At 60.0% G+C, this 220,280-nt stretch carries 223 protein-coding genes, 6 tRNA genes, 3 rRNA genes, 6 pseudogenes and 1 riboswitch (2 of these 239 cut by a window edge); of the genes and pseudogenes, 135 read left to right on the forward strand and 103 right to left on the reverse strand.

Annotation, left to right across the window (positions count from 1 at the left end):
* The 7 genes in view from glmS to AC8GDA_RS00275 are tightly spaced (at most 56 nt apart) and all read right to left on the reverse strand, a layout consistent with a single transcriptional unit that may run on beyond the window.
* Window positions 1-127: the beginning of a glutamine--fructose-6-phosphate transaminase (isomerizing) gene (gene glmS / locus AC8GDA_RS00245; RefSeq protein WP_506556328.1), read on the reverse strand. The gene continues 1,733 nt to the left of window position 1, outside the view; 127 of the gene's 1,860 nt are visible here — the first part of the coding sequence; the start codon lies at window positions 125-127; its stop codon lies beyond the left edge, outside the window.
* A gap of 56 nt (window positions 128-183) precedes the next feature.
* A complete protein-coding gene (glmU, locus tag AC8GDA_RS00250) occupies window positions 184-1,572 on the reverse strand; it encodes a bifunctional UDP-N-acetylglucosamine diphosphorylase/glucosamine-1-phosphate N-acetyltransferase GlmU (RefSeq protein ID WP_506556329.1) in 1,389 nt (462 codons plus the stop codon).
* Window positions 1,569-2,975 carry a high affinity choline transporter 1 gene (locus tag AC8GDA_RS00255; RefSeq protein ID WP_506556330.1) on the reverse strand — a complete coding sequence of 469 codons (1,407 nt, stop codon included), beginning with the start codon at window positions 2,973-2,975 and terminating at the stop codon, window positions 1,569-1,571. Before AC8GDA_RS00255 ends, glmU begins: the two co-directional genes overlap by 4 nt.
* Before the next feature lie 46 nt (window positions 2,976-3,021).
* A complete protein-coding gene (gene ubiB, locus AC8GDA_RS00260) occupies window positions 3,022-4,593 on the reverse strand; it encodes a ubiquinone biosynthesis regulatory protein kinase UbiB (protein WP_506556331.1) in 1,572 nt (523 codons plus the stop codon).
* On the reverse strand, window positions 4,590-5,429 hold the full coding sequence (gene ttcA, locus AC8GDA_RS00265; protein WP_506556332.1) for a tRNA 2-thiocytidine(32) synthetase TtcA: 840 nt from the start codon (window positions 5,427-5,429) through the stop codon (window positions 4,590-4,592). The genes ubiB and ttcA overlap by 4 nt, the downstream gene beginning before the upstream one ends.
* Window positions 5,411-5,806, reverse strand: a complete 396-nt coding sequence (locus AC8GDA_RS00270; RefSeq protein ID WP_506556333.1) for a dihydroneopterin aldolase — start codon at window positions 5,804-5,806, stop codon at window positions 5,411-5,413. The genes ttcA and AC8GDA_RS00270 overlap by 19 nt, the downstream gene beginning before the upstream one ends.
* On the reverse strand, window positions 5,803-6,624 hold the full coding sequence (locus AC8GDA_RS00275) for an SDR family oxidoreductase (protein WP_506556334.1): 822 nt from the start codon (window positions 6,622-6,624) through the stop codon (window positions 5,803-5,805). The genes AC8GDA_RS00270 and AC8GDA_RS00275 overlap by 4 nt, the downstream gene beginning before the upstream one ends.
* Window positions 6,625-6,655: 31 nt before the next feature.
* On the opposite strand from AC8GDA_RS00275, the gene AC8GDA_RS00280 reads away from it, so the two are divergent.
* Window positions 6,656-7,879: a class I SAM-dependent methyltransferase gene (locus tag AC8GDA_RS00280; RefSeq protein ID WP_506556335.1), complete on the forward strand. Its 1,224-nt coding sequence runs from the start codon at window positions 6,656-6,658 to the stop codon at window positions 7,877-7,879.
* Here AC8GDA_RS00280 and AC8GDA_RS00285 read toward each other — a convergent pair.
* The 3 genes from AC8GDA_RS00285 to AC8GDA_RS00295 are packed head-to-tail and all read right to left on the reverse strand — an operon-like array spanning window position 7,833 to window position 11,942.
* Entirely contained in the window at window positions 7,833-9,038 is a 1,206-nt protein-coding gene (locus AC8GDA_RS00285) for a hypothetical protein (protein ID WP_506556336.1), read from the reverse strand. The two genes, AC8GDA_RS00280 and AC8GDA_RS00285, sit on opposite strands and share 47 nt — an antisense overlap.
* Window positions 9,035-10,018, reverse strand: a complete 984-nt coding sequence (locus tag AC8GDA_RS00290) for a complex I NDUFA9 subunit family protein (protein WP_506556337.1) — start codon at window positions 10,016-10,018, stop codon at window positions 9,035-9,037. The genes AC8GDA_RS00285 and AC8GDA_RS00290 overlap by 4 nt, the downstream gene beginning before the upstream one ends.
* A 13-nt stretch (window positions 10,019-10,031) precedes the next feature.
* Window positions 10,032-11,942 carry a lytic transglycosylase domain-containing protein gene (locus tag AC8GDA_RS00295; protein ID WP_506556338.1) on the reverse strand — a complete coding sequence of 637 codons (1,911 nt, stop codon included), beginning with the start codon at window positions 11,940-11,942 and terminating at the stop codon, window positions 10,032-10,034.
* Between the two features lie 39 nt (window positions 11,943-11,981).
* Here AC8GDA_RS00295 and AC8GDA_RS00300 point away from each other — a divergent pair, with 39 nt between their 5' ends.
* Window positions 11,982-12,587 carry a 5-formyltetrahydrofolate cyclo-ligase gene (locus tag AC8GDA_RS00300; protein ID WP_506556339.1) on the forward strand — a complete coding sequence of 202 codons (606 nt, stop codon included), beginning with the start codon at window positions 11,982-11,984 and terminating at the stop codon, window positions 12,585-12,587.
* Here AC8GDA_RS00300 and metF read toward each other — a convergent pair.
* The 3 genes from metF to metK all read right to left on the reverse strand — a co-directional run bounded on the left by metF (window position 12,541) and on the right by metK (window position 16,228).
* Window positions 12,541-13,389, reverse strand: coding sequence for a methylenetetrahydrofolate reductase [NAD(P)H] (metF, locus tag AC8GDA_RS00305; RefSeq protein ID WP_506556340.1), 849 nt, complete (start codon window positions 13,387-13,389; stop codon window positions 12,541-12,543). The two genes, AC8GDA_RS00300 and metF, sit on opposite strands and share 47 nt — an antisense overlap.
* Window positions 13,390-13,410: 21 nt before the next feature.
* Complete coding sequence (ahcY, locus tag AC8GDA_RS00310; RefSeq protein ID WP_506556341.1) at window positions 13,411-14,832, reverse strand: adenosylhomocysteinase; 1,422 nt, start codon at window positions 14,830-14,832, stop codon at window positions 13,411-13,413.
* 27 nt (window positions 14,833-14,859) lie between these two features.
* A riboswitch (S-adenosyl-L-homocysteine riboswitch) is annotated at window positions 14,860-14,950 on the reverse strand.
* 114 nt (window positions 14,951-15,064) lie between these two features.
* Entirely contained in the window at window positions 15,065-16,228 is a 1,164-nt protein-coding gene (gene metK / locus AC8GDA_RS00315) for a methionine adenosyltransferase (protein ID WP_506556342.1), read from the reverse strand.
* Window positions 16,229-16,374: 146 nt separating this feature from the next.
* Between metK and AC8GDA_RS00320 the strand changes: the two genes are divergently transcribed.
* The 10 genes from AC8GDA_RS00320 to slmA are packed head-to-tail and all read left to right on the forward strand — an operon-like array spanning window position 16,375 to window position 24,356.
* The gene (locus AC8GDA_RS00320; protein WP_506556343.1) at window positions 16,375-17,241 is read left to right on the forward strand and encodes an LpxL/LpxP family acyltransferase; all 867 of its coding nucleotides are present in this window, start codon (window positions 16,375-16,377) and stop codon (window positions 17,239-17,241) included.
* Entirely contained in the window at window positions 17,234-18,109 is an 876-nt protein-coding gene (locus tag AC8GDA_RS00325; protein WP_506556344.1) for a lysophospholipid acyltransferase family protein, read from the forward strand. Before AC8GDA_RS00320 ends, AC8GDA_RS00325 begins: the two co-directional genes overlap by 8 nt.
* Before the next feature lie 7 nt (window positions 18,110-18,116).
* Window positions 18,117-18,998, forward strand: coding sequence for a diaminopimelate epimerase (gene dapF, locus AC8GDA_RS00330; protein WP_506556345.1), 882 nt, complete (start codon window positions 18,117-18,119; stop codon window positions 18,996-18,998).
* A complete protein-coding gene (locus AC8GDA_RS00335) occupies window positions 18,995-19,699 on the forward strand; it encodes a DUF484 family protein (protein ID WP_506556346.1) in 705 nt (234 codons plus the stop codon). Before dapF ends, AC8GDA_RS00335 begins: the two co-directional genes overlap by 4 nt.
* A 1-nt stretch (window position 19,700) precedes the next feature.
* The gene (locus AC8GDA_RS00340; RefSeq protein ID WP_506556347.1) at window positions 19,701-20,672 is read left to right on the forward strand and encodes a tyrosine-type recombinase/integrase; all 972 of its coding nucleotides are present in this window, start codon (window positions 19,701-19,703) and stop codon (window positions 20,670-20,672) included.
* Between the two features lie 4 nt (window positions 20,673-20,676).
* Window positions 20,677-21,651: a CobW family GTP-binding protein gene (locus tag AC8GDA_RS00345; RefSeq protein WP_506556348.1), complete on the forward strand. Its 975-nt coding sequence runs from the start codon at window positions 20,677-20,679 to the stop codon at window positions 21,649-21,651.
* Between the two features lie 42 nt (window positions 21,652-21,693).
* On the forward strand, window positions 21,694-22,101 hold the full coding sequence (gene dksA / locus AC8GDA_RS00350; protein ID WP_506556349.1) for an RNA polymerase-binding protein DksA: 408 nt from the start codon (window positions 21,694-21,696) through the stop codon (window positions 22,099-22,101).
* A gap of 12 nt (window positions 22,102-22,113) precedes the next feature.
* Complete coding sequence (gene argB / locus AC8GDA_RS00355; protein WP_506556350.1) at window positions 22,114-22,995, forward strand: acetylglutamate kinase; 882 nt, start codon at window positions 22,114-22,116, stop codon at window positions 22,993-22,995.
* A 1-nt stretch (window position 22,996) separates the two neighbouring features.
* A complete protein-coding gene (locus tag AC8GDA_RS00360; protein WP_506556351.1) occupies window positions 22,997-23,764 on the forward strand; it encodes a pyrimidine 5'-nucleotidase in 768 nt (255 codons plus the stop codon).
* Window positions 23,757-24,356 carry a nucleoid occlusion factor SlmA gene (gene slmA / locus AC8GDA_RS00365; RefSeq protein ID WP_506556352.1) on the forward strand — a complete coding sequence of 200 codons (600 nt, stop codon included), beginning with the start codon at window positions 23,757-23,759 and terminating at the stop codon, window positions 24,354-24,356. Before AC8GDA_RS00360 ends, slmA begins: the two co-directional genes overlap by 8 nt.
* A gap of 26 nt (window positions 24,357-24,382) precedes the next feature.
* Here the strand turns inward: slmA and AC8GDA_RS00370 are convergent, their stop codons facing one another.
* From AC8GDA_RS00370 to gpmA, 3 genes are read right to left on the reverse strand one after another with little or no spacing between them, the layout of a single operon-like run.
* Window positions 24,383-25,159: a HesA/MoeB/ThiF family protein gene (locus tag AC8GDA_RS00370; RefSeq protein WP_506556353.1), complete on the reverse strand. Its 777-nt coding sequence runs from the start codon at window positions 25,157-25,159 to the stop codon at window positions 24,383-24,385.
* A 12-nt stretch (window positions 25,160-25,171) separates the two neighbouring features.
* Window positions 25,172-26,587 (reverse strand): S41 family peptidase, encoded by a 1,416-nt coding sequence (locus AC8GDA_RS00375; protein ID WP_506556354.1) that lies wholly within the window; start codon window positions 26,585-26,587, stop codon window positions 25,172-25,174.
* Window positions 26,584-27,354: a 2,3-diphosphoglycerate-dependent phosphoglycerate mutase gene (gpmA, locus tag AC8GDA_RS00380; protein ID WP_506556355.1), complete on the reverse strand. Its 771-nt coding sequence runs from the start codon at window positions 27,352-27,354 to the stop codon at window positions 26,584-26,586. Before gpmA ends, AC8GDA_RS00375 begins: the two co-directional genes overlap by 4 nt.
* Before the next feature lie 83 nt (window positions 27,355-27,437).
* Here gpmA and AC8GDA_RS00385 point away from each other — a divergent pair, with 83 nt between their 5' ends.
* From AC8GDA_RS00385 to AC8GDA_RS00400, 4 genes are read left to right on the forward strand one after another with little or no spacing between them, the layout of a single operon-like run.
* Complete coding sequence (locus tag AC8GDA_RS00385; RefSeq protein WP_506556356.1) at window positions 27,438-27,878, forward strand: rhodanese-like domain-containing protein; 441 nt, start codon at window positions 27,438-27,440, stop codon at window positions 27,876-27,878.
* A complete protein-coding gene (gene grxC, locus AC8GDA_RS00390) occupies window positions 27,875-28,138 on the forward strand; it encodes a glutaredoxin 3 (RefSeq protein ID WP_506556357.1) in 264 nt (87 codons plus the stop codon). Before AC8GDA_RS00385 ends, grxC begins: the two co-directional genes overlap by 4 nt.
* Before the next feature lie 9 nt (window positions 28,139-28,147).
* The gene (gene secB, locus AC8GDA_RS00395) at window positions 28,148-28,651 is read left to right on the forward strand and encodes a protein-export chaperone SecB (RefSeq protein ID WP_506556358.1); all 504 of its coding nucleotides are present in this window, start codon (window positions 28,148-28,150) and stop codon (window positions 28,649-28,651) included.
* A gap of 12 nt (window positions 28,652-28,663) precedes the next feature.
* The gene (locus AC8GDA_RS00400; RefSeq protein WP_506556359.1) at window positions 28,664-29,710 is read left to right on the forward strand and encodes an NAD(P)H-dependent glycerol-3-phosphate dehydrogenase; all 1,047 of its coding nucleotides are present in this window, start codon (window positions 28,664-28,666) and stop codon (window positions 29,708-29,710) included.
* 22 nt (window positions 29,711-29,732) lie between these two features.
* On the opposite strand, the gene AC8GDA_RS00405 is transcribed toward AC8GDA_RS00400, so the two are convergent.
* Together AC8GDA_RS00405 and AC8GDA_RS00410 are read right to left on the reverse strand one after the other, a co-directional pair.
* Window positions 29,733-30,212 carry a tRNA (cytidine(34)-2'-O)-methyltransferase gene (locus tag AC8GDA_RS00405; RefSeq protein ID WP_506556360.1) on the reverse strand — a complete coding sequence of 160 codons (480 nt, stop codon included), beginning with the start codon at window positions 30,210-30,212 and terminating at the stop codon, window positions 29,733-29,735.
* Window positions 30,178-30,843, reverse strand: coding sequence for a ComF family protein (locus AC8GDA_RS00410; RefSeq protein WP_506556361.1), 666 nt, complete (start codon window positions 30,841-30,843; stop codon window positions 30,178-30,180). The genes AC8GDA_RS00405 and AC8GDA_RS00410 overlap by 35 nt, the downstream gene beginning before the upstream one ends.
* 21 nt (window positions 30,844-30,864) lie before the next feature.
* Here AC8GDA_RS00410 and AC8GDA_RS00415 point away from each other — a divergent pair, with 21 nt between their 5' ends.
* The 8 genes and pseudogenes from AC8GDA_RS00415 (at window position 30,865) to AC8GDA_RS00450 (ending at window position 36,466) form a co-directional block, all read left to right on the forward strand.
* Window positions 30,865-31,566 (forward strand): hypothetical protein, encoded by a 702-nt coding sequence (locus tag AC8GDA_RS00415; protein ID WP_506556362.1) that lies wholly within the window; start codon window positions 30,865-30,867, stop codon window positions 31,564-31,566.
* A gap of 114 nt (window positions 31,567-31,680) precedes the next feature.
* Window positions 31,681-32,163, forward strand: a complete 483-nt coding sequence (locus AC8GDA_RS00420; protein ID WP_506556363.1) for a DUF2244 domain-containing protein — start codon at window positions 31,681-31,683, stop codon at window positions 32,161-32,163.
* Window positions 32,164-32,193: 30 nt separating this feature from the next.
* A pseudogene (coxB, locus tag AC8GDA_RS00425) lies at window positions 32,194-33,003 on the forward strand (cytochrome c oxidase subunit II); the annotation flags it as partial.
* 45 nt (window positions 33,004-33,048) lie between these two features.
* The gene (gene ctaD / locus AC8GDA_RS00430) at window positions 33,049-34,638 is read left to right on the forward strand and encodes a cytochrome c oxidase subunit I (protein ID WP_506556364.1); all 1,590 of its coding nucleotides are present in this window, start codon (window positions 33,049-33,051) and stop codon (window positions 34,636-34,638) included.
* A complete protein-coding gene (locus AC8GDA_RS00435; RefSeq protein WP_506556365.1) occupies window positions 34,635-34,766 on the forward strand; it encodes a cytochrome oxidase small assembly protein in 132 nt (43 codons plus the stop codon). Before ctaD ends, AC8GDA_RS00435 begins: the two co-directional genes overlap by 4 nt.
* Window positions 34,767-34,771: 5 nt before the next feature.
* Window positions 34,772-35,350, forward strand: a complete 579-nt coding sequence (locus tag AC8GDA_RS00440; RefSeq protein WP_506556366.1) for a cytochrome c oxidase assembly protein — start codon at window positions 34,772-34,774, stop codon at window positions 35,348-35,350.
* 10 nt (window positions 35,351-35,360) lie between these two features.
* Entirely contained in the window at window positions 35,361-35,576 is a 216-nt protein-coding gene (locus AC8GDA_RS00445; RefSeq protein WP_506557159.1) for a DUF2970 domain-containing protein, read from the forward strand.
* Window positions 35,577-35,599: 23 nt separating this feature from the next.
* A complete protein-coding gene (locus AC8GDA_RS00450; RefSeq protein WP_506556367.1) occupies window positions 35,600-36,466 on the forward strand; it encodes a cytochrome c oxidase subunit 3 in 867 nt (288 codons plus the stop codon).
* 79 nt (window positions 36,467-36,545) lie between these two features.
* Here the strand turns inward: AC8GDA_RS00450 and AC8GDA_RS00455 are convergent, their stop codons facing one another.
* Window positions 36,546-36,752 carry a twin transmembrane helix small protein gene (locus tag AC8GDA_RS00455; protein ID WP_506556368.1) on the reverse strand — a complete coding sequence of 69 codons (207 nt, stop codon included), beginning with the start codon at window positions 36,750-36,752 and terminating at the stop codon, window positions 36,546-36,548.
* 14 nt (window positions 36,753-36,766) lie between these two features.
* On the opposite strand from AC8GDA_RS00455, the gene AC8GDA_RS00460 reads away from it, so the two are divergent.
* The 3 genes from AC8GDA_RS00460 to cyoE are packed head-to-tail and all read left to right on the forward strand — an operon-like array spanning window position 36,767 to window position 39,168.
* Window positions 36,767-37,570 (forward strand): SURF1 family protein, encoded by an 804-nt coding sequence (locus AC8GDA_RS00460; RefSeq protein ID WP_506556369.1) that lies wholly within the window; start codon window positions 36,767-36,769, stop codon window positions 37,568-37,570.
* A gap of 22 nt (window positions 37,571-37,592) precedes the next feature.
* Window positions 37,593-38,261, forward strand: a complete 669-nt coding sequence (locus AC8GDA_RS00465; protein ID WP_506556370.1) for an SCO family protein — start codon at window positions 37,593-37,595, stop codon at window positions 38,259-38,261.
* Between the two features lie 4 nt (window positions 38,262-38,265).
* Complete coding sequence (cyoE, locus tag AC8GDA_RS00470; protein ID WP_506556371.1) at window positions 38,266-39,168, forward strand: heme o synthase; 903 nt, start codon at window positions 38,266-38,268, stop codon at window positions 39,166-39,168.
* Here the strand turns inward: cyoE and coaD are convergent.
* Both coaD and rpoH read right to left on the reverse strand, forming a co-directional pair.
* Window positions 39,150-39,644: a pantetheine-phosphate adenylyltransferase gene (coaD, locus tag AC8GDA_RS00475; RefSeq protein WP_506556372.1), complete on the reverse strand. Its 495-nt coding sequence runs from the start codon at window positions 39,642-39,644 to the stop codon at window positions 39,150-39,152. The genes cyoE and coaD overlap by 19 nt on opposite strands.
* A gap of 41 nt (window positions 39,645-39,685) precedes the next feature.
* On the reverse strand, window positions 39,686-40,579 hold the full coding sequence (rpoH, locus tag AC8GDA_RS00480) for an RNA polymerase sigma factor RpoH (protein WP_506556373.1): 894 nt from the start codon (window positions 40,577-40,579) through the stop codon (window positions 39,686-39,688).
* A gap of 88 nt (window positions 40,580-40,667) precedes the next feature.
* Here rpoH and AC8GDA_RS00485 point away from each other — a divergent pair, with 88 nt between their 5' ends.
* A complete protein-coding gene (locus AC8GDA_RS00485) occupies window positions 40,668-42,953 on the forward strand; it encodes an Orn/Lys/Arg family decarboxylase (protein ID WP_506556374.1) in 2,286 nt (761 codons plus the stop codon).
* On the opposite strand, the gene ftsY is transcribed toward AC8GDA_RS00485, so the two are convergent.
* Window positions 42,950-43,876, reverse strand: a complete 927-nt coding sequence (gene ftsY / locus AC8GDA_RS00490) for a signal recognition particle-docking protein FtsY (RefSeq protein ID WP_506556375.1) — start codon at window positions 43,874-43,876, stop codon at window positions 42,950-42,952. The genes AC8GDA_RS00485 and ftsY overlap by 4 nt on opposite strands.
* Before the next feature lie 22 nt (window positions 43,877-43,898).
* On the opposite strand from ftsY, the gene AC8GDA_RS00495 reads away from it, so the two are divergent.
* From AC8GDA_RS00495 to AC8GDA_RS00505, 3 genes are read left to right on the forward strand one after another with little or no spacing between them, the layout of a single operon-like run.
* Window positions 43,899-45,314, forward strand: coding sequence for a M16 family metallopeptidase (locus tag AC8GDA_RS00495; RefSeq protein WP_506556376.1), 1,416 nt, complete (start codon window positions 43,899-43,901; stop codon window positions 45,312-45,314).
* 9 nt (window positions 45,315-45,323) lie between these two features.
* Window positions 45,324-46,802, forward strand: coding sequence for a M16 family metallopeptidase (locus tag AC8GDA_RS00500; RefSeq protein ID WP_506556377.1), 1,479 nt, complete (start codon window positions 45,324-45,326; stop codon window positions 46,800-46,802).
* The gene (locus AC8GDA_RS00505; protein WP_506556378.1) at window positions 46,799-47,410 is read left to right on the forward strand and encodes an RsmD family RNA methyltransferase; all 612 of its coding nucleotides are present in this window, start codon (window positions 46,799-46,801) and stop codon (window positions 47,408-47,410) included. Before AC8GDA_RS00500 ends, AC8GDA_RS00505 begins: the two co-directional genes overlap by 4 nt.
* On the opposite strand, the gene ychF is transcribed toward AC8GDA_RS00505, so the two are convergent.
* From ychF to AC8GDA_RS00545, 8 genes are all read right to left on the reverse strand, one after another.
* Window positions 47,400-48,491, reverse strand: a complete 1,092-nt coding sequence (gene ychF / locus AC8GDA_RS00510; RefSeq protein WP_506556379.1) for a redox-regulated ATPase YchF — start codon at window positions 48,489-48,491, stop codon at window positions 47,400-47,402. The two genes, AC8GDA_RS00505 and ychF, sit on opposite strands and share 11 nt — an antisense overlap.
* 10 nt (window positions 48,492-48,501) lie before the next feature.
* Complete coding sequence (pth, locus tag AC8GDA_RS00515; RefSeq protein ID WP_506556380.1) at window positions 48,502-49,125, reverse strand: aminoacyl-tRNA hydrolase; 624 nt, start codon at window positions 49,123-49,125, stop codon at window positions 48,502-48,504.
* A gap of 33 nt (window positions 49,126-49,158) precedes the next feature.
* Window positions 49,159-49,773, reverse strand: a complete 615-nt coding sequence (locus AC8GDA_RS00520; RefSeq protein ID WP_506556381.1) for a 50S ribosomal protein L25/general stress protein Ctc — start codon at window positions 49,771-49,773, stop codon at window positions 49,159-49,161.
* 110 nt (window positions 49,774-49,883) lie between these two features.
* Window positions 49,884-50,816: a ribose-phosphate pyrophosphokinase gene (locus AC8GDA_RS00525; RefSeq protein ID WP_506557160.1), complete on the reverse strand. Its 933-nt coding sequence runs from the start codon at window positions 50,814-50,816 to the stop codon at window positions 49,884-49,886.
* A gap of 84 nt (window positions 50,817-50,900) precedes the next feature.
* Window positions 50,901-50,977: transfer RNA gene (locus AC8GDA_RS00530), tRNA-Gln, on the reverse strand.
* Between the two features lie 17 nt (window positions 50,978-50,994).
* On the reverse strand, window positions 50,995-51,897 hold the full coding sequence (gene ispE, locus AC8GDA_RS00535; RefSeq protein ID WP_506556382.1) for a 4-(cytidine 5'-diphospho)-2-C-methyl-D-erythritol kinase: 903 nt from the start codon (window positions 51,895-51,897) through the stop codon (window positions 50,995-50,997).
* On the reverse strand, window positions 51,897-52,415 hold the full coding sequence (locus AC8GDA_RS00540) for a hypothetical protein (protein WP_506556383.1): 519 nt from the start codon (window positions 52,413-52,415) through the stop codon (window positions 51,897-51,899). The genes ispE and AC8GDA_RS00540 overlap by 1 nt, the downstream gene beginning before the upstream one ends.
* Window positions 52,415-53,431 (reverse strand): tetratricopeptide repeat protein, encoded by a 1,017-nt coding sequence (locus AC8GDA_RS00545; RefSeq protein ID WP_506556384.1) that lies wholly within the window; start codon window positions 53,429-53,431, stop codon window positions 52,415-52,417. Before AC8GDA_RS00545 ends, AC8GDA_RS00540 begins: the two co-directional genes overlap by 1 nt.
* Here AC8GDA_RS00545 and mutM point away from each other — a divergent pair.
* Both mutM and mutY read left to right on the forward strand, forming a co-directional pair.
* Window positions 53,424-54,284: a bifunctional DNA-formamidopyrimidine glycosylase/DNA-(apurinic or apyrimidinic site) lyase gene (mutM, locus tag AC8GDA_RS00550; protein ID WP_506556385.1), complete on the forward strand. Its 861-nt coding sequence runs from the start codon at window positions 53,424-53,426 to the stop codon at window positions 54,282-54,284. The two genes, AC8GDA_RS00545 and mutM, sit on opposite strands and share 8 nt — an antisense overlap.
* Entirely contained in the window at window positions 54,281-55,339 is a 1,059-nt protein-coding gene (mutY, locus tag AC8GDA_RS00555) for an A/G-specific adenine glycosylase (protein WP_506556386.1), read from the forward strand. The genes mutM and mutY overlap by 4 nt, the downstream gene beginning before the upstream one ends.
* Here mutY and rapZ read toward each other — a convergent pair.
* Genes rapZ through AC8GDA_RS00605 form a run of 10 tightly spaced genes read right to left on the reverse strand, consistent with a single transcriptional unit; the run spans window position 55,296 to window position 62,825 of the window.
* Entirely contained in the window at window positions 55,296-56,189 is an 894-nt protein-coding gene (gene rapZ / locus AC8GDA_RS00560; RefSeq protein ID WP_506556387.1) for an RNase adapter RapZ, read from the reverse strand. The two genes, mutY and rapZ, sit on opposite strands and share 44 nt — an antisense overlap.
* The gene (gene hprK, locus AC8GDA_RS00565; protein ID WP_506556388.1) at window positions 56,186-57,112 is read right to left on the reverse strand and encodes an HPr(Ser) kinase/phosphatase; all 927 of its coding nucleotides are present in this window, start codon (window positions 57,110-57,112) and stop codon (window positions 56,186-56,188) included. The genes rapZ and hprK overlap by 4 nt, the downstream gene beginning before the upstream one ends.
* 12 nt (window positions 57,113-57,124) lie before the next feature.
* A complete protein-coding gene (ptsN, locus tag AC8GDA_RS00570; protein WP_506556389.1) occupies window positions 57,125-57,589 on the reverse strand; it encodes a PTS IIA-like nitrogen regulatory protein PtsN in 465 nt (154 codons plus the stop codon).
* A gap of 48 nt (window positions 57,590-57,637) precedes the next feature.
* Window positions 57,638-57,955: a ribosome hibernation-promoting factor, HPF/YfiA family gene (hpf, locus tag AC8GDA_RS00575; protein WP_506556390.1), complete on the reverse strand. Its 318-nt coding sequence runs from the start codon at window positions 57,953-57,955 to the stop codon at window positions 57,638-57,640.
* Between the two features lie 21 nt (window positions 57,956-57,976).
* Window positions 57,977-59,443 (reverse strand): RNA polymerase factor sigma-54, encoded by a 1,467-nt coding sequence (gene rpoN, locus AC8GDA_RS00580; protein ID WP_506556391.1) that lies wholly within the window; start codon window positions 59,441-59,443, stop codon window positions 57,977-57,979.
* 2 nt (window positions 59,444-59,445) lie between these two features.
* Window positions 59,446-60,216, reverse strand: a complete 771-nt coding sequence (gene lptB / locus AC8GDA_RS00585; protein WP_506556392.1) for an LPS export ABC transporter ATP-binding protein — start codon at window positions 60,214-60,216, stop codon at window positions 59,446-59,448.
* Window positions 60,213-60,746 carry a lipopolysaccharide transport periplasmic protein LptA gene (gene lptA / locus AC8GDA_RS00590; RefSeq protein WP_506556393.1) on the reverse strand — a complete coding sequence of 178 codons (534 nt, stop codon included), beginning with the start codon at window positions 60,744-60,746 and terminating at the stop codon, window positions 60,213-60,215. The genes lptB and lptA overlap by 4 nt, the downstream gene beginning before the upstream one ends.
* 8 nt (window positions 60,747-60,754) lie before the next feature.
* Window positions 60,755-61,333: an LPS export ABC transporter periplasmic protein LptC gene (gene lptC / locus AC8GDA_RS00595; protein WP_506556394.1), complete on the reverse strand. Its 579-nt coding sequence runs from the start codon at window positions 61,331-61,333 to the stop codon at window positions 60,755-60,757.
* Window positions 61,330-61,842: a KdsC family phosphatase gene (locus AC8GDA_RS00600; protein WP_506556395.1), complete on the reverse strand. Its 513-nt coding sequence runs from the start codon at window positions 61,840-61,842 to the stop codon at window positions 61,330-61,332. The genes lptC and AC8GDA_RS00600 overlap by 4 nt, the downstream gene beginning before the upstream one ends.
* Window positions 61,842-62,825, reverse strand: a complete 984-nt coding sequence (locus AC8GDA_RS00605) for a KpsF/GutQ family sugar-phosphate isomerase (RefSeq protein WP_506556396.1) — start codon at window positions 62,823-62,825, stop codon at window positions 61,842-61,844. The genes AC8GDA_RS00600 and AC8GDA_RS00605 overlap by 1 nt, the downstream gene beginning before the upstream one ends.
* 41 nt (window positions 62,826-62,866) lie before the next feature.
* Between AC8GDA_RS00605 and AC8GDA_RS00610 the strand changes: the two genes are divergently transcribed.
* The 11 genes from AC8GDA_RS00610 to hisD are packed head-to-tail and all read left to right on the forward strand — an operon-like array spanning window position 62,867 to window position 70,931.
* A complete protein-coding gene (locus AC8GDA_RS00610; RefSeq protein WP_506556397.1) occupies window positions 62,867-63,709 on the forward strand; it encodes an ABC transporter ATP-binding protein in 843 nt (280 codons plus the stop codon).
* Between the two features lie 22 nt (window positions 63,710-63,731).
* Window positions 63,732-64,493: a lipid asymmetry maintenance ABC transporter permease subunit MlaE gene (gene mlaE, locus AC8GDA_RS00615; RefSeq protein WP_506557161.1), complete on the forward strand. Its 762-nt coding sequence runs from the start codon at window positions 63,732-63,734 to the stop codon at window positions 64,491-64,493.
* Between the two features lie 12 nt (window positions 64,494-64,505).
* Window positions 64,506-64,991 (forward strand): outer membrane lipid asymmetry maintenance protein MlaD, encoded by a 486-nt coding sequence (gene mlaD, locus AC8GDA_RS00620; protein ID WP_506556398.1) that lies wholly within the window; start codon window positions 64,506-64,508, stop codon window positions 64,989-64,991.
* Window positions 64,988-65,746, forward strand: coding sequence for an MlaA family lipoprotein (locus AC8GDA_RS00625; RefSeq protein WP_506556399.1), 759 nt, complete (start codon window positions 64,988-64,990; stop codon window positions 65,744-65,746). The genes mlaD and AC8GDA_RS00625 overlap by 4 nt, the downstream gene beginning before the upstream one ends.
* Entirely contained in the window at window positions 65,743-66,408 is a 666-nt protein-coding gene (locus AC8GDA_RS00630; protein ID WP_506556400.1) for an MlaC/ttg2D family ABC transporter substrate-binding protein, read from the forward strand. Before AC8GDA_RS00625 ends, AC8GDA_RS00630 begins: the two co-directional genes overlap by 4 nt.
* Entirely contained in the window at window positions 66,398-66,709 is a 312-nt protein-coding gene (locus tag AC8GDA_RS00635) for an STAS domain-containing protein (RefSeq protein WP_506556401.1), read from the forward strand. Before AC8GDA_RS00630 ends, AC8GDA_RS00635 begins: the two co-directional genes overlap by 11 nt.
* Window positions 66,706-67,452: an ABC transporter ATP-binding protein gene (locus AC8GDA_RS00640; protein WP_506556402.1), complete on the forward strand. Its 747-nt coding sequence runs from the start codon at window positions 66,706-66,708 to the stop codon at window positions 67,450-67,452. The genes AC8GDA_RS00635 and AC8GDA_RS00640 overlap by 4 nt, the downstream gene beginning before the upstream one ends.
* Before the next feature lie 4 nt (window positions 67,453-67,456).
* Window positions 67,457-67,702 (forward strand): BolA family protein, encoded by a 246-nt coding sequence (locus tag AC8GDA_RS00645; RefSeq protein ID WP_506556403.1) that lies wholly within the window; start codon window positions 67,457-67,459, stop codon window positions 67,700-67,702.
* 9 nt (window positions 67,703-67,711) lie between these two features.
* Entirely contained in the window at window positions 67,712-68,983 is a 1,272-nt protein-coding gene (gene murA, locus AC8GDA_RS00650; protein WP_506556404.1) for a UDP-N-acetylglucosamine 1-carboxyvinyltransferase, read from the forward strand.
* On the forward strand, window positions 68,980-69,618 hold the full coding sequence (gene hisG, locus AC8GDA_RS00655) for an ATP phosphoribosyltransferase (protein WP_506556405.1): 639 nt from the start codon (window positions 68,980-68,982) through the stop codon (window positions 69,616-69,618). The genes murA and hisG overlap by 4 nt, the downstream gene beginning before the upstream one ends.
* A 2-nt stretch (window positions 69,619-69,620) precedes the next feature.
* On the forward strand, window positions 69,621-70,931 hold the full coding sequence (gene hisD / locus AC8GDA_RS00660) for a histidinol dehydrogenase (protein ID WP_506556406.1): 1,311 nt from the start codon (window positions 69,621-69,623) through the stop codon (window positions 70,929-70,931).
* A 47-nt stretch (window positions 70,932-70,978) separates the two neighbouring features.
* On the opposite strand, the gene AC8GDA_RS00665 is transcribed toward hisD, so the two are convergent.
* Window positions 70,979-72,061 carry a pyridoxal phosphate-dependent aminotransferase gene (locus AC8GDA_RS00665; protein ID WP_506556407.1) on the reverse strand — a complete coding sequence of 361 codons (1,083 nt, stop codon included), beginning with the start codon at window positions 72,059-72,061 and terminating at the stop codon, window positions 70,979-70,981.
* 23 nt (window positions 72,062-72,084) lie between these two features.
* On the opposite strand from AC8GDA_RS00665, the gene hisB reads away from it, so the two are divergent.
* The 10 genes from hisB to tatC are packed head-to-tail and all read left to right on the forward strand — an operon-like array spanning window position 72,085 to window position 77,412.
* Complete coding sequence (gene hisB / locus AC8GDA_RS00670; protein ID WP_506556408.1) at window positions 72,085-72,675, forward strand: imidazoleglycerol-phosphate dehydratase HisB; 591 nt, start codon at window positions 72,085-72,087, stop codon at window positions 72,673-72,675.
* 20 nt (window positions 72,676-72,695) lie between these two features.
* Window positions 72,696-73,355, forward strand: a complete 660-nt coding sequence (hisH, locus tag AC8GDA_RS00675; RefSeq protein WP_506556409.1) for an imidazole glycerol phosphate synthase subunit HisH — start codon at window positions 72,696-72,698, stop codon at window positions 73,353-73,355.
* A gap of 6 nt (window positions 73,356-73,361) precedes the next feature.
* Window positions 73,362-74,105 (forward strand): 1-(5-phosphoribosyl)-5-[(5-phosphoribosylamino)methylideneamino]imidazole-4-carboxamide isomerase, encoded by a 744-nt coding sequence (gene hisA / locus AC8GDA_RS00680; protein ID WP_506556410.1) that lies wholly within the window; start codon window positions 73,362-73,364, stop codon window positions 74,103-74,105.
* Window positions 74,106-74,108: 3 nt separating this feature from the next.
* On the forward strand, window positions 74,109-74,873 hold the full coding sequence (hisF, locus tag AC8GDA_RS00685; RefSeq protein ID WP_506556411.1) for an imidazole glycerol phosphate synthase subunit HisF: 765 nt from the start codon (window positions 74,109-74,111) through the stop codon (window positions 74,871-74,873).
* Window positions 74,857-75,243 carry a phosphoribosyl-AMP cyclohydrolase gene (gene hisI, locus AC8GDA_RS00690; RefSeq protein WP_506556412.1) on the forward strand — a complete coding sequence of 129 codons (387 nt, stop codon included), beginning with the start codon at window positions 74,857-74,859 and terminating at the stop codon, window positions 75,241-75,243. Before hisF ends, hisI begins: the two co-directional genes overlap by 17 nt.
* Complete coding sequence (locus AC8GDA_RS00695; protein ID WP_506556413.1) at window positions 75,233-75,571, forward strand: phosphoribosyl-ATP diphosphatase; 339 nt, start codon at window positions 75,233-75,235, stop codon at window positions 75,569-75,571. Before hisI ends, AC8GDA_RS00695 begins: the two co-directional genes overlap by 11 nt.
* Entirely contained in the window at window positions 75,568-75,912 is a 345-nt protein-coding gene (locus AC8GDA_RS00700; protein ID WP_506556414.1) for a histidine triad nucleotide-binding protein, read from the forward strand. Before AC8GDA_RS00695 ends, AC8GDA_RS00700 begins: the two co-directional genes overlap by 4 nt.
* A gap of 17 nt (window positions 75,913-75,929) precedes the next feature.
* Entirely contained in the window at window positions 75,930-76,169 is a 240-nt protein-coding gene (gene tatA / locus AC8GDA_RS00705; protein ID WP_506556415.1) for a Sec-independent protein translocase subunit TatA, read from the forward strand.
* 33 nt (window positions 76,170-76,202) lie between these two features.
* Window positions 76,203-76,652, forward strand: a complete 450-nt coding sequence (gene tatB, locus AC8GDA_RS00710; protein WP_506556416.1) for a Sec-independent protein translocase protein TatB — start codon at window positions 76,203-76,205, stop codon at window positions 76,650-76,652.
* Window positions 76,645-77,412 carry a twin-arginine translocase subunit TatC gene (gene tatC, locus AC8GDA_RS00715; protein ID WP_506556417.1) on the forward strand — a complete coding sequence of 256 codons (768 nt, stop codon included), beginning with the start codon at window positions 76,645-76,647 and terminating at the stop codon, window positions 77,410-77,412. Before tatB ends, tatC begins: the two co-directional genes overlap by 8 nt.
* Window positions 77,413-77,477: 65 nt before the next feature.
* Here the strand turns inward: tatC and AC8GDA_RS00720 are convergent, their stop codons facing one another.
* Window positions 77,478-78,677: a Do family serine endopeptidase gene (locus AC8GDA_RS00720; RefSeq protein ID WP_506556418.1), complete on the reverse strand. Its 1,200-nt coding sequence runs from the start codon at window positions 78,675-78,677 to the stop codon at window positions 77,478-77,480.
* Between the two features lie 185 nt (window positions 78,678-78,862).
* On the opposite strand from AC8GDA_RS00720, the gene petA reads away from it, so the two are divergent.
* From petA to AC8GDA_RS00750, 6 genes are all read left to right on the forward strand, one after another.
* Window positions 78,863-79,462, forward strand: coding sequence for a ubiquinol-cytochrome c reductase iron-sulfur subunit (gene petA, locus AC8GDA_RS00725; RefSeq protein ID WP_506557162.1), 600 nt, complete (start codon window positions 78,863-78,865; stop codon window positions 79,460-79,462).
* Window positions 79,463-79,639: 177 nt separating this feature from the next.
* Window positions 79,640-80,896: a cytochrome b gene (locus tag AC8GDA_RS00730; protein ID WP_506557163.1), complete on the forward strand. Its 1,257-nt coding sequence runs from the start codon at window positions 79,640-79,642 to the stop codon at window positions 80,894-80,896.
* Between the two features lie 20 nt (window positions 80,897-80,916).
* Window positions 80,917-81,699: a cytochrome c1 gene (locus AC8GDA_RS00735; RefSeq protein WP_506556419.1), complete on the forward strand. Its 783-nt coding sequence runs from the start codon at window positions 80,917-80,919 to the stop codon at window positions 81,697-81,699.
* Window positions 81,700-81,781: 82 nt separating this feature from the next.
* The gene (locus AC8GDA_RS00740; protein ID WP_506556420.1) at window positions 81,782-82,381 is read left to right on the forward strand and encodes a glutathione S-transferase N-terminal domain-containing protein; all 600 of its coding nucleotides are present in this window, start codon (window positions 81,782-81,784) and stop codon (window positions 82,379-82,381) included.
* A 21-nt stretch (window positions 82,382-82,402) separates the two neighbouring features.
* Window positions 82,403-82,864, forward strand: a complete 462-nt coding sequence (locus AC8GDA_RS00745) for a ClpXP protease specificity-enhancing factor (RefSeq protein ID WP_506556421.1) — start codon at window positions 82,403-82,405, stop codon at window positions 82,862-82,864.
* A 23-nt stretch (window positions 82,865-82,887) separates the two neighbouring features.
* Window positions 82,888-82,963: transfer RNA gene (locus tag AC8GDA_RS00750), tRNA-Thr, on the forward strand.
* A gap of 12 nt (window positions 82,964-82,975) precedes the next feature.
* On the opposite strand, the gene grxD is transcribed toward AC8GDA_RS00750, so the two are convergent.
* The 6 genes from grxD to ilvA are packed head-to-tail and all read right to left on the reverse strand — an operon-like array spanning window position 82,976 to window position 88,939.
* Window positions 82,976-83,305 carry a Grx4 family monothiol glutaredoxin gene (gene grxD / locus AC8GDA_RS00755; RefSeq protein ID WP_506556422.1) on the reverse strand — a complete coding sequence of 110 codons (330 nt, stop codon included), beginning with the start codon at window positions 83,303-83,305 and terminating at the stop codon, window positions 82,976-82,978.
* 30 nt (window positions 83,306-83,335) lie between these two features.
* Window positions 83,336-84,175 carry a peptide chain release factor N(5)-glutamine methyltransferase gene (gene prmC, locus AC8GDA_RS00760; protein ID WP_506556423.1) on the reverse strand — a complete coding sequence of 280 codons (840 nt, stop codon included), beginning with the start codon at window positions 84,173-84,175 and terminating at the stop codon, window positions 83,336-83,338.
* A gap of 14 nt (window positions 84,176-84,189) precedes the next feature.
* Window positions 84,190-85,269 (reverse strand): peptide chain release factor 1, encoded by a 1,080-nt coding sequence (prfA, locus tag AC8GDA_RS00765; RefSeq protein WP_506557164.1) that lies wholly within the window; start codon window positions 85,267-85,269, stop codon window positions 84,190-84,192.
* A gap of 9 nt (window positions 85,270-85,278) precedes the next feature.
* Window positions 85,279-86,559: a glutamyl-tRNA reductase gene (gene hemA, locus AC8GDA_RS00770; protein ID WP_506556424.1), complete on the reverse strand. Its 1,281-nt coding sequence runs from the start codon at window positions 86,557-86,559 to the stop codon at window positions 85,279-85,281.
* Between the two features lie 12 nt (window positions 86,560-86,571).
* Entirely contained in the window at window positions 86,572-87,342 is a 771-nt protein-coding gene (locus AC8GDA_RS00775) for a response regulator transcription factor (protein WP_506556425.1), read from the reverse strand.
* A gap of 46 nt (window positions 87,343-87,388) precedes the next feature.
* Complete coding sequence (gene ilvA / locus AC8GDA_RS00780) at window positions 87,389-88,939, reverse strand: threonine ammonia-lyase, biosynthetic (RefSeq protein WP_506556426.1); 1,551 nt, start codon at window positions 88,937-88,939, stop codon at window positions 87,389-87,391.
* Between the two features lie 55 nt (window positions 88,940-88,994).
* Here ilvA and AC8GDA_RS00785 point away from each other — a divergent pair, with 55 nt between their 5' ends.
* On the forward strand, window positions 88,995-92,981 hold the full coding sequence (locus AC8GDA_RS00785) for a DUF3683 domain-containing protein (protein WP_506556427.1): 3,987 nt from the start codon (window positions 88,995-88,997) through the stop codon (window positions 92,979-92,981).
* Here the strand turns inward: AC8GDA_RS00785 and phoR are convergent.
* Window positions 92,942-94,273: a phosphate regulon sensor histidine kinase PhoR gene (phoR, locus tag AC8GDA_RS00790; protein ID WP_506556428.1), complete on the reverse strand. Its 1,332-nt coding sequence runs from the start codon at window positions 94,271-94,273 to the stop codon at window positions 92,942-92,944. The genes AC8GDA_RS00785 and phoR overlap by 40 nt on opposite strands.
* 135 nt (window positions 94,274-94,408) lie before the next feature.
* Window positions 94,409-95,107, reverse strand: coding sequence for a phosphate regulon transcriptional regulator PhoB (gene phoB, locus AC8GDA_RS00795; protein ID WP_506557165.1), 699 nt, complete (start codon window positions 95,105-95,107; stop codon window positions 94,409-94,411).
* 37 nt (window positions 95,108-95,144) lie between these two features.
* Here phoB and AC8GDA_RS00800 point away from each other — a divergent pair, with 37 nt between their 5' ends.
* The 4 genes from AC8GDA_RS00800 to AC8GDA_RS00815 all read left to right on the forward strand — a co-directional run bounded on the left by AC8GDA_RS00800 (window position 95,145) and on the right by AC8GDA_RS00815 (window position 98,005).
* On the forward strand, window positions 95,145-95,657 hold the full coding sequence (locus AC8GDA_RS00800) for a gamma-butyrobetaine hydroxylase family protein (protein ID WP_506556429.1): 513 nt from the start codon (window positions 95,145-95,147) through the stop codon (window positions 95,655-95,657).
* Entirely contained in the window at window positions 95,657-96,388 is a 732-nt protein-coding gene (locus AC8GDA_RS00805) for a class I SAM-dependent methyltransferase (protein ID WP_506556430.1), read from the forward strand. Before AC8GDA_RS00800 ends, AC8GDA_RS00805 begins: the two co-directional genes overlap by 1 nt.
* Before the next feature lie 61 nt (window positions 96,389-96,449).
* Entirely contained in the window at window positions 96,450-97,430 is a 981-nt protein-coding gene (locus AC8GDA_RS00810) for a Tim44 domain-containing protein (protein WP_506556431.1), read from the forward strand.
* Window positions 97,431-97,441: 11 nt separating this feature from the next.
* Window positions 97,442-98,005, forward strand: coding sequence for a hypothetical protein (locus AC8GDA_RS00815; RefSeq protein ID WP_506556432.1), 564 nt, complete (start codon window positions 97,442-97,444; stop codon window positions 98,003-98,005).
* Here the strand turns inward: AC8GDA_RS00815 and AC8GDA_RS00820 are convergent.
* The 3 genes from AC8GDA_RS00820 to rlmH all read right to left on the reverse strand — a co-directional run bounded on the left by AC8GDA_RS00820 (window position 97,985) and on the right by rlmH (window position 100,434).
* Window positions 97,985-98,728, reverse strand: a complete 744-nt coding sequence (locus AC8GDA_RS00820; RefSeq protein ID WP_506556433.1) for a DUF2189 domain-containing protein — start codon at window positions 98,726-98,728, stop codon at window positions 97,985-97,987. The two genes, AC8GDA_RS00815 and AC8GDA_RS00820, sit on opposite strands and share 21 nt — an antisense overlap.
* Window positions 98,729-98,756: 28 nt before the next feature.
* Window positions 98,757-99,716 (reverse strand): MBL fold metallo-hydrolase, encoded by a 960-nt coding sequence (locus AC8GDA_RS00825; protein ID WP_506556434.1) that lies wholly within the window; start codon window positions 99,714-99,716, stop codon window positions 98,757-98,759.
* Window positions 99,717-99,963: 247 nt separating this feature from the next.
* Window positions 99,964-100,434 carry a 23S rRNA (pseudouridine(1915)-N(3))-methyltransferase RlmH gene (gene rlmH, locus AC8GDA_RS00830; RefSeq protein ID WP_506556435.1) on the reverse strand — a complete coding sequence of 157 codons (471 nt, stop codon included), beginning with the start codon at window positions 100,432-100,434 and terminating at the stop codon, window positions 99,964-99,966.
* A gap of 20 nt (window positions 100,435-100,454) precedes the next feature.
* Between rlmH and AC8GDA_RS00835 the strand changes: the two genes are divergently transcribed.
* Complete coding sequence (locus tag AC8GDA_RS00835; protein WP_506556436.1) at window positions 100,455-101,432, forward strand: D-2-hydroxyacid dehydrogenase family protein; 978 nt, start codon at window positions 100,455-100,457, stop codon at window positions 101,430-101,432.
* On the opposite strand, the gene AC8GDA_RS00840 is transcribed toward AC8GDA_RS00835, so the two are convergent.
* Complete coding sequence (locus AC8GDA_RS00840) at window positions 101,421-102,095, reverse strand: biotin transporter BioY (RefSeq protein ID WP_506556437.1); 675 nt, start codon at window positions 102,093-102,095, stop codon at window positions 101,421-101,423. The two genes, AC8GDA_RS00835 and AC8GDA_RS00840, sit on opposite strands and share 12 nt — an antisense overlap.
* A 31-nt stretch (window positions 102,096-102,126) precedes the next feature.
* Complete coding sequence (locus AC8GDA_RS00845; RefSeq protein ID WP_506556438.1) at window positions 102,127-103,053, reverse strand: ketopantoate reductase family protein; 927 nt, start codon at window positions 103,051-103,053, stop codon at window positions 102,127-102,129.
* 75 nt (window positions 103,054-103,128) lie between these two features.
* Between AC8GDA_RS00845 and AC8GDA_RS00850 the strand changes: the two genes are divergently transcribed.
* From AC8GDA_RS00850 to AC8GDA_RS00875, 6 genes are all read left to right on the forward strand, one after another.
* Entirely contained in the window at window positions 103,129-103,344 is a 216-nt protein-coding gene (locus tag AC8GDA_RS00850) for a hypothetical protein (protein ID WP_506556439.1), read from the forward strand.
* Window positions 103,345-103,438: 94 nt separating this feature from the next.
* Window positions 103,439-103,912 (forward strand): 4Fe-4S dicluster domain-containing protein, encoded by a 474-nt coding sequence (locus AC8GDA_RS00855; protein WP_506556440.1) that lies wholly within the window; start codon window positions 103,439-103,441, stop codon window positions 103,910-103,912.
* A gap of 11 nt (window positions 103,913-103,923) precedes the next feature.
* Window positions 103,924-105,771, forward strand: a complete 1,848-nt coding sequence (locus AC8GDA_RS00860) for an aldehyde ferredoxin oxidoreductase family protein (RefSeq protein WP_506556441.1) — start codon at window positions 103,924-103,926, stop codon at window positions 105,769-105,771.
* On the forward strand, window positions 105,771-107,039 hold the full coding sequence (locus tag AC8GDA_RS00865; protein ID WP_506556442.1) for an NAD(P)/FAD-dependent oxidoreductase: 1,269 nt from the start codon (window positions 105,771-105,773) through the stop codon (window positions 107,037-107,039). Before AC8GDA_RS00860 ends, AC8GDA_RS00865 begins: the two co-directional genes overlap by 1 nt.
* Window positions 107,040-107,294 (forward strand): sulfur carrier protein ThiS, encoded by a 255-nt coding sequence (gene thiS / locus AC8GDA_RS00870; RefSeq protein WP_506556443.1) that lies wholly within the window; start codon window positions 107,040-107,042, stop codon window positions 107,292-107,294.
* Entirely contained in the window at window positions 107,257-107,652 is a 396-nt protein-coding gene (locus AC8GDA_RS00875) for a hypothetical protein (protein WP_506556444.1), read from the forward strand. Before thiS ends, AC8GDA_RS00875 begins: the two co-directional genes overlap by 38 nt.
* 17 nt (window positions 107,653-107,669) lie before the next feature.
* Here AC8GDA_RS00875 and AC8GDA_RS00880 read toward each other — a convergent pair whose 3' ends face one another.
* Window positions 107,670-108,116 (reverse strand): hypothetical protein, encoded by a 447-nt coding sequence (locus AC8GDA_RS00880; RefSeq protein ID WP_506556445.1) that lies wholly within the window; start codon window positions 108,114-108,116, stop codon window positions 107,670-107,672.
* A gap of 84 nt (window positions 108,117-108,200) precedes the next feature.
* Complete coding sequence (locus AC8GDA_RS00885) at window positions 108,201-110,012, reverse strand: bifunctional chorismate-binding protein/class IV aminotransferase (protein WP_506556446.1); 1,812 nt, start codon at window positions 110,010-110,012, stop codon at window positions 108,201-108,203.
* A gap of 186 nt (window positions 110,013-110,198) precedes the next feature.
* Between AC8GDA_RS00885 and AC8GDA_RS00890 the strand changes: the two genes are divergently transcribed.
* Window positions 110,199-110,588 (forward strand): H-NS histone family protein, encoded by a 390-nt coding sequence (locus AC8GDA_RS00890; RefSeq protein ID WP_506556447.1) that lies wholly within the window; start codon window positions 110,199-110,201, stop codon window positions 110,586-110,588.
* A 23-nt stretch (window positions 110,589-110,611) separates the two neighbouring features.
* Here AC8GDA_RS00890 and AC8GDA_RS00895 read toward each other — a convergent pair whose 3' ends face one another.
* The gene (locus AC8GDA_RS00895) at window positions 110,612-111,133 is read right to left on the reverse strand and encodes an adenine phosphoribosyltransferase (protein ID WP_506556448.1); all 522 of its coding nucleotides are present in this window, start codon (window positions 111,131-111,133) and stop codon (window positions 110,612-110,614) included.
* A gap of 46 nt (window positions 111,134-111,179) precedes the next feature.
* Here AC8GDA_RS00895 and AC8GDA_RS00900 point away from each other — a divergent pair, with 46 nt between their 5' ends.
* Window positions 111,180-111,698 (forward strand): phosphorylase family protein, encoded by a 519-nt coding sequence (locus AC8GDA_RS00900; RefSeq protein WP_506556449.1) that lies wholly within the window; start codon window positions 111,180-111,182, stop codon window positions 111,696-111,698.
* Between the two features lie 9 nt (window positions 111,699-111,707).
* On the opposite strand, the gene AC8GDA_RS00905 is transcribed toward AC8GDA_RS00900, so the two are convergent.
* From AC8GDA_RS00905 to AC8GDA_RS00925, 5 genes are all read right to left on the reverse strand, one after another.
* Window positions 111,708-112,358 (reverse strand): cupin domain-containing protein, encoded by a 651-nt coding sequence (locus tag AC8GDA_RS00905; RefSeq protein WP_506556450.1) that lies wholly within the window; start codon window positions 112,356-112,358, stop codon window positions 111,708-111,710.
* A 61-nt stretch (window positions 112,359-112,419) separates the two neighbouring features.
* Window positions 112,420-112,495 (reverse strand) — tRNA-Phe (locus AC8GDA_RS00910).
* On the reverse strand, window positions 112,486-114,072 hold the full coding sequence (pgi, locus tag AC8GDA_RS00915; protein ID WP_506556451.1) for a glucose-6-phosphate isomerase: 1,587 nt from the start codon (window positions 114,070-114,072) through the stop codon (window positions 112,486-112,488). The genes AC8GDA_RS00910 and pgi overlap by 10 nt, the downstream gene beginning before the upstream one ends.
* A gap of 4 nt (window positions 114,073-114,076) precedes the next feature.
* Window positions 114,077-114,862: a tRNA threonylcarbamoyladenosine dehydratase gene (locus AC8GDA_RS00920; protein ID WP_506556452.1), complete on the reverse strand. Its 786-nt coding sequence runs from the start codon at window positions 114,860-114,862 to the stop codon at window positions 114,077-114,079.
* A 6-nt stretch (window positions 114,863-114,868) separates the two neighbouring features.
* A complete protein-coding gene (locus tag AC8GDA_RS00925) occupies window positions 114,869-115,840 on the reverse strand; it encodes a quinone oxidoreductase family protein (protein ID WP_506556453.1) in 972 nt (323 codons plus the stop codon).
* A 93-nt stretch (window positions 115,841-115,933) separates the two neighbouring features.
* Here AC8GDA_RS00925 and AC8GDA_RS00930 point away from each other — a divergent pair, with 93 nt between their 5' ends.
* The 11 genes from AC8GDA_RS00930 to AC8GDA_RS00980 all read left to right on the forward strand — a co-directional run bounded on the left by AC8GDA_RS00930 (window position 115,934) and on the right by AC8GDA_RS00980 (window position 128,262).
* Window positions 115,934-116,656: a YebC/PmpR family DNA-binding transcriptional regulator gene (locus AC8GDA_RS00930; protein ID WP_506556454.1), complete on the forward strand. Its 723-nt coding sequence runs from the start codon at window positions 115,934-115,936 to the stop codon at window positions 116,654-116,656.
* Complete coding sequence (purD, locus tag AC8GDA_RS00935) at window positions 116,653-117,951, forward strand: phosphoribosylamine--glycine ligase (protein WP_506556455.1); 1,299 nt, start codon at window positions 116,653-116,655, stop codon at window positions 117,949-117,951. Before AC8GDA_RS00930 ends, purD begins: the two co-directional genes overlap by 4 nt.
* Window positions 117,951-119,186 (forward strand): FAD-dependent monooxygenase, encoded by a 1,236-nt coding sequence (locus AC8GDA_RS00940; RefSeq protein ID WP_506556456.1) that lies wholly within the window; start codon window positions 117,951-117,953, stop codon window positions 119,184-119,186. Before purD ends, AC8GDA_RS00940 begins: the two co-directional genes overlap by 1 nt.
* On the forward strand, window positions 119,183-119,956 hold the full coding sequence (locus AC8GDA_RS00945; RefSeq protein ID WP_506556457.1) for a DsbC family protein: 774 nt from the start codon (window positions 119,183-119,185) through the stop codon (window positions 119,954-119,956). The genes AC8GDA_RS00940 and AC8GDA_RS00945 overlap by 4 nt, the downstream gene beginning before the upstream one ends.
* A gap of 42 nt (window positions 119,957-119,998) precedes the next feature.
* On the forward strand, window positions 119,999-121,546 hold the full coding sequence (gene trpE, locus AC8GDA_RS00950) for an anthranilate synthase component I (protein WP_506556458.1): 1,548 nt from the start codon (window positions 119,999-120,001) through the stop codon (window positions 121,544-121,546).
* 366 nt (window positions 121,547-121,912) lie between these two features.
* The gene (locus AC8GDA_RS00955) at window positions 121,913-123,703 is read left to right on the forward strand and encodes an HAD-IIIC family phosphatase (protein WP_506556459.1); all 1,791 of its coding nucleotides are present in this window, start codon (window positions 121,913-121,915) and stop codon (window positions 123,701-123,703) included.
* Entirely contained in the window at window positions 123,693-123,935 is a 243-nt protein-coding gene (locus AC8GDA_RS00960; RefSeq protein WP_506556460.1) for an acyl carrier protein, read from the forward strand. Before AC8GDA_RS00955 ends, AC8GDA_RS00960 begins: the two co-directional genes overlap by 11 nt.
* Complete coding sequence (locus AC8GDA_RS00965; RefSeq protein ID WP_506556461.1) at window positions 123,932-125,362, forward strand: SDR family NAD(P)-dependent oxidoreductase; 1,431 nt, start codon at window positions 123,932-123,934, stop codon at window positions 125,360-125,362. Before AC8GDA_RS00960 ends, AC8GDA_RS00965 begins: the two co-directional genes overlap by 4 nt.
* The gene (locus tag AC8GDA_RS00970) at window positions 125,362-126,390 is read left to right on the forward strand and encodes a hypothetical protein (RefSeq protein ID WP_506556462.1); all 1,029 of its coding nucleotides are present in this window, start codon (window positions 125,362-125,364) and stop codon (window positions 126,388-126,390) included. Before AC8GDA_RS00965 ends, AC8GDA_RS00970 begins: the two co-directional genes overlap by 1 nt.
* Before the next feature lie 14 nt (window positions 126,391-126,404).
* On the forward strand, window positions 126,405-127,376 hold the full coding sequence (locus AC8GDA_RS00975) for a polysaccharide deacetylase family protein (RefSeq protein WP_506556463.1): 972 nt from the start codon (window positions 126,405-126,407) through the stop codon (window positions 127,374-127,376).
* Between the two features lie 289 nt (window positions 127,377-127,665).
* On the forward strand, window positions 127,666-128,262 hold the full coding sequence (locus tag AC8GDA_RS00980) for an anthranilate synthase component II (RefSeq protein ID WP_506556464.1): 597 nt from the start codon (window positions 127,666-127,668) through the stop codon (window positions 128,260-128,262).
* A gap of 62 nt (window positions 128,263-128,324) precedes the next feature.
* Here the strand turns inward: AC8GDA_RS00980 and rpe are convergent, their stop codons facing one another.
* Together rpe and AC8GDA_RS00990 are read right to left on the reverse strand one after the other, a co-directional pair.
* Window positions 128,325-129,035 carry a ribulose-phosphate 3-epimerase gene (gene rpe, locus AC8GDA_RS00985; protein ID WP_506556465.1) on the reverse strand — a complete coding sequence of 237 codons (711 nt, stop codon included), beginning with the start codon at window positions 129,033-129,035 and terminating at the stop codon, window positions 128,325-128,327.
* Window positions 129,036-129,055: 20 nt separating this feature from the next.
* Window positions 129,056-129,280, reverse strand: a complete 225-nt coding sequence (locus AC8GDA_RS00990; protein ID WP_506556466.1) for a hypothetical protein — start codon at window positions 129,278-129,280, stop codon at window positions 129,056-129,058.
* Between AC8GDA_RS00990 and mltA the strand changes: the two genes are divergently transcribed.
* From mltA to trpC, 3 genes are read left to right on the forward strand one after another with little or no spacing between them, the layout of a single operon-like run.
* Window positions 129,261-130,316: a murein transglycosylase A gene (gene mltA / locus AC8GDA_RS00995; RefSeq protein ID WP_506556467.1), complete on the forward strand. Its 1,056-nt coding sequence runs from the start codon at window positions 129,261-129,263 to the stop codon at window positions 130,314-130,316. The two genes, AC8GDA_RS00990 and mltA, sit on opposite strands and share 20 nt — an antisense overlap.
* A 10-nt stretch (window positions 130,317-130,326) precedes the next feature.
* Complete coding sequence (gene trpD, locus AC8GDA_RS01000) at window positions 130,327-131,505, forward strand: anthranilate phosphoribosyltransferase (protein WP_506556468.1); 1,179 nt, start codon at window positions 130,327-130,329, stop codon at window positions 131,503-131,505.
* Complete coding sequence (gene trpC / locus AC8GDA_RS01005) at window positions 131,502-132,410, forward strand: indole-3-glycerol phosphate synthase TrpC (RefSeq protein WP_506556469.1); 909 nt, start codon at window positions 131,502-131,504, stop codon at window positions 132,408-132,410. The genes trpD and trpC overlap by 4 nt, the downstream gene beginning before the upstream one ends.
* Here trpC and AC8GDA_RS01010 read toward each other — a convergent pair.
* Genes AC8GDA_RS01010 through rfbB form a run of 5 tightly spaced genes read right to left on the reverse strand, consistent with a single transcriptional unit; the run spans window position 132,407 to window position 137,029 of the window.
* Window positions 132,407-133,156, reverse strand: coding sequence for a YdcF family protein (locus AC8GDA_RS01010; protein ID WP_506556470.1), 750 nt, complete (start codon window positions 133,154-133,156; stop codon window positions 132,407-132,409). The two genes, trpC and AC8GDA_RS01010, sit on opposite strands and share 4 nt — an antisense overlap.
* Window positions 133,157-133,206: 50 nt before the next feature.
* Window positions 133,207-134,382, reverse strand: coding sequence for a dTDP-4-dehydrorhamnose reductase (gene rfbD, locus AC8GDA_RS01015; RefSeq protein ID WP_506556471.1), 1,176 nt, complete (start codon window positions 134,380-134,382; stop codon window positions 133,207-133,209).
* Window positions 134,379-134,942 carry a dTDP-4-dehydrorhamnose 3,5-epimerase gene (rfbC, locus tag AC8GDA_RS01020; RefSeq protein ID WP_506556472.1) on the reverse strand — a complete coding sequence of 188 codons (564 nt, stop codon included), beginning with the start codon at window positions 134,940-134,942 and terminating at the stop codon, window positions 134,379-134,381. Before rfbC ends, rfbD begins: the two co-directional genes overlap by 4 nt.
* A 6-nt stretch (window positions 134,943-134,948) precedes the next feature.
* Window positions 134,949-135,848, reverse strand: a complete 900-nt coding sequence (gene rfbA / locus AC8GDA_RS01025) for a glucose-1-phosphate thymidylyltransferase RfbA (protein ID WP_506556473.1) — start codon at window positions 135,846-135,848, stop codon at window positions 134,949-134,951.
* A complete protein-coding gene (rfbB, locus tag AC8GDA_RS01030; protein ID WP_506556474.1) occupies window positions 135,845-137,029 on the reverse strand; it encodes a dTDP-glucose 4,6-dehydratase in 1,185 nt (394 codons plus the stop codon). The genes rfbA and rfbB overlap by 4 nt, the downstream gene beginning before the upstream one ends.
* Window positions 137,030-137,510: 481 nt before the next feature.
* Between rfbB and AC8GDA_RS01035 the strand changes: the two genes are divergently transcribed.
* The 5 genes from AC8GDA_RS01035 to rrf all read left to right on the forward strand — a co-directional run bounded on the left by AC8GDA_RS01035 (window position 137,511) and on the right by rrf (window position 142,624).
* Window positions 137,511-139,041 (forward strand): 16S ribosomal RNA (locus AC8GDA_RS01035).
* A 51-nt stretch (window positions 139,042-139,092) separates the two neighbouring features.
* Window positions 139,093-139,169, forward strand: a tRNA-Ile gene (locus AC8GDA_RS01040).
* Between the two features lie 23 nt (window positions 139,170-139,192).
* A tRNA-Ala gene (locus AC8GDA_RS01045) sits at window positions 139,193-139,268 on the forward strand.
* A 251-nt stretch (window positions 139,269-139,519) separates the two neighbouring features.
* A 23S ribosomal RNA gene (locus AC8GDA_RS01050) occupies window positions 139,520-142,395 on the forward strand.
* Window positions 142,396-142,511: 116 nt separating this feature from the next.
* Window positions 142,512-142,624 (forward strand): 5S ribosomal RNA (gene rrf / locus AC8GDA_RS01055).
* Together the 16S, 23S and 5S rRNA genes with 2 tRNA genes alongside form the textbook arrangement of a ribosomal RNA operon.
* Before the next feature lie 60 nt (window positions 142,625-142,684).
* Here rrf and AC8GDA_RS01060 read toward each other — a convergent pair.
* Complete coding sequence (locus tag AC8GDA_RS01060; RefSeq protein ID WP_506556475.1) at window positions 142,685-143,821, reverse strand: glycosyltransferase family 4 protein; 1,137 nt, start codon at window positions 143,819-143,821, stop codon at window positions 142,685-142,687.
* 466 nt (window positions 143,822-144,287) lie between these two features.
* Between AC8GDA_RS01060 and AC8GDA_RS01065 the strand changes: the two genes are divergently transcribed.
* Window positions 144,288-145,061: an O-antigen ligase family protein gene (locus AC8GDA_RS01065; RefSeq protein WP_506556476.1), complete on the forward strand. Its 774-nt coding sequence runs from the start codon at window positions 144,288-144,290 to the stop codon at window positions 145,059-145,061.
* 53 nt (window positions 145,062-145,114) lie between these two features.
* Window positions 145,115-145,885, forward strand: coding sequence for a glycosyltransferase family 2 protein (locus AC8GDA_RS01070; RefSeq protein WP_506556477.1), 771 nt, complete (start codon window positions 145,115-145,117; stop codon window positions 145,883-145,885).
* A gap of 965 nt (window positions 145,886-146,850) precedes the next feature.
* On the opposite strand, the gene AC8GDA_RS01075 is transcribed toward AC8GDA_RS01070, so the two are convergent.
* From AC8GDA_RS01075 to AC8GDA_RS01095, 5 genes are all read right to left on the reverse strand, one after another.
* A complete protein-coding gene (locus tag AC8GDA_RS01075) occupies window positions 146,851-147,651 on the reverse strand; it encodes a glycosyltransferase family 2 protein (RefSeq protein WP_506556478.1) in 801 nt (266 codons plus the stop codon).
* The gene (gene msbA, locus AC8GDA_RS01080; RefSeq protein WP_506556479.1) at window positions 147,648-149,411 is read right to left on the reverse strand and encodes a lipid A export permease/ATP-binding protein MsbA; all 1,764 of its coding nucleotides are present in this window, start codon (window positions 149,409-149,411) and stop codon (window positions 147,648-147,650) included. The genes AC8GDA_RS01075 and msbA overlap by 4 nt, the downstream gene beginning before the upstream one ends.
* Entirely contained in the window at window positions 149,408-150,223 is an 816-nt protein-coding gene (locus AC8GDA_RS01085) for a glycosyltransferase family 2 protein (RefSeq protein ID WP_506556480.1), read from the reverse strand. The genes msbA and AC8GDA_RS01085 overlap by 4 nt, the downstream gene beginning before the upstream one ends.
* Complete coding sequence (locus AC8GDA_RS01090) at window positions 150,220-151,053, reverse strand: class I SAM-dependent methyltransferase (RefSeq protein WP_506556481.1); 834 nt, start codon at window positions 151,051-151,053, stop codon at window positions 150,220-150,222. The genes AC8GDA_RS01085 and AC8GDA_RS01090 overlap by 4 nt, the downstream gene beginning before the upstream one ends.
* Before the next feature lie 119 nt (window positions 151,054-151,172).
* The gene (locus tag AC8GDA_RS01095) at window positions 151,173-151,769 is read right to left on the reverse strand and encodes an acyloxyacyl hydrolase (protein ID WP_506556482.1); all 597 of its coding nucleotides are present in this window, start codon (window positions 151,767-151,769) and stop codon (window positions 151,173-151,175) included.
* A gap of 104 nt (window positions 151,770-151,873) precedes the next feature.
* Here AC8GDA_RS01095 and AC8GDA_RS01100 point away from each other — a divergent pair, with 104 nt between their 5' ends.
* Window positions 151,874-152,626 (forward strand): methyltransferase domain-containing protein, encoded by a 753-nt coding sequence (locus tag AC8GDA_RS01100; RefSeq protein WP_506556483.1) that lies wholly within the window; start codon window positions 151,874-151,876, stop codon window positions 152,624-152,626.
* Window positions 152,627-152,660: 34 nt separating this feature from the next.
* Here the strand turns inward: AC8GDA_RS01100 and AC8GDA_RS01105 are convergent, their stop codons facing one another.
* Window positions 152,661-154,865, reverse strand: coding sequence for an O-linked N-acetylglucosamine transferase, SPINDLY family protein (locus AC8GDA_RS01105; protein WP_506556484.1), 2,205 nt, complete (start codon window positions 154,863-154,865; stop codon window positions 152,661-152,663).
* 71 nt (window positions 154,866-154,936) lie between these two features.
* Window positions 154,937-156,037 (reverse strand): porin, encoded by a 1,101-nt coding sequence (locus tag AC8GDA_RS01110; protein ID WP_506556485.1) that lies wholly within the window; start codon window positions 156,035-156,037, stop codon window positions 154,937-154,939.
* Between the two features lie 356 nt (window positions 156,038-156,393).
* Here AC8GDA_RS01110 and rplM point away from each other — a divergent pair, with 356 nt between their 5' ends.
* Both rplM and rpsI read left to right on the forward strand, forming a co-directional pair.
* A complete protein-coding gene (gene rplM / locus AC8GDA_RS01115; protein WP_506556486.1) occupies window positions 156,394-156,822 on the forward strand; it encodes a 50S ribosomal protein L13 in 429 nt (142 codons plus the stop codon).
* A gap of 23 nt (window positions 156,823-156,845) precedes the next feature.
* Complete coding sequence (gene rpsI, locus AC8GDA_RS01120; protein ID WP_506556487.1) at window positions 156,846-157,238, forward strand: 30S ribosomal protein S9; 393 nt, start codon at window positions 156,846-156,848, stop codon at window positions 157,236-157,238.
* A 108-nt stretch (window positions 157,239-157,346) separates the two neighbouring features.
* On the opposite strand, the gene argC is transcribed toward rpsI, so the two are convergent.
* Entirely contained in the window at window positions 157,347-158,300 is a 954-nt protein-coding gene (gene argC, locus AC8GDA_RS01125) for an N-acetyl-gamma-glutamyl-phosphate reductase (protein ID WP_506556488.1), read from the reverse strand.
* A gap of 116 nt (window positions 158,301-158,416) precedes the next feature.
* Between argC and AC8GDA_RS01130 the strand changes: the two genes are divergently transcribed.
* The 3 genes from AC8GDA_RS01130 (at window position 158,417) to AC8GDA_RS01140 (ending at window position 161,276) form a co-directional block, all read left to right on the forward strand.
* Complete coding sequence (locus AC8GDA_RS01130) at window positions 158,417-159,580, forward strand: ATP-binding protein (RefSeq protein WP_506556489.1); 1,164 nt, start codon at window positions 158,417-158,419, stop codon at window positions 159,578-159,580.
* A gap of 85 nt (window positions 159,581-159,665) precedes the next feature.
* Window positions 159,666-160,046, forward strand: a complete 381-nt coding sequence (gene erpA / locus AC8GDA_RS01135) for an iron-sulfur cluster insertion protein ErpA (RefSeq protein WP_506556490.1) — start codon at window positions 159,666-159,668, stop codon at window positions 160,044-160,046.
* Window positions 160,047-160,181: 135 nt separating this feature from the next.
* Window positions 160,182-161,276 (forward strand): porin, encoded by a 1,095-nt coding sequence (locus tag AC8GDA_RS01140; protein ID WP_506556491.1) that lies wholly within the window; start codon window positions 160,182-160,184, stop codon window positions 161,274-161,276.
* A gap of 122 nt (window positions 161,277-161,398) precedes the next feature.
* On the opposite strand, the gene AC8GDA_RS01145 is transcribed toward AC8GDA_RS01140, so the two are convergent.
* From AC8GDA_RS01145 to AC8GDA_RS01160, 4 genes are all read right to left on the reverse strand, one after another.
* The gene (locus tag AC8GDA_RS01145) at window positions 161,399-162,367 is read right to left on the reverse strand and encodes a site-specific integrase (RefSeq protein ID WP_506556492.1); all 969 of its coding nucleotides are present in this window, start codon (window positions 162,365-162,367) and stop codon (window positions 161,399-161,401) included.
* A 218-nt stretch (window positions 162,368-162,585) separates the two neighbouring features.
* Window positions 162,586-164,040 (reverse strand): NAD(P)(+) transhydrogenase (Re/Si-specific) subunit beta, encoded by a 1,455-nt coding sequence (locus AC8GDA_RS01150; protein ID WP_506556493.1) that lies wholly within the window; start codon window positions 164,038-164,040, stop codon window positions 162,586-162,588.
* Window positions 164,041-164,364, reverse strand: coding sequence for an NAD(P) transhydrogenase subunit alpha part 2 (locus AC8GDA_RS01155; RefSeq protein WP_506556494.1), 324 nt, complete (start codon window positions 164,362-164,364; stop codon window positions 164,041-164,043).
* 23 nt (window positions 164,365-164,387) lie between these two features.
* Window positions 164,388-165,509, reverse strand: a complete 1,122-nt coding sequence (locus AC8GDA_RS01160; RefSeq protein ID WP_506556495.1) for a Re/Si-specific NAD(P)(+) transhydrogenase subunit alpha — start codon at window positions 165,507-165,509, stop codon at window positions 164,388-164,390.
* Between the two features lie 75 nt (window positions 165,510-165,584).
* Here AC8GDA_RS01160 and mnmA point away from each other — a divergent pair, with 75 nt between their 5' ends.
* The gene (mnmA, locus tag AC8GDA_RS01165; RefSeq protein WP_506556496.1) at window positions 165,585-166,733 is read left to right on the forward strand and encodes a tRNA 2-thiouridine(34) synthase MnmA; all 1,149 of its coding nucleotides are present in this window, start codon (window positions 165,585-165,587) and stop codon (window positions 166,731-166,733) included.
* Between the two features lie 70 nt (window positions 166,734-166,803).
* Here the strand turns inward: mnmA and AC8GDA_RS01170 are convergent, their stop codons facing one another.
* A complete protein-coding gene (locus AC8GDA_RS01170) occupies window positions 166,804-167,406 on the reverse strand; it encodes a glutathione S-transferase family protein (protein ID WP_506556497.1) in 603 nt (200 codons plus the stop codon).
* Between the two features lie 81 nt (window positions 167,407-167,487).
* Here AC8GDA_RS01170 and purB point away from each other — a divergent pair, with 81 nt between their 5' ends.
* From purB to AC8GDA_RS01185, 3 genes are all read left to right on the forward strand, one after another.
* Window positions 167,488-168,879: an adenylosuccinate lyase gene (gene purB / locus AC8GDA_RS01175; protein WP_506556498.1), complete on the forward strand. Its 1,392-nt coding sequence runs from the start codon at window positions 167,488-167,490 to the stop codon at window positions 168,877-168,879.
* Between the two features lie 283 nt (window positions 168,880-169,162).
* Window positions 169,163-169,399: a CopG family ribbon-helix-helix protein gene (locus tag AC8GDA_RS01180; protein ID WP_506556499.1), complete on the forward strand. Its 237-nt coding sequence runs from the start codon at window positions 169,163-169,165 to the stop codon at window positions 169,397-169,399.
* A gap of 31 nt (window positions 169,400-169,430) precedes the next feature.
* Complete coding sequence (locus AC8GDA_RS01185; protein WP_506556500.1) at window positions 169,431-169,673, forward strand: type II toxin-antitoxin system RelE/ParE family toxin; 243 nt, start codon at window positions 169,431-169,433, stop codon at window positions 169,671-169,673.
* A gap of 35 nt (window positions 169,674-169,708) precedes the next feature.
* On the opposite strand, the gene secF is transcribed toward AC8GDA_RS01185, so the two are convergent.
* The 3 genes from secF to yajC are packed head-to-tail and all read right to left on the reverse strand — an operon-like array spanning window position 169,709 to window position 172,855.
* The gene (secF, locus tag AC8GDA_RS01190; RefSeq protein WP_506556501.1) at window positions 169,709-170,644 is read right to left on the reverse strand and encodes a protein translocase subunit SecF; all 936 of its coding nucleotides are present in this window, start codon (window positions 170,642-170,644) and stop codon (window positions 169,709-169,711) included.
* 9 nt (window positions 170,645-170,653) lie between these two features.
* A complete protein-coding gene (gene secD / locus AC8GDA_RS01195) occupies window positions 170,654-172,504 on the reverse strand; it encodes a protein translocase subunit SecD (protein ID WP_506556502.1) in 1,851 nt (616 codons plus the stop codon).
* A 15-nt stretch (window positions 172,505-172,519) separates the two neighbouring features.
* Window positions 172,520-172,855 (reverse strand): preprotein translocase subunit YajC, encoded by a 336-nt coding sequence (gene yajC, locus AC8GDA_RS01200; protein ID WP_506556503.1) that lies wholly within the window; start codon window positions 172,853-172,855, stop codon window positions 172,520-172,522.
* A gap of 86 nt (window positions 172,856-172,941) precedes the next feature.
* On the opposite strand from yajC, the gene tgt reads away from it, so the two are divergent.
* A complete protein-coding gene (tgt, locus tag AC8GDA_RS01205) occupies window positions 172,942-174,126 on the forward strand; it encodes a tRNA guanosine(34) transglycosylase Tgt (RefSeq protein ID WP_506556504.1) in 1,185 nt (394 codons plus the stop codon).
* A 67-nt stretch (window positions 174,127-174,193) separates the two neighbouring features.
* On the opposite strand, the gene queA is transcribed toward tgt, so the two are convergent.
* Window positions 174,194-175,318: a tRNA preQ1(34) S-adenosylmethionine ribosyltransferase-isomerase QueA gene (gene queA / locus AC8GDA_RS01210; RefSeq protein ID WP_506556505.1), complete on the reverse strand. Its 1,125-nt coding sequence runs from the start codon at window positions 175,316-175,318 to the stop codon at window positions 174,194-174,196.
* Window positions 175,319-175,340: 22 nt separating this feature from the next.
* On the opposite strand from queA, the gene AC8GDA_RS01215 reads away from it, so the two are divergent.
* Both AC8GDA_RS01215 and AC8GDA_RS01220 read left to right on the forward strand, forming a co-directional pair.
* On the forward strand, window positions 175,341-176,405 hold the full coding sequence (locus tag AC8GDA_RS01215; RefSeq protein ID WP_506556506.1) for an AMP-binding protein: 1,065 nt from the start codon (window positions 175,341-175,343) through the stop codon (window positions 176,403-176,405).
* Between the two features lie 56 nt (window positions 176,406-176,461).
* Window positions 176,462-177,700 (forward strand): thiolase family protein, encoded by a 1,239-nt coding sequence (locus AC8GDA_RS01220; RefSeq protein WP_506556507.1) that lies wholly within the window; start codon window positions 176,462-176,464, stop codon window positions 177,698-177,700.
* Here the strand turns inward: AC8GDA_RS01220 and AC8GDA_RS01225 are convergent.
* Both AC8GDA_RS01225 and AC8GDA_RS01230 read right to left on the reverse strand, forming a co-directional pair.
* Window positions 177,639-178,301, reverse strand: a complete 663-nt coding sequence (locus AC8GDA_RS01225) for an energy-coupling factor transporter transmembrane component T family protein (protein WP_506556508.1) — start codon at window positions 178,299-178,301, stop codon at window positions 177,639-177,641. The two genes, AC8GDA_RS01220 and AC8GDA_RS01225, sit on opposite strands and share 62 nt — an antisense overlap.
* A 22-nt stretch (window positions 178,302-178,323) precedes the next feature.
* A complete protein-coding gene (locus AC8GDA_RS01230) occupies window positions 178,324-178,968 on the reverse strand; it encodes an energy-coupling factor ABC transporter ATP-binding protein (protein ID WP_506556509.1) in 645 nt (214 codons plus the stop codon).
* Window positions 178,969-179,007: 39 nt separating this feature from the next.
* On the opposite strand from AC8GDA_RS01230, the gene AC8GDA_RS01235 reads away from it, so the two are divergent.
* Both AC8GDA_RS01235 and AC8GDA_RS01240 read left to right on the forward strand, forming a co-directional pair.
* Window positions 179,008-179,094: transfer RNA gene (locus AC8GDA_RS01235), tRNA-Leu, on the forward strand.
* A 19-nt stretch (window positions 179,095-179,113) separates the two neighbouring features.
* Window positions 179,114-179,866 carry a class I SAM-dependent methyltransferase gene (locus AC8GDA_RS01240; RefSeq protein ID WP_506556510.1) on the forward strand — a complete coding sequence of 251 codons (753 nt, stop codon included), beginning with the start codon at window positions 179,114-179,116 and terminating at the stop codon, window positions 179,864-179,866.
* Here AC8GDA_RS01240 and glf read toward each other — a convergent pair.
* Together glf and AC8GDA_RS01250 are read right to left on the reverse strand one after the other, a co-directional pair.
* A complete protein-coding gene (gene glf, locus AC8GDA_RS01245; RefSeq protein WP_506556511.1) occupies window positions 179,838-180,992 on the reverse strand; it encodes a UDP-galactopyranose mutase in 1,155 nt (384 codons plus the stop codon). The genes AC8GDA_RS01240 and glf overlap by 29 nt on opposite strands.
* Window positions 180,993-181,024: 32 nt before the next feature.
* On the reverse strand, window positions 181,025-181,984 hold the full coding sequence (locus AC8GDA_RS01250; protein WP_506556512.1) for a UDP-glucuronic acid decarboxylase family protein: 960 nt from the start codon (window positions 181,982-181,984) through the stop codon (window positions 181,025-181,027).
* A 56-nt stretch (window positions 181,985-182,040) separates the two neighbouring features.
* Here AC8GDA_RS01250 and AC8GDA_RS01255 point away from each other — a divergent pair, with 56 nt between their 5' ends.
* Together AC8GDA_RS01255 and galE are read left to right on the forward strand one after the other, a co-directional pair.
* On the forward strand, window positions 182,041-183,468 hold the full coding sequence (locus AC8GDA_RS01255) for a mannose-1-phosphate guanylyltransferase/mannose-6-phosphate isomerase (protein ID WP_506556513.1): 1,428 nt from the start codon (window positions 182,041-182,043) through the stop codon (window positions 183,466-183,468).
* Complete coding sequence (gene galE, locus AC8GDA_RS01260; protein ID WP_506556514.1) at window positions 183,465-184,472, forward strand: UDP-glucose 4-epimerase GalE; 1,008 nt, start codon at window positions 183,465-183,467, stop codon at window positions 184,470-184,472. The genes AC8GDA_RS01255 and galE overlap by 4 nt, the downstream gene beginning before the upstream one ends.
* 127 nt (window positions 184,473-184,599) lie before the next feature.
* Here the strand turns inward: galE and AC8GDA_RS01265 are convergent, their stop codons facing one another.
* The 5 genes from AC8GDA_RS01265 to AC8GDA_RS01285 form a co-directional block, all read right to left on the reverse strand.
* Complete coding sequence (locus AC8GDA_RS01265) at window positions 184,600-185,016, reverse strand: putative toxin-antitoxin system toxin component, PIN family (protein ID WP_506556515.1); 417 nt, start codon at window positions 185,014-185,016, stop codon at window positions 184,600-184,602.
* On the reverse strand, window positions 185,016-185,252 hold the full coding sequence (locus AC8GDA_RS01270; RefSeq protein WP_506556516.1) for a CopG family transcriptional regulator: 237 nt from the start codon (window positions 185,250-185,252) through the stop codon (window positions 185,016-185,018). Before AC8GDA_RS01270 ends, AC8GDA_RS01265 begins: the two co-directional genes overlap by 1 nt.
* A gap of 169 nt (window positions 185,253-185,421) precedes the next feature.
* Window positions 185,422-186,468 (reverse strand): NAD-dependent epimerase, encoded by a 1,047-nt coding sequence (locus AC8GDA_RS01275; RefSeq protein ID WP_506556517.1) that lies wholly within the window; start codon window positions 186,466-186,468, stop codon window positions 185,422-185,424.
* 5 nt (window positions 186,469-186,473) lie between these two features.
* Window positions 186,474-187,412 carry an oxygen-dependent coproporphyrinogen oxidase gene (hemF, locus tag AC8GDA_RS01280; RefSeq protein ID WP_506556518.1) on the reverse strand — a complete coding sequence of 313 codons (939 nt, stop codon included), beginning with the start codon at window positions 187,410-187,412 and terminating at the stop codon, window positions 186,474-186,476.
* Between the two features lie 39 nt (window positions 187,413-187,451).
* Window positions 187,452-188,786 carry a UDP-glucose dehydrogenase family protein gene (locus AC8GDA_RS01285; protein WP_506556519.1) on the reverse strand — a complete coding sequence of 445 codons (1,335 nt, stop codon included), beginning with the start codon at window positions 188,784-188,786 and terminating at the stop codon, window positions 187,452-187,454.
* A 98-nt stretch (window positions 188,787-188,884) separates the two neighbouring features.
* On the opposite strand from AC8GDA_RS01285, the gene dnaE reads away from it, so the two are divergent.
* The 16 genes and pseudogenes from dnaE (at window position 188,885) to AC8GDA_RS01365 (ending at window position 208,640) form a co-directional block, all read left to right on the forward strand.
* Window positions 188,885-192,565: a DNA polymerase III subunit alpha gene (dnaE, locus tag AC8GDA_RS01290; RefSeq protein ID WP_506556520.1), complete on the forward strand. Its 3,681-nt coding sequence runs from the start codon at window positions 188,885-188,887 to the stop codon at window positions 192,563-192,565.
* Window positions 192,555-193,061 carry a transcription termination/antitermination protein NusG gene (gene nusG, locus AC8GDA_RS01295; RefSeq protein WP_506556521.1) on the forward strand — a complete coding sequence of 169 codons (507 nt, stop codon included), beginning with the start codon at window positions 192,555-192,557 and terminating at the stop codon, window positions 193,059-193,061. The genes dnaE and nusG overlap by 11 nt, the downstream gene beginning before the upstream one ends.
* Before the next feature lie 93 nt (window positions 193,062-193,154).
* Window positions 193,155-195,212, forward strand: a complete 2,058-nt coding sequence (locus AC8GDA_RS01300; RefSeq protein WP_506556522.1) for a polysaccharide biosynthesis protein — start codon at window positions 193,155-193,157, stop codon at window positions 195,210-195,212.
* A gap of 190 nt (window positions 195,213-195,402) precedes the next feature.
* The gene (locus tag AC8GDA_RS01305) at window positions 195,403-195,756 is read left to right on the forward strand and encodes a MarR family EPS-associated transcriptional regulator (protein WP_506556523.1); all 354 of its coding nucleotides are present in this window, start codon (window positions 195,403-195,405) and stop codon (window positions 195,754-195,756) included.
* Between the two features lie 25 nt (window positions 195,757-195,781).
* Entirely contained in the window at window positions 195,782-196,738 is a 957-nt protein-coding gene (locus AC8GDA_RS01310; protein ID WP_506556524.1) for a GDP-L-fucose synthase family protein, read from the forward strand.
* On the forward strand, window positions 196,735-197,859 hold the full coding sequence (gmd, locus tag AC8GDA_RS01315; protein ID WP_506556525.1) for a GDP-mannose 4,6-dehydratase: 1,125 nt from the start codon (window positions 196,735-196,737) through the stop codon (window positions 197,857-197,859). The genes AC8GDA_RS01310 and gmd overlap by 4 nt, the downstream gene beginning before the upstream one ends.
* A 64-nt stretch (window positions 197,860-197,923) precedes the next feature.
* Window positions 197,924-199,282, forward strand: a complete 1,359-nt coding sequence (locus tag AC8GDA_RS01320; RefSeq protein WP_506556526.1) for a nucleotide sugar dehydrogenase — start codon at window positions 197,924-197,926, stop codon at window positions 199,280-199,282.
* 133 nt (window positions 199,283-199,415) lie between these two features.
* A complete protein-coding gene (locus AC8GDA_RS01325; RefSeq protein ID WP_506556527.1) occupies window positions 199,416-201,152 on the forward strand; it encodes an ABC transporter ATP-binding protein in 1,737 nt (578 codons plus the stop codon).
* A gap of 335 nt (window positions 201,153-201,487) precedes the next feature.
* Window positions 201,488-201,682 carry an integrase core domain-containing protein gene (locus AC8GDA_RS01330; protein WP_506556528.1) on the forward strand — a complete coding sequence of 65 codons (195 nt, stop codon included), beginning with the start codon at window positions 201,488-201,490 and terminating at the stop codon, window positions 201,680-201,682.
* 67 nt (window positions 201,683-201,749) lie between these two features.
* Window positions 201,750-202,592, forward strand: a complete 843-nt coding sequence (locus tag AC8GDA_RS01335; protein WP_506556529.1) for an FkbM family methyltransferase — start codon at window positions 201,750-201,752, stop codon at window positions 202,590-202,592.
* Window positions 202,593-202,724: 132 nt separating this feature from the next.
* Window positions 202,725-203,602: pseudogene (locus tag AC8GDA_RS01340) on the forward strand (IS3 family transposase).
* Window positions 203,603-203,647: 45 nt separating this feature from the next.
* Window positions 203,648-204,805 (forward strand): UDP-N-acetylglucosamine 2-epimerase, encoded by a 1,158-nt coding sequence (gene neuC / locus AC8GDA_RS01345; protein WP_506556530.1) that lies wholly within the window; start codon window positions 203,648-203,650, stop codon window positions 204,803-204,805.
* Entirely contained in the window at window positions 204,802-205,743 is a 942-nt protein-coding gene (locus AC8GDA_RS01350) for an NAD(P)-dependent oxidoreductase (RefSeq protein ID WP_506556531.1), read from the forward strand. The genes neuC and AC8GDA_RS01350 overlap by 4 nt, the downstream gene beginning before the upstream one ends.
* Complete coding sequence (locus AC8GDA_RS01355; protein ID WP_506556532.1) at window positions 205,740-206,435, forward strand: acylneuraminate cytidylyltransferase family protein; 696 nt, start codon at window positions 205,740-205,742, stop codon at window positions 206,433-206,435. Before AC8GDA_RS01350 ends, AC8GDA_RS01355 begins: the two co-directional genes overlap by 4 nt.
* A gap of 11 nt (window positions 206,436-206,446) precedes the next feature.
* Window positions 206,447-207,610: an NAD-dependent epimerase/dehydratase family protein gene (locus tag AC8GDA_RS01360; protein WP_506556533.1), complete on the forward strand. Its 1,164-nt coding sequence runs from the start codon at window positions 206,447-206,449 to the stop codon at window positions 207,608-207,610.
* 10 nt (window positions 207,611-207,620) lie between these two features.
* Window positions 207,621-208,640: an N-acetylneuraminate synthase family protein gene (locus tag AC8GDA_RS01365; protein ID WP_506556534.1), complete on the forward strand. Its 1,020-nt coding sequence runs from the start codon at window positions 207,621-207,623 to the stop codon at window positions 208,638-208,640.
* A gap of 315 nt (window positions 208,641-208,955) precedes the next feature.
* Here AC8GDA_RS01365 and AC8GDA_RS01370 read toward each other — a convergent pair.
* Window positions 208,956-209,892, reverse strand: a pseudogene (locus tag AC8GDA_RS01370) (IS5 family transposase); the annotation flags it as partial.
* A 189-nt stretch (window positions 209,893-210,081) separates the two neighbouring features.
* Here AC8GDA_RS01370 and AC8GDA_RS01375 point away from each other — a divergent pair.
* A pseudogene (locus tag AC8GDA_RS01375) lies at window positions 210,082-210,269 on the forward strand (IS3 family transposase); the annotation flags it as partial.
* A 221-nt stretch (window positions 210,270-210,490) separates the two neighbouring features.
* Window positions 210,491-212,092, forward strand: coding sequence for a capsular polysaccharide export protein, LipB/KpsS family (locus AC8GDA_RS01380; protein ID WP_506556535.1), 1,602 nt, complete (start codon window positions 210,491-210,493; stop codon window positions 212,090-212,092).
* 220 nt (window positions 212,093-212,312) lie between these two features.
* On the opposite strand, the pseudogene AC8GDA_RS01385 reads toward AC8GDA_RS01380, so the two are convergent.
* The 5 genes and pseudogenes from AC8GDA_RS01385 to AC8GDA_RS01405 form a co-directional block, all read right to left on the reverse strand.
* A pseudogene (locus tag AC8GDA_RS01385) lies at window positions 212,313-212,683 on the reverse strand (IS3 family transposase); the annotation flags it as partial.
* Window positions 212,684-212,841: 158 nt separating this feature from the next.
* Window positions 212,842-213,027 carry an integrase core domain-containing protein gene (locus AC8GDA_RS01390; RefSeq protein ID WP_506557166.1) on the reverse strand — a complete coding sequence of 62 codons (186 nt, stop codon included), beginning with the start codon at window positions 213,025-213,027 and terminating at the stop codon, window positions 212,842-212,844.
* Between the two features lie 75 nt (window positions 213,028-213,102).
* Complete coding sequence (locus tag AC8GDA_RS01395; RefSeq protein ID WP_506556536.1) at window positions 213,103-213,360, reverse strand: DDE-type integrase/transposase/recombinase; 258 nt, start codon at window positions 213,358-213,360, stop codon at window positions 213,103-213,105.
* 25 nt (window positions 213,361-213,385) lie between these two features.
* A complete protein-coding gene (locus tag AC8GDA_RS01400) occupies window positions 213,386-213,673 on the reverse strand; it encodes a hypothetical protein (protein ID WP_506556537.1) in 288 nt (95 codons plus the stop codon).
* Window positions 213,670-213,984 (reverse strand): annotated as a pseudogene (locus AC8GDA_RS01405) (transposase). The gene AC8GDA_RS01400 and the pseudogene AC8GDA_RS01405 overlap by 4 nt, the downstream one beginning before the upstream one ends.
* A gap of 255 nt (window positions 213,985-214,239) precedes the next feature.
* Here AC8GDA_RS01405 and AC8GDA_RS01410 point away from each other — a divergent pair.
* The 5 genes from AC8GDA_RS01410 to AC8GDA_RS01430 all read left to right on the forward strand — a co-directional run.
* Window positions 214,240-215,469, forward strand: a complete 1,230-nt coding sequence (locus AC8GDA_RS01410; protein ID WP_506556538.1) for a glycosyltransferase family 9 protein — start codon at window positions 214,240-214,242, stop codon at window positions 215,467-215,469.
* Between the two features lie 124 nt (window positions 215,470-215,593).
* Window positions 215,594-216,445 carry an FkbM family methyltransferase gene (locus tag AC8GDA_RS01415; protein ID WP_506556539.1) on the forward strand — a complete coding sequence of 284 codons (852 nt, stop codon included), beginning with the start codon at window positions 215,594-215,596 and terminating at the stop codon, window positions 216,443-216,445.
* A 773-nt stretch (window positions 216,446-217,218) separates the two neighbouring features.
* Window positions 217,219-217,821: an O-fucosyltransferase family protein gene (locus AC8GDA_RS01420; RefSeq protein ID WP_506556540.1), complete on the forward strand. Its 603-nt coding sequence runs from the start codon at window positions 217,219-217,221 to the stop codon at window positions 217,819-217,821.
* Between the two features lie 359 nt (window positions 217,822-218,180).
* Window positions 218,181-219,020, forward strand: a complete 840-nt coding sequence (locus tag AC8GDA_RS01425) for a hypothetical protein (protein WP_506556541.1) — start codon at window positions 218,181-218,183, stop codon at window positions 219,018-219,020.
* Between the two features lie 360 nt (window positions 219,021-219,380).
* Window positions 219,381-220,280, forward strand: partial view of a glycosyltransferase gene (locus AC8GDA_RS01430; RefSeq protein ID WP_506556542.1) — the 5' portion only. 309 nt of this gene lie beyond the right edge of the window; only the first 900 of its 1,209 coding nucleotides appear in the window; the start codon lies at window positions 219,381-219,383; the stop codon falls past the right edge of the window.

The raw sequence follows: 220,280 nt of genomic DNA on the forward strand, positions 1-220,280 counted from the left end.
AGACCTTGCCGCCCTCGAGCAGTGCGAGCCCTGCGGAGTCATAGCCCCTGTATTCGAGTTGGCGAAGACCTTCGATCAGGAAGGGCGTGATGTTCTGGGCGGCGACGGCGCCGACAATGCCACACATCTGGTGATTCTCTCCGGTGGTGAGGGGCTGCTGGTGAGGAGCGTCAGGCCCTCATGCTAATGCGATTTCTTCTGGGGCCGCTTCCACTTGGGAATCGAGGCCTGCCTGGCCCGGGACAGGGTGAGCTGGTGGGCTGGTGCATCGCTGGTGAGCGTGGTGCCGGCCGCCAGGGTGGCTCCTTCGTGCACGACCACGGGCGCCACCAGCTGGGTGTCAGAGCCAATGAAGACATCGTCTTCAATGATGGTGCGATGCTTCTCGGCGCCATCGTAGTTGCACGTGATGGTGCCCGCGCCAATGTTCACGCGGGCCCCGACCGTGCTGTCGCCCACATAAGACAGGTGATTGGCCTTGCTGTAGGGCCCGATCTGGCTGTTCTTCACTTCGGTGAAGTTGCCAATGTGGCAGCCCTCGGCCAGGCGTGTGCCGGGCCGCAGCCGGGCGAAAGGCCCCACCACTGCCTCACGGCCCAGGGCCGCTCCATCGAGATGGCTAAAGGCCTCCACCCGCGCGCCAGGCCCCACCTCGACATCTCGCAGCACCACGTAGGCGCCGATCTGTGCGCCAGCCCGCAGGACCACGGTGCCCTCAAAGACACAGCCAATGTCGATTCGCACCCCCGGCTCACAGTGCAGGCTTCCTCGCACATCAAACCGTGATGGGTCTGCAATGTCGATGCCTGCCAAGAGCCAGTCTTCGGCCAGGCGTCGCTGGTGGCGTCGCTCCAGGTCTGCCCGCTGCACAAGGTTGTTCACCCCCAGAAAGGCGTCCGGGTCCTGGCAGGGCAGGCCCACCACCCGTCGGCCTTCAGCGACTGCCATGCCAATGACGTCGGTGAGGTAGTACTCGGCCTGTGCATTCTTGTTGTCGAGGCCATGAACCCAACGGCCAAGCTCGGCGGTGGGGGCGACCAGCACCCCGGTGTTGATCTCCCGAATCTGGCGCACCTCCGGTGTGGCGTCGCGCTCTTCCACCGAGCCCGAGACCTGGCCTTGGCTGTTTCGAAGGATGCGGCCGTAGCCCGTGGGGTCGCTCACCACGGCCGTGAGCAGTGCGATCTGGTCCTCGGCCTGGGCCGCAGCCACCAATGCCTTGAGCACATCGGCCCGCATCAGGGGTACGTCGCCATAAAGGACCATGGTCAGGCCAGACGAGGGATCGATGCTGGGCCATGCGGCCGCCACAGCATGGCCCGTGCCCTGCGGGGGGTCTTGCAAGGCAAAGCACAACTGGTCGGCCTGCAGGGGGAGGTCGAAGCCCGCCACGGCCGTGCGCACCTGTTCGGCACCATGGCCCACCACAATGGTCAGGCGCGCCGCACCGGCGGCCAGGGCCGTGCGACAGACATGCTCCAGCATGGGCCGCCCACCAATCGGGTGCAACACCTTGGGCAGGCTCGAATGCATGCGCTTGCCCTGCCCCGCGGCGAGAATCACCACATTCAACGTGCACCTCCTCGAGGGATCAGTGAGCCAACGACCATGCCCACTGCACTCATCAGCAGGCCGATGAGCTGGGGCTCCACCAGCAATTCTGCACCCGAGAACTCCAGCAGCAGCCAGGTGCCCAAGCCCATGGAGATGGACAGCGTGGCCCCGAGGTTGTTGGCCCGTTTCCAGAAGAGGCCGGCCGCCAAGGGCACGAATGCACCAGCCAGCGTGATGCGGTAGGCGTTCTCCACCATGCTGTGAATGCTCTCATCGGTGAGCAGGGCGTAGGCCGTCACCAGGAGGGTGAAGACAAAGACCGTGATGCGCGTGGTGAGCAGCAGCTGACGATCGGTCATGTTGGGCACGGCACCCTTGATGACATTTTCTGCAAAGGTGACGGACGGTGCGAGCAAGGTGCCCGAGGCCGTGCTCATGATCACCGAGAGCAGGGCGCCGAAGAAGACCACCTGCACCCAGAAGGGCATGTGCTGGGCCACCAGGGTTGGCAGCACCAGTTGAGAGTCGTCGGCCATGAGCCGCGCGGTGGTCTCTGGGTCGATGAGGGTTGCCGCGTAGGCCAGAAAGAGTGGGATGGCAGCAAAGAAGAAGTAGGCCACGCCGCCCAGGGTGGTCGCCCAGACGGCCACACGCTCAGACTTCGAGGCATTGACCCGTTGGAAGACATCCTGCTGAGGAATGGAGCCCAAGGCCATGGTGAGCAGGGCCGCGATCCAGCCCAGCATGTCCAGCATGTCGAGGCTGGGCAGCCATTCAAACTTTCCTTCGGCCGCCGCCTTGCTGATCACCGTGGACATGCCACCGGCCATCTCACCGGCCATGCTCGTCACGATGAGCAGGCCCACCACAATCACAATCATCTGAACAAATGTGGTGGCTGCCACCGACCACATGCCACCAAAGAGCGTGTAGACCAGCACCACGGCCGCGCCGATGAGCATGCCCTGGTTCATGGAGATGAGGTCGTTCGAGAGCACGCTGAAGACCAGTCCCAGGGCCGTGATCTGGGCCGAGACCCAGCCCAGGTAGGAGACCACGATGCACAGGGAAATGATGAGTTCCGTCTGCCGGTTGTAGCGCACCCGGAAGAAGTCGCCCAGGGTCATGAGCTTCATTCGATACAGCGGCAGGGCAAAGACCAGGCCAAAGAGCACCAGGCAGATCGAGGCCCCGAGGGGGTCGGAGATCAGCCCCCGGAAGCCTTCTTCCAGAAATGTGGCCGAGACGCCCAGCACGGTCTCTGCGCCAAACCAGGTGGCAAAGACCATGGCGAGCACCACCGGCATGGGCAGGTTGCGGCCCGCGGTGATGTAGTCGCTCGCGCTGTGCACCTGCCTGGCGGCCACCAGACCAATTGCAATGGAGACCAGTAAGTAGAGGCCAACGAGTGTCAAGAGCATGGTGAAGGATCCTCCTTGCTGGGTGAGGGTTGATTTAGGTGGGTAGTCATGCGGTGGGCGGCCAGATCGATGGGACGACCAGCACCAGCAGGCTGATGGCCAAGATCAGCACCAGGGCCTGCAGCCAACGCCGGGTCTGGCGGGTTTCCTGCAAGAGTCGTTCGAACTGTTCCGCCGAGGCATCTGTCTTGGGCTGACTGGCCACGGTGAGCGCCGCATGGGCGAGCCGCGGCAGTTGTGGCAGGAGCTGCGCCCAGCGGCCCGCCTCGAGCAGGGTGTTCTGTTTAAGGGCTTCCAGGCCAATCTGCTCCTTCATCCAACGCTCCAGAAAGGGCTTGGCGGTGACCCAGAGGTCGAGGTCTGGGTCGAGCTGTCGGCCCAGCCCCTCAATGTTGAGCAGGGTCTTCTGGAGCAGCACCAGCTGCGGCTGAATTTCCACATTGAATCGTCGAGATGCTTGAAAGAGTCGCAGGAGCACCTGGCCCAGGGAAATCTCTTTGAGCGGCCGGTCGAAGAAGGGTTCACAGACAGCCCGCACCGACGCCTCAAGCGCCTCGACCCGGGTATTTGCAGGGGCCCAGCCCGACTCCACGTGCAGTTCCGCCACTCGGCGGTAGTCGCGCCGGAAGAAGGCCAGGAAATTCTGGGCCAGGTAGTTCTTGTCGAAGGCGGACAGGGTGCCCACGATGCCGAAATCCAGGGCAATGTAGTGGCCGAAGTGGGGGCCACGGTCGGCCACCAGGATGTTGCCCGGGTGCATGTCGGCATGGAAGTAGCCGTCTCGAAAGACCTGGGTGAAGAAGATCTCCACGCCTTCGCGTGAGAGCTGTTTGAGGTCGATGCCAGCGTCTCGCAGCCGTTGCATGCGGTTGATGGGAATGCCGTAGACCCGCTCCATCACAATGACATCCGGGCGGCAGAGGTCCCAGATCATCTCGGGGATCAGCAGCAGGCTCGAGCCTGAGAAGTTGCGACGCAACTGGGCGGCATTGGCGGCCTCCCGAACCAGGTCGAGCTCGTCGTGCAGGTAGTGGTCGAACTCATCGACCACCTCGCGTGGCTTGAGCCGACGGCCATCGGAGGAGAACCGCTCCACCAGTTGGGCAAAGAGCCTCAGCAGGGCGAGGTCCTTGTCGATGATGTGGGCCATGCCGGGTCGCAGCACCTTGACGGCCACCTCTCGGCCGCCCTTGAGCCGGGCGAAGTGCACCTGCGCAATCGAGGCACTGGCCACCGGTGTGGACTCAAAGGATTCAAAGAGGTCGTTGATGGACTGGCCAAAGGCCGCCTCGATCGTGGCGATGGCGAGCTGGGAGTCGAAGGGGGGCACCTGGTCCTGGAGCAGTGCGAGTTCATCCGCAATGTCGGGTGCGAGCAGGTCGCGACGCGTCGAGAGGACCTGACCGAATTTGACGAAGATCGGGCCCAGGCTCTCCAGGGCCTCACGGATGCGACTGCCGCGGCTCTTGTCGAACCGCCGGCCAAATCGCAGCACGGCCAGCAGAATGCTCAGCAGCCGAGAATCAAGCCCACGCTGGGCACCATCGACGGCAAGCTGATCGAGTCCGTGGCGCCAGACCACCAGCAGGATGGTGAGCATCCGAAGCAAGGAGGTCATGGCGTGGGCCGCCCCAGATCTTGGAAAGGAAAGAGGCTGCGGTCGAGCAGGTGCGAGGGCACCACGCGGCCCAGGGCCTGGAACATGGATTCAATGCGGCCGGGGTGTTGGCGCTGCCAGTCCTGCAGCATGCGTTTGATCTGTTGGCGCTGAAGGTTCTCTTGCGAGCCGCAGAGGTCGCAGGGAATGATGGGAAAGCCGCGGGCCTGCGCCCAGGCCTCGAGGTCTTGCTCCTCCACATAGGCCAGGGGGCGAATGACAGTGTGGCGCCCGTCGTCGGAGCGCAGCTTCGGTGGCATGGTCTTGAGGGTGCCGCCAAAGAACAGGTTGAGAAAGAAGGTCTCCAGGATGTCATCCCGGTGGTGGCCCAGGGCAATCTTGGTGGCCCCGAGTTCATCGGCCACCCGATACAGCACGCCTCGGCGAAGCCGCGAGCAGAGCGAGCACATGGTCTGGCCTTCGGGAATCACGCGCTTGACAATGCTGTGGGTGTCCTGGCTCTCGATGTGAAAGGGCACGCCCAATGCCTGCAGGTAATTGGGCAGGACATCGGTTGGGAAACCAGGATGGCCCTGGTCGAGGTTGACGGCGACCAGTTCAAAGTCGATGGGTGCACGGGCCCGCAGCGACATGAGAATGTCGAGCAGCCCGTAGCTGTCCTTTCCACCGGAGAGGCAGACCATGACCTTGTCGCCAGCCTCGATCATTTGAAAGTCGGCGATGGCCTCGCCCACAAGGCGGTGCAGGCGTTTGGACCGCTTGTTGTGCTCGGTCTCCGCGCGGCGGCCGTCCTGCGGCAGGGTTTCGAGCAGGCGGGCTACGGAGACGGTTGCCATGCAAAGACCTCAATGCCGACGGTGTCGCAGTCGGGGTAGACATCTGGCTTCTCGGTGCTGACCTTGACGGCCCGCACCTGGGCCTGCGAAAGGCACAAGGCCACGATGCGATCGAGCAGTGTTTCTTGCAGGTTGTAGTGCTGCTCGGCCGCGACCTCGAGCACGCCCATGCGGATGAAGTCGTAATCGAGCACATCATCGACGGCATCGCTCTGCGAGGTCGATTGGGCGATGGGCACGAAGAGTTCCACGTTCATGCGCAGCCGTTGCGCCTGCTGCCGCTCATGCGCATGAAAGCCAATGGAGGCCTGAACGCAAAGGCCGTTGAGAAAAATTCGACGGCAGTCGGCCAGTCGTGGGTCGAGCAGCATGGTCATCGGGTGGTGAACATGACGTCACGGGCCGAGGGGCTCAGGTGCTGGCCACCATCGACCAGCACCGTGGTGCCGGTCACAGCCCGGGCCTGTGCCAGCCAGGCCACCGCCTCGGCCACCTCCTGTGCGGTGCTCGACTGGCCCAAGGGCGTCTTCTGGTGGGCCCGCTCGAACTCAGCCCGTGTCTGGTCTGCCGAGGGCAGGCTGATGCCGGGAGACACCCCCAAGACCCGCAGCGCTGGGGCCAGGGCCTGGGCCATCAGGCGCGTGGCGTGCTCCAGGGCCGCCTTGGAGACCGTGTAGCTAAAGAAGTCAGGATTCGGATTGACCAGCTTTTGGTCGAGCAGGTTGATGACCGCGGCCATGGGCATGACGCCATGGGCCTGTTTGGCCGCGCGGCCGCAGGCGCGATGCAATGCCTGGGTGAGTCGAATCGGCGCCATGAGGTTGGTGGTCAGGTGCCGAGACAGGCTGGCGGGGGTGGCGGTGTTGGCGAGGTCGAACTCAAAACGTGCCGCATTGTTGACCAACAGGCCCACGGCACCCAGCTGTGTCTCCAGGTCGTTCCACCAGGCATCCAGTGCGGCGTCATCCCCGAGGGTGTCCAGGTCGAGTGCCACGGCGGTGGCCGCACCGCCTGAATCGGTAATCTGGCGCGCCAGGGCCTGTGCCTCGGTGGCCGATGCCCGATGTCCAATGGCCAACTGCCAGCCGTCCTCGGCCAGCCGCAGCGCGATGGCCTGGCCGAGTCGTTTGGCCCCGCCGGTGACCAAGGCCACTGGGCGCGTTCTGGAAAGGGGCTTGGAGGGTCGATCGGGCATCTCGCAAGTGTAGCTTTGATAACCTGCCGCCATGGTCTCCACCCTTGACGACGCGCTGTGTGCAGAGGCTTCATCCCTCGGTGGTTGGCTGCCCTTTGATGCCTTCATGGAGCTGGCCCTGCACCACCCGACGCAGGGCTATTACGCGGTGCCGGCAGGCCCCACAGGCCCATTTGGTGAGTGCGGCGATTTCGTCACAGCGCCCATGCTGGGTCCTTGGATGGCCCATGCGATGGCCCGGCGGTTCGAGGCCCTGACAGACCTGGCAGCAAGCCAGGGGCGTGCCTCGGCCCTGAGCCTTCGAGAGTTCGGCCCTGGAACGGGCCGGCTGATGGCGGACCTGCTCGCGGTGCTCTGGTCCCGCGGGGTTCTGCCCGAGCGTGTCGAACTGATTGAACGCAGTGGCGGCCTTCAGGCCCGCCAGCAAGACACCCTTCGTTCGGTGTTGCAGGCGCTGGACCCTGCCGCCTGGTCGGCGCTTGAGCCCCGATTGGTCTGGCCGGCCCGCTGGCCAGATGAGGCCATGCCACCCTTTGACGGCCTGGCGATGGCCAATGAAGTGGCCGATGCCTTGCCCGTGAAACGCTTTGAGTGGCGCGGCCCGGGCGATGTCCTGGAGTGGGGTGTGGTGAGGGCCTCTGGGGCTGGTGACCCTGCCTGGGCATGGGAGCCCCGGCCGGCTGAAGGGCCCTTGCTGGAGGCCGTGATGCAGCGACAGGCGCAGGTCTCTGAACGCCTGGGCCCCTGGCGATCGGGCCACATGGGGGAGTGGTGCCCCAGCCTACAGGCGTGGGCCAGCACAGTGGTCGCGACCGTTCATTGGGGCGAGGTGATCTTCATCGACTATGGCTATGAGCGCCTGGAGCTGGACCATCCCGACCGCAGCGGAGGAACCCTGGCGGGCCATCGGGCCCACCGGCGGGTCGATGACCCCATGGCCTGGTTGGCCTTGCCAGGTGAGATGGACCTGACAGCCCATGTGGACTTCTCCGAGCTGGCCCAGGCTGCGCGCGCAGGGGGCGCGTCCTCGGTGGCAGTGCAGACCCAGGCGGCCTGGCTGCTCGACCAAGGCCTGCTCGATGTGGCGACCGAGTTGCTCTTTGAAGGCGGTGCGGGGGCCCCGCCTGCGGAGCCCTCAAGGCTGCGAGCGCTCTCGCAACTTCAGACCCTGCTCTCGGACGATGGCATGGGCCAGCGATTTCTTGCGCTCACAGCAACGATCGGCCAGTCAGATCCTTTGTCGCCATTGCGGTGAGCTGTTCGAGGCGGGCCTGGGCAACCGCCTCAGCAATCGACTGACCCTTGGACTGGGCCTCTTGGGCCACCGCACCCACGGGTGTCTGAAGCAGTTCGTACACCTGTTGGGCCAGATGTTCACAGGCCTGGGCGGGCTGGTTGTGCAGCAGGCGGCCGAGATGAATGAGTGCAGCCAGGCGCTCTGGGCGTCGGAAGAGGTCTGCGCTCTGGCACCACTGCAGGCAGCGGCCTGCCCATTGCGCTGCAGACTCCGAAGGCTCCCGCAAGGGCACCTGGTCCAAGCCTGCGCCGAGCATCTGCACCCACTCATGGACGGCCTTGGGCACCACGGCCGACATCGGCTCGGGCAGTTCCTCGGCCCAGAGCACCGCTGCGGTGATCAAGGGATCGGTCTTTGCCAGGGCCAGGGCCTCCAGCTGCGCCAGGCGCGTCTGCGTTGGCGCGGGGGCCTGCATGATGCGCGGCCAGGCACCCACCGACACCAAGAGCTCGACCAGCCGTTGTGGCGCCACCTCGGAGAGGCCTTTGAGCACCTCCTGCCAGACCCGCTCGGCCACCAGGTTGTCGGCCTCACCAGCCTCCACCATGCGCGCGCAGAGTGCAGCGGTGTCGGGGTCCACCTGGGCCCAGGGCCATCGGGCCATGAACCGGGCCAGTCGCAGGAGTCGAACGGGATCCTCTTGAAAGGCGGGGCTGACATGTCGGAGCCGCTGCCCTTGGAGATCCGCATGGCCGCCGTGTGGGTCGTGCAGCTGGCCTTGCTCGTCGACGGCCATGGCATTGATGGTGAGGTCGCGCCGAAGCAGGTCGTCCTCGAGGGTCACGGAGGCGTCGGCCTGAAATTGAAAGCCGTGATAGCCCACGCCGCTCTTGCGCTCGGTGCGAGCCAGCGCGAATTCCGCCTGGGATGTCGGATGCAGGAAGACGGGAAAATCTCGGCCCACGGGCCGAAACCCGGCATCCAGCATGGCCTGCGGAGTGGCGCCCACCACGAGAAAGTCATGGTCGGCGCTGTCGTCGCCCAGCAGCGCATCCCGGACGGCGCCGCCCACACAGTAGAGGGCCACGGTTGTGGGCAGCCGGGCACAGACGGGATCGGTTCGCTGCGGGGCCAGGGCCCGCAGCCGCGCGGCGGACTCGTGCAGCGGTCTGGTCAATCCTGGAGCAGGCGGGTGGTGCGACGCTGCAACAAGCGCCCGCGAACGGTCTGGCCGCCGAGAAACAGTGGCGCCATGGCATGCAGGCTCATCGGGGCTCGAATGCCGAGTGCCGCAGACATGGGTTCGGCCGAGACATTGGGCACGCTGGCCGAGGCGAGGTTGTCGCGGGAGATCAGCGGCCGGCCTGGCAGGTGCTCCATCACCAGGGCTTGAAGCCAGGAGAGGCTGTCGGGCAACGGAAGAATGGGCCGTGGGTGTCCGCTGTAGACGCCGGCCCAGTGAACAATCTCGTAGAGGCTCAGCACATCGGGGCCCACCACGTCGTAGACCTGGCCGATCGTCTTGGGATTCTCGATGGCATTGCAGACCGCATGGGCCAGGTCGCCGACATAGACCGGCTGAAACTTGGCGTGGGGCGTGGCCAGCGGAACGATCGGCATGATCGCCTGCAGTCGTGCGAAAAGCCGCAGGAACTGGTCTCCAGGCCCGAAGACCACCGAGGGGCGCAGGATGGTGAGGTCCAGGCCGTGCACGCCGCGCAGCGCCGCCTCTCCAGCCGCCTTCGAGCGCAGGTACATGGAGGGGGCATGGTCTGAGACGCCAAGCGCGCTGATGTGAATGAGCCGACGAACACCTTGGCGGGTCATGCAGCGGGCCAGGCGTGAGGGCAGCTTCACATGGGCTTCATCGAAATCGGGCCCCCAGGGGCGTCCGGGCTTGCTGTGCAGCAGGCCCACCAGGTTGACCACCTGGCTGGCTCCGGCCAGGGCGTCGCCGAGTGCGCCCTCCTCGCGCGGGTCGAGGGTGACAATCTCAATGCCTGGAAGGCTCCAGAGGGCCCGCGCGCGGCTGCGGGAGCGCGTGAGGATGCGCACAGCGCCGGCAGCGCCACCGGCTCGGGAGACCAATTCAGCGGCAATGGCCTGGCCAATGAAGCCAGCCCCTCCAACAATCACAGTCTTGCGAGGTGTTTCCATCTGATTCGAGTCCTTAGGGGTTCACCGCCAGGCGGCTTGGGCCCGGGCCAATCTGGGCGAGCCACTCGTTGAGCAAGTTTGATGTCTCGGATTGTCTCAGCAAACCTTGGTAGACCGCCGTGTTGGCCAGCACTTGTTTCACATAGCCACGGGTCTCGGAGAAAGGAATGGACTCGGCAAAGGCTGCACCTGGAATGGTCTGGGTGAGTTGGCCGGACCAGAGTCGGCTGCGAGATGGCCCCGCGTTGTAAGCCGCCGTGGCCAGAATGGCAGAGCCTTTGAAGTCTCGGGTGAGGTCTCTTAGGTAATGGATGCCCAGGGAAATGTTGGTCTGGGGCTCCTCGAGTCGGTCGAGCCGAAAGCCCTTGAGGCCCATGTCGCGGGCCACCGACTTGGCTGTTTTGGGCATGAGCTGCATCAGGCCCACGGCCCCGACCGGTGAACGCACCGCCGGCAGAAATCGGGACTCCTGCCGCATGAGCCCGAGCACCCATGCGGTCTCCAAGGGCTCGGCCCGATTGGCCAGGTCAATCTCACGCCGATGGAAGATCGGGTAGCGCAGGGAGAGGTCGTGGAGCTGCTGGGTTCGAATGGCTGCTGCAATGCCACGATCGGGGTGGCCCGCCTCGAAGGCGAGCTGGCTGGCCGCCAGCAGTGCGGCATCGGGGAGGTCTCGAATGAGCCCATTCCACTCCAGAGAAGCCTCTGAGCGCATGCCCAGCGAGGAGAGCTTGAGCCCCCGATAGACGCTCGGATGGTCGGCCAGGCGGGCCCGTTGCTCTGCGATCTGTCGTCGCGTTCGGGCGTCGGGTGGGGGTACAAAGATCTGCCGACCCAGGGCCTCGGCCGTGAGAATTTGATAAAAACCCCAGCCCGGCGGAATGGTGGCCCAGATGGCCCGGGCCTGCTCATGCTGGCCGGTCTGAGCGGCCAGCCAGCCCCGCCAGTAGGCCCAATGGTCTTGCTGTTGAAGGCTTGTCGGCATCACGGCGAGGATCTGCCGAAGCGCAGCCCAGTCGCCCATTCGAAGAGAGAGCCGTGCCGCAGACTCGAGCAACACCGGCGGCTGTGAGCCCACCGAGCCAAAGCCCTCACGGATGAGTGGCCAGGCCTTGGGGTCGCTTCGCAGCCAGAGGCGGCTGCCAATGGCGAACTGCAGGAAGGCGCGCTGCTCGGCGGAGAAGGTCTTCTGGGTCTTGTCGAGCTGGGCGGCGGCCTGTGTGCTTCGAATCTGTGCCATGGCCAGAAGCCGCAGCACGGCCTGCTCGGAGGTGGACAGCCGCAACCCCCGCGCGGCCGACCAGAGTTGCTCAGCCGCCTTGAGGTCGCCCTGGGTGGCCATCGCACGGGCCCGGTCTCGCACCCCTTCTGCTTCGATCAGGCCCCGGGCCGCGAGGTCCTCGAGCAGGTCTTGGCAGCCAAGGGTGGACTCCTGCCCCTGGGTGACCGCCAGCAGGTTCGGGGGATCAAGGTCTGAACGCAGCCGCGCCTGGGCGCAGCGCAGTGGACTGGAGTCGAGGTCTGCTGGAATTTGACGAATGATGTCGCTCGCCTTGGACCAAGGCGCCGACTGCAAGGCCGCCACGCCCCAGTCGCGATACAGCGCCCGAACCAGGACATGGCCTTGGTGGGTCTCCGAGAAGTCCTTGGCGGCATGCTGGGCCGCCTCGGAAAATGGCTGGCCGGTCACCACCAACTGGCTGCGCCAATAGGCTGGCCAGATGCGAAGGGGGTCTTGCCGCAGGGCCTGCTCGGCCTGCAAGAGTCGGGGAATGCTGCGGGCCTCAAAGGCGGCCTTGGCCGAGACCATGGCATGCACTGGGGCCGTCGATGGGGGTGGGTCTCGGGGCTTGGCGCTGAGGGGGACCGTGAGGCTGGTCAGGGCCAGCGCCAACAGGCTGGAGGTGAAGAAGGTGGGTTGCATCGGACTACGATAGCCTGGGTTCCCTCAGAATCGAAAGATATGTCGTTGTCTAAAGCTGAAATTGTCTCCATCAAGTCGTCTCTGCGGCGAGAAGCCTTGCAGGCACGGCAGGCCATGGCGCCAGCGCACCATGCGCAGTCCTCGTTCGACCTGGCCGAGCGGCTTGACGGCCTTCTGGCGGCCCAGGGCTGGCAGCGGCCCCTGGTCTTCTGGCCTTGGCGTGCCGAACCCGACCTGAGGGCGCTCTGGGCGCGGTGGCGCTCCCGCGGCCTGGCCCTTGGGCTGCCCGTGGTGCAGGCCATGGATGCGCCCCTGACCATGGTGGCCTGGGGGCCGGACGATGCCTGGACATCGGACGCCATGGGGCTGCCGGTGCCGGTGCATCAAAAGGCCTTTGACTCAGACTGCTGGGTGGTGCCCTGTGTGGCCGTAGACGCCGAGGGCCATCGGCTCGGCGCGGGCAAGGGCTTTTACGACCGGACTTGGGCGGCCTGGCCGCCAGACCGCCCCCCCCCGACATTGGTCGGTGTCTGCTTTGAAGAGGCTCGGCGACCGACATCCTTCGGTGAGCCGCATGACCTGCGGCTCGATTGGCTGGTCACGGAGCGGTCGGTTTGGGAGGTCCCAGGCCCAGGGCCTCGATGATGGCCAGCGTGGGCTCGGCCCGGTTCATGGTGTAGAAGTGCAGGCCGGGCACGCCGGCCGTCATGAGCTGATCGACCAGGTCGGTCACCACGGACTGGCCGAACGCCCGGATGGAGGCCAGGTCGTCGCCGTAGCCCATGAGGCGCTGTCGGATCCATCGCGGAATCTCGGCCCCACAGGCATCCGAGAAGCGCGCCAACTGGCTGTGGTTGGTGATGGGCATGATGCCCGGCACGATGGGAATGTCGACGCCCAAGGCATGGGCGTCATCCACGAACCGAAAGTAGGCATCGGTGTTGTAGAAGTACTGCGTGATCGCGCCCGTGGCACCCGCCTGAACCTTTTCGACGAAACACTGCAGGTCGTGCTGGGCCGAGCGCGCCTGCGGATGGATCTCGGGGTAGGCGGCCACCTCGACCTCGAAATGATCGCCAAACCGCTCTCGAATGAAACGCACCAGGTCGACCGCGTGGGAGAACCCCCCGGCCTGCCCATAGCCGGAGGGCAGGTCACCCCGCAGGGCCACCAACCGCGCAATGCCTTGACCTCGATAGCCCTCGAGCAAGGCCTGCATCTCGGCCTGGCTTGCGCCGATGCAGGAGACATGGGGCGCGACGGCCGGCAGCAGCCCTTGGAGCTGGGCCACCGTGGCCAGGGTGCCCTCGCGGGTGGACCCCCCGGCCCCATACGTGACGGAGCCATACCGAGGCCCCAGCGCATGGGCGAGCTGTGACACGGTCTCGCCCAGTTGCGCCTGGGCCTCCGCCGTCTTGGGCGGGAAAAACTCGAGGCTGAACTCCATGATCGCGAGGGCCGATCAGGATCAGTATCGGTAGGCGTTGGGCTTGTAAGGGCCGTCCTGGGGCACACCGATGTAGCGGGCCTGCTCGGGCGTGAGCTCGGTCAGCATGGCCCCGATCTTCTGGAGGTGCAGCCGGGCCACCTTCTCGTCCAGATGCTTGGGCAGCACGTAGACCTTGCCCTTGTCGTAGGCATCCTGGTGGCAGAAGAGCTCGATCTGGGCAATGGTCTGGTTGGCAAAGGAGGAGCTCATCACAAAGCTGGGATGGCCCGTGCCGCAGCCCAGGTTCACCAGACGGCCTTGGGCCAGCAGGATGATGCGCTTGCCGTCGGGGAAAATGACATGGTCGACCTGGGGCTTGATCTCTTCCCACTTGCACTGGGACAAGGCCGCCACATCGATCTCGTTGTCGAAGTGACCGATGTTGCAGACGATGGCCTGGTCCTTCATCTTGGCCATGTGGGCATGGGTGATGACGCTCTTGTTGCCCGTGGCGGTCACGAAGATGTCGGCCTTGTCGGCGGCGTAATCCATGGTGACCACGCGGTAGCCTTCCATTGCGGCCTGCAGGGCGCAGATGGGATCGACCTCGGTGACCCAGACCTGGGCGGAGAGGGCGCGCAGGGCTTGGGCAGAGCCCTTGCCAACGTCGCCGTAGCCGGCCACGACTGCAACCTTGCCAGCAATCATGACGTCGGTGGCGCGCTTGATGGCATCGACCAGCGACTCACGGCAGCCATAGAGGTTGTCGAACTTGCTCTTGGTGACCGAGTCATTCACGTTGATGGCCCGGAAGGCGAGTGTGCCCTTGGCAGACATCTCGTTCAAGCGGTGCACGCCAGTGGTGGTCTCTTCGGTCACGCCGATCACCGCATCGAGGTGGCGCTGATAGAAGCCAGGGTCTTTGGCCAACTGGCGACGAATCGACTCAAACAGGCAGGTTTCTTCCTCGCTCGAGGGCTTTCCAAGCACCGAGGGATCGCGGGCTGCATCGGCCCCGAGGTGCAGCAACAGGGTGGCATCGCCGCCGTCGTCGAGAATCATGTTGCTGGGCTTGCCATCGGACCAATCAAAGATGCGATGGGTGTAATCCCAGTATTCCGCCAGGCTCTCGCCCTTCTTGGCAAACACAGGCACACCGGCCTCGGCGATGGCTGCAGCCGCATGGTCTTGGGTGGAGAAAATGTTGCAAGAGGCCCAGCGCACCTGTGCACCGAGTGCAGTCAGGGTCTCGATGAGCACGGCCGTTTGAATGGTCATGTGCAGCGAGCCCGTGATGCGAGCACCCTTCAAGGGCTGCTTGGCTGCGAACTCTTCCCGAATGGCCATGAGTCCGGGCATCTCGGTTTCAGCGATTTTGATTTCTTTGCGGCCCCAGTCGGCCAGGCTGAGGTCGGCGACCTCGAAGTCTTGGGTGGAGATTGGTTTGATGACAGCGCTCATCTCGCGCTCCTTTCTTGGTTCAAGTGGATGTCGCGAGCGCCGTTAACCGCCAAGCGACACGGGTGTCGCCTGGCTGCCCAAGCCTGGGAGAAAGACTCTCGCAGCGCTCCTTGGGCAATCCAGGATTCTCGCCGCGATCGGCCGCCCGGTCAAGGCTGCCCCTTCGCGGCGTGTGCAGCGCCCCCCGATGCCCCCCGATGCCCTCCAAGGATCCTCGAGGATCCCCGAATCCCTAAAGGCAGCGGCTGCGCAGGGCTTCAGCCCGGTCGGTGTGCTCCCAGCTGAACTCCGGCTCCTCACGGCCAAAGTGGCCATAGGCAGCCGTCTTCCGATAGATCGGCCGCAGCAGGTCGAGCATCTGCACGATGCCCTTGGGCCGCAGGTCGAAGACCTCACGAACAGCCTCGGCGATGCGCTCATCTGGCACCACCCCGGTGCCCTCGGTGCTCACCATGATGGAGGTGGGCTGGGCCACGCCGATGGCGTAGCTGATCTGAATCAGGGCCTTTTTGGCCAGGCCCGCCGCCACGATGTTCTTGGCCACATACCGGCCGGCATAGGCGGCGGAGCGGTCGACCTTGGAGGGGTCCTTGCCCGAGAATGCACCACCACCGTGAGGGGCCGCGCCGCCGTAGGTGTCGACGATGATCTTGCGGCCGGTGAGGCCACAGTCGCCCTGCGGCCCGCCAATGACAAATCGGCCTGTGGGGTTGACCAGGTACTTCACGTTGCCCTTGACCAACTCCTTGGGCAGCACGGGCTTGATGACCTGCTCAATCACCGCCTCTCGAAGCGCCTCGAGGCCGATGTCTGCATCGTGCTGGGTGGAGAGCACCACGGTGTCGATGGCCACCGGCCGGCCATTTTCGTAGCGCAGGGTGACCTGCGACTTGGCGTCGGGACGCAGCCATGGCAGTCGGCCATCTCGGCGCAGCAGTGACTGGCGCTCGACCAGGCGGTGGGCGATGTGAATGGCCGCGGGCATGAGGCTCGGGGTTTCATCGCAGGCATAACCGAACATGAGGCCCTGGTCGCCAGCACCCTGGTCGAGGTTGTCGTCATGGGCCTTGTTCACGCCCTGCGCGATGTCGGGGCTCTGTTTGTCATAGGCCACGAGCACGGCACAGCCCTTGTGATCGATGCCGTAGTCGGTGTTGTCGTAGCCGATGCCCTTGAGGGTTTCACGGGCCACCTGGATGTAGTCAACGTTGGCGGTGGTGGTGATCTCGCCGGCCAGCACCACGAGCCCGGTGTTGCAAAGGGTTTCGGCGGCCACCCGTGCATGCGGGTCCTGCTCAAAGATGGCGTCGAGGATGGCGTCGGAGATCTGGTCTGCGACCTTGTCGGGGTGTCCCTCGGAAACCGATTCCGAGGTGAAGAGATGGCTTGCTGGCATGGTTGGCTCCACGGTGATCGTTGGCCTTGCGGCCGCTTGCAGCGTGGAGCACAGGGAGACCAGATGCATACGCTTTAGCGGTATTTGAAACGCTCATCGCCCCGCAAGTTGTCGATTAAATCGGCGATTCAGTCACTATAGACCCTATGCAAGCATTGTTCAAAATCGGTGCCCAGCTACCCCTGTGGCTGCTGCGAGGCCTGGGGCATGCCTTTGGCTGGCTCACCTGGATGGCCTCTGCGCGGTATCGGCGCAGCTTTCGGGCCAACTGGGTGCGGGGCCTTCAGGTGCTGCAGGCCAAGGGCCTTCTCACATCCGAGCCGTCGATGGCTGGTGCGATTGGCCGGGCCGGATGGCTGGTGACCGAGCTGCCCAAGATCTGGTGCGACCCCAGGGCCGAGCAGGCCATGCCCATGGCGGGGCTTGCCCACCTCGATGCGGTGCTGGCCGGCGGCCACGGCGCCCTGGTGCTCACCCCGCATCTGGGTGCCTTCGAACTGGCACCTCGGGTGATTGGCCGCCATCACCCCATGACGGTGCTCTACCGACCTTCTCGCAAGCCCGCCGTGGAGCGACTGCTGCAGGCGCTTCGGCCCACACCGGTGGTGAAGACGGCGCCAGCCACTGCGGCCGGTGTTCGACAGCTCATGCGATGCCTTCGGGCCGGTGAAACGGTGGGCATGCTGCCCGACCAGGTGCCCGGCCAGGGCGATGGGGCATGGGCGCCATTTTTTGGGGAGCCCGCCTACACCATGACCCTGCCCTTGCGGCTCGCCCAGGCCACGGGGGCTGGCATCGTCTGGGCCAGCGCCCTGCGCACCCCGGGCGGCTGGCAGCTCGTGCTTGAGCCCTGGGTGCCGGCCGGAGGCCTGCCCTCCGATGCCGACCTGGGCCCTTGGCTGGCCGCCCTCAATGAGAAGGTCGAGGGCCTGATTGCGCGGGCCCCGCAGGACTACCTCTGGGCCTACAACCGCTTCAAGGTGCCGGCAGGCCGGGCCCCCGCCCATGCGTGAAGGCTTTATTCAGGCAGGGCTCTGGGTTGCCGCTTCCATCGCAAGGCTGCCGCGACCTCTGCGCCGACGCATGGAGGAAGGCCTGGGCTGGCTGCTGTTTTATGTGGTGGCCCGTCGACGTCGGGTGGCGCTTCGCAACCTGGCCCTCTGCCTGCCGAGCCTCTCGCCTGCCGCCCGTCGAAACATCGCCCGCACGCATTTTGTCTGCTATGCCCGCGCCTTTTTCGATCGCTTCGCCCTGGGGCAGTGCGATGCACCGACGCTCTCCGACTGGGTCGAGGTGGTGGATGCCTGGCGGCTCGAGGCACTCAAAGGTCAGCCGGTCATTGTGCTGGCCCCGCATTTTCTCGGCCTCGATGCAGGAGGTGTTCGGCTTCAGTTGCTCACGCAAATCGTGTCGATGTACTCCAGCCAGCCCAGCCAACGCCTCAATGATTGGGTGCTGTCGGTTCGCAGCCGTTTCAATGAGCCCGTTCTGGTGCCACGCAACGATGGCATCGCACGCCTGGCCCGACTGGTGAGGCGCGGCCTTCCCGCCTACTTTCTGCCGGACATGGACTTCGGTGAACGCGATGCCGTCTTTGCCACCTTCTTCGGCCAGCCCGCGGCCACGGTGACCAGCGTGGTGCGCCTTGCACAACTGACGGGCGCGGCCGTGCTGCCCCTGGTGACCACCATGACCGAGACCGGCTATCGGGCTGTGTTCCACCCACCCTGGACCCACGAACGGGATGAAGACCTGTTGGCGGCCGTGCAGCGCATGAATGACTTCATCGAGGCCCGTGTGCTGGAGGCGCCGAGCCAGTACCTCTGGACCCACCGCCGGTTCAAGACCCGGCCCGCCGAGGCCCCGTCGGTCTATGGATAATCCGGGGATGGGCAACCCCTCTGGCATTCCGTTCACCAAGATGCATGGCGCCGGCAACGACTTCATCGTGATCGATGCGCGGGCCGGGCTGTCGCCCGATGCGCTGGCCCCCGAGCGCCTGAGGGCCATGGCAGACCGACGCCTGGGCATTGGGGCAGACCAGATCCTTCTGGTGGAGGCCTCACAGAGCCCCGAGGCCGATTTTGTCTACCGAATTTTCAACGCCGATGGCCACGAGGTGGAGCAGTGCGGAAATGGTGCCCGCTGCTTTGCACGCTATGTGGTTGACCATGGCCTGGCCACCGGCCCCGTGATTCGGGTGAAGACCAAGGCTGGCCTCATTCAGCCGCGGGTGGAGGCCAGTGGCGATGTCACGGTGGACATGGGCGCGCCAAGGTGGAAGGCCTCGGACCTGCCCTTCGATGTGCAAGGGCTGCCACAGCGCATGGAGGGGGGCCATGTGTTGTATGGCCTGGATGATGCATCTGGCCAGTGTCACTGGCTCTCTGCAGTCTCGATGGGCAACCCGCACCTGGTGGAGTGGGTGGCAGATGTAACCGCCTTTCCCGTGGCCCAAGCGGGGCCCTGGCTGGAGTCGCATCCGCGCCTGCCCCGTCGAGTCAACGCGGGCTATGCCCAGAGGGTGGATGAGGCGACGATTCGCCTTCGTGTCTTTGAGCGTGGGGCGGGTGAGACCCTGTCGTGCGGCACGGGGGCCTGCGCGGCGGTGGTCTCGGGCATGCTGCATGGCCAGCTCAAAAAAGGAGCGGCGGTGTCGGTATCAACCACCGGTGGCCGCCTGCAGGTGCAGTGGTCTGGCGAGCCCGGCGCCAGTGTGTTTCTCACGGGCCCTGCGGCCAATGTCTTTGAAGGAGTCTGGTTCTCATGAGTGCAGTCAACGATGCGGCCGTGGCCGCCTTCCTTCAGGCCCATCCCGATTTTTTTGATCGGCACCCCGACCTGCTCGGAGACCTCGCCATTCCGCATGGCCAGTCCAATGGATCGGTCTCGCTCATTGAACGGCAGACCATTGTTCTGCGTGAACGCATCAAGGCGCTGGAGTCGCGCATGACGGCCATGGTCCACAACGCCCAGGACAATCGCCGACTGGAGGACCAGCTCATGCTGTGGATTCGCGACCTCCTGCAGGGCGCTGATGCCGTGGCACGGGCCGATGGCATGGCAGCTGGCCTGGCCAAGCGCTTCACTTTGCCGGCTGCGGCCTTGGCCATTTGGGGGCCAATCACCAAGAAGAAGGCCCCGGCCTGGCAGGTGGCAGCAGACAACCCAGCCGTGGCCCTGGCCGATGACCTCATGCGGCCCATCTGCCTGCCGGTGGTTGCGCACCAGGCGCAGTTGGCCCTGGGCGTGCTCTCGTCCGCCCAGCGCGATGCCGTGCAGGGCGGCTCGGTGGCCATCCTCCCCCTGCGGGTGGGTGCTGCCCCATCGAGCTTTGGCCTGCTGGTCTTTGGCGCGCCAGACCCCGGTCGCTTCTCACCCGATCAGGGCATCGACTTCCTTGAGCGTCTATCGGAGTTGGCCAGTGCCGCCTTGCAGTCCCTGGCCAGCCCTCGGCCTGCAACGGACTGAGATGGCCAATGGCCCAGAAGACTACCTCGGGCAGTTGGCCCTGCAGCACTACTCTGCCCAGACGATTGATGCCTATCGACGAGACCTCGCGGCCCTGACCGAGGCCCTCGCGGGCCTGCCCTTGGAGGCCTGCACCACGCAGCAGCTTCGGCCCGTGCTGGCCAAGATGGCCCAGGCCGGGCTCGGGCCGAGGTCTTTGCGCCGAAGGCTTGCAGCCTGGCGAGGCTACTTCGCATGGCTGGTGAGTCAGCGGGTCCTGACCCAGAATCCGGTGGCCGCATTGAAGGCGCCCAAGGCCGAGCGTTTGCTTCCCAAGGCCCTCTCGGTCGATGCAGCCTGCGCCTATGTCTCGGGCACGCAGGCCACAGGAGATGGACCGTTGTCTGGCTGGCAGGCGGCCCGGGCGCGGGCCTTGCTGGAGCTCACCTATGCATCGGGCCTTCGGCTCTCGGAGTTGGTGGGCCTGAACCTGGCCCCCTCGGCAGACCCCATGCACGGCTGGGCCGACCTGCAGGAGCAATTGGTCACCGTGGTGGGAAAGGGCCGCAAGACACGGGTGGTGCCCATGGGCGCCCCGGCGGTGCTGGCCTTGCAAGACTGGCTTGCGGTTCGGGAAAGCCCCTTTGATGCGCAACGCCAGCAGGCATTGGCGGCCCCGAACCAGCCCTTATTCCTGAACCGAAGGGGCGGTCGGCTCTCCGGGCGCGGCATTGAGCGAGTCTTCACGGCCCAGGCCCGGCAGTCTGGCCTTGGCCAGGCGGTTCATCCGCACATGCTGCGGCATTCATTCGCCAGCCACCTGCTGCAGTCCAGTGGAGACCTTCGGGCGGTGCAGGACATGCTCGGCCATGCGCAGATCGCCACCACCCAGGTCTACACCCACCTTGATTTTCAGCGGCTCTCGTCGGTCTACGACGCCGCCCACCCAAGGGCCAAACGCGTGCAGACCGATGGCGAGAAGGATGCAAAATAGCCCCATGATTCCTGTCACCATCCTCACCGGCTTTCTGGGTGCCGGCAAAACCACCCTGCTCAAGCGCCTGCTGCAAGAGGAGCACGGCCAGCGAATGGCTGTCATCGAAAACGAGTTCGGTGCAGAGAGCATCGACAACGAACTCCTCTTTGAAGACCGGCAGGAGCGCATTGTCGAGATGAACAATGGCTGCCTGTGCTGCACGGTGCGTGGCGATCTCGTGGAGATGCTGGGCCGCCTGCACGACCGACGCGAGAAGGGCGAAATTTCTTTTGATCGCGTGGTCATTGAGACCACCGGCCTGGCCGAGCCCGGCCCAGTGGCCCAGACCTTCTTCGTCGACGATGCCGTGGCCGAGCGCTATCTGCTCGATGCGGTGATCACGGTGATCGATGCCCAGCATGGCCCTCAGCAGCTCGATGAGAATGCAGAGGCGCAGGCGCAGGTGGGCTTTGCAGACCGCCTGCTGATCTCCAAGTCAGACCTGGTCACGGCCGAGGCATTGACGCGCCTGCAGGACCGGCTTCGTCGCATGAACCCGCGCGCACCCCAGGCGCTGGTGCATTTCGGAGAGGCCAAGATCGATCAGCTCCTCGACATTGGTGGCTTCCACCTCAATGCGGCCCTGGAGATCGACCCCAACTTCCTTGACACCGAGGCCCACCATCACCACACCGACGACGTGAGCTCGTTTGTGTTCAAGGCCGACCAGCCGTTTCACAACGACCGATTCGAGGGCTTCATGTCGGCCGTCTCACAGGCCTACGGGCCGCAGTTGCTTCGGTACAAGGGCGTGCTCTGGATGAAGGACAACGACCACCAGATGGTTTTCCAGGGGGTTCACATGCTGATGGGCGGTGACAAGGGCCGGCCATGGAAGGCTGGCGAGCCACGGCAGAGCAGGATTGTCTTCATCGGCCGGCGTCTGCCGAGGGATACAATCGAGAAGGGGCTGCGCCAATGTCTGGCGCCAGCCTGAAGAAAATAGAAGGTAGCCGTGATGAAGCAAGTAGCATCCAAGATGATCGAAACAGAAGAACAGCTCCTGGCCCAGCCAGAGAGCGCCTACATGAGCTCGGCCCAGCTCGACTTCTTTCGCCGCCGGCTCGTGGCCCTCGAGGCTGAGCTGCGCTCGAATGCAGGCGAGACCACCGAGCACCTGCGTGAGACGGTGCTCGTGCCGGACCCAGCAGATCGCGCCACCATCGAGGAGGAGCATGCCTTGGAGCTGCGAACCCGCGACCGGGAACGCAAGCTTATCAAGAAAGTGCAGCAGGCCCTGGCCAGCATCGATTCGGGCGAGTACGGCTACTGCGAGGAGACGGGCGAGCCCATCGGCCTGCAGCGGCTGCTCGCACGCCCCACGGCCACGCTCTCGATCGAGGCCCAGCAGCGGCGGGAGCTGCGGCAAAAGCAGTTCGGCGACTAGCCCCGGCGTCTCATGTCCGATGGATTGACCTCCAGTCAGAAGGTCGCCACGCTGGTGGAGGCCCTGCCCTACATTCGGCGCTTCCATGGCAAGACGGTGGTGGTGAAGTACGGCGGCAATGCCATGACGGACGAAGCCCTCAAGCAAGGCTTTGCCCGCGATGTGGTGCTGCTCAAGCTCGTGGGCATCAACCTGGTCGTGGTCCATGGCGGCGGCCCGCAGATCGAAGACCTGCTCGGCCGCGTGGGCAAGAAGGGTGAATTCGTGCAGGGCATGCGGGTCACCGATGCCGAGACCATGGACATCGTGGAGATGGTGCTTGCAGGCAAGGTGAACAAAGAGATCGTGGAGCTCATCAACCATGCCGGGGGCAAGGCCGTGGGCCTCACCGGCCAGGATGGCGGCCTGATCCGTGCACGCAAGCTGGTGCTGCAGGCTGCCGATCAGACACCGGGGCCCGACATTGGGCAGGTCGGCGAGATCGAGGCGGTGGACCCCCAGGTAATCGCTTCGCTGCTCGAGAGCGGCTTCATCCCAGTGATTGCGCCGATTGGGTCCGGTGCCCACGGCGAAACCTACAACATCAATGCAGACCTCGTGGCGGGCAAGCTCGCCGAAATCCTCAAGGCCGAGAAACTCATTCTCATGACCAACACCCCTGGCGTGCTCGACAAGTCCGGGAATCTGATCACGGGCCTCACCGCCCGCGAAATCGACCACCTCTTTGAGGACGGGACGCTCTCGGGTGGCATGCTGCCGAAGATCAGTTCGGCCTTGGATGCAGCCCGCAGTGGGGTGCAGTCGGTTCACATCATCGATGGCCGTGTGCCCAACAGCCTGCTGCTGGAAATCCTCACCAATGAGGGTGTGGGCACGATGATTCGGTCCCACTGACATGCCCTTGCGCCACGGGCTGGGCCGCATTCGGCCTGGCCGCAGCCGTGATGCGGGCCACGGCCCGGTCTGGCTTCTCGACCTCGACAACACCCTGCACGATGCCAGCCACCGGCTCATGGCCGAGATCAATCGACGCATGACCGACTACATCATGTCTCGGCTGGGCCTGTCCCGAGAGCAGGCCAGTGAGCGCCGGCAGCGGTATTGGCGCCGCTATGGCGCCACGCTCTTGGGGCTGGTGGCCCATGACGGCATCGATGCCACCGATTTCCTTCATCAGACCCACCCAGACCACGACCTGCTCGACCACCTGCTGCCCGTTCGGGGCCAGTCGCTGCGCCTGCGTCGCCTGCGGGGCCGACACTGGCTGCTCACCAATGCGCCGCGCCAGTATGCCTGGCGGGTGCTTCGCTTCCTGGGCCTGGACCGTCAGTTCGAGCGAATCATTTGTGTGGAGGACATGCGGGCCATCGGCCGGCTGCGGCCCAAGCCGTCGCCATGGCTCTGGCAGCGGCTCGTGCGGCTCACAGGGCGGCCCGCCGGGCAGGTCATTCTCGTGGATGACAGCGCCGACAACCTGCGTGGCGCGCATCGGGCTGGCCTTCGGACGGCCCGGGTCTGGGCCTCGGCCGCCCAACGGGCCAAGGGCTGGTCGCTGGGCCGCCCCCCGAGTGCGCAGCGCCCAGTTTTTGCGCATCATCAAGTAAACTGCCTTTCAGCGTTGGCGCGTCTTGGAGACAGCGTCCGCAGGAGAGCCCATGACTGAAGCCGAAGATTCAGCTGAGACCCCTCGCAAGCGGCCCAAGCCCGGCGAGCGCCGCCTGCAGATCCTGCAGGCCATCGCGGCCATGCTGGAAGAGGGAGAGGCCGAGCGGGTCACGACCGCAGCCCTGGCGGCGCGGCTGCAAGTCTCAGAGGCGGCCCTCTACCGACACTTTGCGAGCAAGGCCCAGATGTACGAAGGCCTGCTGGAGTTCATCGAGCAGACCATCTTCGGCCTCATCAACCAGATCGATGCCTCCTCCGAGACCCCCATTCAAAAGGCTCGGGCCATCGTGAACATGCTGCTGGCCTTCGCAGAGAAGAACCCCGGCATGACACGGGTGCTCATCGGTGAGGCCATTGTCTTTGAGCACGCCCGCCTGCAGCAGCGGGTCAACCAGATCATGGACCGCATCGAGGCCTCCTTGCGTCAGACCTTGAAGCTCGAGGCCGTTGAAGGCGGTTCGGCCGACCCGACCAGTCAGGCCAGCCTGGCCATGGGCTTTGTGATGGGCCGGTGGCTTCGATTCGCCAAGACAGGCTTTAAGCAGCAGCCGGCAGAGCACGCGGCCGAGATTCTTCCCAGGATTTTCTAGGCCTTGGCCGCCAAGGGGCTAGGGGACTAAGGGCTGGGCTGTTGGTGGGGTGTCGCGCAGACGCTGCAGCCTAGATGCCGTGGCACCGTCACCCGAGAGATCTCGAGCCGCTTGGCATCGATGAGGCGCAGTTCACCGGCCTGGACGGGAAGCCCCATGAGCAACTGCAGGGCCTCGTGTGCCTGCATGAGGCCCACCATTCCGGCGGCGGTGGAGAACACCCCGAATGCGCCGCAGGCTGCATCGGCGCCTTGTAGGCCGGGCTCAAAGAGGCATGCATAGCAGCCCGCCTGTGGCGCCCGCGGATCCACGACCAGCAACTGGCCCGACCACTGAATGACCGAGGCAATCACCAGTGGCTTGTGTGCAGCCACGCAGAGGCGGTTGATGAGCTGTCGGGTTTCAAAGCGATCGGTGCAGTCGAGCACGACATCGGCCTGAGCAATCCAGCCCGGCAAGTTCTCTGCATGGCCGTGCTCGGCCTCGGCCAGGATGGTGCAAAAAGGCGTGCGGTCCGCAAGGCTTGCCTGGCCCGCCAGCACCTTGGGCCTGCCCACATCCTGTGGGCCAAACAGAATTTGACGCGGCAGGTTGGAGGCATCGACCGTGTCGCCATCGACCCAACGCAGGCGGCCCACACCGGCTGCGGCAAGGTACTGGGCCGCGGGGCAGCCAAGCCCACCGGCACCCACCACCAGGACCTCGGCATGCCTGAGCCGTTGCAGGGCTGCATCGTCGACCTCCGCCAGCAGGAGCTGGCGGCTGAAGGTTCTCTCCTCGTCGAGCGGGCCGAACTGGGCCACGATGCCCCGCGCTTACTGGGGCTCTGGCGGCGCCGGGTTGGTCGCCACGGGCTGGCCTTGCAGCAGGGCGACGGCCTGTTTGAGCTGGTGGTCATCGGCCGACCCAAATGCAACCGGCTTGCGGTCGGCTGCGGGCTCCTTGCCCTGTGTGCGGGTCTGCCCGCTCGAGCCCTGTTCGGGGCCTTGGCCATTGTTGAGGTGACGGTTCAGGTCGGCCTCACGCAGACGGAAGCGGTCGGAGATGTCGCCCTCGGCCGTCTCTTCCACCCAGTAGTCGGGCCGGATGCCCTTGGCCTGGATGGACCGGCCCTTGGGTGTGTAGTAACGGGCCGTGGTGAGCTTGATGGCGGTGTTGCTCGTGAGCGGCAGGATGGTCTGGACCGAGCCCTTTCCGAAGGTCTGGGTGCCGATCACCTTGGCGCGGCCGTGGTCTTGGAGGGCGCCTGCCACGATCTCGGAGGCGGATGCCGATCCTGCATTGACCAGCACGGTCATGGGAAGGGACTTGGCCAGTGGATGCAGATCGGCCAGTGGGTCTTTGCCGCCGCGCTGATAATCCTCGGCCCGTGTCCGGAAGCTGCGCTTGGCATCCGGCTGTCGGCCATCGGTGGTCACCACGACCATGTCGCCCGGCAGGAAGGCAGCTGAGACGCCCACGGCTGCATGCAGCAGGCCGCCTGGGTCGTTGCGCAGGTCGAGCACGATGCCCTTGATGGGCTGCCCGGGATTGGACTGGGCCTGGGCCAGGAGCTTGTTGAGGTGGGACACCATCGTCTCGACGGTGTGCTCCTGGAATTGGGTGATGCGCAGAAAGGCATAGCCTGGCGCAACCCAGTTTGACTTCACACTCTGGACTCGGATGACATCGCGAACAATGGTGATGACCACCGGCTGGTTGACGCCTTTGCGCGAGATGGTGAGCTCGATGCTGGTCTTGGGCTTGCCCCGCATGAGCTTGACCGCATCCTGCAGGCTCATGCCCTTGGTGGCCTTGTCGTTGATCTTGATGATGAGGTCGCCGGCCTTCACGCCAGCCCGGTCGGCCGGGGTGTCCTCGATGGGTGAGACGACCTTCACAAAGCCATCTTCCACCCCCACCTCAATGCCCAGGCCTCCAAACTCGCCCTGGGTGCCGACCTGCAGCTCGCGAAAGGCATCGGCATCGAGATAGGTGGAGTGAGGGTCCAGACCGGTGAGCATGCCGCTGATGGCCTCGGTGATGAGCTTCTTGTCTTCCACCGACTCGACATAGTTGGACTTGATGGCCCCATACACCTCTGCAAACTGGCGCAGCTCGTCGACGGGCAGGCTCAGGCGAGACTCGCGTTGGGCCAAGGCCGACAGGCCCACACTCAGCAGCACGCCGCTGATGAGCCCGGTGCCAATCCATCCGGTGATCTTGAGTTTGGAGAGGGTTGCAGTGGTCATGTTCGAGCAGCTTTCAATGAGCGTCCTTGGTGGGCAACCGCCGACATGGCGGCCTCAATCTCTGAGGGATCCGCCAAGTATCGACGAGAAACGAGCGCCAGCCCAGCATTGAATTCCAACACCATGGGCTGGGCCGTGGGAATGTTGAGGTCGATGACCTCGTCATCCGAGAGGTTTTCAAGCAGCTTGATCAGGGCGCGAAGCGAGTTGCCATGGGCTGCGATCAGAATGCGCTGACCTGACCGCAGGGCCGGCACCACACGCTCCTCCCAGAAGGGCCGTACCCGGGCGACGGTGTCTGCAAGGCACTCTGTGGTGGGAATCTCATCGGGCGAGAGGTGACGATAGCGGGGGTCGTGGCCCTCCCAACTGGGGCTTGCGCGATCGGCCGGCGCTGGCCGAATGCTGAAGGAGCGACGCCAGATGTGCACCTGGTCCTCGCCATGGAGGCTCGCGGTCTCGGCCTTGTTCAGGCCTGCAAGCGCACCGTAGTGGCGTTCATTGAGGCGCCAGTCCTGCTCAATGGGCACCCAGATGGTGTCGAGCGTGTCGAGGGTGATCCAGCAGGTTCGAATGGCCCGTTTGAGCACCGAGGTGAAGGCCCGGTCGAAGCCAAAGCCGCGGTCTTTGAGCAGCAACCCGGCCCGCCGGGCCTCCTCGCGGCCCGCATCGGTGAGGTCGATGTCGACCCATCCGGTAAATCGGTTCTCAAGGTTCCATTGGCTTTGTCCGTGCCGAAGCAGCACGACAGGAGGGGGCGCAGGCATGGTTCAAGACGCTTTCTACAAGTTGGACAGGTTGACCGCATTCTATAATCCGGGGTTCACGCCACCCGTGGGGAGAAGCACTCTTGCAGTTTTTTACCGACAACATTTTTCTGGTTTTGGCGGCCTTCGTGAGCGGTGGCCTGCTGGTCTGGCCCATGGTGGTCCGCAACACCGTGGCCAAAGAGATCAATACCCTGGCGGCCACACAACTCCTCAATGGGCGAGACGCCCTGCTGATCGACCTGCGCGAGACCACCGAGCGCACGCGCGGCCTCATTCCGCAGGCCCGTTCCATTCCCAATTCCACCCTCTCGGGCCAGATCGATGCCCTGAAGAAGGATGTCGCATCGGGGGCATCGGCGCCGCGGCCGGTCATCTTGGTCTGCGCCAGTGGCCGCCGTAGCCTCTCGGCGGGGCGAAGCCTTCGCAAGGCTGGCATTGAAGAGGTCTACAGCCTGGAGGGCGGCTTCGATGCCTGGCAGCAGGCGGGCCTGCCTGTCTCCTCGAAGGGGGCTGCAGCATGAGGCCGGTGGTGATGTACACCACCGCCGTGTGCCCCTTCTGCCAGCGGGCCGAGATGCTGCTCAAGGCCCGCGGTGTGGCGCAGATTGAGAAGATCCGTGTCGACCTCGACCCCGCACAGCGCGATCACATGATGGCCAAAACGGGGCGCCGCACCGTGCCCCAAATTTTCATTGGAGACACCCACGTGGGTGGCTTCGATGACCTCTCAGCCCTCGACCGGGCTGGTGAACTCACGGGGCTGCTGGCCTCTTCCAACTGAAAGCGCCCCATGTCTGATGCCCAAGCAGCCCCCGCGGCTGAGCAAGCCGTTGTCTTCAACCTTCAGCGCGTTTACCTGCGAGACTGCTCCCTCGAGATTCCGCAGGCGCCGCAGATTTTCCTCGACACGTCCGAGCCCCGGCTCGAGTTCGAGATCGACACGACCGAGCAGGAACTTGGCGGCGACATGGTCGAGGTCGGGGTGCGTTGCACGATCACCTGCCGCGTGGGCGATGGCGTGGGCTTCCTGGTTGAGGCCACGCAGGCCGCCATCTTTGAAATTCAGGGCGTGTCGCCCGAGCAGCGAACCCTGCTCAAAGGCATCTCCTGCCCCAACATCGTTTATCCCTACTTGCGCTCGAACATTGCCGACCTGATCCAACGGTCGAGCTTTCCGCCGGTTCACCTCTCAGAGATCAACTGGGAGGGCTTCTTCCAACAGAAGCTCGCCAAGCTGGCGGCCCAGCAGGCGCCCGCGGGCGCCTCCGAGAGTGGCCTCATCCTCCCGCAGTAGGCGGCCACGGTCATGTTGAACGGCCCGGTGCTCGTGCTGGGCGCAGGCGCCTGGGGCACGGCCTTGGCGATTCATCTCGCCCGGCGCCCTGGCCAGGCACCGGTGAGCCTCTGGGCTCGAGACCCCGCCCAGTCCAGCGACCTCGCCGCCCACCGCGAGAACAGGCGGTATCTGCCGGGCCAGGCCTTTCCGCCCGAACTGGCGGTGGCTTCGGTGCTGCGCGATGCCCTGGCCGCCTGGGTGCAGGCTGCCGCATCCCAGCCCGGTGCGCTCCTCATTCTGGCCACGCCGGTGGCGGGACTCTCCGACCTCTCCAAACAGGTGGCTGCCCATGTGAAAAGCCCGCCGGCCGGGGCCGGACTGTTGTGGCTCTCCAAGGGTGTGGCCCAGGGCGATCATGGTGCCTTCACCTGGCCATCAGACCTGGTGTCGGCCTCACTGCCAGGCTGGCCCATGGGCGCCCTGAGTGGGCCCAGTTTTGCCCAGGAGGTGGCCCAAGGCCTGCCCGTGGCGCTGACCTTGGCCAGCACCTCCCTGGCCTGGGCGCGGGCGGCGGCTCGAGGCCTGCACGGCGCCGGCATGCGGGTCTATGCCACCGATGACCTGGTGGGCGTGCAGTTGGGCGGGGCCATCAAGAACGTGCTGGCGATTGCGGCCGGCGCGGCCGACCAAATGGCGCTGGGTGCCAATGCACGGGCGGCACTCATCACCCGGGGTCTTGCGGAGGCGGCCCGACTCGGTGAGGCCATGGGGGCCCAGACCAGCACCTTCATGGGGCTGGCCACCTTGGGTGATCTGGTCCTGACCTGCACGGGGGATCTCTCCCGCAATCGCAGGGTTGGCATGGCCCTGGCCATGGGCAAGACGCTCGATGAGACCCTTCAGGGGTTGGGCCACGTGGCCGAGGGCGTCCGAACCGCGCCGGTGATTCAGGCCCTTGGCAAGGGCCTGGGGGTGGAACTCCCGATCGTGGAGGCCGTTTGTGCGGTGCTCGAGGGCCGCTGGACTGCGCAAGAGGCCCTGCTCGACCTGCTCTCGAGAGAGGCCGTGGACGAGTGATCGTTCGGCCGGTGTGGGACGTTCAGTCGCTCAACTGACCCGTCTGCCGAAGGGCCTCGTAGACCACCACGGCCACGGCATTCGACAAATTCAAGCTTCGGTTTCCTGGCCGCATGGGCAGTCGAAGCCACTGGGTCGGCTCAAACCATGCCCGTTGGGCCTCGGAGAGGCCGGCCGTCTCGGAGCCGAAAATGAGCCAGTCTCCCGACTCGAAGTCATGATCGAACACAGACCGCTGCCCCTTGGTGGTGAGTGCAAGGCACCGCCCAGGGGGTGGCTTCTGTGCGGCCAGAAAGGTGTCCCAGTTGACATGGGTCTGGGCCAGGCAGCGCTCATGGTAGTCGAGACCTGCGCGGCGCATTTTGGCGTCGTCCAGGGGGAAGCCCATCGGCCCCACCAAGTGCAGTGATGCGCCGGTGTTGGCGCAGAGTCGGATGACATTGCCCGTGTTGGGTGGAATCTGTGGCTCAACCAGGACGACGTGGAATGGGGCGTCGGACATGCCGCGATCTTATCGACTGAATGCGCGCGGGCTCGACCACGGCCAGCACGATCGCGCCAACCACCCGGGCCCCCGCGTTTTCCAGCGTGCTGCATGCCGTTGAGAGCGTGGCGCCGGTGGTGAGCACATCATCGACCAGCAGCACGGCCTGGCGGGCGACGGGCGCTCGAACCTGGAACTGGCCGCGCAAGGCCTCGAGCCGCGCGGCTCGGGCCCGCCCCGCCTGCATCGGTGAGCTCGCGGGCTTGTCGAGTATTCGCAGGCCCACCGGGCAACCGCTGAGCCGCCCCAACTGCTTGGCCATTTCTGCGGGCAGGTGAAAGCCTCGGGAGGGGAGTCGGCCCGGGTCGGGCGGCATGGGCACCAGAATGGGCTTGAGCCCCCAGAGGCCAGAGCGCTGCGTCTGCGGCAGCAACCGGGTGAGTTCGCAGGCCGCTGACCAACGCGGCCCGTACTTGGCCCGGCGAATGGCCTCGGCGAGCTGTTCATCGTAGCGGCCTGCTGCCCAGAGCATGAGCGGGGCGCCACACGGCAGGCGGACCGTTCGCCAGCCAGCGCCGGGGCCGGGGCGCAGTGCTGATGCGGCTTGGCCTGGGGAAAAAATGGAAAGAAGCCAGTCTGCGAGAGGCATCGGCCACTATACTCAGCCGCCATGGCAGCAGACACCAGCCGATCGGCGGAGCGAACCGGGCCAAAGGCCCCTGTGATGGGCGTCCACCCAGTCTTGGCGGCGTGGCACGCAGGCCTGGACGAACGGGCGTCGATCATGCGAGTGCCGCCCGGCCGCGCGAGCCGCACCCTGGGCGAACCGCTGCCTGCGTTTGAGGGGCCGTTGGGTCGCATCGACCTGGTCGGCCTGCTGCTCGGTGAAGCAGACCACAAGGCACTCCTGCAGTCGGCGGCAAGCCAATTGCAGGAGGGGGGGCTGCTCATGGTCGCTGGCCTGGGCCCGAGCACCCTGCCGGGCCTGCGTCGCGACATCGGTTGGGCGCCCGAGGCCGTCTCGGCCTGGTGGCCGGACATGCACGACCTTGGGGATTTGCTCGTCCAGGTGGGCCTGGCCGATCCCGTTCTAGAGTCTGAGCGACTCACCCTGTCGTATCGGGATTGGCGACGCGCCCGGGCGGACCTTCGAACCTTTCCCTGGAGACCCCCTCGACAAGCCTGGGCCCATGTGTCCCGCCATGCCTGGGCACCATTGCTGCAGTCGCAAAAAGTGCCCGATGGCCGGATTCTGCTGGAAGTGGAACTCGTCTATGCCCATGCCTGGCGGGTTCCCGCGCGCCGTCGGCCGTCCCCAGAGACACCGGCCCCCGTGCAGTTTATGCCCCGCAACAGGTTTTCCTCGGGTTGAGGCCTTGGCCGTCAATCCTTCCTGACAGCAGGGATGCTTCGCCACATCTGCCAAACGGCATATAATCAGCCACCCGGGGGAATCAGGTCGTTGAAGACGTCCAGATGGGGATGCATGAGCGCAAACACCAATGTCGTGCGGCAGGACCACGACGGCCAAACGGTCTGGATGCTTCGGCGCAACTGCAGCCTCACCCCGAAACAGTTGGTTGGGATCTTCGGGTCTCTGGCGGGGCTGTCCTTGGCGTTCGCGGTCTACTGGGCCAGTCGCGGTGCTTGGGTGGTGGTGCCGTTCGCGGTGGCCGAGTGCTTGGCCTTGGGCGTGGCCTTTCTGGTGTACGCCCGGCATGCATGCGACCACGAGCGGGTGGTGTTGTCGGCCTCCGACGTGTCGGTGGAGGTCGTGCAGGGGCGCCAGCGGCTGATGTCGACGGTGCCGCGGGACTGGTTGCGGGTGGAGTGGCCTGGTGATCGCACCAGTCTGGTCAGCCTCCGATCGGGCAAGCAGGTGGTGCCGCTGGGGCGATTTGTCGATCAGGCGGGCCGCAGGCAGTTTGTTGAAGATTTAAAGCGGGTGCTGGTTGCAGTGCCCACCTGAATCACTTTATTGATGGGAAGAAGACCAAGCATGAATCGGATCTCACTATTGGCCGGCCGACTGTCGGCAGGCTTGTTGGCAGCATCTCTCTCGGCCGTGGCCTTGGCCAACGACATGACCACGCGCTACAACCTGCGCACCCCGGCCTCCGACATGGCCGAAAACCTTTACACCCTCCACAATTTCCTGCTCGTGGTCTGTGTCCTCATCTGCGTGGCCGTCTTTGGTGTGATGTTTTATTCCATCTATGCGCATCGCAAGTCCAAGGGCCATCAGCCCGTAGATTTTCACGAGAGCACCTCGCTGGAAATCGCTTGGACGGTGGTGCCTTTCCTGATCGTTTTGGTCATCGGCATCTATGCCACCCCCATCGTCATGGCCCAGAAAGACACCACCAACGCCGACATCACCGTGAAGGCCACGGGCTACCAGTGGAAGTGGGGCTACGACTACCTCAAGGGCGAGGGCCAGGGCATCGCCTTCTACTCCACCCTCACCACACCGTACGAGCAGCGCATCAATCAGCAGGCCAAAACCCTCAATTACCTCTCCGAGGTGGACAACCCCTTGGTCGTGCCCGTGGGCAAGAAGATTCGTGTGGTCACCACGGCCAACGATGTCATCCACGCCTGGATGGTGCCCGCCTTCGGCGTGAAGCAAGATGCCATTCCTGGTTTTGTGAGAGACACCTGGTTCAAGGCTGAAAAGGTCGGAACCTACAATGGTCACTGTGCAGAGTTGTGTGGCAAAGACCACGCCTTCATGCCGATTGTGGTGAGAGTGGTCACGGCCGAGGAGTACACGGCATGGGTCAATGAACAGAAGTCGAAATCTGCAGCGGTCTCCGGTGCAGCCCTGGCAAAAGTTGAGTAAGGAGAGCAAGCGATGAGTGCAGTTCTGGATCCACACGGCCACGCGGCCGACCACCACGCCCACGACCATCCGCATGGGCTGAGCCGCTGGCTCTTTGCCACGAACCACAAAGACATCGGCACCCTCTACCTCTGGTTCAGCTTCTCGATGCTGATGATCGGTGGCATTCTTGCCCTCGGCATCCGCGCAGAACTCTTTCAGCCCGGGCTGCAGATGATCCAGCCCGAACTGTTCAACCAGCTCACCACCATGCACGGTCTGATCATGGTCTTCGGCGCGATCATGCCGGCCTTCGTGGGCTTTGCGAACTGGATGATCCCACTACAGATTGGCGCCGCGGATATGGCCTTCGCCCGGATGAACAACTTCAGCTTCTGGCTGATGATTCCCGCGGCCATTCTTCTGGTGGCCTCCTTCTTCGTGCCGGGCGGGGCCACGGCCGCCGGATGGACCCTCTATGCGCCGTTGTCCACCCAGATGGGCGCGGGCATGGACATGGCCATTCTTGCGCTGCACCTGCTGGGCGCCTCGTCCATCATGGGTTCGATCAACATCATCACCACCATTTTGAACATGCGGGCGCCGGGCATGACCCTCATGAAGATGCCCATGTTCGTCTGGACCTGGCTGATCACCGCCTACCTGCTGATTGCCGTGATGCCGGTGCTCGCGGGCGCCATCACCATGACCCTCACGGATCGTCACTTCGGCACGAATTTCTTCAATGCTGCAGCCGGCGGTGACCCCGTCATGTACCAGCACATCTTCTGGTTCTTCGGGCATCCTGAGGTCTACATCATGATTCTCCCGGCCTTCGGCATCATCTCGGAGATCATTCCCACCTTCTCGCGCAAGACCCTCTTTGGCTACAGCTCCATGGTCTACGCCACGGCCTCGATCGCCATCCTGTCTTTCGTGGTCTGGGCCCACCACATGTTCACCACGGGCATGCCGCTCACAGGGCAGCTCTTCTTCATGTACGCCACCATGCTGATTGCCGTGCCCACGGGCGTGAAGATCTTCAATTGGCTGGCCACCATGTGGCGCGGCTCGATGACCTTCGAGACCCCAATGCTCTTTGCCATTGGCTTCATCATCGTGTTCACGATCGGCGGCCTGACCGGCATCATCCTCTCGGTGGCCCCGCTCGACATCCAGCTGCATGACACCTACTACGTGGTGGCCCACTTCCATTACGTGCTCGTGGCCGGCTCTCTGTTTGGCCTTTTTGCTGGTGTTTACTACTGGCTGCCCAAGTGGACAGGCCACATGTACGACGAGACCCTCGGCAAGGCCCATTTCTGGCTCTCGATGATCTTTTTCAACATCACCTTCTTCCCCATGCACTTCCTGGGCCTGGCCGGCATGCCGCGTCGTTATGCCGACTACCCCATGCAGTTCGCAGACTTCAATGCGCTGGCCTCGGTGGGTGCCCTGGGCTTTGGCCTGGCGCAACTCCTGCTGCTCTATGTCGTGATCAAGTGCATCAAGGGTGGTCCCAAGGCGGCCGACAACCCCTGGGGCGCGCCGCATGGGCTTGAGTGGAGCGTGCCCTCGCCCGCGCCGTTCCACACCTTTGAAACACCCCCTGTGGTGAAGTGATCGACGCGTCAGACATGCCCTCGAACCGTCAGCCCGCAAACCTGCGCCTGGCCCTGATTCTCTTGTCAGTGGCCGGCGCTTTTTTTGTGGGGATCGTTCTGAAGTTCATCTTCTTTCCGACACACTGAGCGCGATGCAAGCACACCGACCTGACAACACCCGCATGATGGGCAAGCTGCTCATGGTGACGGTTCTGATGTTTGCCTTTGGCTTTGCCCTGGTCCCCTTCTACGAGAAGATCTGTGAGATCACGGGCATCAACATCCTGAGCTCCAAAGAGAAACTCGACTACGCCGAGGCCAAACGGTTCGCAGAAAACACCCAGGTCGACTACAGCCGCAAGGTCTCCGTGGAGTTCGATGCCAATTCCCACGGCACCTGGACCTTCAAGCCACGCAACAATGTGGTCGAGGTGCATCCGGGTGAACTGGTCACCGTGATCTACGAGATCAAGAACCATGAGACAAGAGACATCTCTGGCCAGGCCATTCCGAGCTATGCCCCCAAGCAGTCGGCGGCGCACTTCAAGAAGCTCGAGTGCTTCTGCTTTGAGCAACAGGTTCTGAAGGCCGGCGAGACACGCGAGTTCCCGGTGGTCTTCGTGGTCGCCCCGGAATTGCCCGACGGCATTCGGAACATCACCCTGAGTTACACATTCTTCGAGGTGGGCATCCCAACGGCGCAGGCGCCGTCGTCCACCGTGGTGCGCTGAGGTGTCCGCCCTGGACGAGCTCAAGGTGGCGACCCAGCGTCGGGGCAGTTTTCGTCAGACCCTGGGTGCCGTGCTCTGGTCTTTTTTTGGTGTGCGCAAGGGCTCGGCCCACGATGCCGACATGGCCAGCCTCAACCCGGTGCATGTCATCCTGGTGGGCCTGCTGGCTGGTTTGATATTTGTATTGAGCTTGGTGATACTGGTGCGCGTCATCACCAGTGGATGAGATGAGATGAAAGGGAGTCAGGCATGAGTGCAGCAACCCACGGGGCCGCCCCGTATTACTTTGTTCCGGGGCCCAGCAAGTGGCCGTTGGTGGGCTCGATTGCCATGTTCTTCTTCATGGTGGGCCTCTCCGGTCTCATCAATGAGGCGTCCTACGGCAGCTACAGCCTCGCCCTCGGGTTTGCCATTCTCATTTACATGTTCGTGGGCTGGTTTGCCAATGTCATCCACGAGTCCGAGACCGGCCAGTACAACCACCGGGTCGACGCCAGCTTCCGTTGGAGCATGAGTTGGTTCATCTTCAGCGAAGTCATGTTCTTCGCGGGCTTCTTTGGCGCCTTGTTTTACGCGCGCGTCATCGCCATGCCGTGGCTCGGCGACCTCGACCACAAGGCCTTTCTCTGGCCAGACTTTGTTGCCCAGTGGCCGAATGCGGGTCCCGCTGGCCTGGTGGAGTCCTTCCAGACGATGGGCCCCTTCTGGATCCCCACCATCAACACAGCCCTGCTGCTGGCCTCTGGCGTGACCCTCACCATCGCCCACCATGCCCTTCGTGAGAACCATCGCGAGAAGGTCTTGTTTTGGCTCGGGGCAACGGTGCTCCTTGGTGCCATCTTCATGGGCTTTCAGGCCTATGAGTACATGTATGCCTACTCCGACCTGAACCTGAAGCTCTCGTCTGGCATTTTTGGATCCACCTTCTATCTGCTCACGGGGTTTCACGGCTTTCACGTGACGATCGGCGCCATCATGCTGCTCGTCATCTGGTTCCGAGTACTCAAGGGCCATTTCAAACCAGAGAGCCACTTCGCCTTCGAGGGTGCCGCCTGGTACTGGCACTTCGTGGACGTGGTCTGGCTTGGCCTCTACGTGGTGGTCTACTGGATGTAAGTTGCGCTGGGCGGGCCGCTCGCTCGCCCAACGGGTCCGTTCGCATCATGAGAAGGCCACCCCCCGGTGGCCTTTTTCATCAAAAGCGGTGCTGGGAGGCCTCGATCCAGCCAAGCTGGTGGCTGATCAGGATGCAGAGAAAGAGTGCGATCGACAGGCCGACCCGAATGGCCAGGGCCTTCACGGTTTTGTTGCTCTGGCCCTTGTCACGCATCAGGTAAAAGAGCGCGGAGCCCAAGCTTCCGATGATGCCCAAGAAGGCCAGGGCGATGAAGAGTTTAGACATGGAGTTCCATCTTAATGGGAATCACGGCGACAAAGGCACCACAGGGATTTGGCCCTGCGAGCTGGGTGTGTCTGGCATTGGCGCTGCTCACGCTGGGTCTCGGCCTGTGGCAGTGGGATCGCAGCCTGGAGAAGACCGCGCTCGCGGCCCGTGTGGCCGAGTCTCGGGCCGCCTCGGCCCTGCCGTTTCTACCAGGCCAGGCTAGAGACGCCTTTGCCCAAGCCGCCACGCAAGACCTTGATCGTCGGGTGGCCACGCTGATAGGCCGCTGGCGGGATGACAAGACCCTCTACCTCGACAACCGCGCCCACGAAGGCGCGCCTGGTGTGCACGTGCTCACGCCACTGGTTCTGCAAGATGGCAGCCTGGCCTGGGTCAACCGGGGCTGGGCCCCAAAGGCACCGGGTGAAGCCGACCCTCGGCGTAGCGCCTTCGAGGCCGGCGAATTGCATCGCCCAGACCCGGGGGCTGGCCCTGTTCAACTCGAGGCCGTCGCCATGGCGAGCCTCATGCGTCGCCTCGAACTGCGGTCTGACGCCGCTGACCTGCGCTCCGGTGCACTCTGGCAGAACTTCGAGCCGGCCGCCGCCCAGGATTGGCTTGGAACCGACAAAACCGGAGCGGCCACGCGGACTTGGCCCGTCATCTTCTGGCAGACTTCGGACACTGGCGACGGCCTCCTGCGCCGCATTCCCACCCCCGATCGCGAAGACATCGCCAAGCACGAAGGCTATGCACTGCAGTGGTGGCTGATGAGTGTGGTGGCCTTGGTGTTTGCCTGGCGCCTTCGTCGCGCCGCCGATGCATCCATGTCTTGAACCGCTCCAACGGATAGAACCCATGACCACCACCATGCCCACCCCCACGCCTCGCCGCTCCATGACCATGTTCTGGATGGTGGTGGCTGTTTGTTTGGCCCCCGTGGTGGCCTCTTATTTCTTGTACTACGGCGTGAGGCCTGAAGGCCGCACCAACCACGGCGACCTCGTCGAGCCGCAACGGCCGATTGGCAGCCTGCCCGTGACCACCCTGGTGCGGGCACCGGGTGAGTCCGGCTTTGTGGATGTCTTGGCCGCCCTGTCCAAGGACGACCCGCGTCAGCAGTTGGCCAGTCTCCAAGACTTTCGCGGCCGCTGGCTGTTGATTCGAGTGGGGCCGGCCTCCTGCGGCGAAGTCTGTGAGTCGCAACTCTGGATGACCCGCCAGGTTCGTCTGGCCACCGGCAGAGAAAGAGATCGGGTGGAGCGCCTCTGGATCATCCCCACGGCGCCCAACGCCGCGAGCACCAAGGTGGCCCTGCCGGAGGAACACCTCGGCACCTGGGTTCTGAGTGCCGATGCCGCCGCCCTCGAGGCATGGCCACTGCCAGAGGGCTCCACGGGAGTGGGCTCGCACCTCTGGCTGGTCGATCCACTGGGCAACCTCATGATGCGGTTCCCAGCCGACCCCGATCCTGCGAAAATCAGGTCTGACCTCATGAAGTTGCTCAAAGCATCCCGGATCGGCTAAACCCATGTCCTCCTCCACCGCCGCCTCGCCACTGTCGCTCGCCGCACTGAGCCGACAGTACCTGGCGCTCACCAAGCCGCGCGTCAATCTGCTCATTGGTTTTTGCGCGGTGATCGGCATGTTCCTCTCGGTGCCAGGCATGGTGCCGTGGCAGCCGTTGCTGGCGGGCACCGCCGGCATCACCTTTGTGGCCTTTGCCGCCGCCGCGATCAACTGCCTCGTGGAGTCGCACATCGATGCCAAGATGGCGCGCACGGCCTGGCGGCCGCTGCCCTCTGGAACCCTCACGGTGTCTCAGACCTTGGTCTTCTCGGGGCTCCTGGGCGGCCTGGGCCTCTACATCCTCTTCGTATTTGTGAATGCACTGACGGCCTGGCTCACCCTGGCCACCTTTGTGGGCTACGCCATCATCTACACGCTCATTCTCAAGCCACTCACGCCGCAGAACATCGTGATTGGTGGCGCCTCGGGCGCCATGCCACCCGTGCTCGGCTGGGCCGCAGTCACCGGTGAGACACCGCCAGAGGCATGGATTCTTTTTCTGATCATCTTTGTCTGGACCCCGCCGCATTTTTGGGCGCTGGCTCTCTACCGCACCGATGACTACGCCCGTTCGGGCCTGCCCATGCTGCCCGTCACGCATGGCCCGAAGTACACGCGGCTGCACATCCTGCTCTACACGGTGTTGTTGTTGGCGGTGAGCCTTCTGCCCACGGCCATGGGCCTGTCAGGCTGGCTCTACCTGGTGGCAGCCATTGGGCTCGGCCTGCGCTTCCTGGCCCTGGCCTGGCAGCTCTACCGGGCCTACAGCGAAGCCCTGGCCCGCAAGACCTTCAAGTATTCCATTGCTTACTTGGCCTGGCTCTTTGGAGCCCTCTTGGCCGACCACTACTTGGTGCTGCCCTGATCCTGTAGTTTCTTGGTGAGCCAGGCCTCGACCGACGGGAACACAAACTTGCTCACGTCGCCACCCAGGGTGGCGATCTCCCGAACGATGGAGCCAGAGATGAACTGGTACTGGTCTGAAGGTGTGAGGAACATGGTCTCCACGTCTGGCATGAGGTATCGGTTCATGCCGGCCATCTGAAACTCATACTCAAAATCGGACACGGCCCTCAGCCCACGAATGATCACGTTGGCATCGAGCTCACGGACAAAGTCTTTCAGCAGGCCTTCAAACGGGCGCACCTCGACATTCGGGTAGTGGCTCAGAATTTCCTGGGCAATCTCACAGCGCTCACTCAGGGTAAAGAACGGGTGCTTGGAGCGGCTGTCGGCCACGCCCACCACCAGGCGATCGAAGAGTTTGGCACCGCGGCGCACCAAATCTTCGTGGCCCCGGGTGAAGGGATCGAAGGTTCCTGGGTAGACGGCTGTCTGCATCGCACAAGGATAACCCTTATGCAATGCGCCTTCAGAAAAAATTAAGTGAGTGCTTGCTTGAGCTTTTTCATCGCCGCAGCCTCGATCTGACGAACCCGCTCCGCAGAGATGCCGTGTGCACTGGCGAGCTCGTGCAGGGTGGCGGGCTTGTCGTCCTCGTCGTGAAGCCAGCGGGCCACCAGAATGTCGCGGCTGCGGTCGTCCAGCGTGGACAGTGCTGCGGCGACGCGGGCGCGACCGAGCGCTTCCTCTTGGGCCTCGGCCACGATCTCAGAGGGGTCGGCGCGCTCTGCGGCCAGTGCGGCAATGGGGCCACTGCGCTCCTCGCCATCGACCACCTGCCCCTCCAGGGGGGTGTCGCCGCCATTGAGCCGCTGATCCATCTCCAGCACCTCCTCGGGGGCCACCTGCAGGGTCTGGGCGATCTCCTGGGCCTGCTCGGCCGTGACGCCTGCGTTCGCACCCAAGCTGCGCTTGAGTGAGCGGAGGTTGAAGAAAAGCTTGCGTTGGGCCTTGGTGGTGGCCACCTTCACCATCTGCCAGTTGCGCAGAATGTACTCGTGGATCTCGGCTTTGATCCAATGCAGGGCAAAGGACACCAGCCGAACGCCCCGGGTTGGATCAAAGCGGCGAACGGCCTTCATGAGGCCCAGGTTTCCTTCCTGAATGAGGTCTGCATGCGGCAGCCCATAGCCGAGGTACTGTCGGGACACGGCCACCACGAGGCGTAGGTGCGAGAGCACCAGCTCGCGGGCGGCCTCGAGGTCTTGAAGGGTGCGAAAGCGCAGGGCAAGTTCTTGCTCGCGCTGGGCCGTGAGCAAGGGCATGGTCTGCACGGTGCGCAGGTAGGCCTCCAGGTTGGCACCTGGACTCAGTGGCAGGACGGTCAGAGCGGAATGGGTCATGTGTCTTGTCTCCCCCTGGGTTGACGCCATTTTAGCACTCGACATATGAGAGTGCTAGTCTCATGAAGCCCGCGGTTTTGCCCTAAGATCAGCCACCGTCTGTGGAAAGGCCCCCACCATGAAGTTTCGTTTCCCCATCGTCATCATCGACGAGGACTTTCGCTCCGAGAACACCTCTGGACTGGGCATTCGTGCGCTGGCCGACGCCCTGGAAAAAGAGGGCATGGAGGTGCTGGGTGTCACCAGCTACGGCGACCTCGCCCAATTTGCGCAGCAACAGTCGCGAGCCTCGGCCTTTGTGCTGTCCATCGATGACGAAGAGTTTGGTGCCGGCAGCAAAGAAGAGGTCACCCACGCCCTCCGCAACTTGCGGGCCTTCGTGAGTGAGATTCGATTCCGCAATGCCGAGATCCCCATCTACCTCTATGGAGAGACCAGAACCTCGCGCCACATTCCCAACGATGTGCTGCGCGAATTGCATGGCTTCATTCACATGTTTGAGGACACGCCAGAGTTCGTGGCCCGGCACATCATCCGCGAGGCCAAGTCTTATCTCGATTCCCTCGCGCCCCCATTCTTTCGGGCCCTGCTGCACTACGCGCAGGATGGCTCCTATTCCTGGCACTGCCCCGGCCACTCCGGTGGCGTGGCCTTCCTCAAGGCGCCTGTGGGCCAGATGTTCCACCAGTTCTTTGGCGAGAACATGCTGCGGGCCGATGTCTGCAATGCCGTCGACGAGCTTGGCCAGCTGCTCGACCACACGGGGCCGGTGGCCGAGTCTGAAAAAAACGCAGCCCGCATCTTCAGCGCAGACCACTGCTTCTTTGTAACCAATGGCACCTCGACATCCAACAAGATTGTCTGGCATGCCGCAGTCGCCCCGGGCGACATCGTGGTGGTCGACCGCAACTGCCACAAGAGTGTGCTGCATGCCATCACGATGACGGGTGCCATCCCGGTCTTTCTCATGCCCACCCGCAATCACCTCGGCATCATCGGCCCCATTCCGCTCAGTGAGTTCGAGCCTGCAGCCATCGAGGCCAAGATTCAGAACAACCCATTTGCCAAGGAGGCCTGGGCCAAGGCCAAGGCCAACGGCCAGCCCAAGCCCCGCATCCTCACCATCACGCAGAGCACCTACGACGGTGTGCTCTACAACGTGGAGATGCTCAAGGACGTGCTCGGCAACACCATTGACACCCTGCATTTCGATGAGGCCTGGCTGCCGCATGCGGCCTTTCATGACTTCTACAGAGACATGCATGCGATTGGCAAGGACCGCCCCCGCCCGCATGACCCCATGATCTTCTCGACCCAGTCGACCCACAAACTGCTTGCGGGCCTCTCCCAGGCCTCACAAATTTTGGTGCAGGAGTCAGACACACGGCAGCTCGATCGAGACCTCTTCAACGAGGCCTACCTGATGCACACCTCCACCAGCCCGCAGTACGCCATCATTGCCTCGCTGGATGTGGCGGCGGCCATGATGGAGCCTCCCGGGGGAACCGCACTGGTTGAAGAGAGCATCGTCGAGGCTCTGGACTTTCGACGGGCCATGCGCAAGGTGGAGGACGAGTTCGGTGACAAGGACTGGTGGTTCAAGGTCTGGGGACCGGCCGAGTTTCAGGCCGACAGCGATGGCATGGCCCACCGCGAGCAGTGGGAGCTCAAGCCCAACGATGAATGGCACGGCTTTGAGAACCTCGTGCCGGGCTTCAACATGCTCGACCCGATCAAGGCCACCATCGTCACGCCAGGCCTGAACATCAAGGGCGAGTTCGACGCCCAGGGCATTCCGGCCTCGGTCGTCACCAAGTATCTGGCCGAACACGGCGTGATCGTCGAGAAGACAGGCCTCTACTCGTTCTTCATCATGTTCACGATTGGCATCACCAAGGGGCGCTGGAACACGCTGCTCACGGCCCTACAGCAGTTCAAGGACGACTACGACAAGAACCAGCCCATGTGGCGGGTGATCCCCGAGTTCTGTGCGGCCCAGCCCAAGTACGAACGCGTGGGCCTTCGAGACCTCTGCCAGCAGCTACACGACACCTACAAGTCTTATGACATCGCCCGGCTCACCACCGAGATGTACACCTCCAACATGGAGCCGGCCATGAAGCCTGCAGATGCCTTTGCATCGGTGGCCCATCGCAAGACCGAGCGTGTACCCATCGATGACCTCGAGGGCCGCATCACGACGAGCCTGCTCACGCCCTATCCGCCAGGCATTCCATTGCTCATTCCAGGAGAGCGCTTCAATCGGACCATCGTGCGTTATTTGCAGTTTGCGCGTGAGTTCAATGCCGCCTTCCCAGGCTTTGAGGCGGACATCCACGGGCTGGTGGAACAAGACCGCAACGGCGAGCGCGCTTACTTCGTGGACTGCGTGCCGCAGTCTTAAGACTGGACCAGTGCGGCTGCGAAGGCCTTGGGGTCAAAGGGCTGCAGGTCTTCAATGCCTTCCCCCACGCCCACGAACTGCACGGGAATGGGCCGCTCCTGGGCCAGAGCCAGCAGGACACCGCCCTTGGCCGTGCCATCGAGCTTGGTGACCATGAGGCCGGTCAGCCCCAGCGCATCGTCGAAGGCCTTGGTCTGTGCCACGGCGTTCTGACCGGTGCCGCCATCGACGACCAGCCAGGTCTCGTGGGGCGCGCCGGCCATGGCCTTGCCCATCACCCGCTTCACCTTTTTGAGTTCCTCCATGAGGTGCAGTTGGGTGGGCAGCCGGCCAGCGGTGTCGACCATCACCAGGCTCGCGCCGCGGGCATCACCGGCCTTGATGGCATCGAAGGCCACGGCCGCGGGGTCGCCCTGGGCCTGTGCAATAACGTCCACGCCATTGCGACTTCCCCAGGCCTGGAGCTGCTCTTGGGCTGCAGCCCGGAAGGTGTCTCCGGCCGCCAGCAGCACTTTTTCGCCTTGGGCCTGGAAGTGGTGGGCCAGCTTGCCGATGGAGGTGGTCTTTCCTGCACCGTTGACACCAACCACCATGAGCACCCGGGGCCCGGCTGCGGGGCCGGGCTGCCTCACAGATGACAGGCTGGCCAGTCGAGATGCGAGCAGTTCAATGAGTCGATCGGCCAGTGCCTCAGGGTTGGCTGTGGGGTCGACGGGCGAGGACCGCAGGCTTTGGCGCAGACTTGCGACAAGGTCTTGGCTGGTGCGGGCCCCCGCATCTGCCATGATCAGGGCTGATTCAACCTCTTCAAACCAGTCGTCGTCGATCACCGGCCGCCCAATGAGACGGCCGAGCGCGGCGCGGGTCTTGGAGAGGCCCGACTTGAGTCGGGAGAAACCGCCGGTGTTGAGGAACCCAATCATGGATGGAGTGGTCTTTTTCGAGATGAGAACAAGCAAACGAGCCGTTGCGGCCATTGTAGGCGCCTTGATCACCCTGATGCTGCCGGCTGCGGCGCGCAGCATGCAGTCCACACCAAGCCTCGACCAGACCCTTGCCAATGGTCTGCGGGTGGTGGTCTTTGAAGACCGCCGTGCGCCGACTGCCCTGCACATGGTCTGGATCAAGGCCGGCTCCATGGACGAGCAGCCCGGCAAGACAGGCCTGGCCCACGTGCTCGAGCACATGATGTTCAAGGGCACCAAGACCCTGGCTGCTGGTGAGTTCAGCCGCCGCGTGGCCGCCCTGGGTGGCCGCGAGAATGCCTTCACATCTCGGGAGTACACCGGCTACTTTCAGCAGGTTCATCGCGATGCCCTCTTCGATGTCATGGCCCTGGAGGCCGACCGCATGCAGAACCTGCAGTTCACCAACGAGGAGTTCGCCAAGGAGATCCTGGTGGTGATGGAGGAGCGGCGCCTTCGCACCGACGACAGCCCGTCAGGCCTGGCCTATGAGGCCCTGATGTCGCGGGCGTTTGTGGCGTCGCCAGTGCGACACCCCATCATTGGCTGGATGGCAGACTTGAAGGCCCTCACACCCGATGATGCCCGTGGCTGGTACGACCAGTGGTATGCCCCCAACAATGCCACCGTGGTGGTCGCAGGCGATGTCGATGCACAGGCGGTCTTGGCCGAGGTGGAGCGCCTCTACAAAAATTGGTCTCCAAAGACCTTGCCAATGTCCTCGGCTGTGGTTGAGCCCAAGCAGTTGGGTGCGCGTGAGGCGCAGGTCTCTGCGCCGGCTGAGAATGCCTTCTTCTTTAAAGCCTGGCGGGCGCCCACCCTGGGCCCAGCCGATGGCCCAGTCTCCCCGGACAACCCCGTGGCCCGGGATGTCGTGGCGCTTGGGGTCTTGTCGACCCTGCTCGACCATCCTGATTTTGGGCGGCTACAGCGTGGGCTCGTGCGCGAGAGTCGGCGCGCCGTGAGCGTGGGCACACAGGCCGACGCCGTGTCTCGAGGGCCAGGACTTTTCTTGGTGGAGGCCACGCCCGCCAAGGGTGTCGGTGTGAGGGAGGTCCTTCGCGATGTCGAGGCCGAACTGGCCAAGATTGCTTCCCAGGGGGTGTCTCAGGACGAGCTCAATCTCATTCGCAGGCAGGCCAAGGCCTCGCAGGTCTACAAGCAAGACTCGCTCTTCTCAAAGGCGATGGAGGTGGGCCGCCTGGTCACTGCGGGCCGGCCCCTGGCCGATGCCACCGACTGGCTGCAGCTGCTCGACGCCATCACGCCCGAGGATGTGCAACGCGTGGCCAAGACCATCTTCCAGGACGACCAGTCCACGCTCATCGAACTGCTGCCGCAGCCATTGGACACCGCCAGCCGTCGGGGCTTTGCAGCCCCCGTGCTGCGGCACTGAGGAGAGACCATGCGCAACCTTTTGTCTGTCAAGGTGATGGCTGCCGTGGTCATGGTCACGGCCATGGGCTCGGTGCGGGCTGAAGTGAAAACCGTCGATGTGGGGGTGGCCGCCGCTGAGAAGGCCTCGAACCGCATCCAGTCATTTCGATCCGCGCAGGGCGTGGAGGTGCTCTTTGTTCCCGCGCGTGGCATCCCCATGGTCGACCTCGCCATCGAGATCGACGCAGGCAGCCGCTGGGATCCCGTGGGCCTGGAAGGCCTGGCGGGCCTGACGGCGAGCCTGTCCAACCGGGGCCTGGCGGCGGTCGCGGACCGGCCCGCGAGGTCGGAAGAAGAGGTGGGCCAGGCCATGGCAGCACTGGCCATCCAGCGTTCTGAATCGGTCTCGCAGGATCGGGTGGGCATCCGATACCGGTTTCTATCGGATGCCGCCGTTCGCAACGAGGCCGTCGCCTGGGCAGCGCGTCAGCTGTCCGACCCGGCCTATGACGCTGCGGTCGTGGCACGCGAGCGAGACCGCTCGGTGGCGGGCCTTCTAGAGTCCCTCACCCGGCCCCAGGCCTTGGCCACCCGGGCCTTGTGGTCTTCCATGTACGGAGACCATCCCTACGGGCGGCAGTCCACACAGGCCTCTCTGCAGGCCATCGCAGCCGACCACCTCGCCGCCTTTCATGCGCGCTTCTGGCGGCCCGAGCGCATGTCGGTGGCGCTCGTCGGAGACCTCAGCCTGGCCGATGCCAAGGCCCTGGCCGACGCACTGCTTGCGCCCTTGACCCAGCGCGTTCAGGACCCATCTCACCAGGCCCTGGCCATTCGATCGGATGTGGCCTGGCTCTCGCTTTTGCCGGCCGTGCCACCGGCCAAGGCCACTGAGATTCGTCAGCCCCACCCCGCCAACCAGAGCCACATCTGGCTGGGCCTGCCCATGATGAGCCGATCCGACCGCCTGGATTTCTTCCCGATGCTGGTGGCCAATCACATCCTGGGTGGCGGCGGCTTCACGGCCCGCCTCACCCACGAGGTGCGTGAGAAGCGGGGGCTCTCCTACAGCGTGTTCTCTGCTGTTCAGCCACTGGCCCAGCCGGGGCCGTTCTTCATCGGGCTACAGACCCAGCGCGATCGCTCGGCAGAAGCGCTCACGGTGGTGCGGTCTGTGCTGGCCGATTTTGTGCAGAAGGGGGCCACCGAGGCGGAGCTGGAGGCGGCCAAGAAGAACCTGCTGGGTGGCTTTGCGCTGCGCCTGGATTCCAACCGCAAGCTGCTCGACAACCTGGCCCAGATGGCCTTCTACCGCCTGCCACTCGACTACCTCGACACCTGGTCTGAGCGCGTGGCTGCCGTGAATCAGGAGGACATTGCAGATGTCCTGGCCCGGCGACTGGTCCTCGATGCCATGACCGTGGTGGTGGTTGGTGGTGAGACGGCGCCTGCAGCCGCGCCGTCTCCCGCAGCTGCGCCCTCTCCCGCACCCGTGCCATCCCCGTGACGCCACGGCGCAGTCCGGCGCAGCCGGGTTCGGTGCGCATCATTGCGGGCCAGTGGCGGCGCAGCCTGCTGCCCGTGCCCAATCGGCCGGATCTTCGCCCCACACCAGACCGGGTTCGCGAGACCGTCTTTAATTGGCTCGTCACCTGGATGCCCGTGCCCATCTCGGCTGCGCGTGTGCTCGATCCGTTTGCTGGTTCTGGAGCCTTGGGCTTTGAGGCCGCCTCGCGTGGGGCCGCCAGTGTGACCCTGCTCGACCACGACCCGCAGGTGGTCTCTGCCCTGTCGACCACCAAGGCTCGGCTCGCCGCCACTGCAGTGACGGTGCTTCGGGCCGATGCAGCCAGCTGGCTTGCCCAGCGGGCCGGTGAGCCGCAGGCGACGCCCTATGAACTCATTTTTCTAGACCCACCGTTCTCGGAGCATCGGCTGCCCAGCATGGTGGTGCTCACCGTGCCGCACCTGGCCGATGGCGGCTGCCTGTACTTGGAATCGGATGAGCCCATTGCGGGGGCCTTTGAAACCCACCTGCAGGCCCATGGCCTGGAACTGGTGCGCTCCGATCGTGCAGGGCAGGTTTACTTCGGCCTGGCCCGGCTCACACGTTAAAGCGAAAGTGCATGACGTCGCCATCCTTGACGACGTAGTCTTTTCCCTCGAGCCGCATCTTGCCGGACTCTTTGGCACCCTGCTCGCCCTTGCAGGCCACGTAATCCTCAAAGCCAATCACCTCGGCCCGAATGAAGCCTCGTTCGAAATCGGTGTGGATCACACCGGCGGCCTGCGGTGCCGTGGCGCCCACGCGCACCGTCCAGGCCCGAACCTCTTTGACGCCGGCGGTGAAGTAGGTCTGTAGTCCAAGGAGCCCGAATGCCGCCCGAATCAGGCGGTCAAGGCCTGGCTCCGTCATGCCCATGTCCGCCAGGAACACAGACTTGTCCTCGTCGGCCATGTCTGCAATCTCGGCCTCGACGGCTGCACAGATGGCCACCACCGGCGCACGCTGCTCAGCTGCATAGGCCTCGAGTGCGGCCAGGTGCGGGTTCTGCGCAAAGCCACCCTCCTTCACATTGGCCACAAACATCGCGGGCTTGGCCGTGATGAAAAAGAAAGGGCGTATCAGTGCGTGTTCGTCGGCGTCCAGGCCCAGGCCCCGAATGGGCTTGGCCTTGTCGAGCTGCACCTGGCATTTCTCAAGAACGGCCACGAGCTTGGCGGCCTCCTTGTCGCCCGAGCGAGCGAGCTTCTGCGCCTTGACGAGCTGCTTCTCAAGGCCAGCCAGGTCGGCCAGGGCCAGCTCGGTCTCGATGGTCTCGATGTCCGCCAATGGGTCCACCCGCCCATTCACATGCACCACGTTCTCGTCTTCGAAGCAGCGCACCACATTCACAATCGCATCTGTCTCACGAATGTTGGCCAGGAATTGGTTGCCAAGGCCTTCGCCTTTGCTGGCACCGGCCACCAGTCCTGCAATATCGACAAACTCGACGGTGGCCGGCATGACACGTTCGGGCGACACGATGGCAGCGAGCTGATTCAGACGTGGGTCGGGCAGCTCCACGATGCCGGTGTTGGGCTCGATGGTGCAGAAGGGATAGTTCTCAGCAGCGATGCCCGCCTTGGTCAGTGCATTGAAGAGGGTGCTCTTGCCAACATTGGGCAGGCCGACGATGCCGCATTGAAGTGCCATGGGTGTCCTTTCAGGGGTTGGGCTGTGCGGGAGGGTCGACGTGGAGCAGCCGTTGCGCTGCAGCCGCATCCCCCCGAAGAAGCGCAGGCAAGGCCTGCAGTGCACGATCGATGGCCTGGCCCAGCGCAGTGGATTCGTCTGGCCGCGGCCGCTGCAGGACGAAGTCCGCCACGGCCTGCTCCAGCCCGAGGGTTCGGGGGTGGCCAATGCCCAGGCGCAGCCGCCAGAAATTGGCATCGCCCAGGGCGGTCGCAATGTCTCGAATGCCGTTGTGGCCGCCGTGGCCACCGCCTTGTTTGAGCCTAATCTGTCCGGGTGGCAGGTCGAGCTCATCGTGAACCACCAGCAGTTCTTGTGGTTCGATTTGGTAGAAGTGGCGCATGGGCTGCACAGCCGCCCCAGAGCGGTTCATGAAGGTGTCTGGCTTGAGCAGCCAGAGGCCACCAGCGACCAGACCGGGGGCCGCGACCTTCGCGGCATGACCTTTAAACCGCGACTCGGAGGACCAACTGGCGGGGCCGGCGCCCAGGCCGCGGGCGGCCAGGGCATCCACAAACCAGAAACCCGCGTTGTGGCGGGTTTCAGAGTAGCCGGCCCCAGGGTTTCCGAGGCCGGCGATCAGGCGAATGGTCATGGCGCAATGCGGCCGGCGCGCAGACCGCGCTGCTTAGCCTGCAGTGGCGTCAGCCGGGGTAGCGTCGTCCTTGCCGCCTGGCTTGCTGGCCGTGGCAACAACGGGGTTGTCCTGGCCGTGGAGTACCAAGGTGACGCCTGCGGGCAGGGTGATGTCCTTGACGTGAACCGAGTGGCCAACCGCAAGCTTGGAGAGGTCGACCTCGATGAACTCCGGCAGGTCTTTGGGCAGGCAGCTGATCTCGAGCTCGTTGAGCACATGGCTGACGATGGCGGCATCGAGCTTGACGGCGGGGGAGACATCCTGACCCACAAAGTGCAAAGGCACCTTCTTGTGCAGAAGCTGATCGGCCTCGACACGTTGGAAGTCGATGTGCAGCACCTGGGCCTTGAACGGGTGCATTTGGAAGTCGCGCAGGAGCACCTGCTCGCTCTTGCCGTCGAGCTCGAGCTTCAGGATGGACGCATGGAAGGACTCAACCTTCAGCGCGAGAAAAATGGGGTTGTGATCCATTTCAATGGCGATGGGCTCGCCCTTGCCGCCATACACAATGCCTGGCAGCTTGCCATCCCGACGAAGGCGGCGGCTCGCACGCGATCCTTCAGCAGAACGGCGGGTTGCAACCACGGTGGACGTGGAAAATTTCATGATGCACTCCGCTTCTAAATGTGGTGAACAGGCCCCTGGGCCGCGACCAGCCTCAGAGGGAAAGCCCGCTAGTGTAGCAGTGGGCCCAATGGGCCGCCAAGTTCGGGGAGCTAGGCCAGGAAGAGCGAACTGACCGAATCAGACTTCGCGATTCGAATCATGGTCTCGGCCATGAGGCCTGCGCAGGTAATTGCGCGAATGCGGCCGCACTGGGCTGCCTCTTGGCTGAGCGGAATGGTGTCGGTGACCACCAGTTCATCGAGCGAAGACTCGGTGATGCGCTTGACCGCGCCGCCGGACAAGACGGGGTGGGTGCAATAGGCGATGACCTTGAGCGCGCCCTCGGCCTTCAGGGCATCTGCAGCCTTGGTGAGGGTGCCGGCGGTGTCGACCATGTCGTCCATGATCAGGCAGGTTCGGCCGCTGACATCGCCGATGATGTTCATCACCTCGGAGACATTGGCCTTGGGGCGGCGCTTGTCAATGATGGCCAGGTCGGTGTCGAGCTCCTTGGCAAAGGCACGGGCCCGCACCACACCACCCACATCGGGCGAAACCACCATGGGGCTCGGGTAGTCGTGCTTCCAGACATCGGCCAGGATGATGGGCGCTGCGTAGATGTTGTCCACGGGGATGTCAAAGAAGCCCTGGATCTGGTCGGAGTGCAGGTCCATGGTGAGCAGGCGATCCACGCCCACCGACTGCAGCATGTTGGCAATCACCTTGGCGCTGATGGGCACGCGCGCCGACCGAACACGGCGATCTTGACGGGCGTATCCAAAATAGGGAATCGCCGCAGTGATTCGGCTGGCCGAGGCGCGCCGAAGGGCGTCGGCCATCAGCATCACTTCCATGAGGTGGTCGTTTGCGGGCGAGCAGGTGGGCTGAAGAATGAAGACGTCGCGGCCACGCACATGCTCGAGAATCTCAACCGTGGCCTCACCGTCTGAGAAGCGTCCGATGGCCGAGCGGCCCAGTGGGATGGAGAGGTGGCGCGCCACCTCTGCTGCAAGCCGGGGGTTTGCATTGCCCGTGAACAGCATGATGCCGTCGGGTGATCCGTTTCCAACCGGGAGTCGATCCGCCATGCTCAGTGTGGTTCCAATCAAGCGGCCGCCGAAGGCCAGTGGCTGGGGAGGAAGGACTCGAACCCTCGCATGCCGGAATCAAAATCCGGTGCCTTGACCAACTTGGCGACTCCCCAGCGTTTGCAACAAGCCATTATGGTAACTGTTCAGACGCCGGATGCCGAGCCAGGGCCCTGCAGACGCGAACCCGATCCGCTGCCAAGCCTTGTGTCACCAGGGTTTGGGCCAAGGTCTGGGCCTCCTCGTGATGCTGGCAACTCACGAAGCAGGCCCCCCCGCTGCCGCTCATGCGCACGGCGGCCGGGGGCAGTCCGAGGCCCGTGGCGACGCGCGCCAGCTGGTGTCGCCACTGGGCCACCACAGGAAACTGGCGACAGGCCACGGGCTCGAGGTCGTTCCGACCCGCGGTCCAGCGCGCATCCTTGCAGGCCAGCTGAAGCTCGCTTGGTGGCATGGGCACCGTGTCTCGAACCAGGCTGGGGTCGCGGAAAATCGGGGCCGTGGGCACCACCTGCGGTGGCACGACCACCACAAACCATTGGGCTGCGGGCTGCAGGCTCTGCATCGATTCACCGATCCCACCCACCAAGGCTGCCTGGCCGTGCAGGAAGAAGGGCACATCCGCCCCAAGGGTGAGGCCAATCTCGGCGAGGGTCTCGCGGGGGAGGTGAAGGCCCCAGAGGGCGTTGAGTGCCATCAGCGTGGTGGCCGCATCGGAGCTGCCTCCACCAAGGCCCGCCCCGTTGGGGATCGCCTTTCGGATGGAGACCTCTGCGCCAGCAGTCTCAGAGAGCAGGCCACATGCCTGGCTGTGGGCCTTGAGGGCCCGGGCGGCCCGGATGGCGAGGTCGTCATCCTCAGCCCAGTCCAGTGATTCGGCCCGATGAATCTGCCCCCGCTCATGGGTCGTGATGCGAATTTCGTCACACCAGTCGATGAGGCAGAAGACGCTCTGCAGGAGGTGGTAGCCATCGGCACGCCGCCCCACCACATGCAGAAAGAGGTTGAGCTTGGCCGGGGCGAGCCAGGTCTGCATCAGGGCTGCAGCCGGTCGGGCACGATGCGAATGGCCAGGGGGCCTCGGCTGCTGGGCAGCGAGGCCTCAATGCGCCGGGATGTCGCCGCCTCGGAGGGAGACAACTGCTGCGCAACGGCATCGAGCAGCGCACCGAGGGTCTGCAGTTGGTCGCCCTGCAGGCCCAGTGCATCGAGGGCCCATTGGCGGGCCCGCTCCGTGGACACCGACTCACCGCGTGGCCCAGCCAGCGACCAGCCCTGCCAGTCCTGTGGCAGACGGGTCTGGCGCAGCAGGCCCTGTGGCTGACCCCAGGGGTCTGTGATCGCGAGCATGGCCTCGCGCCCGGCGGGGCCTTCGCGGGCAGGCCACCACTCAAATCGACCCTGGATGGGGCTCTCGAGGCCTGGCCCGAACAGCACGAAGCGGCCCACCGATGCGGGCAGGTCGTCGGCCGAGGTCGTGGCCTGTTGCGCGGGGGGCAGGCTTGCGCATGCTTGCAACAGCACCAGCCCCAGACCCAAGGCCACACGCCGCATCACTCGATGCGAACCCCAAGGCGTTCAAGGGTCTGGGCGAGCACCTTGTTGTGTGGGTCACTGGCCAGTCCAATGCGCCAGATCGCCTTGGCCCGGTCGGCCTGGCCAAGCGTCCAGAGCACCTCGCCCAGGTGGGCAGAGATCTCTGCGTCGGGCTGCTGTCGGTGGGCGCGCTCCAGCCACGTGAGCGCCTCCTTGGGCTGGCCCATGCGGAAGAGCACCCAGCCCATGCTGTCGAGAATGTGTGGGTCCTCCGGCGCAAGGCTCACCGCTTTTCGAATCAGTTCGTTGGCCTCGGTGAGGCGCTCGCCGCGGTCTGCCAGGCTGTAGCCCAGGGCATTGAGCGCATGGGCATGTGTGGGCTCGCGGGCAATCAGGCTTCGGAGCAGGCGCTCCATGTCATCGAGCCGGCCGAGCTGCTCGTGCAGCATGGCCCGGGTGTAACTCAGTGATGCAAGCTGCAGGTCCGGGGCGCCAATGGTCTCCAGCAGGGCAAGGGCCTGAGCCCGGTTTGGCGTGCGGCTGAGCAGGCCCGTGAGCCGCTCGTAAAACGGTTCGAGCTGTCCGGCGCGCCGAGCTTGTTCGCGTCGCGCCAGCAGCGACTGGGTGAGGTCGCCCGTGAACCCGAGCATGAGCTCGAGTGTGTCGACGGTGTCCTGGGCCTCAAGCCGTCCATTGCTCGCCTTGGCCCAGACCCTCGCCGCGCGCAGGGCCTGGGCCGGTGCCCGCGCACTCAGGGCCACCTGGGTGGCACGCTCTGCGATGTTGGCCTGCTGCGTCTCTTCGGCCAAGGAGACATAGGTGGCCGCGGCCAGGGCGAGTTCACCCTCTTGGATGGCCAGTTCGCTCACCAGAATCTGGAAGACCATGCGGGGCTCTTGCGGACCGGCCGAGCTCCCCTTGGCCAGGGCGGGCCAGGAGATCGACGCAGCCATTGCAAGGGCGGCCAGGCGAATGGAATAACGCATCATCATGGTCTCGCAACAGTAACCCAGAATGAAGGGGGCCATGGCCATGCCCGAACTGCCAGAGGTGGAAGTGATTGCCCGCGGGCTGGTGCCAGTCTTGGTGGGCCAGCGGCTGCATCGCCTGGCCGTGAGCGGCAAGCCCCTGCGAAGCTTTGCCGGCCGCATCACGCCGCTCAAGCCCCTCGAAGGCCAACGGCTCGTGGGGTTGTCTCGGCGGGCCAAGACGCTCATCTGGACATTCGAGCAGCATTGGCTGGCGATTCACCTTGGAATGTCGGGCGTGCTGCGTTGGCAGCCATCGCCCGTGGAGAATGCGCCGCCGGCGCACTGCCACCTGCGATGCTGGTGGGAGCACGGTGAACTCTGGTTCGTTGACCCGCGCCGATTCGGCGACATCCGACTGGCCCGCCGCCCGCAGGGTGTCCACACGCCCCATGACAGTCCCTTGCCAGCCAGCCTCGTGGGCCAAGCGGGCCAAGGATGGGAGCCCCTGTCGGCCACACTGACGCCGCAGGCCTTCGCAGGCTCGGCCAAGGGCGTGCGGCAGGCCATCAAGGTCTGGCTCATGAAGGGTGATCCGCTCGTGGGCGTGGGCAATATTTATGCAAGTGAGGCCCTCCATCGGGCGGGCATTCACCCAGCCCGGCCCGCGGGTCGGGTCTCTGCGGCCCGACTTCACCAGCTGCTGCAGGCCATCCGGGCGGTGCTTGAAGAGGCCATTGCGGCTGGTGGCAGCACCCTGCGCGACTACCGACATGCCGATGGCGGCACCGGGCAGTATGCGGGTGCACATCGCGTCTACGACCGGGCCGGCGAGCCCTGCCCATACTGCGGGCAAGCCATCCGACGCATGGTCCAAGCCCAGCGGGCCAGCTTCTACTGCCCTGCCTGTCAGCGATGAGCCGTCGGTCGGTCTCGCGCTTTTCCAGCCAGCTCATGGCCTGGGCTGCCCAGCATGGGCGCGCCGGCCTGCCCTGGCACCCGGCACCGGGTCAGTCGCCGGACCCCTATCGAGTCTGGCTCTCCGAGATCATGCTTCAGCAGACGCAGCTGGCCACCATGCGTCCTTACTTCGATCGTTTCCTGGCGAGGTTCCCAGACTGCGCGGCACTCGCGGCAGCCCCGTTGGATGACGTGCTTTCGGCCTGGAGTGGGCTGGGCTATTACGCCCGTGCACGCAATCTGCATCGGGCGGCCCAGCAGCTCGTGGAGGCCGGTGGCTTTCCCGCCCATGCAGAGGCATGGCAGCGGCTGCCCGGGGTGGGCCGCTCCACGGCTGCAGCCATTTGCGCAGTGGTGTTTGGGGAGCGGGTGGCGATTCTCGATGGCAATGTTCGTCGGGTCCTGGCGCGGCAAGTCTGCGCGCCCCAGCCCTGGGCCAGTCAGGCTCTGGCCAATCACCTCTGGCAGGAGGCCGAGGCTCGCCTGCCAGAGGCCGCCCAGGACATGCCCGCCTACACCCAGGCCATCATGGACCTCGGGGCACTGGTCTGCCTGCCGCGACAGCCGCGCTGTGAGGCCTGCCCCGTGTCGGGGCACTGTGAGAGCCATCGTCGGGGGCGAGTCTCCGACTTCCCCGTGCCGCGGCTGGCCCGTGTCCGGCCGGTGCGCCAGGCCCGCTGGCTGGTGGTTTGGCGCAAGGGCTGCGTGGGCCTGGTTCGGCAGCCCGAGGAAGGCCTCTGGGGTGGGCTTTGGGTGCTGCCCGAGTGGCCGCTGGACACGGCATGGCCTCAAGGCTGTCATGCACCCCTCTCTCTCAGCCACGACTTCACGCACTTTCGCCTGGAGATTCAATGGGCGGGCTTGTCGCTGTCGGCCAAGGCAAGGCCTCCGTGCGCGGGTCTGCAGTGGGTGCCTGTGGCCGAGGCCCTGACACGCGGGCTGCCCACGCCGGTGCGGCGTGTGCTGGGCCTTAGTCGAGACCGCGTCGAATCAGGGAGCGGTGTCGAACCATGACTGGCCAGGCCCCCGAGAAGTGCTTCGCCAAGGCTTCGGCACAGTAGACCGACCGGTGTTGCCCCCCGGTGCAGCCGAGTGCGACCGTCAGGTAACTGCGGTGCTCGGTCTGATAATGCGGCAGCCAGCGCTCCAGAAAGCCCTGGATGTCGGTGACCATCGTGCCCACGCTCGGCTTGTCCTCTAAGAACCGGATGACCTTCGTGTCTTTGCCCGTGAGGCCGCGCAGGGCGTTGTCATAGAAGGGGTTGGGCAGGCAGCGCACATCGAAGACCAGGTCGGCATCCAGGGGCACACCCTCCTTGTAGGCAAATGACTGGAACAGGAGTGTCAAGGGGGAGGCCTTGAGTGAGAGCAGTTCCCGCACCCAGGCCCGCAGCCCCGAAGGACCGAGGTCGCTCGTGTCGAAGGCCGTGCCAAGGGTTGCATAGTCGGCGAGCAGTTCCCGCTCGGCCTCAATGCACTCTGCGAGCGAGCGGCCGTCGGTGAGGCCCTGGTCGGCGGTGAGGCTCAGTGGATGTCGTCGCCGGGTCTCTGAGTAGCGCTGCACGAGAATGTCCGACCGTGCGGTGAGAAAGAGCACGGTGAGATCAACCCCCGATGCACGAATGGCGTCGAGCGTGCCGCCCAGTGCACCCGCATCCACCGCGCCGCGCGCGTCGGCGGCCACGGCCATGCGCTGGTGGCCTTGCCCACGAAGGGTCTGCACCAGGCCCTCGAGCAGTCCAATGGGCAGGTTGTCCACGCAGAAGTAGCCGGTGTCCTCGAGGGCCTTCAGGACAACAGACTTCCCCGAGCCCGAAAGCCCGGTGAGCAGCACGAGCTTGGAGGATGGACTGGTCGTGGTCATGGGGCGGCCTGCCGCATGGCAGCCTGCTGACGCTCCGTGAATTCCTTCAGGGTGTCGACACCCCGCAGCTGAAGCACCGTGTTGCGAACGGCGGCCTCGACCAGCACCGCCAGGTTGCGGCCCGCTGCAACCGGAATGACCACCTTGCGGATGGGCAGCCCAAGCACCTCCTCATTGAGGGCTTCCAGCGGCAGCCGTTCGTATTCGTCGATGGCAGACCGCCGCACAAGCTGCACAATCAGCCGCAGACGAAGGCGTCGTCGAACGCTGGTCTCACCAAAAATGGCCTTGATGTCGAGCAGGCCCAGGCCACGAACCTCGAGCAGGTTCTGCAGCAGCGCGGGGCACTTGCCTTCAACGGTGTCGGGGGCAATGCGTGCGAACTCCACCACATCGTCGGCCACCAGGCCATGGCCGCGGGTGATGAGTTCCAAGGCCAGCTCGCTCTTGCCCAGACCCGATTCCCCGCAGATGAGCACGCCAATGCTCAGCACATCCATGAAGACCCCGTGCAGGGACGTGCTTGGTGCAAGGGTCTTGCTCAGCTGAATGCGGGTGAGGTCGATGAGTCGCGCCGCCTGTAGGCTGCTTCGCATCAGCGGTGTGCCATCACGATCGCAGGCATCGAAGAGCTGGGCCGGCGGCACTTGGCCGTCTGCGATGACCAGTGCGGGCGGGCGCCCCGAGAGCAGTTCGGCGGTGAGGTAGGAGCGGCGCTGTGGATCGAGCCGGTTGTAGTAGTCCACCTCGGCTGCGCCGAGCACCTGAATGCGATTGGGGTGAATCAGGTTAAGGTGACCGACCAGGTCTGCACTCTCAAATGATGGGCCGGAGATGTGGCGGTCTGCACCCACGCTGCCCGTGACCCAGGTCAGCCGCAGGAGTTCTCGGTAGGACTCGAAGAACGCTGCGACGTTGAGCATGGCTGGGGCCTGTCAGCCCCCGGCCGAACGCCAGGCGCACAGGGCCTGGTGAAGTGCCTGCGGATCTTGGCTGCCGAGCAGGGCCTCTCGCAGGCCGGTGTCCGAGAGCATCTCGGCCACCTCGGAGAGGAGTTCCAGGTGCTGCTGGGTGGCCTGCTCTGGCACGAGCAGGAAGATCAGCACCGAGACAGGCTGACCATCGGGTGCATCGAAGGGGATGGGGCTGGCCAGCCGGAACACGGCCGCCACGGCATCTTCCAGGCCCTTGATGCGGCCATGTGGAATGGCGATGCCGTCGCCAAGCCCGGTGGAGCCAAGGCGCTCGCGGGCAAACAAGGAGTCGAAGACCTTGCTGCGTGCGATGCCCTGGTGCTCTTCAAACAGCAAACCCGCCTGTTCAAAGACGCGCTTCTTGCTAGAGGCGTCGACATCCAGTTGGATGTTGTCGACGGCGAGGAGCTTGCAGATCCGGTTCATGAGGCCAAATTATAGGCCGGTTTCACCAGATTTGCTGCGCTGCGGCAATCAGAGCGCGCTGGCCCCCCGCGTCTGGTGGACCCCCTTTTGGTGGAGTTCCTTGTAGCGCACGACCTGGCGGTCGAGTTTGTCGGCCAGCAGGTCGATCGCCGCGTAGAGGTCGCTGTGGGTGGACTCCGCATGCAGGTCCTTGCCTTGTAAGTGCACAGTCACTTCAGCCTTCTGGTCCAACCGCTCGACCGAGAGCACCACGTGGGCCTGAATGCCGTGGTCGAAGTGTCGCCAGGCCTTGGCCAGCTTCTGTTCGACGTAGCTGTGGATGGCGTCGGTGACGGGCAGGTGGTGGCCGGTGATCGTGACTTGCATGGTGCGTCTCCTGTGGTTGGATTAAACCCGCTTGCGAAGGCTGGCACTGGGGATTCGAAGCCCCTCTCGATACTTTGCCACTGTTCGACGCGCCACGACCACGCCCTGTTCCGCAAATCGGTCGGCGATGGCCTGATCCGACAAGGGTTTTTCGGCGGGTTCGGCCTTGATCCAGTCTTGTATTTGGGCGCGCAAGGCCGTGGCCGAGGCCGCGCCGCCGTCATCCGTGCCCACGTGGCTGCTGAAAAAGTATTTCAATTCAAAGCAGCCCAAGGGGGTGAGCATGAACTTCTGGGTGGTCACCCGCGAGACGGTCGACTCGTGCAGTTCGCAGGCCTCGGCGATGTCCCGCAGCACCATGGGCCGCATGGATTTGGGGCCCTCCTCGAAGAACTTCTGTTGGGCGGCCACAATCGCCTGCGAGACCCGAAGAATGGTGTCGGAGCGCTGCTGAATGTTCTTCATCATCCACCGGGCCTCTTGCAGTTTCTGCTGCAGGCCCCCGTCGCCTCCGTTGTCCTTGATGAGCTTGGCGTACTCTGAATTGATGCTCAGGCGCGGCAGGGCATGCCGCGCGAGCCGAACACTCCATCGGCCGCGGCGGTCGCGTTGGACCAGCACATCGGGAATGAGGTAGGTGGCCTGCTGAGACTGGAAGGTGGCGGCGGGCTTGGGCTCGAGCCCTCGAATGAGGGCCAGCGCCTGCGAGACATCCTCCTTGCCCTCGCCGCAGGCCTTGGCCAGGCTGGTCACCGGCAGACTGCCGAGCTCAGCCAAGTGACCTTGAACCAGGCGTTGGGCGAGGCGGCCGCAGGCCTGCTCCTCCGGTGCGTCTTCGTGGTGAGCCAGGAAGTCCTCGATCTGCAGCAGCAGGCATTCCTCCAAGGAGCGGGCGCCCACGCCAACCGGGTCGAGTGACTGCAGCAGGCGCAGGCCCACGGCCTGCTCGTCCTCCTCCAGGGGCCCACCCAGGTGCGACTCAAAGACGCTTGCAAAGCCTTCGGCCAGGTCTGCGGGGTCATCCCGCAGGTAGCCGTCCTCGTCGAGCCCCTCGATGAGAATCTCCAGCCAGGCCCGGTCGCGTTCACTCAGGTGCAGGCCCGCGGCCTGTTCGCGAAGGTGGTCGGCCAGGCTCGTGGGCTTGGCATCTCCGGGCTCGTAGTCGGTGTCCTCACCGCCGCCACTGCCGCGCCAGTCCGTCAGGCCATCGCCCTCCATGGCGGGCCAATCGTCCGGGCCATCGGCCCCAGACTCGGGCCCGTCACTCGACTCGGACGTGGCCACCTCCTGCTGCTCGATCGGGGTCTCGCTGCTGCTCTCGCCATCGGGGCGAAGGTCGTCGATCTCGAGCAGCGGGTTGTCCTGGGTGAAGCGTTCGAGCTCCTGGCGCAGCTCCAGGTTCGAGAGCGCCAGCAGGCGAATGGCCTGCTGAAGCTGCGGTGTGAGGCTCAGCTGCTGGCCAAGCTTGGTGGTGAGCGAGATCTTCATGGCTACATGCGGAAATGTTCGCCGAGGTAGACCTCCCGCACACGGGGGTCGTCCACGATGCTGGCCGGGTCGCCATGGGCCAGCACCTGTCCTTCATTGATGATGGTGGCGTGGTCGCAGATGCCAAGCGTCTCTCTCACGTTGTGGTCGGTGATGAGCACGCCGATGCCTCGGTCTTTGAGGTAGCGGATGATGCGTTGAATCTCGATCACCGCAATGGGGTCCACGCCGGCAAAGGGCTCGTCCAAGAGAATGAACCGCGGGGATGTGGCCAGTGCCCGGGCAATTTCCACCCGACGGCGCTCACCACCCGACAAGGCCTGACCCATGCTCTGGGCGATGCCGCTGATCTGGAGTTCCTCCAGCAAGGCCTGCAGGCGTGTCTCGATCTCGTTGGGGGCCAAAGGCTGGCCATTCCCATCGACCTGCAGTTCGAGCACCGCTCGAATGTTGTCCGACACGCTCAGGCGACGAAAGACCGAGGCCTCCTGGGGAAGGTAGGAGAGCCCGGCACGGGCCCGTCGGTGAATGGGCTGGTGGGTGAGGTCTTGGCCATCGAGCACAATCGAGCCCGCATCGGCGGGCACCAGGCCCACGATCATGTAGAAGCAGGTGGTCTTGCCCGCCCCGTTGGGGCCGAGCAGCCCGGTGACTTCCCCACTGGAGACCGACATCGACACTTCCTTCACCACCAGCCGACCTTGGTAGCCCTTTCGCAGCTTGCTGACCTGAAGCGTGCTGATCGGGGAGGCGCTGGTGCCGGCTGCGGTCATTCGGCGGGCTGGGCGGGCCTGGGCATGAGGGTCATGCGGGCGCGGGTCTGGCCAGGCTTGACCTCCACCCCATAGACCTCGGTGACATTGTTGTAGACCACGCGATCGCCAGCGACCTGGTCCATGGCCGACTCGCCCGCCAGGCGTCGCATGACAGCCTGTTCAGAAAGAATCGCGATCTCGGTCTTGCTGTCGTAATCGATTTGAAGGCTCTCCCCCACCATCCACTCGTCGACCCCTTCTCGCTTCTGACGGAAGCGGGCCGGCTGGCCCGTGACCACGCCCTGGGAGGTACCATCAGGCTGCTGCCGCAGCTCGAGCCGATCGCCTCGCAGCACCAAGCTTCCTTTGGTGAGCACCACGTTGCCGGTGAATACGGTGACAAGCTTTTGTTCGTCGTGGTCGAGGCGGTCTGCATCGATCTTGGTGGGGGCATCTCGGTCGGCCTTGGCGGCCTGTGCAGTGGACACAAGGCCACCGACCATCATGAGGGCCACCATGAATTGAGAGAGAACGAGGCCATCTCGCATGGGCAGACTCATTTCTGTTTGGGCAACACCATTCTGCTGTCAGCCAGAATCGTCACCTGATCTGTTTTCTGATTCAAGGTCATGCCCACACCATACAGGGTTGAGGCGCCGCGGTAGATCATCACAGGGTCTGCCGTTCGGGCCAGGTCTTCATTGACCAGGAAGGTCAGGCTCTCGGTCTCGACCCGAACCGCAGGGTCGGTCTCATAGGCTTGGCGGGTTACCACCACGGTCTTTTTTAAGGTCACCACCGACTGGTCTGAACTCACCTCGCCGCGCAAGGCTGTGGCCATGATGGGTGGCCGATCGGGCCGCAGGGTCACCACGACGGGCTCGGTAAAGAAGGACTGCCCGTCGGCCAACTGCTCGATCTCTGGGGTCTGAATGCGTTGCGCTGGAAAGCCTTCCGAATTGCTGCGCACGATGGTGGCCCCATAGACATAAGCCGTGGGGCCCGTTCGGGTGGCAGACGCTTTTTGCCAGTCTGGCTGCAGGGCCCACTCCGAGAGCAGGTAGGAGGCCGCGGCCAGTGCCCCCAGAAGAACCACCGAGAGCAGGGTGCCGATGCGGTCGGACCAGCGGTTCATCTGGCTCGGGCCTTCAAGATGAAGTCGCAGAGTTCCCGCACGGCACCGTCGCCGCCCGGCCGGGTGGAGACCCAGTCGGCCTGGGCCAATACATCTGCATGGCCATTGCAGACACTGGCGGCCAGACCTACCTCGGTCATCACCGGAAGGTCTGCAAGGTCATCTCCCATGTGGCCGCAGGCGCTGGCCGACAGGCCACTGGTGGCGAGCCATTGGTGGAAGGCCGCGCGCTTGTCGTCACAGCCGAGCAGCACCTGTGTGATGCCCAGTTCGTGGGCCCTGTGCAGCACCGAGGGGTGGCTGCGGCCACTCAGAATCCCAACCCCCACGCCGGCCGCCTGCAGTGCCTTCAGGCCGTGCCCATCGAGCACATGAAAACGCTTGAGGGCCTCGCCGGCCGCATCGTAATAAAGGCCCCCATCGGTCATCACGCCGTCGACATCGAAGAACATGAAGGCCAGCGCACGGGCGGCCGCTGCGGGGTCTCGACGCAGGCTGCTGCCCACCATTAGAGGATCTTCGCCTCAAGCAGGTCGTGCAGGCCGACGGCGCCCACCAACTGGCCCGCCTCGTTGACCACCAACAGGTGGTTGATCCGGCTGGTGTCCATCAGGTGGGCCGCCTCGGTGGCCAGCGCATCGGCAGAAATGGTTCGTCCGCCCGGGGTCATGGCCTGTGACACGGGCTGGTCTGGGCTCAGCCGACCCTCGCCCAACAGGCGACGCAGGTCGCCGTCGGTGAAGAGCCCGAGCAGCTTGTTCTGGTCGTCCACCACGCAGGTCATGCCCATTCGTTTGGCACTCATCTCGGCCAAGGCATCGGTCAGTCGCACGCTGCTTCGCACCGCAGGAAGCTGGTCGCCGGTTCGCATGACATCGGCCACCCGCACCAGCAGCCGCCGACCAAGGCTCCCGCCGGGGTGCGAACGCGCGAAGTCGTCGGGCCCGAAGTTGCGCCGCTCGAGCACCGCCACCGCGAGGGCATCGCCCAGCACCAGGGCTGCGGTGGTGCTCGATGTCGGGGCCAGGTTGTGAGGGCAGGCTTCCTCTGAAACGGCGGCCAACAGGTGAATGTCGGCGAGCTGGGCCAGGGTCGACTGCGCGTGACCCGTGATGGCAATGAGTCGGGCACCCATGCGCCGAAGGTGTGGGGCAATGAATCGAAGTTCGTCCGTCTCGCCCGAGTAGGAGAGGGCGAGCACGAGGTCTTGGGCCTGAACCATGCCGAGGTCCCCGTGCCGTGCCTCGGCGGGGTGCACAAAGAAGGCTGGTGTTCCGGTGGAGGCAAAGGTGGCGGCGAGCTTGCGGGCCACGTGTCCACTCTTGCCCATGCCGGTGACCACCAGACGGCCTTCGAGTCCCACGATCCAGTCCACGGCCTGGGCGGCCGCGGGTGTCAACTGTGCTGCCAGGCCTGCAATGGCCTCGGCCTCCATTTGGATCACGCGCCGAAGGCGCCCGAGCACGGCCTCTGGTGAGGAGTCTGTTGACATGCGAGAAGTGTAAGGGAAGCCAATCGCTACAATGCCCAGACATGCCTCCACACCAACCTTCGCTTGCATCAGAGCCCACGCTCGTCTTTGAGAACGTGCGCTTTGCCTACGGCGCACGCACCATCATTGATGACCTGAGCTTTGAAGTCGCCCGCGGGGAAGTGCTCGCCCTCATGGGAGGCTCCGGCGTTGGGAAGACCACCCTGCTGCGCCTGATGGCCGGGCTCGTGCGGCCCAGCCGCGGACAGGTTCGGGTCTTTGGCCGTGTGGTTCAGACCCAGGATCGTGCCGCGCTCTATGAGATCCGCCGGCGCATGGGCCTGCTCTTTCAGTTTGGTGCTCTCTTTACTGATTTGTCCTGCTTTGAGAATGTCGCCTTCCCGTTGCGCGAGCATGCGGAGTTGCCCGAGCCCATGCTTCGAGACCTGGTGCTGCTCAAGCTGGAGTCGGTGGGCCTGCGGGGTGCTGCAGACCTGATGCCCAGCGAAATCTCCGGTGGCATGGCCCGCCGAGTCGCCTTGGCCCGGGCCATTGCCCTGGACCCAGAACTCATCCTGTACGACGAGCCCTTCGCAGGCCTCGATCCCATCTCGCTCGGGGTGACGGCCCGCCTCATTCGCCGTCTCAATCGCGCCCTGGGCGCCAGTTCGGTGGTGGTGACCCACGACGTAGCCGAGACCTTTGAGATCGCCGATCGGGTGGCCGTGCTGGCGCCTTCCGCAAAGGGTGCACACCTCGTGGCCTTGGGCACGCCAGCCGAACTGCGAGCCTCGAGCGATCCTTACGTGCGGCAGTTCCTGGCTGGCGATGAAGACGGCCCGGTCGCCTTTCACATGCCGGCCCGACCTGCAGCCGAGGAGTTTTTGCGTGGCCCGCGCGCCTAAGCCACTGGACCGCATCGCGCGGCTGGGCGCTGGGGTGCTGAGCGTGCTCGAGGGCCTTGGTGGCTTCATGCGCCTGGTGTTCCAACTGCTGGCCCGTCTGCCAGCCATTCTGCGCAGGCCGGGGCTGGTGGCCGGCCAGGTGCACTTTCTGGGCAACCATTCCCTGGCCATCATTCTCGTCTCTGGGCTCTTTGTGGGCCTGGTGTTGGGGCTACAGGGCTACTACACCCTGCGCCGCTATGGCTCCGAGGAGGCCTTGGGCCTTCTGGTCGCGCTTTCTTTGGTGCGCGAACTGGGCCCGGTCATCACGGCATTGCTCTTTGCAGGCCGGGCGGGCACCTCACTCACGGCCGAGATCGGGCTCATGAAGGCCGGCGAGCAGCTCTCAGCCTTGGAGGCCATGGCCGTCGACCCGGTGGCGCGCATCCTTGGGCCACGTTTTGCCGGGGGAGTCATCGCCATGCCCTTGCTCGCGGCGATGTTCTCGGCCGTGGGGGTGCTGGGTGGCTGGCTGGTGGGGGTCGTGCTCATCGGCGTGGACCCGGGTGCCTTCTGGTCACAGATGTCCGAGGGGGTCGACTTTTCTGGGGACATCGTCAATGGCGTGATCAAGAGCGTGGTCTTTGGCTTCACCGTCACGCTTGTGGCCCTCTACATGGGCTACTCCTGTCGGCCAACCCCTGAAGGCGTGTCCCGTGCCACCACCCAGACGGTGGTCGTCGGTTCCTTGGCCATCCTCGGCCTGGACTTCATGCTCACCGCCCTGATGTTCGGCGCGCTCTGATAGGCTTTCAACATGCAAAGAACCATCAATGTGCTGGTCGGCCTGTTTGTTCTGATTGGCCTGGCCGCACTCCTCTTTTTGTCACTCAAGGTGAGCAACCTCACGAGCATGGCCTCGGGGCCGAGTTACACCGTGGTGGCCTTCTTCGATGACATCGGTGGCCTCAAGCCACGGGCGGCGGTGCGCAGTGCTGGCGTGGTGGTGGGCCGGGTGCGCAGCATCGACTTTGACGACCAACGCTACCAGGCCAGGGTCTTGCTGGACATTGATTCCAGCGTGGACTTCCCCAAAGACAGTTCGGCCCAAATTCTCACGGCAGGCCTCTTGGGTGAGAAATACATCGGCCTGCTGCCAGGGGCCGACGACCAAATGCTCAAGGACAACGATCGCATCACCCTCACCCAGTCGGCAGTCGTGCTCGAGAACATCATTTCCCAGTTTCTCTACAACCGGGACACCGGCGGGGCTGCCGATGACAAGTCTGGGGGCCTGAAATGACGCCTCGCATCTGCCTGGCTGTGCCGGCTGCCCTGGTGCAATGGATGCGCCTGGCCTGTCTGGGCACGTTTTTGGCCTTGGCCGCGGGCTGTGCAAGCCTGCCCGAGGGCCATCAGTCCGACCCGCGCGACCCATTCGAGCGCTACAACCGGGCCATGTTCGATTTCAACACCGAGGTTGACGAGGCCATCCTCAAGCCCGTGGCCCAGGGCTATCGCAACCATGTCCCCGACCCCATTCAAAAGGGAGTGGGCAATTTCTTCGGCAACCTTTCAGACATGGTCACCACGATCCACCATTTGTTGCAGGGAGAGGGAACCAAGGCGGGCCAGACGGCAGGCCGCGTGCTGGTGAACACCACCATCGGCATCCTTGGCCTTGCGGACCCCGCCAGTGACATGGGGCTGCCCAAGACCAAGGAAGATTTCGGCCAGACCTTTGGCCGCTGGGGTGCGGAGCCTGGGGCTTACATTGTGCTGCCACTGCTGGGCCCGAGCACGGCCCGTGACACTGTGGGCACGGTGGCAGACTTTGCCACCGACCCTTTTGACCAGATTTTTACCGTTGACACCTCCACTGAATGGACGGTGCGGGGCACACGCGTGATCGACACTCGGGCAGGCCTCTTGGGTATGGAGTCCACGCTCGATGCCCTCTCATTCGACCGATACCTCTCGGTGCGTGATGCCTATTTGGCAAGACGGGCCCAGCAGGTTTCTAATGGCGAGACCGCTTCTTCAAAGGCCTCGCCATGATGTCCCTCACCTTCATTCGTCCCCGCGTTGCGTCCTGCGCGCTGACGCTTGCGGCCCTGGTGGCCTTGGCCCCGGGCCTTGCCAATGCGCAGCCGCGAGCGGCCTCGCCCGATGACCTCATCAAGGTGGTCACCCAAGACATCCTGGACACGGTTCGCGCCGACCGCAGCCTTCAGCAGGGCGACCTCAATCGGATGAATGCGCTTGTCGACCAGCGGGTCATGCCGGTGGTCGACTTCTCCAAGATGACAGCGCTCACCGTGGGCATCCATTGGCGCCGAGCCTCGCCGGCCCAGCAGGAACAGCTCATGGCAGCCTTTCGTGAGCTGTTGCTCCTCACCTATGCCGATGCCCTGCGTCAGGTGCAAGACACCACGGTTCAGGTGAGGCCCGCCCGTTACGCGCCTGAAGACCAAGATGTCGTGGTGCGCACCTTTGTGCTGCGAACGGGCAAGGAGCCCATTCAGCTCGATTACCGCCTGCACAAGACGCCTGCCGGCTGGAGGATCTACGACTTTAATGTGCTGGGCCTGTGGCTGGTCGACCATTACCGCAGCCAGTTCTCCCAATTGGTGGGTGCCCGCGGCATCGATGGGCTCATCGCTGCACTTCAGTCGAAGAACAAGTCCCTGCGGCAGTCGTCCGTCGCCCGTGGCTCCTGAATCCATCTTCGTCGGGCCCCGTGCGTTCACGGGGCCGCTCACGCTGCAGTTGGCGCCCGCGGTGCTTCAAATGGCTGCTGCTGAACTCGAGGAGGCCATCCGAGGCACCTCGGCTGGCCAGACGGTGGTCATGAATCTCGCGGCCCTCGGCAAGGTCGACACCTCCGCCCTCACGGTGCTTCTGGCACTCACGCGGCAGGCGCAGCAGCGTGGCATTCGGCTGGTCTGGTCGGGCATGCCGCCCGCACTCCTGGAACTGGCCAAGCTCTCCTCCGTCGACGCGCTGCTGCCCACGGCATGACGCCTGCCGTCTGCCTGCAGGGGGTGACCAAGGTCTACGGTCACCCAGACACCGGCTTTTGTGCCCTGCGCGATGTCAGCCTTCAGATCGAGCAGGGCGACTTCTTCGGCCTGCTCGGCCCCAACGGCGCCGGAAAGACCACCCTCATTCAGATCATGGCGGGGCTCACCCGCCCAAGCGCTGGCCGCGCCGAGGTCATGGGCTTTGATGTGGCCACGCACCCTTCTGAGGCTCGGCGGCGGCTCGGTGTGGTGCCCCAAGAACTGGTCTTCGACCCGTTCTTTACGGTGCGCGAGACCCTGCGCATTCAGTCGGGCTTCTTTGGTCTGCTGCGCAACGACGACTGGATCGATGAACTGCTCGTGGCGCTCGGCCTCTCCGACAAGGCCGACACCAACCTTCGCGCCCTGTCCGGTGGCATGAAGCGTCGGGTGCTGGTGGCCCAGGCCTTGGTCCATCGTCCCGCGGTGATCGTGCTCGATGAGCCCACCGCCGGGGTGGACATCCAACTGCGAGAAAGCCTCTGGCAGTTCATTCGCGGCCTCAATGACAAGGGCCACACCATTCTGCTCACCACCCACTACCTCGAGGAGGCCGAGCAACTCTGCCGTGGGCTGGCCTTCCTGCGGCGGGGTGAATTGGCCCTGGAGGGGCAGACGTCAGACCTCTTGTCGCAGACCCAAGGGGTGAACCGCCTGGAGCAGGTCTTCCGTCGAGTCTTCCAAGGGGTCGCCGTAGAATAGCGGCATGGTGACACCCAAAAACATTGAGCAGTACATCCGCGAGGGCCTGGCCTGCGAGCACCTTGCAGTCGATGGCGATGGCCATCACTTCGAGGCCGTGATTGTCAGTGCGGCCTTTGAGGGCAAGCGTCTGATCGCCCGCCATCAGCTCGTCTATGGCGCCCTGGGCGATCGCATGCGCCAGGAGATCCATGCCCTGTCGATGAAGACCCTCACGCCGGCCGAATGGGCCGAGCAGTCCGGCGCCTAAGGCCCCTTCATGGATCGTTTTCAGATTCAAGGGGGCCAGCCCCTTCATGGCCGCGTCCGAATTTCTGGGGCCAAGAATGCCGCCCTGCCCATTCTCTGCGCCGGCCTGCTCACCGATGCACCCCTGGTCTTGCACAACGTGCCGCCCCTGCGGGATGTGGCCACCATGCGCAAGCTCCTCGAAGGCATGGGCCTGCGCTGTGAGCGGCATGCCCAGTCGGTCGACGGCCAAGAGACCCTCACCCTGCAGGCCGACCGCATCGACCGGCTCGAGGCGCCCTATGAATTGGTCAAGACCATGCGCGCCTCGGTGCTCGTGCTCGGCCCCATGCTCGCCCGATTTGGTGAGGCCTTGGTGAGCCTGCCCGGGGGCTGCGCGATTGGTCAGCGCCCCGTGGACCAGCACATCAAAGGCCTCACCGCCATGGGTGCGCAGATCGAGATCGACCATGGCTACATCAAGGCACGCGCCGGCCGCCTCAAGGGTGCCCGCATTTCCACCGACATGGTCACGGTCACCGGCACCGAGAACCTCATGATGGCGGCCTGCCTGGCCGAGGGCACCACCGTCATCGAGAACGCAGCCTGCGAGCCCGAGGTGGTCGACCTGGCCGTGGTGCTTCAGTCCATGGGTGCACAGATTGAGGGTGCGGGCACAGACCGCATCACCATCCGCGGCGTGGAGGCCCTGCACGGGGCCGAGCACACCGTCATGCCCGACCGCATCGAGGCAGGCACCTTCCTGTGCGCGGTCATGGCCACGGGTGGAGAACTCACCGCCCTGGGGGCTCGGGCCGACCAGATGGGCGCCACACTCGACAAACTCCAAGAGGCTGGGCTCGACTGGCAGTCGACCGACGACGGCATTCTGGCCAGGGCCAGTGGCCGTCCGCGGTCCGTCAATGTTCGTACGGCCCCATACCCGGGCTTTGCCACCGACATGCAGGCCCAGCTCATGGCGGTCAACGCCATTGCAAATGGCACGGGCATGGTGGTGGAGACCATCTTCGAAAACCGGTTCATGCATGTCCAAGAGATGCGCAGGCTCGGTGCGCAGATCGAGATCGATGGCCACACGGCCGTGGTCAAGGGTGTCTCCCGTCTCACCGGCGCAAGGGTCATGGCCACCGACCTGCGCGCCTCTGCAGGCCTGGTCATTGCGGGCCTGGTGGCTGAAGGCACCACCGACATCGATCGCATCTACCACCTCGACCGCGGCTACGACCGGATGGAACAAAAACTTGTGGGCCTCGGGGCCCGCGTGAAAAGGGTGTCGGCATGATCACACTGGCCTTGTCCAAGGGCCGCCTCTTTGAAGAGGCCCTTCCCATGCTCCAGGGCATGGGCATTCGCCCGGCCGAAGACCCTGACACCTCCCGAAGGCTCATCCTGCAGACCAATCGCCCCGACCTGCGCCTGCTCATCGTGCGTGCCAGTGACGTGCCCACCTATGTGCAGTTCGGCGCGGCCGACCTGGGCATCGCCGGCTCGGATGTCCTGGTGGAGCACGGTGGCAATGGCCTGTACCAGCCGGTCGATCTGGGCATTGGCCGCTGCCGCATGAGCCTTGCTGCGCCCGTGGGCATGGATGTGGCCGACAAGCTTCGCCGCGGCGCTCGTGTGCGGGTGGCCACCAAATACCTGCAGACGGCCCGGCAGTTCTTTGAGTCGCGTGGGGTGCATGCAGACCTCATCAAGCTCTATGGCTCGATGGAGCTCGCCCCCTTGGTGGGCCTTGCAGATGTCATCGTCGACCTGGTCTCCACCGGTGCCACCTTGGCGGCCAATGGCCTGGTCGAGGTGGAGGCCATTGCCCAGGTGAGCTCGCGGCTGATCGTGAACCAGACCGCCTTGAAGACCCAGCATGCGGCCCTTGCACCCATCATTGAAGACTTCGCCCGACAATCCAAGGCCTGACCATGTCCACGCCATTGCCCATCGCTCGCCTCGCCACCACCCAGCCGGATTTCCAGCCGAAGCTGATCAAGATGCTGGCCCATGAGGCGGGCCAGGACGACGCCATCTCGGCCACGGTCAAGGGCATTCTGGCCGAGGTGCGCCGTCGTGGCGACGAGGCTGTGATGGAGTACACCGCAGCCTTTGATCGGCTCAAGGTCTCATCGGCCCAGGCCCTGGAGCTTCCCGCCTCGGCGCTCAAGGCGGCTCACGAGGGCCTGTCGGCGGAGCATCGAGAGGCGCTGGCCGTGGCCGCCGATCGGATTCGTGTCTTTCATGAGGCCCAGCGTCAGGCGTCCTGGTCCATCACCGATGCCCACGGCTCCACCTTGGGCCAGCGCGTCTCCCCATTGGATCGGGCAGGCCTCTATGTGCCCGGCGGCAAGGCCGCCTATCCATCCTCCGTGCTCATGAATGCGCTGCCTGCGAAGGTGGCGGGGGTGCCCGAGATTGTCATGGTGGTGCCCACACCCGATGGGGAGCGCAATCCCTTGGTGCTGGCCGCCGCGCACCTCGCGGGTGTGGACCGGGTTTTCACGGTGGGCGGCGCCCAGGCCGTGGCCGCCCTGGCCTATGGCACGCAGACCATTCCCGCGGTGGACAAGATCGTGGGCCCGGGCAACGCCTATGTGGCCGAGGCCAAGCGCCAGGTCTTTGGCAAGGTGGGCATCGACATGATTGCCGGCCCCTCCGAGATTCTGGTGATCTGCGACGGCAAGACTGACCCCGACTGGGTCGCCATGGATCTCTTCTCCCAGGCCGAGCACGATGAGTTGGCCCAGTCCATTCTGCTCACGCCCGACGCTGCCTACATCGACAAGGTTCAGGCCTCGATCGACCGCCTCCTGCCGGACATGCCCCGGCGTGCGGTCATTGAGACGTCTCTGCGCAATCGGGGTCTCTTCATCCTCACCCGAAGCCTCGAGGAGGCCTGTGAACTCGCCTCGCAAATCGCGCCCGAGCACCTCGAGGTCTCTACAGATGAGCCCGAGCGCTGGGCCGACCAAATTCGGCATGCCGGCGCAATCTTCATGGGCCGCTACGCATCTGAATCCATTGGCGATTACTGTGCAGGGCCCAATCATGTGCTGCCGACCATGCAGACCGCCCGCTTCTCATCGCCCTTGGGGGTCTATGACTTTCAGAAGCGCACCTCACTCATTCACGTGACCGAGGCGGGCGCTCAAGTACTGGGGCGTGTGGCCTCCACGCTCGCCTGGGGTGAGCACCTGCCGGCGCATGCCCGGGCCGCGGAACTTCGCCTCAAAAGTTAGCTGACATGCGGGCCACGCACGCGAGCTGCGTGCGTTCGGCTCGCCGTCTATCGGGCTGGGTCGTTGCTGGTGAGTGCCGTCAGGGCATCGACCAGCGCCTCGCACTGAGGCTGCGTGCCCACGGTGATGCGCAGTCGGTCGTGGATGCGGGGCTTGTCGAAATGCCGAACCAGAATCTTTCGAGCCCGCAGGCCATCGGCCAGCATGGCAGCCTCTTGTTCGGGGTGCCGGGCAAAGACGAAGTTGGCCATCGAGGGCAGCACCTCAAATCCGAGCGCGAACAGGCGCTGGGTGAGCCAGTCCCGTGAGTGCATCACCTTCTGGCGATTGCGCTCAAGCCAGTCTGTGTCCGACATTGCGGCCACCGCGGCCGCACCGGCCAGCCGATCCAACGGGTAGGAGTTGAAGCTGTCCTTGATGCGGATGAGGGCCTCTAAAAGCCCGGGCTGACCAAAGGCCAGGCCCACCCGCATGCCGGCCAGTGCACGTGACTTCGAGAGCGACTGGGTCACCAGCAGGTTCGCATGAGAGGCGACCAAGGGCGCACACGACTCGGCACCGAAGTCCACATAGGCCTCATCGACCACCACCAAGGTCTCGGGACGGGCGACCAGGAACTGCTCAATGACACTGCGCGCCAATGCCCGTCCAGTGGGCGCGTTGGGGTTCGGAAAGATCAGTGCGCGTGCGGAGGCTGGCACGGCCGAGAGGTCGAGCTCGAAGGCATCGTTGAGCTGCAGTGTCTGGTGCGACAGGCCATAGAGCCGGCAGTAACTGGGATAAAAGCTGTAGGTGATGTCGGGACACACCAGGGGCTCACTGTGGTGGAGCAGGCCCTGAAAGACAAAGGCGAGCACCTCATCGGAGCCATTGCCGGCGAAGACATGGTCGGCCGTGAGGCCATGCAAGTCGGCGGCAGCCGTGCGAAGCGCAAGCGATTGAGGGTCTGGGTAGAGGCGAAGCCGATCGCCGTCGGCCCCGAGCACGGCACGAATGGCTTCGACCACCTTTGGAGACGGCGGATACGGATTCTCGTTGGTGTTGAGCTTGATGAGCCCATCGACCTGGGGCTGCTCACCTGGAATGTAGGGGGACAACTGCCCCACCACAGGGCTCCAAAACGGGTTCATCGCGCGACTGTATCATTTGGCCTATGAGAACCGCTGACGTCCAACGAAACACCGCAGAGACCCAGATTTACGTGAAGATCGGCCTGGATGGCACAGGCGCCCGTGAACTGGATTCCGGCATTCCATTCCTCGACCACATGCTCGATCAAATCGCTCGGCATGGGCTGGTGGACCTCACCGTTCGCGCCAAGGGCGACCTAGACATCGACGCCCATCACACCGTGGAAGACATCGGCATCACCCTGGGCCAAGCCTTTGCCAAGGCCATTGGAAACAAGCAGGGTGTCGTTCGTTATGGCCACTCGTATGTTCCGTTGGATGAAGCCCTCTCCCGAGTGGTGGTGGACCTCTCTGGCCGGCCTGGCCTGGAGTTCAATTGCGTATGGAAGCGGCAGTTTGTCGGCCAGTTCGACCTCGACCTCATCCATGAATTTTTTCAAGGCTTTGTGAACCACGCACAGGTCACCCTGCACTTTGACAACCTCAAGGGTGAGAACGCGCACCACCAGTGTGAAACCCTCTTCAAGGCGTTTGGTCGGGCCTTGCGAATGGCCGTGGCACTCGACCCTGGGCTCGACGCCAACGCCATTCCGTCGACCAAGGGCAGCCTCTAAATCCGCGCCCCGCCAGGCCGATGATCGCGATCGTCGATTACGGTGGTGGCAATGTGCGCAGCGTGCTGCGGGCTGTGTTGGCAGCCAATGCCCATGAGCCCGGTGCTGGCGACGTTGCCCTGGTCCGAGACCCAGACCTTCTACGGCGCGCCGATCGCGTCATCTTTCCAGGCCAAGGGGCCATGCCCGACTGCATGGAGAGCCTGTCCCGGTCGGGACTGGCCGAGGCACTGCGCGAGGTCATTGCACAAAAGCCCTTCTTCGGCATTTGTGTGGGCCAGCAAATGCTCTTTGACCACAGTGAAGAGGGCGACACGCCGGGCCTGGGCATCATTGCGGGCCAGGTGATTCGATTCACCCCCGCCCGTGGTGCGGTGGACCCAGATGGCCGCCCACTCAAGGTGCCCCACATGGGCTGGAATCGCGTGGCCTTTCGCCGGCCGCATCCGGTGTTGGAAGGCCTCGACACCATGGCGCAGGGCGACTGGTTTTACTTCGTGCACAGCTTTCATGCGGAGCCCGCCTTGCCAGCAGACATCCTCGGTGAGACCGACTACGGGCGTCGGTTTGTCTGTGCCGTGGCCCGAGACAACATCATTGCCACTCAGTTTCATCCGGAGAAGAGCGCCGCCGCAGGACAGCGCCTGCTAGTAAACTTTTGCCAGTGGAAGCCGTCCTAACCCCTTATGTCACTCTTACTCATTCCAGCCATTGATCTCAAAGACGGCCAGTGCGTCCGTCTGCGCCAGGGCGATCTGCAAGACGCCACCATCTTCTCCGACCACCCCGGCCAGATGGCCGCCCGGTGGATTGGCCAGGGTGCACGCCGCATTCATGTCGTCGATCTCAACGGTGCTGTGGCGGGTCGGCCCAAGAACGAGGCGGCGGTGAGGGCCATCATCGAGGCGGCCGGGCCTGATGTGCCGGTGCAGATTGGTGGTGGCATTCGAGACCTCGAGACCATCGAGCGTTACCTCGACGATGGCGCGAGCTTCGTGGTCATCGGCACGGCCGCCGTGAAGAACCCCGGCCTTCTGAAGGACGCCTGTGCAGCCTTCCCAGGTCAGATCATCGTGTCCATCGATGCCAAAGATGGCAAGGTCGCCACCGATGGCTGGAGCAAGCTCTCGGGACACGAGGTCATCGACCTCGCGCAGAAGTTTGAGAACGATGGCGTCTCGGCCATTCTGTACACCGACATTGGCCGCGACGGCATGCTCTCGGGCGTGAATGTCGAGGCCACGGTGCGCCTGGCCCAGGCGGTGAACATTCCCATCTTGGCCTCCGGTGGCATTGCGGGCATGGCCGACATTCGCGCGCTCTGCGAGGTCGAGTCCGAAGGCGTCATGGGTGCGATTCTGGGCCGTGCCCTCTACGAGGGCCAGCTCGACCTCGGACAGGCGCAGGCCTACGCCGACGAGCAGGGCTGAGCCGTGCTCGCCAAGCGCATCATCCCGTGTCTGGATGTGGACGCAGGCCGGGTGGTGAAGGGCACCAACTTTGTTTCTCTGCGTGATGCCGGCGATCCCGTGGAGGTGGCCAAACGCTACGACGACCAAGGCGCCGACGAGATCACCTTTCTCGACATCACCGCCTCCTCGGATGCACGCGGCCTCATCCTCCCCATGATCGAGGCGGTGGCCAATCAGGTTTTCATTCCACTCACTGTGGGCGGCGGTGTGCGTGCGGTCGATGATGTGAGCCGCCTCCTGCAGGCCGGGGCCGACAAGGTCAGCATCAACACGGCCGCCGTGCAGAACCCGCAGCTCATTGCCGACTGCCACGACAAGTTTGGTGCCCAGTGCATCGTGGTGGCCATTGATGCCAAACGCAACCCCGATGGCTCGGGCTGGTCGGTCTTCACCCATGGTGGACGAACCGCCACCGGCCGTGATGCGGTGGCCTGGGCCCAGGAGGTTGCGGCACTGGGGGCGGGCGAGATTCTTCTCACCAGCATGGACCGAGACGGCACCAAACAGGGCTTCGACCTTGGCCTCACCCGGGCGGTGTCGCGGGCGGTCAACATCCCGGTGATTGCCTCGGGTGGCGTGGGCTGTCTGCAAGACTTGGTCGACGGCGTCACCGAAGGCGAGGCCGATGCGGTCTTGGCGGCCAGCATTTTTCACTTTGGGCAACACACCGTGGGCGAGGCCAAGGCCCACCTGCGCGACAGGGGGGTCTGTGTCCGACTGGCTTGATCAGGTGCGCTTTGATGCCAACGGGCTGGTCACGGCCGTGGCCCAAGATGCCGACTCCGGCCGCGTGCTCATGGTGGCCTTCATGAACCGCGAGGCGCTTGAAGAGACTGCACAGACCGGCCGGGCTGTCTACTTCTCGCGCTCACGACAAAGGCTCTGGCGCAAGGGAGAAGAGTCTGGCCATGTGCAGCAGGTGCGTGAACTGCGCCTTGACTGCGATGGCGATGTTGTTCTTCTGCAGGTCGCTCAGGCGGGCGGCATTGCCTGCCACACCGGCCGAGCATCTTGCTTTTATTCCGTGCTGTCCGATGGTCGTTGGGCACCGGTGGATCCCATCCTCAAAGACCCGGAGGCCATTTATGGCAAGTGAAGACCTGCTGGCGCGCCTGGCAGACACCATTGAGTCCAGGCGTGGGCTGGACCCAGACAAGAGCTATGTGGCCAGGCTTCTGGCACAGGCGCCGGATGCGGCCTTGAAGAAGATCGGCGAGGAGGCCACCGAGACCGTCATGGCCGCCAAGGACAATCAGCCCGAGCGCATCGTCTCGGAAATGGCAGACCTCTGGTTTCACAGCCTGGTCGTGCTCGTGCAGCACGGCCTTCGGCCGGAGCAGGTCTTGGCCGAGCTCGAGCGACGCGAGGGCCTCTCTGGTCTGGATGAAAAAGCCGCACGCAAGGCAAGGAGCCGTCAAACATGAACTGTATTTTTTGCAAGATCGTCGCCGGGGAGATCCCCGCTCAGAAGGTGTTTGAGGATGAAGACCTTTTGGCCTTTCGGGACATTCATCCCAAGGCCCCGCTGCACCTGCTCGTCATCCCCAAGAAGCACATCGAGTCCATGGCCAGCCTGGCCGAGGCCGACACCCAGGTCATGGGTCGAATGATGGTTCTCGCAGGCCGGCTCGCAGCTGAAAATGGCTCCCCAGATGGCTTTCGCACCGTGGTCAACACCGGTCGGGTGGGGCGGCAGGAGGTGTATCATCTTCACATGCATCTGCTGGGCGGGCCGGAACCGCTTGGCAGTTCTGCGGCCTTTTAATCCATCGGAGCACGCAAATGGGTACGTTCAGTGTCTGGCACTGGTTGATCGTTCTGCTGATCATTCTGCTCGTCTTTGGCACGAAGAAGCTTCGCAACATTGGCTCAGACCTCGGCGGCGCTGTGAAGGGCTTCAAAGATGGCATGAAGGAAGGCGGCGCGAGCGCAGAAGACAAGCCCGGAGAGCCGGTCACGGCCAAGGTCGAGGCTCGCACCATCGACGTCGAGGCCAAAGACAAAACCAACACAGGCGCCTGAGCCCCCTAGGGGCTTGCAGGCGGCGAGTCAACCGTGCTGGACATTGGCTTTACCGAACTCGCCCTCATTGCTGGCGTGGGTCTGGTGGTTCTGGGGCCACAGCGCCTGCCCGTGGTCACCCGAACCGTGGGGGCTTTGTTGGGCCGAGCGCAACGCTACGTGTCCGATGTCAAGAACGACATCCAACGCCAGATGGACCTCGAAGAACTTCGCAAGGCGCAGCGGGCCGTGTCCGACATCGGGCAGTCCATTCAGAGCAGTGTCTCGAGCGTGGAGCAAGAGGTTCAAGGGGTGACCCAGGGCCTCTCCGACGATGTCAATCAAGGCTCTGACTTTTCCTCGCCCTTCGATCGCCGCGCAGGCCTCTTCATCGGCGCGCCTGAGCGCACCTGGAGCGAGGAGCAGAACGACCAACGGGTGCGTGACCGTGTTCGCAATCGGCTGCGCAAGCGCTACCTGACCAAGAAGCCGCGCCATGACTGATCCCCAGAACAGCTCGCCCCCCGAAGAGGGCTTCATGACCCACCTGGTTGAGCTGCGCGATCGCCTGATCAAGGCGGCCCTCTCCGTGCTGGTGGTCTTCTTGGGCCTGGTCTACTGGGCCCCGCAGATCTACTCCATTTTTGCAGAGCCTCTCATTGCCACCCTGCCGGCCGGCTCAAGCATGATCGCCACCGATGTCACGGCGCCCTTCTTCGTGCCCATGAAGGTGACCATGCTGGTGGCCTTTGTGCTGGCGCTGCCCTACGTGCTCTACCAGGCCTGGGCCTTCGTGGCCCCGGGCCTCTACACCCACGAGAAGCGGCTGGCCATGCCAATCATCGTCACCAGTTTCTTGCTCTTTCTCGTGGGCATGGCCTTCGCGTACTTCTTTGTGTTCCCTGCGGTGTTCGGCTTTGTGGCGGCCTACACGCCAGAGGGTGTTCAGATGGCCACCGACATCGACAAGTACCTGAGCTTTGCCTTGAGCCTCTTCCTGGTCTTTGGCCTGTCCTTCGAGACCCCTGTGGTGCAGATGGTGCTCATTCGGATGGGGGTGGTGTCGCTGCAGAAGATGATTGATTTCAGGCCGTATTTCATCGTGGCCGCCTTTGTGGTGGCCGCCATCGTGACCCCGCCCGACGTGATCTCGCAGCTCATGCTGGCCATCCCGCTGTGCCTGCTCTACCAGCTGGGCATTTGGTTGTCTGGCTGGATCAAACCGACCGACCGCACTGCCGCAGCCCAGGATTCTTCCAGCTAAACGTTTTGCTGTTCGGCGGCTTCAGTGAACGATGGGCCCGCCCTGCCCCCTAAGAGTGGCTGGGCTTACTGCGGTCGTGGCATCCGCGGTGCGGGCCGCTCGGCCACGGTGATCACCAGCTCGGCGGGCTTGCCTTGGCGAATCACCTTGAAGGTGGCCTTGTTGCCCGGGGCAATGGCGGCCACATTCGAGAGCAGGTCAGCCTGGTTGCGCACCTTCTCGGCGTTCACGCCCACCACCACATCGCCCACCTTCATGCCGCCCCGGTCGGCAGGCCCGCCGCGCACCACACCCGCAATGATGCTGCCCTCGGCACTGGGCAGTTGGAAGCTCTCGGCGATGTCGGCATTCACATCCTGAAGCTCAACCCCAATGAAGCCGCGGCTCACCCGGCCAGAGCGGATCAGGCTCTCCATGACGTCCTTGGCCATGTCGGCCGAGATGGCAAATCCAATGCCCATGCTGCCGCCTGAGCGGGAGTAGATGGCCGTGTTGATGCCGATGAGGTTTCCATTGGCATCGACCAAGGCACCACCGGAGTTGCCGGGGTTGATGGCTGCATCGGTCTGAATGAAGTTCTCGAAGGTGCTGAGCCGCAACTGTTTGCGGCCCACAGCGCTCACGATGCCTTGGGTGACGGTCAGCCCCACGCCAAAAGGGTTTCCAATGGCCAGCACGGTGTCGCCCACCCGCATTTCCGCGGGCTTGCCAAAGCGAATCACGGGCAGGTTGTCGAGCCGAATGCGCAGCACGGCCAGGTCGGTCTCGGGGTCTGTGCCCACTACACGGGCCTGGGCGCGCCGGCCATCGGCCAGGGCCACCTCAATCTGCTCGGCCGTCTCGATCACATGGTGGTTGGTGAGCACATAGCCCTCGGGGCTGACGATCACACCGGACCCCAGGCCCACCTGCTCCTGGCCTTGCCCCCGGGGCTCGCCGAACTGGTCGCCAAAGAACCGCCGGAACAAAGGGTCATTCAGGAAGGGGTGAGGGGCCTGGGCCTGGCGCTGGGTGGTGAAGACATAGACCACCGCCGGCATGGCCCGGGCCGCCGCCTCCCGCAGGCTGCTGGCCGGCGGGGTGGCCTCGCTCTGGAGCACGCTGGCGGGCTGGGAGGCGTCGCCACGCAGGCTCACCTGCTGGTCCGACATGCCCAGCCCCGAGAGGCTGGGCAGCCAATGGGGCTTGAGCGTGCTGAGGACGAACAGGACTGCCAAGGCCAGGGTGGTGGCCTGCGCGAAGAGCAGCCAGAGACGTTTGATCATGTGAAAAGGCATTATGGCTGGAACCTAGGGGCTTGGTTGGGCTAAAATAAGAGGTTCCCTTGAATCGAAGTTTGAAACCAAGTCGCCCAAGGCCGGGCCGAGGAGTCTTTCGAATGTCTGAGCAGAATGCCGCCAAGCCGCCACTCGGCCTGGCTTCCGAGATCACGTCTGGTGCCTCTTTCTCCATGCCGCAAGGGCCCGAGCCCAACCGCCGCAACTGGATGATCACCTGCGGTGCCGCGGGTGGTGTGGTGGGTGCAGCCGTTGGCCTGCCGTTCCTCATCTCGATGGCCCCGTCTGAGAAGGCCAAGTCGGCCGGCGCTCCCGTCGAGGTCGACATCGCCGACATCGCACCCGGCGGCGTGAAGATCGTCGAGTGGCGTGGCAAGCCCGTCTGGATCGTTCGTCGCACCCCCGAGATGCTTGCCAGCCTGAAGGGCACCGAGACCCAGCTCGCCGACCCAAACTCCGATCGCAAGGATTACCCCGTTCCGGATTACGCCAAGAACGAGCACCGCTCCATCAAGCCTGAGTTCCTCATCACGGTGGGCATTTGCACCCACCTGGGCTGCTCGCCGGTGCCCAAGTTCGAGGGCGGCTCGGCCTCGGGCATCTCGGCCGACTGGAAAACAGGCTTCTTCTGCCCCTGCCACGGCTCCACCTTCGACATCTCCGGCCGCGTGTTTGCCAACAAGCCCGCGCCAGACAACCTCGAGGTGCCCCGGCACATGTATCTCTCAGATTCCCGTGTGGTCATCGGGAAAGACGAGCAGGGCGAAGCTTAAATTTAGATTTTTCACCAAAGGACATCTGTCATGGCAGCGGAAAAAGTTGTGCAGGCCACGGGCTTACTCGGCTGGGTCGATCGCCGGTTCCCCCTGATCTCCCTCTACAAGGCGCATCTCTCCGAGTACTACGCGCCCAAGAACTTCAACTTCTGGTACTTCTTCGGCAGCCTGGCCATGGTCGTGCTGGTGCTTCAAATTGTCACCGGCATCTTTTTGGTCATGCACTACAAGCCCGATGCCTCCCTCAATGCGGCCGGCATTCCCGTGGCCTTTGCCAGTGTGGAATACATCATGCGAGAGGTGCCCTTTGGCTGGCTCATCCGCTACATGCACTCCACCGGCGCCTCGGCCTTCTTTGTCGTGGTCTTCCTGCACATGTTCCGCGGCCTCATGTACGGCTCTTACCGTGAGCCACGCGAACTCATCTGGATCTTCGGCTGCCTCATCTTCTTGGTCCTCATGGCGGAAGCCTTCTTTGGCTACCTGCTTCCCTGGGGTCAGATGTCGTACTGGGGCGCCCAGGTCATCGTGAACCTCTTTGCTGCCATTCCCCTCATCGGGCCCGACCTCGCCGTCTGGGTGCGCGGTGACTTCGTGGTGGGCGACGCCACCCTGAACCGCTTCTTTGCCTTCCACGTGATTGCGTTGCCCTTGGTGCTGGTGGGTCTCGTGGCCGCCCACATCATTGCGCTGCACGAGGTGGGCTCGAACAACCCCGACGGCGTGGAGATCAAGGCCAAGAAGGATTCCAACGGCATTCCCTTGGATGGCATCCCCTTCCATCCCTATTACACCGTGCACGACATCGTGGGCTTTGCGGGCTTTGCCTTCATCTTTGCCGCGGTGGTCTTTTTCGCGCCGGAGTTTGGCGGCTACTTCCTCGAGTACAACAACTTCATTCCGGCCGACCCCTTGGTCACGCCGCCGCACATCGCGCCGGTCTGGTACTTCACGCCTTACTACTCCATGCTGCGGGCCGTGACCGATGTCTTCACCTGGGTCTTCGTGGCGGCTGCCATCATCGGTGCCTACGGCTTCTGGCGCTTCAAGCCGGGCAGCCTGGTGGCCTTTGGCGGTGTGGGCGCCATGCTGGTTCTGGCCATTCTCTTTCGACTGCTCGATGCCAAGTTCTGGGGCGTCGCCGTCATGGGTGGCGCGGTGATCATCATGTTCTTCCTGCCCTGGCTCGACAAATCCCCAGTGAAGTCCATTCGGTATCGGCCGAGCTGGCAGAAGTGGCTCTACGGCATCTTCGTGGCGAACTTCTTCGTGCTGGGCTACCTGGGCGTGCTGCCACCAACCCCGGTGGGCCAGATCGTGTCGCAACTTGGCACCATCTACTACTTCGCCTTCTTCATGCTCATGCCGTTCTGGACGCCCTTGGGTGAGTTCAAGCAGGTGCCCGAGCGCGTTGTATTCCAGCCCCATTGATTCTTGAGCGACTCTCGACCATGACCACTTCCAACTTTCTGCGTCGACTGGCCGTGATGGCCACGGCTTTGTCTGGCCTGGTGTCCGCACCGGCTGTTCTGGCCGCTGGCCCTTCGGTGGCGCTCGACACTTTCCCTGTCACCAAGGTCAACGATGTGGCGGCCCTTCAAAATGGCGCCAAGGTCTTCATGAATTACTGCCTGGGCTGCCACAGCATCTCGCAGGTGCGCTACAACAAGCTGCGCGACCTCGGCCTCTCGGAAGAGCAGATCAAGGGCAACCTCATGCTCACCCAGGCCAAGTTCGGAGACCCCATCCTCACCACCCTGCCACTCAAGGGTGCCAAGGAATGGTTCGGAAAGGCCCCGCCCGACCTCTCGCTCACCGCGCGCTCCCGCTCCTCGCGCAGCGGCACGGGTGGCGATTGGATCTACACCTACATGCGCGGCTACTACGTCGACCCCTCCCGCCCCACGGGCTGGAACAACACGGTCTATCCGGCAGTTGGCATGCCCCACGTGCTCTGGGAACTCCAGGGCACGAACCGGGCCGAGTTCAAGAAGGTCACCGCCCAAGGCGAGGAAACCGAGGTCTTTAGCAAGTTCGTCAATGAGAAGCCCGGCACCCTCTCTGTGGCCGACTACGACAACCTCGTGGCCGACCTCACCGCCTTTCTAGTCTGGGTGGCAGAACCCGTGGCTCAGACCCGCAAACAGGTGGGTGTCTGGGTGTTGCTCTTCCTCGCCCTCTTCTTCGTCTTTGCCTGGCGCCTGAATGCCGCGTTCTGGAAAGACATCAAGTAAGCACGGCGACAAACGGCTTGGCCACATTCAACGGGCGGGCCCCTTCGGGGGTCTGCCCAAATTTTTTTGAGGAGACTCCTTCATGATGGTTCTTTACTCCGGCACCACCTGCCCCTTTAGCCAGCGCTGTCGGTTCGTGCTCTTTGAGAAGGGCATGGATTTCGAGATCCGCGATGTAGACCTCTTCAACAAGCCCGAAGACATCAACGTCATGAACCCCTATGGGCAGGTGCCCATCCTCGTCGAGCGCGACCTCATCCTCTATGAGTCCAACATCATCAACGAGTACATCGACGAGCGCTTCCCCCACCCCCAGCTCATGCCGGCCGACCCAGTCCAGCGCGCCCGGGCCCGCCTGCTGCTGCTCAACTTTGAGCGCGAGGTCTTCATTCACGTCGACACCCTCGAGCGCCAGGATGCCAAGAAGGTGGACAAAGCCCGTGCCACCGTTCGCGATCGCCTCTCGCAATTGGCGCCCGTGGTGGCCAAGTCCAAGTTCATGATGGGCGAAGAGTTCTCGATGATCGATGTGGCGCTTGCGCCATTGCTCTGGCGCCTGGATCACTACGGCATCGACCTGCCCAAGGCAGCTGCCCCCGTGCTCAAGTACGCCGAGCGGATCTTTGCGCGGCCGGCCTTCTTCGAGGCGCTCACGCCGTCTGAAAAGGTCATGCGCCGCTGATTCAGCGTTCGAACCCATCGCATGTCAGAGCAGACGTCCACCAAGCCTTACCTCATTCGGGCCCTCTATGAGTGGTGCACCGACAACGGGCTCACGCCCTACCTGGCCGTCTCGGTGGATGAGCACACCCGTGTACCACGGGCCCATGTTCGCAATGGCGAGATCGTGCTCAACATCAGCGCCCTGGCCACCCACCGACTGCAGCTCACCAACACCGAGGTCAGCTTCACGGCGCGCTTCTCTGGTGTGGCCGAAGAGATCTGGGTGCCCATTGCGCAGGTCACGGCCATCTATGCCAAGGAAACAGGCCACGGCATGGCCTTCGAGGTGAGCAAACCGCCTGCAGAACTGGTGTCAGTGTCTTCTGAAACCTTGGCCCCGAGCAGTGTGGGTGAGGCCGATGACGAGCCTCCCTCACCGCCTGCACCGCCCGCGGGCGGGCCCTCGCCCAGTGGCCGCCCCACCCTTCGCCGGGTGAAATAAGCGACAATTCAAGTTGTGGTCGGGCCGACTTAGCTCAGTTGGTAGAGCAACCGCCTTGTAAGCGGTAGGTCATCTGTTCGAGTCAGATAGTCGGCACCAAGCCTTTTTTGGCTAGGCCTTCGTCACCACCCCAGCATCGGCGAGCAGCTGCTGCAGCTCTCCAGATTCAAACATCTCGTTCATGATGTCGCTGCCACCGATGAACTCACCCTTCACATAGAGCTGAGGAATCGTGGGCCAGTTGGCATGCTCCTTTACGGCCTGGCGCACCGACTCATCCTCGAGCACATTCACGGTGGCCACTTGGGTGACGCCACAACTCTTGAGCAGGGAAATCGCCTTCCCTGAGAAGCCACACTGCGGAAACTGGGCAGAGCCCTTCATGAAGAGCACCACCGGGTTGTCATTGACGGTTTGTTCCACAAAGCCCTTGGCATCCATCTCGCACAGTTCCTTTCGTTGAAAGCATCATCATAGTTGAGCCTGGACCAACCTGGGCACCCCCGCGAGGTCGCCCAGCCCCTCCACCCGGGCAAAGCCTGCAGCATGGGCGAGGTCCATCACCGCCTGCTGCTGATCATGCCCGTGTTCGACCACCAGCCACCCATGGGGTTTCAGCCGCGCCGGTGCACCCGAGACAATCTCGGAGAGGTCATCGAGCCCGGTGGGGTTTGGTCGCAGGCCTGCCAAGGCCGCCATGGGCTCGTAGGGGAGGTCTCCCTGGTGCAGGTGGGGGTCATCCTGCGCCACATATGGGGGGTTGGAGACAATCAGGTCGAACCGCTCGTCTGCGGGCAGAGCCTCAAACCAAGAACCCACAGAGCAGCGCACTTGCGCCCCCAGGCAGGCGGCGTTGAGCCGCGCCACTGACAGGGCGTACCGTGATTGGTCGGTGAGGGTCACCACCGTGCCAGGCGCCTCGAGTGCCAGGCTGATGCCCACGCAGCCCGAGCCCGTGCCGAGGTCGAGCACTCTGCCGCCCCCCGCATGCAATGTGCCCAGGCAGGCCAGCCCCCGGGCCACAAGGCCCTCGGTCTCGGCCCTTGGAATCAGCACCGCGGGGTTGACCCAGAATCGACGGCCGTAGAACTCCCGCCAGCCGAGCACCTGGGCCAAGGGCCTGCCAGCCCGACGGGCCTCGGCAAGCCGCATCAGCAGTGCGGCCTCGCCTGCCAACAGGCTGGGCCACCAATCTGGTGGTGTGCGCGCCAGAAACCAACTGCGCGATCGGCCGGTGACCCACTCGAGCAGGGCCCATTGCTCATGGGTGGGCAACGTCAACAGGGGGTGGGCCATGGTGGGCAGGACCATGCGAGGCGCGAGCCTTAGTCGTCGGCCAGGCTCGAAAGCAGCTCCGCCTGGTGCTCGGCCACCAGCGCATTGGTGAGCTCGGCCAAGTCCCCGTCCATGATCTGGTCGATCTTGTAGAGCGTGAGGTTGATGCGGTGGTCGGTGATGCGGCCCTGCGGGAAATTGTAGGTGCGGATGCGCTCAGACCGATCCCCCGAGCCGATCATCAGCTTTCGTGCCGAGGCCTCCTGGGCCTGCTGTGCCGCCACCTCGCGGTCCCGCACGCGGGCGGCCAGGACCTTCATGGCCTTCTCTTTGTTCTTGTGCTGGCTGCGGTCGTCCTGGCACTCGGCCACGATGCCTGTGGGCAGGTGTGTGATGCGAACGGCAGACTCGGTCTTGTTCACGTGCTGGCCCCCCGCACCACTAGCCCGGAAGACGTCGATCCGCAGTTCATCGGGCGAGAAGTTCACCTCGCCCACCTCATCGACTTCGGGCAGCACGGCCACGGTGCAGGCAGAGGTGTGGATGCGGCCCTGGGTCTCAGTGGCCGGCACGCGCTGCACGCGGTGCCCACCCGATTCAAACTTCATGCGCGAATACACCCGCTGGCCCGCGAGCCGAACAATCACCTCCCGATAGCCGCCGAGGTCTGAGGCATTGGCCGAGAGCATCTCGGTCTGCCAGCGGTTGCGCTCGGCATACCGCAGGTACATGCGCAGCAGGTCGCCGGCGAACAGGGCGGACTCATCACCGCCGGTGCCGGCCCGAATCTCCAGGATGATGTCGCGCTCGTCGTTGGGGTCCTTGGGAAGCAGCAGCCGCTGCAGGTCGTCGCCCGCCTGGACCATGGCCTCGCGAAGCCGTCCCGTCTCATCGTGGGCGAAGGCCTTGAGCTCTGGGTCCGAGAGCCAGCTCTGCGCAGCCTCCAGGTCTTGCTCGAGCTGCAGGTAGGACTCGTACTGGGCCACCACCTCGACCAGGTCCGCCCGTTCCTTCGAGAGTCGACGAAAGTCGTCCATGCGCTTGGCCAGGTCGGGGTTGGAAAGCTCGGCCTCCACCAGCGCAAAGCGAGTCTGGATCTGCTGCAGCTTGGCCAGCAGGCTGGGCTTCATCATGTGGGCCTACTCGCTCGGGTGGTTGGGGTCGAGCTGAAAGAGCCGCCGCACCACGGTGGCTGCCTCGTCTCGCGCCTGGGCATCAGGGCTGGAGAGCCCCGCATAGGCGCCGTGCAGCAGTTTCTGCGAGAGGGCATGGGCCAGGCCCTGCAGCACGGCCTCGGCCGGCTCACCCTTGGCCAGTCGGCGCTGGGCGGCGGCAAGCTCCTGGGCCTGAATGGTCTCGAGCTGGCCCGTGAGGGCCTTGATCAAGGGCACCTGCTCGCGGGTTTCTTTCCATTGCAGGAAGGTGCGCACACCGTTCTCGATGATGGCCTCTGCGTGCACCACGGCCCCCTGGCGGGCCTCCACGCCCTCGCGCACCAGGCCGCCGAGGTCATCCACGGTGTAGAGGAATGCGTCATCAAGATCGGCCACCTCGGCTTCGATGTCGCGTGGCACCGCGAGGTCCACCAGGAACATGGGCCGGTGACGGCGCTTCTTTAAGGCACTCTCGATCGAGCCCATGCCGAGGATGGGCAGCGTACTGGCCGTGCAACTCACCACGATGTCGAACTGGTGGAGCTGGTCGGGCAGGCCCGACAAGGCCATGGCCTGGCCCCCGTATTTGCGGGCCAAGGCCTCGCCGCGGGCCACGGTTCGATTGGCCACCATGATGCGCTGGGGCTGCTGGGCCCCGAAGTGCGACAGGCAGAGGTCGATCATTTCGCCTGCGCCGATGAACAACATGGTGGTCTTGGAGAGGTCACCAAAAATCTTCTGTGCGAGCTTCACCCCGGCCGCCGCCATCGAGACCGAGTGGGCACCAATCTCCGTGGTGGTGCGCACCTCCTTGGCCACCGAGAAGGCGCGTTGGAAGAGGTGGTGCAGGTGCACGCCCAGGCTGCCCGCCTCATGGGCCTCGCGGGCGGCTTGTTTCAACTGGCCGAGAATCTGCGGCTCACCAAGCACCATCGAGTCCAGGCCACTGGCCACGCGAAAGACATGCCGCACGGCCTGGGGCTCGGCATGCTGGTAGAGGTGATGAATCAATTCCCCGGGCTGCACCTGGGAGCGTTGGGCGAGCCAGGCCAGGGCCTGCTCGCGCGCTTCCTCTGGCCGAGGCGTGGCCAGGTAGAGCTCGGTGCGGTTGCAGGTGGAGACCAAGGCCTGTTCGGGTGCCGAGCCCGAGAGCACGCCGCGCAAGGCATGCAGGTTCTCCCGCAGCGCGTCGCCGGGGAAGGCAAGCCGTTCCCGAATCGACAGGGGCGCGGACTGGTGGTTGAGGCCAAAGGCAAACAGCTGCATAAGGCCTTGATTCTACGAGAAGTGGTCGAGTCGGTAGCCGATGCCGTACACGGGAGAGAGTCGAAAGCCTTGGTCGGGGGTGAGGCCGAGTTTTTGGCGCACGCGAGAGATGTGGGTGTCGATGGTGCGGGTCTGCACGTGCTCGTTGTGCCGCCAGACCTGAAGCCGAATCTCATTGCGAGACACGGTCTGGCCAAGTTGGCCCAGCAGCATCTGGGCGCACTGGAATTCCTTGTCGGTGAGCGCCACGGCTTGCCCATTGCGGTGGGCCTGCGGGCCGTTCTCGCCATGGGGGTCGAGCCGAATGGGCCCAATGGTCTGGCCGCGCTCGATGGGGTCGCTGCGCCTGCGACGAACGCTCGCGCACAGGCGTGCCTGCAACTCGGCTGCGCGAAAGGGCTTGTGCACGTAGTCGTGCGCACCAAGGGCGAAGGCCTGCACCAGGCTCGCCTCATCGGTGGCGCCCGTGAGCATGATCATGGCCGGCCCCTGGGCCCGATGCTGGCTGGCCCGGGCCCGGTGGGCCGCAAGGACATCCAGCCCCGTCATGTCCGGCAGGCGCAGGTCACACAGAACTGCATCGAAGTGCTGGCGGTCCAGGGCATCGAGCAGCAGCTGGCCGCGTGCGTAGCGCCGCACCTGCCAGCCCTTGAGCTGCAGCAGTGCGCAGAGCTGTGAGGCCAGCTGGTCGTCGTCTTCAAGAATGGCCACATGGCCCAGGCATGGGCCTGCAGGAGTGCCCGGCGCGGCGGCGTCCGGGTCGGTGGGGTGATGCTGTTTCAAGGTGGGCTGCCTGTCCAAAAAAGCTGGCAGGGTAGCCCGCCTGGGTTCACTCGCCCTGTGGGCTTTCCTGACACCCCAAGAAAAGCTGATAGGCCGGGTGCTTGGACTCGTCCCAGTGCGGATAGCCCAGCTGCGAGAGGAAGTTCTGGAAGTCGGCTTCATCGGCCTTGGGCACCTGAAGGCCCACCAGAATGCGGCCGTAGTCCGCCCCGTGGTTGCGGTAATGAAAGAGCGAGATGTTCCAGCTCGGGTTCATGGCCGAGAGGAATCGCATCAGCGCGCCCGGCCGCTCGGGAAATTCAAATCGATAGAGCCGCTCCTCCCGGGCGAGGTCGGAGTGCCCGCCCACCAGGTGCCGCAGGTGGGCCTTGGCCACCTCGTCATTCGAGAGGTCCAGGGCATCAAAGCCAGCAGCCTGCAATTGGCTGGCAATGGCCTGCGCCTGCGCGGGCTCGGAGAGCTGCAGGCCCAGAAAAATGTGGGCCTGTTTTGCATCGGCGATGCGGTAGTTGAACTCGGTGACATTGTGCTGACCCAGCAGGCCGCAGAAGCGCTTAAAGCTCCCGCGGGCCTCTGGGATGGTCACGGCGAAGATGGCCTCACGGCCCTCACCGATCTCACTGCGCTCACTCACAAAGCGCAGCCGGTCGAAGTTCATGTTCGCCCCGCAGGTGATCGCCACCAGGGTGCGTGGGGTGCCATCGGGTCGTAGGGCGCCCGCACGGCCCACCCAGGCCTTCAAGCCTGCCACGGCCAAGGCCCCGGCGGGCTCCTGGATGGCCCGGGTGTCTTCATAGACATCTTTAATCGCGGCGCAGACGGCATCGGTGTCCACCCGCACCATCTCATCGACCAGGTCTTTGGCGAGCCGGAAGGTCTCTTCGCCCACGCGCTTGACTGCTGTGCCGTCGGAAAACAGGCCCACCTCGGCGAGCGTCACCCGTTGGCCTTGTTCGAGTGACTGGGCCATGGCGTCGGAGTCTTCGGTCTGCACACCAATGACGAGCGTGTCTGGCCGAAGGGCCTTGATGAAGGCGGCCACGCCGGCCACCAGCCCGCCGCCGCCCACGGCCACAAAGACGGCATCGATGAGGTCGGGGTGCTGTCGCAGGATTTCCATGCCCACCGTGCCCTGGCCGGCGATGACATCGGGGTCATCGAAGGGGTGAACAAAGGTCAGGCCCTGGGCCTGCTGCAGGGTGAGGGCATGGTCATGGGCATCGGAGTAGGAGTCGCCGTGCAGGATGATCTCTGCCCCGCGGTTGCGCACGGCCTGCACCTTCACGCTCGGGGTGGTGACCGGCATGACGATGACCGCCCGGCAGCCCAGTGTCTGCGCAGCGAGGGCCACACCCTGGGCATGGTTGCCGGCCGAGGCCGCGATCACCCCCCGGGCCCGCTGCTCGGCCGAGAGGTGGGCCATTTTGTTGTAAGCCCCTCTGAGCTTGAAGGAAAAGACGGGCTGGGTGTCCTCGCGCTTGAAGAGCACCCGGCAGCCCAGCCGGCGGCTCAGGCTGGGCGCATCCTCCAAGGGGGTCTCGTCGGCCACATCGTAGACACGGGCATTCAGAATGTTCAGCAGGTAATTCGTGGTCATGCCGGCAGTGTAAAGGGTCCTCGGAAGGGCATCTGGGCCGTAGAATCGGGGTTCCATGAATGCGCCCCTGCCTCCTGCCTTAATGGCCACCACCCTCGCGGCCGATGACCCCTCGGCCACCCGGCTGCGGGAGATTCCGTACAACTACACCTCGTTCTCCGACCGAGAGATCGTCTGTCGTGTGCTGGGCGATGAGGGCTGGGCCCTGGTGTCGGAACTGCGCCAAGAGCGGCGTACGGGACGCTCGGCCAAGATGCTCTATGAGGTAATTGGCGACATCTGGGTGGTGGAGCGCAACCCCTACCTACAAGACGACCTGCTGCAAAACCCTCGCAGGCGAACGCAGCTCATCGGTGCCCTTCACCACCGCCTCTCCGAGATCGACCAGCGCCGCTCGCGCGACGCCACCGACCCCGAGGCTGCCCAGCGAGACCGCCGAGTGCATGGGCTCTTGGCCCTGGCCCGCACCGCCGTGACACGATTTGCCAACGCCTTTGATGAGACGGCCAGCCTTCGCCGGCGCGTGGCCAAGCGCCTGACCCGTCACACCGCCGCCGACAACATCCGATTCGACGGCCTCTCGCGGGTCTCGCATGTCACGGACGCCACCGACTGGCGCGTGGAGTACCCCTTTGTGGTGCTGGTGCCTGACACCGAGGCCGAGATGGCGCCCTTGGTGAAGGCCTGCATTGAGCTTGGCCTCACCATCATTCCGCGTGGCGGTGGCACGGGCTACACAGGTGGTGCCATCCCGCTCACACCGCGATCGGTCGTGATCAACACCGAGAAACTCGAGCGGCTCGGGCCCGTGGAGTCTCGCACCCTTCCGGGCCTGCAGGCTCCTGTGGCCACCATTTTTTCGGGCGCGGGCGTGGTCACCCGTCGGGTCTCCGATGCCGCCGATGCTGCAGGCCTGGTCTTCGCGGTCGATCCCACGTCTGCAGATGCCTCCTGCGTGGGCGGCAACATCGCCATGAATGCGGGTGGCAAGAAGGCCGTGCTCTGGGGCACGGCCATTGACAACCTGGCCTCCTGGCGCATGGTGGACCCAGACGGCCAATGGCTCGAGGTCACTCGCATTGGCCACAACATGGGCAAGATCCACGATGCCGACTGGGCCGAGTTTGAGATTGCGCGCTATGGCGCCAATCAACTCACCCAGGCCATTGGGGCCCAGGGCGACACCGCCCGCTTCGTGGGCAATCCCATCTCGGTGGAGCGCCTTCGCATCGAGGGCCACCGTTTTCGTCGGCTGGGCCTGGGGAAGGACGTCACCGACAAGGTGCTTGGCGGGCTGCCCGGCATTCAGAAGGAAGGCTGCGATGGCCTGATCACGAGCTGCCGTTGGGTCTTGCATCGCATGCCCAAGCACATTCGAACCGTCTGCCTGGAATTCTTTGGCAATGCCCAAGATGCGGTGCCGTCCATCGTGGAGATCAAACGGCACCTGGATGCACGGCCCGGCGGCACGCAGCTCGCAGGCCTGGAGCACCTCGATGAGCGTTACCTGCGCGCCGTGGGCTACAGCACCAAGAGCAAGCGGGCCCAACTGCCGAAGATGGTGCTCATCGGCGACATCGTGGGCGACGATGACCAGGCCGTGGCCCATGCTGCCTCCGAGGTGGTGCGCCTGGCGAATGCCCGATCGGGCGAGGGCTTTGTGGCGGTCTCGCCCGAGTCGCGCAAGGCCTTCTGGGCCGACCGAAGCCGCACCGCGGCCATTGCCCGCCACACCAATGCATTCAAGATCAATGAAGACGTGGTCATTCCGTTGGAGCGCATGGGCGAGTACACCAACGCCATCGAGCGCATCAACATCGAACTCTCGGTCTCCAACAAGCTCAAGCTCACCCGCGCCCTGCGACAGGTGCTCAACGACACGGTGGTCGATGACGACCAGCCCACCGACCTGGCCCAGCGCCTGGAGGAGGCCGGCAGCCTGCTGAAGTCGGTGGAGGCCCGTTGGGCGTTTCTGCTGGCCCACCTCGATGCCACGCCCGCCGACGATCCCGAGGCGGCCCGGCGCCACGGCCTGGAGGCCGTGCTCGCAGACCAGCCCAACCAAGGCCCTCGCGCCCACCGAACCTACGGCGAACTGCTGCAAGACCATACCATCCGCGTCTCGTGGAAGCAGGAGCTGCGCGCGCCGTTTCGTCAGCTCTTCTCGGGCCTGGCCTTTGCGCCCATTCTGGAGCGCCTGGAGGCTGCGCATCGCAAGGTCTTGCGCGGCCGGGTTTTCGTGGCCCTGCACATGCATGCCGGCGATGGCAATGTGCACACCAACCTGCCGGTGAACTCTGACGACTACGAGATGCTGCAGGAGGCCCATGCCACGGTGGCCCGCATCATGAAGATCGCCACCGACCTCGATGGGGTGATTTCGGGCGAGCACGGCATTGGCATCACCAAGCTCGAGTTCCTCACCCCGGGTGAGCGCCAGGCCTTTGCAGACTACAAGCAGAAGGTAGACCCGCACCAGCACTTCAATGCCGGCAAGCTGCTTGAGGGCGCCGACCTTCGCAATGCCTACACGCCGTCCTTTGGGCTCATGGGGTCTGAGAGCCTGATCATGCAGCAGAGCGCCATTGGCTCCATTGCAGATTCGTTTGCCAATTGTCTGCGGTGTGGGAAGTGCAAGCCCGTCTGTGCCACCCACTCGCCGCGGGCCAACCTACTCTACTCACCCCGCAACAAGATCCTCGCCACCTCGCTGCTCATTGAGGCCTTCCTCTACGAGGAGCAGACCCGTCGCGGGGTGTCGATTGCCCATTGGGAAGAATTTGGCGATGTGGCCGACCACTGCACGGTCTGCCACAAGTGCCTGGCCCCTTGCCCGGTGAACATCGACTTTGGCGAGGTCTCCATGCACATGCGCGACCTCCTGCGCCGCATGGGCAAGAAGCGGTTCAACCCGGGCACTGCGGCCTCCATGTTCTTTCTGAATGCCTCGCGGCCGCAGACCATCGCCCTCATGCGCACCGTCATGATCGAGTGGGGCTACAAGGCCCAGCGCCTGGCCCACGATCTCTTGAAGCGCCTGGCCAAGGCGCAGACGGCCAAGCCGCCCGCCACCACTGGCCGTGCGCCCCTGCGCGAGCAGGTCATTCACTTTGTGAACAAGAAGATGCCGGGCAACCTGCCCAAGAAGACGGCCCGGGCCTTGCTGGACATCGAGGACGCCCACTACGTGCCCATCATTCGAGACTCCGTTCGCACGGCGAGCGACTCCGAGGCGGTCTTCTATTTCCCGGGTTGTGGCTCTGAGCGGCTCTTCTCTCAGGTGGGCTTGGCCACCCAGGCCATGCTCTGGCAGGTGGGTGTACAGACGGTGCTGCCACCGGGCTACCTGTGCTGTGGGTATCCGCAGCGCGGCAGCGGCCAGTTCGACAAGGCCGACAAGATCATCACCGACAACCGGGTGCTCTTTCACCGCGTGGCCAACACACTCAATTACCTGGACATCAAGACCGTGGTGGTCTCGTGTGGCACCTGCTACGACCAGCTCGCGGGCTATGAATTCGAGAAGATCTTTCCGGGCTGCCGCATCCTGGACATCCACGAGTACCTGCTCGAAAAAGGCGTTCGTCTGGAGCAGGCCACGGGCGTGCGCTACATGTACCACGACCCCTGCCACTCGCCCATGAAGCAGCACAACCCGCTCAAGCTGGTCAACAGCCTCATGAATGCCGAGCAGAACGGCGACATTCAGAAGAACGACCGTTGCTGTGGGGAGTCGGGCACCCTGGCGGTGAGCCGTCCGGATATCTCCACTCAGGTGCGCTTTCGCAAAGAAGAAGAGATGCGAAAGGGTGCGGACCAGCTGCGCGAGTCCGCCACGGCAAATGGTCAGGCCGCCCCGCCCGTCAAGGTGCTCACGGCCTGCCCGTCATGCCTGCAGGGCCTCAATCGGTTCTCAGACGACACGGGCGTGGAGGCCGACTACATCGTGGTCGAGATGGCCCGGCACCTGCTGGGCCCCGACTGGATGACCGACTACGTGCGTCAGGCCAACAACGGCGGCATCGAGCGCGTGCTGGTCTGAGGCTGGCAGCGGGTGGCCGGAAAGACCAGTGAGAACTGGCTACCCTGGCCCACCGTGCTCTGAATGTCGAGGGTGGCCCCGTGTCGGGCACCAATGTGTTTCACGATGGCCAGGCCCAGGCCCGTACCGCCCGTGTCGCGTGAGCGGCCTTTGTCCACCCGATAAAAGCGCTCGGCCAGCCGCCCGAGGTGGTGGGCCTCGATTCCAGGGCCAGAGTCTTCAACGCTGAAGATGCCCTGTCCGTGGGCGTCTTCGGCCCAACGAATGCGAATGCGGCCGCCCTCTGGGGTGTAGCGAATGGCGTTGGTCACCAGGTTTCCGAAGGCGCTGGTGAGTTCAATGGCATCGCCCTGCAGTCGGGCGGTGCTGGCCGCATCGGTGTCGATCTGGTGCTGGCCTCGGCTCAACAGGGCTGCGTCGTTGGTCAGTTGGGCCAAGATGCTCGGCATCTCCAGCCAACTTTCTTGTAGGGGCTTCTGGGCAGACTCGAGCCGCGAGAGGGTCAGCAGGTCGTCGATCAGGCGTTGCATGCGTTGGGTCTGTCCGGCCATGGTGCCCAGGACTTCTGCCGTTTGGGCCGCAGACAAGGGCAGCTCCTGCATGGTCTCGAGAAAGCCCGCCAGCACGGTCAGGGGTGTCTTCAACTCATGGGAGACATTGGCCACGAAGTCGCGCCGGGTGGTTTCCAAGCGCTCGATGGCCGTGACATCTCGGGTGAGCAGCAGCCGCTCCTCGGCACCATAGGGCACGAGCTGCACCTGCAGTACGCGGTCGGTGGTGGGCACGCCTTGCAGAATCACAGGGTTGTCCCAGGCCTGGCGCTCGAGGTAGGCGGCAAAGGCCGGGTGGCGCAGCAGGTTCAGAATGCTGCGGCCCTGGTCGGTGGGCAGGCGCAGGCTCAGGTGCTGCGCGGCCCGCCGGCTCGCATAATTGATCTGGTTGTGGGCATCGAGCGCCACCACGCCATCGGGCATGGCCTCGGTGGCACTTCGAAAGCTGGTGAGCGCAGCCGAGAGCTGGCTCTGCTGCCGCTCATACGACTTCGCAAGCCGGTAAATGGCGGAATACAGCACATCCCAGGTGCCGAGCCCGTTGGGGGTCTTGTTGAGCTTGAAGTCATCAAGCCACCGGGTCATCTTATGCAGGTGCCAGAGCTGAAACCCGATCCAAATGATCAGGCTCACCACAAAGCTCGTCAGGGCAGCCTTCGGGCCGGCCACCAACCAGGCGCAGAAGCACAGCAGGCCAATCAGGCCCAGGGTCATGCCCACGCGAATCCAGAGGCTTGTCATCCCGTCATTCTGCCTGCCTGGACAGACAAGCAAGGTGGGTCCACGAGGGTGATGGGCTCACCGCACAGGGAGACTCTTGGGGTCACTGCGAGATTCGCTGCTGGATGGGCGGGGGTTGGCCGCCCGCGTCGCTGCTTAGGCTGCGCTCGGCTTGGCCGTGAATCGGTAGCCGCTGCCGCGCACCGTTTCCACATGCCGGTCGTGGCCGGTGGGGGAGAGCGACTGCCGAAGGCGCCGGATGTGCACATCCACCGTGCGCTCCTCCACAAACACGTGGTCGCCCCAGACCTGATCCAGCAGCTGGCCGCGGCTGTGCACCCGCTCGGGGTGGGTCATGAAGAAGTGCAGCAGCCGAAACTCGGTGGGGCCCAAGTCCAGGGCCTGCTCATGGCCGGCCACCCGGTGGGTGAGAGGGTCGAGCGAGAGGCCGCAGATGTTCACCGTCTCTTCGGTCAGCTGGGGTGCCCGCCGCCGCATCACGGCCTTGATGCGGGCCATGAGCTCCTTTGGCGAGAAGGGCTTGGTCATGTAGTCGTCTGCGCCGCTCTCCAGGCCTTCGACCTTGTCGCCCTCTTCGGAGCGGGCCGTGAGCATGATGATGGGCACATCCCGGGTGCGCTCGTCGCTGCGCAGCTTCTTGGCGAATTGCACGCCGCTCGAACCTGGCAGCATCCAGTCGAGCAGAATCAAATCCGGCTGCTCAGCCCGAATCAGGGTTTCCGCTTGAATGGAGTCCGCCGCCCGTAAAACCTTATACCCTGCAAAGCTTAGGTTTACTGCCACCAGCTCTGCAATGGCGGGTTCATCCTCCACGACTAGAATGGTTGTGGCCATTGTGGCCATGAATGTATTCCCAAAAGATGACAAGTCAATGACAACACAAGTGCCCCCCTACGACAGCCGTCTCGCGGTGGAGCCCCCATCCTCGATCATCGTCCATGCCCAGTCCAAGCAATTGGAACTGGTCTTTGCAGGCACGTCGCACCGCATCAGTTTTGAGCTCATGCGGGTCTACAGCCCCTCGGCCGAGGTGCAGGGCCACGGGCCTGGGCAGGAAGTGCTCCAGGTCGGCAAGCGGGATGTGGGCATCAAGGCGCTCGAGCCCGTGGGCCTCTACGCGGTCAAGCCCGTGTTCACCGATGGCCATGAATCGGGCATTTTTTCCTGGGGCTACCTGCAGTGGCTCTGTAGCCACCAGGATGGTCTCTGGGCAGACTACCTGGGTCGGCTCGAAGCCGCAGGCGCATCCCGAGACCCGGACCCCAATGCCCCGCCCACGCCATCGGCCTCTGGCTGTGCGGGCAAGTCGGTTGCATCAACTGGCGCCGCGGCCCCCAAGGCGCCTGCGACTGCAGGCACCCAGGTCAAGATCGAGACCCTCTGATGTCGAGCACCCACTTCGGCTTCCGAACCGTGCCCGAGGCTGACAAGGCCCGGCATGTCCGCCAGGTTTTCGATTCCGTGGCCGAGCGCTACGACCTCATGAACGACCTCATGTCGATGGGCCTGCACCGGCTCTGGAAGGCCTGGACCCTCGCCCAGGCCCACCTGCGCGAGGGGCATCAGGTGCTCGATGTGGCCAGTGGCACCGGTGATCTCGCCCTGGCCATGGCGCCCAAGGTGGGCCTCACCGGCCGGGTGGTCATGACCGACATCAACGCCGAAATGCTCGGCCGTGGCCGCGACCGCCTCCTCAATGCGGGCCATCGCGTGCAGGCCATGGTCTGTGATGCGGAGGCCTTGCCATTTGCAAACGAACAGTTCGACCGCGTGACCCTGGCCTTTGGCCTTCGCAACATGACCCACAAAGAGCAAGCACTCGCTCAGATTCTTCGGGTGCTCAAGCCCGGCGGCAAACTGCTGGTCTTGGAGTTTTCCCATGTGGCCAAGCCGCTTGAAAAGGCCTACGATTTTTATTCGTTCAAGGTATTGCCCTGGCTGGGTGCGAAGATCACCCACGACGCCGACAGTTATCGGTATCTTGCGGAATCTATTCGCATGCACCCGGGTCCAATGGAACTCGCGGAGATGATGCGCAGCGTTGGCTTCGGGGTGGTGCGCCACAGCCAGCACACCGGTGGTGTGGTGGCCCTGCACCAGGCCGTGAAGGTGTAACGAGGTTCAACGAGGTTTCACGACGAAAAAAGATTCACGAAATTCAAGGAGGAGTGTCGAAATGGTTGCATCCATGCAGCAAGCAGTGAGCAAGGGCCTTCAGCGCCTGTCGGCCGTGGGCCTTTCGGTGATCATGGCATTTGCCCTTCTGGGTGTTGCGCCCATGGCCGAGGCCAAGCGGATGGGCGGCGGTGGCTCCATCGGTCGCCAGGCCATGCCGCCCTCCAAGCCCGCACCCGCTCAGGCCACGCCTGCGCCGGCCCAGGCATCGCCCACCAAGGCCGGTGCCGCCCCCGCAGGCGCAGCTGCCGCGCCGGCTCGCAGCAGCTGGATGGGCCCCCTGGCCGGTCTGGCCGCAGGCCTTGGCCTGGCTGCCCTGGCCTCTCACCTGGGCCTGGGCGAGGAACTCATGAGCATGATGCTCATGGTGCTGCTCGCCGTGGTGGCCTTCGTGGTCATTCGCATGCTCTTCTTCCGTCGCCCCGCTCAGCCCGTGCCAGCCGGTGTGGGCGCAGGCATGGGCCAGGGTGGTAACGCCATGTTCCGCGGTGGCTTTGACCAGTCCAATACGTCCAACGCAGGTGCGCCCGCCAGTGCACCCAACAGTGGTCTGGGCGGCTGGGGTCAGCCCGTGGCGGCGCCCCCCGAAGTGGAGCAGCCCAGTGCGGCCGAGGTCGAGCAGTTTCTCTCGGTGGCCAAGGGTCAGTTCACGAGCCTTCAAAAGCTTTGGGACACCGGCGACATCGCGCAGATCCAAGGCTTCTGCACCCCGGCCATGGCCGCCGAGCTCGCCAAGCAGCTTGGCGATCGGGCCGACGCAGCCAATCAGACCAGCGTGGTCAACCTCGAAGCCGAGTGGCTGGGCCTGTCCCACACCACGGACGACGATGGCCATGCGGTCGAAGAAGTGCTCATTGGCTTTGGTGGCCTCATTCGTGAGTCCGCTGATGGCGCAGCCGAGCCCTTCCATGAGGTCTGGACGCTGCACAAGCGCCGCGACAACAGCACGGGCTGGCTGCTCGCGGGCATCACGCAGCAGTAAGTTCGGGGCGCATGGATCTCCTCACGGGCCTCAATTTCGCCATCGAGCGAGATGAGGCCCTCCATGAGCAGCTCAAAGGTCTGGCGGGCCGCCGTGTGGCGGTTCGTTTCTTGGTGCCAGGCCCTTGGGATGGTCAAACCTTGGAGTGGGTCTTTGCTGCCGATGGCCTGTTGGAATCGGTGGCCCGCGCCCGATCGGCTGAGGGCCTCGCGGTGGCACCGGATGTCACCCTGGGTCTCACCTCTGAATTCTTTGGCTCGGCCATCACCCAGGTCGTCTCGGGCAGGCCCACCGCTGCGAGCAGCTTCAAGGGAGTGCGCATCGAGGGCGATGCCGCCGTGGCCGAACAACTCGGGCCCCTGCTGGCCGTGTTCAAGGAACGCCTAGACCCCGTACGCCTGTTGATTGCCCGCTCACCGGCTGCGAGCATGGCCAAGCAGGCCATCGACTACGCCATTCACGATGCGGGCTGGGTGCTCACCCGCGAGGAGTTCGAGCCACACACCAAGGCGGTTCGCAGCCTGCGAGACGCCATCGACCGCCTCGACAAAAGACTAGACGCCGTCGGCCACTAGGCCTTTGTAGGCGCGCCAGGTGGCATGGCCCACCCAGGGCGCCGTGATCACCAGCAGCGGCATGAAAACGAATAGGCTTGTGCCAATGAGGGCCACAATGAGCAGGCCCCAGACCAGGCAGGTCATGGGGTTGGCCCACAGGGCCCGCGCACTTGTGAAAACGGCCTCGAGGGTATCCGCCCCGCGGTCGAGCAGCAGCGGCACCGAGACCACCGACATTGCAAAAACCAGGCTCGCAAACACGGCCCCCACACCGAGCCACACCAGCAAGAATTCCAGATTCCGCTCCGACACAATCTGGCTCAGCATGCTCTGAAGGGTGGGGTAGTCGTGTGCGGCAAACAGGGCGAAAAGCACCACCGACACCCGAGCCCAGACCACCATGAAGAAGGTCAGCATGGCGGCAAAGAAGGCAATCGATTTCCAGTTCCGAAACCAGGCCGTCCAGCTCTTGATCAGGCTCAAGGGTTCGCCACGTTCCCGCTGGCGCGAGAGCTCATAAATGCCCGTGCAGATGAAGGGGCCCATCAGGAAGAAGCCTGCGGTCAGGCCCATGGTGGCCTGCCACAAGGTGCCGTAGACCATCACGATCGCGAATCCCATCACGGCAAAGCAGGCCCCGTAATAGGTGCCCCGCATGCCGGTCTGCAGGAAGTCCCGCCAGCCTTGGGCCAGCCACTGAAACGCGCTGCCCATGGGCACATTGGAACGAATCTCGGTCATCTCAGCCCCCCTTTTATATGGTGTGTTCTTATTTTTTGAGTGCGTCCTGCTCGGCATGCAAATACGCGCCGTGGGCATTGAGCCGATTGGCGGCTGAAAACGCGGGCAGGTCTTTGAAGGCCGACCAGTCAATGCTGTCGTAGGCCTCTTCGAAGCTCTGCAGGTTGGCCACGGCCTGGGCCATCTGCTTGGAGAGGAAGTCGAGGTAACGGCGCGTGAGGTCGAGGTCTTTCTGCGGCTGATGTGAGATGGCCCCATGGCCTGGGATGGCCACCTTCGGCGGCTGCTCTGCCATGCGATCGAGTGCAGCAAGCCAGACACGCGGGTTGGCGCTGCCCACAAAGGGCACGCGGCCGGTGAAGAAGAGGTCGCCCGCGAAGACCACGCCCAGGTTGTCGACGCGCATCATGAGGTCGTCGGGTGCATGCGCCCCCAGACCATCGATGAGCGTGAAGCGGTGTCGGCCGAGTTGGAAGGTCTCGTTCTGGCCCGGAGCCACCTTGGCCTTGCGTGCGGCGAGCACCAGTCGGGTGTCTTCACTCACCCAGGGGAAGAGGTCTTGTTGGCGCTGCGCGAGTCGGTTCTGGGTGTTGGCGTCTTTGAAGACCTGCTCGGCGTTGGGGTGGGCGATGATCTCCACACCGGGCCCCTGAAAGGCCTGGATGCCGTAGAAGTGGTCGGCATGGTAGTGGGAGACCACGACCAGTTTCACCTTCTCGCCGCTGGCGTCTTCCAGGAGCTTGCGCATCTTGGCGCCCAGGGCGGGTGTGCCCAGGGTGTCGAAGACCACCAGGCCGGCACCTGTGGCCACGGCCCCCGCATTGGAGATGAAGCCCGCGTTCGCGGCGCTCGCCTGGCCGGCCTGGCCGCGCACCACGTAGACATCCTGGCCGACCTTCTCGATGGCCATTGGGGGGAGGCCGTCGCTGGCGATGGCGCTCCCGATCAGCGCAGCGGCTGTGAGCAGGGTGACGAGGGTGTGTGTCATGGTGCTGATCATTCTGTGCCTTTATCTGGATCGATGCATGTTGCAGTGCGATGTATGGGCGGGTGATGTCCGAAACTCACCGTGGTCGCTGCGCTCCAACACGGCTCGTTCTCGAACATCACCCCCTTGGTCACCGCTCGGGCTTTGCATCAGACGGACTGGGAGCACCTGCGCCCGATGGCGAGGCATGTTGGAGCGAAGCGACCATGCAGAGCCACGGGCGCAGCGCGACACCCCGCCTCACAAGTCAAACCCGGTGATAAGGGTGCCCGCTCCCAATCGACCACGCCCGGTATAACTGCTCCGCCAGCAGCACCCGCGCCATGCCATGCGGCAGCGTGAAGTCTGACAATCGTAAGAGCAGGCGTGCCTCCTTCTTCAGGCTCGCATCCAGCCCATCAGGCCCGCCAATCAAGAACACCACCGGGTCCATTTGCGTCCTCCAGTCCGAGAGCTGCTCGGCCAAGTCCTCGCTGGTCAGTCGCTGGCCATGCTCATCAAGTGCCACCACGCGCGCATGGGCTGGCATGGCAGCACGCAGGCGTTGCGCTTCGGCCGCCATCATCACGGGTGCACTTTTTCCGGTGGTGCGCGATTCCGCCTTCACCTCTTTCACGGCCAGGGCCAGGTCGGGCGGCATTCGACGACAGTAGTCGGCCACGGCTTCATTCACCCACGCGGGCTGTCGCGTGCCTACGGCAAGAATCGTCATCTGCATGGACCAAGCATAATCAATGCATGGACAAGCCCCTCATTCTGTTTCTCGACGACTACGAGCACCTCTTCGCGCATTCGCCAGAGGTCATGGCCTTCTCAGACCGCGCACGACTGGAGATTCACACTGAACCCCTTCGTGGTGAGGCCCTTGCTCAAGCGCTCCATCGGGCCACCGGCCTGGTGCTCATGCGAGACCGCACACCGGTGGGTGAACGCGAACTCGACATGGCTCCCCACCTGCAGTTCGTCATCTACACCGGCCTGCGCAACGCCCTGCTCGATGAGGCCGCCTGCAAGGCCCGTAACATTCCGGTCTTTAACACCGAGTTTGGTCCCACGAAGGCGAGCACCTGTGAGCTGACCTGGGCCCTCATTCTTGCGGCCACCAAGCGGCTGGAGCCGGGCTTTCTTGCCCTTCGCAACCCCGACGCCGGCTGGCGGGCGGGCCTGCACTACCCTGGTCTGTGCGACGTCTTAGAGGGCGAGACCTTGGGTCTCATTGGTCTGGGGCAGATTGGTGCCCGTGTGGCCAAGGTGGGTCAGGCCTTTGGCATGAGGGTGGTGACGTGGAGCCCGAACATGACGCCCGCCCGCGCGGCCGAGCACGGTGCCACCGCCGTCTCACTCGATGAACTGCTGGCCACTTCCAAGGTGGTGTCTTTGCACCTGGTGCTCTCGGCTGCGACCCGGTACCTGCTGCAGGCCAAGAACCTCTCTCAGATGCGACCCGACGCGGTGTTGGTGAACACCTCTCGCTCGGGATTGATCCATGAACAAGACCTTGCAGCAGCCTTGAAGGCGGGCCGTCCGGGCATGGCCGCGCTCGATGTCTTCGACGAAGAACCGCTGCCCGCGGATCACCCCTTCCGGCACATGCGCCAGGTCACGTTAAGCCCACACCTGGGCTTTGTGGCCAACCCGGTCTATGACATTTTTGCCAAGACCGTGGCCCATCACCTCGAAGGCCTGCTCTCTTCAGGCGCAGCATCAAGGGGGTGAGAGCCCCTCTGGCGTGGGGCCTGCTGGTGACTGCCGCCGCTCCATCAGAATTTCTCTGGACAACTGTCGGGCCAGCCACGCAGCAAAGCCGGCCTTGAGCAGGTCGCCTGGCAGAAAGGCCAGGCTCACCATGGCGGCAGCCTCAAGGGTCATGTCAGCGCGCCACGCCAGCCAGGGAATGCCAATGCAATAGATGCCGGGCACGCCACCGATCAGGCAGGCAACAAATGCCTTCTTTGCAAGGTGTGGGTGGCTCATCTGGGCCGAGGGGCCTGGCGGGTTTGCGGACGGAACCGGCGGTGGTGGCTGTCGGCCGAGCAGCAACCCAATGATCACGCTCACAAGCCAGGCGCCAATCACCCAGCCAAACAAAAAGCCTGCACTGGGGCCGAACAACACGCCAAGGCCACCGCGGCCACCCGACAAGAAGGGCGCGCCCAGGCACACCACAAACAAAAAGAGCAGCACGGCATAGGCCGCCTGCTTGGGCTTGAGAAAAAGACCGGCCAGCATCACGCCGAGCGTCTGCAGCGTGATGGGCACGCCTGCCAGAAAAGGCAGATCGAGTCGGGGTACCAGCCCAAAGACCGCGATCATCGCGGCAAAGAGCGAGATGCGAACCAGGTCTCGGTGAGAGGCCATCGACGACGACTGCGGGGTCATGTGCGCGAGGGGTGCATGGATGGTGGGTGCGTTAAGCAGCCCGCGGCGCCCCGCTCGTCTCGGCCACCATGTGGATGTAAGCGGCCGTGATCAGCGGCGCATCGATCCCTTTCGCGGTGGCCCGCCGGGCCATGTCACCCAGAATGTGCTCGTGCTCCGTGCGCTGATTGCCAAGCAGGTCACGCAGCATGGAGGCCGTGAAGTCTGAGCCTGGCGCCATGAGGATGCCCCGTGCCTTCTCCTGTGCGGCCTCGCCCACGGGCTGTCCGAAGGCGGCGGCCACGGCCAGGCACTCACCGTACATGCGGGTCATCAGGGCGGCGCCCTCGGGCTTTGCGGTGACCGCGCCCACGCCGCTGCGAAAGAGCGTGGTGGAGCCTGCAAGGGTGGCCAGGAAGGTCCACTTGTCCCAGAGGGTCTGCGTGATGTCCTCGGAATAAATCGCATCAAAGCTGGCAGCCGTGCAGGCCTCGAAAAAGGCCCGCGCAAGCGGTGCCTGCGCAGGCTCGCGGTGGCCCATGGTCAGGATGTGTAGTGGGTTCAACTGCCGCACGATGCCTGCTTTGCTGAGTGTGGCTGCAATGTGGGCCACACCGCCCAACACCCGGGGTGCTCCGAAGGTGGCATCGAGCTGGTCCATGTGGGCCACACCATTGAGCAAGGGCAGCAGGCAAGCCGTCTGTGCCATGGCCGGCCGTAGGGTCTCGATGGCGTCATCGAGGTCGTAGGCCTTGGGCGAGAGGACGATGAGGTCCCAGTCACCATGCAGTTGGTCGGCCGTGACCGCCTTGGCCGCGACTTGGAAGTTGCCATGTGGGCTCTCCACCTGAAGGCCATCGGCCGCCAACTGCGCGGCTCGGCCTGGGCGCACCAGAAAGCTCACATCCGTGCCCGATTGAATCAGCCGGCCACCAAAGTAGCCACCCACACCACCTGCGCCAAGAATCAGAATCTTCATGTTGCGCATTGTGCCTGCCTTAAAATGAACCTTCTTAAGTCAAGCCGTGTCGATTTCACTTGAAAGGAGATGTTCATGACCTCACGCCTACCGATTTATTTCAGCCTTCTCGTCGCCGCCGCCTTCGTGGTTGCCCCCATGGCCGCTTCGGCCAAAAAAACCGTTTGGTGCGCAGTGGAAAAGAAGACCGGCGACTACACGGCCGACTGCTTCAAGACCAAGTCTGAGTGCAACACCTTTGTGCAGAAAAAGGGCGCCAGCAAGTTTGAGTGCGGCGCAAACAACGGCTAAACCGTTGACGGGGGAGGCCTAGGGTTTCCCCCTTGCTTGCGGTGGGGGGTCTGCTGCGGTAGCGTTTGTGAGAAATACGCAAGGAGACCGCCACATGCTGAAAAGTCTGCACATCAACCCCGAGAAGTGCACGGGCTGCCTGCAATGCGAGATGGCCTGTTCCTATGAGAACTACGGTGTCTTTGCCACCGCCAAGTCCCGCATCAAGGTCTTCGACTTCCACAGCACGGGCCGCAAAGTGCCCTACACCTGCACCCAGTGCGATGAGGCCTGGTGCTTGCATGCATGTCCCGTCGAGGCCATCACGGTCGACAAGGCCACCGGTGCCAAGGTTGTGAATGAGGCCACCTGTGTGGGCTGCAAGGTCTGCACCATCTCTTGCCCCTTTGGCACCATCAATTACGTGGCCGAGACCGGCAAGGTTCAGAAGTGCGACCTCTGCGGTGGCAATCCTGCTTGCGCAGAAGCCTGCCCCACGCAGGCCATCACCTATGTGGATGCCAACTGGACGGGCCTGGACCGCATGAAGGCCTGGGCCGACAAACTTGGCAACCAAGCCAGCGCTTAAGGAGACCAACCATGGCATGGGCACGCAAAATTCTTCGGGTGAACCTCACCAAGGGAACCGTCACCAACGAACCCCTCAACATGGCCTGGGCCGCCCAGTACCTCGGCTCGCGCGGGCTGGCCTCCAAGTACCTGTCGGAAGAGGTCGATCCCAAGGTCGATCCACTCTCACCTGAGAACAAGATCATTTGGGCCACCGGGCCACTCACCGGCACCATGGCCTCCACCGGTGGCCGCTATGTGGTGGTCACCAAGGGACCCCTCACGGGGGCCATTGCCTGCTCGAACTCGGGCGGCTACTGGGGTGCCGAGCTCAAGATGGCCGGCTGGGACATGGTCATCTTCGAGGGCAAGTCGCCCAAGCCCGTTTACTTGTCCATCGAGGACGATGAAGTATCACTTCGAGACGCATCCCACCTCTGGGGCAAGAGCGTCTGGGAGACTGAGAGCCTCATCAAGCAGTCTCACCAAGACCCGCTCACCCGCATTTCCTCCATTGGCCTGGCCGGTGAGAACCAAGTGCTCTTTGCAGCGGTGGTCAACGACCTCCATCGTGCGGCAGGCCGCTCCGGCGTGGGTGCGGTCATGGGCTCCAAGAATTTGAAGGCCATTGCCGTGCGTGGCACCAAGGGTGTGGGCAACATCCACAACCCCAAGGCCTTCATGCAGGTCACGGCCGAGAAGAAGCGCATCCTTGCCGAGAACGCCGTGACCGGCCAAGGCCTGCCCACCTATGGCACCCAGGTGCTCATGAATGTCATCAATGAGATGGGCGCCCTCCCCACCCGAAACCACCGCGATGTGGCCTTCGAGGGAGCACGCGACATCTCTGCCGAGGCCATGGCCGAGCCCCGCAAGACCGATGGCAAGCCTCACCTGGTCACCAATCAGGCCTGCTTCGGCTGCACCATCGCCTGCGGGCGCATCAGCAAGATCGACGAAACCCACTTCTCTGTTCAGAACAAGCCCCAGTACTGGGGCGCCTCCGGGGGTCTCGAGTACGAGGCCGCCTGGGCCTTGGGTGCGGCCAATGGGGTCAACGACCTTGAAGCCCTTCAATACGCCAACCTCATCTGCAACGAGCAGGGCATGGACCCGATCTCATTCGGTGCGACTGTGGGCGCCGCCATGGAGCTCTACGAGATGGGTGTGCTCACCAAGGAGCAGATTGGCATTGAGGCACCCTTTGGTTCGGCCAAGGCCTTGTGCGAATTGGCTGAGCTCACGGCACGTGGCGAGGGCTTCGGAAAAGAGATTGGTCAAGGTTCCAAGCGGCTGTGCACCAAATACGGTCATCCCGAACTTTCCATGAGCGTGAAGGGCCAAGAGTTCCCCGCCTACGACTCCCGCGGCATCCAAGGCATGGGCCTCACCTACGCCACCTCCAATCGGGGCGCCTGCCATCTGCGCAGCTACACCGTGGCCTCCGAGGTCTTGGGCATTCCGGTGAAGACCGACCCACTCTCGGCCGAGGGCAAGCCCGAGCTCGTCATGGCATTCCAAGACGCCACCGCCAGCTTCGACTCCGCGGGCCTGTGCATCTTCACCTCGTTTGCATGGAGCCTCGCAGACATCCAGCCGCAGATTGCGGCCGCCTGTGGCGAGGAGTTCACCATGGAGAACCTCAATCAGATCGGTGAGCGCATCTGGAACATGGAGCGCGACTTCAACAACCGTGCGGGCTTTACCTCGAAGGACGACACCTTGCCGCCGCGGCTCCTTAAAGAGGCCGCCAAGGAAGGCCCCGCTAAGGGCCTGGTCAACAAACTGCCGGAGATGCTGCCCAAGTATTACGAGATCCGTGGCTGGGATGCCGATGGCCAGTTGAAGAAAGACACGCGAACCCGCCTGGGGCTCTGATGGCGCGCCACCACCTCATTCTGGGTGCGGGCCCGGCCGGCGTCATTGCTGCCGAGACCCTGCGCAAGCTCGCCCCACACGATTGCGTCACGCTCGTGGGAGACGAGCCCGAGCGGCCTTACTCGCGCATGGCCATCCCTTACCTGCTCATGGGAAACATCGAGGAGCAGGGCACGCAGCTGCGCAGGGCTCCCGAGCATTTCGAGGCACTTGGCATTCGTCTCGTACAGGCTCAGGCCCAATCCGTGGATGCTGGCAAGCGGTCGGTGGCCTTGAGCAATGGCGAGGTCATTCGGTTTGACTGCCTGCTCATCGCCACGGGTTCGTTGCCCGTGCGCTTTCCCATTCCTGGCTTTGATGGTGCGAATGTCCACCCCTGTTGGACCTTGGCCGATGCGCGCGAGATCATTCGCCTGGCCAAGCCCGGGGCCAAGGTGGTGCAGATGGGTGCGGGCTTTATTGGCTGCATCATCATGGAAGCCCTGGCCAGTCGCGGCGTGTCACTCACCGTGGTGGAGATGGGCGACCGAATGGTGCCCCGCATGATGGGTGCCACGGCCGGCGCCATGATCAAGTCCTGGTGCGAGTCCAAGGGCGTGGCGGTGATCACCGGCGCGAAGGTGGAACGCATCGACCATGCCGATGGCCCTCCTTCCATGGTCTGCCTCTCTACAGGCAAGGCGCTCGAGGCCGACCTCGTGATCAGCGCCACAGGCGTGAAGCCCAACGTGGCGTTCCTGCAAGGCAGCGGCATCGAACTGCAGACCGGTGTGCTCACCGATGCAGGAATGCAGACCAATTGCGAGGGCATCTTCGCGGCTGGCGACTGTGCCCAGGCCTTTGATCGGCCCAGTCAGTCTCACCTGGTGAGTGCCATCCAGCCCAATGCAGCCGATGAGGCCTTGGTGGCTGCTCGGAACATGGCGGGCCAGTACTCGGAGTTGCAACGGGTGCCGCAGATCAACGTGCTCGACACCCTGGGGTTGATCTCATCCAGCTTTGGACAGTGGCAGGGTGTTCCGGGCGGAGATCACACCGAGATGACCGACTGGGACAACCACCGCATGCTCAGCCTGCAGTTCGATGGCGATCGATTGATTGGTTGCAATGCCATTGGATGGACGGACCATGTGGGCGTGATGCGTGGCCTGGTCGAGGGCCAGGTGCGTCTGGGGCCCTGGAAAGAAAAGCTCATGAAGGATCCAACCCGGCTCATGGAGGCCTATCTGGCCTGTGCCCAGGCACAGGATCAGCATGCGGTGGTGTAGTTGAGGCTCACCGTCAAGCTGTACGCGAGCCTGGCGGCTCACCTGCCAGCAGAGGCCCGCAGCACCAATCAGCATCCCATTGAGGCGCCCGACGGTGCATCCGTGGCGGCGGTGCTGGCGCCTTATGGGCTGCCCCCTGAACTTACGAAGTTGGTGCTCGTCAATGGCCGGTATGTGGCGCCCGAGGACCGCCCCCACGCGCTGCTCCAGGATGGTGATGTCGTGGCCGTTTGGCCACCGATCGCGGGCGGCTGATCGCGTGCTCTTTCGCGATGGCCTCGTGCCCGAGGCCTTTGATCGAGAGATGGGCTGTTCCGAGGCAGAGTGGCTGCGTTGGCTTCCCGAGGCCACCGCGCCGCATCGGCTCTCATTGCATCAGGGAGGCGCCGCGGTGTTCGCTGCAACGCCCATGCGCGAGGCCCAGGGCTCTTCGCTGAATGGGGAGTACACACCGTTGCTGGAGTTGACCTGGCAGGTGTTGCCGGCCCGACGCATTGCCTTGCTCGAGATCAGCCGACTGCACGTCTCATTTCAATTCAAGGGGCTGGATGTCCAGGGTCGAGCCGACTTCATGCGGCGATTCGACCTCACCATGCAACGCGGCGGAGGTTAGCGGTTAAGAGGAATGTCTCAGCGTCCCACCGAGGCGCGTCCGGCATCACCCGCCGAACCGCCAAGGGTGCCGCCACCCACAAGCCCCATGGCAGCGGTGCCACCAATCTCAAGGGCGATGCGCTCCACACTTTTCACCTCACCACCGCAAGACTCGGCGATGGTGGCTGCATCCACTTGGTCGTAGGTCTCAAGCCCAAGGTTGGCTGCCAGCACGGGCAGTGCAAGCAGGCCTCCGGAGAGCACCACCAGGGCTGGGGCCGCGATCACGCGTGTGTTCTTGAGGGTGTCCTGCACCTCGGCTTTTTTCACAGCCGATTGGCAGTCTGTGGTCTGGGCCTCGGGCTTGCTGGAATCCAGCAGGGCCACCGCACGCTGGGAGTGGCTTGCGCATCCGGATAGAAAGACCAAGCCCAGCCCAACGGCCAGCGCTTTTCCAATCCGCGAAGATGCTTGTTGAGACAATGTCCAGCCCTCCAGACACACGGGAGTGGCAGTTTCTCAGACTTTTATGACAAATGCCAACATTTGTGGCGTTGCTCCAACAGGTCAGGCCGCTGTCAAGATGGCGGGCAGTCGCCCTCGCAGCGCATTGACGACCCACACCGCATCGGCTGCCAAGAGGTCTTCGGGCGTGATGGACTGCTCCAGCGTTGGCAGGTCTGGGTCGGCCAGCATGCGTGCTCGCTCGATGCCTGGCAGCACACCGTCCTCTAAGGGTGGTGTGATCCACCGCCCATTGCGCACGATCCAGACCGTGCTGCGCCCGCCCTCGGTCACATGCCCCCGTTCATTGACAAAGATTGCATCGAAGCCACCCGCCGCCTCCGCGGCCTGCCAGGCGGCATCGTAGAAGCCGCGGCGTGTGGTCTTGTGCCGCAACAAGGGGTCGGTCGATGGCGGGCACACGAGATCGGGCAGGAGGGTTCGAGCCCAAAAGATTCGCACAGGTGTGTCCAGTGGCGCGACCGCATGAATGCTCGCAGTCCATTCTCCTGCCGGTGAGAGCGAGAGACGAAGACGGCCCAGCCCCTCGGGCCTGCTCCTCTTCAAGGCCGCTTGAATGGCAGCGCGGGCTTGTGAGGCATCAAAGGGCAGGTGCAGCGAGGCTGCGGAATCCGCCATGCGGCTCAGGTGGGCATCGAGCTGCTGTGGCGCCTGGCCCTCGAGGCGAATGGTTTCAAAGAGGCCGTGGGCGGCAGGAAGCCCCGTGAGAAAGCCAGCCTTGATGCGGCACTCCTCCCACTCCGCGGGGGCCGAGGAGTCGATGGTGATGCCAGCACCCACACCCATCTGGAACCGGTCTGCGCGCAGGCTCACCGACCGGATGGCCACGCTCCAAGCGAAGTCGCCCAGCCGTTTGCGGCTGCGCCCATCGGCGGCGAGCGCGGGCGGGTCGATCCAGCCCACACTGCCGCAGTAGGCACCGCGTCCCTGCGGTTCAAGGCGCTGAATCCATTCCATGGCCTTTCGCTTGGGCGCACCCGTGACCGATCCACACGGAAAGGTGGCGCGCAAGACCTCTTCCAAGCTGGTGTCAGGTCGTAACCGTGCATGAATGCTCGAGGTCATCTGATAGAGCTCACCCACCTCCTCCACCTCGAAGAGGCTTGGCACCGTCACGCTGCCGACCTCACTGATCATCCCCAGGTCGTTTCGAATCAGGTCCACGATCATGATGTTCTCGGCCTGGTTCTTCGGGTCATCCCGCAGGGCGGACTGCGGGTCTTGGCCTTTTGAAAGCGTGCCCTTCATGGGCTTGGCCACCAGTTCACCGTCTTGGCAGGCTAAAAACCACTCGGGCGAGAACGAGAGCAGCGTCTCATCGGCCAGGGGCAGGTGGGCCGCAAAGCGCGTGGGCTGCCGAGCCCGAAGGCGTCGGTAGAGGTCCAGCGGGCTGCCGTACCAGCCGCCAGACCAGGTAAAGGTGTGGTTCAGCTGATAAAACGTGCCCTCGCGGATCTCCTCATGAATGGTGGAAATGTCTTTTGCAAAGGCTGCCTCAGAGAGGCTGGGGCTGGGGCATAGAAGTCCAGCTGCCTGTGCTTCGGTGGCTGGGTCAGCTGCCTGAAGGAGGTCGTCCACCTCGGCCCTGGAGAGCAGTTGCACCCGCTCAAAGGCGAGGGCGGTCACCAGGGGAATGTGTTGCTCGCCCCGACTGGGAAGGCCTTGAAGCCATTCTCCCAGTTCATAGGAGAACACCACCACCACTGGATGTCCGCGCGAAGTGCAATCTTCGATGGCCAGTAGCGCCGCAGAGACTTCGGTGCCGGTGCGGGCGACGATGGTTTCTTGAAGACCCTCATAGAGGCGACTGGTGGGCCGGTCTGCCGTGCTTTGGCAGTCATCGAGCAGGTACATGACTGCATGCTAACGCCCACATTGAATATCGGCCAATTGGCCCATTCTGTTTCCGGATATTTACAAATAAAAGGGCTTCTTAATCGCCTTTTCTTGCCATTTTTAAAATCAAATACTAATATTCAAATATGGCAGAGATAATCAGCGCCACCTCCCCCACTCCATAAACATATAGGAATTGTAAATATGGCTACGTATTCAGAAATGATGTCTCAGATTGAAGAACTCCGTAAGCAGGCGGAGCGTCAGCGCAAGGAAGAGTATTCATCTGTTTTGAAAACCATCAAGCGTCAAATCGCTGAGTATGGAATTTCTGCTGAAGAACTCGGTTTCTCAGGGGCCGCAAAAGCTGCTGGCAAGCGTGGCCGCAAGGCCGCCAAGCCTGCTGCTGCCAAGGCCGGCCGTAAGCCTCGCGCCAAGCGTGCAGGCACGGGCGTGAAGGTTGCACCCAAATACCGTGATGGCGCTGGAAACACCTGGACGGGTCGCGGCAAAATGCCCAAATGGCTCGCCGAGGCTGTGGCCAATGGCCGCACGGTTGAATCGTTCCTGATTCCTGCCGCCACCACCATGTAATTCAGGTTTGGCCCGGGCTTCAATCAATCAATTTGAATGACAGCCCGGGTTGTCAAACCCCGTTGTAAACAGCGCTGAGCGCCTTTTAATGGCGCAATTTCCAAAAGCACTGCTAAACCAATCGGTTTTGCGCCACTCATCTCAATGAGTTTGGCGGCCGCCATGGCTGTTCCCCCGGTGGCCAGTACATCGTCCACCAGCAAAACCCGGTCACCTGAGGTCAAGACATCCCTTCTTATTTCCAGGTGGTCTTGCCCATACTCCAAGTCATAGCTAATTCGAAAGGTCTCGGGCGGGAGCTTATTGGCCTTGCGAACCATGACAAATGGTTTTCCAAGCAGGCGGGCCATGGCCACTCCGAATATGAATCCACGAGATTCAATTCCGGCAATGTGGGAGATGTCAGCCACTGGAAAGAGCGCTGCCATTTTCTGGGTGGCCATCTCAAAGGCCTCTGGATGCGCCAGAAGGGGAGAGACATCTCGGAATCCAATTCCCTTTTTTGGAAAATCGAATACCACCGGTATGTGATCCAATAGATTCATTCGTTTTCCTTTGTGTGAGATGGCCTTGTCGAATTCTATTTTGATCGTGACCGCGTTGCGAACCGAGTTGGAGCACCCTGGGGTGCTCTACACAGGGGTTGGAAAACTCAATGCCGCCTATGCGCTCACCAAGTGGCTGCAGTCGAACAGACCGAGCTTGGTTGTGAACTACGGCACCGCTGGGGGTTTGAATCGGTCGGTCTCGGGGCTCGTGGAGGTTTCACGCGTGATTCAGTCTGACATGGTGGCCGAGCCGTTGGCCCCGAGGGGCGAGACCCCATTCGATGATTCACCCTCGGCGTTCGCGTCCGGCCATCCCGGTGTGGTGTGTGGGAGTGGAGACGCATTTGTGACCTCTGTAGATCCATGGCTGGTGGCGCAGGGGGTGAGCGTCGTGGACATGGAACTCTTTGCAATTGCGGCCGTGTGCCACCGCGAGGGCGTGCCGTGGCGGGCCTTCAAGTACGTGACCGATTACGCCAATGAGGAGTCGGGTGGCGACTGGCAGGCCAATGTGCATCGCGGCCAGGCCGAATTCAAGTCCGTGCTCGCTCGCTTAATCTAGGCGGGCTCCTTAGACCAAATGCCCAGTCTTCACGAAGATGGTGCAGCCTTCCTTGCTAAAGGGCTGGTGCATGCTCATGTGGGGGCTCCGAATCCATGAGCCCTCCGGATACCGGCCATGCTCATCCTCGAAAACGCCGCTAACGACGAAAATCTCTTCGCCTCCGAAATGTCGGTGCGGGTTGAAGTAAGTGTGGGGAGCCCAACGGACCATGGTGGAGCCAGTGCCCTGCTGCATAAGCGGCATGACATGCAGGCCGCGTACCAGGCCCTGTTGCCAAGGAGCCCTTGTGGTGTCTACGATTTCTCGGTGCTGCTGGTCCGCTCCCAGGTGCCGGAGCTTCACAAACAGTACGCAGCCAGTCTCGCTAAAGGGTGCATGGCTCGACCCCGGTGGATTCATCAAGTAAGTGCCAGCGGGGTAGTCGCCTGTCTCGTCGCTGAAGGTGCCCTCCAAAACAAGGATCTCCTCGCCAAAATCGTGACGGTGCTCTGGGAAACGAGCACCCGGCTCGTAGCGCACGATGGAGGTGGCACGTGCCACCTCATCACCGCATCGGTCCAGTAGTCGTCGATGGACGCCAGCCTCAGGGCTCGGTACCCAAGGGAGCTCGTTGTGGTTCAGGACCACACGCTGCTGATAATCGTCGTTACAGTTCATGGGCGCTGAAGACGAGGGGTGTCTTGGCTGTAATGAGCGTCGAGCGACGCGCGCATGGAAGTGGTGGCCAAGGGCGGAATCGAACCACCGACACGCGGATTTTCAGTCCGCTGCTCTACCAACTGAGCTACTTGGCCAAGACGCGCAGTATATCGCAGCGCTGGGCGATGGATTTGCCCAACTCCACCCCCCATTGGTCAAACGGGTTGATCCCCCAGACCATGGCCTGGCAAACCACCTTGTGCTCGTAGAGGGCAATCAGGCTGCCCAGGTGTCGGGGCGAGAGGGCATCGAGCCAGATCAGGCTGCTGGGTCGCCCCCCGGGGTAAGACCGGTGTGGCGAGAGTGCCTCTACGGCCGCAGCATCCAACCCCTCGGCGGTCAGCCCTGCGCGGGTCTGCTCTGCATCGCGGCCCATGGCCAGCGCTTCGGACTGCGCCAGCATGTTGGCCACCATGATACGGTCGAGCGCATCCACCTGCCCATCGGCCCCACGCACGGGCCGCACCCCAATGAACTCCACGGGCACGGTGTGCATGCCCTGGTGCAGCAACTGGAAGTAGGCATGCTGGCCGGTGATGCCCACGCCTCCCCAGACCTTGGGGCCCGTCTGTACGGTGCAGGCCGTGCCATCCCAGTGCACCGACTTGCCATTGGATTCCATGTCGAGCTGCTGCACATGCGCGGTGACATGGCCCAACTGCATCCGGTAGGGCGCCACCACCAGGCTGGAGCAGCCCAGAAAATTTCGGTTCCAAATGCCCTGCAGGGCAAGCTGCATGGGAAGGTTTTCTTCAATCGGCGCAGACAACACATGCGCATCCATGGCCTGGGCGCCGGCCAGGAAATCTTCAAAGGCGGCGCGCCCAATCTTTGCGGCGGCCACGAACCCAACGCTCGACCAGACGGAGAAGCGTCCGCCCACCCAATCCCAAAACGGCAGCACCTGCGGTGCTGGAATGCCAAAGGCAAGAGCCTTCTCCGCCGCAGTGGTCACCGCCACCATCTGCTGCCCCGCCTCGTCGGCCGAGAGGCCGGCCGCCAGAAGCCATGCCTTTACACGCTGCGCGATGGCCATGGTCTCTTGTGTGGTGAAGGTCTTGCTCGAGACCACCACCAGGGTCTGGTGCGGATCAAGGCTGGCCAACGTTTGGGCCACATGCTGGGCATCGGGCACGGACAAGAACGACACCTTGGGCCCCACACCTGCAGCGCCAAGGGCCTCTACCACTAACCGAGGCCCGGTCTCAGAACCCCCAATGCCGGTGTTCAGCACATGACTGAGCACCTGGCCGCGCGCACCCTTCAAGCGCTGCTCATGCACGTCTTGCGCGAGGCTCAACATGCGCGCCCGGGCCGACTGCACCGCCTGCCCAATCTCCGCACCCCAGGGTCCATCCGCAGGGCCGCGCAGGGCCATGTGCAAGGCCGCGCGTTGCTCTGTGTGGTTCACGATCTCGCCTGCGGCCATGGCCTTTAACTGGCCGGGAAGGTCGCATGCCTGGGCAAGTTCGCAGAGCGCCTGGGTTACTTCAGCATCCAGCCGTTGGTGATGGGACTCCAGCGTGATGCCGCAGGCCTGCCACTGCAGGGGGCCGCGGCCATTGGTCTGCTGCACCAGTGTTTGCAGGGGTGCCACTCGCGCAGCGAGTGCCTCGAGCCGCGCCCACTGCGGCCGTGATTGCGGTGGTGTGAGCGCAGGCGATGTCTTCATATGTCTATTGTCGCCCAGTGGTGATCAGGCGCATGGCCTCTGCGGCGGCCGCCAGCCCCATGCTCGCAGTCACCGTCACCATGGAGCCGTAGCCTGCGCAGGCCAGCCTTGCGGCGGGGTCGCAGCCCTCGGTGGCGCGCGCCGGTTCATCTGAACTCACCACCCGAATCCGCATGGCCCCTGCCCGTGGAAAGCCATGCTGCCGGCGCAGGCTGTAACGAAGCTTGGAGAGCAGCGGGTCTTGCTTGGTGTCGGCCAAGTCCCCCACGCGAATGCGGGTGGGGTCGAGCTTGCCGCCCGCCCCCCCACTCACCAACAGGCTGCGTGGCCGACTGCGTGCGGGCATGGCGAGCACCAGGGCCTTTTTGGCACGCAGGTCGTCACAGGCATCAATCCACACCTGTGGTGCGGGCCATCCACCGCCCGACACACCACCGCCGGCCAAGAACGCCGACACATTCTCGGGCGTGAGTTCATCCTCCACCGGATACACCGACATCGCAGGCGCGATGGCTCGCAGTCTGTCCGCCAAGGCCTGCACCTTGGCCTGGCCCAAGGTCTGGTGGGTGGCCTGCACCTGTCGGTTGAGATTCGATTCGGCCACGTGGTCCATGTCCACCAAGACCAGGCCGCCCACGCCCGAGCGGGCGAGCGCCTCGGCCGCCCACCCCCCTACACCGCCCAGGCCCACCACGCCCACGGTGCTCAACCGCAGGCGGGCAAACCCCTCTTCGGAGAGCAGCCGTGCGCTGCTCGCCAAGGCCCGCGGCACGCCGCCTGCCTGGGCCATGTGGTTTTAAGGCAGCAGGATGGTCGAGCCCGAGGTCTTGCGGGCCTCGAGGTCGGTGTGGGCCTGCACGATGTCCGCCAGGGCGTAGCGCTGCGCAATGTTGATCTTGATCTTGCCGCTGCCCACCATGTCCACCAACTCCCCAGCCGTGGACTCCAACTCCTCGCGCGTGGCCGTATACGGCATGAGCGAGGGCCGCGTGATGAACAAGTGGCCATTCAACTGGGCGAGGTCGAAGGGGGCGACCTTGCCCGAGGCATTGCCAAAGCTCACCATCAGCCCGTACTTGCGAAGGCACTGCAGAGACTTGTCGAAGGTGGTCTTGCCCACCGAGTCGTAGACCACGTCCACGCCGCGGCCGTTGGTGATCTCCTTCACCCGGGCCACGAAGTCTTCCTTGTTGTAGTTGATGACATGGGCCGCACCCGCAGCCTTGGCCAGGGCCATTTTTTCATCCGAGCCCACCGTGCCAATGGCTTTCACGCCCATGAGCTTGGCCCACTGCATGGCAATGAGGCCCACGCCACCCGCGGCCGCGTGGAACAGAATGGTATGGCCCTTTTGCAGGTTGGCCGTGCGCCGGTACAGGTACTGCACCGTCATGCCTTGCAGCATCATGGCTGCACCTGTCTCAAAGCTGATGGTCTTGGGCAGTTTGATGAGCAGGCTCGCGGGCATCACGCGTGCCTCGCAGTAGGCGCCCATGGGGCGGCCCGCATAGGCCACGCGGTCGCCGGCCTTCACATGGGTCACGCCCGAGCCCACGGCCTCCACCACGCCCGCGCCTTCCATGCCGAGTGTGACGGGCAGGTTTTCTGCCGGGTACACACCGCTTCGGAAGTAGACATCGATGTAATTCAGGCCAATCGCATGGTGGCGCACAAGCGCTTCACCAGGGCCGGGTTGGCCAACGTTCACGTCCACCAGGTTCATCACGCTGGGGCCACCGGTCTCACGAATCTGGACTGCCTTGGTCATGCTGTTCTCCTGTAAAAGCACCATAATAGTGGCTTCAAACGCGTGTGGCGCACCCTGGGTGCCCGTCTCATCAGGAAAGCGAACAGACCCCTCATGGCAGGACACTCAAAATGGGCCAACATCCAGCACCGCAAGGGCCGTCAGGATGAGCGCCGTGGCCGCATCTTCACCCGACTGATCAAGGAAATCACCGTGGCCGCCAAGATGGGCGGCGGCGACCCGAGCATCAACCCTCGGCTGCGCCTGGCCATGGACAAAGCGGGCGACGCCAACATGCCCAAGGACAAGGTCTTGGATGCCATCAAGCGCGGCACCGGCCAGCTCGATGGCGTGGACTACGAAGAGATTCGCTACGAGGGCTACGGCATTGCTGGCGCCGCGGTGATCGTGGACTGCCTCACGGACAACCGAACCCGCACCGTGGCCGAGGTGCGCCATGCCTTCTCCAAGCACGGCGGCAACCTGGGCACCGATGGCTCCGTCTCCTTCATGTTCAAGCACTGCGGCCAGATGCTTTTTGCGCCGGGCACCTCGGAAGATGCCGTCATGGAGGCGGCCTTGGAAGCGGGCGCTGAAGACGTGATCACCGATGACGAAGGCGCCATCGAGGTGCTCACGGGCCCCGCCGAGCTCTCCACCATTCGCGCCGCGCTCGAGGCCAAGGGCCTGGCACCTGAGCTGGCCGAGGTCACCATGCGGCCCGATGCCCACAACGAACTCACCGGCGAGGATGGCGCCAAGATGCAAAAGCTCCTCGATGCCTTGGAGGGCCTCGACGATGTGCAGGCCGTCTACTCGAATGTGGTGATTGCATGAAGGTCTTGGTGGTGGGTGGTGGTGGACGAGAGCACGCCATGGCCTGGCGAATCGCCCGCTCCCCGCGGGTGCAGTGTGTCTATGTGGCGCCGGGCAACGGCGGAACCGCGGCCGACCCAGACCTCATCAACCTTCCCATCGACCCCGTTCGCCAGCAGGCTGAGCTCGCAGATTTCGTTGAGCGCGAGGGAGTGGCCTGGACCATCGTGGGCCCCGAGGCTCCCTTGGCCGCGGGCCTGGTGGATTTCTTTCGCGCGCGGGGCTTAAAGATCTTCGGCCCCACCCAGGCAGCCGCGCAACTCGAGGCCTCCAAGGACTTCGCCAAGCAGTTCATGAAGCGGCACCACATTCCCACCGCCGCCTTCGAGACCTTCTCCGATGCCACGGCGGCCCGGGCCTACGCCGCGGCCCAGGCAGAGCGCCATCCGGGCCTGCCCATCGTGATCAAGGCCGATGGTCTTGCGGCCGGAAAGGGCGTCGTGGTGGCGCCCACCCTTGCAGAGGCGCATGCGGCGATCGATGACATGCTGCTGGGCAACCGCTTTGGTGATGCCGGTGCGCGTGTGGTGATTGAAGACTTCTTGGAGGGCGAGGAGGCGAGCTTCATCGTCATGTGCGATGGCCAAGATGCCTTTGCACTGGCCACCAGCCAAGACCACAAGCGGGTTGGTGATGGCGACACCGGCCCGAATACCGGCGGCATGGGCGCCTATTCGCCTGCGCCCGTGGTCACGCCGAAGGTCTTTGCGCGGGTCATGCGCGAGGTTATTCGGCCGGTGCTTCAGGGCATGCGCGCCGAAGGCCATCCCTACACCGGCTTTCTGTATGCGGGCCTCATGATTCACCAGGACACCCCCAAGGTGGTGGAATTCAATTGCCGGCTGGGCGACCCTGAGACTCAGCCCATCTTCCTGCGCATGCGCGGCGACTTCACCCTACTTGTGGAGAGGGCCATCGAGGGCCGGCTCGCCCAGGCCGAGGCCATGGCCGACAGCCTCTGGGACACCCGCCCCGCCGTGGGTGTGGTTGTGGCCGCGCAGCACTACCCCGACGCCCCTCGCACAGGAGACCCGATCACGGCCCTGCCAGCCAACACCGACGACGCCCGTGTCTTCCATGCCGGCACCGCGATGAAAGACGGCCAGTTGATCACCAGTGGTGGCCGCGTGGTCTGCGCCACAGCGCTCGGCAACAACCTCAAAGACGCCCAGGCCCAGGCCTACAAGCTCGTGGACCAGATTCGTTTTGAAGGCATGCATGCCCGCCGAGACATTGGCTGGCGGGCCCTAAAGTGATGAACCGCGCGCAGCCCTCGGCTGTGGTGGTGGGCGGCGGCATTCTGGGTGCCTTGAGCTCACTCAGCCTGTCCCGGCTGGGCATTGCCACCCGCTGGGTCGGCCCGCCTGAGCCGGCCCAACGTGCAGATGCCGCCCAGGCGCGCGCCTATGCCCTGGCACCCCCCACTGTGGCCTTGCTCGAGCGGCTTGGGGTCTGGGCGCACCTCACAGACGTGGCCCAACCGGTGGCGCGCATGGAAGTCTTTCAGGTGGCACCGGCTGCCCGCTTGGATTTTCTTGCGGCCGATGTGGGCGAGGCGGCCCTGGCGCAGATGGTCTCGCATGCAGACCTCTTGGCCGCCTGTGAGGCGACTGTGCGGGCCGGTGTGCCAAACCTCACACGCACCGAGACCCCCTTGTCGGAATCCGACCTCCAAGCCTTTCGAGACAACCTCGGCAGCAGGCCTTTGGGGGCGGACCTCGTGGTGGCTGCCGATGGTGCGCAGTCGATGCTGCGGCGCCGAGCAGGCCTTCTGTGGCGCCGGCGTGACTACGGCCAGCAGGCCGTGGTCGCCGCCTTCCGAACCGAGAGGCCTCACCATGGCGTGGCCTGCCAGTGGTTTGGGCCCGATGGCATCTTGGCGCTGCTGCCCCTGCGGGATCCGCACGTGGTCTCCATGGTTTTTTCAGTGGGCCATGCCACGGCTGCTGGCCTCATGGAGGCCTCCGAGGCAGACCTCGCCTCGCGCATCAGCACCGAGAGTGACCACCGCTTTGGTGAGTTGCAAGCCATCTCCGAGGCCACCGCCGTGCCGCTCGTGATGATGTCGGTGAATCGCATGGTGGCTGGTCGCATGGCCCTGGTGGGTGATGCGGGCCACACCGTACACCCGCTGGCAGGCTATGGCCTGAACCTGGGGGTGCAAGACCTGCTCGCCCTGGAGGCGCAGTTGCTGGCAGGCCAAGCCCGGCTGGGCTCATTCGACCCCGGTGCTGCTCGCATCCTGCGTGCCTATGCGCGCGACCGCGCCTGCGCGGTGCCCGCCGTGCAGTGGGGGCTCGATGCCCTGTATCGTTTGATGAGCAGCAGCCTGCCGGGCCTGCCCGCTGCAAGGGCCTGGGGCATGCAGGCCATCTCGGCCTGGCCCTTTTTGCGCAGTAGCCTGGTGCAGCAGGCGGTGGGTGGCCTGGGTGGCAGCGGCCGTACATATTCAAGCAGAGACACGTTTCATTTTTCGAAGGAAGCAACATGATCAAGCGCGTTCTGATGGCCTGTGGTCTCTCAGCCGCCCTGCTGGCCCCCTTGGTGCTCAGCCCATCGGCGCATGCCCAAAAGCCCGCCGGCCCCGAGCCCGCATCGCCTGCCGTCACCAAGCAGGTGAAGTCGGCCGTGGAGACCTGGCTCAAGGGCCGCTTCAAGGTCGATGCAGTCTCCAAGACACCCATGCCCGGCCTGGTGGAAGTGCGCATCGGTCAAGACATTCTGTATGCCCACGAGAACGGCCAGTTCGCCCTGGTGGAAGGCCAGCTCATTGAATTGAAGTCTGGCAACAACCTCACGGCCGCCCGCATGGAAGTGTTGCAGGCCGTGGACATCAGCAAGCTGCCCCTGGAACTCGCCATGAGGACGGTGAGCGGCGATGGTGGCAAGGGCAAGCGCACCATCGTGGTCTTCGAAGACCCCTACTGCTCCTTCTGCCGCAAGTTTCGGGCCGTGCTGCTGAGCATGGAGAACGTGACCATCTACACCTACTTCTATCCCATCCTGCGCGCGGAATCGACCACGGTCTCGAAGAACGCCTGGTGTGCCAAGGACCGCGAGGCCGCCTGGGAGGGCTGGATGATGCAGGGCAAGGAGCCTGCAGCGGCGCCGGCCAATTGCGATTTCCCCAAGGACAAAATTCTGGCGCTGGGCCAAGGCCTCGGTGTGCAGGCCACGCCCACCACCTTTGTGAGCAGTGGAAAGCGCCTGCAGGGGGCCCTGAGCAAAGAGGCCTTGGAGGCCGCGCTGAAGTCTCCCTGAAACTAGAGCACATCGACCAGCGCACATCGAGCATCGCACATCGTGATTCAGGCCGTTGATTTCCAGCAGTTTGTGGCGCTCGCCCGTGCGGGCCACAACCGCATTCCGCTCGTGCGCAGCCTGCAGGCGGATCTCGACACGCCGCTGTCAGCCTACTTAAAACTTGCTGCCGCACCGAACAGTTTTCTCTTGGAGTCGGTGGTGGGGGGCGAGCGCTTTGGCCGTTACTCCTTCATTGGCCTGCCGGCCCGCACGCGCATTGAGGCGCGTGACCGCGACATTCGGCTGAGTGTGGCGGGTGCCCCGGATTTCACCTTGAAAGGCGATCCACTTCAGTTCGTGGAGGCCTACCTCTCGCAGTTCAAGGCCGCACGGGTGGAGGGCCTGCCCCGCTTTGCGGGTGGCCTGGCCGGCTACTTTGGCTACGAGACCATTCGCTACATCGAGCCGCGGCTGGACCAAGCGGCCGCGAAGTCCCGCCCGGACCCCATGGGCCTGCCCGATGTCTTGCTGCTGCTCACCGAAGAGCTCGCAGTCTTCGACAACCTCGCGGGACGCCTGTCTTTGTGGGTCTATGCCGAGTCGGGTGACCTCTTGAGTGGCGATCAGGCGCCTGCGCCCTGGCCAGAGGCCCGTCTGCGCCAGGCCTACGACGCTGCCATGGCCCGGCTCGATGCCCTCGTGGCGCAATTGAAGGCCCCCTTTGTGCCGCCAGTGGCCGAGACCTTCCCGCCCACCGAGGTGCGCAGAGACTTCCACAAGGATGACTTCCTCAAGGCCGTGGCCCAAGCCAAGGAATACATTGCGGCGGGCGATGTCATGCAGGTGGTCATTGGCCAGGTGCTGCAGAAATCGTTCAAGGGCTCGGCGCTCTCGCTCTACCGGGCGCTGCGCGGCCTGAACCCTTCGCCCTACATGTACTTCTACGACATGGGCGACTTTCAAATCGCTGGGGCCTCACCAGAGATTCTGGTGCGTCAAGACGATGTGGCCGATGGCGCCACCCGGGTGACCATTCGCCCCATCGCGGGCACGCGCCCGCGGGGCAAGACGCCCGCGCAAGACCTGGCCTTGGAGCAAGAACTTCGGGCAGACCCCAAGGAATGTGCCGAGCACCTCATGCTCATCGACCTCGCCCGAAACGATGTCGGCCGCATTGCACAGACGGGCACGGTGAAGGTCAACGAGCAGATGGTCGTGGAGCGTTACTCCCATGTCATGCACCTGGTGAGCGATGTGGAGGGCATTTTGAAGCCGGGCCTATCGGCCATGGATGTGCTGCGGGCCAGCTTTCCGGCCGGCACCCTGAGTGGCGCGCCGAAGATTCGGGCCCTTGAGATCATCGACGCGTTGGAGCCAGTAAAGCGAGGCCTCTACGGCGGGGCCTGCGGTTATTTGTCCTTCACCGGCGAGATGGACCTCGCCATTGCCATTCGCACGGGCGTGCTCAAAGACGAAACGCTTTATGTGCAGGCGGGTGCGGGCATCGTGGCCGACTCCGTGGCCGAGAGTGAGTGGCAAGAAACCGAGAGCAAGGCGCGTGCGGTGATGCATGCGGCAGAGATCGCCGAGAAAGGGCTCGAGCCATGAGCAAGACGCCAGGCCAGCCCACGCGGCTGCTGATGATCGACAAGAAATCATCGATATCTACCCAGCCCCGCTCCAACAGGTGGCAGTTGATACCCTTAACGAACTCCGGCCCACTAACTCACTGCAGTGCTATGAAGATGCAGGGATGTGGTTTTTTACTCCTGGCTACCCGCCGGACCAATCCCGCTTCTCAGGGTCGCGGGCGGCAGGCGCTAGAATTGGACGCCATACGGGGTTTTGGTGGATCCCCCTCAAAACTAGGAATTGACACTTGCGGACAGTGTTGGAGAAACTCCCATTCGTAGCGTTAAATCCGCCCTTCCTTTTGGATTATCAGTGAATTTAGACCGAAACGAAGCTTGCAAAATGACGTCCATCCTCAGCATCCCCATCGACCCCCAGCACATTCTCAGAAAGAAAAAATCACTGAAACACCTACTGGCCCAACAAAGCGGGCTTTTAAAAAAGCGCATTGCTATTCTTGGCGGGTCAACCACTGCCGAAATTCGGGATGCTCTTGAGATCTTCCTGCTTGAAGGCGGGATACAACCTGAGTTCTATGAGTCCGAGTACAACCAGTACTATCAGGAGCTGGCATTCGACAACGATCCCCTCAAGCGTTTCGCGCCTGATGTCATCTTCATTCATACGACGGGCGTCAATATCCAGAATTACCCGTCGCTGGCGGACATCCTAGAGGATGTGAATAAGAAATTGGATGACGAGTTTGCGGCCTACAAGCATCTGTGGGAGCGCGCATCGACGATCTACTGTTGCCCGATCATTCAGAATAATTTTGAGAATCCGTTTCTGCGCCCACTCGGCAACCTTGATTTCTCAGATCACCGTGGCAAAACCAGCTATGTGCGCTGTCTGAATGAGCGGATCGCTGACCACGCACGGCAGAATCCTAATTTCTATGTCCATGACATTAATCATCTCAGTGCATGGTTGGGGCTGGAAAGATGGTTCAACCGAAAAGACTGGTATTTGTACAAATATGCCTTGGCGTTTGAGTGTATTCCCGCCTTTGCTCAAAGTCTGTCAGCCATTATCAAGGCCATCTTCGGCAAGACCAAGAAGGCTCTAGTGGTAGATCTGGACAACACTTTATGGGGTGGCGTCATCGGGGACGACGGTGCAGATCAGATCAAGATCGGAAACGGTACCGCCGTAGGTGAAGCCCATTTGGAACTGCAGGCCTACCTGCGCCAGTTGCGCGATCGAGGCATCCTGCTGGCGGTATCCTCCAAGAATGACTTCGATAATGCGCGCGAGGGCTTTAACCACCCTCACTCAGTGCTGAAGTTTGAAGACTTTGTAGCGTTTCAGGCGAACTGGGAACCCAAATCGGAAAACATTAAGTCGATCGCAAGTCAGATAGATATCGGCATCGACTCACTGGTCTTTCTTGATGACAACCCCGCCGAACGGGAGCTGGTGAAGCAGCAGGCACCTGAAGTGACCGTGCCCGACGTAGGCGAAGACATCGCGAAATACGCTGCGATCATCGATCGCAGCGGTCTGTTCGAGCCAATTAGCATTTCAAATGAAGACTTGAGCCGGGCGCGCTATTACGAGTCGAACGCCGCTCGAAACGAAATGCAGTCTCAGTTTCTGGACTATGGACAGTACTTGGACTCTCTAGAAATGAGTGCCGAGATACGGCCATTCGAACCAAAATATTTGGATCGAATCACGCAGCTTACCAATAAGACCAATCAATTTAACCTGACCACGCGTCGCTACACTTACGCCGATATCGAAGCCATTGCTCAGCACCCCAGCATGATCTGCCTGACCGGTCATCTCAGGGACAGGTTTGGCGACAATGGATTGATATCGGTGGTGATCGCCGCCAAGCGAGGTCACCAGGTCGAAATTGAACTTTGGTTGATGAGTTGCCGCGTTCTAAAGCGCGAAATGGAACTTGCCATGTTTGATGAGCTTGTTGCTAGGGTAAGGCAGGGTGGCGCCACGGAGGTCATCGGCAAATACCTGCCAACCAAGAAAAACGGTATGGTGGCCGACCTCTATAGGCATTTGGGTTTCATGAATATAAAGACCACGGACGATGGCGAAACACACTGGCGGTACAGCATCCCATCGAAAGCAACCGTTCTTAATTCCCACATTAAGGTCAATCGTGGACAGTAAAACCATTCTCGGCAAAATTCAATCAATTGTTCAGGACGTTTTGGATAACGAATCTCTGAGCATCAACGAACAGACCGAGGCAACCGATGTGGAAGGCTGGGACTCGCTGGCTCACATCAATATTGTGAGTCAGATCGAAAGCGATTTCGGCGTTCGATTCTCACTTGATGAACTGGCGGGATTTTCAAACGTTGGCAAGATCGTTGAGGCCGTACAGCAAAAGATTTCATGATCACCCGCCGCTTTACTCTCGCGGATCAGTTTGAATTTGCCAGTTTTTCTCACGACCTCAATCCCATCCACGTTGATCCCATCGCCTCAAGGCGCCTCATCTATGGCCAGCCCGTGGTGCATGGCGTCAACGCCATGCTGTGGGCGCTGGCCACCTTTGCACGCGATCATACAGGGCCAGTCAAAGTTCAGGACCTAACCTGCTCGTTCACAAAACCGCTACTGTTGCACGAAGAGGTCAGCATCGATATCGATTCATCCGCTGGGTGTGACACCACGATTCGACTGCGTCAAGGGGGTCAGGTGGCGGTCAAGATCAGTCTCACGCATATACCTTGTGAGGCTGGTCAATTGGAGGAGTTTCAAGGCATGAAGACATGCGAGTCGCCATTTGGCACGCAACCGGATGTGGTGGCTGAAGAAGCCTTGGCCGAGCTTGTTGGTGAGTTCTCTATTGCCTTCAATATAGACAAAGCGGTCGACCTCTACGGGCCCCGGCTCATTACCGTCTTTGGGGGGCAGGCCGTTGCGGAGATGACTGCATTGACTAAGGTTGTTGGCATGCATGCCCCTGGCCTAAATTCGCTCTTCACTGAAATAAAACTCAAGCCAGCCACGGCAATTCGCCAAGCGTGCCACATACACTACAAGACTCAGGAATACGACACGAGATTCCATCAGTTGGTCATTGCTTGCAACGGCAGAACTTTTGATTCAGTGCTAAAGGCCTTCTACAGGCCATCAGCAACCCCGCAACCAGGATATTCGGCCCTAAAGAAGTCCGTTTCAGACGCAGAATTCGAGCTGCAGAGGGCGCTGGTCATCGGCGGATCACGCGGTCTGGGCGAGGTAACCGCCAAGTATCTGGCCGCTGGAGGGGCGCAAGTTTTGCTGACCTACAGTCGCGGTGTCGCCGATGCCGATGCAATCGTGCAAGATATTTCGCTGCATGGCGGCATTGCCCAGTCAGTCCTGTTCGACTTGACAACGCCCGACGAGGAAGTTCCAGCCATAATGAACGACTTCGCGCCAACCGACATCTATTACTTTGCAACTCCCGTTATCTTTTCTGGTCAAAAAGGAGTCTTTGCAGAGAGTCGGCTTAAGCAGTTCATGGATTTTTATTTGCTGGGATTTCACCGGCTCATTGAGCATTTTTCAAAACGCGGCACGAATCGTTATTTTTGGCCGTCCACTGTTTTTTTGGACGAGCTACCTGCCACCATGGGCGAATACTGCGTGGCTAAGGCCGCCGCAGAAGCCTATTCTGGCTGGGTGGTTAAAAACAGACCCCATATAAATATCGCATGTCCGCGTTTGCCCCGGTTGGCAACTGATCAGACTGCCAGCATCTCGGGAATTGATTACGGGGATACGGCGCTTATGCTGGAACTACTCCGGGAGTTCTCCAAACCAGGAGCAAATTAATGACAACTTTCCCCACGGACATTCCACGTATTAGACAAGCTTTAGAAGAAGACCTACCTCGCCTGATGCAATATATAGATAAGGAGTGGATGCCTGGCCATATTTTGTCTCGAGATAGTGAATTATTTCGCTACCAACATCAGTGTGGGCCTGCATTGAACTTCATCATTTCCGAGAATAATGTTGGCTCTATCAATGGCATTTTAGGGTTCATTCCCTCCTCAGTAGCAGCGGATAGTGATGTATGGCTCGCCATGTGGAAAGTCTCACGCGGTACTGGAAACCCCGTTCTTGGCATTGAATTGCTTCAATATCTCAAGGCACAAGAACATCGAACGGTGTTATGTCTGGGGATCAATCCGCAGACGATTGGAATTTACCGGTACCTTGGCTACGCCACTGGGACAATGAATCATCACTTTCTGCCGAACAAGGCTATTAGCTCATTCCAGATAGGCAAGATTCCCTCAGAAGTTGCCTACCTGGAACGCCCCTTTAAGCATTCAAGTCGTATCAGCCTGCGCAGTGTGTTTTGTGAGGACATTCCAGCAGATTTCTTTTTGGGCACGGCCAGTCATGTCCTGCCACGCAAGGACATTGCCTACTTTGAGCATCGATATTTCAAGCATCCAATCTACCGCTATCGTGTTTACGGCATCTATCGCGACAGCGAGCTAGCCACGCTTTTAGTGGCCCGGCTCGTGTGTGTGGAGGTCGCATCCGCGCTGCGAGTAGTAGACATAATCGGCGATGAATCATTGTTACCATGGGTCACCCATGCACTTCATGACATCCTCGAAAATGAGGGTATTGAGTATATGGATCTGCTGTCGTTCGGGCTTGATGAAAGATTACTCCAGCAAGCTTGCTTGAGCAAACTTGACCTAACTAGCGATCAAATCGTCATACCTAACTACTTTCAACCGTTCACGCAAAAAAACATCCCTATCCATTTTTTCGTGGATCAAGAAATTTCTCCGAAACTACGCATTTACAAGGCAGATGGCGATCAGGACCGGCCAAACTAATAGAAAGTGCAGTTATGAGCAAGCTGTCTGTGGTGATGTACCACTATGTTCGTGACCTGAAGAGTTCTCGATTCCCCGAAATTAAAGGCCTGGATTACAAGCTGTTTGTGGAACAGATCGAGTACCTGCGCCGTCACTATCAATTCGTGACATCTGAACAGGTAGTTCGAAGTCTGGACGGCAGCGAGCTCCTTCCTGAAAAGGCGGTCTTATTGACTTTCGATGATGCCTATATAGACCACTATACTCATGTTTTTCCCCTCCTTGATCGTCTGGGCATACAGGGCAGCTTTTATGTGCCTGTTAAGGCAGTCTCCGATAATACGGTCTTGGATGTCAATAAAATCCACTTTACGTTGGCAGGCCAACCGGACAAAGCGTCTTTGGTCAAGGCTATCGAAAACCAGCTAGACAGGTTTCGTGCCGATCATGCTATCGACCCCTTTGACGATTTGGTGGAGAAATATGCCAAGCCTTCGAAGTACGACACAGCGGAAGTAATGCTGATCAAACGTCTGCTACAGCACGGGTTGCCCCTTGAGGTCAGAAGTCGTATTACGGATGAACTCTTTGTTCAAACCGTCGGTATGGATGAGGATTCATTCAGCCGCGAGTTATATATGAGCACCGAACAGGTCAAAGCCATGCTGCGACATGGTATGCATATTGGTTGCCACGGCTACGACCATTTCTGGTGGAATAAGCTCGATCGGTCTGCGGTGGAATACGAGATCGACAGGTCCTTGATGTATTTGCTAGACGTTGGCGTTGAGCAAGATATGTGGACGGCATGCTACCCCTATGGGTCCTACGACGACCAGTCCATTGAGATCCTAGGAGATCGACGGTGCAAGTTTGCCCTCACGACTGAGGTGGGCGTGGCCAATTTGCAGCGAGACAACCGCTACAAACTTCCTCGTCTCGACACAAACGACTTCCCTAAAGATCGGGACGCTAAACTAAATTTCCGCTACTTCGAGCATTGAGTCTAACTCTGTTGTTTCGTCTTCCAACCCAACGGCGTTATGCCGCCAATTTCCCCTCATGCTGAGCGCTGATCCAGTCCTCCATGTACCTGATTGGCAGGACGCCCCTCCTTCAAATGACCTCAGGAAATCAGGGCTTCATCGCACTGAATAATGGGGGGAAATAGCGGTTTCTGAATTCGCACATTCGCAGCGCGAAAGCACCAAATCAAATTGGGGGTGCTTCTAGGGGTATAACAAGCAAAATCCCAGCAAAGTGTTGCGGAAGAAACCTTAGGATATCTGCCTTATGTTGCTGATGATCGACAACTACGATTCCTTCACCTACAACCTGGTGCAGTACTTCGGCGAGTTGGGTGCACAAGTCACCACGGTGCGCAATGATGCCCAGACGGTCTCGGCGCTACTCGATCTCCCTGCTGCCGAGCGGCCGCAGCACATTGTCATTTCACCAGGGCCGTGTAGCCCTGCAGAGGCGGGCATTTCGGTGGCACTCATCCAGGCTGTGGCCCAGATGCCCAAACCCATTCCCTTGCTCGGGGTTTGCCTGGGCCATCAGGCCATTGGGGCGGCCTTCGGTGCCAAGGTGGTGCGGGCCAAGTCCATCATGCATGGCAAGACCTCGCCCGTGACCCACCGTGGCGAGAGTGTCTTCAAGGGCCTGCCAAACCCGCTCACGGTCACGCGTTACCACTCCCTGGCCATTGAGCGTGCAAGCCTGCCCCCGTTCCTGACGGTCACGGCCTGGACGGCCGACGACGAGATCATGGGCGTGCAGCACGAGCGCTTGCCGATTCACGGCGTGCAGTTCCACCCCGAATCCATCCTCACGGAAAAGGGGCGTGCGCTGCTGCAGAACTTCCTGGAGATTCCCTCGCCGCTGTAGTCGCTCGTGGGGCTCGGTGGCTCAGCGTGCGCTAGCTCCGAGCGTCTACCCCGGCCTTTACTTCAGTGGCCGGCCGAGCCTAACGCCGACTGAAACTGCTGGAAGATGTCTTGGTAGTGTCGGCCATCGCCATCGGGCGCGCCAAAAATGGCCGAGCCCGCCACGAAGGTGTCCGCACCCGCAGCAGCCACCGCAGCAATGTTCTCCACCTTGATGCCGCCATCCACCTCCAGCCGAATGGGCTGGCCGCCCTGGGCCAGGTGCACATCGATGCGGGCCCGCACGGCCTTGATCTTCTCAAGTGTGGAGGGAATGAAGGCCTGGCCGCCAAAGCCCGGGTTCACGCTCATGAGCAGAATCATGTCGATCTTGTCCATGACCCAGTCCAGGTGCTCAAGCGGCGTACCAGGGTTGAAGACCAGTCCGCCCTTGCAGCCTTGGTCGTGGATGAGCTGCAGGCTGCGGTCGATGTGCTGCGAGGCCTCGGGGTGGAAGGTGATGTAGCTGGCCCCTGCCTTGGCGAAATCGGTGATGAGGGCATCCACCGGCGAGACCATCAGGTGTACATCGATGGGAATCTCCACATGGGGCCGAATGGCCTTGCAGACGAGCGGGCCCACCGTGAGGTTGGGAACGTAATGGTTGTCCATCACGTCGAAGTGAATAAAGCCAGCACCCGCGGCCTCCACGGCCTTGACCTCTTCACCCAGCCGGGCGAAGTCAGCGGAGAGAATGCTTGGTGCAATGCAGTGCGGTAGTCTCGTATGTTGCATGCTTCCTCCCAACGTCTTTTTTATTTTTTGCCGCGCATGGTCCAGACCACCAATCCAATGAGCAGGGCCAGTGCAACGCCGGCTTCAACCAGAATCAGCCACATGGTGCTTTTGTCCTTTCCGAAACGATACGTGAAGTTTGTCACGGCGACGATGGCCTTGATGATGGGTATGGCCCTGGCCGGGCCAGTTGGTTCCACTTCCGCTGCCAGTCCCGAGCCCACCATGGGGCTGTTCGAGCCCATTGCCTTCTCGCAGGTGGAGGGCTGGGACGAGGATGCCGTGGCCGAGGCTTGGCCCGCCTGGATGCGGGGCTGCACCGTGCTGCCCAAGCGCGGTGAGCCCTTTGCACGCCTGTGCGCCCGCGCGCAGATGGTGCCGGCCGACGACGGCCAGGCCATTCGTAGTTTCTTTGAGACCGAGTTTGTGCCCCACCGCCTGCGTGACCCCAAGGCCTCTGGTGGCGGCCGCCAGAACACGGTCACCGGCTATTACGAGCCCGAGCTCAGAGGATCACGCACCCTTTCCGAGCGCTTCAACACACCGCTCTATCGGCCTCCACCAGACCTCGTCACGGTGGACCTCAACGGCCCCTACCCCGAACTTCGCAAGTACCGCCTGCGCGGCCGCCTCATTCAGACCCCGCAGGGCGAGACGGTGGTGCCGTACCCCACGCGCGGTGAGCTCGAGACCCAAGGGCTCTTGAAGGGCCTGGAGATCTTGTATGTGGAAGACCCCGTGGAGGCTTTCTTTCTGCAGGTGCAGGGTTCGGGCCGTGTGGTGCTCGAAGATGGCTCGGTGGTGCGCCTGGCCTATGCCAACCAGAATGGTCACCCTTACAGATCCATTGGCCGCTGGCTCGTGGAGCAGGGTGAGCTCACCCTCTCGCAGGCCAGCATGCAAGGCATTCAGCGTTGGCTGGCCGCCAACCCGCATCGTCGGGATGAACTCCTTCACCAGAACCCCAGCATGATCTTCTTCCGGGAGCTGCCGTCAGGCACCAACCCCGCTGATGGCCCCATTGGCTCATTGGGTGTGCCGATCACCGCAGGCCGCTCGATTGCACTGGACCCACGCTATGTGTCGCTCGGCCTGCCCGTGTTCCTGAGCACGCAATTGCCCGGTGGCCCCACGCGCCGACTGGTCATGGCCCAAGACACGGGATCGGCCATTCTGGGCCCGCACCGGGCGGATTTCTTCTTCGGCTCTGGGCCCGAGGCCGGTGCGGTGGCGGGCCGCATGAAGGCCCCTGGCGAGATGGTGGTGCTGCTGCCTCGGTAGAATCCGAGGCATGACATCCCAGCCCTCAACCCCCGGTTCGTCCGCAAGCCCGCCCGCGGCCTCAGCCTTCAACTCGGCCTCCAGCACAGCCTCTGGTGCCGCGCTGAGTATTCAGCAGGCCCTCACCCAGATCGTGGCCCGTCAAGACCTCTCGCGAGACGAGATGCTCGGCATCATGCGGCAGGTGATGTCGGGCGAGGTGCCCGCTGAGCAGCTCGCCGGGCTGCTCATGGCGCTGCGCGTCAAGCGCGAGTCGGTCGATGAGATTGCTGCGGCCGCCCAAGTGATGCGCGAGTTCGCCACGCCCGTGCCCGTGAACCTGGCAGACATTCCCAACTTGGTGGACCTCTGCGGCACCGGTGGTGACGGCGCCCACAGTTTCAACATCTCCACCACGGCCATGTTCGTGGCTGCCGCCGCAGGCGCCAAGGTGGCCAAGCATGGCGGCCGGGCCGTGAGCTCGAGCACCGGCAGCGCGGATGTGCTCGAGGGTCTGGGGGCCAACATTCATCTGCCGCCCGAGCAGGTGGCCCAGTGCATTCGAGAGGTAGGGGTGGGCTTTATGTTCGCGCCCAACCACCACACGGCCATGAAGCATGTGGCGCCCGTGCGCAAGGCCTTGGGCGTGCGCACCATGTTCAACATTCTGGGCCCACTCACCAACCCGGCTGGGGCCAAGCACCAGCTCATGGGTGTGTTCTCCACAGACCTTGTGCGCACCCAGGCCGAGGTGCTGCGCAGCCTGGGCTCACAGCATGTGCTGGTGGTCCATGCCCGCAATGGCCTGGATGAAATCGCCATCGACGGCGAAACCTTCGTGGCCGAACTCACCCCCGAGGGGGACATTCATGAGCGGCTCATCTTTGCCCAGCAGTTTGGGGTGCCGGCCTACAACGTGCAGGACTTGGACAAAGGCCTGGGCGCCCGAAGCCTGGAGGAGGCCAAGGCCCGCATGGCTTCGGCCTTGAAGAATGAGCCCGGCCCTGCGCGCGACATCGTGATGATGAATGCCGGTGCGGCCTTGTGGGCAGCCGATGTGGCGAGTAGCTTGGCCGATGGCATTCGTCAGGCCAAGGCGGCGTTGGAGAGTGGTGCGGCCAAGGCCAAGCTCGATGCCTTTGTTGAGTTCACACAGTCGGTGCAGGGCGGTCAGCCAGCCCAGGCCGCTGGCGCGAAGGGCGCGAGATGAGCGCTGCCGCGCCCCAGGGCGCAGACATCCTCAAAGCCATTCTGGCCACCAAGGCTCAAGAGGTGGCGGCCGCCAAGGCAGTGTGTTCGTTGGCCCAGATCGAGGCTGAGGTGAAGGCTGCGATTGCGGTGTCTGATGCGCCCGACGCCTCTTCAGCGTCCGAGGTCTCCGATACAGCGGGGGATTCCGGCGCACGGGGTGCGCCACGGGGTTTCTTGCGGGCACTGCAAGACAAGCGAAAACAGGGACTGCCTGCCGTGATTGCGGAGGTGAAGAAGGCAAGCCCCTCCAAGGGTGTGATTCGCAAGCGGTTCGACCCCGCCGAGATTGCCGCCCAGTATGAGGCCGCTGGCGCAGCCTGCCTGTCGGTTCTCACGGACCGCGATTACTTCCAAGGCTCACCGGAGGACCTTCGCGCCGCGCGCGCGGCCTGTGCGATTCCAGTGCTGCGCAAAGACTTTATCGTGGACCCCTACCAGGTCTTCGAGGCGCGCCTCTGGGGTGCGGACTGCGTGCTGCTCATTGTGGCCGCCCTGGCCGACAGCCAGATGCAGGAGCTCGAGGCCACCGCGATGGCCTTGGGCATGGATGTCTTGGTGGAGGTGCATGACGGTGATGAACTCGACCGCGCCCTAAAACTTCGCACGCCGCTGGTGGGCATCAACAACCGCAACCTGCACACCTTCGAGACTCGGCTGCGTACCACCATCGACCTGCTCGAGCGGGTGCCGCCCGAGAAATTCTTGGTGACGGAGAGCGGCATTCTGCAGGCCTTGGATGTTCAGCTCATGCAAGACCACGGTGTGCATGCGTTTCTGGTGGGCGAAGCCATGATGCGCCAGCCCGACCCTGGCCAGGCTCTGCAGGCCCTATTCCGGGCGTTTGCGCCGCAAGAAGACAGTTAGCGAAGCGCCAGTTTGAGCTCGTAGTAGAGGCGGCCCAGCCACTCCCTCACAGCCTCGGATGCACGCCAAAACGCATGCGCTGAGGGCAGCAGGTCCATGACAGTGCCCTTTTGCTGCGGCACTTTGAAGTCCACCCGATACGGCGTCACGATGAACCGCTCGGCCTCAAAGAGGCGCTGGGCCCGGTGCATGTGAAAGGCAGACGTCACGAGAATGATTTTCTGCTGCTCGGGGGGCAATAGCGCTCGAACCGCCTTGGCCTCTTGTTCGGTGTTTTCCACATCGCCCGTGAGCAGCGTGCGCTCAGGTGAAACGCCCAGCCGGTGGGCCGTCTGCTGCAGGCGCTGCCCCTCATTGAACCCTTCGTACTCCCACGGCAGCTTGCCGCCCGTGAAGACCAGCACGGGGGCCTTCCCGGCCGCCAGGGCTTCAAGCCCTCCGAAGAAACGGTCTGGGTCCCCCCATTCAAAAATGGCGGGGTCCTCGGCGGGTGGGCTGAGCAGCATGCCGCTAAGAATCACAATGGCATCGGCCTGTGGAAGGCTGGCTGCATGGGTGCGCACCGTGTGGCCCTCTACTGCTCGCCACAAGGCATTCGAGACCACGGGGGTGGAGAAAATCCAGAGCACGGCGAGTGCCGCAATCATCGGCCCCCGAGAGCGACGCAGCACGCCCCAGAGCATGAGCAGCATCACCAAGGCCAAGGGTGAGACCAAAAGTGGCAGGAGTTTGTGCAGATAGATCATGGGCAAGGTGTGGGGTGGTGTGGGGTGATGTGGGGTGATGTGGGGTGGCATCAGCTGCCGGGGGTGAGCAAGGCTTGCAGCACCGGGCGCAGTTGGCTCGGCCAGCCCGGGCGATCTTTTACGGCGACTGGCATAACGGGCGAGTCGCCCCCGGGCAAGCGCTGCTCGCCTGCCCTTGTCGCAACGCCAGACGAGGGCTCCAAAGGACCACCCAATTGGAAGGTGGCCATGGTGCTGCTGTTGTCGAGAACAGAGTTCACGGGCCGGGGTGCCATGGGTGCGTTGCGGCCACTGGCCCGCATGCCTTGTTCGTACGCTGCGGTGCTCACAGCAAGCACCTGGTCGTTCGATTGAATGCGCCAAGGCCTCGAAGGCGCGATCGCACGCGCTTCGGCCAACAAGTGCTGGGCAAATGCATGCCAAGTGGTCTCACCGCCGGCTGTGAGGTGGAAGATGCCTCGGAGTGCCGGCCCTGTCAGCGCTGGCCCTTCATTCCGCGCAGCTGGCCACTGCGCGCAGACCTTCAAGAGGCTCTGCGCAATCCACTCGGCGCTGGTGGGCGCACCATGCTGGTCGTTCACCACACGAAGCTCATCTCGCTGCTCGGCCAGGGTCAGCATGGTCTTCACGAAGTTGCTGCCGTGGGCCGAGAAGACCCAACTGGTTCGAAAGACCAGTGCGGGGTGGCCCTGCGTGGCCGCCATCAGTCGCGCCTCGCCCTCGGCCTTCGTGCGGCCGTAGACGCACTGTGGGCTCACGGCGTCATCGGGTGTGTAGGCCTGTCCCACGGGCTTGCGGCCATCAAAGACATAGTCTGTTGAGAGGTGAATGACCGGCACGCCCGCCGCCTTGCAGACCTGCCCCAGGGTCTCCACCGCAGTTGCGTTGATGGCCTGTGCGAGCCCAGGCTCCACCTCGGCCCGGTCCACCGATGTATAGGCGGCTGCGTTGATCACATGCGTGGGGTTGTGGGTGGCGAGTGCCGCGCGCAGTTGCTGCGCAAACAGCGGGCTCGCCAGGTCCGCTTCATGGCGAGTGAGTCCGACTACTTTCAGAGTGCGCGGGCCAGCTGTGGAGCCCGGAGTCAGGGCGACACGCTGCGACTCCCTCGCCTCTCTTCTCTCCCCTCTTTTCGCCGGCCTCAGCCACTGCCCGTCCAGCGCTGTCAGGGCATGCCCCACTTGGCCGGATGCGCCCAAGACCAGCACCCGCAACGGCTGGGTCATGGCGTGGGCAGGCTGGCGTCTTTGAGCAGCGGGGCCTGTTGGTCTTTGTCGGAAAGCAGTGGCGTAGCAATGCCGTGGTCCGCGAATGGCCAGTCGATGGCCAGGTCTGGGTCGTTCCAGGCCACGGCGCCCTCGCTGCTGGGCTTGTAGAAGTCGCTGGTCTTGTAGAGAAAGTCTGTCTGGTCTTCAAGCACCAGAAAGCCATGGCCAAAGCCGGCAGGAATGTAGAGCTGCTGATGGTCTCGGTCGGAGAGTTCGCAGCCCGCCCACAGCCCAAAGGTGGGCGAGCCCTTGCGCAGGTCTACGGCCACATCAAACACGCGGCCGCGTGCCACACGCACCAGCTTGGCCTGCGCATGGGGTGGATGCTGGAAATGAATGCCGCGCAGCACCCCCTTGTTGGAGCGTGAGTGGTTGTCTTGCACGAAGGCCTCGGTGATGCCGGCCTGCGCCATGGCTTGCGCATGAAAACTCTCAAAGAAAAAGCCGCGGTCGTCTCCGAACACGCGCGGCGTGATGAGCAAGACATCCGAGAAGGGGCCCAGGGCTTGAATCTTCATGGCAACTTAGAACACCCGATCGGAGAGCAGGCCCATCAGGTACTGGCCATACCCACTCTTAATCAGTGGCTGGGCCAGGCGCTCGAGTGCAGCGGCATCAATCCAGCCTTGGCGCCAGGCAATCTCCTCGGGGCAGGCCACCTTCAGGCCCTGTCGCTTCTCGATGGTCTGGATGAACTGGCCGGCCTCTAGCAGGCTTTCGTGGGTGCCGGTGTCGAGCCAGGCCTGGCCGCGGCCCATCACTTCCACCGTGAGGGCGCCCTGCTCCAGGTAGAGCCGATTCAGGTCAGTGATCTCGAGTTCGCCACGCGGCGAGGGCTTGAGCCCTTTGGCAAGACCGACCACCTGCTCGTCGTAGAAATAGAGGCCCGTCACTGCGTAGCGACTCTGTGGCTTGCTCGGCTTTTCCTCGAGTGAGATCGCCCGCCCGGCCTCATTGAAGGCGACCACACCGTAGCGCTGTGGGTCCGTCACCGGGTAGGCAAAGACCGTGGCCCCAGCGGTCTGCGCTGCCGCCCGGGTGAGGTCTGGGCCGAGGTCGTGGCCATAGAACAGGTTGTCCCCAAGAATGAGGGCACTGGGTCGGCCTGCGATGAAGTCCTCCCCAATGAGAAATGCCTGAGCCAGGCCATCGGGCGAGGGCTGCACCGCGTATTGAATGGAGAGGCCCCACTGCGAGCCGTCGCCAAGCAGTTGCTCGAAGCGGGGCGTGTCTTGTGGGGTGGAGATCAGCAGGAACTCCCGAATGCCCGCAAGCATTAAGGTGGTGAGCGGGTAGAAGACCATCGGCTTGTCATAGACCGGCAGCAGCTGCTTGCTCACGGCCAGCGTGGCCGGGTGCAGGCGTGTGCCCGACCCGCCCGCCAGGATGATGCCCACGCGGCGGGGTGTATTCACTCCGCTCATGGAGTCGCTCCAGTGGCGGTGGCTCTTGCCCGTGGGGTTCCGGTGGCTGCTTGCGCGCCACTCCCCCGTGTTGACCCTTTACTCGCCGCAGCAGATTCTCCAGCGGCCTGCCCCGCCGCCCCATATTGCTTGGTCATCCACTCCCGATAATCGCCGCTCTGTACGCTCTCAATCCAATGGGCGTTCGCGAGGTACCAGGCTACGGTCTTGCGAATGCCTGTTTCAAAGGTTTCGCTCGGCTTCCAGCCCAGGGTTTGATGGATCTTGGTGGCATCAATCGCGTAGCGGCGGTCGTGCCCCGGGCGGTCCTTCACGAAGTGAAGCAGGCGCTCGTGCTGGCCACCCGCGGCCTTCGCCGTGGTGGGGCTTAGTTCATCGAGCACTGCACAGATCGTCTTCACGATCTCCAGGTTCGGCCGCTCATTCCAGCCACCAATGTTGTAGACCTCGCCTGGGGTGCCGGCCGCGAGCACGCGCCGAATGGCCGCACAGTGGTCGCCCACGTAGAGCCAGTCACGTACGTTCATGCCATCGCCATAAATGGGCAGCGGCTCCCTATTGAGCGCCCGGGTGATGACCAGCGGAATGAGTTTTTCGGGGAACTGCAATGGCCCGTAGTTGTTGGAGCAATTGGTGGTGAGCACCGGCAGGCCATAGGTGTGGTGCCAGGCGCGCACCAGGTGGTCGCTTGCGGCCTTGCTCGCGGAGTAGGGGCTGTTCGGGGCGTAGGGGGTGGTCTCGGTGAAGGCTGGATCGGATGGCCCAAGTGAGCCGTAGACCTCATCCGTAGAGACATGCAGGAAGCGGAATGCGGCCTGGTCGCCTGCCGTAAGGCTGCGCCAGTGGGCGAGCGTGGCCTGCAGCAGCGAGAAGGTGCCCTCCACGTTGGTGCGCAGAAAGGCCTGAGGGCCTTCGATGGATCGGTCTACGTGGCTCTCGGCTGCGAAATGCACGATTGCCCTTGGTTGGTAGGTCTCCAGCAGTTCAGCCACCAGGGCCGTGTCGCAGATGTCGCCCACCACCAGCGTGTGCCGGGCATCGCCCGAGAGGCTAGCCAGGTTTGCCGCGTTGCCGGCGTAGGTGAGGGCGTCCAGGTTCACCACGGGCTCTTCCTCGGCTGCAAGCCAGTCGAGCACGAAGTTGCTGCCGATGAAGCCGGCGCCGCCGGTCACGAGAATCATGCGGGAAGTGTAATGGCTCTCGCCGCGCTGCCCGGAGAGGTGGACGCGGGGAGGCGCATTCGTCTCGGCATGGTCGCTTCGCTCCAACATGCCTCGCCAAACGCACCTCCCCTTGCCGCTAGGAGATCGCTGAGGTCGGCCAGGGGGCTCTGTTGATGCTGCCGGCACGTTGGGGACGCCCCTCTGAGGCATGTTGGAGCGGAGCGACCATGCCGAGGAGGGGTTTCCCTAACGTGCTCTCAGCCGCCCCGGGCCGCCCTCAGCACCCCAATGTTTCACCCATTTGACATCCCCCAAATGGCCGGTCATAATTCCGCTTCTTCGCTTCTGGCGAAACGCTCTTTAACAACCAACAGCCGATAAGTGTGGGCATTTGGGCTGAGATGCAAGTCTCAAAAAACCAAATGCTCAACAGTTGAACAAGTATGGTTTTTCGAAAGAAAAATCTCGTCAGCGTTGAGTTTTAAAAATTGCAGAGATTGAACTGAAGAGTTTGATCCTGGCTCAGATTGAACGCTAGCGGCATGCCTTACACATGCAAGTCGAACGGCAGCGGGCTCTTCGGAGCGCCGGCGAGTGGCGAACGGGTGAGTAATACATCGGAACGTACCCAGTAGCGGGGGATAGCCCGGCGAAAGCCGGATTAATACCGCATACGCCCTACGGGGGAAAGGGGGGGATCGTAAGACCTCTCACTATTGGAGCGGCCGATGGCTGATTAGCTAGTTGGTGGGGTAAAGGCCTACCAAGGCAACGATCAGTAGCTGGTCTGAGAGGACGACCAGCCACACTGGGACTGAGACACGGCCCAGACTCCTACGGGAGGCAGCAGTGGGGAATTTTGGACAATGGGCGAAAGCCTGATCCAGCAATGCCGCGTGTGCGAAGAAGGCCTTCGGGTTGTAAAGCACTTTTGTCAGGGAAGAAATCGTTCGGGCTAATACCTCGGGCAGTTGACGGTACCTGAAGAATAAGCACCGGCTAACTACGTGCCAGCAGCCGCGGTAATACGTAGGGTGCAAGCGTTAATCGGAATTACTGGGCGTAAAGCGTGCGCAGGTGGTTCGTTAAGACAGTTGTGAAATCCCCGGGCTTAACCTGGGAACTGCAATTGTGACTGGCGGACTAGAGTTTGGCAGAGGGGGGTGGAATTCCTGGTGTAGCAGTGAAATGCGTAGATATCAGGAGGAACACCGATGGCGAAGGCAGCCCCCTGGGCCATGACTGACACTCATGCACGAAAGCGTGGGGAGCAAACAGGATTAGATACCCTGGTAGTCCACGCCCTAAACGATGTCTATTAGTTGTTGGGTCTTCATTGACTTAGTAACGAAGCTAACGCGTGAAATAGACCGCCTGGGGAGTACGGCCGCAAGGTTAAAACTCAAAGGAATTGACGGGGACCCGCACAAGCGGTGGATGATGTGGATTAATTCGATGCAACGCGAAAAACCTTACCTACCCTTGACATGCTAGGAATCCCGCAGAGATGTGGGAGTGCTCGAAAGAGAACCTGGACACAGGTGCTGCATGGCTGTCGTCAGCTCGTGTCGTGAGATGTTGGGTTAAGTCCCGCAACGAGCGCAACCCTTGTCATTAGTTGCTACGAAAGGGCACTCTAATGAGACTGCCGGTGACAAACCGGAGGAAGGTGGGGATGACGTCAAGTCCTCATGGCCCTTATGGGTAGGGCTTCACACGTCATACAATGGTCGGTACAGAGGGCTGCCAACCCGCGAGGGGGAGCCAATCCTTTAAAACCGATCGTAGTCCGGATTGGAGTCTGCAACTCGACTCCATGAAGTCGGAATCGCTAGTAATCGCGGATCAGAATGTCGCGGTGAATACGTTCCCGGGTCTTGTACACACCGCCCGTCACACCATGGGAGCGGGTTTTACCAGAAGTAGCTAGCCTAACCGTAAGGAGGGCGGTTACCACGGTAGGATTCGTGACTGGGGTGAAGTCGTAACAAGGTAGCCGTATCGGAAGGTGCGGCTGGATCACCTCCTTTCTAGAGCATCGCATCAACGCTCAAGTGCTCACGCTTATCGGCTGCTAGTCTGGGTCTGTAGCTCAGTCGGTTAGAGCACCGTCTTGATAAGGCGGGGGTCGTTGGTTCGAATCCAACCAGACCCACCACCGTCGCAGCGATTCTGTTTTACGGGGGTGTAGCTCAGCTGGGAGAGCACCTGCTTTGCAAGCAGGGGGTCATCGGTTCGATCCCGTTCACCTCCACCAGATTTAGTAGTTAGCGCCCTCGGGCGCGCACAGGTTTCGCAGTAAATGTTGTATCGGCTGCTCGTTCTTTAACAATTTGGTCTTCGTGTGAAATTAATGTGATGAGCATTAAATTTCACCAGTTATGTGATTGTTTTAATCACAAAACTCTCAAGTATGCGCGTGTAGTTATATTCATCGGCAAAGTTGTAAATTGATCTATAACTGGCCAGCTAGCCAAATAAATCGGTGATTCGTCACCAAAGTTATAGAGTCAAGTGAATAAGTGCATATCGTGGATGCCTTGGCGATTACAGGCGACGAAAGACGTTGTAGGCTGCGATAAGCCTCGGGGAGCTGCCAAACAAGCTTTGATCCGAGGATTTCTGAATGGGGAAACCCACCCGCAAGGGTATCCCGTGCTGAATACATAGGCACGTGGAGGCGAACCCGGTGAACTGAAACATCTAAGTAGCCGGAGGAAAAGACATCAACCGAGATTCCGAAAGTAGTGGCGAGCGAAATTGGAACAGCCTGGAAGTTTTAGCATCTTTGTTAACAGAACGCTCTGGAAAGTGCGGCCGTAGTGGGTGATAGCCCCGTATGTGAAAACATTGGTGTGGAACTAAGCTTCGAACAAGTAGGGCGGGACACGTGAAATCCTGTCTGAACATGGGGGGACCATCCTCCAAGGCTAAATACTCGTAATCGACCGATAGTGAACAAGTACCGTGAGGGAAAGGCGAAAAGAACCCCGGGAGGGGAGTGAAATAGATCCTGAAACGATATGCATACAAACAGTCGGAGCCCGCAAGGGTGACGGCGTACCTTTTGTATAATGGGTCAGCGACTTACGTTTAGTAGCAAGCTTAACCAATAGGGAAGGCGTAGGGAAACCGAGTCCGAACAGGGCGTTCAGTTGCTAGGCGTAGACCCGAAACCGGATGATCTACTCATGGCCAGGTTGAAGGCAAGGTAACACTTGCTGGAGGACCGAACCCACTAGTGTTGCAAAACTAGGGGATGAGCTGTGGGTAGGGGTGAAAGGCTAAACAAATCCGGAAATAGCTGGTTCTCCCCGAAAACTATTTAGGTAGTGCCTCGCGTATTGCTCCAGGGGGTAGAGCACTGTAATGGTTGTTGGGGTCATTGCGACTTACTTCGCCATAGCAAACTCCGAATACCTGGAAGTATTAGCGCGGGAGACAGAGCACTGGGTGCTAACGTCCAGACTCAAGAGGGAAACAACCCAGACCGCCAGCTAAGGTCCCCAATATTGACTAAGTGGGAAACGAAGTGGGAAGGCATTGACAGTCAGGAGGTTGGCTTAGAAGCAGCCATCCTTTAAAGAAAGCGTAATAGCTCACTGATCGAGTCGTCCTGCGCGGAAGATGTAACGGGGCTAAGTCAATAACCGAAGCTGCGGATGCACATTTATGTGCGTGGTAGGGGAGCGTTCTGTACGCCTGCGAAGGTGTCTCGTAAGGGATGCTGGAGGTATCAGAAGTGCGAATGCTGACATGAGTAGCGTTAAATAGAGTGAAAAGCTCTATCGCCGAAAGCGCAAGGTTTCCTACGCAACGTTCATCGACGTAGGGTGAGTCGGCCCCTAAGGCGAGGGTGAAAACCGTAGCTGATGGGAAGCAGGTTAATATTCCTGCACCATTGTTCAATGCGATGGGGGGACGAAGAAGGTTAGCTCAGCCGGGTGTTGGATGTCCTGGTTTAAGCATGTAGCCGTGCCTGGTAGGCAAATCCGCCGGGCTTAGGTGAGGTGTGATGACGAGAGGGCTTGCCCTCGAAGTGAGTGATACCCAGCTTCCAAGAAAAGCCTCTAAGCTTCAGTTGAACAAGACCGTACCGCAAACCGACACTGGTGCGCGTGCTGAATATGCTCAGGCGCTTGAGAGAACTCAGGAGAAGGAACTCGGCAAATTGATACCGTAACTTCGGGAGAAGGTATGCCGCTAGTAGGTGAAGGAGTGCATCCGGAGCCAAACGCGGTCTCAGAGAATCGGTGGCTGCGACTGTTTATCAAAAACACAGCACTCTGCAAACACGAAAGTGGACGTATAGGGTGTGACGCCTGCCCGGTGCCGGAAGGTTAAGTGATGGGGTGCAAGCTCTTGATCGAAGCCCCGGTAAACGGCGGCCGTAACTATAACGGTCCTAAGGTAGCGAAATTCCTTGTCGGGTAAGTTCCGACCTGCACGAATGGCGTAACGATGGCCACACTGTCTCCTCCTGAGACTCAGCGAACTTGAAGTGTTTGTGATGATGCAATCTACCCGCAGCTAGACGGAAAGACCCCATGAACCTTTACTGTAGCTTTGCATTGGACTTTGAACCGGTTTGTGTAGGATAGGTGGGAGGCGTTGAGACCAGGTCGCTAGATTTGGTGGAGCCAACCTTGAAATACCACCCTGATCTGTTTGAGGTTCTAACCTTGGCCTGTTATCCAGGTCGGGGACAGTGCATGGTAGGCAGTTTGACTGGGGCGGTCTCCTCCTAAAGGGTAACGGAGGAGTTCGAAGGTACGCTTGGTACGGTCGGAAATCGTGCCTAAAGTGCAATGGCAAAAGCGTGCTTGACTGCGAGACCGACAAGTCGAGCAGGTGCGAAAGCAGGACATAGTGATCCGGTGGTTCTGTATGGAAGGGCCATCGCTCAACGGATAAAAGGTACTCTGGGGATAACAGGCTGATACCGCCCAAGAGTTCATATCGACGGCGGTGTTTGGCACCTCGATGTCGGCTCATCTCATCCTGGGGCTGTAGCCGGTCCCAAGGGTATGGCTGTTCGCCATTTAAAGAGGTACGTGAGCTGGGTTCAAAACGTCGTGAGACAGTTTGGTCCCTATCTGCTGTGGGCGTTGGAAGTTTGAGGGAGCCTGTTCCTAGTACGAGAGGACCGGAATGGACGCACCTCTGGTGTACCTGTTGTCACGCCAGTGGCATTGCAGGGTAGCTAAGTGCGGAAGAGATAACCGCTGAAGGCATCTAAGCGGGAAACTCGTCTCAAGATTAGACTTCCCGGGGCCTCGAGCCCCCTAAAGGGTCGTTCAAGACCAGGACGTTGATAGGCTGGGTGTGGAAGCGCAGTAATGCGTGAAGCTAACCAGTACTAATTGCCCGTGCGGCTTGACTCTATAACTTTGTTGATGAGTCAACGCCATACTCGAGAAGTGATTGAAATCAAAAACATACTGTGTGGGTCGGTTCGTCGCCGTCCCACAACGAAGACCAATATTGTTGCCAAGTTACGCCTGATGGCCATAGCGAGTTGGAACCACCCCTTCCCATCCCGAACAGGACCGTGAAACGACTTTGCGCCGATGATAGTGATCACTCGATCGTGAAAGTAGGGCACCGTCAGGCACCTCAAAAAGAAACCCCGGTCAACGCAAGTTGGTCGGGGTTTTTGTTTTGGGTGGGTTGCTATTGCCCCTGCTTCACGGCCGCCAGCTGCTTCGCGACCTCCTCATAAAGCGCAATGTGCTCACGAGCAACGTCATCCCAGCTTCGCCGAAAGGCAGGCACCGCCTCTGCCAAAGAGAGCATCGCCTCGCAAGCTTTCACCCAGTTCTTCAGAGCCGAATCCACGGGGAGCACCACGCCGTTTGAAGCAGATACATCTGCTGCAGCACCACAGGCATCACTCACCACCACGGGCACCTGCGCCGCCATCGCTTCCGAGATCACCATACCGTAAGGTTCTGAGCGTGCTGGGTGCAAGAGAAGGTCTAGCTCATGCAGTTCGGGCTTGGCATCCTTCCAACCCATGCACTCCACCGCAAAGCCATGGCCTGAAACCAAATGCTTGATCTCAGTAGGGTCGGGCCCGTAGATGCGCAGCACAAGTTTGGGCCGCTGGCGGGTTAAGGCTGCACAAATGGCAAGCGCCGTCTCGAGCCCCTTGCGCCGCCATTCTTTGCCGACAAAACCGATTACGCCAGCATCCCAGGAAACTGCTCGAAAAGCCCGCGTGGGCAAGTCTTCAACGCCGGGAGGAATGGGCCTACGGAGCCGGCCGCCAATGCAGGGGTAGTAGTGCGCCAATGTAGATGCAATGTTTGAAGAGTTCGGCACCACCGCAAGAACACTCGGAGCGCAGACCTCTCGCCGCTCCATCCAAAGGTAAGCCAACACCCGTAGGGACCACCGCCGCCAGAACGGGTAGGTGTGAATCAGCGCGAACGGCGGGCCATGAAAAGTGGTGACATGGTGGACGGATGTGCGCTCGTGGGAATGGACTACCGACCCCGGGGGAAGCTTGGATAGAACCTTCCCAACCGTCCACGAAAAACGCAAAAGTCGAAACCAACTTGGGCCACCACGGGAGGGGGCTACCTGCACTGCGGGGAGCAAACCACCGTGGGATAATGAGACCTGCTCAGACTCAGTGACAATGGACGCCGCCACGCCCTGCCTAAGCAATGCATGAACCAATGACCACACATAAGACTCCATCCCGCCCCTTGCTTCGAAACGACGAACAACCATCACGATGCTGAGACTCTCAACCTTAGGCCTACCTACTGGCCTTGGGCGCTCGAAGTTCGAAGACTTGCTCATCCAACTATTCTGCCTGAGCTTGCTGTTGATTCCCGTGGGCTTTCTCACCGTCAAGAGTTGGGTGACCACGCTATCGTTGGTTGCATTCCTGCTGTCACTGATGCTGTTATTCGCAACACACAACTACAGAGGCGGCAACGGGCCTTCTAGGCCATGGAATCGAGACCGATTGCTACCACTGTTATTCGCATCACCACTCCTCATTGACTTAATCGCCCAACTTGGTAGGCAAGAGTGGGCGCCAAGTCAACTAGACGCACCTGCGCGGCTCCTCATTTTCATTCCTATTTACGTTCTATTAAGACGGCTCAATCTAGACTTAAGCCGGAACTTCATCACATACATGGCTATGGCGAGTCCACTCGCATTGATCCACCTCGCCATAGACCCGTCTTACTACTGGGGTGACCGATGGGCCACATCACCATCTGATCCAAATACCCTTGGGCTATTCTGTGGCGCACTAGTGGCACCCTCAATCGCAAAACTTGCGACCGGCGCATCTTCTAAGCCAATGTTAGCAATACATACTCTGTCGATTACCTGTGGAACGCTTATCGTTATGGGAAGCCAATCAAGGATCGCTTTCCTCGAACTCCTGAGCCTCCTCTGTCTCGGACTTATTCTCGGTGCCAAAGAGAAAGGACTGCGGACTTTCTTACCTGCCATCGCCTCGGCATTCGTGATTGGCACTGGTCTGGTTTGGTCTAACCCTGGATACCAGCACCGGATCGCATCTATTTATATCGAATTATCACAATGGCAAGAAAGTGAAAACCAACCCTCCTCGGCCGCCACTCGGTTGGACATGCTAGAGGTCAGCGTGTTACTTTTAAGTAAGAGGCTGCTGTTTGGTTACGGCGATGGAAACTACCAACATGTCGCACGACAACTCCCAGATTACCCACGACTGCTTTATGCTGTGGAGTCAATTCACAATACCCCGCATAACGAGATTCTGACCAAAGGTCTGAGGTCAGGCATCGCCGGGGCAGCCGCATCTGGACTGCTGTTGCTCGTACCCATCATCACATTTGTGCGTCGCGCGTTCCGTAAGAAATCCACCATTGGATCGATCGCAATTGCCGGAGGCATGTTTTCTCTAGGAATTCTTCTAGCGTCCTTTAGCATGGCAGTATTCAGCCTTGCCTTCACGACTAGTTTCTTTGCAGTTTCTATGGCGATCTTCCTGGCTGGGAGAGATCACGATAAGCGACTCGAACACATCTCAGAAAAATGAATGTCACAATTACCTTTGCCTGCTATAACCAATCTAGCTACACAGAAAAGTGCATGACGAGCCTCGTTGCTGCGGGTACAAATCTCGACCAAGTTGTTGTCGTCGATAACTGTTCGAACGACGACACTATGGAGGTTCTTCAGAGGTATCCCCAGGCACATACAATCAGCAACAAACAAAATATGGGCTGTGGCGTAGCCTGGAACCAGGGCGCGCTCCTGAGGCAGACTGAGTGGACGGTGGTCATGAACAACGATATTGTTGTCTCCCAGAACTGGTTGACGGGCCTTGTTGAATCTGCAGAGAGGAACCAGTTGAAAATTGCATGTCCCGCAACAGTAGATGGAAGCGATGACTATGACATCCAAGCAGAGGCTCTGCGAAGAGGAGAGGCTGCGATCAACACCGTCCGACTGGGTTCGGTGCATGCCGTCTGTATGCTCATACACAGCAGTGTTTGGAAAGATGTTGGGTACTTCAGAGCAACACCAAAACTTCTGGGTTACGAAGACACAATCTTCTTTGACGAGTGTCAGAAAGCAGGAATACCGATGGGCACGGTTGGTTCCTCATGGATCCATCACTATGGCTCTATCACTCAAGATGCCATGAGGAAGGAGAGGGGCCTAACAAAGAAGGCTGGCCTTGGAGACCGCCACAACTACAGGTTGCTAAATAAAAGTCTCTGGGAGCGAAAACTGGATAAGTACAAGAAGCTGAAAGCTTTGAAGCGCTACGAAAATGAGGAACTTTCCTCGTTGGGATTCAGCCTACATGGCCACAAGAAACCCAATGAACCAATTAATTGGCGAATCTACAACTAACTTGGCGCACAAACTCGCTTAATTGTTGTCTGAAAACAAGCCTCTCACCCAACGTATAGGCCTGAAACGTTGCAAAATCTCGAGAGAACACGTCATCGTATGCTCGGAGTACTTCGCGAGATACCGACTCAAACTGTTGAACGAAGTCTGGCGCGCGCTCGTTGAGCTTGTAGCGCGTTGGTATTGGAACATCCCGAGGATTTGAAGCGGTCCCTCTAAGTCCCGTAATAAGTGCACAACCCTGACTTACAGCCTCTCTCGGCATTCGGTCCCTACCGGGATGCGGTCCAAAGTCGACAAACATCTTTGAACGACTATAGAGCTCTCGAAGTTCTCTAGGAGACAACCCTACCAATCCCTGAAACTTTATATCTGGAAGGAAGCGACGAAGGAGCGCGACAGCCTTGCCGCTCTTTTTGGCGTTGTAGAGGACGACATCTGAGCGATCCCTACCCTTGACTTGCGGAACATCCTGGAGAAATAGCGGGTTGAGATAGTCGGATAGACTCAAGGGGTGCAACCCGTGAAGAGCGAGGTGGTCATCTACAGTGGCAGACTGAGAAAGATGTCCCAACGAACTGAGTGACTCTAGTCTCCACGGCCGACGGGCTCGAACACGAGACTTGAGATAACGAAACCCGTCTCTCAACGCCGAATCACCTTTGTGACTATAGTAGTTGGACAACGAAAGCCACCAGAGGAATCGGTGACAACTCTTTAACCTGAGCGCAAGCATTGGGTATACCTCGGGAATGATTACAACGCTGTCAGCAGCATCCTCAAAAACCCCAGCGACAGCCCCGTAACATTGATAGTTTGTTGGCACTTCTTGCTTAAGGGTGAAGGGTAGATAGCTAATGTATGCATTCAAGCCCATGCCCCGAAGTTCTCCAGCCAACATGTGAAGTGCCTCGGGACCCCCAGTCTCAACACCCCCGGGACACACGACATAAAACGGTACGTCTTTAACGTCCATCGGCTTCCCGGTTCTGGATCTCCATGGCCCGGAGATATCTGTAAAAGGTACCTTCAAAATTTCCAACAGCGATGATTAGGCCTGGCCCACCATCAAGACATCCAAGCTTAAAAACATAGTGCTTAAGGAAGGACCACGCCCCATGAAGAAAAGCGGTCCAAACTGTAATACTTCTGCCCCTCAATCTCGCCGCGCCTAAAGCAGAGTACTTATCGGCCTTTCTAAGAACCTCACCGACGTCCTTGAATGGAAACTGGAGAATCGCATTACGCAGGTACCCCGGTGGCTTCTGGGTGTGCACAACATACCCCTCGTGAACTGGAAGAGTGTCATAGGTAAGCGATCCGCGCTTGAACAGCTGAGGCTGCCTGTAGTTGGGGTACCACCCGGAGTATCGAATCCACCGACCAAGGAAAAAATTTTTACGAGGAACAAAATAATAATCAGTCGTCGAGGACCCGCGCGACAGTAACTCATAAATCTCGTTTTCAACCTCGGGGGTACAACGTTCATCCGCATCGAGACTCAATATCCAATCAGTGGTGCAAAAATTCAGAGCAGCATTGCGTAGTGGCCCATACCCCTCGAAGGCCACGTGAAACACCTTTGCGCCAAGCGCTTCAGCCAACTCCGTTGTTCCATCAGTGCTATGGGAGTCAATGACAATTACTTCGTCAGCCCAAAGCACACTGCGAATAGCCCCCTCGATCTTGTCGATCTCGTTGTAGGCAATGATGTAAGCCGTTATGGTCCCCCGCCGCCCCTGTCGCGTAGATGCGGTGGCATTCATGCTGCCGCCTCGGCTGTGTCGGTCGAGCGCCGATATAAATCCTGGTACAGACCGGGTGAACTAATGAGCAAGTTATGGGTTCCTGATTGCACAACTCGGCCCTGCTTCATCACAACAATCGAGTCTGCTGCCTCAACGGTGCTAAGTCGATGTGCAACGATGATCGTCGTGCGACCCAGTCGAAGACGGTGAATGGCCTCTTGAATGAGCAGCTCAGACTCGTTGTCTAACGCGGACGTGGCTTCATCAAATATAACAATGGGAGCATCCTTGAGAAAGGATCTGGCAATGGCAAGTCGTTGTCGCTGTCCACCACTCAACTGAACTCCGTTGTCGCCAATAACTGTGTTTTCACCAAGGGGAAGAGACTCAACGAAGTCGAGGAGCGCCGCGCTCGAAATCGCGTTAAGCACTTCTGCATCTGTGGCCGTTGGGCGGCCATATCTCACATTATTCAAAATGCTATCGTTGAAAAGAGTTATGTCTTGCGTGACGAGAGAAATCTGTTGGCGCAGAGAATCGAGTCTGATTGAGCGTGTGTCGATCTCGTCAATTGTTATACGACCTTGATTAATCTCGTAAAGTCTTGGAATGGCATGTGCCAGTGTGGTTTTTCCGCCCCCACTTGGACCAACCACAGCGCAGGTACTGCCAGCTGGTATGTGTATGGAGACGCCAGACAACGCAGGCTCACTGCGGGATGGGTAAGTAAGGGTAACGGACTCGAACCTAATGTCACCTGCAGCGCGTTCAATCAACTTGTCACCGGTCTCAACTTCAGATGGCTGGTCAAGCATTGAGAACACATTTTGGGAGGCAGCAAGTCCCTGTTGGAGTTGCCCGTTGATGCTCGCTAGATGCTTGAGTGGGCTAAACATCATGAGCATTGCAGTAATGAACGATACGAAGTCCCCGACAGTGGCTTCACCCGCTCGCGACTGAAACAAAGCCAGCGTAATAACGACGGCCACACCAATGGCTGCTATAAATTGACTGATGGGGGACTGTAGTGAGGAGGCAACCGCAAGCCGCATCGCTTGTCCTCTGTAAGCATTGTTCGCCACATCGAACTTGGCCTGCTCTGCGTTCCTGCCATTAAATATTTTGATCACTTTTTGGGCCGAGATAGCTTCTTCGACAATCTTGGTCAGTTGGCCGATAAAGTGCAGGTAGCGGTGGCTTATGCCTCGCATCCTCCGAGAAAAGTAGAGCGACATTAACGCGAGAAGGGGAGCTAAAAGCAGTATCACGAGCGTGAGCTTCCAGTTAAGCCAGATCATCCATCCGAGCAAGCCTAATAGAACAAGAGAATCCCTTACAAGAATCGTGATGACGTTGGTTGCGGCCAGCAGCATGATCTGTGCCTCGGAGACCAGCTTCGAAATCAGTTCGCCCGATGAGGTTTGATCAAACCGTGAACAAGGAAACGAGACAATCTTGCCGAAAATCTCCGATCTGAGATCCCTAAGAACATTGTTGGAGATCCATTGGATGCTATAAGTGGAAGTGAAGCTAGATATACCTCTGACAACAAAGATAACAACCACAATGACGGGCGCCCACCAAATGTTAAAGCCCTCGCTGGGCTGCCCAAAACCATTGTCCAGCAGTGGCTTCATAAGAGCGGGGAAGGCAGTTTCGGTGGCTGCTGTGATGAGCATGGCACCAAAGCCAACAGCGAAGCCTACCCAATACTTGAGGGAGTATCTGAGTAATCGCCGGTAAACTTTGCCAATAGATTGGCTGGATCCGCTACTCATTGGACAGGATACTCTAGGCCCTTGAGCGCACAGGTTTTGAAATTTGATATTGCTTGATTGAGGACGGCTCTATTCTTTTCTTCGGAATCGCGACTCGCTTCCGGATGCCATAAATGTAGAACAGGTGAGCTATACCTTAGGCTCTTGACACGAAGACCACTGTTAATGAGTCGTATGGCGAACTCCGAGTCCTCATATCCCCAACCCTCCAATTGCTCCTCAAAGCCTCCGACTTTAATTGCATCTTGCCGAGAGACCGAGAAATTGCACCCACGAACGAGAGCATAGTCTTTTGGTTTGCTTAGCCGCCAACCCCAATCGGGCAGCGATATGAATGGTGAAATACGGTTGATGTCTCCGCGAAGGTACCTGTAGAGCCACATCAGCGAACTCCTGCTTGGCTGCCCGCTGTGGTTGGCACTACTCTCTATGCGCTTTGTATATCCTGCGCTGAGCAGAACCCTCTGACCTGCACATACAACTTTGGGTTCATAAAGCATCCGATGAGACGAGACAAAGTCGCTCATTGGGATACAGTCGCCGTCGAGAAAGATAAGAAGGTCTGCCTTTGATGCGCAAATGGCTTGATTGAGTATGCGCGTTTTGCGAAAACCTTCGTCTGGCTGCCACAGGTGCTTGATACAGGGAAGGCTGCTACAGAAGGACTCGATGAGTATTCGGGTATCTGCTGTTGATCCATCATCGGCGATGATGATCTCAGTGGGTTGCTCCGTTTGACTCGCCAAGCCTCTTAATACAAGTGAGAGGGCTTTGGGGCGATTGTAGGTGCTCAGAACAACCGCGACGTTCATTGGCTCAACGAAAACTCTAGTGTCTGAATTGGCGTTAGCTTCCGAACGTACAACTCTGCAGGAAGCCTCTTAAGCCGTTGGATGGGACGCTGCCACCCTCCACCCACGGAGAGATACTCAATCCACCCTTTTGTATCAAGTCGATGAAGCGTGCGGTCAATTGTGTGCCTTTGGGGGAGTGCACCCGGTTTGGGTAAGTCTCTACGCCCAAAGAGCACTCTGATGTTCCCGTTGTCGACAACGCGAAGGGGAGCGAACCACTCGTCCGCAGCGAAAAGCAGGGTGGCCGTGCTGTAGTAAATCAAATGCGCCTGAAAAAATATGTTGGCTGGAGAGGCATCTGCTTGTTCAATGTTTGGTACTTCGATCAACGCATACCCGCCTGGAACGGTAAGTGCGTAGAGTGCCTCAAACACAGCCTTCGGGTTGGGCATATGTTCGAGAACGTGGAACATGCTGACGACTTGATAGCTGCCGGCAGGCACATCCGATAGTTCTCGTGTCTGAACCTCAATCCCGTAAGCATCTCTGGCGAACTCCGAGTACCCATGATTTGGTTCAATTCCAACTGATACGAACCCATGCTTCTGGGCTGCGTAGACCACTTCGCCTCCGCCAGCGCCCACGTCGAGATGTGTGATGCCTGACGGCCCCTTACCCTGCTCAGCCAAGCCCGAGATAAGAAACTCAATCCGTTGTTTTGCCGCAATGCCAGCACGGAAGATATGCTTATTCTTGGGTTGATATGTCTTTTTGTAGTCGGTTCGATAGTGATGGGAATAGTAGGCCCTGAGCGCGTCCTCTGTTGGAAGTGGCGACTGCTGAACCAATCCGCAAGACAAGCACATCCTTACATCAAGAGGCTTCTTGCTCTTCGCATCTTTCGAAGAAACCGGCCTCTCAAGAGGAGAGCGGCAGAGAACACATTCGCTGGTCAGGGGAGACCCTTCTAGAACGAAACTTTAAGGGAGAGCATGTGGAGATCCAAGCCGGGGTTGCTGGAACTGATTCCAGCGTTCGAGTAGTGGATGAACCTGTAGCCTAGATGCACCTGTTCCGCAGTGAGCCTCACGCCCACCCCGAGCATGTCTCCGAATTGAAAGTGGGTGCCCATTTCTTTGGATGCGTTGATCCGCTTGTTGTCGAAGTAATTCACGCCGATCCCCACCTCGGCATAAAGCGGGCTGTCGACCATCGTAAGGCGTAACATCGGCGACGCACCTACAATGATTGAATTGCTCCCGCCGCTTCCCCTACCCTCCACGTTTCCAATCGACGCCTCAACCCGCAGGGATCCTTGCCATTTGTCTGAGAATTTCTTGCTCCAAAGAGCGGGGCTAGCCACAAATTGAACACCGTACACCCTTGCGTCCGATCCTTCGCCGCCGCTGATCGCCACTTCGTTGGAGTGTGCAACCTGAAAGACAGAAAAGTAAGCAAGAGCAATTACGGCAAGACGCGACGTCGAAGATAACCTACGGTTCATTGGGAAAATCCCTAATTTTACTAACGGTAAATGATAACTGGTTTTAACGTTGGACTCCACTCAAAGTCAATGAGCGATTCCTCGCGTTCACTAACGGCGGTGTACATGAACCTGTAGGCGAAGTGGTAACATTTTGGAAATTATAAAATTATTGAAAAAGTGAGATGACCTTGCGATCTGCTTGGAAAAAGTTGAGGCAATCAATTGCTCGACGGCTACTGAAAAACCCCTTCGATGTCGCCCATTATTTATGTGTGGGTAATGGTTTGGAAGTGGGGGCTATGAGCTCACCGTACCCTTTTGGGGGGCGATGTGTTGTTGAGTATGCCGACATTCATGATGAAACAACACTAAAGAATATTATCGACAAAATACCTTTACCGAATTTGTATAGAGGGAAATTTGTTAAGGCGACTTATCAACTCAAGGCACCTCGCTACGGTCTTGATATGATTAAATCTAATTCGTTGGATTTTGTTTTTTCCTCGCATTCTCTGGAGCATACCCCGAACCCTATTTGGGCCTTGATTGACCAACTCCGTGTTTGCAGGCCGGGGGGGGTGGTTTACGCAGTAATTCCAAACAAAAGGTTTACGTATGACTGTCATAGAAATGCAACGTCTGTTGAAACTCTAATCAAAAAGTATAGAGACCAAGATTTCCAACACACTATAGAACAGGCGCTAGATATTGTTCTTAACACAATTGACCACCCACTATATAAAGATAATAGACATAGGGCGCAAGAGTATGCCCGTCAAATCATAAAAGACGGCGAAGGCATACACCATTTCTATGTCTTTGATGAGGTAAACACACTTGAGATGTTGAAATTTGTTTCGGATGCTACAACCGCGAAAATTGAATACTTTTCCTCTGCCGAATTGGGGGATATTCGGTTTGCACTCAGGAGGTGAGAGCCACTCGCGACATGGCAAATATTGGTCTTTACTATAAAATGATATGGTCTGGCCTCTTACCAGCGGCGTATCTTCTATATACTGTTTGGAAAGCCTCCTCTAAGTGTGAACAATATGCTCGGCAATCAAAAAGCGAAGAACTATCGACTCTCTCGTTTACATCGAATCGCAATTCATCAAGCGCTTCAAAATTGCTGCCATATTTTATAGCCAAATCTATGTAGGCCTGATAGCTTCGGGTAACCATATGCTCCATACCGAGCGTCCGCAAAAGGCTCTTACCAACTCTACTAGGGAATGTCGAGCCCTCGAGTGTCAATATGGGAACTGAAACCCATAGCGCATCACTGGCGGTGGTGTGGGCGTTATACGGAAATGTATCGAGAAAGAGGTCAAGTTCAGCCAGTTCAAGCAGATAGTGATCATAGGACGTGCGACAGACAAACACAAGTCTGTCAGGATTCACATCGAGATTCTTTGCTTCTTGAGTCAGATTTTTTTTCGCCTGTTCGTTGTCAGAGAGAAGCTTAAGCTTAGAGCCGGGCACTGAGGACAGAATTTTCATCCAACACTTGAATATCTCTGGAGTTATTTTGTAGTTATTATTGAGACATCCAAATAGCACCTGCCTCGGTTTTGGACGGTTTGCGAAGTGAACACGCTCCTTGGTTCTCTGCCGGTCATTGGGCTGGTAGCAATCTGGCAGCCATATTATCTTCTCCGAGTAGTGTATTGCAGATGCTCTTGGTACTACAACAGAGTCTGCAATTATATAATCCATGGAAGAAGATCCAAGTGTCCCTGGAAAACCCAAGTAGTTAATCTGAATCGGGGCCACCCTTTTTGAAAATACACCGTTTCGACCTTCGCCGAAAAATCCATTTAGATTTACTGCAATATCAATCTCCAGATCCTTGCATAACTTCAATACTGCGTCGTCTGAGCTCTGGCCAATGAAAAATGTTTTGTCAAAAGCTTCGTTAAGTCGTTTCCTTAGTGGTGAGTTATCATCGAAACCGTTGTCAAGCGCATAAACACTGAATTGACTCTTGTTATGAGACTCGATCACGCCTACAAGAAGCAGAGCGGTTGCGTGCTGCCTGAACTCTCCAATTATATAAGCAACCTTTATTTTTTCATTTACTTTTTTTCTCACGAATAAATGCTGTTTCGCTGATGGCCAGTTTGCATCGTAATATAGCGTCGCGCAGGTTTTTAGAAGGTGCTCTGATTGGCAGAGCGCTTGAAATCCAAACGGCTCGGCAACTTTTCTACCTTTATTGACCATTTTTAATAGCGCATCGAGATTATCCTGGTAAGTCGCCCAGGAGCAAGCGCGCATATTCTGATGGAGGGCCTTGCCAAGTAAAAAATCTGTCGTCTTTGACAGCTTGCTTGCTGTATAGAATGAGCTTGAGGATCCTTCGTGGTCGCCCAACTTCGCAAGAATATCGCCTTCTAGTGCCCAGTACCTTGATTCGTGTGGATTCTTGTTCTTAAGGTTTTTGCAATCGTCCAAGGCAGACTTATGCTTAGCATTTTTTAGCTTTGCGTCAATCAACGCGAAAGTTATCTCATCAGAGTTCGGGTTTAGCTGGTGAGCTTTTACTAGACTCCGCTCTGCTCCTGAATAATCCAGAAGTTCAACTTGGCATATGCCAAGGTTTTGCCATAATCGATAATTCAGGGAGTCCGACCTAACAAGATCTGATAAAAGCACTGAGGCCCGATCACTTTGACCCAATTTAATTAAGCAAGCGCTATAGCTGATGAGTACCTCTGGATGGTTGGGGTAGATAGAGAGAATGCTTTCAAATTCTTTTCGAGCTAAGTTGTAAGTTGCAGCTTCTAAATACGTCTCTGCCAGATTGAATTTATAGAGAAGGTTATCTGGTTGCGATCGGGCTGCCTGTTTTAGTAGGGTGACTGCCTCCTTTTTCTTCCCAGAGGCTCGAAATGACAAGGCGACGTTGTTGAGAAAGTCGTTTGACATCGGGTACTTAGCTTTGCAACGCTGGAAAAGCTCTATGGCTTTTGAAAACCGACCTAACTTGTAGTAGCACCAGGCAAGGTTGCTGAAAACACCGTGATCCCGTTCCAACTCAGCCCACATCGCGTCTTGTGGGATTGCTTCGAGACATTCTTGGGCAAGCTGATACCTTGCAGCCCTGAGATGAATTAAAGAGCTCTCGATCAGCTTCGATAGTTGGTTGTGGTCGTTACAGTGCTCGGTCAAGTTTTTCTTAGGCGCTGTTTGAAATAAAAAGAGCTCGGGACTGTGTCCCGAGCTCTTTCCGAGGTAACGACTTAGAACGTGTGGCGGACACCAACCGCAAAACCATCGTCTTTCAACGTGACATTGGAGGTGTTTGTGTTTTTCTGCTCACCCATGATCACGTAGGCCGTCGTACGCTTGCTGAGGCTGTAAAGAGCGCCGACTTGATACGACTTGGTGTCGAACGTTTTGGCTGTACCGCTTGTAACCTCCCCGTCAGACAACTGACCGTACACCATCAGGTTTGCGCCGGTTTTCAACTGAATTCCAGCCTGAGTGACTTCCTGAGTGCGATCGGTTGCACCGTTAGTGCCTTTGGAGGTGGTGTCAGCGTACTGCAGGAATACCTTCGCAGGACCTATCGAGTAGGACGCACCGAACTGCTTGAGATCGTTTTCTGTGTTGGTCGCAGCGGCGGCTCCGGATTCCTCCTCAGTGCTGCCGAGCGCAAGTCCTACGTCGAGTCCGCCGGCAGAGTACCGAACAGAGATATCTGTGACCGACAACTCATCCCGGCCCGCGATCGTACCGCTTGAGGTGCGTGAGGTCTCTACGTCATTCGATGCAAACATGACGCGAGCAGTGACGCCGTTGAAGTTCGGGCTGATATAAGTGACGCCGTTAGCTCGCTCAAGATCAGCTTCGGAGAGAAGGTTCGCACCCGCAACAGTGGAAGACGAATGCGTGGATGCACTCTCCAAACCTTTATAAAGTAGGCCTTCACCGACCATGTTGTTCGCGGCACCGGCCGTGTAGGCCTCTGCAAACAATTGGCTGGGAGTTTTGTCACGGCCGAGGTTGATGGTTCCGAACCCACCTGATAAGCCGACGATCAGCGTACGAGCGTTGTCCGTTCCCAGATTGAAGGCCGTGCTTCCGATTGCAGCCTCAGCCACAAAATGTGCCTTGAGACCACCACCCAGGTCCTCTGAGCCACGGAACCCAATCCGCTCACTCGACAATTGTCCGTTGGACGCGCCCGAGGCGAGCCCGACGGTGGCTGCCGTGCCGTTGTAGTTGGCGGAGTCAATATCCCTGATCCCCTTGTCAATCACACCGTACACTGATACCTGCGCAACAGCAGGCACGGCAACCGCAGCGGCCACGGCCGCAGCAATAAAATGCTTCTTCATTCAATGTTCTCCTAAGAGGTTGATTTGTACGTCTGGCGTCATAGACGCAAGACGACGCACTTGTGCACGTGGCTCAAGTATTCAGACTCTTGGCCGACAGAGCAACGCCGAAAGCCTGCTAGAAAGCCATACAAAGGCTCCATTGTTGTGTGTTTGCAACATGCGGGGCGCCGCACCGCAACACAGAAACTCGGTCTTAAAGAAGCCCGTAAAGCTGGCGGCGCCTTTTGTCATGGGTCTGCTCAACGTTTCTCTGGCAAAACATCCAGAAAAACCCCATACTTACGTAGTTATGTCGGCCCTTGGCCGCCAAAACAACAACCACAAGGTCTGGGCCAATCCCAGGAAAGGAAAGCATGAAGACGTTCTCAGCCAAGGCGCACGATGTCGTGCACGATTGGTTTGTGGTCGACGCCACCGACAAGGTGCTCGGTCGGCTCGCATCCGAAATTGCCTCTCGCCTTCGCGGCAAACACAAGCCTGAATTCACCCCCCACGTCGACACCGGCGATTACATCGTTGTGGTCAATGCAGACAAGCTGCGCGTGACGGGTGCCAAGGCCACCGATAAGAAATACTTTCGTCACTCGGGCTACCCCGGCGGCATTTACGAGACCAACTTCGGGAAGATGCAGGACAAATTCCCGGGGCGGGCGCTCGAGATCGCCGTGAAGGGCATGCTGCCCAAGGGACCGCTTGGCTACGCCATGATCAAGAAGCTCAAGGTCTACGCAGGCGACACCCATCCGCACTCGGCCCAGCAGCCCAAAGTGCTCTCCATCTAACCGAACAAAAGGATACCCACACAATGGTCGGTGAATACAACTATGGAACGGGGCGCCGCAAGAGTTCGGTGGCCCGCGTGTTTATCAAGGCTGGCAAGGGCAACTTTGTTGTCAACGGCAAGCCGCTCGATGAGTACTTTGCGCGTGAGACGGGCCGCATGATGGTGCGCCAACCGTTGAACCTCACGAATCATCTCGCCACGTTCGACATCATGGTCAATGTGCAAGGCGGTGGCGAGACGGGCCAGGCAGGCGCTGTTCGCCATGGCCTCACCCGCGCCCTTGTGGATTACGATGAAACCTTGAAGCCTGTGCTATCCAAGGCTGGCCTGGTGACGCGTGATGCCCGGGAAGTCGAGCGCAAGAAGGTCGGTTTGCACAAGGCGCGCAAGCGCAAGCAGTTCTCAAAGCGCTAAGCGCCATTTCTGGAGGGTCTTCTAACTCCAGAGAGAACCCCGGCTCGAGCGCTCCAGCCGGGGTTTTTTATTTGGGCTGGCCGCATTGCAGCGGCGGTAACCCGGGTGTTAGACCGAGAGCCCAGCCATCTCCTCGCAGCCCAGCATAAGGTTCATGTTCTGCACAGCAGCGCCACTTGCACCCTTGCCCAGGTTGTCCAGGCAGGCCATTAGAATCGCCTGCTTCTCATTGGCGAAGACAAAGAGATCTGCCCGATTGGTGCCATTGCAACGCTGGGTGTCAAAAAACCCGTGGGCGAGCGTCTCAGGGTCTCGCAGGGGCATGACCCGAACAAACGTCTCGTGTTCGTAGTGCTCGGCCAGACCCTTGTGCAGAGATTCTCCAGACATCGCGGAACCCAGCACGGTAAGGTCCAGCGGAATGCTCACGGTGAGCCCTTGGAGGAAAGGGCCAACGATGGGCATGAAAACTGGCGTGGCATTCAAGTGGCTGTGTAGCGTCATCTCCGGCAGGTGCTTGTGCGCAAGCCCCAGGGCATAGGGGCGGGGCGCATCCAGTTCGGCATCGCCGCCAGCCTCATAGGCCTCGATCATCTTATTACCCCCACCCGAGTAGCCCGTGATCGAGGTTGCACTCAGCGTGAGATCGGGCGGTAATAGACCCGCATCCATCAACGGGCGAACCAGCAGAATGAAGGCTGTGGCATGGCAGCCGGGGTTCGACACACGCCTGCTCTGTGCAATGAGTTTGCGGTGCCCAAGCGCTAGCTCTGGTAGGCCATAGGCCCATTGCGGGTGTGTACGGTGGGCGGTGCTGGCGTCAATCAATCGGGCCTTTGGATTGGTGACCAGGGATGCAGCCTCCCGGGCGGCATCATCTGGCAGGCACAGGAAGGAGACGTCGGCCTCGTTCAAGAGTCGTGCACGCTCGGCAGGGTCTTTTCGCTTGTCTGGATCGATGCTGAGCACCTCCAGGTCCGCACGGCCAGCGAGCATGCTGTGAATCCTCAGGCCCGTGGTGCCCTCCTGGCCGTCCACGTAGACAAGGTGCTTGGTGGTCATGGGGGGAGCATAACAGTGGCTAAACGCGGCTCACCAATGCCGCCACCGATGGGCACGGCGGAGCACCATCACATTTATCCTTGAAAAAATAACATTGTGATTCCATAATTACAAGCATGATTCCACGTAAAGCCTTCCATACCGTCTTACAAGGGCTTCAGCAGTTCCCAGCGGTCGCCTTGCTTGGGCCGCGTCAGGTCGGCAAGACTACCCTGGCGCTGGAAGTTGCCCACACATTTGATCCAGACCACCTTTACCTCGACATGGAGTCGGAACTTGACCAGGCCAAACTCGCCAACGCTCGGCTGTTCTTGAGCCAGCAGAGGCGTCGGCTTGTTGTCATTGACGAAGTGCACCGCAAGCCCGCTCTTTTTCCTGAACTCAGGGGCTTGATCGACGAGGCTAAAAGAGAAGGGCGTAAAGCTGGTCAGTACTTGATGCTTGGTTCAGCCTCTCTGGACCTACTCAAACAAGCTGGGGAGACGCTGGCGGGGCGAATCCTATACGCCCAGTTGTGCCCGCTTCAGTGCCAAGAACTCGAACACAGCGACATTGACAAGCTCTGGCTGCGAGGCGGTTTCCCGGATAGTTTTCTTGCCTCAAGCGACGAGACCAGCTTGGCTTGGCGACGAAGCTTCATTCGCAGCTACTTGGAGCGGGATGTCTCTCAGTTTGCCCCCCGCATCTCTACTGCGGATCTGCGCAGCCTCTGGGTCATGCTGGCCCACCAGCAAGCAACGCAGGTGAACGTGGCAGCTCTTAGCCGCAGCCTTGGAGTGGACCAGAGAACGGTCAAACACCACATGTCTCTGTTGACGGACCTCATGCTTCTTCGGCAGATCCCGGCTTGGCACGGCAATGTAGGTAAACGCCTGGTTAAAACTCCGAAAACTTATATTCGTGACTCGGGCCTTCTCCATGGCTTGCTCGGCATTGAGACAATGGAATCGCTCCTGTCTAACCCGGTCGTGGGTGGGAGCTGGGAAGCTTTCGTGAGCGAGACTGTTGCCCAGTGCCTGGGTGATCGTGGGCGATTGTTCTTCTATCGAACCAGTGCGGGGGCAGAAATCGACCTTTTGGCAGAGTTGCCAAGTGGTGAGCGCTGGGCCATTGAGGTAAAGCGGGCCACGGCGCCAAAACTCACCAAAGGGTTCCATCTAGCGTGTTCAGATCTTCAGCCCAAACGGAAGGTGGTCGTCACCCCCGGGCACGAGCGGTGGTGGCTGGCTGAGGACATCGAGGTCATGGGGCTTCGGGATTTGGTCGAATCGTTTACATAGTTTGGCAGCCACAAGGGTCTCCCTTGCGGTCGGACCGCCACGAGAGCAGAATTCAGGGAAGTTGAATACCTACTAGGAATCCGCCATGAACGCGTCCGTCCAAACAGAATCCCTCGTGCCTGATGCATCGGCCATGCCCGCACCTTTGGTCTTTACAGACTCTGCGGCCGGCAAGGTGAAGGCGCTCATCGACGAGGAGGGCAATCCCGAACTTAAGCTGCGGGTCTTCGTGCAGGGCGGCGGATGCTCGGGTTTTCAGTATGGCTTCACCTTCGATGAGGCCGTGAACGAGGATGACACCGTGATGGACAAGAATGGTGTTCAACTACTGATCGACAGCATGAGCTACCAGTACCTGGTGGGGGCAGAGATCGACTACAAAGAAGACCTCGAGGGCGCTCAGTTCGTCATTAAGAACCCCAACGCAACAACCACATGCGGGTGCGGGTCTAGTTTTTCGGTTTAAAACTCAAAAGATTTATCGGCCTGAGTTAAGCACGTTTCCTCATCTGGCCGAGCAAGGCAGCGCCCCGAACCGGAGGCGGTAGTAACGCGAAAGTAGTGCATGTGCCTCTCATTCAATGTTTTAGGAGAACATTGAATGAAGAAGCATCTTATTGCTGCGGCCGTGGCCGCTGCGGTTGCAGTGCCTGCTGCTGCACAGGTCACGGTGTACGGCGTCATTGACCAAGCCTTCGGCGTGCAGGACAACGGCGCGACGGCCTCGGCAACGGTCGAGCCCTCCACCGTGACAAACTTTCAGAGTCTGCTCGCCACTCAGCGCCTCGGATTCCGCGGTTCAGAGGACCTCGGTGGTGGGCTGAAAGCCAACTTCGTGATCGAGGGAGGATTGCAGCAAGGTACTGGCTCTGCAAGCACCGCTAGATACCAGCGTTGGACTCGTGCCACTTATGTTGAGCTCGAAGGTGGTTTTGGTAAGGTACAGCTTGGGTGGATGGATCTGGGAACCACCAACATCGACGATGCGGTCTCCCAGGCAGGAAACCTCGGAGCGATGTTTACACAGGCGGACGCTGGCGACATCACCAACGCCACAGGGAATGGAGATGGCCTCGGCAACGATAACGCAAATGGCATCAACTTCATTACACCGAGCTTCAACGGCGTGACAGTTGAGTTTGGTTATAAGCCGCGCCACCTAATCGCCGCTGAGAGCTCCGGAGTTGCATCAAAGGCTCAAGGCGCTAACGCAGCAACTCAAGAGTCTCAGATGGGCGTTCGAGTTGATTATCGGAACGGTCCTCTCTTAGTGGCGGTTGGCCGCACGCAAGGTGACAGTGAGGACGGCCCGACCTTCGACCGTAAACTCACGGCCCTCGGCGTCTCCTACAACGCTGGAGTCGTCTCCGTTGGCTTTGCCCGTGTTGAGGCTGAACCGAGTTCGACGGTTGAGCATGAGTACAATCTGCTCTCAGCCGCCGTTCCCATGGGCAACGGCTTGGCCTTGCATGGCGTCTACCAGACCGCCAAGGCTAACGGTGCCAATGAGAAGGCCACTGGCTATACCCTCGCGGTGACCAAAGCCCTCTCCAAGCGCACCACCGCCTATGCGGCCTACAGTGACCTCGACAACAAAGGTGCTAACGCTGGTTATTCCATGCGTGGTACCGGGAGCGCAAGCGCTGTAAACACTGATCCCTCTGCGTTCGCAGTTGGTATCCGTCACTCCTTCTAGTTTCTCTGCAGCCCCCGTGGCTGTGTGATCTTGGAAGCCAAAACCCCCGCCCGCAAGGCGGGGGTTTTCTTTATCTCACTGGCAAACTCACCTACCTCGCAAGATGAGCAAGTCAATACCAGTCAACTCCGCCTGCTGTGAAGCAGGTTGATATTCATCTCCGCTGACAACTCCGAAGCGTAGAACTTATCCACTATCTCCGGGCTGGTCCTGGCATTGCGAGCCAAGGTCAAGAGATCGATGCCCTCGCCGTACAGCAGCCGAAACGTGATGGAGGAGTGCCGCAGGCTATAGAGCGTGCGCCGCTGCCCTCGAGCCCCCAGTCGAAGCCCCATAGCATCCAAGATCTTGCCAAAGTAGCGGTCCATCAGCCAGATGGCAGCCCCACGATCAGTGACCCTGGGCAGGAACAGGTAGTCGTCTGGGCCGGCCAATGCACTTTTATGGTGATGATCTCGTAACCGCTCATAGATGTGCACGGCCGCAGGCATGGTGATGATCTGAGCGCTGTGGCGCTTGGTCTCGGGCAGTCTTAGCCTCAGGTAGCAGCGATCCCCACGCACGATCTCCACGTGCTTATGCTGGATCACCTTGGCGTCCACGGGCCGCACGAAGCTGTTGACCATGAACCCGATGAGCCAGGTCATCTCCCAGGGCACCCCCTCAGTGGCTGTGAAGATCCCGCCCCGTGTGCTGCGGTGGCTTGCCGCCCGAGTGGGTGGCTCCGTGTAGCCAGATCTCAACTGCTTGGCTGCCCGCAGCAGCCGCAGGTACTCCACCACCGTAAAGTGCCCCCTGGGATTGGTGGGTGCCTTGACGGTGGGGAATGCGGGCACCCGATCGATCCGCTCCTGGTGCAGGCAGCGGGTCAATAGTTTGCGCAACACCACCAGGTAGGCCTTGATGGTGGAGGCTCGGACCCCCTTGGCCGACAGATGGCCCACGAAGCGCTCTATGGCAGAGCGGTCGATGCGCTGGATGGGGGTATTCTTGAAATGGGCGGCGATCTCGCCCCTGGCACGCTGACTCGTGATCTGGAAGGACTGCTGGGTGATTTCACCCCTGGCCAAGCGGGCGCTCTCGTATGCCAAGAGCAGGTCAATGGCCTTACCAAAGCCTTCGCCACGCGGATTCGCGGAAACGTGAGGGGGCTGACTCGCTAAGGGAGACCGTTGCCGCGGGGTAACCTTGGCAGGACCATGAACTTCAACCAGCGCGGCGTCGTTTGCCGCATCAATAGCCGGGTGTGTAATCCACATGTGCTTCCCTCCTCAACAGAAAGCACATGAACATAAACATAAACCAGCGACTACTCCACCGCCTTCACCATGTCCTCCACCACCTTCTTAGCATCGCCAAAGACCATCATGGTCTTGTCCATGTAGAAGAGTTCGTTGTCCAGGCCTGCATAGCCAGAGGCCATGGAGCGCTTGTTCACAATGACTGTGGCAGCCTTGTAAGCCTCCAAGATGGGCATGCCGTAGATGGCGCTGCCTGGCGTGCGCGCGGCAGGGTTCACCACATCGTTGGCCCCGAGCACCAGGACCACGTCCGTCTGGCCAAAGTCGGAGTTGATGTCCTCCATCTCAAAGACCTGGTCGTAAGGAACCTCGGCCTCCGCAAGCAGCACGTTCATATGGCCCGGCATACGACCGGCCACAGGGTGAATGGCATAGCGCACCGTGATGCCCTTCTCGATGAGCTTCTCGGTGAGTTCTTTCAGGGCATGCTGGGCGCGGGCCACGGCCAGACCATAACCCGGCACAATGACTACGGAATCAGCATTGGCCATGAGGAAGGCAGCATCATCTGGGGAGCCACTCTTGACGGGCCGCTGGGGCTGATCGCCCGCGGCCGCCGTGGTAGCCTCGCCACCAAAGCCACCCAGAATCACGTTGAAGAAGCTGCGGTTCATGGCCTTACACATGATGTAGGACAGAATCGCGCCACTGGAACCCACCAGCGAGCCCGCAATGATGAGCATGCTGTTCCCAAGTGAGAATCCAATGCCCGCGGCCGCCCAGCCTGAATAGCTGTTGAGCATGGACACCACCACCGGCATGTCTGCACCGCCGATGGGAATGATGATGAGCACGCCCAGCACGAAGGAGAGAGCGAGCATCAGGAAAAAGGCTTCCCAGCTCTGCGTGAACATGAAGACCAAGCCGAGCGCCACGGCGATGATGCCCAGCACCAGATTCACCATGTGCTGCCCCGGGAAGACCACGGGAGCCCCCTGAAATAGCCGGAACTTGTAGGAGCCCGAGAGCTTTCCGAAGGCAATCACCGACCCACTGAAGGTGATGGCGCCAATGGCTGCGCCCAAGAAGAGCTCCAGGCGGTTGCCCAAGGGAATGGGCTCACCCTTGGTGGTGATGTTGAGTGCATGGGGCTCGGCCACCGCCGCCACAGCGATGAACACCGCCGACAAACCAATCATCGAGTGCATGAAGGCGACCAACTCCGGCATCTTGGTCATCTCCACGCGCTTGGCCATGGTGGTGCCGATTACACCACCCACGACAAGCCCGCCGATGAGGAGCGCCAGGCCCGTGCCAAGCTGGCCACTGCCGCCCTGGAGGGTTTGGGCCATGGTGCCAATGAGTCCGAGGGTGGTGACCACGGCAATGGCCATGCCGGTCATGCCAAAAACGTTGCCCCGAATGGAGGTGGTGGGGTGGGACAGGCCCTTTAAGGCCTGAATGAAGCAGACCGAGGCCACCAGGTAGAGCAGCGTGACCGTGTTCATCGAGAGGCTAAACATTTAAGCAGCCTCCTTCTCGCCTGCGGGCGCTTTTTTCTCTTTCTTTTTGAACATCTCCAGCATCCGTCGGGTGACCAAGAAGCCACCAAACACATTCACGGCGGCCAAGGCCACGGCCAGCACGCCCATGGTCATGCCCAGGGTGGTCTCGGTGAGCGCGGCCGCCATCATGGCACCCACAATCACAATGGCAGAAATGGCATTGGTCACTGCCATGAGCGGCGTATGCAGAGCGGGAGTGACATTCCAGACCACGTGGTAGCCCACATAGATGGCGAGCACAAAAATAATGAGGTTGGTGAGGGTGGGGTTGATCACATCCATGGTGGTCTCCGAAGGGGCGCCGATCAGGCGGCCCGGGTCACTTGGCCATCGCGGGCCACCAGGGTGGCCACCACGATGTCGTCATCCATCGGCACGGTGAGCGCGCCCTCTTTGGTGACGATGAGCTTGAGGAAGTCGAGCAGGTTGCGGGCATAGAGGGCCGATGCGTCGGTGGCCACGAGGGCCGCCAGGTTGGGCTGGCCCACAATGCGCACACCATTGGCCGTGACGACCATTTCATTGAGCTTGGAGAGCGGGCAGTTGCCGCCCTGCTCCACAGCCATGTCCACAATGACCGAGCCCGCCTTCATGCTGGCCACCATGTCCTCAGTGATAAGCACGGGCGCCTTTCGGCCGGGGATCAGCGCGGTGGAGATGACGACATCCGCCTGGGCGACGCGCTTGGCCACTTCAGCGGCCTGCCGCTTCATCCAAGACTCGGGCATGGGCTTGGCATAACCGCCTTCGCCCTTTGCGATCTCGCGCTCTTCGTCCGTCTCGTAGGGCACGTCGATGAACTTGGCCCCGAGGGATTCAATTTGTTCCTTCACAGCCGGGCGCACATCGGATGCTTCGATCACAGCGCCCAGGCGCTTGGCCGTGGCAATGGCCTGAAGGCCGGCCACACCAGCACCCAGGATGACCATGCGGGCGGCCTTTACGGTGCCGGCTGCCGTCATGAGCATGGGGAAGATGCGGGGGTAGGCATCGGCTGCAAGCATCACGGCCTTGTAGCCCGCCAGGTTGGCTTGCGAAGAGAGCACATCGAGCGACTGTGCCCGGGTGGTGCGCGGCGCGGCCTCCATGGCAAAGGCGGTGAGGCCTGCAGCGGCGAGTTTCTCGAGCCCAGCGCGGTCGAACGGATTGAGCATGCCCACCAGCGTGGCCCCCTTGCTCATGTGGCCAAGCTCGGCATCGGTGGGGAAGCGCACCTTGAGCACCATCTCAGCGCCCAGTGCTGCGGCCTGGTCTGCCAGCTGTGCACCGGCCTCGGTGTAGGCGGCATCGAGCATGGCGGCGGCGGTGCCAGCGCCTTTGGCGACCACCACACTGTGGCCCTGGCCCACCAACTTTTTCACAGTCTCGGGCGAGGCGGCCACACGGGTTTCGCCGGGAAAAGTCTCCTTGGGAATGCCAATGCGCATTCGCTTGTTCCTCCGTTGTTCTTTTCGTGCCGCTGTCGGCGCGGCTTGGTGGACTTCTCTAAACTGTCATCATATATGACTCCGCGTATACCCCAAGCCCCAAAACCCCGAAGGAGTCCATCCACCGTGGTGGTGGGGTTGTCAGGCGGGGTTGACTCTGCCGTGAGTGCCTGGCTGCTGAAAGAACAGGGCCACCGGGTGATCGGCATCTTCATGAAGAACTGGGAAGACGACGACCAGGACGAGTACTGCTCGACCCGGCAAGACTTTCTCGATGCTGCGGCCGTGGCCGACACCCTCGGCATTGAATTGCAGGCCGTGAATTTTGCTGCGGAATACAAAGACCGTGTTTTTGCCGAGTTCCTTCGGGAATACGCGGCCGGCCGCACCCCCAATCCAGATGTCTTGTGCAATGCCGAAATCAAGTTCAAGGCCTTTTTGGACCACGCCGTGGCCCAGGGGGCCGATGCCATCGCCACGGGTCATTACGCCCGCGTGCGGCGATTAGAGGGCGGTGAGGTGCAGCTTTTGCGGGGGATCGACCCAGCCAAGGACCAGAGCTACTTTTTGCACCGCCTCACCCATGACCAGCTTCAGCGGGTCATCTTTCCCGTTGGGGACCTGCGCAAGACGGAGGTTCGCCGGATCGCCACAGAGATTGGCCTGCCCAATGCCAAGAAGAAGGACTCCACCGGCATTTGTTTCATTGGCGAGCGGCCATTCCGGGCTTTTCTGAACCAATACCTGCCAACCCAGCCCGGGCCGATTGTCACGACCGAAGGGCTCAACGTGGGTCGGCACCAGGGCCTTGCGTTCTACACCCTGGGGCAGCGCAAGGGGCTGGGCATTGGGGGCATAAAGAAAAAGGGCTTTCAGAGCGCAGAGGGCCAGGGCTGGTTTGTGGCCCAAAAAGACCTCTCAGCCAATACTCTGGTGGTCACCCAGGATCATGACCACCCCTTGCTCATGGCCAAGGGGCTCGCCACAACAGACGCCTGCTGGGTGAGTGGTCGTGCGCCCCAGCCCGGCCAGGCGATGGGCTTCAAGACGCGGTATCGGCAGCCGGATGCAGCGGGGCGATTCTTGGGCGCAAAAGGGAGTGGGTTTGAGGTGGCCTTCGACGCACCCCAGTGGGCGGTGACGCCTGGGCAGTCGGTCGTGGCTTACGACGGGGAGGTGTGCCTGGGCGGGGGGATTATTGAGCGGGCGACCGGGGTGACTTGATCGGACTCGGCGGAGTTGGGATCGCCCCGCCTCACGGACGGGGTTTTTTAGGGCGGGAGAACTGCCTAGACTACGCCTTGGTCGTCTGGAACGAGGGCCGCTCCATCATGCGGGTGTAGAAGTCCAGCAGGTTGGGGTAGGCCTGCTTCCAGGTATTCTCGGGAAATCGCAGCTCCAGGTAGCCCAGCGCCACGCCGCAGGCAATGTCTGCCAATGAAAAGCCTTTGTCATTCATCCAGGGGCTCTTGCCGAGCGTCTGGCTCATCATGGCGAGTGCGCCGTCCACTTTGGCGGCTTGGCGGTTGAGCCATTCCTGGCTCACGGCCTCGGGGGGGTGGAACTTCTTCTCGAGCATGATCGCAATGGCAGCGTCGCACAGGCCATCCGCGAGGGCCTCCAGGGTGCGCACCGCTGTTCGTTCCCGGTTGCCCTGTGGAATGAGCCGAATGGTGGGCGCCCGGGAGTCTAGGTACTCCACGATCACTCGGGAATCGAAGACCACGCCGTCATCGAGCACCAGGGCCGGAATCTTCCCCAAGGGGTTTTGCTGGGCGATCTTGGTGTCTGGCGACCAGACATCTTCTTTCACAAACTCGCACTCCAGCTTTTTCTCAATGGCCACAATGCGCACCTTGCGGGCGTATGGGCTGGTGATGGAACCGATGATTTTCATGGGCGGCGGGAAAACATTTAGGAGGCCGAAGTATACCGCCCGGCCTCGGGGCAAATCCATGCTGGCGTGTAACATTTGGTGATGGATTCCTTGCACGCCCTTTCCCCCCTGGATGGCCGCTACGCGAGCCGTTTAGACCCCCTCCGCCCCCTGCTCTCAGAAGCCGGTTTCATGCACCGGCGGGTGCAGGTGGAGGTGGCTTGGCTCGTTGGCCTCTCCGACCTCGGCATGGCCGAATTGCCGGCTTTTTCCACAGCTGCAAGAGAGGCGTTGCAGGGTTGGGTGGATGCCTTTTCGCTCGAAGACGCGGCCCGCATCAAGGCGATCGAGGCTGTGACCAACCACGATGTGAAGGCGGTGGAGTACTTCTTGAAGGAGAAGGCCACTGCGAGTGGGTCTGAGGAGCTCGTGAAGGCGACCGAGTTCATTCATTTCTGCTGCACCTCAGAAGACATCAACAACACCTCCCATGCCCTCATGCTTCGGGAAGCACGCGAGCAGGTGTTGCGGCCAGCCATACAGGCGCTCATCGACAAGTTGGCCCAGATGATTGAGACCACGGCAGACCAGCCCATGCTCTCACGCACCCATGGGCAGACGGCATCCCCCACCACCCTGGGCAAGGAATTGGCAAACGTTCGGGCTCGGCTGCGGGGCGCCCGAGACAAGTTCCTGGCGGTTACGCCGCTGGCCAAGATGAACGGGGCCGTGGGCAACTACAACGCGCACATGGCCGCGGCCCCGGAGGTGGACTGGCCAGCGTTCTCCAGGAAGGTGGCGGAGGGCCTGGGCCTCACCTTCAACCCGATGACCATTCAGATTGAGCCCCATGACTGGATCGCCGAGTACTGCGATGCCTTGGCGCGCATCAACACCATCCTCATCGATTACTGCCGAGACACCTGGGGTTATGTGTCTCTTGGCTACTTCAAGCAAAAGCTTAAGGCGGGCGAGGTGGGCTCGTCCACCATGCCGCACAAGGTCAACCCCATCGACTTTGAGAATGCGGAGGGCAACTTGGGCTTGGCCAACGCCCTGCTTGGGCATCTCTCCGAGAAGCTTCCCATCAGCCGCTGGCAGCGAGATCTCACAGACTCCACCGTGCTTAGGAATTTAGGGGTTGCACTCGGACACTCCCTCCTGGCCTTCGATGCGTGCTTGAGGGGGATGAACAAGCTCGAGGTAAACCCCGCTCGACTAAATGAAGACCTCGAGAACGCCTGGGAGGTGCTCGCGGAGCCGATTCAGTCGGTGATGCGGCGCTATGGGTTGCCCGAGCCCTATGAGCAGCTGAAGGAGTTGACGCGTGGGCAGGGGATGACGCAGGAGCGGATTCAAGCCTTTATCCAGGGGCTTGGGCTTCCATCGCAGGCGGCCCAGGCACTCCTGGCACTCACCCCGGCCACCTACATCGGAGATGCCACGGGCCTGGCAAGGTACGAGCTGACACAGCCTTCCCAAAACGATCGCTAACGTTTGGTGCGCGGCTCACGGCAAGAGATACGGTGCAACGACACAGCCGATGCCTACCTCTTGGCCTACCGCATTCGAAACGACGCAAATTCTTTGCGACTCGTGGGCCCAGCTGTGGATCGACGCCTGGGAGATGACCCCAGCGGACTGGCCATCGGTGTGAGGATGCGTTTGAGCTTCAACTGAGGAAGCACAGCCTCCTCTTGCTTCTAGTGTTGCTCATTCAATGTTTTGCGCAGAAACTAATACAATGTATACATCCAAATCTTTCGAGGAGCCGCTCATGGAAAGTGCCGTGCTTACTTTACGGGTCGATGCCAAAACAAAGACCAAGCTGGATAAACTAGCCGAAGCCACCAAGCGCTCAAAGTCTTTTCTTGCGGCCGAAGCGATCGAGCGCTATCTGGAAGTGGAGGCCTGGCAGATCAAAGAGATCAAACAAGCCATCAAAGATGCCGATGCGGGTGACTTCGTGAGCGATACGGAGTTTGCCAAGATCGTTAAGAAGTATGCGGGTTAGGTGGCTGACCAGGGCGACCAAGGCCTTGATCGTGGCCCACGATTACATCGCCAAAGACAATCCCAAGGCGGCACGAGAGTTCTTCCGCCATGTGATAGCCAACGCAGAACTGCTGGCGCAACACCCGCAAACAGGTCGCCCAGGTCGAGTGCCAAGCACTCGCGAGCTGGTGTTGGTCAAGTACCCCTACATCATTCCTTATCGCGTGAAGAGTGAGGAGGTCCAGATCCTTCACGTGTTTCACAGCTCGCGTGTCTGGCCCAGCAGCTTCTGAGTTGTTCTTCCTAAGTTCACCTTGTAGGTGTCTCGTTACGGAACAATCACCTCATCTTTGCTCTTTACCGGCTTGATCAAGTCTTCGCGCTTGATGCCCAGCCACAGGGTGATCGGCGCCATCACGAAGATGGATGAGTAGATTCCGAACACGATGCCAATCGTGAGCGCCAGGGCGAAACCATGAAGCACCGGGCCGCCGAAGATCAGCATGGCGAGCACCATGGTCTCGGTGGTGCCGTGGGTAATGATGGTGCGGCTCATCGTGCGGGTGATGGCGTTGTCGATGACCTCTTGCACGCTTACCTTGCGCATGCGGCGGAAGTTCTCGCGAATTCGGTCGGCGACCACCACGCTCTCGTTCACGGAGTAGCCCAGCACCGCCAGAATGGCCGCGAGCACTGAGAGTGAAAACTCCCACTGGAAGGCTGCGAAAAAGCCAAGGATGATCACCACATCGTGCAAGTTCGCCACAATCGCCGCCACCGCGAACTTCCACTCAAACCGAATGGCGAGATAAATCATGATGCCCACAATCACGAAGATCAGGGCAATTACGCCATCAATGGCGAGTTCCTCACCCACCTGCGGCCCCACGAACTCCACCCGCCGCAATTCCACGGGGTTGTTGGGCTCCAGACCCTTGAGGCTGTTAAAAACCTCCTCGGCCTGAGCATTGCTGTTTTCGCCTCGCAGGGGCAGCCGAATGAGCAGGTCTCGTGAACTGCCAAAGTTCTGCACCTGGGCGTCCGCATAGCCCATGGCCTGAACGGCGTCTCGCACCTTCTCGAGTGGTGCGGCCTGGGCATAAGACACCTCCACCACGGTGCCGCCGGTGAACTCGATGCTGAAGGCCAGCCCCCGCACAGCGATGAACACGACTGCCGCCACAAACATAAGACCAGAGATCACATTCAAGACCACCGCATGCCGCATGAAGGGAATGGTCTGCTTGAGGCGGAAGAATTCCATGGCCTGTTCCTAGCCCACCGAGAGGCGGGCCAATTTCTTACGCCCACCGTAATAGAGGTTCACCAAACCTCGGCTGAAGAACACGGCCGAGAACATGGAGGTGAGGATGCCCAGCACGTGCACCACGGCAAAGCCGCGCACGGGGCCCGAACCAAAGACCAAGAGCGCAACGCCGGCAATGAGGGTGGTGATGTTCGAATCCAGAATGGTGGCCCAGGCCTTGTCGTAGCCGGTGGCAATGGCCGCCTGCGGGGTGGCGCCCTCGCGAATCTCTTCCCGCACCCGCTCATTGATGAGGACATTGGCATCGATGGCCATGCCCAGGGTGAGGGCCATGGCAGCGATGCCGGGCAGGGTGAGGGTGGCCTGCAATAGCGAGAGCAGCGCAAACAAAAGCACCAGGTTGAGCGTGAGGGCCAGCACCGACACCACCCCAAAGAGGGAGTAGTACACCGCCATGAAGATGGCAATGACCACGAAGCCCCAGAGCGTGGCGTTAAAGCCCTTGGCAATGTTGTCTGCGCCAAGGCTTGGGCCAATGAGGCGCTCTTCAATGATTTCCATGGGCGCGGCAAGCGAACCGGCCCGCAGCAGCAGGGCGGTCTCGGCAGCCTCAATGCTCGTCATGCGGCCAGAGATCTGCACCCGTCCACCGGGAATTTCCCCCCGAATGACCGGCGCGGTGATGACCTCGCCCTGGCCCTTTTCCACCAGCACAATGGCCATGCGATTGCCGATGTTCTCGCGGGTGACATCTCGAAAGATGCGGGCGCCCTTGCCATCTAGCGTGAGGTGCACGGCCGGCTCGGATGCATTCTGCGAATCGAAGCCTGCCTGGGCATCGGTGAGGTTCTCACCCGTGAGAATCACATCTTTCTTCAGCATCAAGGGCAGGCCACCGCGCTCGGTGTAGACCTCAAGCCCTGCCGGTACCCGGCCAGCCTCGAGCGCACTCAAGGCATCCGGGCTGTCATCCACCATCCGAATCTCAAGCGTTGCAGTGCGGCCGAGAATGTCCTTGGCCTTGGCGGTGTCTTGTACGCCCGGCAGTTGCACAACGATGCGGTCTGCGCCCTGCTGCTGCACGATGGGCTCGGCCACCCCAAGCTCATTGATGCGGTTGGAAAGGGTGCTGATGTTTTGCTTGAGAGCAGTTTCTTGAACAACGGTGGCTGCTGCAGGCTGAAGGCTGCCGCGCAGCAGGAGGTCTGCTCCAGCGGCAGCGGGCTGCCAAGCCATCTCGCTCAAGGTGTTGGTGAGGAGCTCCACGGCCGCTGCGCGGTTGGCCTCATCCCGAAAGAGAATATCCACGTGGTCGCCACTGCGGCTGATGCCGTTGTGCCGAATGCGCTTGTCTCGCAGCAGGGTGCGGGCCTCGCCCGCCACGGCATCCAGCCGCTTGCCCAGGGCGGCCTTCATGTCCACTTCCAGAAGGAAATGCACCCCGCCGCGCAGATCCAGCCCCAGGTACATGGGCAGGGCATGCAGGGCCGAGAGCCATTGGGGCGAGGCCGACACCAGGTTCAGTGCCACCACATAAGGCCCGTTTGGGACGCCCCCGTTCACCGCCTTCTCAATGGCGTCTTTGGCCTTTAATTGCAGGTCGGTGTTGTCGAAGCGCGCGCGCACGGTATTGCCCGTGTTGTTGGCCTCCCAGACCACGCCCTTGTGGGCCACGCCAGCGGCCTCCAGGGCAGCCTCGACCTGGTCGGCCACACGGGGCTCCACCTTCAGGGTGGCCCGCGCCGTAGATACCTGCACGGCCGGGTTCTCACCAAAAAGGTTGGGCAGGCTGTAGAGCAGGCCAAAGGCCAGAGCCAGGCCCATGATGACGAGCCGCCACCAGGCGATGCGGTTCATGCGGGTGTGTGCGTCTTAGGTGATGGTCTTGATGGTGCCCTTGGGCAGCAGGGTCTGCACGGCCTGGCGCTGCATGACCATCTGCACAGCCTTCTCGCCGCCGGCCACTTCGAGTGTGATGTAGCTGGTGTCGACGTCCGTCACCTTGCCAACAATGCCCGCCGCCGTGACGATCTCGTCGCCCTTCTGCAGGCCTTCGACGAGCATCTTGTGCTCCTTCGCCCGCTTCATCTGGGGGCGAATCATCAAGAAATACAGCACCACGAACATCAGGATGAGCGGCAAAAAGCCCATCAGGGAATCTTGGCCGGCTGCGGGTGCGGCCTGGGCGAATGCGGGGGAGATCAACACGTCAACACTCCGGGGTGGTTAAGGGGCTTTGCCAACCAGGTTGAGCCGGTTGGTGCGTTCAGACCATGAGTATAGAGTAGGGCCCCATGCCGCTTTACGAACGCCAGGCCACCGATGGCCAAGCCCGCGCGGGGCGTCTGCACCTACCCCACGGCGTGGTGGAGACCCCAATTTTCATGCCCGTGGGCACCTACGGGGCGGTCAAAGGGCTGGCCCCGCAGATGCTCGAGCGTCTGGGCGCGCAGATTGTGCTGGGAAACACCTTCCACCTGTGGCTGCGGCCCGGGCTGGATGTCATGGCAGCCCACGAAGGCCTGCACCGGTTCATGAATTGGCAACGGCCCATCCTCACGGATTCGGGGGGTTTTCAAGTCTGGTCGCTGGGCGATTTGCGCAAGATCTCCGAGGAGGGCGTAGCTTTCCAGTCGCCCATCAATGGTGATCGGCTCTTTCTCTCGCCTGAGGAATCCATGCGCATTCAACGGGTTCTGAACTCCGACATCGCCATGGTCTTTGATGAGTGCACGCCTTACCCGGCCACGCCGGAAGAGACCGCCACCAGCATGGAACTCTCCATGCGCTGGGCCCGGCGCAGCAAGCAAGCGTTCTTTGCCGGGGGCAATGAGGGCGGGCAGGCGGGCGAACTGCAGGCTGGGCAAACTGGCCAGCGCAACGCCCTCTTTGGCATTGTGCAGGGCGGCATGATGGAGGACCTGCGGGATATCTCACGCGAGGGCTTGGTCGAGACTGGCTTTGATGGCTATGCCATTGGCGGCCTCTCGGTGGGTGAGCCCAAGGAAGACATGCTGCGCATCCTCGCCCACACCGCGCCTAACCTGCCGCAGGACCAGCCGCGCTACCTCATGGGCGTGGGCACGCCGGAAGACTTGGTGGAAGGTGTGGCCAACGGCATTGACATGTTTGACTGCGTGATGCCCAGCCGCAATGCTCGCAATGGCTGGCTCTTCACGCGGCAGGGCGATTTAAAAATTCGCAATGCCCGTTTTAAGGATGACCTCAACCCCATCGACCCGACCTGCACCTGTGCCAGCTGCAACCCGCAGGCCCATGGGGACGACCGGCCGCCCTATACGAGGGCTTACCTACATCATCTGCAGCGCATCGATGAAATGCTGGGCGCGAGCCTGGCCACGCAGCACAACCTTTACTTCTACCTGCAGATCATGCGAGAGATGCGGCAAGCGATTCTGGAGGGGCGCTTCGAGGCCTGGAGAACTCAGTTCTTGGCGGACCGGCAGGTGGGGGTTTGATTGGGGCCCGCGCGCGGGCCTCGCTTTCAATGCTTCTGACGAGGCTTGCACGTTGGTTCCTCTCTGCTTAGCTGCGCTCCAAGAACATGGCGTCGCCATAACTGAAGAACCGATAGCGTTGCGCAATCGCATGGGCGTAGGCCGCCTGGATGCGGTCGTAGCCCGCGAAGGCACTCACCAGCATGAGAAGTGTGGACTTGGGAAGGTGGAAGTTGGTGATCAGCGCATCCACCGCTTGGAATTGATAGCCCGGGGTGATGAAGAGGTCTGTCTCCCATTGGGCGGCCTGCAATTGGGGGCCTCTGGCGGCTGCAGACTCGAGCGTACGCAGGCTAGTGGTGCCCACCGCAATGATTCGCCGGCCGGCTGCTTTGGCTTGGCTGATCTTCTCGGCGGTTTCTTGGGTCATGGCGCACCACTCGCTGTGCATGCGGTGCTCATTGAGATTTTCCGAGCGCACTGGCGAGAAGGTGCCACTACCCACATGCAGGGTGACGCGGGTGGTCTCCACGCCCATCTTTTCGAGGGCCGCGAGCATGGCCTCGTCAAAGTGCAGGCCCGCGGTGGGTGCAGCCACCGAGCCCGGATGCTGGGCATAGACCGTCTGATAGCGGCTGCTGTCCTGCGCCGTGGGCTCATGAGTGATGTAGGGCGGCAGTGGCAACTCGCCGTGTGAGTCGAGCACTTCAAAGACGGGCGCTTTGAAGTCCACTCGGAAGCGATCGTCGTGCTCGGGGTCTCGGCCAATCACCCTCACGGCATGGTCGGGCACCGACGCCTTCTTTAGCAGCAACGAGGAATCTGCTGCAGGCTTCTTGCTTGCCCGCAGCATGACCAAGGCCGTCGTGGCATCCAGCACTCGCTCGACCAGAATCTCCACGGCGCCACCGGTGTCTTTCACAGCGTGCAGCCGGGCCGGGATGACCTTGGAATCGTTGAATACAAGCAGGTCGCCTGCCCGCAAAAGGCTTGGAAGGTCGGTGAAGTGGAGGTCCTTGAGGCCCGCACTTTCTGCTGTGTCTCCAACGGGTTCGGCCGGCACCACTGATCCAATGATTCGGCCTGCGCTTGGCGCAGTGGCGGTAGCGGGCACCACCAGCAGGCGACTGGCCGAGCGCTCTGCAGCCGGTGACTGAGCAATCAGCTCCGGTGGCAGGTGATAGTCGAAGTCAGAGAGGCGAAATTGATGCATGGGCGCTGGCAGAATAGCCCAAGTGAGCCAACACCAGCCCCCTTGCCCTGACCATGAGACGAACCAGACGGGTGTGGTGCATGTGCAGTCCGGAGGCAGCACAGGCGTCCCTAAGCAGTTAAGCCGACCGATTGAAACCTGGGTGACCAGCGCGCAGCTGGAGGCGCAGGCCTTTGGCCTCTCGGCGCAGGACCGCTTCGCGGTCTTGGGCAGCCCAAGCCACTCGCTTTGGGGCTATGCGCATTTCCGGGCTGCGCAGCTTGCAGCCCCGTGTGTGGGCCTCTCGGCCTCCGACATTTTTGCACGGTCGGCCAGTGCCCTTCAGAAATGGAGTGCAGTGGCTCCCACAGCGCTCTACGGTGTGCCTGAACTGGTGACCACCTTCGCGCGTCAGTTGCAGCGGCATGCGCAGCCTGCTTTGAGTGTTCGGATGGTGCTGCTTGGGGGTGGCCCCGTCTCGCCCTCGTTCCCAACGAGCCTGATGCAGTCCGTCTTTCCGAATGCGAGCCTTTTGAGTTTCTACGGCACGGCAGAGACGAGTTTTATCGGGTATGCGCGGCTTGAGGCACCACCCTTCGTGCTGTTTCCATCGGTCGAGCTCGACATTCGAGGCGAGGCCGAGAGCAGTGAGATTGGAGAGATCTGGGTGCGGAGCCCCATGACCATAACGCCGCAGGAATGGGTGAGCACCGGTGATTTAGGGAGGTGGGCTGATGGTGGCCGCTTTCATCTGCTGGGCCGAGCCGCTCGGCAGTTGGTGGTCAAGGGCGAGAAGCATTTGGTTGAACCCATCGAGCAGGCTTTGATGCAACGCTTTGATCTGGCGCGCGTGGCCCTGCTGGCCAACAGCGAAGGCCGGGTGTGTTGCCTGGTGGCGCGCTGCAGCGGTGAGGCTGGGGCAGGTGGGTCCGTACCAGTGCTTGGACCCTCGCCTGAGCAGGTCAACGCAGCATGTCGTGATCATGATCCAAGCTTTCCGGGCGTGCGACGGGTGATTACGCTCCCGGCAAAGGAATGGCCCATCACGCCTGCTGGCAAGACCAATTTTGTAGCACTGCGAGAGATCCTCGAGGGCGCAAACACGTGAATCGGGTGTTCATGGTCGCGGCCCGTCGAACGAGCATCTCCCCTAAAGGAGGCGCATTGGCTCATGCCACGTTCCACGAACTGGCGGCAATAGCGGTAACGGCTGTGATGGCGGATGCAAATGTTTCGGCAGAACAAATCGATGGTTTGTTTCTGGGCAATGCCTTGGCTGCTGGTGGCAACCCCGCTCGGGTGGCAGCGCTTGCCTCAGGCCTCCCTTGCCAGTTGCCGGCCTGGAGCATTGACACCCAATGCTGCAGTGGGCTTGATGCCATCGCCATGGCAGTGGACCGCATTCGGGCGGGTAATGCCCATGTACTGCTCGCAGGTGGGGCGGAGAGTGCAAGCCAGGCGCCGCAACGGGGCAAACGTACTCATGGCGAAGCAGGGCCAAGCCGAGAAACAGGACGCGACTTTCAGACAGTAGAGGCCGCATCGGCGACCGCTGTACCCGGAGACTTTTCCTGGGCTCCCTATGACGAGGCGGACTTCACGCCTTGGCCAGACCAAGAACCCAGCATGGTGCAGGCTGCCAGAGCACTGAGCGATCAACTCGGAGACCTAAACGCAGAATATGCATGGGCGGTGCGGTCGCATGAAAGGGCTCGCAATGCCTCTCATCCTGAGCGAATCGCAGGTCACGCTGCGGCGGATCAAGCGTCCCAGGCTGTTCCCAAGGCAACCCAAGATACCTACACGCGTGCACTCACAGCGCAGGCATGCCAGCGGGCTGCGAGTCACCCCATTCACAACCCCACCACCATGGCCCCGCTGGCTGATGGTGCCGCAATGGTGCTTCTCATGTCCGAGCAAGCCCTGAAGGAGTGGTTAGAAGGAGGGGAGCGTGACGGGATATCCTCGACCAGCAATCTCGATTCCGGTTTGGGCGGGAAACACAAGGCTGCCTCAGCGAATCGCCGAAGCCTTGCGGTGTGTGAGGTGATTTCGTGTTGCCAAGTGGGAGCCGACCCCATCGCACCGGGGCTCTCCACGGCCGCACTGAGGAACTGGCTTGACCGGCTTCGCGCCGACCACGGGGAACCCGCTTGCCTGGAACTCATGGAGTCCTTCGCGGCTCAGGCGATTCTGAACATCAAAGCCCTGGCGCTGGACTCAGGTCGTGTGAACGTGGAGGGCGGCCTGCTGGCCATGGGGCACCCCATTGGCGCCAGTGGGGCTGTACTGGTCGCCCGACTGCACCACCAGCTTCGTGCAGGGGAGTGGGGTGCGGCTCTTATTCCTGCCGCGGGCGGCCTTGCAAGCGGGATTGCCTTGCGGCGGTTCGGCGGGCGCTGAGCGCTCTGGCCATGTGATCCGCTTGGCGCAGGCCTGCTCGCAAGCTGGGAGCAATAAGCCTCAGCCCAGGTCTTTGGACGCCACGCACCTGATAGGCCTGACGCAACTGCTGCCAAGTGCCGCGCTGCAGGCTGGCCATCCGAATCAAGAGGCCCATGCCCAAGGCCAGGCGCTCCGAAGACAAGCCCAGCCCATTCAGAGGCCTCAGCAGGGGCTCTATCGCGGCCAAAAGTGCCTGCAGCGGCGTGGTGATCGTCACCAACTCCGCGAGCAAGACCAGGGTGGCGAGCTTTAGTATGGCCACGGCAATGCTGGCGAACAACTCGTTGTTGAGGTTGCCTTGAACGCTCGCAATCAAGACCTGCGCCCCGGCGATAAAGACCACCAACCAGGTAAGCGCCTTCACGCTTTGCCCGAGTCGCCGCAGGCCCATTCCGCCCAGGCTTCCATAAAGGGCTATTACGCCGAGCAAGGCTGTGCTTGCAACAGGCCAACTGGAGATGGGCAGCATTGCTACGGAGACCAAAGCCAAAGCCAGCAGCTTTTGGCCTGCGGACTGGGCGTGTAACCAAGTGTTTTGGCTGATGTAAAGGGTGAGCATCTTTTGAAAAAGGGGTGCGGTCTTACGCCCCGCCAGAATTTGCGTAGGCCTTCACGACAGCGTCCGCCGGGCCTTGCATCTGCACGGCGCCATCCTCCAACCAAACGACTTCCTCGAACCCGTGCAGAAGTTCCAGTCGGTGTGTGGCAATGATGATGCGTTGGGGCAGGCTGAGTAGGGTGTTCATCAACTGGGCCGTGAGTCGATGGTCGAGCCCCACACAGGGCTCATCGAGCAGCAGCACCTCGGGCTCGTCCATGAGCACGGCAAGCAGGCAGACCAACTGCTTCTGGCCTTCAGAGAGTTCGTGGGTGGCGAGGCCAAGCAGATGCTCGGCCCCATGCGCCTGGGCCAAGGCTCGGGCGCGGCTTTCTGGGCTAGCATTGCTGCTCGTCTTCCCCTGCTGGTTTGCTCCAAAGCAGAGTTCCTCCATCACAGTGGGGAACAGCAGCTGATGGTCTGGGTTCTGGAACAAGAAGCCGGGCTGCCCCTCCAACTCCACCTCCCCAACGGTGGGCTTGATGAGCCCTTGCAGAGCCATCAAAAGGCTGCTTTTCCCAGCGCCATTGGGGCCTACGAGGCCGAGCCGGTGAGCCTTGCTCTGAAGATTCAGGGCCTCGAAAACCAGCCGATCTTCCCGCGTCAGGCGCAGATTTGTGATGCGCATGGCCGGTATACTACGTGGCTTGAACGCTTTCCCCAGCCAGCCGGAGTGGTGGAATTGGTAGACGCACCGGACTCAAAATCCGGCGCCAGAGATGGTGTGCGGGTTCGAGTCCCGCCTCCGGCACCACGCGAATACGATTAACTTCATGAGCCGTTTCTCCCATGTGCCCTACGCCACCGACTACATGGCCATCGCTGTGGAGCTGGTGCGGAATCACTTTGAGGGCCACTTGGCTGGTCGAAGGATCCTTGACATACCCGCTGGCAATGGTTGGGTCTCAGATGAATTATCCCGGGGTTCGGCCGAGGCGGTCTCGGCAGACATCAACGAGGAGCGACCAGATTACGCTCAGGTTGATATGGAGAGAACGCTCCCATTCTCAGATGGAGAGTTCGACGCCGTCGTCTCGTTGGAGGGAATTGAACATGTTTTGAACCCAGAGGCCCTGTTCGCCGAGTTCGCTCGGATTTTGAAACCGGGCGGCATGCTGGTTCTATCCACCCCAAACGTACAAAATTTTTACTCTCGTTGGCAGTTTTTCTGTACGGGATATTTGTTCCAGTTTGATCCATTCAACAAGGTCACTCGCGGCCCACAGGAGCGTCTAGATCGGGGGCATGTCTCCCCGGTAACTCTGGGGCAACTTCTTTATTGGACTGAGCAACACGGCATGCGGGTCGCGCAAGTGACGGGTGGCCGGATGAAAAAGCTCCTTTACCTCCCACTTTTCCTGCCTTTCATACTCCTTGGGTTTTACTGGGCTTGGTCGGACTGGAAGAAGACCTCAGGAGAGGAGCGGACGAAATCGATGCTTTCGCACTACTTTGGTCTGAGAACGTTACTCTCAAGGAGCTTGGTGTTTGCTGCGGTTAAGCCAGCGCAAGAGGGTTCTGGATAAACGAGGGCGGCCGAGAGGAGTTGGCTAGGCAGCGCTTGAAATCGCTGGCCGTCTGGAGCGCCTCCGCTATCGCCAGATCCATGTCTATGTAGCGATAAGTTCCGAGGCGACCCACGAAGGTCACTTTCTCTTCGCTATTCGCCAGAGCGACATATTGCTCTAACAAGGCTTTGTCTCGCACGAGTCGAACGGGGTAGTAGGGGGTATCTCCAGCTTTGCATTCTCGGCTGTACTCTTTGAAAACAACAGTCTTGGCATGCTCCTCATGCGGCGCGAAGTGCTTGTGCTCGGTAATCCGAGTCCAAGGGACGCTCTGGTCACAGTAGTTGACAACGGCGTTTCCTTGAAAGTCACCGTCATGAACCTCTCGTTCGAAGTCGAGCGTCCTGTAACGAAGTCGCCCCAGTTCAAAATCAAACCAAGCGTCGATCGGCCCAGAGTAGAAAACATGATCGAAACCAGGCGCCTCACCTCTTGAGAAGGGCTGATTCAGGTGCACGCTGATGTTTGGGTGATCCAGCAGCTTTTCCACAAGGGCTGTATACCCCTCGGACGGGACGCCCTGGAATTTCTTGTTGTAGTAGTTGTCGTCATAGTTGAACCGGACAGGCAGTCTTTTCAGAATGCTAGCGGGTAACTCCTTGGGGTCCATTCCCCATTGCTTGACTGTGTAGTTTAGGAAAAAGGCCTCATAAAGATCTCTGCCTAGAAAGCGTAATGCTTGGTCTTCAAAGGTTTTAGGATCGACGATGGTCTTGTCTCCAAGGGCATCGATGAACTGTTTTGCCTCAGTTGGATTCAGGGTCCTTCCAAAGAATTGATTAATGGTGAGGAGGTTGATCGGTAGGCTGAAAACGCGCCCACCAGTTATGGCCTTTACCCGATTGGTGAATGGGACAAAATTAGCAAGCCGATTGACGTAATTCCAGACCAATTCGTTGTTCGTATTGAAAATATGGGGCCCATATTCATGAATCAAAACATTGGTTTCTGCGTCTCGGCTTGTATGACAATTCCCAGCCACATGAGATCGCGCTTCGAAAATCTCGCACCGAAGCCCCGCTCGGGCAAGCTCATTTCCAATGACAGCGCCGGATAGGCCCGCCCCTACGATTGCGATTGCCATCTCATCTCCTGGGCGCGGCTGATTGCATCAACTTAAAGCGTGCTCGATGCGGTGTTCTGCAACTTTTTGAAAAAATACCCAATCGTCTTTTCCAACCCCGCCTCCAAATCCACCTTCGGTGACCAACCCAGGGCCTCGTTGGCAAGCGAGATGTCTGGTCGGCGCTGCTTGGGGTCGTCCTGGGGAAGGGGCAGGAACACGAGTTTGCTTTTGCTCTTGGTAAGCCGAATCACGGCTTCGGCCAGCTCCAGCATGGTGAATTCGCCGGGATTGCCGATGTTCACCGGCCCCGTTACATCGCTACCAGTGCCCATCATGCGGAGCATGGCCTCCACCAGGTCGTCCACAAAACAGAAACTGCGGGTCTGCTGGCCATCGCCATATATGGTGATGTCCTGACCCTTGAGGGCCTGCACGATGAAGTTGCTCACCACGCGGCCGTCGTTGGGGTGCATGCGCGGCCCATAGGTGTTGAAAATCCGCACCACCTTGATCTGCAGCTGGTGCTGGCGCCAGTAGTCAAAGAAAAGCGTTTCGGCGCAGCGCTTGCCCTCGTCATAACAACTGCGAATACCCACGGGGTTCACCTTGCCCCAGTAGCCCTCGGGCTGAGGGTGCACCTCTGGGTCTCCGTAAACCTCGCTAGTGCTCGCCTGCAGAATCTTGGCCCGAACGCGCTTGGCCAGCCCCAGCATGTTGATGGCCCCATGCACGCTGGTTTTGGTGGTCTGAACGGGGTCGTGCTGGTAGTGCACGGGTGAGGCCGGGCAGGCGAGGTTGTAGATCTCATCCACCTCTACATAGAGCGGGAATGTTACGTCGTGGCGCATCAGCTCAAAGCGGGGGTGGCTCATCAGGTGGGAGACGTTCTCTTTGCTGCCCGTGAAGAAATTATCTACACAGAGTACATCGTGGCCGGCCTCAATCAGCCGGTCACAGAGGTGTGAGCCCAAGAAACCGGCGCCGCCGGTGACAAGAATCTTTTTTTGCATGGTGCGATCATACCGATGGTTTGCGCCCATCGAGCGCGTTGTTTAAAGGCTTAAACATGATCAAACCCGTCATCCTCTGTGGGGGCTCCGGCACCCGGCTGTGGCCGCTCTCGCGCAAGAGCTTCCCCAAGCAGTTTGTGCCCCTCCTGGGTGAGCGGAGCTTGCTCGAACTTACGCTGGCCCGGTTGGCGCCGCTCGCCGAAGGCGCTGAATTCCTCTGTGTGGCAGCCGATGAGCACCGCTTCCTGGTGGCCGAGGCCCTCCGAGCGCAGGCTGCCTCGGCTGAAGTCATCCTGGAGCCCGCGGCTCGGAACACTGCCGCCGCCATGGCGCTGGCCTGCCTGCGCGCCCAGTCTTCAGACTGCTTGCTGTTCTCGCCCTCGGACCATCACATCCCAGATGCCGAGGCCTTTCGAGAAGTGGTGACTGCCGCCCAAGTGCATGTGGCTGCCGGTGAGATCGTGCTTTTTGGAATTGCCCCCACCCATGCGGCCACGGGCTATGGGTATCTGAAGGCGTCTGCGAAGGGTGCTTTGCCACTTTCTATTGAGCGGTTCATCGAGAAGCCAGAGAAGGCTCTGGCGGAGCAGATGGTGACGGCAGGCGGGCACTACTGGAACGCGGGCATTTTTTTCGCCCGGGCCGATGTCATGCTCACCGCCCTGCGCGCGCATGCGCCGGACATTCTCGAGGGTTGTGAAGCTGCCGCAGCGCAAGGGCGCGAAGAAACTTTCGATGGTGTTCGTTTCTTTCGGCCTGCGGCATCTTTCGCGCAGGTGCGCTCCGAGAGCATCGATTACGCCGTGATGGAAAAAGCCGAAGGCTTGAAGCTCGTGCCATTTGAGGCCGGCTGGAGTGATGTGGGCAGTTGGTCTGCGGTGGCCTCGCTCACCCCCAGCGACAATCATGGCAATCAGTTTGTGGGCTCGGTGGTCTCGGTGGACGCCACGGGCAGTTTTGTACACAGCCCAGACACACCGGTGGCCGTCATTGGTGTGGAGAACCTCGCGGTCGTGGTCACGCCGGATGCCATTCTGGTGGCGTCCAAAGACCGGGCAGAGGATGTAAAGAAAGTGGTGGCGAAACTTGATGCGGCCGGAGACGCTGTTGCGGTGAGCCACCGCAAAGTGGCGCGGCCCTGGGGCTGGTACGACTCGGTCGACCGAGGGGATCGCTTCCAGGTCAAGCGCATTGCTGTGAAGCCGGGTGCGAGCATTAGTTTGCAGAAGCACCACCATCGGGCAGAGCACTGGATTGTGGTGAAGGGCACCGCAGAGGTGACCTGCGATGGCAAGACCTTCTTACTCGCCGAGAACCAGAGTACCTACATTCCGATTGGTGCTGTGCACCGCCTGGCCAATCCTGGTCGAACAGACCTTGAAATTGTGGAGGTGCAGAGCGGCGGCTACCTGGGAGAAGACGACATCGTTCGGTACGAGGATGTCTATGGGCGCAGCAATGCGTCGCTTGCGCCGGCCAAATGAACGTTCTGCTCACGGGTGGGGCTGGTTACATTGGCAGCCATATGGCAGTGGCCCTGGCGCAGGCGGGGCACCGGCCTGTCGTGCTCGAAAACTTCTGCAACAGCAAGCCAAGTGTCATGGCTCGGGTCGCTGCCCTGAGCGGCCAAGCGGTTCCGCTGGTGCAGGCCGATGTGCGAGACACCTCTGCCGTGGTTCGTGCGATCACCGAGCACCGCATCGAGGCCGTGGTGCACTTTGCGGCCTTGAAGGCCGTTGGGGAGTCGGTGGCCAAGCCGATGCTCTACTTTGACAACAACATCGGCGGTCTGCTGTCGCTGGTGCGGGCTATGCAATCCACGGGCTGTCGTCAGATGGTTTTCTCGAGCAGTGCGGTGGTCTATGGGGACCCAGCCCGGGTGCCCATCTCCGAAGAGGATCCTGTCGGCTACACCAATGCCTACGCGCAGACCAAACTGGTCGGCGAACAATGCCTGCAGACCTTGAGCCAGTCCGATCCCAGTTGGCGGGTGGCGGTGCTTCGTTATTTCAACCCGGTGGGCGCGCACCCGTCTGGCCAGATTGGTGAAGACCCCTCAGGCATCCCGAACAACCTGGTGCCTTACATTGCCCAGGTGGCTGTGGGCCGGCGCGACCGACTGCAGGTGTTTGGGTCCGACTACGCCACGCCAGATGGCACCGGCGTTCGAGATTACATCCACATTCAAGATTTGGTGGCAGGGCACTTGGCGTCGTTGCGGGTGTTGGGGGAGCAGGGCTCGCACCTCGTGAATCTTGGCACCGGCCGCGGCTATAGCGTGATGGAGGTGATCGACGCCTACGCCAGGGCCAGTGGCCGGCCGATTCCCTACGAGGTGGCGCCGCGCCGCCCGGGCGATGTCGCCACCGTATTCACCGACCCAACTCGAGCCCAAGCCCTGCTTGGCTGGCAGGCGCAGTTTGGTTTGGATGACATGTGCCGCAGCAGTTGGCACTGGCAGCAGCAGAACCCGAACGGCTACCCGTAGTAACTTCGGTACCGCGCCAAAAACCTCCCAATGCCTTCTCGCAACGGTGTGTAGGGGGCAAAGCCAGTGAGTACCTTTAGGGCGTCCGTGTTGGCATCGGTGGTGGGCCGGTGGTCGAGCGCCTGGATCAATCCCAGTCGTAATCGCTGGGTTTCACCGGTTGCCTCCCTTCAGGCGCATTCTTCAGCAGAAGCATGTCGCCGGTGATCAGCGTCGCGTGTTTTTCGCAGTCCAGTAGGGCCCAGAGGTGGGTGTCATTTGGATCGGGTGCCTCATGGTTCAGGCCTGCGGGTTCTCGCCAGATGGCGTTGGCCGTGATGTCGGTGAGGAGGCTGTCGATCTGATCAACCGATAGGCCATGCGCAATCTGTATCTTCGGTCGAGTCAAGACGGCTTGATATTCGGCGAGAAGCGCTGGGGACAGTAGAAATTGAAGTCGGCCATCGAGCATCGAATCCAGCAGGCGGGCCGTGGGACTGTCTCTCTGGCTGGTCAGGAGCGCAGCCACCACAACATTTGTGTCGACGATGACCAGCCGCGGCATCAGCCGGCCCGATGCGCGCGTGTCTCCGTTGTCGAGAGATCCAGAGCCTCTGCCTCGGTCAATTTTGATTGGGCTCGGGCCTGCGCGACCAACTCTCTGGCGTGTGAGACAGGCTTGATGCCTCTCAGGATGAGCCCCTCTTCGATGATTTTCCCAATAGGGCGGCCTTGACGAACGGACGCCTCTTTCAGCGCCTGGTGGATCGCGTCATCGAGAGAGATGGTCAGCCGGCTCATGCGGAGCTCCTTTGGAAGGGAAACCGATTAGGACGTGAGATTAACACCAACTCACCAAAGCACCAACTCGTCATCCTATCAATTTCAACGGCAGGTTGGGCTCAGCTCGCTGCGCCGACAACTCCCACCTGAACTGCTCTGCGCGGGCTCCGCCACCCTGCAGTGGCAGCTACCCGTAGTAGCCCCGGTACCACGCCACAAACCTCCCAATCCCCTCCCGCAGCGGCGTGTAGGGTGCAAATCCAGTGAGTGCTTTTAGGGCGTCCGTATTGGCATAGGTGGCAGGCACATCCCCCGGCTGCATGGGCATGAGCTTTTGTTTGGCCTTCATGCCCAGGGCATCCTCAATGGCCGCAATGAACTCGGTGAGCGGCTCGGGGTGGTGGTTGCCAATGTTGAGCACCCGATGGGCGGCCATCTGCTCGAAGGCGAAATCCTGCCCGGCTGAATCCGTGGTGGTGGGCGGGTGATCGAGCGCCTGGATCACGCCTTCGACGATGTCGTCTACATAGGTGAAATCACGCTGCATCTGGCCGTGGTTGTAGACCTCGATGGTCTCGCCCGCCAAGATGGCCCGCACAAACTTGAAGGCCGCCATGTCCGGCCGGCCCCAGGGGCCGTAGACCGTGAAGAATCGCAGGCCGGTCATGGGAATGCCAAAGAGATGGCTGTAAGTGTGGCCCATGAGTTCGTTGGCCTTCTTCGTGGCCGCGTAGAGCGAGACGGGGTGGTCCACCGGCTGGGACTCCGAAAACGGCAGCGCTTTGTTGCCCCCGTAAACGCTTGAGGAACTCGCATAGACCAGGTGGGGGCCGCTGCCATGGTCTCCCTTGCCTAGGCCCAGCGTCTCTCGTTGCGCCCGCACGCCCTCCAGAATGTTCAGAAAGCCCGTGATGTTGCTGTCGATATAGGCATGGGGGTGGGTGAGGGAGTAGCGCACCCCGGCCTGGGCTGCAAGGTGCACCACTCCATCGAAAGGGTGGGAATCAAATAGCGCTCGCATAGCAGCCTGGTCTTCGAGGCTGGCCTTCACGAAGGTGAAGCGCTGCGCGCCCGGCCCTTCCTGAATGCGCGAAAGGCGAGCCTCTTTGAGCGTGGGGTCGTAGTAGTCGTTGAGGTCGTCGAGCCCCACCACGGCATCGCCTCTGGCCAGGAGCCGCTCGCTCACGAAGTGGCCGATAAAGCCGGCTGCGCCGGTGACGAGTATTTTTTTCAAAAGGATCAGACGTTTAGTGAGTCCAAACCCAACCAATCCCTCGGCTTGATCACTTCATAAAGCTTGGCCTCGGGGCTGCCCGGCTCGGGGTGCCAGTCGTAGCGCCATTTCACGATCGGCGGCATGCTCATCAGAATGCTCTCGGCCCGCCCGCCACTCTGCAGCCCAAAGTGGGTGCCGCGGTCGTAGACCAGGTTGAACTCGACATAGCGGCCGCGCCGGTAGGCCTGGAAATCCCGCTCGCGCTCGCCGAACGGCGTATTGCGCCGCCGCACCACAATGGGCAGGTAGGCATCTACCACGGCATTGCCCACGGCCTGGGTCATGGCAAAGCTCTGCTCAAAGCCGAGTTCCGCAAAGTCGTCAAAGAAGACGCCACCCACCCCCCGGGCCTCGCCACGGTGCTTCAAATAAAAGTACTCATCGCACCACTTCTTGAAGCGTGGGTAGAGCGCATCGCCAAAGGGTGCGAGCGCCTGCTGGCAGGTGCGATGGAAGTGCTCAGCATCTTCCTCGGATGGGTAGTAGGGGGTGAGGTCCATCCCGCCGCCAAACCACCAGATGTCCTCCTCGCCCGCCTTCACCGCCTTGGCCACGAGCACGCGCACGTTGGCATGCACGGTGGGCACATAGGGATTACGCGGGTGAAAGACCAGTGACACGCCAATCGCCTCAAAGCCTCGGCCAGAGAGCTCGGGCCGCGCCGCGGTGGCCGAGGGGGGAAGACGGTCCCCGCGCACATGGGAGAAGCCCACGCCGGCGCGCTCCATCAGGCCACCCTCTTCAATCATGCGTGAGCGGCCATCACCCCGCAGCGGTGAACTTTCTTCCTTGGTCCAGGCGTCTTCTATGAAGGGCTGGCCGTCCGCATCACCCACCGCAGCGGTGATGCGGTCTTGCAGCCCCATGAAGTAATCGCGCAGGCGTTGAATGTCGATGGCCATAAAATCTCCAGCGAAAAGTTTTTAGACCTAGCGGCCGATCTAGTGGCTGATCTTGCGACCGATGGCCTCGTAGACAAGCCCATACTGAGCGAGCATGGTCGGGTCGTAGAGGTTGCGGCCATCGAACACGCGTTTGGATTTGAGCTCCTGCGCCATCACATCGAAGCTTGGGCTGCGGAACTCTTTCCACTCCGTGACGATCACGAGCGCATCGGCACCCTTCAACGCCTCGTTGGCGCGGGCGGCGTAATCGATTCGGCTGCCAAGCACACGCTTGGCTTCGTCCACGGCCACTGGGTCGTAGGCGCAGACGGTGGCGCCTCGCGCAAGCAGAGCCTCGATGATCACGCGGCTGGGCGCCTCGCGCATGTCATCGGTGTTGGGCTTAAAGGCCAGGCCCCATAGGGCAAACCGCTTGCCGCCCAAATTCTCGCCAAAGGTCTTCACAATCTTGTTCACAAGCACGGACTTCTGGTCTTCGTTGGCCGCTTCCACAGCACCGAGCACCTGCAGGCCGTGACCATGCTCTGCCGCGGTTTTGATGAGGGCTTTGACGTCCTTCGGAAAGCAGGAGCCGCCATAGCCACAGCCCGCGTAGAGGAAGTCGTAACCAATGCGGGAGTCTGATCCAATGCCCATGCGCACATGCTCGATGTCTGCGCCGAGCGTCTCGGCGAGGTTCGCGAGCTCGTTCATGAATGAGATGCGCGTGGCGAGCATGGCGTTGGCGGCGTACTTGGTGAGCTCTGCCGAGCGCACGTCCATCACCATGATCTTGTCGTGGTTGCGCTGGAAGGGCGCGTAGAGCTGGCGCATGACTTCGATGGCGCGCGGGGCATCTGCACCGACCACAATGCGGTCCGGCCGCTGAAAGTCTTCGACAGCCGCCCCCTCTTTCAAGAACTCGGGGTTGGAGGCGACATAAAACGGCGTGTTTGCCGCCGCACCCCCGCGCTCGGCCAGTGTGCTGGCAATCGTGGCGCGAACCTTGTCCGCTGTGCCGACAGGCACGGTGCTCTTGTCGACCACAATCTTTTCACTGGTCATGTGCAGGCCGATGTTGCGGGCCGCCGCAAGCACGTATTGAAGGTCTGCGGAGCCGTCTTCATCGGGCGGGGTGCCCACCGCGATGAACTGCACCAGGCCATGGGCGACGGCCTCTTCTACATTCGTGGTGAACCGCAGGCGGCCGGCGGCGGCATTCTTGCGCACCATCTCCAGCAGGCCGGGTTCATGGATGGGGATGTCGCCCTCGTTGAGGATCTTGATCTTCTCTGCATCGACGTCCAAGCAGAGCACGTCGTTGCCTGTGTCGGCCAGGCAGGCGCCCGTCACCAGGCCCACGTAGCCTGTTCCCACGATTGAAATCTTCATGAGCCCGATTCTAATCGAGGGTTGTTGCGGGATCGGGGTCGGGTTCCCGACGTGCTCTGGGCGTTCCGCCCCGCCGCCCTTCGTGCCAAAATCACTGTATGCCTCATAGCTTTGTTCACCTGCGCATGCATTCGGAGTATTCGGTCGTCGACGGCATCTGCCGCCTGGACGACGCCGTGGCTGCCGCGGCAGCGGACGGCCAGCAGGCTCTGGGCCTCACAGACCTGGGCAATACCTTCGGTTTCATCAAGTTCTATGGCGCTGCCCGGGCCAAGGGCGTGAAGCCCTTGCTGGGGGCGGACCTCTACGTCACGAACCCGCTGGACCGAGACGCTCCTTACCGTGTGCTGCTGCTGGTGCAGAACGACCAAGGCTATAAGAATCTCTGCACCTTGATCAGCCGAGCCTGGCTCACGAATTCCTACAAAGACCGGGGCGAGGTCAGGTTCGAATGGTTCTCGGAGCCCGCCCAGCCGGCCGGTGCCACTCCGGGCACTCTGGCCTCCGGCAACCCCGCCCCAGCCCCCCTCCACCACGGCCTCATCTGCCTCTCCGGTGGTCCGGCCGGTGAAGTGGGCCAAGCGCTGCTGCGCGGTGGTGAGCAGGCACTTGCTTTGGCTCAGGATGCCGCCCAGCGCTACCACGCCGTATTCGCAGACCGCTTCTACCTTGAGGTTCAGCGCGCCGGCACCCCGGAGGACGACCGCCTGGTGAGCCAGACCGCGGGCCTGGCCGCCAGCCTGGGCATTCCGTTGGTGGCCACTCACCCTATTCAGTTTGTAAAGCCCACAGACTTCCGCTCCCACGAGGCCAAGGTGTGCATTGCGGAGGGCGAGACCCTTGCCAACGCCCGCCGCAACCGCCGCTTCACGCCCGAGCAGTTCCTCAAAACCCAGGCTGAGATGGCCGACTTGTTCTCGGACCTGCCCTCGGCCATCGAGAACACGGCCCGCATTGCCGCGCGCTGCAGCCTCACGCTTCAACTGGGCAAGCCTCAGCTCCCAGACTTCCCCACCCCGAATGGCGAGAGCCTAGAAGACTATTTGCGCAGCCAGAGCGCCCTGGGGCTCGAGCGCCGCCTCGAAGAGCGCTACCCAGACCCCGAGATCCGCGCCGCGCAGCAAGCCACCTACGAGGCCCGCCTCGCACTGGAGTGCGACACCATCATTCAGATGGGCTTCCCGGGCTACTTCTTGATCGTGGCGGACTTCATCAACTGGGCCAAGAACAACGGCGTGCCTGTGGGCCCGGGCCGCGGCTCGGGCGCAGGCTCGCTCGTGGCCTATTGCCTGGGCATCACAGACTTAGACCCACTTCCGTATGCTCTACTCTTCGAGCGCTTCTTGAACCCCGAGCGGGTCTCCATGCCGGACTTCGACATCGACTTCTGCCAAGAGAAGCGCCAGCGGGTGATCGACTACGTGCGCGAGCGCTACGGCAAGGAGGCCGTGAGCCAGATCGTGACCTTCGGCACCATGGCCTCGCGGGCCGTGATTCGGGATGCCGGCCGGGTGTTGGACCTCCCCTACAACTTTTGCGACCAACTCTCCAAGCTCATCCCCGTGGTGCAGAACAAGCCGCTCTCACTCAAAGAGGCCATGGAGAAGGAGCCCATCCTCGCCGAGCGCGCCCAGAAGGAAGACGAGGTGCGCGAACTGCTTGCGGTGGCCTCCCCGCTGGAAGACTTGGTGCGCAACGTGGGCATGCACGCCGGGGGCGTGCTGATTGCGCCCGGCCAGCTCACAGACTTCTGCCCGCTCTACCAGGCGCCCGGCTCCAAGGGCGATGAGGGCGTGGTGAGCATGTACGACAAGGATGACGTCGAGGCCGCGGGCCTGGTGAAGTTTGACTTCCTGGGCTTGAAGAACTTGACGGTCATTCAGATGGCCGTGGACACCATCAACGCCGCCCGTAATAAAGCCGGCGAAGCGCCGCTCAAGCTGCAAGACTTGAACAGCTTTGATGACCCTGCCGCCTACCAGGTGCTCAAAGATGCCAACACCACGGGCATCTTCCAGGTGGAATCTGCGGGCATGCGGCGCTACCTGTTGAAGCTGCAGCCCGATCAGTTCGAGGACATCATCGCCATGTTGGCCCTCTACCGCCCGGGTCCGCTCAACTCCGGCATGGTGGACGACTTCATCGTTCGCAAGCGTGGCCAGCAGAAGATTGATTACTTCCACTCAGACCTGCAGGAGTGCCTGGCCCCCACCTATGGGGTGATCGTCTACCAAGAACAGGTCATGCAGATTGCGCAGATCATCGCGGGCTACTCGCTGGGCGGTGCGGACCTCCTGCGCCGGGCCATGGGCAAGAAGAAGCCCGAGGAAATGGCCCAGCAGCGCAGCATCTTTTTGGAGGGCGCGCGTGCGAAGGGCCACAGCGAGCCGCTTGCCATCCAACTCTTTGACCTCATGGAGAAGTTTGCCGAGTACGGCTTTAACAAGAGCCACACGGCGGCCTACGCCGTCATCACCTACCAAACGGCCTGGTTGAAAGCCCATTACCCGGCCGAGTTCATGGCCGCCACCCTGAGTGCGGACTTGGATGACACCGACAAGGTGGCCTTTCTCGTGCAGGACGCCAAGGCCAATGGCATTTCAGTGTTGCCGCCCGACATCAATGCCTCGGGTTACCGGTTCGAGCCGGAGGGTGCGGCCGCGCAGACCACCCGCTCCGCGAAGGCGGACCAGCCACAGGCCTCTCAATCCGCCCAGGCCATTCGGTATGGCTTGGGCGCCATTCGAGGGGTGGGCGAGGCTGCTGTGATGAACATTCTGGCCTCGCGGGCCGAGGGCGGCGCATCCCAAGACTCACCTTACAAAGACCTCTTTGACTTCGTGCGCCGAGTGGACCGCCGCATTGTGAACAAGCGAGCCATGGAAGCCCTGGTGAAGGCCGGTGCTTTCGATGGCCTGCACCCGCAGGGCAGGGTGGGCCGCGCCCAACTGGTGGCGGCCATTGGGCTGGCTGTGCAGGCGGCGGATGATGCCGAGGCGCATGCCGACCAGGCAGGCCTCTTTGGTGAGGTGGGCGCAGACGCCGAGGGTGCGCTGGAACTGCCCCCCGCCGCGCCGTATTCGGAGCGCCAGGCGCTGCTCGAGGAGAAGTTGGCCTTGGGTTATTGCTTCTCGGGCAGCCTATTCGATGACGTGGCCCAGGAGGTTCGACGGTTTGCACCCACGGTCTTGGCTGCCGCCATGCCCAGCCGCGAGCCCGTGTGGCTCGCTGGCGTAGTGGTGGACAGCCGCGCCCAGATGACCCGCCGCGGCATGATGCGTGTGGTGGAACTCGATGACGGCTCGGGCCGCATGGAGGTCACCGTTTTCAATGAACTCTATGAATCTCGCCGCTCGGTGCTGAAGGTGGATGAGCCGTTAATCGTGAGCGCCAAGGTGGACCACGACGAATACTCCGGAAGCCTGCGGGGCAGCGCCGTGGAGATTCTCACGCTGGCCGAGGCGCGGCTTCGCTACGCCAAGGGGGTGCGGCTGACCATTGCAGCAAATAGCAGTGCAGAGGTGCCGGCCCTCATTGCTCGGCTGCAGGCGGGGCTGGGTGATGGCGGGGGGCAGGGGCATACCGCCGCCTCCCCGAAGGCGGCCTCCAATACGAATCCTCCGGCCGGCTGCCCCATCTACCTGAGCGTTCAGATGGCCGGCCAGCGCTGCGAGGTGCGCCTGGGCGATGCCTGGCGGCTGAACCCAGAGCCCCAAGGGTTGGAGCGGCTGCGCAGCCAACTTGAGAATGCAGATTTGGAGGTGATGTATGGAAACTAATTTTTGGTATGTGGCCCAGACCAAGCCCCGGCAGGAGGATATTGCGCTGGTGAACCTGGAGCGCCAGGGTTTTGTGGTGAACCTACCCAGAATTCCGCGCATCAAGCCTTCACCTCGGCTGCCGGACACCGAAGTACTATTCCCCGGCTATATTTTCTTTGCACCCCATGCCGTCACCCAGTCCATCTCGCCCGTTCGCAGCACCACCGGGGTGTCTCGCCTGGTGAAGTTTGGCCAAGAGGCCGCCACGCTCTCGGCGAATGTGTTGGACCAGATTTTGTCCTTCATTGATGACCGCCGCGCAGCGCCCGGAGGCCTGGCAGCCCATGTGAACCGTCTGAAGAATGGCGCAACCGTTCAAATCACCCAGGGGCCTTTTGCGGGGCTCGAGGGGCTGGTGTCTTGCGTGGCCACAGACCGGGTGATGGTGTTGCTCGAAATTATGGGCAAGACCCAAAACTTGGCCTTCGAGCCTAAGTTGGTGGAGGCGGTCTAAGTGGGCCTAGGGGGCTTCGGTGCCTTCGGTGGCTTGGGCCCTACGAGCAACCCTTTCGGGCCGGTTTATTGCTGCGTTGCCTATAATCTCTGAATGAATCCGCAGTCTGACTCGAAGGCAGTGGCGGCCCCGCAGGATAAGCCCTCTGTGGGCCTCTTGACCGTCCATTTGTTGGGCCTGCCGCGCACAGCGAAGCAGGCGCTTGCAGTGCTACTAGACATTGCACTTTGTGTGCTGGCCCTCTGGGCTGCCTTCGCACTTCGGCTGGAAACCCTCTTCCCCCCCGCGCAGGCCATGCCCTTAGCGGCGGCGATTGGCGTGGCTGTGGCCATTCCTATTTTTGTGCTTTTGGGTTTGTACCGGGCGGTGTTTCGTTACTCGGGTGCCCGGGCACTCATCAGTATCACCAAGGCGGTGGCCGCCTTCGGCCTGCTCTTTTTCTTAGTGTTCACGGTGGTGGGCTTACAGGGTGTGCCGAGGTCTGTTGGCATTCTGCAACCCATCATTTTCCTTCTGTTGGTGGGCGCAAGCCGCTGGTTGGTTCGGCTCTGGCTTGGTGGGCGCATTGCCCAGTCGCCCGACAAGTCTGAATGGCCCAATGTGCTCATTTATGGCGCGGGTGAGGCTGGCCGGCAGTTGGCTGCGGGCCTCGCCAACGCCCGCGGTTGGAACCTAGTGGGGTTTCTGGACGGCGACCGAAACCTCTGGGGTGGCAGCATTGACGGCCACCGAGTGTACGACCCGGCTACGGTTCGGGCGGTGGTGGAGCGAAAGTCGGTGAGTGAGCTTTGGCTGGCCATGCCGGCCATGACCGCTGCCCGCCGCAGAGAGCTCATTGAATCCATTCGCAGCATTCCGGTGCATGTGCGCAGCCTCCCCACCATCACAGATTTGGCCAGCGGCCGGGTGAAGTTGAGCGATATCCAGGAACTGGATGTGAACGACCTGTTGGGCCGAGACCCTGTGGAGCCCCATGGTTTGCTGTTGAACCGCAGCGTGCGCGGCAAGACTGTTTTGGTCACGGGAGCCGGCGGGAGCATTGGTTCAGAGTTGTGCAGGCAGATTGTGGCGCTGGAACCCGCCCGACTAATTCTGGTGGATAACTCCGAGCACGCTTTGTATTCCATTCACCGAGAGTTGCTTGGAACCCTGCAGCGCAAGCAGCGATCTGAGGACGTGGACGTGGACGTTGACCTGGACGTTGCGTTTGCTGACAAGCTCATCCCCATACTTGCCTCTGTAACGGACGAAAACGCGATGGGCAAGGTCTTCGGCCATTTCAGCCCCCAAACGGTCTTTCATGCGGCGGCCTATAAGCATGTGCCCATGGTGGAGCGGAACATCGCCGCTGCCGTTTGGAACAACGCTTGGGGTACTAATGTTTGTGCGCAGCAGGCCTTGGCCTTCGGCACCGAGACCTTTATGTTGGTAAGCACCGACAAAGCCGTTCGCCCAACGAATGTCATGGGTGCCACCAAGCGGGTGGCTGAACTCGTCGTTCAAGCCATGGCAGCCAGTTTGAATCGCTCAAGCCGCTCTTTTGCGGCAGTGCGGTTTGGCAATGTGCTGGGGTCCTCCGGTTCTGTGGTGCCGCTGTTTCGAGAGCAGATTGCCAATGGCGGGCCCGTTACCCTTACGCACGCAGAGGTCACCCGATATTTCATGACCATTCCCGAGGCCGCGCAGTTGGTGCTGCAGGCCGCCGGAATGGCCAAGGGGGGTGAGGTGTTCGTATTGGACATGGGCAAGCCGGTAAAGATCTACGATTTGGCCCGCCGAATGATTGAGTTTTCGGGGCAAACGGTTCGGGACGAATTGAACCCTCGGGGTACTGTTGAGATTCGTGTGACGGGGCTGCGCCCCGGCGAGAAGTTGTATGAGGAGTTGTTGATTGGCGGTGACCCGGAGGCCACGGCGCATCCCAAGATATTGAAGGCTCGGGAGAACTCGATGAAACGGGATGCGCTGGAGGCGAAGCTATTGGTGCTTCAGGGCCTGATAGAGAGCAATCACTCGGTGGGCATTCGCCAACTATTGGCTCAATTGGTGCCTGAATATTCCCCCGCGAATGACACCGTGGATTGGGGCGCCGGGGGAACGACTCCCGCACCGGTAACGAGGCGCGAATTCGGGTCATCACTTCCTGGGTAGTCGACTCCGTTTAGACGCTATACTCGTTCAAACCTGAACACTGCGATCCTCTCGAACAAAAGTTGGGTGGTAAGTGTCCGGAAAGGGTCCTGCTCTCGCGGGAACCAAATTGCCCCAGGAATTCGAGTCGCAGAGCCCGAAAGCCTCGGCGGTAGCGTGTCAAAAGTATGCCAAAACCGTCAAAGCTCCCATGATTCGCTCTAATGCAATCAGCGAAGACACTCGATTTAGAGTGCTTCGGCTGCTCGAAGAAAATCCGCATGCCTCTCAGCGGGAGATCGCCGCCTCGCTCGGGTTGAGCTTGGGCGGGGTGAATTACTGCCTGAAGGCTTTGGTTGGCAAAGGGCTTCTGAAGATCGACAACTTCCGCCAAAGCGGAAACAAGCTTGGGTACCTTTACTTGCTCACCACCGCGGGGATCGCAGAAAAGTCACACCTTACTGAGAGATTTTTGCGAAGAAAAATGGCTGAGTACGAGGCGTTGCGTGAAGAGATTGAGGCCGTAAGGTCAAGCATTAAGAGTGCAAACAACCCAAACACTTAAGATTTACGTTGCTGGCCACAGGGGAATGGTGGGCTCTGCCATTGTTCGGCAGCTGCTTGCGCAAGGGTACCCGCCCGAAAGAGTAATCACCCGCAGTCGAGCGGAGCTAGACCTTACGAACCAGGCGGACACCAACCATTTTTTTGAATCCGAGAGACCAGAACAGGTTTATCTGGCTGCCGCCAAGGTGGGCGGCATTCATGCCAACAACACCTACCCGGCCGACTTCATCTACAGCAACCTAATGGTTCAGTCCAATGTGATTGAAGCCGCCTTTAAGAATGGCGTGAAGAACTTGTTGTTTCTTGGATCGAGCTGCATCTACCCGCGCCTAGCCCCCCAGCCCATGGCGGAAGACGTACTTTTAAGCGGCCCACTTGAGCCCACTAACGAGCCATACGCCATTGCAAAAATAGCCGGCATTAAGCTGTGTGAGAGTTACAACCGCCAGTATGGACAGAGCCATGGCGTCGATTACCGCAGTGTGATGCCCACCAACTTGTATGGCCCGGGTGACAACTATCACCCGGAGGATTCGCATGTGATCCCGGGGCTTATCCGCCGCTTTCATGAAGCAAAACACAAGGACTTGCCGAAGATTGCCATATGGGGCAGCGGCACCCCCAGGCGGGAGTTTCTATTTGTGGATGACATGGCGGCCGCCTGCGTGCATGTCATGAACCTACCGAAGACCGTCTATGCCCAGCACACCCGACCGATGCTGAGTCACATTAATGTTGGGTCTGGGGTGGATATCAGCATCAAAGAACTGGCCGAGTTGATCGCCCGCGTTGTGGGTTACCAGGGTGAAATCACCTTAGATGCCACTAAACCGGATGGTGCCCCAAAAAAACTGATGGATAGCTCAAAAATCAACGCTTTGGGATGGCGGCCAAAGATCAGCTTCGAAGAGGGCCTCAAAGCCGCCTACGCAGACTTCTTACAAAACGAAGCTTTAAGCGCCGCGACGCTTAACCAATGACCCAACCCAAAGTTGCCCTCATCACCGGCATCACCGGCCAAGACGGCTCGTACCTCGCCGAGCTGCTGCTCGAAAAAGGCTACATCGTGCACGGCATCAAGCGCCGGGCGAGCCTTTTTAACACCCAGCGCGTCGACCACCTCTACCAAGACCCACACATTCAAAACGCCAACTTCAGCCTGCACTACGGCGACCTTTCCGACACCAGCAACCTGGTGCGCATTGTGCAAGAAACCCAGCCCGACGAGATCTACAACCTGGGCGCGCAAAGCCACGTTGCCGTGAGCTTCGAGAGCCCGGAATACACCGCCGACGTAGACGCCCTGGGCACCCTGCGCCTGCTCGAGGCCATTCGCATTCTGGGCCTGCAGCACAAAACCCGGTTCTATCAGGCCAGCACTAGCGAGCTCTACGGCCTGGTGCAAGAAACCCCCCAAAAAGAAACCACGCCCTTCTACCCCCGCAGCCCCTATGCCGTGGCCAAGCTCTACGCCTACTGGATCGTGGTGAACTACCGCGAGGCCCACGGCATGTATGCCTGTAATGGCATTTTGTTCAACCACGAAAGCCCCCGCCGCGGCGAAACCTTCGTTACTCGCAAGATTACTCGGGGGATAGCTAACTTAGCCCAGGGGCTAGAGGACTGCCTGTACATGGGCAACCTAGATGCCCTGCGCGACTGGGGTCATGCCAAAGACTATGTGCGGATGCAGTGGCTGATGCTGCAGCAAGACCAGGCCGAAGACTATGTGATAGCTACCGGCCAACAGTTCAGTGTGCGACGGTTTTTGACCTGGAGTGCTGAGGCGCTGGGCATTACGCTGCGGTTTGAAGGGCAGGGCATTCATGAGGTTGCGGTGGTGGAAAAGATCACCGGTAGCCAGGCCCCCGCCTTGCAGCCCGGGCAGACCTTGGTGCGCATCGACCCGCGTTACTTCCGCCCCACGGAGGTCGACACTCTGCTCGGCGACCCCACAAAAGCCCAGCAAAAGCTGGGCTGGGTCCCCGAGATAACCGCGCACCAGATGTGCCAAGAAATGGTGGCCTCTGACCTCCAAGAGGCCAAACGCCATGCGCTGCTGAAGGCCAATGGGTATCAGGTACAGGTGACTATCGAGTGATGGTTACAGAGACCATCAATCGCGGCTGCTTCCCCAGCAATAAAGTAAACCGTCACCGAAGATAATGAACTTTAGCGATCGCACCATTGCCGTTATTGGGCTGGGCTATGTGGGCTTACCGCTTGCTGTGGAGTTTGGCAAGAAGCGCCCAGTAATTGGCTTTGACATTAAGGCCGATCGCATAGAGGAGCTGCAGGCGCGGCATGACCATACGCTTGAGGTGTCGCAAGAGGAACTGCGTGAGGCAAAGCACCTAACCTATTCAGCGGACGCGTCTTTGCTACGGGGCCCCGCAGGAGCCGAGGCAGACAACGCAGACCAGCCCATGATCTTCATTGTTACTGTGCCCACCCCGGTAGACAAGGCCAACCGCCCAGACCTAACCCCGCTCACGAGGGCCAGCGAGACTGTGGGAGGGGTGCTGAAGCCCGGTGATGTCGTGATTTACGAGTCTACGGTCTACCCGGGGTGCACCGAGGAAGTCTGCGTACCCATCCTAGAGCGCGACTCCGGCTTAAAGTACCTAACAGCAGACGATACCGCCGCTGTGGCCGCCGGCTTCTACTGCGGCTACTCCCCCGAACGCATGAACCCCGGCGATAAAACCCACCGCCTGACAGACATTAAAAAACTTACCAGCGGGTCGACACCGGAAGTTGCGCGCGCCGTAGACAACCTCTACCAAGAAATCATCACCGCCGGAACCCACCTGGCAAGCAGCATCAAAGTGGCCGAGGCGGCAAAGGTGATCGAAAACGCCCAACGCGACCTTAACATCGCGTTTGTGAATGAGCTTAGCGTCATCTTTAACCGCATGGGCATTGACACTACGGAAGTCCTCACCGCTGCCTCCACCAAGTGGAATTTTTTGCCCTTCAAGCCAGGGCTGGTTGGTGGCCACTGCATCGGTGTAGACCCCTACTATTTAACCCACAAGGCCCAGGAATTGGGCTACCGACCGCAGGTGCTCCTCTCCGGCCGGGCCATTAACGACAACATGGGGCGCTATGCTGCGCGGAATGTAATACGCCTTATGCTTAAAAACGGCATCAACGTAGCCAGTGCCACCGTAGGTGTGCTGGGCATCACCTTCAAAGAAAACTGTCCCGATGTGCGTAACAGTAAGGTGAAAGACATCGTTAATGAGCTACAAGATTGGGGGCTCACCGTCAGGGTCATGGACCCATGGGCCAACGCGCGAGAGGTGCAGCAAGAATGTGGCTTTCAACTCACGTCCATCACGATGCAGACCCAGGTTGATTCACTGATTATCGCTGTCGCGCACACCCAGTTCGCGCAAATGACCCCGGACGAACTCAGGAAGCTCTGTGTAGCGAACAGCAAGCCTGTGATTGCGGATTTAAAGGCATTGCATGATCGTGGGGAGTTAGAGGCACAGGGATTTGAGGTGTTTCGGCTTTAGTTCTTTGGCAATGACAATAAAAAGATTGGCAGCGAACTGCCTTAGACGAAACGAGTTACTACCCAACTTGGCTTCAGGCTGGTATGGCGGATTGCCACATTCCCACCTTGCTCGCTCGCATTAGCAGCGATAGATGATCACCCGCTCAATAAAACGTCTCTGGGTGCACCTTGCGCCTCGCCGAAAGAAGCAACTCGCCATGCTCTTGGTAATGATGGTGACCACCTCTTTAACCGAGGTTATAACTATTAGCGCAGTCCTTCCGTTCCTCGGTGCACTAATGTCACCAGAAAAGATTTTTACAAGTAGTCATATGCAACCGTTAGTAAAAATACTTCAAATTTCTGAACCTAATCAATTGATATTACCCTTAACTCTACTCTTTATTGCTGGGGTGCTAGTCGCAGCTGGAATGCGTCTAGCTCTTGTCTGGGCTCAGATACGTCTTAGTAATGCTATTGGTGCAGATCTCAGTATTCAAATGTACGAAAAAACTCTATTTCAGCCGTATTCGGTCCATGTTTCAAGAAACAGTAGCCAAGTGATAGCGGGAATCTCAGGTAAAGCAAATTCAGTTGTGACAAGCGCTATTCTGCCCCTTCTGACAGCGCTAAGCTCGGGCCTAATGCTTGTGGTGATAGTCGCTACCTTAGTTGTTATTGATCCACCAGTGGCTATTGTGATCTTTGGTAGTTTCGGTATGGTCTACGTTTTGATTATGGCGTCACTTCGTAAGCAGCTCTTGAGTAACAGTCAGCGTATTAGTCATAGCTCCGACCAAGTGATTAAGGCGTTGCAAGAGGGACTGGGCGGGATTAGAGACGTATTAATTGACAGTACGCAGGCCGTGTATTGCAAGATCTACCGGCAGGCAGATCTATCACTTCGACGAGCAAGGGCTAATAACCAAATCATCGGTGCGTCGCCGAGGTTTGTTATTGAAGCTTTAGGTATTTCGTTAATTGCAGCTCTCGCGTACATGCTTGCGAGCGGTGAAGGTGGTGGTGCTGCCGCCATCCCCTTGCTCGGCACCCTGGCAATCGGCGCACAGCGTTTGCTCCCAGTTATGCAGCAACTTTATGGCAGTTGGTCAGCCTTCCGCGGAGATCAAGCGTCGTTACTCGATGTTTTACAACTGATCGAGCAGCCGCTTCCTGCCCATAGTAGAGACCTTACCTCCCAATCCATTCCTTTCGAAAATACCATAAATTTAGTGAATGTCTATTTTAGCTATACAAAACAAAGTCCATGGGCGCTTCGAGACATAAACCTGAAAATAGTAAAAGGTTCTCGAATCGGTATTGTGGGGACAACCGGAAGTGGTAAGAGTACGCTGTTAGATATTATCATGGCGCTGTTGCAGCCTTCCGAGGGCGTCTTACTAATTGATGAGACCCCAATTAACGAAAAAAATTTTAAAGGTTGGCAATCGCACATCGCTCATGTTCCGCAATCAATTTTTCTGGCAGATGCGACTATTTCTGAAAACATTGCTTTGGGCGTACCGCCCGAGCTGATTGATTATAAGCGTGTTGAAAAGGCAGCTAAGCAAGCCGAAATTGCAGCAACTATTGAGTCTTTGGAAAAAGGCTACAACACAATTGTTGGTGAGCGCGGGGTAAGACTTTCGGGCGGTGAGCGCCAACGCATAGGAATTGCCAGGGCGCTATATAAGCAAGCAGACGTAATTGTATTTGACGAGGCGACCAGTGCTCTTGATAATGAGACAGAGACGGCTGTGATGGCCTCGGTCAACAGCATTACAGATCGTAGCGTAACCCTTTTTCTCGTTGCGCACCGGCTAAGTAGCTTGCAAGGTTGCGATCTAATTTACAAGATTGAGGGTGGTAGTATTTTGAATCACGTTTAGTAAGCGAGAATTTTCTGAATAATCTTATTATCAATATGTAGACAAATACCAAATCCCAACTTTTAAGCTTGCAGTTTCTTCGGTTGGTTGTTTCTTGGGAGGTATTTTCTTAACCTCGGTTTATAGGGCCTGTGGTAGCCACAATGGGGCGGTATCACTTGAAACTGATTGGATATTAAAGTTAAAACGCAGTAAGTATTTATATGAAAATCAAAAATTTTTATTCCAGATTAGTCTTTGAATTTAGCCGGCTTTGATTTAATCTCATCTCATTGATTTTGTTGTTGTTTTGTGGGGTATTCGGGTATAATCTCTCTCAGTTTTTGGTTTTTTAGGTGCTGTTGTCCGAGAGTTTTCTCTTTTCCGGTAGCCTCAAATCGCCCCCAAGCCAGACTAAAGATTCTACCGAGGAGTGGATCAAAGATTACAACGAGGATCGGCCCCATACGGCCAACGGGAAGTTGCTACCCGTTCAGAACTGGCAACACCCCAAACCAGCAGAAATGTCCCCCATCAGACTGTCTAATTGACGGGGGTTAATACAAAATGACGAATGGTACAAAGCAAAAGACGAGCCGATCACAGCGAGCCGTTTCAATGATAAAACAAAAATTTAGGCGATCGTTTAATATCCCAATACGCTACCAATATTCGGGCTTTGATATTCTGCTTCCAGCGGATCATCAGCTTCCAGCCCATCAGTTAGCGCATCCGAAGTACGACAGGTTCCTTCCCCACTTGGGTAAGCACCTCGAGTCATCCGACCTAGTTGTCGATATTGGGGCCAATATAGGTGACACATTGGCTGGGATGTACGAGGCTAATCCAACACTTCGATTCATTTGTGTTGAGGCCGACGATTACTTTTTTAGCGGCCTCGAGAACAACATTCAACGCATCAAAGATTTCGGACATCATTTAGAGGTCAAGGCTGTTAAGGCCTTAATCGGAAAGTCCATTTCAGCTGTGACGCTAGAGGGACAGGGAGGAACCAAGCACGCGGTTGTGGGAACATCTGGAGGTATTCATCCAATACCCCTTGACGAGCTCTTGGCTGGTGACGATATTTCATCATTACGATTACTCAAAACGGATGTGGATGGTTTTGACTACGACGTCTTGGACTCGTCGATGACCTTAATAGTGAAAAGTCAACCAATGATTTTTTTCGAGCTACAATACGACAATTACTCGCAGTATGAGAGCTATTTAAGGACCATTCAGCAGCTTACCTCCCTTGGGTATGATCATTGGTTTATTTTCGATAACTTTGGCAGTTTGATTTTACGGACGAGAGATCTCTCCACTCTACGACAACTAATGGCTTATGTTCAACAACAGAACCTTGATAAAACGACGCGCACGATTTATTACTTTGATATCTTAACCGCGAGGGATGCAGATGTGCCCAACATTGATCGTGCCCTTGAAACATACTAACTAGACCAACTCCACCGCAGTCCTAACAACGCTGGGCCGTAGGTCAATGTATCGATGTGTGGTTGCGATTTGAATCGCTACTAAATCCTTAGACACTTTCCAGCCTAAGATTTTTGGCAGCCGGAGGGTGTTATGAATAGGCAGCGCAGGTTCACTGAGGAGTTTCGTATTGAGGCGGTTAAGCAGATCACGGAGCGGGGATTTGCGGTCAAGGACGTCAGCCAGCGTCTTGGTTTTAGTCCTTACAGCTTGTTGAGTGGTTCAAGCGCCACGGCGTTCCGACAGAGGATCGTTTGGCAAAAGAGGATCAGGTCGCTCGGATCAAGAAGTTAGAGACGGAGCTGCGGCGTGTCACTGAGGAGCGTGACATCTAAAAAAAGCCGCGGCGTACTTCGCGAAGCAGTCCGGGTGAGGTATGCGTTTGTCGGGGACCACATGAAGCAGCACCCGATCAGAATGATGTGCAAAGTGCTTGGTGTTCATTCCAGCGGTTTCTATGCCTAGCGAGAGCAGCCGTCTATGGGTATCGGAAGGTGCATGACGATCTTCGGGACCAGGGAATTCGGTGTGGTCAACAGCGGGTACGGCGCTTAATGAAGGCCGAGGGGATTCGGTCCCAGAAGGGATATGGGCGTAGACGACCCAAGTCTCAAGCGGGGCAAGCCCATCTGGCGGTTCCAAACGTATAAGAGCGGCAGTTTGAGGTCGACACCCCCAACGAGTCTTGGGTGACGGACATCACCTACATCAGAACCCATGAGGGTAGCTCTATCTTGCAGTCGTCATTGATCTGTTCCCTCGCGCCGTTGTTGGCTGGTCCATGCAGGCTCCAACTTCTCAAGCGAGAGCACATTAAACGCAGGATCTACGACAGCCGAGAACAAGCCAAAGCTGATGTTTTCGATTACATCGAGATGTTTTACAACCCAGTCAGGCGCCACGGCAACAACATCGGCCTGTCTCCGGTAAGGTTTGAACGGCAGTACTTCGAGAGGCAGGCGGGTGTCTAGGATATTGGTAGCGATTCACAGTCTACGACCAGGTGAGCACTAAAAATGAAGATTGATGTCTTAAGTGGTAAACGTGGTGGTTATGGTGCTATTAGGCCGATGCTAAGGGTCTTATATTCGACCGAAGGAATTGACCTCAAAATTTTAGTCACTGATCAACATCTAGATAGCAGTTTCGGTATGACAGTTAAGGAGATTAGGGAGGATTTCGATAATATCGTTGAGTTTCCCCTACCAAAGCAGGACGGATCTCAACGCGGGAGATGTATAGCTATGTCTAAATTGGAACAAGACTTGGCCAACTATTTCGATGTCAGACAACCGGACCTTTTGGTACTTTTCGGTGACCGAGGAGAGGTATTGGCCGCCGCCGCGGTTGCAACCCTGTTCAATATTCGGATCGCACACTTTCAGGGTGGAGACCTTTCTGGAAGCGTTGATGAGCATGTGCGACACGCAGTGACAAAACTCAGTCACTTCCATTTTGTATCATGCGTTGATAGTTACAATCGTGTAGTTCAATTGGGAGAGGCGAAAGACAGAGTATTTGTGGTAGGCGATAGCCATGTTGATGAGATCTGTAGTGGCGAATATCCCTCGGGAGATGTGATTATTGAAAAATACAATTTGAATCCATCGCTACCACTCATATTGCTTTTACAACACAGCGAAACAACGTCTTCTCAAGACGCTGCTTATCAAATTAACCAGACCATAGGCGCGCTAGAATCGGTCGGTGAGGCCGATATTGTTGCGATATATCCATGCTCAGACCCCGGATACACAGAGATTGTCCAGTGTTTGACAACGTTCTCTGCACAAAACAAAAGAGTCAAGTTGCACAAGAATATAGATGCTTACTATTTTCGAGGATTAATGAATGTCGCGTCTGTGCTCGTTGGTAATAGCTCCGCTGGAATAATTGAGGCGCAGTATTTTAACCTTCCCGTCGTAAATATAGGGAATAGGCAGCATCGCAGAATGCAGTCGAGCAATATTCTGAACGTGAAATACGATACCCATCACATACTTTCTAATATTAAAAAAGCGATGAGTTCCGAGTTTAGATCCCAACTCACCCGTGAGGGAAGAAAAATATACGGTAATGGTAATACTGGCGCGATGAGTGCGAAGATTCTAATAGACTTGCTAACCAAAGAAGACAAAGTGGGTTATCTCAAAAGTTTTGTAGATATAAAATGAAATTAAAAGTTCTTTACCACACGATATTAAATTATTCCCATACATCAAAGAAGAAGCTAGAGGATAACTTTGATGTAGTTTCAATTGAAAAACCCGGTGATGATATTCCGTGTGACGTGTCGGAAATAATTGCCGCATTCGCGCCACTAGGCTATAAGTTCGACGAGCAATACTTGTCACAGTTTGTTAATCTGAGATACGTTTGCACCAACACGACCGGTATCCAACATATTGACGCAGAATATTGCTGCGAGCAGAGGATAGAAATAATTGGCTTGCATGATCAACAAAAATTTCTGAAGACCATTACTCCGACTGCTGAGCACACACTTCTCTTGATTTTGGCCCTCCAGAGGGGGCTCTGCCAAGCTCAAAAAAGTGTCCTTTTCGGCAACGAGTGGAATAGGCGTAGCTATGGCGGAAAGAAAATGCTTAGCCGTCAGACAATCGGTATAATTGGCTACGGTAGGATTGGGCAAATGGTGGGAAGAGTACTCCGCTCGCTCGGATCGAAAATAATCTTCTTTGATCCCTACGTCCCGGGTTCGCAGAAGAGTATTTTAGATGTTGCGAAAAACTCAGACGTTATATCAGTGCACGCAGTAGCGAATTCCGAAACAAAAAATTTAATAGATTTTGAGTTTTTTCACCATTGTAAGGCAAATGCGATCTTTGTGAATACAGCGCGTGCGGAAATCGTCAACCAAGATGCTTTATTGGATGCCCTAACCTCAAAAAAGATAGCCGGAGCTTCACTAGATGTTTTAGCTGGGGAATATGATCAGAGTTTTGATCCGTCGAGTAATGCCCTTGTAGCCTTAGCGAAAGCCAATAGTAATTTAATTATAACTCCACATATCGGTGGTAGCACAGAAGATGCGTGGGCCGAGACAGAGGGCCAAGTGATAGACCGACTAATTTCAATCAGTTCCAAATGAACACATGCTTCATTCCCGCGCGCGGTGGATCTAAATCAATTCCCAAAAAGAATCTGTTTCCGATTTTAAACCGGCCGTTAATTTATTATTGCCTTAAGAGTATTTCACTTGCGAAGTTAGTCGACCTAACAGTTTTATCGACCGATTGTAATAACACGATTGAGTGCGTAGGAAAAATTGCACAGGAGCTGGGTATTAAGCTCATCGTAGATAGACGACCTGATCACTTGGCGACAGATAGTGCCAATGTCCGAGATGTCATAATAGAATATGTGGCCCGATCGAATTGTGAGGGGCTGAATATCATTTTGGTACAGCCAACATCACCACTGCTGCGCTCAGTCGATATAGATGATGCTATCCGCGCTATTGTAGTCGAGGGGTTTGATGGTTTCGAGACAATTTCACCTATCGAACACAGCTTTCACGCCTACAATCAACGTGTCTTTAAAGAAAATCGGGTTTCCTTTTTATTCAAGGAAGAGAGAGAAAAATACTATCGTAAGCAGGACAAACCCAAAACCTTTAAATTTGGTAACGTAATAGGCTTTCGGGCAAGTTCAGTTATAGCTGAGCATACGCTCTTTGTTAACCACCGAGGAGCCAAGATTATAAATCCACCCTACGATTTTGACTTCGATACAGCCGACGATGTGGAGAAGTTGGCATCTATTTTAAAGGACTTACCTTAGGAGTTAAGAAAATGCGAATCATGATTTTAGGCGGTGATGGATATTTGGGTTGGCCGACTGCAATGTACTTGTCCTCGAAGGGCCATGAGGTTTGCGTTGTCGACAACATGATAAAGCGATACTGGGAGCATGAGTTGGGGGTTCAGCCCTTGTTCCAAGTTTTTCCTTTGCATCAAAGGGCGGCAGAATGGAAGAAGCTGACCGGTGTGAACATCTCTATCGAGGTTGGTGACATCACCCATAATCACAGATTTCTTCAGAAGGCATTTGATACTTTTAAACCAGAGTCGGTAGTTCATTATGCTGAGCAGCCCTCCGCCCCCTTCTCGATGATGGATCGGGAAAAGTGTGTATCTACCCAGGTTAATAATATAGTTGGAACCCTGAATTTGATGTTTACTATTCAGCGATCTAATCCTGATATCCACATTGTAAAACTTGGAACCATGGGCGAGTACGGGCAGCCGAATATTGATATTGAAGAAGGATGGCTAAATGTTACTCATAACGGCAGGTCGGATAGAGTTCTGTTTCCAAAGATGCCTGGCTCGTTCTACCATCTCTCCAAAGTGGCCGACTCTTATAATTTAGAGTTCGCTACACGCATTTGGGGTTTGGCAGTAACCGATCTCAACCAAGGCGTTGTCTATGGTACAGAAACTGACGAGTCAGAAATGTCACCTGTGATTGGCACCTCATTTCACTATGACTCAACGTTCGGTACTGTCCTAAATCGGTTCATTGTCCAAGCAATCTCAGGTCGTGAGCTTACCGTCTATGGCAATGGCACTCAGACTCGAGGATATCTGAATATAAAGGATACCATCCGTTGTGTAGAATTAGCGATAACCAACCCTGCGAAGCCGGGTGAATTCAGGGTCTTTAATCAATTCACGGAGCAGTTTTCAGTCGGGCAACTGGCTGAAATGGTAAGAGTAAGCGCGAAGAATCTCGGAATTAATGTGGTGGTAAAATCCATACCCAATCCTCGTGTTGAATTGGAAAATCATTACTACAATGCCAAACACAGCGCATTGGAGGGACTCGGATTAAAACCTATCCTTCTTACAGAGGATCGTCTGACCGACATGTTGCGGACTGCTCAAACTGCCGCCAACCGCGTTGACCCCGACGTTATAATGCCGGTAACCAAATGGAACCAACGGACAAAATAGGGTCGATGCCATGATTATTAGTGAGGGTGTGACCATAGCTAGAGACGGACAGCCCATTATCATCGCTGAGGGAGGAGTAAATCACTTTGGTGATGTAGGTGAGGCGCTACGATTGGCAGATATGGCTCGCTCCACCGATTGTGATGTATTTAAGTTACAGCATTACAATGTTGACAACCTAATACATCCATCTAATATCTATTGGAAGAAAAGACTAAAGACCAAGCAGTTAAATATTATTGAACTCTGTAAAGTAAAGCAACATTGTGACGATATTGGAATTCCATTTATGTGCACTGGTCATGATGAACAGTCCCTGCAGGAGTTAATTGATTACGAGTTAATTCGAGTAATTAAAGTAGGATCTGGTGAGCTCAGGAACTTTCCCTATCTCAATTTCGCTCGAAGTTTCAGAATGCCTATTATTTTATCGACTGGAATGTATTCGATTAGGGATATTATCGAAACAGTTTCCGAATTGAGCCGAACAGGCTTCACTGATCTAGCACTAATGCACTGTATCACCGCATATCCGATTGAACGTTCCCGTGTAAACCTACATATTATTAACAAATTGAAGAGTATTATAAATTTTCCGGTTGGTTGGTCAGATCATACCGTTGGAAATGAAATTTGTATCGCAGCGGTGATGGCAGGTGCAGATTTTATTGAGAAGCACATAACAATACAGAAGGATGTACCAGATGCCCAAGACTGGAAGGTTTCTGCAGATGAGCAGGACCTGTCTAGATTGGTGGGCGGCGTGAGGGATGTTTGGATCGCCAAGAATTCGCGCGAGGAGAAGCCGCTAACGGAGGAGTTGGACGGAAAGTCATGGGCTTTGAAAAAGGCCTTTTATAAGTCTAATCTTAAAGCTGGCCACAGCCTAAGCAATGAAGATATACTGATGATGCGGGCTGGCGAGAATGGATCATTATTAGGATCAGATGTTATTAAATTACTGAATAAGAGGCTTATTGTTGATGTAACATGCTATGATGAAATAGATTATTCTCATTTTTCGGACTAGGTGCTAATTTGGGCAGCCTAGATAATCTATTTAAATATGTCTTCAATGCATTGAATTTTAGACCTTGGTTGAATCTAGGTCCTTGCAGGGCTTCGTATTTTGAACATCAACCACTGAGAAACTCGCCAAGACCATCCATACAGCTTAGGGAGCCATCGGAACAATGGCTCGATTTTAATTGGTCGGACGACATTGGTGGTGACGGAGACGCTTTGCTCATGCGGGGTGGGCTATTAACTGACTTGTTGATGGTTTTTCTTTGCTTTCTCTGCGGGTTTTGTCTTTTTTTTCAGTTTCTGGATGTGCCGATTCGATGGACATTAATCGTCGCCTGACGATTAGCATGACCAAGAGCATATGCAGCTGAGCTCGGTTCTTAGCCTTGCCGCGGTATGGGGCCTTGATAAATCCAAACTGAATCTCGATGATTCGAAACGGGTGCTCGACCTCGGCACGTACTCTGGCTTTCAGTGTTTCAAGCTACTTCGTGATGCGATCCTTGTAAGAGTCGGTCAGCGCGCGTCTCTTACCGGGCCGCACTGCAATGTGCCAATCCGCTTGGGATTGGGTTCCCCGCTCGGCTCCACGGTAGCCCGTATCTGCAAAGATGGCGGCTCTTCGCCGGTGAGAAGCGCTTCGACAAGTGTAAGGTCGTGCACAGTGGCACTTGTTGTCTGGAGACTGTGCACAAGCCCCGTCACTTCGTCTACTCCAATATGCGCCTTCATTCCATAGTGCCAGTTGTTGCCTTTTTTGGTCTGGTGCATCTCAGGATTTCGCGTACCGGTGGCATTCTTCGTCGAGCTCGGTGCCTCGATGATCGTGGCATCAACAATCGTGTCATTGGAGAGTCGAAGCCCCTTGCTCAAGAGGTAATGGTTGATCAAGGCAAAGTTATGTTCAGTGAGCTTATTGGCTTCAAGCAGGTGCCGGAAGTTGAGAATGGCTGTCTTGGGGATCAAGCCACTACCCAGGGAAAACCCAGCAAATCTGCGCATGGAGGCAATCTCATAGAGCGACTCTTCAATCGCCGGCTCACTCAGTTTGTACCACTGCTGTATGCAGTACACCCGAAGCATAGAAGGCAAAGCATAGTCCGGTCTGCCCACAGCAGACATGGATACACGGGCTCAATCAGCCTGATCATCGAGTCCCATGGCACCACAGACTCCATCTCAGCAAGAAAAATTTCACGCTTGGTCTTCTTGCGCTTGGCCCCGTATTCCACATCGGAGAAACTTAATTGGCTCATTACATCCCCCTGAAAACCCAACGCAGATTGGATCATGCTAAGGGCTTTATGTTCGATAGTCATGAGAGTTTTTCAGAGACTTCCTAGTCATTTTGATCTCGAGGGAGTCATGCAAGAAGCCGCATTTCTCTCCCGTGTTTTCCGTGCCCGGCAGGCGTTTACCTTGGTTCAAAGGTCGCGTGGCATATCGAGCAAGGCATCACCTGCAGCATGAGTCGCACTGGAGAGATTTGGGACAAATCGGCTATGGAGGGCTTTTGTCGACCCTGAGGATTGAACGGGTTAACCGCCGAGGGATCTAAAAAAAATCGCAAAGAAGCCAAGGCAGATGGCATTGAGTACATCGAGTGTTTTACAACCCCAAACGCCGTCACTAGACCATCGGTTATGTTAGCCCGGCAGTCTTTGAGTCGATACAATATGCTTAGGTCGGTGTCAACGAAACCAGGTACAGCTTAAGACCAAGCAACACGTTCGAGTTTATGTCTACAAACCCTGGGATAGACCGCAAAAAATAGAAAATTGTTTCCAACCGGAATTGGGGTTTCTCCTGCGACTAGTAGCCACCCTCTCTAAACATTAACCTACAGGGCTCTTCATGACCCAATACAACTTCAGTTTTATTGCAAATAAGATTATCCAAGCCATCCGAAACCGTAAGAATGCTCTAGTGGCCAAATTCGGAACGGCACGTTATCTAGCTGAGGTAAAAAAAAGGGCCGGGCCCCCTCGGGTTAATGGGCAACGCGCCCTGATATATACCGGATACACGTTAAACAATATGCATGTAAGAACTGACATCCTTTTTTCCTCGATACTAACTGATGCAGGATTTGAAACATCTGTCTTCTATTGCGGAGGGGCATTTTCAACGTGCGAGTTTGCTCGACCAAAGAAAGGCGCGTTAGATATAGGCCTTAACTGCTATGGGTGCAAGAAATTTGCAAACAAATTGATTTCGCTTGATGGATCTGGATTGTTGAGAAGCCTATTAACAGAAAAAATCTCGGCCGAGCAGACTAACCTCTTGAATTACTATATCTCCCTATACGAGAGAGAGCCCTTAAATAACCTAAAAGAGTTAGAACTCCACGGTGTGAATTTGCATGAACATATTATGTCTACGTATCATCGTCAAACACTCACTGGCCCGAGTGGTTTAACGCAATTAGAAGATAGCAGATATAGGGTCATTGGTAAGAACGTAGCAAAGGCTGTTATTTACCTCGCTCATATTCTAGAGCATTACGACCCAAGTCTTGTCGTTTGTACTCATGGAATCTACCTGAACCATGGTCCTCTTACAACCCTGTGCAGGCTTAGGGGAATTTCGTTAACTGTTTGGGGGGTTCCTTACAGGAGGGGTACTTTCTACCTAACAAAAGGTGACACCTATCATCGTGCCCTGTTGCCACACTTAAACAAAACTCATTGGGATGTACCGTTGTCAAAGTTCGAAGAGAAAAGGGCAAAAAATTATCTTGAATCAAAGGAATCCGGCGGAAGAGACTACTGGTCCTATTTTGGTAAGATGAAAAGTGACAGTGAAGACCGCGTAATCAAAATCGCGAAGAAGAAACAGGTGTTGGTATTATTCACCAACGTAGACTGGGACGCGCAAATCTTTTACGACGGTAACATCTTTCCTTCACAACTTGAGTGGATTGAGCATACGCTAGTCCAAATACGGAGCAACATTGGAAAGCACCTAGTGATTAGAGTTCATCCCGCTGAGGCAGATATCTTCAAATCGCGTTCATCGATAGTCAGTTCGGTGCAAAACTTGATCCAGAATCACAGGGTGCCCAATGTTACCCTGATCGAGCCGAATGATTGTTGCTCGAGTTACGCTCTTATGAAAGTTTCATGCGCGGCCTTGATCTATGGATCAAAGATCTCTTTGGAGTGTGCGTATCGGGGCATACCTACGGTCATTGTCGGTAACTCACTGTTCAGGCAGAAGGAGTTTTCGTACCTTCCCGAATCAATTAGCGAATATGACGCGCTGATTACTAACGACATCAGTCCAGTCGAAGGGCAAGTTGAGTCCGCAACAAGATACGCTCATTACCTCTACTACCGTGTGTTTCAAGAATGTAGATGGGCGGATGACTTGTTTGACCCGTACACAAAGTTTCGTGGTCTAACAGAGGCCCAGTACCAAGATCTAGCAGATGGACTCGTCCATGGAACGGCCTAACTGAATGGGTCGATAGCTTACTTACCCTGAAGCCTTAAGTTATGCAAAACTTTTGCGGGGTGTGCGCGCGTTTATCAGCGGAGCCAATTTTTAGCGTGTTGATACTTAGTACTTATTTAGCAGAGTATTACGACTGTAATCACTTTGATTATGTTCAAACGGATACCCCAACTTGGTTAACAATGGCGTATGAGGAGCGGATTGAATCGCTACCAATATCCTAGACACCCGCCTGCCTCTCGAAGTACTGCCGTTCAAACCTTACCGGAGACAGGCCGATGTTGTTGCCGTGGCGCCTGACTGGGTTGTAAAACATCTCGATGTAATCGAAAACATCAGCTTTGGCTTGTTCTCGGCTGTCGTAGATCCTGCGTTTAATGTGCTCTCGCTTGAGAAGTTGGAAGAAGCTCTCGACCACAGCGTTGTCGTGACAGTTGCCTCGCCTACTCATGCTTGCGACAAAGTTGTTTGCCCGCAAGCAGTCCTGCCATTCATGACTGGTGCACTGGCAGCTTTATTTGAGTGCAGCATTACGGGGTCTGCGGGTTGGCGCCGCCCTAGCGCCATCAACAGGGCGGAGAGGACCAACTCCTTGTCATGACTGGTGCACTGGCAGCTTTATTTGAGTGCAGCATTACGGGGTCTGCGGGTTGGCGCCGCCCTAGCGCCATCAACAGGGCGGAGAGGACCAACTCCTTGTCGATCCGAGCCTGCATGGACCTGTAATGACCCACTGGTTTTTGCACAGGTCAGGTTGCTGATTTCCATGATTGATCGGTTTGTGCCGGTGTTTTCATGCCTAGGGCTTGATGAGGCCGGCGTTGGTTATAAAACCCAATCCAGTCACTGATTACTCGATTGGCATGCTTCAGAGTCTCAAACCGTTTACGATGAACACACTGCTCTTTCAAAGTTCTGATTACGCGCTCGACCATCCCGTTTTGTTGCGGACAGTGGGGCGTGATGAACTCTTGTTGCAGGCCGTAGCCTCTGAGCAAGGCTGTGAAGCTTCAGCTGGTAAAGACCAAGCCATTGTCCGAGCGAAGCAAGAAGGGCTGCCGCACTCGGCCCAGGGTTCCAAACCTGGCAATCAAGGCCTGCTCCAGGGCCGCTTCAGCCGTCCTGGCTTTGCCAGAACGAGACAGATGCCAGCCCAGGAGCCCTCGGGTGTAGCAGTCGATCACCAGTGCCAGGGCCACCCAGCCATCTCGACCTGCCCAGATGCGGCAAAGATCGGTCGCCCAGCGCTCATCAGGAGAGACCGCCACAGAAGGAAGTGCTTCTACTCGAGGCCTATAGCCGATCGGGCGCTTCTTCACCTGCCAACCCGGGATCTGGAAGATCCGCTGAACGGTGTTCTTGTTCATGTTCAGAAGGCCGGCCACGGTTCTGTAGCCATAAGGAGGGGTCCTGCTCAATCAATGCCTTAATAGGTTTTTCCAGCCGTTCCTGCACCTTCGGAGCGCTTTTGATGGGCTTGTAATAGACCGAACGCCTCGGCACTTCAAACCACTGACACAGCTTGGTCATCGGTACGGCAATCCCTTCAGCTTCCAATCCCTGCTTGACGGTCTGAATCACTTCTCTTCTCCGCCCAACAGGGATTCCAACTTCTCTCTGGCGCGGAGCTCCAACATGGCTTCTCCATACGCCTCCTACAGCTCTTTGAGCTGCCGTTTATATTGTTCCTTGATGTCCAGAGGCTTGGCTCGAAGGGCTTTCTCTAAGCCTCTCTTGCCCTCATCGACCCAATCCTCGATCTCAGAAGGCGAGAGATCAAAGGACCCCGCAGCCTCAGAAACCGATGTCTTGTCCTGCAAGATCTCTGTCACCAAAGAAGCCTTCCTCTTGACCGTCCAACGCTTGAAATCTCTTTCCACGATCACACCCACGAAGTTCTCCTCTAGAAAGTATGACCTGAGCAGAAAACCAGTGGGTCATTACAAAACTCCTCAGTGAACCTGCGCCGCTTATCCATAACACCCCCCAGTTTCCCAAAATTCTAGGCTGGAAAGTGTCTAAGGATCTAGTAGCGATTCAGTATTGCGGCAAGGTGTTCGAACAAAAAACGCGTGCAATCGTCCAGTACCTTGCGATACATGTCGAGTAGGATACATGGAAAGTATCCTTAAGTAATGCCGCCTGTCATGAAACCAACCAGCTTGAAAGGGGCAATTCCACGTGTAAGTTGGACACACTTAGCCCGAGAAGGTATTTATCTACTCTCCTTAGTTCGGGCAATAAAAAAAACAATATTTTTGGCAGTAGACCTCATTGCATTACAAGCATTTAAGGTGCCCGAAACTAAAAAAGGTAAACTTTACGTTCGCCTAGATGCAATTGGAGACTATGTACTTTGGGCAAGTGCAATAACTCGAACAACTAGTGGAGATGATAGCGCGGATGCTACTCTTATATGTAGTCCGGGGAGTTATAAGTTCATTGAGAGCCTCGATATTTTTCCTAGGGTTATAGTTGTAGATCCTCAAGTTTTTGTGAAGTCACTTAGCTACAGATTGAGAATCCTGAAAGAAGTCTCAACTCTGAGTCCTGAAATCGCCATACAACCAACATACTCAAGGGTTTTGTTGACCGGCGACGCAATAATACGGGCATCTCGTGCTAGGTATAGAGTGGGTTTTGACGGCGATCTTGCAAATCGTTCAAAACTAGATCGGTGGATAGGGGATAAATGGTACACATCCCTAATTAAGCCGGTTGGTCGAGTAACCTGGGAAGAGCATAGAAACATACAATTTATGCAGAGAGTTAGGTCGTCCTTCCCAGGTCTTTATCTAGCTAAAACTGATAGAGGGGGAACGGCTGATTCTAAAGGTGACGTAAATCAGGAGGGGGGAATACTAATTTTCCCGGGGTCTGGTTCACATAAAAAAATGTGGCCAATAACAAAGTACATCGCCCTTGTCGAAGAGTTAAAGAAAGTCTACCCCAAGAAAATCTACATCTGCGGAACACAAAGTGAGAGAGCGTTAGGCTCTGCACTTTGCTCTAGTCAAAATCAGGGGCAAGTAGTTAATTTGGTCGGCGCAATCGATTGGACTAGACTACTGGAAAGAATTTCCAAAGCTGACCTAATTATTGGAAATGATAGCGCTTGCGTACATCTCGCTTCATACCTTGGTGCAAAGTCTATTTCGATACTAGGTGGAGGGCATTTTGGGCGATTTTTACCTTATCCGAAAGATGCGGGTCGCAACGGCCCAGAATGCATTTTCCATCAAATGGAATGTTATGGTTGCGACTGGAAGTGTATGCACCCACACGCACGAGCTGACCCATACCCGTGCATTGAGCTGGTATCGGTATCCGATGTTATGAACAGAGCGGTGACCCTACTTAAAAGTCAAATATTATAGATTCTTACTAAAAATATCCATTATGAATATATCAAACATTAAACATACACTGAAAAGAGTGTCTCGGCGGTTTGGGTTCGACTTAAGATCACATACTAGCAAGGGGTACTGTGATCCCTCAACCTTGGGCAAAGCACAAAAGAATATTGAGCGCTTTCGCGAAATTGTATCAGATCCGTTGAATCTAATGATTGAACGCGTCCCAGAATCTGGGTACATAGTCGGAGACAGCGTCGTACTGCATAATGGAGCGTTGGCAATTGTTCATGGGCCTCACGCGTACTATGATGATTTTTCCGAGATTCTAATAATAAATCGTGGAGTGCATGAGCCGCTTGAGGAGTTTTGCTTCCAACAGTTATTAAAGATGGACTCTTACTCCCCGAGTGTGATGATTGAACTCGGCGCCTATTGGGGGCATTACTCAATGTGGGCAAAGCGGGCTAAGCCGGAAATTCAAGTCGTCCTTGTAGAACCAGACCCTCACAATCTGGCATGTGGGCAGAAGAATTTTGCGCGCAACTTACTCACCGGAAAATTTATTCGTCAAGAGGTTGGTCTTGGAAAATTTGGGATAGACGATTTCTTGGAAGAATCGGGATTAAGTAAAATATCAATCCTGCACAGTGACATCCAGGGTGCGGAGATAGAAATGCTAAATTCCGCCCAATTGGCACTCAAGCGAGGACAAATTGATTATATATTCTTGTCGACCCATAGCGAATCGATTCACGGGGAGGCTATTTCGCTACTCGCGACAGCGGCTTATAGATGCGAAGTAAGCAGCCCATACGCGAGCCATACCACAAGTTGTGATGGGTTCATTTTGGCTTCCTCACAACTGGTACAACCTGTATTCGAAAACTTTGCTCCACTCGGCCGATTAGATATTGCTCGTTCATCGAAGACTGCGATACTAAATTATCTGTCGCATGTGAACAGTATATCCCCCACGAGAAGGAGCCCTACAGGCTGACCAACAACATTAGATCTTCCCTTTGTAATATGTGCACTGCGGTATCAAAAGCATAAGTTACATGAATGTGTAGGCGCTCCCTAGATTGAAATAGTGTTGATACGGACTTTCCTGTTGTTTTGCACCATTGAGCGATAGAAGGCTTCGCACAATGAAGTTACGGTTTACCGAGAGTTTAACTAGACAATGCCACAGAACTGCGTTCAACGGCACTTACCGAATGTTGTTAGGAACGACGAGTCAAACTTAGGTAGATCAACCTAGATAACTCCAGTTGAAACCCTCCTATAGAGCAATCAAACCTAGCGCCATTAACCCTTCGGTACTCATTTCTTCTTCGACCTATAACAGGCCTGTGAAGTTACCGGAGAGTGGGCAAGACTACAATGAGGATTGGCCTCATATGGCCACCGATAAGCTGTAGCCCTTTCAGACCTAGCGACAACACAAATGAGCAGAGACATACCCGGCAAGAGTTTCTTTTCAACTAAATGGAATTCATTTGCATTTACTAAACCATGATAATCATAAAATTTCCAGCCGTTGTCCGCGTACTAGGCGTTCGTTTTGGAGGTGCAGGCCTAGGGAATCTATTGTTCGTAGTAGGACGAGCGATCAAAGAGCGCGAGATATCAAATACAAAGAGGATCTTCACAATGCCTTTATTACAGTTTAACATTGGCCCTCTAATTCGAAGAGAATCGGATCTAAGACTGTATTTGCACTACGTCCTCTCTACCAATAGCGGTTCACTATGCTTAATCGAAGCCTTCATGGCCATCGTTCTATCGCCAAAGAGTCTGCATGCCGTCCTTAAGTTTTTTTATAGGTGTCGTGATGTAAGAATTATTGAAGGACTCGGAAATTATTTTAATGATTTTATCGGCTATGACTATATTGTTCGGGCCGAGGTACTTGCTCAGTTGTGTACTTGGTCCCGTTCAAGAAACCGGTGTATCAATCCTCCAGAGGTCGAACGGGACTCAGGGCCCTCTAAATATGCAGTCATCCACGTGAGAGGCGGTGATTTTCCAGAAAAATGGCGAGTCGACACAGATTGGTATGTAAGGGCGTGCGAAACGGTGATTTCTAACCAAAAGCATCGCGGTAAGCTTTACATACTCTCAAATGATAAACCACTTGGGATTGCTGTCATGAGATCCTTGGGAAGATCAGGCATACACACGGAGATGGTCGAACTTTCGAACGTTGATAGTTTGAGATTTATGTCAGGAGCAGATTACGTTATTGGTAACAATTCAACTTTTTCAGCCTGGGGTGCCTACTTGGGCAGCGGTCGGTTGATATCAAAGTTTATCGTTGCATTCGATCCCCCGCTGAAGGATTCGTACCTGAAAGTAGAATATGTTCCCTAAAAAACTTAATATCTTGTACCTCGATAAGACCGATGAGGTTTAATGCTCTATCGGGCATTACCGCCGCTGCGCTCGCAATAGCACCCGTACTTCCAAATCCGATAGCGAAAGTAATGGTGGCAATTGGAATCTTCAGTCTTATTTCACAGTATGTCATCATAGAAGTAAAATTTAGACTTCTTTGGTCATTTATAGTCGTTATCCTTCTTGTCCCGGGCTTTACCCAGGCACTTTTGTTCTCACCGAGTGATGCCATACGATTTGTTTATATTATTATCGCGTTGCTAGTTTATAGTAGTAATCGCATTCTATTCGACTATCGAACTTTAAAATACTTGTCTGGATTATGTATTATCTACTTGGTATCAACACAAATACTCTTAGCCCTTGGGGTAACATCAGTTACTGCGTTCAGGGATACCTATTATCCATTAGCTGATAACCCGTGGAACTATGGCATAATAGAGAAAGTAAGCTTTGAATACCGATATTTTAGAGCTGGTGGCCTATTTTACAACCCCAACGTACTCGGACTCATTCTGCTCCTATATGGATTTATCTACGTCTACACCTCAATACTTTCGTGCCTTAATTCAAAGACAGCACGCCCGCCAATCGTTATAAAAAGACGGTCATTGATCACTTTAATGGACCTGCTGGTGATAACAACATGTCTCCTCGGTAGTTATCTGACAGGCTCACGGACAGTGCTTTTGGGGTGCCTTGTGCTTATCTTCCTTGTTTTCTACTACAAAGCACTCCTTTATTGCACAGTCTCTCGAACAAGAATCTACCTTATTGTTGGAGTACTGAGTGCGATAGGTATTATCGCAATGTTGTTCATATTCGAAGAAGCGTTCTTCGTTGAAGACGGAAGCGTTTCGATTAAGTTCTCTATTCTTTTCGAGCATTTAAAAGCGCAGTCTCTTTTTGGACTTCTATTCGGAGGATCCTTCGATATCCAATTTGACGCGGAGATTGGATACTGGGTTGGCGCCGCAGGCCTCTTGGGTGCAACATCTATTTTCCTCTTTCTCCTAGTCATAGGCCTACGGTCCTTAATTTTTCTACCAATAACAATGATGTACCTTACAACAAGTGTGGGAAACTCAGTTTTATATGGCCTTTTAACCGGCGTTTTGATGTTGTTGGTTATCATGGCTGGATTTAATATGAAAACTGTTTATTCAAATGAATAGTTGAGCCTGCTCCCCGTGGTCGTGCCTCTTTGAATGGCCAGCTTATTGTTTAAAGAGATTGCAGATTAATATTATAATTATCAAATAAAGCGTAGAGTCATCCGTCCCAAGATAAATCGACATAATATATACTAATATGCTAAGTTTTATGCAACTGCTACCTTCCGTTTCGGTGGGGAATAGATATATTACTGACGTTTGTCGCATCGGGTTACTGAAACTCTAAGTTGTTTATATGAATCTTATCCTTTAGCTGTTGGCAGAAAGAATTTGACATACTTCTGGGGTTCAAAAGATGTAACCCTGCTGTCCTTCTATCAGTGCTAGCACGTCTCCAATGGGTCCCCCGAAATTAAGATAATGACTGAATTTCCCGCTCTAGGTTCAACTGGTGGATATATACTGTGGCTTGGAGTGGGTGAACTTTCCAATCCAAATGGTGATTCTAGCAACGCAGCAGCATCATTCTGGCAGCGACAGTTTATTGAGAGTCTTTCGAGCTTAGGACGTTCCGTAGTCGTAGTATCACACGTAGTAAGGCCAAGATGGCCGAAGTCAGACCTATTTGTCAAAGGTAGTCACACACACTGCAATGCAAATTCCTTCTACCAAGTTAGTTATTTAAATTTCATCCTGCCCCGGACAAAAAATAACTCGCTTGTTAATGGATATCTTGAGGTGGTTAACGATATCATTAGGGATAGGGGCGCGCCAAAGTTGATTATCTGTTATAACTTGTTTCCCCATACACTATCCATATTACAAAATGTTGACCAGTTAGCTCCAAATGGAGCTATCCTTATAATGGCCGATAGGCCGCATCCCAGCCTATTTCCAGTAGGACAAGACTACTCTAAGATTTATCGGAGTTTCTTCGGTGTCGCATTCTTATCTTGGGCGGATTATAAAGTCTTCGTCCTTGATGAGAGTATTAATGCGATCCACTTCGAGGGTGGGATAAAGGAAGTCCTGCCGATTAACGCAGAAGGATATGTTGCAATTGATACCTCCATGGCGACACGGTACGATGGGGGCAGTACGGTCGTTATGTTCTGTGGGTCTGCCGGTGACCATGCGGGGTTATCTATTTTTTTGGCAAGCGCAAGTTTTATAAATACAAAGAATGTTGAGTTTTGGATTGCAGGCGGATGGAATGGGAATCTGAACGCTATCCGCTCCGGATCTGTTAAGGTGAGGAAATTAGGATTTTTGTCGGAAGATAAATTAGAATATTATCTTTCTAGATCCGATATCTTCGTA

It is taken from the genome of Hahnella aquatica (SeqCode) (genome assembly GCF_965194505.1).
Classification (GTDB): domain Bacteria; phylum Pseudomonadota; class Gammaproteobacteria; order Burkholderiales; family Burkholderiaceae_A; genus Hahnella; species Hahnella aquatica.

What these genes read in the sequence shown, in the direction of transcription:
- tatA (WP_506556415.1), top strand. Translation starts at nt 75,930, where the DNA reads ATGGGTACGTTCAGTGTCTGGCACTGGTTGATCGTTCTGCTGATCATT.
- AC8GDA_RS00835 (WP_506556436.1), top strand. Translation starts at nt 100,455, where the DNA reads ATGGACAAGCCCCTCATTCTGTTTCTCGACGACTACGAGCACCTCTTC.
- metK (WP_506556342.1), bottom strand. Translation starts at nt 16,228, where the DNA reads ATGCCAGCAAGCCATCTCTTCACCTCGGAATCGGTTTCCGAGGGACAC.
- cyoE (WP_506556371.1), top strand. Translation starts at nt 38,266, where the DNA reads ATGTCCTCCTCCACCGCCGCCTCGCCACTGTCGCTCGCCGCACTGAGC.
- AC8GDA_RS01100 (WP_506556483.1), top strand. Translation starts at nt 151,874, where the DNA reads ATGACCTTGCGATCTGCTTGGAAAAAGTTGAGGCAATCAATTGCTCGA.
- rpoN (WP_506556391.1), bottom strand. Translation starts at nt 59,443, where the DNA reads ATGAAGATCTCGCTCACCACCAAGCTTGGCCAGCAGCTGAGCCTCACA.
- phoR (WP_506556428.1), bottom strand. Translation starts at nt 94,273, where the DNA reads ATGACAAGCCTCTGGATTCGCGTGGGCATGACCCTGGGCCTGATTGGC.
- ubiB (WP_506556331.1), bottom strand. Translation starts at nt 4,593, where the DNA reads ATGACCTCCTTGCTTCGGATGCTCACCATCCTGCTGGTGGTCTGGCGC.
- AC8GDA_RS01225 (WP_506556508.1), bottom strand. Translation starts at nt 178,301, where the DNA reads ATGCTCACCCTTTACATCAGCCAAAACACTTGGTTACACGCCCAGTCC.
- AC8GDA_RS00605 (WP_506556396.1), bottom strand. Translation starts at nt 62,825, where the DNA reads ATGTCAACAGACTCCTCACCAGAGGCCGTGCTCGGGCGCCTTCGGCGC.
- pth (WP_506556380.1), bottom strand. Translation starts at nt 49,125, where the DNA reads ATGACCATTCGCCTGATCGCCGGCCTCGGAAACCCTGGGGCCGGCTAC.
- AC8GDA_RS00905 (WP_506556450.1), bottom strand. Translation starts at nt 112,358, where the DNA reads ATGAACTGTAACGACGATTATCAGCAGCGTGTGGTCCTGAACCACAAC.
- hisA (WP_506556410.1), top strand. Translation starts at nt 73,362, where the DNA reads ATGTCACTCTTACTCATTCCAGCCATTGATCTCAAAGACGGCCAGTGC.
- AC8GDA_RS01335 (WP_506556529.1), top strand. Translation starts at nt 201,750, where the DNA reads ATGATAAAACAAAAATTTAGGCGATCGTTTAATATCCCAATACGCTAC.
- rfbC (WP_506556472.1), bottom strand. Translation starts at nt 134,942, where the DNA reads ATGAAGATTCAAGCCCTGGGCCCCTTCTCGGATGTCTTGCTCATCACG.
- AC8GDA_RS00720 (WP_506556418.1), bottom strand. Translation starts at nt 78,677, where the DNA reads ATGATCAAACGTCTCTGGCTGCTCTTCGCGCAGGCCACCACCCTGGCC.
- pgi (WP_506556451.1), bottom strand. Translation starts at nt 114,072, where the DNA reads ATGAAGACATCGCCTGCGCTCACACCACCGCAATCACGGCCGCAGTGG.
- AC8GDA_RS00855 (WP_506556440.1), top strand. Translation starts at nt 103,439, where the DNA reads ATGCTGAAAAGTCTGCACATCAACCCCGAGAAGTGCACGGGCTGCCTG.
- AC8GDA_RS01150 (WP_506556493.1), bottom strand. Translation starts at nt 164,040, where the DNA reads ATGTTTAGCCTCTCGATGAACACGGTCACGCTGCTCTACCTGGTGGCC.
- lptC (WP_506556394.1), bottom strand. Translation starts at nt 61,333, where the DNA reads ATGAACCGCTGGTCCGACCGCATCGGCACCCTGCTCTCGGTGGTTCTT.
- murA (WP_506556404.1), top strand. Translation starts at nt 67,712, where the DNA reads ATGGATCGTTTTCAGATTCAAGGGGGCCAGCCCCTTCATGGCCGCGTC.
- AC8GDA_RS01155 (WP_506556494.1), bottom strand. Translation starts at nt 164,364, where the DNA reads ATGGATGTGATCAACCCCACCCTCACCAACCTCATTATTTTTGTGCTC.
- AC8GDA_RS00545 (WP_506556384.1), bottom strand. Translation starts at nt 53,431, where the DNA reads ATGGCCATGGCCCCCTTCATTCTGGGTTACTGTTGCGAGACCATGATG.
- rfbB (WP_506556474.1), bottom strand. Translation starts at nt 137,029, where the DNA reads ATGATTCTCGTGACCGGCGGCGCCGGCTTCATCGGCAGCAACTTCGTG.
- AC8GDA_RS00815 (WP_506556432.1), top strand. Translation starts at nt 97,442, where the DNA reads ATGGATCTCCTCACGGGCCTCAATTTCGCCATCGAGCGAGATGAGGCC.
- phoB (WP_506557165.1), bottom strand. Translation starts at nt 95,107, where the DNA reads ATGGCCACAACCATTCTAGTCGTGGAGGATGAACCCGCCATTGCAGAG.
- hemF (WP_506556518.1), bottom strand. Translation starts at nt 187,412, where the DNA reads ATGGCCATCGACATTCAACGCCTGCGCGATTACTTCATGGGGCTGCAA.
- AC8GDA_RS01365 (WP_506556534.1), top strand. Translation starts at nt 207,621, where the DNA reads ATGATTATTAGTGAGGGTGTGACCATAGCTAGAGACGGACAGCCCATT.
- hisH (WP_506556409.1), top strand. Translation starts at nt 72,696, where the DNA reads ATGATCGCGATCGTCGATTACGGTGGTGGCAATGTGCGCAGCGTGCTG.
- AC8GDA_RS00625 (WP_506556399.1), top strand. Translation starts at nt 64,988, where the DNA reads ATGACGCCTCGCATCTGCCTGGCTGTGCCGGCTGCCCTGGTGCAATGG.
- AC8GDA_RS01355 (WP_506556532.1), top strand. Translation starts at nt 205,740, where the DNA reads ATGAACACATGCTTCATTCCCGCGCGCGGTGGATCTAAATCAATTCCC.
- ttcA (WP_506556332.1), bottom strand. Translation starts at nt 5,429, where the DNA reads ATGGCAACCGTCTCCGTAGCCCGCCTGCTCGAAACCCTGCCGCAGGAC.
- secB (WP_506556358.1), top strand. Translation starts at nt 28,148, where the DNA reads ATGTCTGATGCCCAAGCAGCCCCCGCGGCTGAGCAAGCCGTTGTCTTC.
- AC8GDA_RS01075 (WP_506556478.1), bottom strand. Translation starts at nt 147,651, where the DNA reads ATGAATGCCACCGCATCTACGCGACAGGGGCGGCGGGGGACCATAACG.
- AC8GDA_RS00600 (WP_506556395.1), bottom strand. Translation starts at nt 61,842, where the DNA reads ATGGTGGGCAGCAGCCTGCGTCGAGACCCCGCAGCGGCCGCCCGTGCG.
- rfbA (WP_506556473.1), bottom strand. Translation starts at nt 135,848, where the DNA reads ATGAGCGGAGTGAATACACCCCGCCGCGTGGGCATCATCCTGGCGGGC.
- AC8GDA_RS00335 (WP_506556346.1), top strand. Translation starts at nt 18,995, where the DNA reads ATGAGTGCAGTCAACGATGCGGCCGTGGCCGCCTTCCTTCAGGCCCAT.
- AC8GDA_RS00890 (WP_506556447.1), top strand. Translation starts at nt 110,199, where the DNA reads ATGGCTACGTATTCAGAAATGATGTCTCAGATTGAAGAACTCCGTAAG.
- AC8GDA_RS01380 (WP_506556535.1), top strand. Translation starts at nt 210,491, where the DNA reads ATGACCCAATACAACTTCAGTTTTATTGCAAATAAGATTATCCAAGCC.
- AC8GDA_RS01350 (WP_506556531.1), top strand. Translation starts at nt 204,802, where the DNA reads ATGAAATTAAAAGTTCTTTACCACACGATATTAAATTATTCCCATACA.
- ispE (WP_506556382.1), bottom strand. Translation starts at nt 51,897, where the DNA reads ATGCAGACCTGGCTCGCCCCGGCCAAGCTCAACCTCTTTCTGCATGTG.
- AC8GDA_RS00520 (WP_506556381.1), bottom strand. Translation starts at nt 49,773, where the DNA reads ATGAAATTTTCCACGTCCACCGTGGTTGCAACCCGCCGTTCTGCTGAA.
- AC8GDA_RS00255 (WP_506556330.1), bottom strand. Translation starts at nt 2,975, where the DNA reads ATGCTCTTGACACTCGTTGGCCTCTACTTACTGGTCTCCATTGCAATT.
- erpA (WP_506556490.1), top strand. Translation starts at nt 159,666, where the DNA reads ATGAACGCGTCCGTCCAAACAGAATCCCTCGTGCCTGATGCATCGGCC.
- rlmH (WP_506556435.1), bottom strand. Translation starts at nt 100,434, where the DNA reads ATGCAGATGACGATTCTTGCCGTAGGCACGCGACAGCCCGCGTGGGTG.
- AC8GDA_RS01160 (WP_506556495.1), bottom strand. Translation starts at nt 165,509, where the DNA reads ATGCGCATTGGCATTCCCAAGGAGACTTTTCCCGGCGAAACCCGTGTG.
- AC8GDA_RS01110 (WP_506556485.1), bottom strand. Translation starts at nt 156,037, where the DNA reads ATGAAGAAGCATTTTATTGCTGCGGCCGTGGCCGCTGCGGTTGCCGTG.
- AC8GDA_RS01300 (WP_506556522.1), top strand. Translation starts at nt 193,155, where the DNA reads ATGAATCCGCAGTCTGACTCGAAGGCAGTGGCGGCCCCGCAGGATAAG.
- AC8GDA_RS01410 (WP_506556538.1), top strand. Translation starts at nt 214,240, where the DNA reads ATGAAACCAACCAGCTTGAAAGGGGCAATTCCACGTGTAAGTTGGACA.
- AC8GDA_RS00280 (WP_506556335.1), top strand. Translation starts at nt 6,656, where the DNA reads ATGGTCTCCACCCTTGACGACGCGCTGTGTGCAGAGGCTTCATCCCTC.
- hisG (WP_506556405.1), top strand. Translation starts at nt 68,980, where the DNA reads ATGATCACACTGGCCTTGTCCAAGGGCCGCCTCTTTGAAGAGGCCCTT.
- AC8GDA_RS00930 (WP_506556454.1), top strand. Translation starts at nt 115,934, where the DNA reads ATGGCAGGACACTCAAAATGGGCCAACATCCAGCACCGCAAGGGCCGT.
- AC8GDA_RS01240 (WP_506556510.1), top strand. Translation starts at nt 179,114, where the DNA reads ATGAGCCGTTTCTCCCATGTGCCCTACGCCACCGACTACATGGCCATC.
- AC8GDA_RS00405 (WP_506556360.1), bottom strand. Translation starts at nt 30,212, where the DNA reads ATGTCCGACGCCCCATTCCACGTCGTCCTGGTTGAGCCACAGATTCCA.
- AC8GDA_RS00840 (WP_506556437.1), bottom strand. Translation starts at nt 102,095, where the DNA reads ATGACCCCGCAGTCGTCGTCGATGGCCTCTCACCGAGACCTGGTTCGC.
- AC8GDA_RS00295 (WP_506556338.1), bottom strand. Translation starts at nt 11,942, where the DNA reads ATGCAACCCACCTTCTTCACCTCCAGCCTGTTGGCGCTGGCCCTGACC.
- AC8GDA_RS00735 (WP_506556419.1), top strand. Translation starts at nt 80,917, where the DNA reads ATGACCACTTCCAACTTTCTGCGTCGACTGGCCGTGATGGCCACGGCT.
- AC8GDA_RS00465 (WP_506556370.1), top strand. Translation starts at nt 37,593, where the DNA reads ATGACCACCACCATGCCCACCCCCACGCCTCGCCGCTCCATGACCATG.
- gmd (WP_506556525.1), top strand. Translation starts at nt 196,735, where the DNA reads ATGACCCAACCCAAAGTTGCCCTCATCACCGGCATCACCGGCCAAGAC.
- AC8GDA_RS00850 (WP_506556439.1), top strand. Translation starts at nt 103,129, where the DNA reads ATGACCTCACGCCTACCGATTTATTTCAGCCTTCTCGTCGCCGCCGCC.
- AC8GDA_RS00610 (WP_506556397.1), top strand. Translation starts at nt 62,867, where the DNA reads ATGCCTCCACACCAACCTTCGCTTGCATCAGAGCCCACGCTCGTCTTT.
- grxD (WP_506556422.1), bottom strand. Translation starts at nt 83,305, where the DNA reads ATGGATGCCAAGGGCTTTGTGGAACAAACCGTCAATGACAACCCGGTG.
- coaD (WP_506556372.1), bottom strand. Translation starts at nt 39,644, where the DNA reads ATGCAGACAGCCGTCTACCCAGGAACCTTCGATCCCTTCACCCGGGGC.
- purD (WP_506556455.1), top strand. Translation starts at nt 116,653, where the DNA reads ATGAAGGTCTTGGTGGTGGGTGGTGGTGGACGAGAGCACGCCATGGCC.
- AC8GDA_RS00805 (WP_506556430.1), top strand. Translation starts at nt 95,657, where the DNA reads ATGTCGAGCACCCACTTCGGCTTCCGAACCGTGCCCGAGGCTGACAAG.
- AC8GDA_RS01285 (WP_506556519.1), bottom strand. Translation starts at nt 188,786, where the DNA reads ATGAAGATTTCAATCGTGGGAACAGGCTACGTGGGCCTGGTGACGGGC.
- nusG (WP_506556521.1), top strand. Translation starts at nt 192,555, where the DNA reads ATGGAAACTAATTTTTGGTATGTGGCCCAGACCAAGCCCCGGCAGGAG.
- AC8GDA_RS00945 (WP_506556457.1), top strand. Translation starts at nt 119,183, where the DNA reads ATGATCAAGCGCGTTCTGATGGCCTGTGGTCTCTCAGCCGCCCTGCTG.
- AC8GDA_RS01325 (WP_506556527.1), top strand. Translation starts at nt 199,416, where the DNA reads ATGATCACCCGCTCAATAAAACGTCTCTGGGTGCACCTTGCGCCTCGC.
- AC8GDA_RS01390 (WP_506557166.1), bottom strand. Translation starts at nt 213,027, where the DNA reads ATGGTCGAGCGCGTAATCAGAACTTTGAAAGAGCAGTGTGTTCATCGT.
- AC8GDA_RS00300 (WP_506556339.1), top strand. Translation starts at nt 11,982, where the DNA reads ATGTCGTTGTCTAAAGCTGAAATTGTCTCCATCAAGTCGTCTCTGCGG.
- AC8GDA_RS01255 (WP_506556513.1), top strand. Translation starts at nt 182,041, where the DNA reads ATGATCAAACCCGTCATCCTCTGTGGGGGCTCCGGCACCCGGCTGTGG.
- AC8GDA_RS00810 (WP_506556431.1), top strand. Translation starts at nt 96,450, where the DNA reads ATGGTTGCATCCATGCAGCAAGCAGTGAGCAAGGGCCTTCAGCGCCTG.
- ahcY (WP_506556341.1), bottom strand. Translation starts at nt 14,832, where the DNA reads ATGAGCGCTGTCATCAAACCAATCTCCACCCAAGACTTCGAGGTCGCC.
- AC8GDA_RS00980 (WP_506556464.1), top strand. Translation starts at nt 127,666, where the DNA reads ATGTTGCTGATGATCGACAACTACGATTCCTTCACCTACAACCTGGTG.
- tatC (WP_506556417.1), top strand. Translation starts at nt 76,645, where the DNA reads ATGACTGATCCCCAGAACAGCTCGCCCCCCGAAGAGGGCTTCATGACC.
- prmC (WP_506556423.1), bottom strand. Translation starts at nt 84,175, where the DNA reads ATGGTCCTGCCCACCATGGCCCACCCCCTGTTGACGTTGCCCACCCAT.
- AC8GDA_RS00630 (WP_506556400.1), top strand. Translation starts at nt 65,743, where the DNA reads ATGATGTCCCTCACCTTCATTCGTCCCCGCGTTGCGTCCTGCGCGCTG.
- AC8GDA_RS01130 (WP_506556489.1), top strand. Translation starts at nt 158,417, where the DNA reads ATGATTCCACGTAAAGCCTTCCATACCGTCTTACAAGGGCTTCAGCAG.
- AC8GDA_RS00340 (WP_506556347.1), top strand. Translation starts at nt 19,701, where the DNA reads ATGGCCAATGGCCCAGAAGACTACCTCGGGCAGTTGGCCCTGCAGCAC.
- AC8GDA_RS00730 (WP_506557163.1), top strand. Translation starts at nt 79,640, where the DNA reads ATGGTCGTGCTGGTGCTTCAAATTGTCACCGGCATCTTTTTGGTCATG.
- AC8GDA_RS00955 (WP_506556459.1), top strand. Translation starts at nt 121,913, where the DNA reads ATGACGTCCATCCTCAGCATCCCCATCGACCCCCAGCACATTCTCAGA.
- AC8GDA_RS01085 (WP_506556480.1), bottom strand. Translation starts at nt 150,223, where the DNA reads ATGAACGTCGCGGTTGTTCTGAGCACCTACAATCGCCCCAAAGCCCTC.
- AC8GDA_RS00860 (WP_506556441.1), top strand. Translation starts at nt 103,924, where the DNA reads ATGGCATGGGCACGCAAAATTCTTCGGGTGAACCTCACCAAGGGAACC.
- AC8GDA_RS01010 (WP_506556470.1), bottom strand. Translation starts at nt 133,156, where the DNA reads ATGATCTATCTGCACAAACTCCTGCCACTTTTGGTCTCACCCTTGGCC.
- ptsN (WP_506556389.1), bottom strand. Translation starts at nt 57,589, where the DNA reads ATGAACCGGATCTGCAAGCTCCTCGCCGTCGACAACATCCAACTGGAT.
- ychF (WP_506556379.1), bottom strand. Translation starts at nt 48,491, where the DNA reads ATGGCACTTCAATGCGGCATCGTCGGCCTGCCCAATGTTGGCAAGAGC.
- AC8GDA_RS00820 (WP_506556433.1), bottom strand. Translation starts at nt 98,728, where the DNA reads ATGACCGAGATTCGTTCCAATGTGCCCATGGGCAGCGCGTTTCAGTGG.
- AC8GDA_RS01360 (WP_506556533.1), top strand. Translation starts at nt 206,447, where the DNA reads ATGCGAATCATGATTTTAGGCGGTGATGGATATTTGGGTTGGCCGACT.
- tgt (WP_506556504.1), top strand. Translation starts at nt 172,942, where the DNA reads ATGCCGCTTTACGAACGCCAGGCCACCGATGGCCAAGCCCGCGCGGGG.
- AC8GDA_RS00895 (WP_506556448.1), bottom strand. Translation starts at nt 111,133, where the DNA reads ATGAATCTATTGGATCACATACCGGTGGTATTCGATTTTCCAAAAAAG.
- queA (WP_506556505.1), bottom strand. Translation starts at nt 175,318, where the DNA reads ATGCATCAATTTCGCCTCTCTGACTTCGACTATCACCTGCCACCGGAG.
- AC8GDA_RS00525 (WP_506557160.1), bottom strand. Translation starts at nt 50,816, where the DNA reads ATGCTGTTCACGGGCAATGCAAACCCCCGGCTTGCAGCAGAGGTGGCG.
- AC8GDA_RS00800 (WP_506556429.1), top strand. Translation starts at nt 95,145, where the DNA reads ATGACAACACAAGTGCCCCCCTACGACAGCCGTCTCGCGGTGGAGCCC.
- AC8GDA_RS01310 (WP_506556524.1), top strand. Translation starts at nt 195,782, where the DNA reads ATGGTGGGCTCTGCCATTGTTCGGCAGCTGCTTGCGCAAGGGTACCCG.
- AC8GDA_RS00990 (WP_506556466.1), bottom strand. Translation starts at nt 129,280, where the DNA reads ATGGGCTCGAACAGCCCCATGGTGGGCTCGGGACTGGCAGCGGAAGTG.
- AC8GDA_RS01250 (WP_506556512.1), bottom strand. Translation starts at nt 181,984, where the DNA reads ATGCAAAAAAAGATTCTTGTCACCGGCGGCGCCGGTTTCTTGGGCTCA.
- AC8GDA_RS00665 (WP_506556407.1), bottom strand. Translation starts at nt 72,061, where the DNA reads ATGAACCCGTTTTGGAGCCCTGTGGTGGGGCAGTTGTCCCCCTACATT.
- argC (WP_506556488.1), bottom strand. Translation starts at nt 158,300, where the DNA reads ATGACCACCAAGCACCTTGTCTACGTGGACGGCCAGGAGGGCACCACG.
- AC8GDA_RS00875 (WP_506556444.1), top strand. Translation starts at nt 107,257, where the DNA reads ATGTCGTGGCCGTTTGGCCACCGATCGCGGGCGGCTGATCGCGTGCTC.
- ftsY (WP_506556375.1), bottom strand. Translation starts at nt 43,876, where the DNA reads ATGATTGGGTTCCTCAACACCGGCGGTTTCTCCCGACTCAAGTCGGGC.
- rpe (WP_506556465.1), bottom strand. Translation starts at nt 129,035, where the DNA reads ATGCAACATACGAGACTACCGCACTGCATTGCACCAAGCATTCTCTCC.
- lptB (WP_506556392.1), bottom strand. Translation starts at nt 60,216, where the DNA reads ATGACCGCAGCCGGCACCAGCGCCTCCCCGATCAGCACGCTTCAGGTC.
- AC8GDA_RS01070 (WP_506556477.1), top strand. Translation starts at nt 145,115, where the DNA reads ATGACGAGCCTCGTTGCTGCGGGTACAAATCTCGACCAAGTTGTTGTC.
- galE (WP_506556514.1), top strand. Translation starts at nt 183,465, where the DNA reads ATGAACGTTCTGCTCACGGGTGGGGCTGGTTACATTGGCAGCCATATG.
- purB (WP_506556498.1), top strand. Translation starts at nt 167,488, where the DNA reads ATGGATTCCTTGCACGCCCTTTCCCCCCTGGATGGCCGCTACGCGAGC.
- AC8GDA_RS00440 (WP_506556366.1), top strand. Translation starts at nt 34,772, where the DNA reads ATGCAAGCACACCGACCTGACAACACCCGCATGATGGGCAAGCTGCTC.
- hpf (WP_506556390.1), bottom strand. Translation starts at nt 57,955, where the DNA reads ATGCAAGTCACGATCACCGGCCACCACCTGCCCGTCACCGACGCCATC.
- AC8GDA_RS00975 (WP_506556463.1), top strand. Translation starts at nt 126,405, where the DNA reads ATGAGCAAGCTGTCTGTGGTGATGTACCACTATGTTCGTGACCTGAAG.
- AC8GDA_RS00740 (WP_506556420.1), top strand. Translation starts at nt 81,782, where the DNA reads ATGATGGTTCTTTACTCCGGCACCACCTGCCCCTTTAGCCAGCGCTGT.
- mutY (WP_506556386.1), top strand. Translation starts at nt 54,281, where the DNA reads ATGAGCCGTCGGTCGGTCTCGCGCTTTTCCAGCCAGCTCATGGCCTGG.
- mutM (WP_506556385.1), top strand. Translation starts at nt 53,424, where the DNA reads ATGGCCATGCCCGAACTGCCAGAGGTGGAAGTGATTGCCCGCGGGCTG.
- petA (WP_506557162.1), top strand. Translation starts at nt 78,863, where the DNA reads ATGCCGCAAGGGCCCGAGCCCAACCGCCGCAACTGGATGATCACCTGC.
- secF (WP_506556501.1), bottom strand. Translation starts at nt 170,644, where the DNA reads ATGGAATTCTTCCGCCTCAAGCAGACCATTCCCTTCATGCGGCATGCG.
- rapZ (WP_506556387.1), bottom strand. Translation starts at nt 56,189, where the DNA reads ATGACCACGACCAGTCCATCCTCCAAGCTCGTGCTGCTCACCGGGCTT.
- AC8GDA_RS00785 (WP_506556427.1), top strand. Translation starts at nt 88,995, where the DNA reads ATGAATGCGCCCCTGCCTCCTGCCTTAATGGCCACCACCCTCGCGGCC.
- AC8GDA_RS00290 (WP_506556337.1), bottom strand. Translation starts at nt 10,018, where the DNA reads ATGGAAACACCTCGCAAGACTGTGATTGTTGGAGGGGCTGGCTTCATT.
- rpoH (WP_506556373.1), bottom strand. Translation starts at nt 40,579, where the DNA reads ATGGCGTCAACCCAGGGGGAGACAAGACACATGACCCATTCCGCTCTG.
- dnaE (WP_506556520.1), top strand. Translation starts at nt 188,885, where the DNA reads ATGCCTCATAGCTTTGTTCACCTGCGCATGCATTCGGAGTATTCGGTC.
- AC8GDA_RS00410 (WP_506556361.1), bottom strand. Translation starts at nt 30,843, where the DNA reads ATGCCTCTCGCAGACTGGCTTCTTTCCATTTTTTCCCCAGGCCAAGCC.
- secD (WP_506556502.1), bottom strand. Translation starts at nt 172,504, where the DNA reads ATGAACCGCATCGCCTGGTGGCGGCTCGTCATCATGGGCCTGGCTCTG.
- mltA (WP_506556467.1), top strand. Translation starts at nt 129,261, where the DNA reads ATGGGGCTGTTCGAGCCCATTGCCTTCTCGCAGGTGGAGGGCTGGGAC.
- gpmA (WP_506556355.1), bottom strand. Translation starts at nt 27,354, where the DNA reads ATGCCTGCGCCCCCTCCTGTCGTGCTGCTTCGGCACGGACAAAGCCAA.
- AC8GDA_RS00940 (WP_506556456.1), top strand. Translation starts at nt 117,951, where the DNA reads ATGAACCGCGCGCAGCCCTCGGCTGTGGTGGTGGGCGGCGGCATTCTG.
- AC8GDA_RS00275 (WP_506556334.1), bottom strand. Translation starts at nt 6,624, where the DNA reads ATGCCCGATCGACCCTCCAAGCCCCTTTCCAGAACGCGCCCAGTGGCC.
- trpC (WP_506556469.1), top strand. Translation starts at nt 131,502, where the DNA reads ATGAGCGCTGCCGCGCCCCAGGGCGCAGACATCCTCAAAGCCATTCTG.
- dksA (WP_506556349.1), top strand. Translation starts at nt 21,694, where the DNA reads ATGATCGAAACAGAAGAACAGCTCCTGGCCCAGCCAGAGAGCGCCTAC.
- slmA (WP_506556352.1), top strand. Translation starts at nt 23,757, where the DNA reads ATGACTGAAGCCGAAGATTCAGCTGAGACCCCTCGCAAGCGGCCCAAG.
- AC8GDA_RS00695 (WP_506556413.1), top strand. Translation starts at nt 75,233, where the DNA reads ATGGCAAGTGAAGACCTGCTGGCGCGCCTGGCAGACACCATTGAGTCC.
- AC8GDA_RS00885 (WP_506556446.1), bottom strand. Translation starts at nt 110,012, where the DNA reads ATGTACCTGCTCGATGACTGCCAAAGCACGGCAGACCGGCCCACCAGT.
- metF (WP_506556340.1), bottom strand. Translation starts at nt 13,389, where the DNA reads ATGGAGTTCAGCCTCGAGTTTTTCCCGCCCAAGACGGCGGAGGCCCAG.
- AC8GDA_RS01180 (WP_506556499.1), top strand. Translation starts at nt 169,163, where the DNA reads ATGGAAAGTGCCGTGCTTACTTTACGGGTCGATGCCAAAACAAAGACC.
- AC8GDA_RS01265 (WP_506556515.1), bottom strand. Translation starts at nt 185,016, where the DNA reads ATGCCGCGGCTGGTCATCGTCGACACAAATGTTGTGGTGGCTGCGCTC.
- AC8GDA_RS01270 (WP_506556516.1), bottom strand. Translation starts at nt 185,252, where the DNA reads ATGAGCCGGCTGACCATCTCTCTCGATGACGCGATCCACCAGGCGCTG.
- AC8GDA_RS00925 (WP_506556453.1), bottom strand. Translation starts at nt 115,840, where the DNA reads ATGACCAAGGCAGTCCAGATTCGTGAGACCGGTGGCCCCAGCGTGATG.
- AC8GDA_RS00375 (WP_506556354.1), bottom strand. Translation starts at nt 26,587, where the DNA reads ATGACCACTGCAACCCTCTCCAAACTCAAGATCACCGGATGGATTGGC.
- trpD (WP_506556468.1), top strand. Translation starts at nt 130,327, where the DNA reads ATGACATCCCAGCCCTCAACCCCCGGTTCGTCCGCAAGCCCGCCCGCG.
- AC8GDA_RS00345 (WP_506556348.1), top strand. Translation starts at nt 20,677, where the DNA reads ATGATTCCTGTCACCATCCTCACCGGCTTTCTGGGTGCCGGCAAAACC.
- AC8GDA_RS00500 (WP_506556377.1), top strand. Translation starts at nt 45,324, where the DNA reads ATGCGCAACCTTTTGTCTGTCAAGGTGATGGCTGCCGTGGTCATGGTC.
- AC8GDA_RS00495 (WP_506556376.1), top strand. Translation starts at nt 43,899, where the DNA reads ATGAGAACAAGCAAACGAGCCGTTGCGGCCATTGTAGGCGCCTTGATC.
- rpsI (WP_506556487.1), top strand. Translation starts at nt 156,846, where the DNA reads ATGGTCGGTGAATACAACTATGGAACGGGGCGCCGCAAGAGTTCGGTG.
- AC8GDA_RS01230 (WP_506556509.1), bottom strand. Translation starts at nt 178,968, where the DNA reads ATGCGCATCACAAATCTGCGCCTGACGCGGGAAGATCGGCTGGTTTTC.
- prfA (WP_506557164.1), bottom strand. Translation starts at nt 85,269, where the DNA reads ATGAAGCCCAGCCTGCTGGCCAAGCTGCAGCAGATCCAGACTCGCTTT.
- hprK (WP_506556388.1), bottom strand. Translation starts at nt 57,112, where the DNA reads ATGCTCAACGTCGCAGCGTTCTTCGAGTCCTACCGAGAACTCCTGCGG.
- msbA (WP_506556479.1), bottom strand. Translation starts at nt 149,411, where the DNA reads ATGAGTAGCGGATCCAGCCAATCTATTGGCAAAGTTTACCGGCGATTA.
- hemA (WP_506556424.1), bottom strand. Translation starts at nt 86,559, where the DNA reads ATGCAGCTGTTTGCCTTTGGCCTCAACCACCAGTCCGCGCCCCTGTCG.
- AC8GDA_RS00845 (WP_506556438.1), bottom strand. Translation starts at nt 103,053, where the DNA reads ATGAAGATTCTGATTCTTGGCGCAGGTGGTGTGGGTGGCTACTTTGGT.
- rplM (WP_506556486.1), top strand. Translation starts at nt 156,394, where the DNA reads ATGAAGACGTTCTCAGCCAAGGCGCACGATGTCGTGCACGATTGGTTT.
- mnmA (WP_506556496.1), top strand. Translation starts at nt 165,585, where the DNA reads ATGACTCCGCGTATACCCCAAGCCCCAAAACCCCGAAGGAGTCCATCC.
- AC8GDA_RS01060 (WP_506556475.1), bottom strand. Translation starts at nt 143,821, where the DNA reads ATGAGCAAGTCTTCGAACTTCGAGCGCCCAAGGCCAGTAGGTAGGCCT.
- glf (WP_506556511.1), bottom strand. Translation starts at nt 180,992, where the DNA reads ATGGCAATCGCAATCGTAGGGGCGGGCCTATCCGGCGCTGTCATTGGA.
- AC8GDA_RS00325 (WP_506556344.1), top strand. Translation starts at nt 17,234, where the DNA reads ATGCGTGAAGGCTTTATTCAGGCAGGGCTCTGGGTTGCCGCTTCCATC.
- rfbD (WP_506556471.1), bottom strand. Translation starts at nt 134,382, where the DNA reads ATGACCCAGCCGTTGCGGGTGCTGGTCTTGGGCGCATCCGGCCAAGTG.
- AC8GDA_RS00700 (WP_506556414.1), top strand. Translation starts at nt 75,568, where the DNA reads ATGAACTGTATTTTTTGCAAGATCGTCGCCGGGGAGATCCCCGCTCAG.
- AC8GDA_RS00420 (WP_506556363.1), top strand. Translation starts at nt 31,681, where the DNA reads ATGAGCGCAAACACCAATGTCGTGCGGCAGGACCACGACGGCCAAACG.
- neuC (WP_506556530.1), top strand. Translation starts at nt 203,648, where the DNA reads ATGAAGATTGATGTCTTAAGTGGTAAACGTGGTGGTTATGGTGCTATT.
- ilvA (WP_506556426.1), bottom strand. Translation starts at nt 88,939, where the DNA reads ATGACCACGAATTACCTGCTGAACATTCTGAATGCCCGTGTCTACGAT.
- AC8GDA_RS00965 (WP_506556461.1), top strand. Translation starts at nt 123,932, where the DNA reads ATGATCACCCGCCGCTTTACTCTCGCGGATCAGTTTGAATTTGCCAGT.
- AC8GDA_RS01320 (WP_506556526.1), top strand. Translation starts at nt 197,924, where the DNA reads ATGAACTTTAGCGATCGCACCATTGCCGTTATTGGGCTGGGCTATGTG.
- AC8GDA_RS00450 (WP_506556367.1), top strand. Translation starts at nt 35,600, where the DNA reads ATGAGTGCAGCAACCCACGGGGCCGCCCCGTATTACTTTGTTCCGGGG.
- AC8GDA_RS00415 (WP_506556362.1), top strand. Translation starts at nt 30,865, where the DNA reads ATGGCAGCAGACACCAGCCGATCGGCGGAGCGAACCGGGCCAAAGGCC.
- hisB (WP_506556408.1), top strand. Translation starts at nt 72,085, where the DNA reads ATGAGAACCGCTGACGTCCAACGAAACACCGCAGAGACCCAGATTTAC.
- AC8GDA_RS00970 (WP_506556462.1), top strand. Translation starts at nt 125,362, where the DNA reads ATGACAACTTTCCCCACGGACATTCCACGTATTAGACAAGCTTTAGAA.
- AC8GDA_RS01170 (WP_506556497.1), bottom strand. Translation starts at nt 167,406, where the DNA reads ATGAAAATCATCGGTTCCATCACCAGCCCATACGCCCGCAAGGTGCGC.
- lptA (WP_506556393.1), bottom strand. Translation starts at nt 60,746, where the DNA reads ATGCGAGATGGCCTCGTTCTCTCTCAATTCATGGTGGCCCTCATGATG.
- AC8GDA_RS01140 (WP_506556491.1), top strand. Translation starts at nt 160,182, where the DNA reads ATGAAGAAGCATCTTATTGCTGCGGCCGTGGCCGCTGCGGTTGCAGTG.
- AC8GDA_RS00455 (WP_506556368.1), bottom strand. Translation starts at nt 36,752, where the DNA reads ATGTCTAAACTCTTCATCGCCCTGGCCTTCTTGGGCATCATCGGAAGC.
- hisD (WP_506556406.1), top strand. Translation starts at nt 69,621, where the DNA reads ATGTCCACGCCATTGCCCATCGCTCGCCTCGCCACCACCCAGCCGGAT.
- AC8GDA_RS00270 (WP_506556333.1), bottom strand. Translation starts at nt 5,806, where the DNA reads ATGACCATGCTGCTCGACCCACGACTGGCCGACTGCCGTCGAATTTTT.
- AC8GDA_RS00825 (WP_506556434.1), bottom strand. Translation starts at nt 99,716, where the DNA reads ATGACACACACCCTCGTCACCCTGCTCACAGCCGCTGCGCTGATCGGG.
- ctaD (WP_506556364.1), top strand. Translation starts at nt 33,049, where the DNA reads ATGAGTGCAGTTCTGGATCCACACGGCCACGCGGCCGACCACCACGCC.
- AC8GDA_RS01420 (WP_506556540.1), top strand. Translation starts at nt 217,219, where the DNA reads ATGGCCATCGTTCTATCGCCAAAGAGTCTGCATGCCGTCCTTAAGTTT.
- AC8GDA_RS00865 (WP_506556442.1), top strand. Translation starts at nt 105,771, where the DNA reads ATGGCGCGCCACCACCTCATTCTGGGTGCGGGCCCGGCCGGCGTCATT.
- AC8GDA_RS00400 (WP_506556359.1), top strand. Translation starts at nt 28,664, where the DNA reads ATGTTGAACGGCCCGGTGCTCGTGCTGGGCGCAGGCGCCTGGGGCACG.
- AC8GDA_RS00360 (WP_506556351.1), top strand. Translation starts at nt 22,997, where the DNA reads ATGCCCTTGCGCCACGGGCTGGGCCGCATTCGGCCTGGCCGCAGCCGT.
- AC8GDA_RS00640 (WP_506556402.1), top strand. Translation starts at nt 66,706, where the DNA reads ATGACGCCTGCCGTCTGCCTGCAGGGGGTGACCAAGGTCTACGGTCAC.
- AC8GDA_RS01305 (WP_506556523.1), top strand. Translation starts at nt 195,403, where the DNA reads ATGATTCGCTCTAATGCAATCAGCGAAGACACTCGATTTAGAGTGCTT.
- mlaD (WP_506556398.1), top strand. Translation starts at nt 64,506, where the DNA reads ATGCAAAGAACCATCAATGTGCTGGTCGGCCTGTTTGTTCTGATTGGC.
- AC8GDA_RS00745 (WP_506556421.1), top strand. Translation starts at nt 82,403, where the DNA reads ATGTCAGAGCAGACGTCCACCAAGCCTTACCTCATTCGGGCCCTCTAT.
- AC8GDA_RS00540 (WP_506556383.1), bottom strand. Translation starts at nt 52,415, where the DNA reads ATGCGGCGTGTGGCCTTGGGTCTGGGGCTGGTGCTGTTGCAAGCATGC.
- AC8GDA_RS00460 (WP_506556369.1), top strand. Translation starts at nt 36,767, where the DNA reads ATGGGAATCACGGCGACAAAGGCACCACAGGGATTTGGCCCTGCGAGC.
- AC8GDA_RS00645 (WP_506556403.1), top strand. Translation starts at nt 67,457, where the DNA reads ATGGTGACACCCAAAAACATTGAGCAGTACATCCGCGAGGGCCTGGCC.
- argB (WP_506556350.1), top strand. Translation starts at nt 22,114, where the DNA reads ATGTCCGATGGATTGACCTCCAGTCAGAAGGTCGCCACGCTGGTGGAG.
- AC8GDA_RS00320 (WP_506556343.1), top strand. Translation starts at nt 16,375, where the DNA reads ATGCAAGCATTGTTCAAAATCGGTGCCCAGCTACCCCTGTGGCTGCTG.
- grxC (WP_506556357.1), top strand. Translation starts at nt 27,875, where the DNA reads ATGAGGCCGGTGGTGATGTACACCACCGCCGTGTGCCCCTTCTGCCAG.
- dapF (WP_506556345.1), top strand. Translation starts at nt 18,117, where the DNA reads ATGGGCAACCCCTCTGGCATTCCGTTCACCAAGATGCATGGCGCCGGC.
- AC8GDA_RS00920 (WP_506556452.1), bottom strand. Translation starts at nt 114,862, where the DNA reads ATGGCCCAGGCAGGCGGCGTGCCGCGGGCCTTGGCGAGCAGCGCACGG.
- AC8GDA_RS00485 (WP_506556374.1), top strand. Translation starts at nt 40,668, where the DNA reads ATGAAGTTTCGTTTCCCCATCGTCATCATCGACGAGGACTTTCGCTCC.